Raw genomic sequence first — 226630 nt, 5'->3', positions numbered from 1 at the left:
GATAGACAGAAGTTTATTCGCATGTCTAGTTTCTCCCTTGTTATCCTATTTAATTAAATTAAGCTGTCAGCTTGTTGATGGTTGGGTCTTGTAGTTTTTGATATATTAAATGTGAGATTTAGATGCGAATTGCATTGGTGACCCATCATTTCCCACCTATGCGCACTTCTGGCGCAGTGCAGTTGCGAGATTTATCAGAGGAGCTGGTCAAGCAAGGGCATGATGTGACAGTTTTGCTTGCTAGCCAAGATATTTCGAGTAATTTTTCAGTGGAGTGGGTTAATGGTGTTCGAGTTATTCGATTAAAGTGCCTGAAATATCTTGATGTAGGTTATATCAAGAGAACTCTGGCAGAGTTATCAATGCCCTTTTTAATGTGGAAGAATTTTAATAAGACAGCCTTCGCTAATGAGGCGTGGGATGGGGTTGTTTGGTATTCTCCTACTATTTTCCTTGGGCCCATCATAAATTTTATTAAAAAACGAAGTGGATGCAGAAGTTATTTAATTATTCGGGATATTTTTCCCGAGTGGGCAGTGGATATGGGCATCATGAGGCGTGGCTTGCCTTATGTGTTTTTCAAGGCAGTTGCCGACTACCAATACTCTGTTGCTAATGTGATAGGTATTCAGTCTAGAAGCAATGATGTTTATTTCACAAAAAAGAATATCTCTGCAGCTATTAAAGTAGAAGTTTTAAATAATTGGCTTTCAGAAACAGAAAGTGCGCGCTGCTCAATAAATATAGAAAAAACCAAACTTTCAGGGCGTAAGATCTTTGTATATGCCGGCAATATGGGGCTTGCCCAAGGGATGGGGCAGCTTTTTGAATTGGCACAAAGGCTTAACAATAGAAGTGATATAGGTTTTTTGTTTGTTGGTAGAGGCAGTGATGTTAAGGGCTTAAAGCAGAAGGCCATTGAAAATTGTCTCGATAATGTATTGTTTTTCGACGAGATTGCATCTGATGAGATCCCCGCATTATATGAACAATGCGCAGTGGGTTTGGTTTCGTTGGATATAAGACATAAAACACATAATATACCAGGTAAGTTTCTATCGTACATGCAATCTGGATTGCCTGTATTGGCAAGCGTTAATCCAGGTAATGATATTATTGGTATAATTGAATCGAATGATGTGGGGTTGGTTACTTCGAATGGAAGTGTTGATGATCTTGCTATCCTTGCAACGGATTTGATAGATTCAATAAATAATGGGAAGAGTTATAAGTGCAAGTGCAAAGAACTTTCTGATGCCATGTTCTCATCTACGGTAGCTGCAAATCAAATTATTAGTGCTTTTTCATCTAATTAAGATCTGTATATAAGGTAAGAAATTTATGCGCTGCTTAGTGACGGGATCAAATGGGTTTGTTGGAAGACACTTAGTTTTTTTATTAAGAGAACAAGGACGCGATGTAGTATCAGTAGTTAGAAAAAATAAGCCGAATGTATCGAACAGTGATGATGTGGTTATTGGTGAAATTAATGGTGATACAAATTGGCTCCCGGTTTTACATCAAGTTGATTGTGTTATTCATACCGCTGCGCGTGTTCATCAGATGAATGATACCGCAGTGGACCCTTTGCAAGAGTTTCGAAGGGTTAATACTGAAGGAACCCTAAATTTAGCGCGGCAGGCGGCGAAAAATGGGGTAAAAAGATTTATTTTTATCAGCTCGATCAAGGTAAATGGTGAGCGGACAAGTCATAATGAAAAATTTACGGCTGCTGAGTTAGGCTTGCCATTAGATCCATATGGTATTTCAAAAGCAGAAGCTGAAGCTGGGCTAAGAGTTATAGCTAAAGAAAGTGAATTGGAGGTTGTGATCATTAGGCCTCCGCTGGTTTACGGGCCTGGTGTTAAAGCAAACTTCCTAGCTCTGGTTAAGCTAATTGATAAGGGAATTCCTTTGCCTTTTTCGAAAATTGACTTCAATGGAAGAAGCTTGGTTTCTATCCAAAATTTAATTAATTTTATTAGCACTTGCATAACTCATCCTAGAGCAGCTAATGAGACATTTTTAGTCAGTGATGGCTGTGATCTTTCAACCAAAGAGTTGGTTGTAAAGCTTTCTCGCACGTTGGGGAAAACAGCTAAACTGTTTCCAGTTCCTGTGTTTCTATTATTGTTTTGCGCTGCAGTTTTAGGTAAAAAACCTTTGGCTAATCGATTAATAGATAGCCTGAGGGTGGATATAGGAAAAAATCATGAAATTTTGAACTGGTCTCCACCTTTCACAGTGGATGAGTGCTTTTCAAAATTAATTGATTTCAAATAATTCAAACGGGGTATGTAAATAAGGGCGTATGATGAGCCAAAATTCTGTCGTCTTAAAACTTATAGGGCGAAACCAAGCTCTTTTTGACTCTGATATTCATGCGGTTAATAAAGAGCTATTGCCCATGATCAATGGAGCCCGCTTTTTGGTCATTGGTGGTGCTGGATCTATTGGGCAAGCAGTAACGCGAGAAATTTTTAAGAGAAATCCTCGTGCACTTCATGTTGTGGATATTAGTGAGAACAACATGGTAGAGCTGGTGCGTGATATAAGAAGCACGCTTGGCTATATTGAAGGGGATTTCAGAACTTTTGCGATAGACTGCGGCAGTAAGCACTTTGAGGCTTTATATGCTACCGAAGGCCCATATGACTACGTCCTGAACCTGTCTGCGTTAAAACATGTCAGAAGTGAAAAAGATCCCTACACTCTTATGAGAATGCTAGAGGTGAATGTTTTTAATACCATCAAGACTTTGAGGCTTGCGAAACAAGGTGGTGTTAAGAAATATTTCTGCGTATCTACGGATAAGGCAGCGAACCCTGTGAATATGATGGGTGCGAGTAAAAAAATCATGGAATTGTTTTTGATGAGGGAGAGCCTCTCTCAGAATATTTCCATGGCGAGATTTGCAAATGTTGCATTTTCGGATGGTTCGTTATTGCACGGCTTTAACCAACGGTTTTCTAAAAGGCAACCCATTTCAGCACCAAATGATGTTCGTCGTTATTTCGTAACTCCGCAAGAGTCTGGGGAATTGTGTTTGCTGTCATGCATGCTTGGAGATAATCGAGATATCTTTTTTCCTAAGCTAAGCGAAAAGCTTCATTTAATAGAATTTTCGGAAATAGCAAAACGCTACCTGAGTAATTTGGGCTTTGAAGCGTACGAGTGCGAGAGTGAGGATGAGGCTCGCTCTCGTGCTGACGAGCTTATTGCAGAAAGAAAGTGGCCATGCTATTTTTTTAAGAGCGATACAACAGGTGAGAAAGATTTTGAGGAATTCTTTACTGATAAGGAAGATCTCATAATGAATAGATTTGAAAGTCTTGGCGTTATCCGGAATGGTGTTGTTTTTGATGGTGATGCACTGGCGTATTTCGAAGATCGGTTTTATGCGTTAAGAGATTCAGGTGTTTGGTCAAAGTCAGATATTCTTGAACTATACTTTAAGCTTTTGCCTCAGTTTTCTCATAAGGAAACTGGCAAATACCTTGATCAAAGGATGTGAGTAATGCAGAGATTTTTTGATATTTTATTTTCATCGCTTGCTATTTTGATTCTGTCGCCGTTGTTAATTGCCGTTAGTATTGTCTTGCGCTTTACTGGTGAGGGCGAAATTTTCTTCCTGCAGGAGCGAATTGGAAAAGAGGGGCGCTCATTCAAACTGTACAAATTTGCTACCATGCTTAAAAATAGTCCAAATATTGGAACGGGAACAGTTACAGTAAAGGGTGATGCGCGCATACTCCCCATTGGCGGGATGTTGCGGAAAACAAAAATCAATGAACTTCCCCAGTTGCTAAATATCTTATTTGGAGATATGAGCGTTATTGGGCCTAGGCCTTTAACTCGGCAGACATTTAGTGCTTATACCGCTGAAGTGCAAGAAGTGATAAAGCTGGTAAAGCCAGGGCTGTCTGGTGTCGGCTCTATTGTATTCCGAGGAGAGGAGGACATTCTTTCTGGAAAGGATGCCTCACTTGATTATTATAGAAATGTAATTGCGCCTTACAAAGGTGAGCTTGAGAGATGGTTTGTAGAAAATAACAGTATAGCTGTTTATTTTAAAGCTATTGCAATGACAGTCTGGGTGGTTTTATTCTCTAAATCTAATGCGGTGTGGCGGGCTTTTGAAGGGCTTCCGAAGCCGCCGAAGGAACTGCATAAGGCCTTGAATTATAATGTCTGAATGTGCTTGACTGTATTGTGAGGTTAAGGTGCGTAAGAATTTAGTTGAGTGACTTGATAGGGTAAAAGGGACAACTCTCTATGTTTTGATGAACATATGGTATAGCGAGCATATTGTTAATTGTATTGGTCGGTTTTGATTGCTGATTTTTTACTCGTGTAGGCTAATTATTATGATAAGTCTCTTTTTTTAATATGAGGCTTTATCGTTTTGATGGGTTTTAATTTTGTGGGTGGTGACTCTTTTTTAATTTAAATAGATGCTTGTATTGTTAAGCCATGCTGATTAAGTGTCACTTTTTTGAGACTATGTTGAATTTTTTATGTATGCATGGATTGTTTTTAAGGCACGAATAGATTGCCCTTTTTAAATATTCTCATTGTGCGATTTAATTTTGGTGCTGAACTATATGGTTTTATTTGTGATAGGGGCCCTGAGGATGCTCGTGGTAGCTAGTGTCTGATTCGTATGAGGCTGCATCTGTCATTTGATTCATGAGCAGTGCAGGAGGGGAATGGCATTGTCTGTCGTCTAGGTAGATTGTTGCTGGTGGAGATTTTTGGTTTTTTGAAAGTTTCATTCTGCTTTTTTCATAAGTCAAGGCGTTTATCCTTACTACTACCGGGCCTGGGTAAGTTTCCTGATTGAGTTTGTTAAAGTAGCTCATCCAGGCATGTCGTCTACATGTTTTTCACGCCGGTGATTATTAAGATTAGAAGCAGGATATGGGAGATGAAAATGTGAGTCACTCTAACCTGGAGTTTTGAGATTTTGGGGTGATATTGAACAGTTTTATTGGGGTTTGTGATGTTATTAATTCTATTTTTGTCAACTTTCATCGCTTTGCTCATCGGTGCAATGTTGATCCATTTTTCACATCTGCATGTACAATTTTCAGCTGATCATGATCTAAATGGAGTCCAGAAATTTCATGCCACACCAGTGCCTAGGGTTGGCGGTATTCCAGTAGTATTAGGATTGTTATCAGGTTGCTCGCTTTTGTCTTATCAGTTGCAGTCATGGATGCCTATGCTGCTGCTGGTAAGCTCGCTTCCTGCGTTTGGAGCGGGCTTAGTTGAGGATGTTACAAAGAAGATTGGACCGGGACCTCGGTTGTTAGCTACTTTTGTTGCCGCTTTTATTGCTTTTTTCTTACTAAATGCTAGTTTGGCTAGACTGGGGATCCCTGTCGTTGATCAGTTTCTACAGCAGTTTTGGCTTGTTTCATTAGTTTTGACAATTGTTGCGGTGGGTGGTGTTGCCCATGCTGTCAATATCATTGACGGATACAATGGCCTTTCTGGTGTTGTTGCAATTTTTATTTTTCTTGCTTTGGCTTACGTTGCATTCAAGGTGCAAGATTCTGAGTTAATGGGTATATGTTTTGCTATGGTTGGAGCAATAGCAGGTTTCTTATTCTGGAATTTTCCGCGTGGATTGATTTTTGCCGGTGATGGTGGTGCTTACTTAGTCGGTTTCATGATTGCAGAGGTTGCTGTGTTGCTGGTGCAGCGTCATGCTGTGGTTTCGCCTTGGTTCCCATTGCTGTGTGTGATTTATCCTGTGTTTGAAACAATATTTTCAATGTACCGCAGAAAGTTTTTGCAACGCCGAGCTATCGGGTATCCTGATGCTCTACACTTGCATCAAGTCATCTACAAACGTGTTGTACTATGGATGGTGGGCTCCAAGGACGCAGCCCATCTGACTCAGCGTAACAGTTTGACGTCTCCATACTTGTGGGCACTGTCTTCTTTTTCTGTGGTACCGGCTATGCTGTTCTGGAACAACACACCTGTGCTCATCGGTTTTGTGTTGGTTTTCATGGCCAGTTACATCTACCTGTACCGTATGATTGTCCGCTTCCGCACCCCACGCTGGATGCTGTTGCGCAAGTCTGCTCGCCCCTGACGCGTGCTTGGGCCTGTCGAAAATTGCAGCGACAGGCTCTTGAAAACCCTTCCCCTCGCCCCTATCATTAGCACTCGCAGCAGGTGAGTGCTAACGCCCGCCTCAACTCAACAGGTTTCAACTCTCAACAGCCACTGTAATAGGAGAGATCCATGGCAATTCGCCCTTTGCACGACCGTGTTGTTATCAAGCGCCTCGAGGCTGAAGAAAAAACCGCTTCCGGCATCGTTCTGCCGGGCGCCGCCGCTGAGAAGCCGGACATGGGCCTAGTTTTGGCCGTGGGCAACGGCAAAATTTTGGAAAACGGCGAGCGCCGCCCGCTGGAGCTGCAGAAGGGTGACAAAGTCATCTTCGGCAAGTACTCCGGTCAGACCGTCAAGGTTGACGGTGATGAAGTCCTCGTGATGCGCGAGGAAGATGTAATGGGCATCGTTGAGTAATCCGACCCGCATCTGAACTTCCCTTACTCAGAATTCTGGAGATTTAAGAATGGCTGCTAAAGACGTAAAGTTTGGTGATTCCGCTCGTGCCAAGATGGTAACCGGCGTCAACATCCTGGCTGATGCCGTTAAAGTGACTCTGGGCCCTAAAGGCCGTAACGTGGTGCTGGACCGCTCCTTCGGCGCTCCGACCATCACCAAGGACGGCGTATCCGTCGCCAAGGAAATCGAGCTGAAAGACAAGTTCGAGAACATGGGTGCACAGATGGTGAAAGAAGTCGCCTCCAAGACTTCCGACGTAGCCGGCGACGGCACCACCACCGCTACCGTGCTGGCTCAAGCCATCGTGCTGGAAGGCATGAAGTACGTTGCCGCCGGCATGAACCCGATGGACCTGAAGCGCGGCATCGACAAGGCCGTTGCCTCGCTGGTGGGTGAGATCGCCAAGATCGCCAAGCCGTGCGCCACCACCAAGGAAATCGCTCAGGTTGGCTCCATCTCCGCCAACTCCGATTCCGACATCGGCGACATCATCGCCAATGCCATGGAAAAAGTGGGCAAGGAAGGCGTGATCACCGTTGAAGACGGCAAGAGCCTGAACAATGAGCTAGACGTGGTGGAAGGCATGCAGTTCGACCGCGGCTACCTGTCCCCGTACTTCATCAACAACCAGGACAAACAGATTGCCGCTCTGGACAATCCCTTCATCCTGCTGTTCGATAAGAAAATCTCCAATATCCGCGATCTGCTGCCGGTTCTGGAGCAAGTGGCCAAGTCCGGCCGCCCGCTGCTGATCATCGCAGAAGACGTGGAAGGCGAAGCGCTGGCCACTCTGGTGGTCAACACCATCCGCGGCATCCTGAAAGTGGTAGCCGTTAAAGCCCCGGGCTTTGGCGATCGTCGCAAAGCCATGTTGCAGGATATCGCCTTCCTAACCGGTGGCACCGTGATTGCCGAAGAAGTGGGCCTGACCCTGGAAAAAGCTTCGCTGGAAATGCTGGGCCAAGCCAAGCGCGTTGAAGTGGGCAAGGAAAACACCACCATCATCGACGGCGCCGGCCAAGCGGCCGAGATCCAGTCGCGCGTGGGCGAGATCCGCAAGCAGATGGAAGAAGCCACTTCCGATTACGATCGCGAGAAACTGCAAGAGCGCGTGGCCAAGCTGGCCGGCGGCGTTGCGGTGATCAAGGTTGGCGCTGCCACCGAAGTGGAAATGAAAGAGAAAAAGGCTCGCGTTGAAGATGCCTTGCACGCTACCCGCGCCGCTGTGGAAGAAGGCGTTGTGGCTGGCGGCGGCGTTGCTCTGCTGCGCGCCCGCTCCACTTTGGACAGCCTGAAAACCGACAATGCCGATCAAGACGCCGGTGTTAAGATCGTGCTGAAGGCCATCGAAGCGCCGCTGCGCCAGATCGTCAAGAACGCCGGCGAAGAGCCGTCGGTCGTGGTGAACAAGGTGCTGGAAGGCAAGGGCAACTTCGGTTACAACGCGGCTAGCGGCGAGTACGGCGATATGCTGGAAATGGGCGTGCTGGACCCGGCCAAGGTAACCCGCTCCGCTCTGCAGCACGCGGCTTCGGTTGCTGGCCTGATGCTGACCACCGACTGCATGATCGCTGAACTGCCGGAAGACAAGCCGGCGGCTGGCATGCCGGATATGGGTGGTATGGGCGGTATGGGTGGCATGATGTAAGCCAACGCCTCCTTAGGCTTTGAAAAACCCCGCTACGGCGGGGTTTTTCTTTTGCGGGCTTAAAATGCGTTGGCTTCTGGCAAAATAAGGCCGGGGCATATATTAAGTTAAGGAGTGCGTGATGGAATTGAAGGCCTTGCTGAGCAGTCTGGACACGATTTTGGAGCCTTGGCGCTTCAAAGACTATGCGCCTAACGGCTTGCAGGTGGAAGGGCGGCAGGCGGTGCGCAAGCTGGTGACCGGCGTCACCGCTTCTCAAGCCTTGATCGATGCCGCGGCGTCGCGCGGAGCGGACGCCGTGCTGGTGCACCACGGTTATTTCTGGAAGGGCGAAGACGCCCGGATTTGCGGAATGAAGCGCCAGCGGGTGAAGACGCTGCTGGAGCATGATCTTAACTTGCTGGCTTACCACCTGCCTTTGGACGCGCATCCGGAGCTGGGCAATAACGCGATGTTGGGCAAGGTGCTGGATTTGGAGGCCCAGGGGCAGGGCGGTGAACAGGGTTTGCTGTGGCATGGAGCATGGCGGCGAGGCGGCAGTGCGAGTGATTTCCGTGAACACGTTTCCGCTCGTCTGGGGCGCGAGGCTTTGTTGTTGGGCAGGGCGGACAAACCGATTTCGCGCATAGCCTGGTGCACCGGCGGCGCGCAGAGTTTTTTCGCCGAAGCCATCGATCTGGGCGTGGACGCCTTCATCACCGGCGAAGCGTCCGAGCAAAATCATCATATGGCAATGGAGTGTGATGTGGCTTTCATCGCTGCGGGGCATCACGCCACGGAGCGTTTTGGCATCAAGGCTTTGGGCGAGCGCCTGGCTCAGCTTCATGGCATAAGTGTTGAATTTGTAGACATTTCCAACCCGGTTTAGGCGGCTAGGCAGGGCTTCGGCCAATTTATTTGCATAGAAGCTTCAAGTCCCTACTCGGAATCGGGTAAAATCAGGCAGTTTTGGGCTCGGTTTCCACGTTTGAGGATGACTGTAATGAGTGAACAACAAGTCGATGCGGGGCGCCGTCGCTTTCTGACGGTTGCAACCAGCGCTGTTGGTGGTGTGGCGGCGGCCGGAGTGGCGACGCCGTTTCTGATGAGTTTCTTCCCGTCCGAGAGGGCGAAGGCCGCCGGCGCTCCCGTCGAGGTGGATATCGGCAAGATCGAGCCGGGCCAGAAGATCAACGTCGAGTGGCGCGGCAAGCCGGTATGGGTGCTGAACCGCACGCCGGAGCAATTGAAAAACCTGCCGAAGCTGGACGAGAAGCTGGTGGATCCCAAGTCCGAAATGGATCAGCAGCCGACGTATTGCCAGAACGAGCACCGTTCGATCAAGCCTGAGCTGCTGATCGCCGTCGGCATCTGCACGCATTTGGGCTGTTCGCCGACCCACCGTCCGGACATCGCGCCCGCCGATCTGGGCCCGGACTGGGTGGGAGGCTTCTATTGCCCCTGTCATGGTTCCAAGTTCGACTTGGCCGCGCGCGTCTACAAAGGCGTGCCGGCTCCGAAGAACCTGGAAATTCCGCCGCACAAATATCTGTCCGATACCCGCCTGCTGATTGGCGAAGACAAATAAGCTGAGGGGGCTACATGACTAAAGGACAAAAGCTGCTCAACTGGGTGGACGAACGTTTTCCGTTATCGTCGATGCTCAAAGAGCACGTCACCGAGTATTACGCGCCGAAGAACTTCAACTTCTGGTACTTCTTCGGTTCGCTGGCCATGCTGGTGCTGGTGATCCAGATCGTTACCGGCATCTTCCTGACCATGAACTACAAGCCGGACGGCACCTTGAATGGCGCCGGCATTCCGGTCGCCTTCGCCTCGGTCGAATACATCATGCGCGATGTGGCCGGCGGCTGGATCATCCGCTACATGCACTCCACCGGCGCCTCGATGTTCTTCGTGGTGGTCTATCTGCACATGTTCCGCGGCCTGATCTACGGTTCCTACAAGCAACCGCGCGAACTGGTGTGGGTGTTCGGCACGCTGATCTTCCTGTGCCTGATGGCGGAAGCCTTCATGGGTTATCTGCTGCCTTGGGGCCAGATGTCGTTCTGGGGCGCGCAGGTGATCGTCAACCTGTTCGGCTCCATCCCGGTGATCGGTCCGGACCTGTCGGTGTGGATCCGCGGCGACTACGTGGTGTCCGACGCCACGCTGAACCGCTTCTTCGCGCTGCACGTGATCGCGGTGCCGCTGGTGCTGCTGGCGCTGGTGGTGGCTCACCTGATCGCCTTGCACGAAGTGGGCTCCAACAACCCGGACGGCGTTGAGATCAAGAAGCTGAAGGACGACAAGGGTATTCCCCTGGATGGCATTCCCTTCCACCCGTATTACACCGTCAAGGATGTGCTGGGCGTGGTGGTGTTCCTGATCGTGTTCTCGGCCATTGTCTTCTTCATGCCGGAAATGGGCGGTTACTTCCTGGAGAAACCCAACTTCGACCAGGCCGACCCGCTGAAGACCCCGCCGCATATCGCGCCGGTATGGTACTTCACGCCGTTCTACGCCATCTTGCGCGCCATCCCGTCCTTCCTGGGCACCCAGGTATGGGGCGTGATCGCGATGGGCGCGGCGGTGGTGTTGATCGCCTTCCTGCCGTGGCTGGATCGCTCGCCGGTGAAATCCATCCGCTACCGCGGTCCCAAGTTCAAGTTCATGCTGGTCCTGTTCATCGTGTCCTTCATCGGTCTTGGCATTCTGGGCGCTTTGCCGTCCACCAATGCCCGCACCGTGATCGCGCAGGTGCTCTCGTTCGTCTACTTCGTCTTCTTCCTGGGCATGCCGTTCTACACCAAGAACGATGTAGGCAGCATCCCGGTGCCGACGCGGGTGACGGATACCAACGCCAAGCGTCAGATCCGGTTTGCGGTGCTGGTGGTGGTGACCGTGGTGGCCGCCGCCGTATTCGCCATGAACGTGTAAAAAGGGGAGAGGACTCATGAAAAGCAAAATCCGCCACCTGATCGCGGCCATGGCGCTGGCGCTGCCGTTCAGCGCTACGGCCCTGGCTTCCGGCGAAGGCCCCAAGCTGCCCAAGGCGCCGATCAATATTCAAGATACGGAAAGCCTGCAACGCGGCGCGCAGATCTTCACCAACTACTGCTTGTCCTGCCATTCGGCCAGTGCGATGCGTTACAACCGCCTGACCGATATCGGCCTGACCGAAGAGCAGATCAAGGCGAACCTGCTGCCGGTGGGCGCCAAAATCGGCGACCCGATGAATATCGCGATGAACAAGAAGGACGCTCAAGCCTGGTTCGGCGCCACGCCGCCGGACTTGTCGCTGATCGCGCGTTCCCGCGGCGCAGATTACCTATATGGTTATCTGCGTGGCTTCTACCGGGACCCGAGCCGGCCGACTGGCTGGAACAACGCGGTGTTCGACAAGGTGGGCATGCCGCACATCTTCTGGGAATGGCAAGGCGAGCAGGTGCTGAAGACCGAGAAGAATGCGGAAGGCCACGAAGAGCACAAGCTGGAGCTGATCAAGGCCGGCACCCTGACCAAGCTGGAGAACGGCAAAGCCAATACCGTGGAGTTCGACAAGCGGATGGCGGACCTGACCAACTTCCTGGTCTATGTGGGCGAACCTGCTCAGGTGAAGCGTCAGCAGATCGGTTATGTCGTGTTGATGTTCCTGTCGCTGTTGCTGTTGCCGCTGGCGTATTTCCTGAAGAAAGAGTACTGGCGCGACGTGCATTAAGCCCGGTTGCTTGATTTGATCAAGGCGGAGAAATCCGCCTTTTTTCTTTTTAATCATTGGCTTATGATGCGGCGCTGGAAATTGGTGGATGGAAAGTGCTAGAATGCCCAGCTGAATCAACCCATTGTTAGTTAAGGATTTCCTCCTGCCATGATGACTCTTTACTCCGGAATTACCTGCCCGTTCAGCCAGCGTTGCCGCATCGTGCTTTTTGAAAAGGGAATGGATTTCGAAATCATTGATGTGGACATCCATAACAAGCCGGAAGATCTGGCGGTGATGAACCCCTACAATGAGGTGCCGGTATTGGTCGAGCGCGATTTGATCCTGCACGAATCCAATATCATCAACGAGTACATCGACGAGCGCTTCCCGCACCCGCAGCTGATGCCGGCTGACCCGGTAATGCGCGCGCGCGCCCGTCTGTTCCTCTACCGGTTTGAAAACGAGCTCTTCATCCATGTGAAGGCGCTGGAAGCCGGCGCCACCGGCAAGGAAGCGAACAAGGCTCGCGAAGCCATTCGCGACGGCCTGACCACGATCGCGCCGATTTTCGCCAAGCAGAAGTTCATGTTGGGCGACGATTTCTCCATGATCGACGTGGCGATCGCGCCCTTGATGTGGCGTCTGGAGCATTACAATATCGATCTGGGCAAAAACTCCGCGCCTATCCTCAAGTACGCCGAGCGTATTTTCCAGCGCCAGTCCTTCATCGACTCGCTGACGCCGTCCGAAAAGGCCATGCGCAAATAAGGATTGCCAATGAGCTCCAGCACCAAGCCCTACATGATCCGAGCGCTGCACGAGTGGTGCGGCGACAACGGCTTCACGCCCTATGTGGTGGTATGGGTCAACGAGCGTGCCGATGTGCCGCGCGAGTACGTGAAAAACAACGAGATCGTGCTGAATATTGGTCTGTCGGCCACCAAGAATCTGCGTATCGACAATGACTGGCTGTCGTTTTCCGCCCGCTTCGGCGGCGTGTCCCGCGACATCTGGGTGCCGATAGGCAATGTGATGTCGATTTTTGCCCGGGAAACCGGCGAAGGCATGGGATTCGAGGTGGAGCTGGGCGAGGCGGAAGCGCCCGCGCCGACGCTGAAACCGGTGGCGGCCGACGAGGAGGCCAGGCCGGCGGAAGCGCCGTCCGAGCCGGATGCGCCGGCCAAGCCGACGGGCCGCCCCAGCCTGCGCATCGTTAAATAGCGGTTTCAACTCCGCAAGCGAAAGCCGGTCCGTCAGGGCCGGCTTTTTCATGGGCGGCTTTCCCAAAAAAAAGGGCGCCAGCGGCGCCCCAAGTCCCTTACCACAACAAGAAAATCCGGATTTATTCGACGCGCTCCCCGTGCAGGATCACGTCCAGCCCTTCGCGCTCTTCGTCTTCCGCGACGCGCAGTCCGATCGCGATATCGATCAGCTTCAGCAAGATGAAGGTGACGACGGCGCAATAAGCCGCGGTGACGCCGACGCCGAGCGCTTGCGCGGCCAGACTGCCTTCCGCGCCGCCGATTTCCTTGACGGCGAAGACGCCGGTGAGCAGCGCGCCCAGGATGCCGCCGATGCCATGCACGCCGAAGGCGTCCAGGGAGTCGTCATAACCCAGCATGTGCTTGAGCCCGGTGGCGCCCCAGAAGCACACCACGCCGGCCGCCAGGCCGATGATCAGCGCGCCCTTGACGTCCACGAAGCCGGCGGCGGGCGTGATGGCGACCAAGCCGGCGACCGCGCCCGAGGCAATGCCCAGCACCGAAGGCTTTTTCTTGGTGAGCCATTCGGCGAACATCCAGGCTAGCGCGGCGGCGGCGGTGGCGAGCTGAGTGGTGACCATCGCCATGCCGGCGCGGCCGTCCGCCGCGGCGGCGGAGCCGGCGTTGAAGCCGAACCAGCCCACCCACAACATGGACGCGCCCACCAGGGTCAGCACCAGGTTATGCGGCGGCATCGCCTCCTTGCCGAAGCCGACGCGCTTGCCCAGCACCAAGGCGGTCACCAGGCCGGCGATACCGGCGTTGATGTGCACCACGGTGCCGCCGGCGAAGTCCAGCACGCCCTTGTCCGCCATCCAGCCGCCCGGCGCCCAGACCCAGTGAGCCACCGGCACGTAGACCAGCAAGGACCACAGGGCCATGAAGACCAGCATGGCGGAAAACTTCATCCGCTCGGCGAAGGCCCCGGTGATCAGCGCCGGAGTGATGATGGCGAAGGTCATCTGGAAGGTCATGAACACCGATTCCGGAATGGTGCCGGCCAGCGGGTGCACGGCCAGTTTGCCGGCCTCTTTCAGGTAAACCATGCCGTCCAGCATCACGCGGCTCAAATCGCCCAGATAGGGGCTGCCGACGGTGAAGGCCAGGCTGTAGCCGATGACCGCCCACAGCACCGTGATCAGCGCGGTGATGGCGAAGCTTTGCATCAGCGTCGCCAGCACGTTCTTTTTGCGCACCATGCCGCCATAGAACAGCGCCAGGCCGGGAATGGTCATGAACAGCACCAGGGCGGTGGAGATCAGCATCCAGGCGGTGTCGCCGGCGCTGATGCTCTTGGCGTCGGCAATCGCCGGACCCGCCGGCGCGGCGGCCAAGGCCAGCGGAGCCGCCAGGCTCAAGCCGGCGAGCTGAATGGTTGCGAGCAGTTTTTTCATTGTCGTTTCCCCTGTGTCTCTATCGCGGTTCAGACCGCGTCGGCGCCGGTTTCGCCGGTGCGGATACGCACCACTTGTTCCAGGTCGTAGACGAAGATCTTGCCGTCGCCGATCTTGCCGGTGCGGGCGGACTTTTCGATGGCTTCCACCACCTGGTCCAGCAAAGCGTCGTCTATGGCGATCTCCAGCTTGACCTTGGGCAGGAAGTCCACCACGTATTCGGCGCCGCGATAGAGTTCGGTGTGTCCTTTTTGACGGCCGAAGCCTTTGACTTCGGTAACCGTGACCCCTTGCACGCCGATGGCGGACAAGGCTTCGCGGACTTCATCCAGCTTGAAGGGCTTGATGATGGCGGAAACGAGTTTCATGACTGCTCCTTAGGGTCTGATGATCCGGTGGCTTGAGATGAGCGCTGCTGTAGCGTCGATACGCATGAATCGTGCCAGGCCTGATTGGCGCAAAAGAAAACCCTAAGATCATGTTGCAACGCAAAAAAGGCCTGTACTGGCCGTTTTGGCACTTTCCCGGTGCATGGGGTTGTGGCGGGCCGCACTGATTTGGTGCCGCAAGCGCTGCGGCGTCAGGGGAGGGGCCTGGCCGGATCGCTCTAGGCCGGGTGCGCGCCGGCGGGTGGCGGACTTGGCTTTTTGCTACACTCTGCACTGTTATCACTTACTCATAAGGAGCCGCGTCATGTTGAGCCAAAAGCTGTTTGAGGAAATCGGCAACAAGATCAGCGAAACCATCGCCGCCAGCCCGGCCAAGGACATCGAGAAAAACGTCAAAGCGATGATGGCTTCCACCTTCAGCAAGATGGATCTGGTGACGCGCGAGGAGTTCGACGTGCAGCAGGAGGTGTTGGTGCGCACCCGGGAGAAGCTGGCGCAGCTGGAGCTGAAGCTGGCGCGCCTGGAGGCGCAGGTGTTCCCGGAGGAAACGCAGGCCGCGGTAGAAGCGCAATCAGAGCTCGGCCACTCCTAGCGATATGACGCTGGCCGTGGTGGCAAGCCGGGCGCTGGCAGGGTTGGAAGCGCCCGAGGTCGCGGTGGAAGTGCATCTGGCCAACGGTTTGCCCGCATTCACCATTGTCGGCCTGCCTGACCTTGAGGTGAAGGAAAGCCGGGAGCGTGTGCGCGCGGCGATTCTAACCTCGGGTTTTGAGTTTCCGGCCCGGCGAATCACAGTCAACCTGGCTCCGGCCGATCTGCCCAAGGACTCCGGCCGTTTCGATCTGCCCATCGCCATCGGCATTCTGGCGGCCAGCGGGCAGGTGCGTTGCCCCCGTCTGGCGGAGTATGAGATCGCGGGAGAACTGGCTTTGACCGGGGCCTTGCGGCCGGTCCGCGGCGCCTTGGCGATGGCGTGCCGGACGCGGGAAGCGGGGCGCGCCTTCATCTTGCCGATGGCCAGCGCCAAGGAGGCCGCGGTGCTGGAAGGCATGCCCTTGTACGGCGTGAGCACTCTGGTGGAAGCCTGCGCCTTTCTCAACGGCCTCTCCGAGCTGGTACCGTATCGACCAGAAGGCGGTTTGCCTCGTTCGGCCCCGGACTACCCCGATCTACAAGACATCAAAGGCCAGCCGCTGGCGCGCCACGCGTTGGAAGTGGCCGCGGCCGGACGGCATAGTCTTTTGATGATGGGGCCGCCCGGCACCGGCAAATCCATGTTGGCCGCGCGTCTGCCCGGCATCTTGCCCGGCATGCCGGACGAAGAGGCGCTGGAAAGCGCCGCCGTGCGCTCCTTGGGGACCGACGGCTTCGCGCTGGACGATTGGGGCGTAAGGCCGTTCCGCTCACCGCACCATACCGCGTCCGCGGTGGCGCTGGTGGGCGGCGGCAGCGATCCGCGGCCGGGAGAAATCAGCCTGGCGCATCACGGCGTTTTGTTTCTGGACGAATTGCCCGAGTTCGATCGCAAGGTGCTGGAAGTGCTGCGCGAGCCTCTGGAGGCCGGGGTGATCCACATCTCGCGCGCCGCGCGCCAAGCCAGTTTTCCCGCGCGCTTCCAGCTGATTGCGGCCATGAATCCCTGTCCGTGTGGTTATCTTGGGCATTTCAGCGGAAAATGCAGCTGCACGCCCGAGCAAGTGGGGCGCTATCGAGGTAAAATCTCCGGTCCCTTATTGGATCGTATCGATTTGCACGTTGAAGTGCAGTCCTTGCCGGCGGAGCAGTTGGTGGGCGGGGCCGCCGGCGAGTCCAGCGCTTTGGTGCGCGAACGGGTGGAGACGGCGTATCGTCTGCAATTGGCCCGGCAGGGCAAGGCGAATGCCGGCTTAAGCGGGGCCGAACTGGAGGCGATTGGCGATTTTCATGCCGAGGCGCTGGCATTATTGCGGCAAGTTTTGGACAAGATCGGCTTGTCTGCGCGCAGTTATCATCGGATACTTCGAGTTTCCAGAACCATTGCCGATTTACAGGGTCAGGCAATGGTCATGCGGGAGCATGTGTTGCAGGCGATTCAATTACGACGCGCCGCAATGCCTAATGGCTAACAATAAATAAAGAATTGATCAATCCAGATAGTTTGTTGAACTATTTGATTAGTTAAAAGCGTAAGTGCTGCATGGCAAATCGAGATTTAAAAAATTCCTCCCGTGGTTCCCGCGGTCGCTCATCCAGCTCCAAAAGCGGAGGCGGCGGCATGGTGGCGGGCATCGTCATCGGTCTGATCGTCGGCATTGCCGTCGCGGTTGGCCTCGCCATGTATCTGAATAAGTCCTCTACGCCGTTCAGCAACTTGGAGAAATTGGATCGCAAGGCGGCCGGCGCTTCCGCGCCGCCGACGGAGCTGCTGGCGCCGGGCACCCGTATTGCCGACGCCGCCTCGGAAACCGCCGCCGCTCCGGCGCCGGCGGTCAAGCCGGCTCAGGAGCCGCCTTCCGCTCCGCCGCCGATGCCGACGGAAACCCCGGCCAAGCCGGCCCCGGCCGCGCCGGCGGCCAAGGAAGCCGGCAAGGACGAGCAACGCTTTGATTTCTATAAGATCCTGCCAGGACAGGTGGATGCGGTGCCCGGCAAGAACGGCAAAGCGACGGAACCTTCTGCGCAGCAGCCGGCCAAAAAGGTCTACTTGCAGCTGGGATCCTTCCAGAATCAGGACGAGGCGGACAACCTCAAGGCCAAGCTGGCCTTGCTGGGCGTGGAAGCCAAAATCCAGTCGGTGACTGTGCCGGAAAAGGGGCTGGTGCATCGCGTCAGGGTGGGGCCGTACAACCGCCAGGACGAGGTGGATCGGGTGAAGGCTCAGTTGAAGCAGGACGGCATTGGCGCAACGGTCGTCAAGGCGGAATAAACTCTTCCTCTATTTAGGAAATCGATAATGAAAAAGTGGTTATTGCTTTCGTTGATGCTGTTCAGCGGCTTGGCAAACGCGGCGATTGAGCTGGGCAAGGATTACACCATGCTGGCGACGCCGCAGCCGGTGGCGGATCCGAAAAAAGTCGAGGTGATCGAGTTCTTCTCCTACCATTGCATTCACTGCCTGGAACTTGAGCCGGCGATGAGCGCCTGGGAGAAGAGCAAGCCCGCCGACGTGGCCTTCTCCAAGGAACAGATCGTGTGGCAGAAGTCGATGGAAGGCTTTGTGCGCATGTTCTCCGCCTTCAAGACCTCCGGCACTTACGACAAACTGCATCGCCCGGCTTTCGAGGCCGTGGTGAAGTCGCGCGTCAACCTGTCGGACGAGGGCGTGTTCGCCAACTGGCTGAAGCAGCAGAAGGGCGTTGACGCCGCCAAGGTGATGCAGGCGTACAAATCCTTCGGCGTGAACGCGCAGGTGGCCAAGGCGGCCAAGATGACCCGCGATTACGCGATCCAGGGCACCCCGACGGTGATCGTCAACGGCAAGTACGTGGTGACGCCGGTGGCGCCGGAGCGCATGGTGCAGGTGATCAACGAGCTGGTGGCCAAAGCCCGAGCCGAGAAAAAATAAGAATCGAGCAAGACGCTTGGTGAAGAAGGCAGCCCTGGGGCTGCCTTTTGTGCGTATTAATCCTTGATGGGGGATGGGTGGACATGGATGTGATGCTGTTGGCCAAGGCTTTATTGCTGGGCATTGTCGAAGGGGTGACGGAGTTTTTCCCGATTTCCAGCACCGGGCACTTGATCGTGGTCGGGGATCTGATCGACTTTCAGAACAATGCCGACGTGTTCGAGGTGGTGATACAGCTGGGCGCGATCCTGGCGGTGGTTTGGGAGTACCGGCAGCGCTTTCTGGGCGTGGCGCAGGGGGCTTTGCGGCGGGAGGCCCAGTCGCTGCGCTTCATCAGTAATTTGCTGGTGGCTTTCCTGCCGGCGGCGGTCATCGGTTTTTTCGCGATCAAGGCGATCAAGCACTATTTGTTCAATCCGGTGACGGTGGCGCTGGCCCTGGTGGTGGGCGGCGTCATCATTCTGCTGGTTGAGCGCAAACAGCGCGTGCCGCGGGTGAGCAGCGTGGACGCAATGAGCTGGCAGGACGCGTTGAAAGTGGGGTGTGCCCAAGTGTTCGCCATGGTGCCCGGCACGTCGCGTTCGGGCTCCACCATTATCGGCGGCATGCTGTTTGGCCTGGATCGCAAGGTCGCCACCGAGTTTTCCTTTTTCCTGGCGGTGCCGACCATGTTCGCGGCCACCTTCTACGATGTGTACAAGCATTGGCACCAATTCACCGCCGCCGATGTGCCGGTGATAGGTGTTGGTTTTGTCGCGGCCTTCATCAGCGCCTTCTTCGCCGTGCGTGGTTTGATCCGCTATGTGTCCAGCCATAATTTCAATGCGTTCGCCTGGTACCGCATTGTCTTTGGCCTGGTGATCTTGGCGACATGGCAGCTGGGTTGGGTGAATTGGAGCGCCTGAACTGGCTCAAGGTAGAAATATCTTGACAGTCAAAGCGGGCTTGTATAATATGCAACCTCTCTGACGCGGGGTGGAGCAGTCTGGTAGCTCGTCGGGCTCATAACCCGAAGGTCGTAGGTTCAAATCCTGCCCCCGCAACCAAATTCAAAAACCCAGCTTTCTTTTGAAAGCTGGGTTTTTCGTTTTCCGCGCCGCTCCGTTTTTTAAATGGTCGTTGAATAAAAAAACCGCCGGGTGAGGGCGGTTTTTTTATTGCTCGCGCAGACGAGATTAAATGCGCTTGGCCAGTTCCGCGGCCTTGCCGATATAGCTGGCCGGGGTCAATTCCAGCAGGCGGGCTTTCTCCGCTTCGGGCAATTCCAGGTTCTTGATGAAAGCGTGCAGGGTTTCACGGGTAATGCCGCCCTTGCCGCGCGTCAGCTCTTTCAGTTGCTCGTAGGGGTTGGGCACGCCATGGCGACGCATTACGGTTTGCACCGGCTCCGCCAGCAGCTCCCAGCTATTGTCCAGCTCGGATGCGATTGCCTGCGGATTGATTTCCAGCTTGTTCAGGCCTTTCAGGCAGGCTTTGAGGCCCAGAATGGTGTAGCCGAAGCCCACGCCCATATTGCGCAGCACGGTGGAGTCGGTCAGGTCGCGCTGCCAGCGCGATACCGGCAGCTTTTCCGCCAAGTGGCCCAGGATGGCGTTGGCCATGCCCAGATTGCCTTCGGCGTTTTCGAAGTCGATCGGATTGACCTTGTGCGGCATGGTGGAGCTGCCGACTTCGTCTTTCTTCACCTTTTGCTTGAAATAGCCCAGCGAGATATAGCCCCAGATGTCGCGGTTCAGGTCGATCAGGATGGTGTTGACCCGCGCCAGGACCTGATACAGCTCGGCCATGTAATCGTGCGGTTCGATCTGGATGGTGTAGGGGTTGAAGGTCAGGCCCAGACCGGTGACGAAGCGGCCGCAGAAGCTTTCCCAGTCGATGTCGGGGTAAGCGACCAGATGGGCGTTGTAATTACCCACAGCGCCGTTGATCTTGCCGAGGATTTCCTGATGAACCAGTTGTTCGCGCTGACGTTTCAGGCGGTAGACCGTATTGGCCAACTCCTTGCCCATCGTGGACGGGGTCGCAGGCTGGCCATGGGTGCGGCACATCATCGCGGTGTCGGCCAGTTCGTGGGCCAGTTTTTGCAGCTTGTGGATGACTTCGTCGATCGCGGGCAGCACCACGGTGTTGCGCGCGGTTTTCAGCATCAGCGCGTGCGACAGATTGTTGATGTCTTCGGAGGTGCAGGCGAAGTGGATGAACTCGCTGGCCGCCATCACTTCCGGATTGCCGGACAGGCGTTCCTTCAGCCAGTATTCGATGGCTTTCACGTCGTGATTGGTGCGCGCCTCGATGGCTTTGACTTCTTCGCCGTGTTGCACGTTGAAGTTGGCGATCACGTCGTCGATTTCACGGATGGTGGCCTCCGAGAAGGAAGGCACTTCCTCGATGCCCGGCTCGGCGGCCAGCATCTTCAGCCATTCCAGCTCCACTTTGATGCGGAACTTCATCAGGCCGTACTCGGAAAACAGATTGCGCAAGGCCTCGACTTGGCCGGCGTAGCGGCCATCCAGGGGGCTTAGGGCGGTCAGCGTGGTCAGGTTCATGCTGGGTAGTTCCAAACGTGGGTTGCCGGTGTTCTGGCGGGTTGCGGTACAAAATCGCTCATTGCTCAGCGCAGACGGCGCGCGAGCGCCGCGGCCAACTCCTCCGCGGCTTGCGGTCGGAAGCGGAAAAACAGCTCCGGTTCAATCATTTCCAGCTCCATGACCGCCAGGCGGTCATGGTTGTCGCGAATCATGTCGACGCGCGCGTACAGCACGTCGAAAGGGACCGCCCGCACGGCGGCTTCGGCGAAGGCGATCTCTTGCGCGTCGGCCTGATGCGGGTGGACCTGGCCGCCGTGATCGTCTTGCACGCGGAAGTCGCCGGACTTCGGCGTTTTGCGGATGGCGTGGCTGAAGCGGCCGTCGATGACGATCAGAGACAATTCTCCCTGGCTCAGCACATTGTGTTGCATGGGCTGCAGCAGCATGGCCTCCTGCTGGATCAGCTCGGCGTATACGCATTCCAGCGATTCCGCGTTTGTCGGAGCGACGCGATAAGTGTGCCGGGCGGCTCCGGAGACGGCTGGTTTCAAGATGGCGTCGTCCCAGTTCCGCTCTTCCAGCAACTGGCGCAGCGTTTGCGGCGCGCCTTTCTCAATGTAGCGCGTGTCCACCGTATGAACAGCGTTTTGTTGCAGCTCGGACAGGTAGTGTTTGTCCAGATTCCAGCGAATCAGCTCAATCTCGTTGAAGAGGCGGGTTTGAGCGGCCGCGCGCGCCAGCCAGTCGGAAAACGCGGGCAGGCGCTCGAAGTAATCCCAGGTGGTGCGGAACAGCGCGCAAGCCGAGTCGGCCCAGTCCATGTCCGGATCGTCCCAGGCCAGGCGGCGGACGCGCAAGCCCTGGCGCTGCAGCGCCGCCAGCACCAGGCCGTCTTCATGATGAACCTGGCGGCGGTACCAGTCGCCGTCGTCAGGCGGCAGCAGGCGCGAATCGGTCAGAACGGCAACATCGAGCGACATCGAAATCCTTTTACATCAAGAAAAACGGGTGCCAGGCACCCGTTTCAACTTACATGCCGGGCATCATGCCCTTCATGCCGCGAAGCATTTTCATCATGCCTCCCTTGGAGGAGAACTGCTTCATCATTTTCTGAGTCTGTTCGAACTGGTTCAGCAGCTTGTTGACCTCCTGCACCGTCACGCCGGCGCCGGCGGCGATGCGTCGTTTGCGGCTGGCCTTGAGCAATTCCGGCTTATGGCGCTCTTGCGGCGTCATCGAGTTGATGATGCCTTCGATGCGGCGCATGGCTTTCTCCGCCTCCGCGCCCTGCACGCCCTTGGCCATCTGGCCCAGTTGCCCCGGCATTTTCTCCAGCAGATTGCTCATGCCGCCCATTTTCTTCATCTGCTGCATCTGGGCCTTGAAGTCTTCGAGGTCGAAGCCCTTGCCGGACTTCAACTTCTTGGCCATGGCGGCGGCTTCGTCCTGATCGATGCCTTTTTGCACTTCCTCGATCAGCGACAGCACATCGCCCATGCCCAAAATCCGGCTGGCGATCCGGTCCGGGTGGAAGGGCTCCAGGCCGGACACTTTTTCGCCGACGCCGATGAATTTGATCGGCTTGCCGGTGATGTGGCGGACCGACAGCGCGGCGCCGCCGCGCGAGTCGCCGTCCATCTTGGTGAGGATGACGCCGGTCAGCGGCAGCGCTTCATTGAAAGCCTGGGCGGTGTTGACCGCATCCTGGCCCTGCATCGCGTCGACGACGAACAAGGTCTCCACCGGATTCAGCGTCGCGTGCAGCGCCTTGATCTCGGCCATCATCGCCTCGTCGATGGCCAGACGGCCGGCGGTATCCACCATCAGCACATCGAAGAAGTGGCGCTTGGCGTGATCCACCGCGGCGCAGGCGATATCGACCGGATTCTGGTCGCCTGAGGACGGGAACCATTCGACGCCGACCTGCTGGGCCAGCAGTTTCAACTGCTCGATGGCGGCGGGGCGGTAAACGTCGGCGGAGACGACCAGCACTTTTTTCTTCTGGGTCTCTTTCAATAGCTTGGCGAGCTTGCCGACCGTGGTGGTTTTGCCGGCGCCCTGCAGGCCGGCCATCAGCACGATGGCGGGCGGCACGGCGGCCAGATTGAGGGCGTCGTTCTTCTCGCCCATCAATTTGGTCAATTCCTCATTGACCACGCCCACCAGGGCTTGGCCCGGCGTCAGGCTGCCGGCCACGTCCTGGCCGAGCGCGCGCTCCTTGACCTGGGCGATAAAGGTTTTGACCACGGGCAGGGCGACGTCGGCCTCCAGCAGGGCCATGCGCACTTCGCGCATCGCGTCCTGGATATTGGCTTCGGTCAAGCGCGCATTGCCGCGCAGATTTTTCATCACGCCGGACAGGCGGCTGGTCAGGTTGTCTAGCATGGTGCGTCCTTACTTCTGCCAACGGCTTGCCGGTTGGTGTAGACTCTCAAACTATCGATTTTACCACGAGCCGCCGGGGCTGCGCCCGGTTTTGATAAAACACCCGACATGACCCGTTTCCTGCTCGTACTTTCTATTGCGCTGATCCTCTCTTACGGGGTTTTCAGCTGGCACTACTTCGCCAACTGGCGCGGCCTGGCGTGCTGGCCGCGCAAGCCGCGGCTGGAACACAGCCTATTGGGCGTGCTGCTGCTGCTGCAGGCGATTGCGGTGTTGTTGCCGCTGACTCAGGGCGCTTTGCTGTCCCTGGGGGTTGGCCGCGCGCTGTCGGTGATGGTGTGGATCATGCTGCTGATTTATTGGACTTGCAGCTTCTTCTATCGCGTGGAAGGCCTGCAGCTGTTCATGATGCCGCTGGCGATGGCCGCGCTGGGTTTCGCCCTGCTGTTCCCCGGCCAGCACGTAGTGCAAGACCTGAGCAATCCGGCTTTTGTGCTACATATCCTGGTCTCCCTGTTTGCTTACAGCCTGTTCGCCATCGGCGCGCTGATCGCCATTCTGATGCTGTTTTTGGAGAAAGCCCTGCACGATAAGCGGGCCTCTCCGCTGGTCAAGCAATTGCCGCCCTTGCTGTCCCTGGAAAAAATGATGTTCCAGGTGATAGGCGTCGGCTTCTTGCTGCTGACGGTTTCCTTGCTGACCGGCGTAGTGTTCTCCGAAGAAGTGTTGGGACATGCCGCGGCGCTGACGCACAAGACCATCTTCGCCGTGTTGTCCTGGCTATTGTTCGGCGGCCTGTTGATCGGCCGCAAGTTGCAAGGCTGGCGCGGCCGGGTGGCGATTCGCTGGACTTTGGCCGGCTTCCTGTCCTTGGCGCTAGCTTACATTGGCAGCAAGGTCGTCATAGAATTGATCCTGCAACGCGGTTGAGGTTGCCAGTCCTGTCTCACAAGGAGATCAATGATGAAAAAATTGTTAGCCCTGTTTGCCGCCCTGATGCTGATTTGCGGCACCGCTTTCGCCGCCGTCAACATCAATACCGCCAACCAGCAGGAGCTGGAGGCGCTGAACGGAATCGGCCCGGTCAAGGCCAAGGCCATTGTGGATTACCGCGCCAAGAACGGACCGTTCAAAAGCGTTGACGATCTGAAAAACGTCAGCGGGATTGGCGACAAGACCTTGGAAAAACTGCGCAGCGAGATCGCGGTCAGCGGCGCTTCCAGCGCCGCGCCGAAAGCCGCGGCCAAACCCGCCGCCGCCGCCAAGCCCGCCGCCGCTGCGGCCAAACCGGTGGCCGGCGTCAAGAAAGAAGCCTCCAAACCGGCGGCCAAGAAAAAGCCCTAACGTTTACCCGTCAATGGTTTGCAGGAAACAACGCCCGCGGATGCGGGCGTTTTTCATTGCTTGCCGAACAGGGCCAACGCCAATTGCCTTTGCTCAGCGTGGTCGACGATGGGGCGTGGATAGTCCCGGCCCAGAACGAAGCCTTCCGGCAGCGCCTTGGCTTGCCAGGGGGCGTGGATCGCCTGATCGCTGAGCGCGGCCAACTCCGGCACGTAGCGACGGATGAAGCGGCCGTCCGGATCGAATTTCTGCGATTGCGTCACCGGGTTGAAGATGCGGAAATAGGGTTGCGCGTCGCAGCCGGTGGAGGCCGCCCATTGCCAGCCGCCGTTGTTCGAGGCCAGATCGAAGTCCAGCAGCTTCTCCGCGAAATAGCGTTCTCCCAGACGCCAGTCAATCAGCAAATCCTTGACCAGAAAACTGGCGGCGATCATGCGCAGCCGGTTGTGCATATAGCCGGTTTGGTTCAGTTGTCGCATGGCCGCATCAATCAACGGATAACCACTTAGTCCTTTTTGCCAGCTTTCCAGCCAGTCCCGGCGGTTGGGAAAGGGAAGGTCTCGGTATTGCGGCTTGAAGCTGTGAGCGGCGACATCGGGGAAGTGCCATAGCAGCTGCTGATAAAACTCTCGCCAGATCAACTCCTTCAGCCAGCACATCGCGCCCTCGCCGCCGTCGAAACTGGCGAATTGCACCAATTGGCGAATCGAGATGGTGCCGAAGCGCAAGTGGGTGGACAGATAGGACACGCCCTTTACGCCGGGGTAGTCCCTTTGTTGATGGTAGCGTTGGATGCGTTGCTGACAGAAATCGGCGAACCTCTCTTGGGCGCCGGAGGCCCCGGGCGTCAGCAAGCAGGGTTCTGCCTGGGCGAAGCCCAATTCCGCCAGGCCGGGCATGGTCGGCGTGCCCGCTGGCGGGCGCAAGCGGCCCGCCAGCGGAGGCATGGTCAGCGATTGGCTGTGCTGTGGGCTCAGTCTTTTAAGCCAGGCATTGCAGTAGGGGGTAAACACGGTGAAGGGTTTGCCGCTGGAGGTGAGCAGCTCGTCCCTGGCGAAAATGACCTGGTCCTTGTATGAGAGCAAGCTCTTGCCCATTGTTGCCAGAGTCTGGGCAACCACCTGGTCTCGCTGGCGCGCATAGGGCTCGTAATCCTCGTTCACGTAAACGGCCTCGGCGTCTAGCTGCGCCGCCAGCCTCGGGATGATGTCTTGCGCTGGCCCTGTCGCACACCATAGGTCCCCGCCCGCTGCGCGCAGGGACGTCTGAACTTCCTGCAAGGATTGCCAGATGAAGCCGATACGTCTGTCGGCGGGGGAGAGCGTGTCGAGAATATTGCTGTCGAAAACAAAGACGCACTGCACCGGGCGGCCCGAAGCCAGCGCTTGCTGCAAAGCGTGGTTGTCCTCCAGGCGCAAGTCGCGCCTGAGCCAGTAAAGTGAAACCTTGCTCATGGGTAAGCTAGTCATGGTTTGATTGTCTGACAGTAGATGGTCCATTTTATGCTTTGTGGTTTGTTGCTTTTTTGCACTAAGTTGCTGCTTATGTTGCGTAATTGCATCTCACGGCTGGTGGCGCTTCAGTCTGGTGTTCATGTAAAACAAGGGTTTGTGATGCATGTGTTGTTTTTTTGAGTGCTTTTTTGTTGGAAGTGCATGCTGTTTTTGTTTTTTCGCAACGCCGGTCTTATATTGAGCCTAGCGATCACCGAAGCATATCGGCGACACATAAATGTCCGGGTTCTCTGGCCTTAGAACTAGCGAAATCAACAGGACAATATCAACTGACTTGAAAGGAACTGCAATGAACAAGACGCATATCGCTCTTGCAATCGCCGCCCTGATGCCGGCCGCCGCCGCAATGGCCGACGTCACCATCTACGGTGAAATCCGCGGTGGTTACGAGTACAACAAGACCTACCGCTCGAATACCAGCCTCGACTCCAACGGCAAGCCCCAGGGTAACTCCCAGATCAACGACTGGACCTCGCGCATCGGCTTCAAGGGCAACGAAGATCTGGGCAATGGCCTGAAAGCCATCTGGCAGGTTGAGAATCGCGTGAATATCGACGGCTCCGAATCCTCTGGCTTTAATACCCGCGACAGTTTCATCGGCTTGGCCGGCGACAGCTGGGGTAAGTTCCGTCTGGGGCGTCTGTCCAACTACGCTAACGATTCGATGGAGCAGGTGGACCCGGGCTATTACAGTTCGCAAAGCGTAGGTGGTCTGGCTTACTTCACCCGCCTTGATGACCGCGTCAACAACGCCATTCGCTACGACAGCCCGAACTGGGCCGGCTTCAGCTTCGCGTTCCTGTATGGCACCGACGAAGCTCGCGGGGCAAGCACTGATGGCAGCCGCACCAATCGCCAGACTTGGAACCTGGGCCTGAGCTATGAAAACTCCGGTTTCTTCGGCAAGTACAACTACCAGAACTGGGGTGACGCCGATAAGGCGCTTGTGTCTGGCGGGCGTAGCTCGAATAAAGATTGGCACCGCTTTGAAGGCGGCTACATGGCCAACAATATCTATGCGGTCTTGGGCTATCAACAAATTCGTGGCTATATCGATGGCACTGCCGGCGTTTATGCCGATACCAAGGGCGTGTTGTATAACAAAGCCGCCTTTAACGCTTTGACCGCTGGCTCTAGCAATCTGGATGTGAGCAAAGAAGTGAAAACCCGCGAACTGGCCCTGACTCTGGGTTATACCTTCGGTTCGTTGACCCCGTACTTCTCCTACGTCAAGGGTTACGACATCAGCGTTGGTGGTAGCGATGTCAACAACTCTGGTTACGACCAATATGTATTGGCTCTGGACTACGCTTTGTCCAAGCGTACCGAGGTTTACACTTCCTACGGTCACGTGAAGTGGAAGGGCAATAATGTGGAGAAGGAAAACTCCTTCGGCCTGGGTCTGGTGCACCGCTTCTAAGTGCACTTGAGTACCACCTTGAAAGGACTGCTTCGGCAGTCCTTTTTGTTTTGGCGCTAAGCCGGACCTATCCAGCCGCGCCGGGATTTAAGTCAAAGCAGCATCCGCATTTTGCATATAATGTTGTAACGGTAGTGCGGCTGTCTTGAAGGCGGCGGGCTCTGGCACGGGAGCGTCGCGCGGTGTCCTCAAATCTGTTTACTGGTGAGTTGCAAGCGTATGGAAGCTTCGGCTGGCATTTCCGGCTTGGGTCGGGCCTTGGTGCAAAACAATATGCTGTTGCAGCAGGATGCGGACGCCATTCTGCGTCAGTCTCAGGCATCGCATATCAGCTTTGTCGAGCAGCTGATTCAGAGCAAGAAGATGACGGCGCAGGATGTCGCGATGTTCGCGTCCAAGACCTTTGGCTATCCCTTATTGGACATGTCGGCCATCGATCTCGATCAGTTGCCCAAGGGCGTGGTGGATGACGAATTGATCGCCAGCCGGCGCTTGCTGCCCCTGCTCAAGCGCGGCAACAAGCTGTATGTCGGCACCTCGGACCCGACTCAGACCTCGGCCTATCACGCCATCACCTTCAAGACCGGGATGACGGTGGAAGTGGTGGTGGTGGAGGACGACAAGCTGGGCAAGATGCTCGGCAAGTACGGCGAGGACGCCACCGCCGCGATCAAGGCCCTGGAAAACGAGGATTTTGGCGATCTCGAATTCGCCGATCCGGACGCGCCGGCGGATACCGGCGCGCAGCCGGACGTCGACGACGCGCCGGTGGTCAAATTCATCCACAAGGTGTTGCTGGACGCGATCAATGGCGGCGCGTCCGATATCCATTTCGAACCCTATGAGAAGTTCTACCGCATCCGTTACCGGGTGGATGGGGTGTTGAAGGAGATCTCGCAGCCGCCCTTGGTGTTGAAGGAAAAGATCGCCTCCCGGATCAAGGTGATTTCCAAGCTGGATATTTCGGAAAAGCGGGTGCCGCAGGATGGCCGGATGAAGCTGGTCATTTCCAAGGCGCGGGCGATCGATTTCCGGGTCAGCACCTTACCCACTTTGTACGGCGAAAAGATTGTGATGCGTATTCTGGACTCGTCGGCCGCGAATCTGGATATCGAGCAGCTCGGCTTCGAGCCGGAGCAGAAACGTTTGTTGCTGGACGCGATCGGGCGTCCCTACGGCATGGTGCTGGTGACCGGCCCCACCGGCAGCGGTAAAACGGTGTCGCTGTATACCTGTCTTAATTTGCTGAACAAGCCGGACATCAATATCGCCACAGCCGAGGATCCGGTGGAAATCAATTTGCCGGGCATCAATCAGGTCAACGTCAACGAGCGCGCCGGGTTGACCTTCGCCTCGGCCTTGAAGGCTTTTCTGCGCCAGGATCCGGATGTGATCATGGTGGGCGAGATCCGGGATTTCGAAACGGCGGACATCGCGATCAAGGCGGCGCAGACCGGTCACATGGTGTTCTCCACCCTGCATACCAATAACGCGCCGGCGACTTTGACCCGGATGCTGAACATGGGGGTGGCGCCGTTCAATATCGCCAGCTCGGTGTTGCTGATCATGGCGCAGCGTCTGGCGCGCCGTTTGTGCGCGCATTGCAAGAAGCCGGCGGACATTCCCGAAGAGGCGCTGTTGCGGGCGGGTTTCAAGAAAGAGGAATTGGACGGCAGCTGGAAGCCCTATGCGCCGGTGGGCTGTGAGGAGTGCCGCAATACCGGCTACCGCGGCCGTACCGGCATTTACGAAGTGATGCCCATCACCGACGCGATGACGCGTTTGATCATGCAGAACGGCACCGCCATCGATATCGCCGATCTGGCGCGCAAGGAGGGCATGGTGGATTTGCGCCACGCCGGCCTGCTGAAGGTCAAGGCGGGCTTGACCTCGTTGACCGAGATCGAGGCGGTGACCAACGAATAAAAGCGGTTTCGCGCCTCCGGCAGCCGCCGGAAAGCTGACTTAACGGCTTGGAATAAGAAAGAGGCCATGGAATGGCAGTCACGGTAGCGAAAAAAGCGACGCCGGGCTTTGTCTGGGAGTGGGAAGGCAAGGACAAGGCGGGCAAGGCGATACGCGGGGAATTGAGAGCGGAGTCCGAGGCGGTGGCCAAGACTCAGCTGCGGCGTCAAGGCATCAATGTCGTCAAGATCAAGCGCCGGCGCGCCGGGTTCGGCAAGCGCATCACCGAGCGGGACATCACCTTGTTCACCCGGCAGCTGGCGACCATGATGCGCGCCGGCGTGCCGCTGTTGCAGGCTTTCGACATCGCGGCCAAGGGCCACGGCAACCCCGCCGTGACCAAGATGCTGCTGGAAGTGCGCGCGGATGTGGAAACCGGTCTGTCGCTGGCGGAGGCCTTCCGCAAGCGGCCCTTGTACTTCGACAAGCTGTTCTGCAACATCATCGCCGCGGGCGAAACCGGCGGCGTGCTGGACTCCTTGCTGGACAAGCTGGCCACCTACAAGGAAAAGGTGATGGCGATCAAGGGCAAGATCAAGTCGGCGCTGATCTATCCGTCGGCCATCGTCGGCACCGCCTTCATCATTACCGCCGTCATCATGATTTACGTGATTCCGGCGTTCAAGGATTTGTTCTCCAGCTTCGGCGCCAATTTGCCGGCGCCGACCTTGTTCGTGATCTGGCTGTCGGATGGCTTCGTCCATTACTGGTGGCTGATCTTCGGCGTGATCTTCGGCAGCCTGTTCGGCTTTCTCTACGCCTTCAAGCGCACGCCCAAGCTGCAAGAGCGGATGGACCGCATTCTGCTGCGCATGCCGGTGATCGGCGACATCATCCGCAAGGCCACCATCGCGCGCTGGGCGCGCACTTTGTCCACCTTGTTCGCCGCCGGGGTGCCGCTGGTGGAAGCGCTGGATTCGGTGGGCGGGGCCTCCGGCAATCAGGTGTACGCGGACGCCACCAAGCGGATTCAGAACGATGTCAGCACCGGCTCCAGCCTCAATTATTCGATGCAGCGTACCGACTTGTTCCCTAATATGGTGCTGCAAATGACCTCGATCGGCGAGGAGTCCGGCTCGCTGGACCAGATGCTGGACAAGGTGGCGGATTTTTACGAAGAAGAAGTCGATAATGCGGTGGCCGCGCTGTCCAGCTTGCTGGAGCCGGCCATCATGGTGATTCTGGGGATCTTGATCGGCGGTTTGATCATTGCGATGTATATGCCGATTTTCAAAATGGGGCAGGTGGTTGGATGATCGAGGAGTGGCGCTGGATCGCCGGCTCGTACCCGCTGGCTTTCGCCGGCGCGGCGCTGGTGCTGGGTTTATTGCTTGGCAGTTTTCTGAATGTGCTCATCCATCGTTTGCCCAAGATGCTGGAAGCCGAATGGCGGCGGAATTGTGTTGATTGTCTGCAGCTGGAGGAGAGCGAGGCGGTCGAGCCCTATAATTTAATGCGGCCGGCCTCGCACTGCCCGCAATGCCGGGCCGTGGTGCGTCCATGGCAGAACATTCCGCTGTTGAGCTTCCTGTTGCTGCGCGGCCGCTGCGCGAGTTGCCGAGTCAACATCCCTTGGCGTTATCCGGCGGTGGAGCTGTCGGCCGGCGTGTTGTTCGCTTTCCTGGCCTGGCGCTATGGGTGGTCGGAGCAATTGCCGGCCTATATGGCCTTGACGGCGGTGCTCTTGGCGCTGACCTTCATCGATGCGGACACGCAGCTGCTGCCGGACAACCTGACCTTGCCCTTGCTGTGGGGCGGCTTGCTGTTCAACCTGCTGACCGGAACCGTGCCCTTGGCCGACGCGGTGATAGGCGCGATGGCCGGCTATCTGAGCTTGTGGTTGTTGTTTCACGGTTTCAAGCTGGTCACCGGCAAGGAGGGCATGGGCTATGGAGACTTCAAGCTGCTGGCCGCCTTGGGCGCCTGGCTGGGATGGACCTTGCTGCCTTTGGTGATCCTGCTGTCCTCGCTGGTGGGCGCGGTGGTGGGCGTGGTCTTGATTTTGCTGGCCAAGCACGGTCGTGGCCAGCCCTTGCCGTTTGGCCCTTATCTCGCGGCCGCCGGCTGGATTGCCCTGATCTGGGGGCAAGACATCGTGTACTGGTATTTGCATGGCTATTAAAGTGGTGGGGCTGACCGGCGGCATTGGTTCCGGTAAGAGCGCGGCGGCCGATCGCTTCGCCGAATTGGGCGTGCCGGTGGTCGACACCGACGCCATCGCGCACGAGCTGACCGGGCCGCATGGCGCGGCGATGCCGGCCTTGGCGGCGGCTTTCGGCGCGGGCGCGGTGCGAGCGGACGGCGCTTTGGATCGCGGCTGGATGCGCGAGCGCGTGTTCGCCGACGCCGGCAGCCGGCAGCGGCTGGAGAGCGTGCTGCATCCGCTGATCCGGCAGCAGAGCGAGGCCAGGGTGGCCGAGGCGCGCGGGCCGTATTGCGTGTTGGTGGTGCCCTTATTGTTTGAAACCGGGCATTATCTGCCGATGCTGGCGCGCACCTTGTTGGTGGATTGCGAGGAGTCGGCGCAACTGGAGCGGGTGATGCGGCGCAACGGCATGGACGAAAACGCCGTGCGCGCGATCATGGCGGCGCAATGTTCGAGAGCGCAGCGACGCGAACGCGCCGACGATATAATTTGTAATAATGACAGCTTGGCTGCGTTGAGGCTTCAAGTCGACGCCAAACACGATTATTATCTTGCCAGCCTAGCCGATAGATCATAACCGGGCTCTCGCGAGCCAAGCAGAAGGGCCGATGCGCCGTGATCAGTTTTGAGTTTCCCGTCACCGAGCGAACCCGCATCCTGCTCCGCCTGGAGCATCTCTACGCACGTCTTGGGTATTTCATCGGCAAGGACCATCCGTATGATCATCATGCGGCCCTGCTGGTGTTGTTCGAGCTGATGGAAACCGCCTCGCGCGCGGACTTGAAGGCGGATCTGCTGCAGGAATTGGAACGGCAGAAACAGATGCTGGAAGCGCTGCGCGAGAATCCGCAAGTGGCGGAAGAGACCCTGGAGGGCGTGCTGGAGGACATCGAGCACGCGTCCAGCCGGCTGCTGGCGCTGACCGGCAAGTTCGGCCAGCATCTGCGCGAAAACGAGTGGCTGATGGCGATCAAGCAGCGCGCCGGCATTCCCGGCGGCACCTGCCAGTTTGATTTGCCGTCTTACCACCAGTGGCAGCAGAAGTCGGCCGAGGTGCGGCGTCAGGACATCAAGCGCTGGGCGTCGCCGCTGATGCCCACCGCCGAGGCGGCGGGCATTCTGCTGACTCTGTTGCGCGACAGCGGCAAGACCCATCATTACGTGGCGCGCCGCGGCGTGTTCCAGCAGATGTCCGGCGGCAAGGTGGTGCAGCTGATCCGCGTGGCCTACGATGGCGGCCTGGAGCTGCTGCCCGAACTGTCCGCCAATAAATACGCGCTCAATATCCGCTTCGTCAGCGCGGTGACCGGGGAATCCCGGCCGCGGCAGACCGAGCAGGATGTCGAGTTTCACCTGACCAATTGCAAGTTCTGACCGGCGCGAGCGCCGGACCTTGCCCCGTTTTGAGAAGCCATGTCTGATTCTGTTCGCGTTGTCGCCTGTCCCACTTGTCGCGCGCCGGTGCGCTGGGAGCCGCAAAGCCAGTTCCGCCCGTTTTGCAGCAAGCGTTGCCGTCTGATCGATTTGGGCGAGTGGGCGACGGAAAGCTATCGGGTGCCGGCGCAGGAAGAGTCGCCGAGCGAGGCGAGCCGCGGAGAGTGAGCGCCCGGCCGCAATGAAAAACAGGTCCCTGAGCGGGACCTGTTTTGTTTTGGCCGCGGGACGGACTCAGGCTCTGGCCGCCAGCGCCGCGCCCTGCGAGAAATAGCCTTTCATGCCGGTGAAGATGGCATTGGCCATTTGCTGCTGGAAATCGCTGCTGAGCAGACGCTGCTCTTCCTCCGGGTTGGAGATGAAGGCGGTTTCCACCAGGATGGACGGGATGTCCGGCGCTTTCAGCACCGCGAAGCCGGCCTGCTCCACCGCGCTCTTGTGCAGCTTGTTGAGGCCGCCCAGATGGCCCAGCACGGTCTTGCCCAGTTTCAGGCTGTCGTTGATGGTGGCGGTCTGGGTCAGGTCCAGCAGGGTGTGGGCCAGGTATTTGTCCTTGCTGCCTATCTTGACGCCGCCCACCAGGTCGGCGTCGTTCTGGCTTTGCGCCAGCGCCTTGGCGAAGGCGCTGGTGGCGCCTTTTTCAGACAGCGCGAACACCGAGGAGCCGCGCGCGGCGCGATTGGGCGCGGCGTCGGCGTGGATGGACACGAACAGGTCGGCGTTCAGCTTGCGCGCCTTGGCCACCCGCACGCCCAGCGGGATGAACACGTCTTCGTCGCGGGTCATATAGGCCTTCATATTGCTTTCCGCGTCTATCATGCGCTTCAACTGTTTGCCGATGCTCAGCACCACGTCCTTCTCGCGCGTGCCGTTCAGACCGACGGCGCCGGGATCGATGCCGCCGTGGCCGGGGTCCAGCATCACGATGATGGGGCGATTGCTGTCTTTTTTCTTGGGCTTGATCTGCGGCGCAGGCTGTTCCAGCTTGCCCTTGTTGTAGTCCTGAAGCAGGGCGAGCAAGGGATCGTCCTGCTTGCCGGCCGGGTAGAGATCCACCACCAGCCGGTGTTTGTACTCGGCCACCGGCGTCATGGTGAAGGCCTGCGGCGTGATGTCCGCTTTCAACTCCAGCACCAGGCGCACCGTGTCCGGATCGAACTGGCCGGCGCGGGCGGTCTTGATATAGGGGTCGGCGGCGGAAATCTGGCCGCCGATGTCTTTGAGCACGCTGTTGAGCTGCACGCCTTGCAGGTCGATCACTAGCCGGTTGGGGTTGGCGATGGTGAACTGCTTGTATTGGATGGCCTCGCTGGCCTCCAGCGTGATGCGGGTGTAAAGCGACGCCGGCCAGATGCGCAGGGCGACGATCTGACTGTTGGCGGCGAAGCCGACGCGGCTCACCGACAGCATGAAGGTGGCGGCCGCGGCGCCGATCAAGCGGCGGCGGAGGGGATCGAAAGTCGAATCAGGCATGACTGTCCGGTTTCTGAGTGGGCAAGTAAACGATAATTGCGACCATTTCCGGCCACGGCTAGTTCCAGCACGATGTCGGCGCGCGGCAAGAGCTCCGCTGCCTTGTCCGGCCACTCGACCAGGCACAGGCTGTCCGGGCCGAAGTATTCGCGGAAGCCGGCATCCTCCCATTCCTCGGGGTCGGCGAAACGGTACAGGTCGAAATGGTGCACGCTATAGTGAGGAAAAGGATAGCTCTCCACCAGAGTATAGGTGGGGCTTTTGACCTTGCCGGCATGGCCGAGCGCGGTCAGCAGGCCGCGCGTGAACGTGGTCTTGCCCGCGCCCAGATCGCCCAATAGATAGACGACGAGGCCGGCTTGCGCCGCTTCGGCGAAGGCTTTGCCCAGCGCCAGGGTGGCGGTTTCATCTTCCAGGTAGCCGCAGCGAACGCTGGTATCATCCATGGCCATGACCGAAAACTCTTTACAAAAACCGGATTATCCCGAATTGGCGCGCCAAATCAAAGCCTGGGCGCGCGAATTGGGTTTTGCCGACGCCAGAATCGGTCGCGCCGGCCTGCCGCCGGAGGCGGAACAGAAGTTGAACGCCTGGCTGGCCGCCGGCCATCACGGCGAGATGGACTATATGGCCCGCCACGGCGCTTTGCGGGTCAAGCCGGCGGATCTGGTGCCCGGCACCCTGTCCGTTATTTCCCTGCGCATGCATTACTGGCCGCAGGCGCGCGCGTCGGCCGAGGTGCTGGCCGACGGCGGCAAAGCCTATTTATCGCGCTACGCGCTGGGGCGCGACTATCACAAGGTCTTGCGCAACCGGCTGCAGGCGCTGGCGGACCGGATCAAGCGGGAGATAGGCGAGTTCGGCTACCGGGTGTTCACCGACAGCGCGCCGGTGGCCGAGGTGGCGCTGGCGGCGCAGGCCGGCCTGGGCTGGCGCGGCAAACACACTCTGTTGCTGACCAAGAACGAGGGCTCGCTGTTTTTCCTGGGAGAGGTCTTCACCGACCTGCCCCTGCCGGAGGACGAGGCGGAGGACGGCCATTGCGGCCGCTGCACTCGTTGCATCGATGTCTGTCCCACCGCGGCCATCGTCGCGCCCTATACGGTGGACGCGCGGCGTTGCATTTCCTATCTGACGATAGAGCTGAAGCGGGCGATTCCGGAGGAGATGCGGCCCTTGATCGGCAACCGCGTCTACGGCTGCGACGATTGCCAGCTGTTCTGTCCTTGGAACCGTTTCGCGGTCGACACCCGGGAGACCGATTTTGCGGTGCGTCATGGTTTGGACGACGTGAGCTTGCTAGAGTTGTTCGCCTGGAGCGAGGCCGAATTCAAGGAGAAGATGGCCGGCAGCCCGATTTACCGCATCGGCTACCTCAAGTGGCTGTCCAATCTGGCGGTGGGGCTGGGCAACGCGCCCACCGCGCCGGAGGTGGTGGCGGGCTTGCGCGCGCGTCTGGATTTTCCCGACGAGATGGTGGCCGAGCCGGTGCGTTGGGCGCTGGGCCGGCACGGCGTCATCGTTTGAAGCTCAGGGTTTGCTGGGCGCCTTGACCAGGGATTCGCCTTCCAGCACCACCTTGCCGCGGACCGAGCACTGGGTCGCCAGTTTGACGAAGTGTTTGTCCGGATTCAGTTCGATCACGGTGGCGCGGGCGGTCACGGTGTCGCCGATGCGCACCGGCGCCTTGAAACGGGTGGATTGCGATAGATAAATGGTGCCGTGGCCGGGCAACTGGGTGCCCACTACGGTGGAAATCAGGCTGGCGGTCAGCATGCCGTGCGCGATGCGCGTTTCGAACGGCGTCTGTTCCGCGTACTCCTGATTGATGTGCACCGGATTGTTGTCGCCGGACACGGCGGCGAACATCAGCACGTCGGCTTCGGTGATGGTCTTGCTGAATTCGGCGAAATCGCCGAGGCCAAGATCTTCAAACCAAACAGTCATGACCGCTCCTGACTTGATATGACGGGGAAATGTTGCAGTGCATTGTGACAGCTTTTGGCCGGAATGCAAATTACCGAGAAATCACGTACTATCGGCGATAAGTTGCGTTTTTGCCACGCTGTATGCAATACAAATCAACCAAACGCTCGTTTGAATTTGTGCTTGGGGCATAATCAGGCTTGCTTCGGCAATTGCTGCTTCCGCGTTCGATCAATCCAGACGGCGGCATTTCTGAAACGGCCGCGCTTGGCGCGGCGGCGGCGACGGTCCGCTCCAGGTTTCTTTTTAGAGATGTCCAGAGGTTTGTTGGAGGAATATGAAAGTTCTAGTCGCTGTGAAACGCGTTGTGGATTACAACGTGAAGGTTCGGGTCAAGGCCGACGGCACTGACGTGGATATCGCCAACGTCAAGATGTCGATGAACCCGTTTGACGAAATCGCGGTGGAAGAGGCGGTGCGTCTCAAGGAAGCCGGCAAGGTCAGCGAAATCGTCGTGGTGTCGCTGGGCGTCAAGCAATGCGAGGAAACGCTGCGCACCGCGCTGGCGATGGGCGCCGACCGCGCCATCCTGGTGGAAACCGATGCGGAGCTGCAGCCGCTGGCGGTGGCCAAATTGCTGAAGGCGGTGGCGGACAAGGAACAGCCGCAGCTCTTGATCGTGGGCAAGCAGGCGATCGACGACGACGCCAACCAGACCGGTCAGATGGCGTCGGCGCTGCTGGGCTGGGGCCAGGGCACGTTCGCCTCCAAGGTGGACTTGTCGGCCGAGACCGTGGACGTCACCCGCGAGATCGACGGCGGCCTGGAAACCGTCAAGCTGCGTTTGCCGGCGGTGGTTACCTCCGACCTGCGCCTGAACGAGCCGCGCTTCATCAAGCTGCCCAACATCATGGCCGCCAAGAAAAAGCCGCTGGACAAGACCACGCCGGCGGAACTGGGCGTGGACGCCGCTCCGCGTCTGAAGACGCTGAAGGTGGCCGAGCCTTCCAAGCGCAGCGCCGGCATCAAGGTGGCCAACGCCGCCGAGCTGGTCGCCAAACTGAAAACCGAAGCAAAGGTGCTGTAAGCCATGGCCATTCTCGTTATCGCTGAACACGACAACCAGAGCCTGAAAGCAGGCACCCTGAACACCATTACCGCCGCCGCCAAGCTGGGCGAGGTGCATGTGCTGGTGGCCGGCCACAACGCCGCCGCCGCCGCCGAGGCCGCCAAGGGCGTGGCCGGCGTCGCCAAAGTGCTGCTGGCCGACGCCGCTCACTACGCGCACGGCCTGGCCGAGAACCTGGGCGCGCTGGTGTCCGACCTGGCCAAGAGCTACAGCCACGTGCTGGCGCCGGCGTCCTCCTTCGGCAAGAACCTGCTGCCGCGCGTAGCCGCCTTGCTGGACGTGGCGCAGATCTCCGAGATCGTCGCCATCGAATCCGCCGACACCTTCGTGCGGCCCATTTACGCCGGCAACGTGCTGGCCACCGTGCAGTCCGCCGACCCGATCAAGGTCATCACCGTGCGCACCACCGCCTTCGACGCGGCGGGCCAGGGCGGTTCCGCCGCGGTGGAAACCGTGGCCGCGGCAGCGGACGCGCAGCTGTCCAGCTTCGTCGGCCAGGAACTGACCAAGTCCGATCGTCCGGAACTGGGCTCGGCCAAGGTTATCGTTTCCGGCGGCCGCGCGCTGGGTTCGGAGGAACAGTTCAAGGCGGTGATCGATCCGCTGGCGGACAAGCTCTCCGCCGCCGTGGGCGCTTCCCGCGCCGCGGTGGACGCCGGCTACGCGCCGAACGACTACCAGGTGGGCCAGACCGGCAAGGTGGTGGCGCCGCAGCTGTACTTCGCGGTCGGCATTTCCGGCGCGATCCAGCACCTGGCCGGCATGAAGGACTCCAAGGTGATCGTCGCCATCAACAAGGACGAGGAAGCGCCCATCTTCCAGGTGGCGGATTACGGCATCGTCGGCGATCTGTTCACCGTAGTGCCGGAGTTGATGGCCGAGTTGTCCAAATAATCCCGGATCCGCGCCGCGAGTCTCTCGCCGGCGCGGACAGCGGGCCGGGCGAGCCGCCCGGAACAATAATATTCAGCCGGCAACGCCCGCGCGCAGTCATCGGCCCGATGCGGGCCGGACCCGCCGCGGCGCTTGCCGGCTTTTTCATGTCTGCGAATAGAAACCGATTGCCGGCCGAACCGGCGGTCCCAGCCATCCAAACACGAGGAGAAGGCGATGATTTATCAAGCACCGATCAAGGACATTCAATTCGCGCTCAATGAGCTGGCCGAGCTGCCGGCCGTCTGCGGCCTGCCGGGCTACGGCGAATGCTCGGTGGAGCTGGTGGACGCCATTCTGGAGGAGGGCGCCAAGTTCGCCGAAGGCGTGCTGGCGCCGATCAACAAGCAGGGCGATCAGGGCGCCAAATGGCGCGACGGCGAAGTCAGCGCCGCGCCCGGCTTCAAGGACGCCTGGCGTCAGTACGTCGAATCCGGCTGGGTGGGCCTGCGCGCGCCGGAAGCCTACGGCGGCCAGGGCATGCCGGCCTTGGTGGCCACCGCGGCCGAGGAAATGTGGTGTTCCGCCAATCTGGCATTCTCGCTGGCGCCGCTGTTGACGCTGGGCGCGATCGAGGCCATTCATCATCACGCCTCGGAAGAACTCAAGAGCGTCTATCTGCCGCCGATGTCCAGCGGCGCTTGGACCGGCACCATGAATTTGACCGAGCCGCAGGCCGGTTCCGACCTCGCCCAGGTGCGCAGCAAGGCCTTGCCGCAGGCTGACGGCAGCTATCGCATCAGCGGCCAGAAAATCTTCATTACCTGGGGCGAGCACGATATGGCGGACAACATCGTCCACCTGGTGCTGGCCCGCCTGCCGGATGCGCCGGCCGGGGTGAAGGGCATTTCCTTGTTCATCGTGCCGAAATTCCTGGTCAACGCCGACGGCAGCCTGGGCGCGCGCAACGATGTGCGCTGCGTGTCGCTGGAGCACAAGCTGGGCATCCACGGCAGCCCCACCGCGGTGATGAGCTTCGGCGATCAGGACGGCGCGATCGGCTATCTGGTCGGCGAAGCCAACAAGGGCCTGAACTATATGTTCACGATGATGAACCACGCGCGTCTGGGCGTGGGCATCGAAGGCCTGGCGGTGTCGGAGCGCGCCTACCAGAAGGCGGTGGAATACGCGCGCGAACGGGTACAGAGCCGCGCGGTGGGTTCGCCCGATCCGTCCGGTGTGGCCATCATCCAGCATCCGGACGTGCGCCGCATGCTGCTGACCATGCGCGCCCAGGTGGAGGCGCAGCGCGCGCTGGCCCTGTATACCGCGGCGGCGCTGGACCGCGCGGCGCGTCATCCGGTGGCGAGCGAAAAAGCGCGCAACCAGGCGCTGGCCAATTTCCTGATCCCCGTCGTCAAGGGCTGGAACACCGAGCAGGCCAACGAAATCACCAGCCTGGCGCTGCAGGTGCACGGCGGCATGGGATATATCGAGGAAACCGGCGTGGCGCAGTACTATCGCGATGCGCGCATCACCGCCATCTACGAAGGCACCACCGGCATCCAGGCCCTGGATTTGATTGGCCGCAAGACCGCGGGCGAGGGCGGCGTCACCGCGCGCGCCTTGCTGGAAGAGGCCGCCGGCTGCGTGGCCAAGCTGCGCGCCGCCGGGCTGGCCAGCCTGGCGGACAATCTGGACGAAGCGGTCAAGCAGGCGCGCCGCAGCGTCGACTTCATCCTGGATACCTTCGCCGGACAGCCGCAACGGGCGGCGGCCGGGTCCGTGCCCTTCCTCAAGCTGATGGGCATTGTGCTGGGCGGCTGGCAGATGGCGCGCGCGGCCCTGATCGCCAAGGAAAAGCAGAGCGACGGCGAGTCCGATCAGGACTTCATGCGCGCCAAACTGGCCACCGCGCGTTTCTACGGCGAACATCTGTTGCCGCAGGCGGGCGGTTTGGCGGCCGCCATCGTTGACGGCGCGGACAGCGTGCTGGAGATGGACGAAGCCTGGTTCTGAGGTGGTTCTAGGAAGATGCGCAACAGACGCCGCGGGATGCCGCGGCGTTTTTTGTTGCCTGACCGATGCAAGAGCGATTATTGCATGAGCGTGTAATCAGGCTTTGAGATAATGGAAAAGACCTTGTTGCGGGTTGCTGCGGTGCGGCATCAAAAACCGTTTGTCATTAAAAATATTTTGCCGCATAGTGTTTGCTCCGCCCCTAGCTACGGGCGGTGTGCGAAATCAGGCGGAAAAATAGTTCTTAATAGAAGAATTAATCGCATGGCGCGCTGATATTCGCTTGAATATTGCCTGGCTATGCAATTCGGTCTTTTTTTGGATTGACCGTATCCTGATGGCGTGCAAATAATCCGCTGCATGACTCACAGCCAAGCTCGAGCCAAGTCCCGGCCGATCCCATCGCGGCGCGAGGCGTCCGCTTGAACTTGGCCGCAAGGTCCGCGCTTAGATTTCAAGAATGAATACAGAAGCCAGGATGCAATGAAGCAAGTGGTCCATTGGAGTGAAAAGGGGAAGCGGTTGTTGCCGTCGGCGGCGACGCTGGGGCGTCTGGTCGCCGCTTTGCCTTGGCTGGCGCTGGCAGGCGCCGCCGTGTGGCTGGGCATGACCGTGGCGCCGATTTTGGGTCCCGCGGCCAAGCAATGGCGAGGCTTAAGCGAGCCGGCGCCGCAGTCCGCCGCCGCCAATGTGGCGATGGCGCACTGGTTCGGCGAGCCGGTGGCGCAGCAGGCGGCGGCCTTGCCGCCGGTCAAGCTGATCGGCGTCTACGCGCCTCAGGCTTCCGGCGCGCCCGGTTTCGCGGTGATAGACGACAATGGCCGCTCCGTCGCCCTGTTGCTGGGCAAGACTACGCCCGACGGCTGGGAACTGGCCCAGATCACCGCCTCCGGCGTGTTGATGCGTTCCGGCGGCAGCGAGCAGTTCGTGCCGCTGGTCGAGCGCGTGCCCGGCGCGGGCGGCGCGGTCGGCGGCAGTGCGCCGCCGCCGATGCCGCCTCCGATTTCTCCTCCTTCCCAGGCTCCCGTTTCGCCCCCCGCCGTGGTTCCTGTGAATCCTGAAACCCCGCCGCAACCTGGGCTGGATTCCGCCAGCATGGTTCGCCAATAAGAAGACTGAATATGCGTATCCACAAACTTGTCGCCATCCTGGCCCTGGTCTACGGTTGCAACGCCGTATTGGCCGCCACCCCGCAGAACGACGGAGTGATGCTCAACTTCGTCAACGCCGACATCGAAACCGTGGTCAAGGCGATAGGCGAGATCACCGGCAAGAACTTCATCATCGACCCGCGGGTGAAGGGCACGGTCAACATCGTGTCCAGCAAGCCGGTGCCGCGCGCGCTGTCTTACCAGATCCTGTTGTCTTCCTTGCGTTTGCAGGGCTTCTCCGCGGTGGAGGGCGGCGGCGTGGTCAAGATCGTGCCGGAGGCCGACGCCAAGCTGCACGCCAAGGCCAGCAAGGGCATCCCGCGCGGCGACGGCGACCGCCTGATCACCAAGGTGTTCACGCTTAAATACGGCAACGCCAATCAGCTGGTGCCGGTGATTCGGCCCATCGTGTCGCCCAACAACACCATCGCCGCCTACCCGCAGTCCAATGCGCTGATCGTCACCGACTACGCGGACAATATTCAGCGCATCGAGTCCATCATCGATTCGATCGAGAGCGCGGCCGCCGGCGACACCGTGGTGGTGCCGGTGCTGTTCGGCTCCGCGGTGGAACTGGCCGGCAGCCTGAACAAGTTGTTGCAGGACAGCGGCGCCGGCGCCGACGGCGGCAAGACCACCATCATCCCGGACGCGCGCGCCAATGTGCTGATGGTGCGCGCCGACACCCCGGGCAAGATCGGCAAGATCAAAAGCCTGCTCAAGCTCCTGGATCAGCCGAGCCAGGCCGGCGCCAATGTGCGCGTGGTCTATCTGAAGAACGCCGAGGCCGGCAAGGTGGCGCAGACGCTGCGCGCCTTGATGACCGGTGACGCGGGGCCCTTGCAGGGCCGCACCGCGGTGAGCACCAACGGCGGCTCCAGTACCAGCCTGCTGAACCAGAGCGGTTCGGGCAGCGGTTCCGGCGCCTCGTCCAGCGGCTCCGCCAGCGCCGCCCAGGCGGCCAGCCCGGTGGGCGGCGACAGCGCGTCCAGCGGCGGCGGCAGCGGGGCCGGCGGCGGCGGATCCATGATCCAGGCCGACCCCACCAACAACGCGCTGATTCTGAACGTGCCGGATTCCATGTACCAGAATCTGCGCAACGTCATCGACCTGCTGGACAAGCGCCGCGCCCAAGTGCTGGTGGAGGCGCTGGTGGTGGAAGTGGCCGCGCAAAGGGCGATGGAATTGGGTGTGCAATGGCAGGCGCTGGGCGCGCTCAACGGCAACGGCGCCGGCGTATTCGGCGGCACCAACTTCCCCGGCAACAGCGGCCCCGGCATCATCGGCTTGTCCGGCGGCGCGCTGGCCGGCGGCACCGCCGCCACGCCGCTTGGCACCCTGGCGGGCTCCGGCGGCCTGAACGTGGGCTGGGTCAAGGGCACGGTCAATATTCCCGGCATCGGCACCGTGCTGAACATGGGAGCGCTGGCCAAGGCGATGGAGACCGAGGTAGGCGGCAACATCGTGTCCAGTCCGTCCCTGATGGCGATGGACAATGAAAAGGCCAAGATCCAGATCGGCCAGGAAGTGCCTATCCTGACCGGCCAGTACAGCAATACCGGCAGCAGCAGCAGCGGCTCGGTCAATCCCTTCCAGACCTACGACCGCAAGACCATAGGCTTTAATCTGGAAATCACGCCGCAGATTTCCGAGGGCGGTTCCATCCGCATGAAGATTTTGCAGGAAGCGTCCACCATCGTGCCGGGCACCGAGAAAAACCCGCAAGGTCCAACCACCAACAAGCGGACGATAGAAACCATCGCCAATGTGGACGACAGCGGCATCATCGCCATCGGCGGCCTGCTGCAGGAAACGGTCAGCGACAATGAGAGCAAGGTGCCGCTGCTGGGCGACATCCCGTGGCTGGGCGCCTTGTTCCGCTACAGCAACAAGCAGCGCAACAAGACCAATCTGATGATCTTCATCAAGCCCACCATCATCCGCGACGATCTGGGCGCGCGGTCCATCGCCACCGATCGCTACAACTACATCATCGGCGAAGGCCATAAGGCGGAGAGGGAAAAGCTGCAGATGAATCTGGATTCGGCGCTGAAGTCCCTGCCGGAGGGCGGCATCCGCTCGACGCTGGAACAGAGCCTGAAGGCGCAGCCGAAATGAACAAGCCCAAGCTGTCGCCGGCGCTGGGCTTTCCGTTCGCGCGCGCCAACGGCGTGATCCTGCTGGACGGGGAAAGCGGCCGCCATCTGCTGCTGCGCGAAGACAGCCGGCCGGAGGCCTGGGCCGAAGTGCTGCGCCTGCACGGCCAGGGGCTGGCCAGCGTCGAGACGCTGGAGGCGGCCTTGTTCGACAAGCGCCTGTCCGAGCATTACGCCAATCGCGACGGCGCGGCGGCCGAGGTGGTGGACGATATCGGCCAGGACCTGGATCTGACCCAGATGGTGGAGTCCTTGCCAACGGTGGAGGACTTGCTGGAGAGCGAGGGCGACGCGCCCATCATCCGCATGATCAACGCCTTGCTGACCCAGGCGCTGCGCGACGGCGCCTCGGACATCCACATCGAAGCCTTTGAAGACCGCTCGGTGGTGCGCTTCCGCCTGGACGGTTCGCTGCGCGACGTGGTCAGCCCGCACCGCGCACTGCACGCGGCCATGGTGTCGCGGATCAAGATCATGGCCAATCTCGACATCGCCGAAAAACGCATTCCACAAGACGGCCGCATCTCGTTGCGTCTGGGCGGCCGCCCGGTGGACGTGCGGGTCTCCACACTGCCCACCAGCCACGGCGAGCGCGTGGTGCTGCGTCTGCTGGACAAGGAAAACGCCCGTTTGGACCTGGCCACGCTGGGCATGGCGGCGGACACGCTGCAGGCGGTGGACAAGGTGATCCGCCAGCCGCACGGCATCCTGCTGGTCACCGGCCCCACCGGCTCGGGCAAGACCACCACGCTGTACGCGGCCTTGTCGCGGCTGGACGCGCGCCACACCAATATCATGACGGTGGAAGACCCGGTGGAATACCATCTGGACGGCGTCGGCCAGACCCAGGTCAATCCGCGCATCGACATGAGTTTCGCCAAGGCGCTGCGCGCGATTCTGCGCCAGGATCCGGACGTGGTGATGATAGGCGAGATCCGGGATCTGGAAACCGCGCAGATCGCGGTGCAAGCCTCGCTGACCGGCCACCTGGTGCTGGCCACGCTGCACACCAACGACGCCGCCTCGGCGGTGACGCGGCTGGTGGACATGGGGGTCGAGCCCTTCCTGCTGGCTTCCAGCCTGCTGGGCGTGATGGCGCAACGGCTGGTGCGCCGGCTGTGCCCGCACTGCAAGGCGCCGCATCCGGTGCCGCTGGAAGGGGAGGCGGACGCTCCGCATTACCGGCCGGCGGGCTGCCCGAGCTGCGGCCATTCCGGTTACAAGGGGCGTTACGGCGTTTATGAACTGCTCTTGGTCGACGATCAATTGCAGCGCTTGATCCACGATCGCGCCTCCGAACAGAAAATGCGCGATTACGCCGCCCGCCACGGCATGCGTTCGCTGCGCGACGACGGCTTGCGCTGGGTCAAGGCCGGCGAAACCTCGCTGGAAGAAATCATGCGGGTGACGAGGAACTGATGGCCGCTTTCCGTTTTACCGCTTTCGACCCCGCCGGCAAGGAGCAGAAAGGCTTGCTGGAGGCGGACTCCGCGCGCGCCGCGCGCAGCCAGCTGCGCGAGCGCGGCCTGCTGCCGCTGGAGGTGGAAAGCGTCAGCGCCAAGAACGGCGACGCCGGCAGCTCGGCGCTGCGCCGCGGCCTGCCGCGCGCGGAACTGGTGATGATTACCGAACAGCTGTCCACCCTGCTCAACGCGGGCCTGCCGTTGGAAAAGGCGCTGACCGCGGTGACCGAGCAGTGCGAACACCCGCGCAGCCGCACCGTGCTGGCGGCCTTGCGCAGCGACATCCTGGAAGGCAAGAGCTTCGCCCAGGCGCTGGCTTCGGCGCCGGGCGTGTTTTTTCCGCTGTATCGCTCGCTGGTGCAGGCCGGCGAACAGTCCGGCCATCTCGACACCGTGATGGAGCGCTTGGCCGAATACCTGGACAAGCGCCAGAACACCCAACAAAAAGTGATGCTGGCGATGGCCTATCCGGCCGTGGTCACCGTGGTGGCCATCCTGGTGGTGGCCGGTCTGATGAGTTATGTGGTGCCGCAGGTGGTCAGCGTGTTCGCGCAGACCAAGCAGACCCTGCCTTTTCTGACCCGGGCGCTGGTGGCCGCCAGCGATTTCCTGCGGCAATGGGGCCTCGCGCTGCTGGCCGGCATCGTCGCCGCGCTCTTCCTGACCGTGCGCGCCTTGCGCGCGCCGGCGCTGAAACGGCGCTTCCACGCCCGGCTGTTGAAGCTGCCGGTGTTCGGCCGCCTGCTGCGCGCGCTCAACACCGCGCGCATGGCCAGCACCCTATCCATCCTGGTGGGTAGCGGCGTGCCCTTGCTGACCGCGCTGGAAACCGCGCGCGGCCTGATGACCCTGCTGCCGATGCAGGACGCGGTCAGTGAGGCGATGGCCAAGGTGCGCGAGGGCGTGGCGCTGTCGCGCGCGCTGCACGCCACTCGTCAATTCCCGCCGGTGCTGATCCATCTGATCGGCAGCGGCGAATCCAGCGGCACGCTGGCCCATATGCTGGACCGCGCCGCCCAGCAGCAGGAGCAGGAGGTGGAGCGCAAGCTCGCCACCTTCACCACGCTGATGGAGCCGCTGCTGATCCTGTTCATGGGCGGCATGGTCTTGCTGATCGTGCTGGCCATCATGATGCCCATCATCGACATGAACCAGATGGTGCATTGATTTTCGCGGAAAGAAGCACGGAATGTCTCACAAGGCAGTTTTACAGCAATGGGTGTTGGAAGCGCTGGCCGCGCACGGCGGCAAGGCGGACCGGCTGACGGTGGCCAAACACATCTGGCATGCGCGCGCTCGCGAGCTGGAAGGCACCGAGTTGTTCTACACCTGGCAATACGATATGAGCTGGGCGGCGAGCGAGTTGAGAAAGCTGGGCCAGCTCAAGCCGGCCAATGCCGGACCCGCCGGCGTCTGGGAGTTGTCCGGCGACGGCCCCTCCCTGTTTTGACCCTTTGAAACCTCGGTAGTAGGAGTAGATATGCGACACCTTTCCAAAGCGGCCCAGCGAGGCTTCACCCTGATCGAAATCATGGTGGTGATCGTGATTCTCGGCGTACTCGCGGCGTTGGTGGTGCCCAAGGTGATGAGCCGTCCGGACGAGGCGCGCGCCGTCGCCGCCAAGCAGGATCTGGGCGCTTTGAGCCAGGCCCTGAAACTGTATCGTCTGGACAACGGCCGCTACCCCAGCAGCGAGCAGGGCCTGCAGGCGCTGGTGCAGAAGCCGACCTCGGCGCCGGAGCCGAAGAACTGGAAGCCGGGCGGCTACCTGGAGCGCCTGCCCAAGGACCCGTGGGGCAATCCCTACCAGTACGCCAACCCGGGCACGCACGGCGAGATCGACATCTGGAGCTTCGGCGCCGACGGCGAGCCGGGCGGCGAGGGCGTGGACGCCGACATCGGCAACTGGGACGCGGTCAAGTAAGACCGGAGTCGTTGATGGGCTCTTCCGTTCCGGCGCGCGGCTTCACCCTGATCGAGGTGATGGTGGTGATGCTGATCATCGGCGTACTGGCCACCACGGTGACGCTCAGCATGCGGCCGGACACGCATCGCCAGGCTTCGGACGAGGCCTACCGCTTGGCGCGGGTGCTGGAGCAGGCGGCGGACGCCGCCGAAATGGGGGATCCGCTGGCCCTGATGTGGGACGCCAAGGGTTACGGCTTCCGGCGCCGCGGCGACAACGGCGAATGGGGCGGCGCCAACGACGAGCTGCTGGCCGACCGGCTGTGGCCGGAGGGCGTACACGGCGGCGCTTTGTTGCTGGACGGCCAGCCCTGGCCGGCGGGACGGCCGCTGCCCTTGTGGCAGGACGGGCGCGCCAACGCGCTGGCCCTGCAGATCAAGACCGAGACGCGCGGCCTGGCCGTGACCCTGTCGCCGCTGGGCCGCAGCCGGGTGGACGAAGGCTCATGAAGCGCGAGCGCGGCTTTACCTTGTTTGAAGTGCTGGTGGCGCTGGCCATCATCGCGGTGGCGCTGGGCGCGCTGTTGCGCGCCACTGGCCTGGCCGCCGACAACGGCGAAGGCATGAAGCGCCGAATGCAGGCCGCTTGGGAAGCGCAGAACATGATCGCGCTGATGCAGGCGCGCCGCGAATGGCCGGACGTGGGCGAACAGGCGGGAGAGCTGGACGACGACGGCGCGCGCTGGCGTTGGCAGCGCGTGATCAGCCAGACGCCCAATCCCAATTTCCGCAAGGTGGTGGTGCGCGTGCTGGCGCAGGGCGACGGCCGTTACGTGCTGGCCGAGATGACCGGCTATCTGCGGATGAACGCCGGAGGCGGTTCGTGATGCGCGGTCGGCAGGACGGCATGACCTTGATCGAGATCCTGGTGGCGATGAGCTTGCTCGCCATCTTGTCGGTGCTGGGCTACAAGGCTTTCGGCTCCTTGCTGATCTCGCGCGAGCGGCTGATGCAGACCAGCGAGCAATGGGTGGACGCCGCGCGCGCCTTCCGGCGGCTGGAGGGAGATCTGACCGGCCAGATGCCGGCGCCGACGCAAGGGCAAGGGCAAGGGCCCAGTCTGGGCGGCAGCCAGCTATTGCTGCAAAGCGACGGCGACGGCCAGACGCTGACCTTGCAGAGTTTTTCCGCCCGCTATCCCGGCGGCCAGGAGCGCATCAGCTACCATGCCGGCGCTCAGGGCCTCAGCTGGGCGGCGGGCGACGCCCAGGGCGCGGCGCCGACCGCCTACGTGCTCTTGGGCAAGGACGCCGCGGTGCGCTGGCGCGTGCTGCTGGACGACGGCAATTGGCTGGACAACTGGCCGCCTCGCGAGGCCAGCCCGGCGCACAGCCCGCGCGCGCTGGAAATGCGCATCCGCATGCCGGGCAATGAATGGGCGAAACGGATATGGTCGCTGCCATGAGGACGCCGGGAAGCCGGAAGCAACGCGGCATGGCGGTAATCATGGCCTTGCTGATCGTGGCGCTGGCCACCACCGCCGCCTCGCTGGTGCTGTGGCAGCAAGGCCTGTGGTGGCACCAGCTCGACAACGACCGCAATCGCGCCCAGCTGCGCCTGGTGGCCGACGCCGGCCTGGGCTGGGCGATGGAAATCCTGCGCTTCAACAACGGCGCGGCCGGCAACGGCGTGGTGGCCCTGTCGCAGCTGTGGGCCCAGCCCTTGCCGCAGACCGAGGCCCAGGGCGTGACCGTGTCCGGCCGGCTGAGCGATCTGCAAGGGCGCTTCAATCTGAATTCGCTGGTGCAGAACGGTCAGACCAATGCGCGCCAGCTGGTGTTCTACAAGCGGCTATTGACCACGCTGGGCCTGCCCACGCGCTTGTCCGAACCGCTGGTCAAGCAACTGCGCGGCGGCAAGGATCCGGAGGACGCCAGCCAGCCGGCGGGAGAGGGCCGGCCGCCGGAGCCGGGCGCGGCCCTGCCCGGCTACCCCTTGCTGCGGGTGGAGATGCTGCGCTGGCTGCCGGGCTACACCCCGGAGGTCTTGGACAAGCTGCTGCCGCATGTGGCCGCCTTGCCGGCCGACGTCAGCCAGATCAACATCAACACCGCCACGCCGGCGGTGATGAAGACGCTGCTGCCGGGCGTGGGCGAAGGCAATCTGCTGGTGCTGCTCAATCAGCGCAAGGTCAATTACTACAAGGACGCCAACGATTTCAAGGCGCGGCTGCCGGCGCCGGGCATCATCGCCGACACCGATATCGCGGCGGCGTCCAATTACTTCATGCTGGACAGCTCGGCCCGGCTGGAGCGGGCGCGGCTGGAAATGCGGGCGCTGATCTACAGCAATATGAACGTGGTGAAGACGCTGTGGCGGCAAGACGGCGCGGGACGTCCGCCGCCGGCCAGGGGAAACGGAAACCAGAATGACAACGCTTAGACTGTATCTGCGGGCCGGTTGGCCCGATAGCGAACCGGGGCTGCCCTGGGCCCTATTGGGCGCGCGCGGCGAACTCAGCGCTCAGGGCGACAGCGCGCCGGCCGGCTGGCCGCGCGCCGATCGCTGCGAATTGATCCTGCCCGCTGGCCGCACCCTGTTCACCCAGGCGCGGTTGCCGGCCTCGGTCAAACAGCCGACGGCGGCGATGATGGGCTTCGCCCTGGAAGAAGGCTTGATCAACGATCCCTCCGCCAATCTTTACGCCATCGGCGGGGAGTTGCCGGACGGCAGCCGAGCGGTGGCGGTGACCGAGGCTTTTCCGGTGCGCCGCGCCGTGGCCATGCTCAAGAGCGCCGGGCGGCTGTGCGACCGCATCCTGCCGGAAGAAAGCCTGTTGCCGCCGCCGGCGCGCGACGGCTGGAGCGTGGCGCGCGGCGGCGAGGGCTGGCTGCTGCGCTTGAGCGCCACGCGCGCGGCCTGGCTGCCCTACTGCGGCGAAACGACGGAACAACTGCTGTTCGCACGGCTGGCGGCGCAGCTGCCGCCGGCCAGCCTGACCGTGTGCGGCGCCGAAGCGGCCGGCCTGATCGGCTCGCGCCTGCCGGCGTGGCAAGGCGAGCCCAAGCAATTGGCCGCTCATGATTGGCGGCAGGGCCAGGCGCAACAGGCTTTCGACTTCGCCAACGGCGAACTGGCGGCCAATCGGCGCTGGCGCGACTGGGGGCCGGCGCTGCGGCGGACCAGCTTGGTGCTGGGCGGCTTGCTGGCGGCGCAGCTGGCGCTGACCCTGGGCCAGGCCGCTTGGTACGCCTGGCAGAAACAAAGCCTGTCGGCGGACATCCGCGCCGCGGCCAAGCCCTGGATCGGCGGTCAGGCGATGCCGGGCAGCAGCGCGCTGGCGATGACGCGCGCGGTGGACAAGCTGCGATTGAGTCACGGCCTGCCGGCGCGCGACGACGCCTTGGAACTGATGGGCGCGCTGGCCGCGCTCAGCGGCCGCGATCTGCAGACCCGCTCCCTCAGCTACGACGGCGGCCGGCTCAAGCTGCAAGTGGCGGACGTGCCGGCGGAAACCCTGCAACGCTGGCGCGGGCAACTGGCGGCCAAGCAGATCCGTCTGGACGTGACCGCCACCCAGCAGGGGACCAAAGAACTCAGCCTGTCCCGGGAGCCGTGATATGAAGCAATACCGTGAACAATTCGCCGCCTACTGGCGGCAGCGCAGCCGTCGCGAACAAGGGCTGCTGCTGGCGATGGCCGCGGTGCTCGGCGTCGGCGTGCTCTACGCCGGGGTCTGGGAGCCGGCGGGCAAATCGGTGGAGCGCAACCGCGCCGCCGCGTCCCGGCTGCAAGCCGAGCTGAGCTATGTGCAGTCTCTGGCGCGGGAGGCCGAGCAACTGAAGCGCCAGCCGGCGCAGGCGGCGCTGCCGGCCAAGGAACTCTTGCCGGTGATCCGTCAGGTGGCGCAGAGCCAAGGCTTGTCCGAGGCCGGCTGGCAACTGAGCCCGGAGGGCGAGTCCGGCGTGGCGATGGAGGGGACGATGGCGTTCGACGCCTGGGTCAAGCTGGCCGGCGTGCTGGCGGCTCAGCACCAGGTGCGGGTGCTCAGCGTGAGGGCGGAGGCGCAGCCGATGCCGGGCCAAGTGCATATCAAGGCGTTGCTGGCGCACGCCGGAGGCGGCGCATGAAACGTAAAATGCTGATTGGCGCGCTATTGGGCGCGCTGTTTCTGGCCGGCCTGATCGCCGCCTTGCCGGCGAGTTTGCTGTCGCTGCCCTTGTTGCGCGCCACCGGCGAGCGCTGGCAGTTCAGCGGCGCGCAAGGCACGGTGTGGCAGGGCAAGACGCAGCTGGTCTATGTCGGCGACAAGGGCGAAGTGCTGCCGATGAGCCGGATAGGCTGGCGCTTTCAGCCCAAGGCCTTGTTGTCGGGGCGGGCGATCTGGCTGCTGGAGAGCGACGGTCAGGACGGCAAGCTGGAGTGGAGTTGGGGCGGCGTGGAAGTGAACGGCGTCAACCTGACGGTGCCGGTGGCGGCTTTGGCGAATCTGTCCAAGACCTGGCAGGCGGCGCGCTTGGGCGGCGATCTGCAGCTCAAGGTCGGCCAGTTCAGCCGCAAGGGCGGGCAACTGGCCGGCAATCTGCAGCTCAGCTGGCTGGGCGCGGCCTCGCCCTTGAGCCCGCTGTCGCCGTTCGGCTCCTACCAAATGGATGTCAACGGCGCCGGCGCGGGCGTGGCCTTGAACGTGGCGACGCTGGACGGACCCTTGAATCTGAGCGGCCAGGGCCAGTGGCAGCCGGGGGCGGCGTTCTCGCTGGCCGGCAGCGCCGACAGCCCGCCGGAAAAATACGACGCCTTGAAACCGCTGATGCTGATGTTGGGCAAACCGAGCGGACCGACCAGCGTGCAATGGCAGATTCGTCCAGGGGCTTGATGACGGTTCATTTGTCATGTTATCGAATTTTCTTGTGATTTTTCCGGCACGGCGTTACTATAGAAAGGTTTAACCAAACGGGACTGATGCGCCAGGCATCGAGTCCCGTTCTTCACATAAAGCAATTCGAAAACTTAGGGTAGGGACAGATCCCATCTGTTGCGGCGGAGGCCTTGCGCGAGCGAGGCGGCCGGGCCGGCGGAGGGGGTCAACAAAAACCGGCGCAGCCGGTTTTTCCTTACCCGCCGCAAACGCAATAGGAGCAGCTTGTGTCAACCGTACCCGCAATCCTTGTCTTGGCCGATGGCACCGTGTTCAAGGGCAGTGCTATCGGGGCCGCCGGACATACGGTGGGCGAGGTGGTTTTCAATACCGCCATCACCGGCTATCAGGAGATTTTGACCGACCCCTCCTATACCAAACAGATCGTCACCCTGACTTATCCCCATATCGGCAACGTCGGCGCGAATTCGGAAGACACCGAATCTCGCGCCGTTTTTGCATCCGGCCTGATCATTCGCGATCTGCCGCTGCTGCACAGCAACTTCCGCGCCGAAGACTCCTTGTCCGCTTATCTGAAGCGGCACAATGTCGTCGCCATCGCCGACATCGACACCCGCCGTCTGACTCGCATCCTGCGCGAGAAGGGCGCTCAGGCCGGCTGCGTGATGGCCGGGGACGTCGATGAGGCGCGCGCGCTGGAACTGGCGCGCGGCTTCGGCTCCATGGCAGGGCAGGATCTGGCCCAGGTGGTCAGCTGCGACAAGCCTTACGCCTGGACCGAGCGCGAGTGGAAATTGGGCGCCGGCTATCAGGTGCAGGCATCCACCCGTTTCCATGTGGTCGCCTACGACTTCGGCGTCAAGCACAACATCCTGCGCATGCTGGCCGAGCGCGGTTGCCAACTGACCGTGGTGCCGGCCAAGACCCCGGCCGCCGACGTGCTGGCGCTGAATCCGCACGGCGTCTTCCTGTCCAACGGCCCCGGCGATCCGGAGCCCTGCGATTACGCGATCGCGGCTATCCGCGACATTTTGGACGCCAAGCTGCCGGTGTTCGGCATCTGCCTCGGCCATCAACTGCTGGGCCTGGCCAGCGGCGGCAAGACGTCCAAGATGAAGTTCGGCCACCACGGCGCCAACCACCCGGTTCAGGACCTGGACAGCGGCCGGGTGATGATCACCAGCCAGAACCACGGTTTCCAAGTGGACGAAACCAGCTTGCCGGCCAATGTGCGCGTCACCCATCGTTCGTTGTTCGACGGCACGGTGCAGGGCATCGCGCTGACCGACCGTCCGGCCTTCTCCTTCCAAGGCCATCCGGAAGCCAGTCCGGGCCCGGAAGACGTCGCCTATCTGTTCGATCGCTTCATCGCCTCGATGGCGGAACGCGTTTAAGCCGGGGAGCGGGAACATGCTGGGGATTACCGATCTCACCACCTATCTGCTGGGCGCCGTGCTCATCGTACTGCTGCCGGGGCCCAACTCCATGTACGTGCTGTCGGTGGCGGCGCAGCGCGGCACCCGCGCCGGCTTTGCCGGCGCCGGCGGCATCATCATCGGGGACTTCATCCTGATGACGCTGGCGGCCACCGGCGCGGCCGGCCTGCTGAAGGCCAATCCGGCGCTGTTCGCCGTGGTCAAGTACCTGGGCGGCGGCTACCTGGCCTGGCTGGGCTTCAATATGCTGCGCGGCGCGCTGACGGCCTGGCGCCGCGCCGCCCGCGGCGAAGCCGCCGAGGCTAAGTCGGTGTTGGTGGGCGAGGAGAATCCCTTCGTCAAGGCCCTGCTGATCAGCCTGATGAATCCGAAGGCCATCCTGTTTTTCGTGTCCTTCTTCGTCCAGTTCGTCGATCCCGCCTACCCGCATCCGGCGTTGACCTTCGTCGCGCTGGGGCTGATCGTGGAAGTGTGCAGCACGCTGTATCTGACCGCGCTGATCGTCGCCGGCCACCGGCTGGCCCAGGCTTTCCGCCGCCGGCGCAAGCTGAGCGCGGCGCTGGGCGGCTCGGTGGGCGCGCTGTTCGTCGGCTTCGGCGCCAAACTGGCCGCGGCCAGCCTGTAAGGCAGAGATTTAATATTCGCCGCGAAGCGGCCGGGCGTCCCAGGCGTCCGGGCTTCGCGGCACACAAAATGCAATCATAAAGAGTAGAACCATGCCAAAGCGTAGCGACCTCAAAAGCATTCTGATCATCGGAGCCGGCCCCATCGTCATCGGCCAGGCCTGCGAATTCGACTACTCCGGCGCGCAAGCGTGCAAGGCCCTGCGCGAAGAGGGCTACAAAGTCATTCTGGTGAACTCCAACCCGGCCACCATCATGACCGACCCGGACATGGCCGATGTCACCTACATCGAACCCATCACCTGGAAGGTGGTGGAAAAGATCATCGCCAAGGAGCGTCCGGACGCCATCCTGCCGACCATGGGCGGGCAGACCGCGCTCAACTGCGCGCTGGACCTGGCCAAGAACGGGGTGCTGGAAAAATACAAGGTGGAGCTGATCGGCGCCACCGAGGACGCCATCGACAAGGCCGAAGACCGCGGCCGCTTCAAGGAGGCGATGGCCAAGATCGGCCTGTCCTGCCCGCTGTCCTTTGTTTGCCACACCATGGAAGCGTCGCTGGAAGCGCAGGCCAAGGTGGGTTTCCCGACGCTGATCCGCCCGTCCTTCACCATGGGCGGCTCCGGCGGCGGCATCGCCTACAACCGCGAAGAATTCCTGGCCATCTGCGAGCGCGGCTTCGAAGCCTCGCCCACCCATGAGCTGCTGATCGAGCAATCGGTGCTGGGCTGGAAAGAGTACGAGATGGAGGTGGTGCGCGACAAGAACGACAACTGCATCATCATCTGCTCCATCGAAAACTTCGATCCGATGGGCGTGCACACCGGCGACTCCATCACCGTGGCGCCGGCGCAGACGCTGACCGACAAGGAATACCAGATCATGCGCAACGCCAGCCTGGCGGTGCTGCGCGAGATCGGCGTGGACACTGGCGGCTCCAATGTGCAGTTCGCCACCAATCCGGCCACCGGCGAGATGATCGTCATCGAAATGAACCCGCGCGTGTCGCGTTCCTCGGCGCTGGCGTCCAAGGCCACTGGTTTCCCCATCGCCAAGATCGCCGCCAAACTGGCGGTGGGCTTCACGCTGGACGAACTGAAGAACGACATCACCGGCGGCGCCACCCCGGCCTCCTTCGAGCCGTCCATCGACTACGTGGTCACCAAGATTCCGCGTTTCGCCTTTGAGAAATTCCCGCAGGCCGACGACCGCCTGACCACCCAGATGAAGTCGGTAGGCGAGGTGATGGCGATGGGCCGCACCTTGCAGGAATCGATGCAGAAAGCGTTGCGTGGCCTGGAAACCGGCCTGGCCGGTTTCGACCCGGTGACCAGCGACGAAGCGGCGATCCGCCACGAACTGGGCACGCCGGGACCGGAACGCATCTTGTACGTGGCCGACGCCTTCCGCATCGGCATGAGCCGCGACGACATCCACGCGGTCAGCAAGATCGATCCCTGGTTCCTGGCCCAGATCGAAGACCTGATCGGCGAAGAACAAGCGCTGGCCGGCCGCAAGGTGGAAGAACTGGACTACGCCGAATTGCGCCGTCTGAAGCGCAAGGGTTTCTCCGACCGCCGTCTGGGCGAGCTGCTGGGCTCGGATCAGGCCGCGGTGCGCGCCAAGCGCTGGAGCTTGAGCCTGCACCCGGTGTACAAGCGCGTGGACACCTGCGCCGCCGAGTTCGCCACCAATACCGCCTATATGTACTCGACCTATGAGGAAGAGTGCGAATCCAATCCGTCCGACCGCAAGAAGGTGATGGTGCTGGGCGGCGGGCCCAACCGCATCGGTCAGGGCATCGAGTTCGACTACTGCTGCGTGCACGCGGCGCTGGCGCTGCGCGAATCCGGTTTCGAGACCATCATGGTCAACTGCAACCCGGAAACCGTGTCCACCGACTACGATACCTCGGACCGCCTGTATTTCGAGCCGCTGACGCTGGAAGACGTGCTGGAAATCTGCCGCATCGAAAAACCGTTCGGCGTCATCGTCCAGTACGGCGGCCAGACTCCGTTGAAACTGGCGCGCGCGCTGGAAGCCAACGGCGTGCCCATCATCGGCACCACGCCGGACATGATAGACGCCGCCGAGGACCGCGAGCGCTTCCAGAAGCTGTTGAACGAACTGGGCCTGAAGCAGCCGCCCAACCGTACCGCGCGCGCGCCGGCCGAAGCGATGAAGCTGGCCGAGGAAATCGGCTACCCGCTGGTGGTGCGCCCGTCCTACGTGCTGGGCGGCCGCGCGATGGAAATCGTCCACGAACCGGCCGACCTGGAGCGCTATATGCGCGAGGCGGTGAAGGTGTCCAACGACAGCCCGGTGCTGTTGGACCGCTTCCTCAACGACGCCATCGAAGTCGACGTGGACTGCGTGTCCGACGGCGAGAACGTGGTGATCGGCGGCATCATGCAGCACGTGGAGCAGGCTGGTGTTCACTCCGGCGACTCCGCCTGCTCGCTGCCGCCGTACAGCCTGTTCCCGGCGGTGCAGGATGAAATCCGCCGCCAGACCGTGGCCATGGCCCGCGCGCTGAACGTGATCGGCCTGATGAACGTGCAGTTCGCCATCCAGGGCGACACCATCTACGTGCTGGAAGTGAATCCGCGCGCCAGCCGCACCGTGCCCTTCGTCTCCAAAGTGACTTCCGCGCCGCTGGCCAAGATCGCCGCGCGGGCGATGGCCGGCATCGGCCTCAACGAGCAGGGCTTCACCAAGGAAGTGATTCCGCCGTTCTACGCGGTGAAGGAAGCGGTCTTCCCCTTCATCAAGTTCCCCGGCGTAGACACCATCCTGGGTCCGGAAATGAAGTCCACCGGCGAGGTGATGGGCGTGGGCAAGACCTTCGCCGAAGCCTACGTCAAGGGCCAGCTGGGCGCCGGCGACCGCCTGCCCAAGACCGGCAAGGTCTTCCTGTCCGTCCGCGACAGCGACAAGAACGGCGCGGTGGAAGTGGCGCGCGAACTGCAGCGCCTGGGCTTCGGCGTCTGCGCGACGCGCGGCACCGCCAAGCATCTGTCCGCCGCCGGCATCGTGGTGCAGGTGGTCAACAAGGTCAATGAAGGCCGCCCGCACATCGTCGACATGATCAAGAACTCGGAAATCGATCTGCTGATCAATACCGTGGACGAGAAGCGCCAGGCGATTCAGGACAGCCATTCCATCCGCCGTTCGGCGCTGCAGGCGCGGATTCCGCAATACACCACCCTGGCCGGCGCCAAGGCGGTGTGCGTGGGCATGGCCCACGCCGAGGAGTTCGATGTCTACAGCGTGCAGGAACTGCACAGCCAGATTCAGGGCTGAGTCCTGACGCGGGGGCTTGGAAGCGGGAGGGGTTTGCCGTTACAATCCCTCCCATAACCCGCTACTTCAAGCCGCCGTCCAGTACGGCGGCTTGTGCTTTTGATGAAGGCGGATGCCGCCTCTGGAGAGAATTCTGAAATGATCAAAGTCCCGTTGACCGTGCGCGGTGCAGAGCTGCTGAAAGAAGAGCTGCAGCGCCTCAAGAGCGTGGAACGTCCGGCCGTGATCGAGGCGATTGCCGAGGCTCGCTCGCATGGCGACCTGTCCGAGAACGCCGAATACGACGCCGCCAAGGAGCGTCAGGGCTTTGTCGAAGGCCGTATCGCCGAACTGGAAGGCAAGATTTCCAACGCGCTGATCGTGAACCCGGCCGAGCTGGACGCCGACGGCCGCGTGGTGTTCGGCGCCACCGTCGAACTGATGGACCTGGAGAGCGAGGAAAACGTCACCTACCAGATCGTCGGCGACGACGAGGCCGACATCAAGGTGTGCAAGGTGTCGGTGAACTCCCCGATCGCGCGCGCGCTGATCGGCAAGGAAGCCGGCGACGTGGCCGAAGTCGTGGCCCCGGGCGGTATTCGCGAATACGAAGTGCTCGACGTCAAATACATCTGAATCCCGCCGGCGCGCGGGCTTGGCGGTCCGCGCGCGGCGCGGCGCGGGAGAGGGGCTGAGACATGGATGGGTTGCGTTCCATTGCCAAGACGTTCTGGATTGGTGGCTTGTGGGTGATAGGCATCATCGTGGCGCCGGTGCTGTTCGCCATGCTGGACCGGGTCACCGCCGGCATGGTGGCGGGCAAGCTGTTCGCCAGCATCGCCTGGGTGGGGCTGGTGTGCGGGGCTATCCTGCTGGTCGACCATATCCGCCGCAATGGCGCGGCCGGGGTCAAGGAAAGCGGTTTCTGGCTGGTGATGGGCATGCTGGCCTGCACGCTGATCAATCACTTCGCCGTCACCCCCATCATCGCCAATCTCAAGGCGCAGATGAATCATGCGGCCGAAGGCCTGTTCGGCGGCGGCTTCGCCACCTGGCACGCGATTTCCAGCCTGATCTATCTGGTGCAGAGCCTGATGGGCTTGGTCTACGTCTGGCGCAACGATTAAGCGACTGTTCGCCGTAGCGCTCCCTTTTGGGAGCGGACAAAACAAAAGCGGTGGCATGCCACCGCTTTTCTACGAAGCGCGATCGCCGCGAACGGCGTTCAGCCCTTCAGCGCCTGCTTGTTCTTGGGCAGAACGATGCGCTCTTTATCGCTGGGGCGCCACAGCACCAGCAGCTTGCCGATGTGCTGGACCGGGGCGGCGCCCAGGTCTTCGCAGATCTGCTCGAACATGGCGACGCGCGCTTCGCGGTCGTCGCCCAGCACGCGAACCTTGATCAGTTCGTGGGCGTCCAGATTGATGGCGACTTCGCGGATCACCGCTTCGGTCAGGCCGTTGTTGCCTATCATCACCACCGGGTTGAGGCCGTGCGCCAGTCCCTGCAGATACTTGCGCTGGAACGGCTTGAGTTCAATTTTCATGAGAAATACGGATTTACAAAGCAAAAGCCGATTCTACTCGAGTTGGGCGCTTTCCCAAAGTCCGGACCTAAAATAAATGAAAAACAACAGGATAGCGCGGCTGGCCTGTTGCCCACCTTTGAGAGCATAGCGCAATGGCTAGAAGCAAGAGCAGCAATGGCTGGCTGCAGGAACACGTCAACGATCCCTACGTCAATCAGGCGCAGAAAGACGGTTACCGCGCGCGGGCCGCTTACAAGCTGCTGGAAATCAACGACAAGGACAAGCTGATCCGTGCCGGCACGGTGCTGGCCGATCTGGGCTCCACGCCCGGCAGCTGGTCGCAGGTGGCGGCGCGCATCGTCGGCGACGGCGGCAAGGTGTTCGCGCTCGACATCCTGGACATGGACCCGGTGCCCGGCGTCGACTTCATCCAGGGCGACTTCCGCGAGGAAGAGGTGCTGGCGCAATTCGTGCAATTGCTCGGCGGCCGCGAATTGGACCTTGTAATTTCCGATATGGCGCCCAATATGTCAGGCATGAGCGCCATCGACCAGGCCAGGAGTTTCCTGCTGTGCGAGCTGGCGCTGGAATTTGCGCGAGATCATTTGAAACCTGGCGGCCATTTTCTCGTCAAAGTGTTCCAGGGCAGCGATTTCCAAGCCTATCTCAAGTCCATGCGCGAGCTGTTCGACGAGGTAGTCACCCGCAAGCCGAAAGCGTCGCGCGACCGTTCCAGCGAAATTTACCTGCTGGGCAAAGGCCGACGCTGACATAAAGTGGCTCGCGGCGTACAATCAAAGCAAATATCTAGACAAGCAACCAAAAAGTCAGGGCACAGAGGAGTCCGCTACTCGTGAACAATATCGGCAAAAACATCGCGATATGGGTCATCATCGGTTTGGTACTGATGACGGTATTCAATCAGTTCAACAAGCGTCAGGATACCCAGAATCAGCTTGAGTATTCGCAGTTCATCAGCGATGTCGAATCCGGCAAGGTCCAGTCCCTGACCATAGAAGGCCACCCGCTGCGCGGGCAATGGCTGAAAGGCAAGCTGACCGACGGCTCCGCGTTCAGCACCTACGCGCCTTACGACCCGCAGCTGGTCGACGACCTGATCAAAAACAACGTCCGCTTCTCCGCCAAGCCGGAAGAAGAGCCGTCCATGCTGATGAATATTTTCATCAGCTGGTTCCCGATGCTGTTGCTGATCGGCGTCTGGGTGTTCTTCATGCGCCAGATGCAGGGCGGCGGCAAGGGCGGCGCGTTCTCCTTCGGCAAGAGCAAGGCCAGAATGCTGGACCAGGACGCCAACACCGTCACCTTCGCCGACGTCGCAGGTTGCGACGAGGCCAAGGAGGAGGTGAAGGAGATCGTCGATTACCTGCGCGATCCTTCCCGCTACCAGAGCCTGGGCGGCCGCATTCCGCGCGGCATCCTGCTGGCCGGCTCGCCCGGCACCGGCAAGACCTTGCTGGCCAAGGCCATCGCCGGCGAAGCCAAGGTGCCGTTCTTCAGCATCTCCGGTTCCGACTTCGTTGAAATGTTCGTCGGCGTGGGCGCGGCCCGCGTGCGCGACATGTTCGAGCAGGCCAAGAAGAACTCGCCGTGCATCATCTTCATCGACGAGATCGACGCGGTCGGCCGTCAGCGCGGCGCCGGACTCGGCGGCGGCAACGACGAACGCGAACAGACGCTGAACCAATTGCTGGTGGAGATGGACGGTTTCGACACCAATTCCACCGTGATCGTGATCGCCGCGACCAACCGTCCGGACGTGCTGGATCCGGCGCTGCAGCGTCCGGGCCGTTTCGACCGCCAGGTGGTGGTGCCGCTGCCGGACATCCGCGGCCGCGAACAGATCCTGGGCGTGCACATGCGCAAGGTGCCGATCGCCGCTGACGTCAACGCCGAGGTGATCGCGCGCGGCACGCCGGGTTTCTCCGGCGCCGACCTCGCCAACCTGATCAACGAAGCCGCCCTGTTCGCCGCGCGCCGCAACAAGCGCCTGGTGGACATGGAGGATCTGGAGTCCGCCAAGGACAAGATCATGATGGGCGCCGAGCGCCGCAGCATGGTGATGACCGACGAGGAAAAGCGCAACACCGCTTATCACGAGTCCGGCCACGCCGTCGTCGCCAAGCTGCTGCCCAAGGCGGACCCGGTGCACAAGGTCACCATCATCCCGCGCGGCCGCGCGCTGGGCGTGACCATGCAGCTGCCGGAGCAGGACCGCTTCGCCTACGACCGCGGTTATCTGCTGGACCGCGTCGCCATTCTGTTCGGCGGCCGCATTGCGGAAGAGCTGTTCATGAACCAGATGACCACCGGCGCTTCCAACGACTTCGAGCGCGCCACGCAAATGGCGCGCGACATGGTGACCCGCTACGGCATGAGCGACAAGCTGGGCCCGATGGTTTACGGCGAGAACGAGGGCGAAGTCTTCCTCGGCCGTTCCATCACCACCCACAAGAATCTGTCCGAAGCCACCATGCAGCAGGTGGACGCTGAAATCCGCCGCATCATCGACGAGCAGTACGCGCTGGCGCGCCGTCTGTTGGAAGAGAACCGCGACAAGGTGGAGGCGATGACCGCCGCGCTGCTGGAATGGGAAACCATAGACGCCGATCAGATCAACGATCTGATGGACGGCAAGCCGCCGCGTCCGCCCAAGCCGGGCGCCGGTTTCGCGGCCAAGCCGCAGGAAGACAAACCGACTCCGCCGGCCGCCGAGCCGACCGCCGATCCGGCGCAGGAAGTCTGAGTCCTTAAGCGACGAAGCCGGGCAAGCCTAGACAGGCTTGCCCGGTTTTTTTGCGACATCCTCCCCCCATCCATGAGCGCAGTCAGATCATGAAACCCTCTTTGCAATGCGGGCGCTTCACGCTCGATCTGTCCCGTCCCTTGGTGATGGGCATTCTGAACGTCACGCCGGACTCCTTCTCCGACGGCGGCCGCTTCAACGCGCTGGACCAGGCTTTGCGCCACGCCGAGCGGATGCTGGCCGAAGGCGCGGCCATTCTAGACATCGGCGGCGAATCGACGCGGCCCAACGCGCCCCATGTCAGCTCGGAGCAGGAGATGGAGCGGGTGCTGCCGGTGCTGGAGCGTCTGCGCGACATCGGCGCGCCGCTGTCGCTGGATACCCGCCGCGCGGCGGTGATGCGCGAGGCGCTGGCCTTGGGCGCGGTGGACCTGGTCAACGACGTGTCGGCGCTGGAAGACGCGGGCGCGCTGGAATTGGTGGCGGGCGCGGACGCGGCGATCTGCCTGATGCACAAACAGGGCAATCCGGACACCATGCAGGACCGTCCGGAATACGCGGACGTGGTGGCCGAAGTGGCCGACTACCTGGCGCGGCGCGTCCGGCTGTGTCTGGACGCTGGCGTGGCCCGCGAGCGTTTGCTGGTGGACCCCGGCTTCGGTTTTGGCAAGACGCTGGAGCACAATCTGGCCCTGTTGCGGGGTCTGCCCGGGATCGAGCGCGCCGCCGGCGCGCCGCTGCTGGTGGGCTTGAGCCGCAAATCCATGCTGGGCGCGATCACCGGCGAAGCGGTGCCGGCGGAGCGCCTGGGCGCCAGCGTGGCCGTGGCGCTGGAGTCGGCGCGGCGCGGCGCGCGCATCATTCGCGTGCACGACGTCAAGGCCACGCATCAGGCCTTGCAAGTGCTGGATGCTCTGGAAAGTTTGAACTGAGCGCGGTGTCTGGCGCACAATAGCCTGCGTAGCGATTACCGCGGTTGGCCTGAAGCCGGCCGGATTCGAGAGAAAAACATGAGCCGTAAATACTTTGGCACCGATGGCGTGCGCGGCGAGGTCGGTCAATTCCCGATCACGCCGGAATTCGTGATGAAACTGGGCTATGCCGCCGGCCGCGTGCTGGTCGACCACGACAAGGCGCATCGCCCCACGGTCTTGATCGGCAAGGACACCCGGATTTCCGGCTATATGCTGGAAGCGGCGCTGCAAGCCGGTTTTTCCGCCGCCGGCGTCAATGTGCTGCTGACCGGCCCGTTGCCGACGCCGGGTATCGCCTACCTGACCCGCGCGCTGCGCCTGGAGGCCGGGGTGATGATCTCCGCCTCGCACAATCCCTTCCAGGATAACGGCATCAAGTTCTTCGCCGAAGGCGGCAAGAAACTGGACGACGCCGTCGAACTGGAAATCGAGGCGATGCTGGAGCAGCCGATGGCGACCAATCCGTCCGAAGAGCTGGGCCGGGTGCGCCGCATCGAAGGCGCGGTGGAGCGCTACATCGAATTCTGCAAGAGCAGCTTCCCCAACGACCGCGACCTCAAGGGTTTGAAACTGGTGGTGGATTGCGCCCACGGCGCCACCTACCACGTGGCACCCAAGGTGTTCCACGAACTGGGCGCCGAGGTGGTGACCATAGGCGGCGAGCCGGACGGCTACAACATCAACGAGAAGGTGGGCGCCACCTATCCCAAGACCTTGCAGGTGGCGGTGCTGGAGCATCACGCCGATTACGGCATCGCGCTGGACGGCGACGGCGACCGCCTGATCATGGTGGACCGCGAGGGCACGGTGTACGACGGCGATCAGCTGATCTACGTGATCGCCAAGGCGCGCGCGGCCAAGGGCGAGCTCAAGGGCGGCGTGGTGGGCACGGTGATGACCAATCTGGCGATGGAGCTGGCGCTGAACAAGCAGGGCGTGGCCTTCGGCCGCGCCAAGGTGGGCGACCGCTATGTATTGGAAATGCTGCACGGCCAGGGCTGGCAGGTGGGCGGCGAAGCTTCCGGCCACATCCTGTGCCTGGATTGCCATTCCACCGGCGACGGCATCATCTCCAGCCTGCAAGTGCTGGCCAGCCTGACCGATCTGGGCATGAGTCTGGCCGACGCCTGCAGCGACTGGCAGCCCTATCCGCAGACGCTGATCAATGTCCGCCACAACGGCTGCGACTGGAAGGGCGCATCCGCGGAAGCGCTGGCCGCCGCCGAACAGGCGCTGCAAGGCCGCGGCCGCGTGGTGTTGCGCCCGTCCGGCACCGAGCCGGTGGTGCGGGTGATGGTGGAGGCCGACGACAAGGCGCTGGCCGATCAGTGGGCGCAATCCATCGCGGCGGCCATCCAGAGAGTCGCCTGATCGCGACAGCCGGCTTGCGCCGGCGTCAGCACGAAAACGCCAGACATTATTTGTTTGGCGTTTTTTTATTGCCTGAATGGGGAAAGAAACGGCGCTTACTGTTTTCAGATGAAACATACAGATAGTGACTTTGCGTGCAACTGTATCTAATGACATCTTTTTGTCATTGCGCACTGGTTAGAATCAGCGCTCCTTACGCTCGTGATGATCCATACCATGAAAACAGCAAACGCATTGAAGGCCTTGAGCCCCATCGCCATGGCAGTGGCGCTGGCGATTCCGGCCCTGGCCCAGGCCGCTTGCGGCGCCGCCGGCGCCACCTTGATCCATGATGTGCAGGGCCGCGTCATCGGCAGCCCGCTGCAAGGCAAGACCGTCACCGTAGAGGGCGTGGTCAGCGGCGCCTTCACCGGCGCCGGCCAGCTGCGCGGCTTTTATCTGCAGGAAGAGGCGCGGGATCAGGACGCCGATCCGGCCACCTCGGAAGGCGTGTTCGTCTTCCTCGGCAATCTGGCCGCGCCGACGCTCAAGCCCGGCGACGTGGTGCGCGTGACCGGCAAGGTGTCCGAGTACAGCCGCAAGGGCGACGCCGCCAGCGAAACCCAGATCACCCCGGCCAATCTCGCCGCGGTGGAGCAGTGCGCTTACAGCGAGCCGCTGACTTACGCCAGCCTGCGGCTGCCCTTGCAGTCCAGCGCCCAGCTGGAGGCGTTGGCCGGCATGGCTGTGCGCCTGGAAGGCCCGGTCCACGTCGTCGCCAATTACGACTACGGCCGTTACGGCGAACTGACCTTGTCCAGCCGGCCCAGGTTATGGACCGCCACCCAGCGCTTCCTGCCCGGCAGCGCCGAGGCCAAGGCGTTGAGCGAGGCCAATCAGCTGGACAAGCTGACCCTGGACGACGGCTTGCAGATCCAGAACGCCGACGCCTGGCTGCCGGCGCCCGGTGGCCTCTCCGCCAGCCGCAGCCTGCGCAGCGGCGACCGTCTGGACGGCGTGACCGGCGTGGTCAGCTACGCCTTCGGCAAATACCGGCTGCAACCGCTGGCCGCGCCGCGCGTCGCGGCCGGCAATCCGCGCCCGGGCGCGCCCAAGCGCCAGCCGGAGAGCGTGCGCTTCGCCAGCTTCAACGTGCTCAACTTCTTCAACGGCGACGGTCAGGGCAAGGGCTTCCCAACCCCGCGCGGCGCCAAGACCCCGCAGGATTTCGAGCGCCAGCGCGCCAAGATCGTGGCGGCGATTCGCCAGTTGGACGCCGACGTGGTGGGCCTGATGGAAATCGAGAACGACGGTTTCGACCGCTATTCGGCGATCCAAGACCTGGTTAATGCGTTGAATCAGGGCCAGCCGCAGCCCAAGCAATACCAGTTCGCCAATCCCGGCCTGCCGCAGGTGGGCAGCGACGCGATCACCACCGGCCTGATCTACCGTCCGGCCGCGGTGACGGCACAAGGCAAGGCCGAGGTCAGGACGATAGGCAATCCGCAGAAGAACCGGCCGGCGCTGCTGCAGACCTTTGTGCTGGACGCCAAGAGCAAGACCCGGGTCACCGTGGCGGTCAATCATCTGAAGTCCAAGGGCAGCAGCTGCGCCGACGTGGTGGTGGACGGCCAGGCCGATGTGGACAAGGGCGACGGCCAGGGCAATTGCAATCTGACCCGGGTGCAGGCGGTGCGCGATCTGATGGCCTGGTACGCCACCCGCCCGCAGCCCGGCCCCAACGACGGCATGTTGTTGCTGGGCGATATGAACTCCTACGCCAAGGAAGATCCGATCCGCGCGTTTGAAAGCGCCGGCTTCAACAATCTGTTGGCGCGCTGGAGCCGCGACGCTTACTCCTATGTGTTCAACGGCGAATCCGGCAATCTGGACCACGCCTTGGCCGACAAGCCGCTGAGCGCCATGGTGCTGGCCGCGGGCGAGTGGCACATCAACGCTGATGAGCCGACGGCGCTGGAGTACAGCAGCGAGTTCAAGAGCGCCGAACAGCAGCAGAAGTACTACGCGGCGGACGCCTATCGTTCTTCGGACCATGATCCCCTGTACGTCGACGTGGCGCGCCGCGGTAACGCGGTGGCGGCGGCGGACGAAGGCGGTCTGGCCCTGTTGCTGGGCTTGGGGGCGCTGGGAGCGACGGCGCTGTGGCGCCGCAAGCGCTAAGGTCCATGGCCGGCGGCCGGTCGTTATGGCTGGCCCTGGCCGCGCTGCTGCCGCTGGCCGCGCCCTGGGGCGCGGCGGCTTTGGCCTGGCGCTTCGAGCCGTGGAACGCCGCGGAATGGTGGCGGATGCTGAGCGGAGGCTGGGTGCACGCCGACGCGCGCCACGCCTGCCTCAACAGCGCCGCGCTGGCGGCGCTGGCGTGGCTGGGGCGGGATAGGGCGCCCTTGTTGCTGACGCTGGCCTTGGCGGCGCCTCCGGCCATCGCCGCGATGCAATGGCTGTGGCCGACGCCGCAAGCCTTCGTCGGCGCCTCCGGCCTGGTGTATTGCTGGTGGGCGGCGCTGGCGCTGACGCAGCCGAACTGGCGCGGTCTGTGGCTGACCGCCTTGTTGGGCCGGCTGGCTTGGCAGAGCCTGTCGCCGGGTAGTTGGAGCGGCGGCGAGCCTGTATTGGTATCGGCGCACTGGAGCGGCGCCGCCTTGGGTTTGCTGGCCGCTTGCTGCTGGCTTCAGTTATGGACGAGGCGCGGCACTCGCGGCGCCACCGCGCACATCAGTTCATAGCCCAAGGTGCCGGCGCCGGCGGCGACTTGTTCAATTGGCACTTGCGGACCCCATAGTTCGACCCGGCTGCCGACGCCGGCTTGCGGCAGCTTGCTCAAATCCACCGCCAGCATGTCCATGGACACCCGGCCGACCGTACCCGTCGGCTGGCCGTCCACCGCGACCGGCGTGCCGTTGTCGGCGATGCGCGGATAGCCGTCGGCATAGCCGCAGGCAACGATGCCGACGCGCATTTCGCCTTCGGCCACCAGACGGCGGCCGTAGCCTACGGCGTCGCCGGCCGGCACCTTTTGCACCGCGATGACGCGGCTGCTCAGCGTCATCGCCGCCTGTAGGCCCAGGCCGGCGCCGTCTATGTCGGCGAAGGGGGAACAGCCGTAGAGCACGATGCCGGGGCGCACGACGGCGCCGTGGGTATGCGGGTGGCGGAACAAGGCGGCGGAGTTGGCGGCGCTGACCGGCAAGGCGCTGGGGGCGATCAAGGGCTGGAAGCGTCCCCATTGCTCGGCGACGCCGTAGTCGTCGTCGGCGGTGGCGAAGTGGGTCATCAAGGCGTCGAGGCGCGCGCCGGGCAAGGCGCGCAATTGAGCGAGCGCGGGCGCGGCTTCCGCCGGCGTGAAACCCAGCCGGTTCATGCCGCTATTGATCTTGAGCCAGCAGGAAACCGGCTGTTTGGCGGAACCTTTGGCCAGCCAGCTTATCTGTTGTTGGGAATGTATCGCGCCGCCCAGCCGGTAATGCGCCATCGCCGCGGCCTCTTCGGCGTCGAAGGCGCCTTCCAGCAGCACGATGTCCTGCTGGACGCCGGCTTCGCGCAAGCGGATGGCGTCCTCGATATTGAGCAGGGCGAAGCCGTCGGCGACATCGGCCAGCGCCTGGACCGCGTCGAGCAGGCCATGGCCGTAGGCATTGGCCTTGAGCACGGCGTAGGCCTTGGATTGCGGGGCTTGGGCGCGGGACAGCAGGTAGTTGTGGCGGATGGCGGCGCGGTGGATTTCCACCTGGATAGGGCGAGTCATGTCAAGAAAGTCTGCGTTGGAGGTGTGCTATTATAAGCCCCTGGTGATGTACCCCGATAACGCAGCCGCGCCAGGATCGTCCTGAACGGAGACATGGCGGCAAGCGGAACAAAATGGACACTCTGCAAATACTTCTCGATTTTTTCACTGGCTACGGCTACATCGCCGTATTCACCGTGTTGCTGGTATGCGGTTTCGGCGTGCCGATTCCCGAGGACATCACCTTGGTGGCCGGAGGCATCATTTCCGGCCTCGGCTACACCAATGTGCATTGGATGTTTTTCGTCGGCATGGCCGGGGTGCTGGCCGGCGACGGCATCATGTTCACCGCCGGGCGAGTGTTCGGCAACAGGGTGCTGAAATTCCGGCCGATCGCGCGCATCCTGACCCAGGAGCGTTTCGAGGCGGTGCAGGAAAAGTTCGAAAAATACGGCAATTGGGTGCTGTTCGTCGCCCGTTTCCTGCCTGGGCTGCGTTCCCCCATCTTCATCACCGCCGGCATGACCCGCCGCATTTCCTACTGGCGTTTCCTGGTGATGGACGGCTTCGCCGCGCTGATTTCGGTGCCGGTCTGGGTGTATCTAGGCTATTACGGCGCGGCTAATCGCGAGTGGCTGATGACCATGGTGCACCGCGGTCAGGCCGGCATTCTGGCGGTGGTGGCGGCCTTGCTGCTGGGCGTGGCCTTCGTCTGGATGCGTCGTCGTCGTCAGCACCAGTGCGTGAAGAAATAATCCCGCGTCATCCCATAAAAAAAGCTTCCCTGAGGAAGCTTTTTTTACGTTCTTGCGCTCTTGGGTTTCAACCCACTTGCAAGAGCTCCACTTCGAACACCAGGGTGGCGTTGGGCGGGATCACGCCGCCGGCGCCGCGCGCGCCGTAGCCGAGCTCGGCCGGGATGGTCAGCTTGCGCTTGCCGCCCACTTTCATGCCGACCACGCCCTGGTCCCAGCCCTTGATCACATAACCGTCGCCCAGCGGGAAGCTGAACGGCTGGAAGCGGTCCTTGCTGGAATCGAACTTGGTGCCGTCGGTCAGCCAGCCGGTGTAATGCACGGTGACTTCCTGGCCGATGACGGCTTCGGCGCCGTCGCCTATCGCCAGTTCTTCGATAATCAGTTCGCTCATGATATGTCCTTGTCGCGCAAGCGCTGAATGAGGCCCGGCCCGGCGGCGCGGAAGGCGGCGCTCGCCAAGGGCCGTGGCAATCGCGGGATTATAGCAGCCGGACGGCCGGCTTGTGTTTTACGACGCGTGGCGTATAACGGTAAGGATGCGGGGCTGCCTCGCATCGTATCCTTGAGGGGGACTTGTCATGGACGCGACTCACGATATCCCGCGCGACCGCCCGGTTGCGCGCAGGGTGGAAACCTCCCGGCCGTTGCAATGGCTGAAAAAAGGCTTCCGCGACTTTCAAAAAGCCCCGGCCGACTGCCTGTTTTACGGCGCGGTTTTCGTGTTGATGGGGTATTTGCTGACCTTGTACTCCGAGCACTCTCCTGAACTGATCATCACCTTCGCCACCATCTTCCTGTTGGCCGGCCCCTTCCTGGCGATAGGCCTGTACGACATCGCCAAGCAGATGGAGGCTTTCGACGGCCATGGCAGGGTCAAGCTGGCGCACAGCATGGCGGCCTGGCGCGTCAATCTGCCTGCCTTCACCTTGTACGCGGCCTTGCTGGCGGTGCTGGTGTTCGGCTGGTTCCGGGTGTCCTTGCTGATGTTCGCGCTGTTCTACGACACCGCGGCCTTGCCGTCCTTGAACGACATCGTGGCCAACGCTTTCAACCCGGACAATGTCGTCTTCCTGGTGGCCTATTTCGCGGTGGGCTTTGTGTTCGCTCAGGTGGTGTTCTCGGTCAGCGTGGTTTCCATTCCCTTGATGCTGGATAAGGAAGTGGACACCGTCACCGCGATGATCGCCAGTGTGCAGGCTGTGCTGAAGAATGTGCTGACGATGGGGATATGGGCGGCTATCATTGTGGCCTTGAGCGCGGTGGGCTTTGTGACCTATTTCCTGGGCCTGATCATCATCATGCCGGTGCTGGCTTTGGCCAGCTGGCATGCTTACCGCGATTTGATCACCTTTGAGAGATGACTGAATAGCTGATGACCCACTCCGTCGTGTTTCTTGACCGGGACAGCTTGCCTGTCCCGGTTCCGCTTTTGCCGTTCCCGTCCGAATATCACGAGTTCCCCTCCACTAGCGTCGAAGACGCGGCGATGAACTGTTCGGGGGCTGACATTGTTATCACCAACAAGGTGCCGCTGCGGCGGGAAACCCTGGAGCAACTGCCCGGCCTGAAGCTGGTGGCGATCGCCGCCACCGGTTACAACCACGTCGATCTGGACGCCTGTCGCGACTTGGGCATCGCGGTGTGCAATATTCGCCATTACGGCGACGACACCGTGGCCGAACACGCCTTGACCCTGATGCTGGCCCTGGCCAAGAACTTGCCGGCTTACCAGCGCGACGTCGCCGCGGGGGTGTGGCAGCAGTCGCGGCAGTTCTGCCATTTCGGCGCGCCGATCCGAGATTTGCGGGGCGCGACCCTGGGCATCGTCGGCGCGGGCGGCATCGGCCTGCGCTTAGCGGAGCTGGCCGGCGCGCTTGGCATGCAGGTGATGTTCGTCGAACGCAAAGGCGCCAAGGAAGTGCGTTCCGGGCATGTGGCTTTTGCCGAGGCCCTGGCGCAGGCCGATGTGATTTCGCTGCATTGTCCGTTGACCGAGGAGACCCGGGACCTGATCGCCCAGCCGGAATTGATCGTGATGAAGCCGGGCGCCTTGTTGATCAATACCGCGCGCGGCGGCCTGGTCAACGAGGAAGATCTGGTGGCCGCGCTCAAGTATGGGCAGTTGGGCGGCGCCGGTTTCGACGTTCTGAGCGAAGAGCCGCCGGTTCACGGCAATCCCTTGCTGAAAACCCGCTTGCCCAATCTGATCGTCACCCCTCATATCGGCTGGGCCAGCCGGCAGGCGATGGAGCGTTTGGCCGCGCAGCTGGTGGACAATATCGCCGCTTTCGTAGCGGGCATCGAGCGCAATCGTTTGTTGTGAGTTTGGGGCGTCAAGCCGGCGTAGGCCGGCTTTTTTGGCGGCGTATTTTAAATTATATATTCATATAAATGATTGGATATTTTATTTATTGTTAACTGTTAAAAAACTATTTGCATTTTGTTTATTGTGAGAATAGCATGAGGAGGCTCTTCTGGCTTTGCCAGTACGAGCTGCCCCGCTTGATCGCCGTGGAGGGTTTCCCCCCACGGCTCTTTTTTTGCCTGTTTCGCGGCCATGCAAAACGCCCGGCGGAACCGGGCGTTGGGCTTGAGTCGGCATCTGTCGGCCGTGCGGCGTCAGTCCGGGACGTCGTTGGGGTTGATGCGAGGCTGCTCCTCCGCCCCCATGCCCAGCTTGCCGCGAATACAGCCGATGTAGCGGTTCACGTCCGGACCGCCGCCATGGCGCTGAGCGTGCCAGATCATTTCGCCCAGACAGTCCATCATCGCGTGTTGCGCCTGATGCTCGCTGCCCAGGCGCAGCGCCAGCTGCGCGTACAGCGAGCGGATGCCGAAGGGTTGGTCTATGGAGCGCTGTTCCTCAATCGCCACATGCAGGCCCAGATGCAGGAAGGGATTGCTCTGGCCCATTTCCGGCGTCCACTCCTGTTCCATATACTGTTCCGGCCGATCCAGAATGGCGTGATACTCCGGGTGGTCTATAAGAATGGGGAGCACCAGTTTTTCCAGGTCGGACAAGTCCGTTCCGGATTTGGATTTCTGCCAGGTGTCGAAGAAGAAGCGCCGGGCGTCCTGCCGGCTGGGATTGAACAACATCGGATAGTGCCTGAGTGGATTCTCGGGAGCGCTCATTATACGAGACGGAGGTGGCCATGACCACGCTTTACGACTTCTCCGCCGTGCGCATAGACGGCAGCGAACAGCCGCTGTCGGCGTACGCCGGCCAAGTGGCGCTAGTGGTGAATACCGCCAGCGAGTGCGGCTACACCCGGCAATACGCCGGCTTGCAGGACTTGCAGCATAGTCTGGGCGGCCGCGGTCTGGCGGTACTGGGTTTCCCCTGCAATCAGTTCGGCGGCCAGGAGCCGGGCGACGAGGCCGAGATCGAGCGTTTTTGCCGGACGCGTTTCGAGGTGGATTTCCCTCTGTTTGCCAAGGTGGAAGTCAACGGGCCGCGCGCCCATCCGCTGTGGCGCTGGCTGACCCAGGCGGATTCCACCCACCCGCACCCGGTGAAGTGGAACTTCACCAAATTCCTGATCGACGCCAGGGGCAGGGTGGTCAAGCGCTACGAGCCGGCGGTGGAGCCGCATGAATTGCTGGAGGATATCGAGGCCTTGCTGCCTAAAGGCGGCTGAGACCCGCCGCTGGCGGCGGGTCCGGGCGGACATCAGCGCCGGCGGAAAATCACGTCCCACACGCCGTGGCCCAGCTTGATGCCGCGGGCTTCGAACTTGGTCAGCGGCCGGTAGTCCGGGCGCGGCGCGTAGCCGTCGGCGGTGTTGACCAGCTGAGGCTGGCCGCTGAACACCTCCATGATCTGCAGCGCGTAGTCTTCCCAGTCGGTGGCGGCGTGCAGATAGCCGCCCGGCTTGAGCTTGGCGACCAGCTTCTCCACCAGCGGGGCCTGAATCAGGCGGCGCTTGTTGTGGCGTTTCTTGTGCCAGGGGTCGGGAAAGAAAATATGCACGCCGTCCAGGCTGCCGTCGGCCAGCATGTGGTCCAGCACTTCCACCGCGTCGTGGCGGATGATGCGCAGATTGCTCAATTCCTTTTCCGCGATCAGCTTGCACAGATTGCCGACGCCGGGCGAATGCACTTCCACGCCCAGGTAGTCCTGAGCCGGATTGGCGGCGGCGATTTCGGCGGTGGCGCCGCCCATGCCGAAGCCGATTTCCAGGATCTTGGGCGCGGCGCGGCCGAAGGCCTGCTCCAGATCGATGCGCTCGGGGCGGTATTCGATGCCCCAGCGCGGCATGCCTTCGTCCATCGCGCGTTGCTGGCCGGGAGACAGATGGCCTTGGCGCAGCACGAAGCTGCGGATGGCGCGTTGAAATGCCGGATTTTCCATAGAGAAGCCTGCTTAAAAACTCAAAAAAACCGCGATGTTACCGAATCTTGGCCGCCGAAGCGAGCGCGGCGGCGATGCGCTCCGGCGCTTGGGCCAGCGCCGCCAGGTAGTCGGCGGTGTCGGGCCAGCGGGGAGCCGGCAGCAATTCCCGGCGCAAGCGCCGGTTGTTAAGCCGTCTGGACTCCATCATATAAGACCATAGACCAGCGGAGACCCGGGCGCGGACCTCCTCCCGCGGCAACAGGGGCGGCAAGGTCAGGTCCAGCGCGGCGGCCAGCCGGCGATACCATTCGCTGATCGGCAGCGGCTGATCGTCGCTGGCGTTGAATACGCGCGGACCGCCGCGGCATTGCAGCAAGGCGGCCACGCAGGCGGCGGCGAGGTCGTCGGCGTGGATGTGATTGCTCCAGCTGTCCTCCTCCGGCCGGATCAGCGGCGTTTGCGAGGCGAAGCGGCTCAGCGGCAGGCGGTCGTCGGCGTAGATGCCCGGCGCGCGCAGCACCGTCAACTGGCAGCCGTGGGAGGCGGCGAAGCCGCGCAAGCAGGTTTCCGCATCCAGGCGGCGCCAGGCGCGGTCATTGTGCGGGCGGGGGCGGGCGCCTTCGTCCAGCAAAGCCCCGTCGGCATTGCCGTACACGCCGCTGGTGCTGATATAGACTAGACGCTGTGGTATCCTGCAACCTTTTGCCAACGCAGACAACAACTTGCGCATGCGCAAGTCCTTGCGGCCGATTTCCTGGGGGGGAGCGGTCAGCAGCAGATCGTCGGCCAGGCCGGCCAAACGGCGCAAAGCGCGGGGGTCGTCCAGATCGCCCCGGATGGGCGTGACGCCCTGGCGGCGCAGCGCTTCCGCGCTAGCGTTGGAACGGCACAGCGCCAGCACCCGCCAGCGGCGGGTCAGTTCCGGCAGGGCGCGGCGCGCGACATCGCCGGCGCCGATGATCATCAAGGTTCGCATGATGCGCATTTTAGCCAGATATTGAGTAGAGGAAACAGATGACAGCGCAGGTGAAAGTGCTCCCCAGCGGGCATACATTTGGCGTCGAGCCGCATGAAACCGTATTGGAAGCGGCGTTGCGCCAGGGCGTGGGCCTGCCTTACGGCTGCCGCGACGGCGCGTGCGGCGCCTGCAAAGGCAAGGTGGTGGAAGGCGAAGTGAGCCAGGACGGTTTCCAGGAAAAGGCCTTGACCGAGGCCGAACGCGCCCAGGGCATGGCGCTGTTCTGTTGCGCCCGCCCCAAGGGCGACATCGCCATCGAGGCGCGCGAAGTGGCCGGCGCCGGCGACATCCAGATCAAGACCTTGCCGTGCCGCGTAGAGAAAATCGAAAAAATCCACGACGTGGCGGTGCTCAAGCTCAAGCTGCCGGTGTCCGAGCGCTTGCAGTTCAAGGCTGGCCAATACATCGACATCCTGATGAAGGACGGCAAGAAGCGCAGTTTCTCCATCGCCAACGCGCCGCATGACGACGCTTTCCTGGAACTGCATATCCGCAATCAGCCGGGCGGCTCTTTTTCCGAGTATGTGTTCAGTCAGATGAAGGAGCGCGAGATCATGCGCTTCAAAGGCCCGCTGGGCTCTTTCTTCCTGCGCGAGGACTCCGACAAGCCCATTCTCTTCGTGGCCAGCGGCACCGGCTTCGCGCCGGTCAAGGGCATCATCGAGCACGCGATTCATAGCGGCATCCAGCGCGAGATGGTGTTCTACTGGGGCGCGCGCGCCAAGGCGGATCTTTACATGGCGGATCTGGCCGGCGCCTGGCAGGCGCAGCATCCCAACATCACCTTCATCCCCGTGCTGTCCGACGCGCTGCCGGGCGACGAGTGGGCGGGCCGCACCGGTTTTGTTCACCAGGCGGTGCTGGAGGATTTCGACGATCTGGCCGGCTATCAGGTTTACGCCTGCGGCGCGCCGCTGATGGTGGAGGCCGCGCACGGCAGCTTCACCCGCGAGCGCGGCTTGCCGGAAGACGAGTTCTTCTCCGACGCCTTCTTCCTGTCCAAGGACATGGGCGGCAGCAAGTGAACACGCCGGCGAGACAGGGATGACGTAAGCCGATTTTTTCAGCTGAACTGATTCGAACTGTATCGCCTGACGCACAACTGTAATGATATAAGTTGCTGATTTTTAGGAAATGAGCCCTTGGCGCGAGCCAGGGGCTTTTTATTTGTCTTGCATCAAACTTGGGGGTCATGCCATTTGATTTGCGTCAATGGACGGGCCGCCCAACTGGCTAAGATGAGGATCAAGAAACCTATATGGGGCGTGGCCCCGGAAAAGGAGTGGCGATGGAACTTCTGACTCTTCTTCTTTCCGACGATGTCGGCATTTTAAGCTTGGTGACCATTGTGGTGACCACCTTGGTGGTGCTGGGCGCTCTGGTGGCGATTTTCAAGAACGTGAAAAAACCGGAGTGAGCGCCTGGGCAAACAAGATGTGTTTATCCTCTTGATGTGTGTGTTGGTGGATGCGGTGGTGGGCCGCATCCACTTTTTTTTTGCCCGCAATTGCCGTGGCCGCCTGCCTTATTCTCCGTCTCCTCTCTCCATCTTTATCTCATTGCTTCTTTGTCCCGTCTCTTTTGGCCGTTTGCGGCTCTTCTCTATTGGACGCGTTCAGACAATCTGATATTGCGTTTTATTTTTAATAAAAATTAAATACAAAATTAATTAAATGTTTTGTGCGCAGCACAATTGTTAGTTCTGCTAATTGTGTCTGGGGCTTCTATAAAGCTTTTGTTCTAATGTCGGGATGGGGCGAATGGAGCGGGAGGACGCTATTTGACGCAGGTCAAACGGATGTTCGACTGTTCTGGCGATCACTAAATCCGGGGTATACCATTGTCTCAGATGATAAGAATTTAATTATATAACAACAGATTTGCAGGTTAATGTACTCTCACGGAGAACGAAAATGTCTACGGAAACTGAAACCCAAGGCGGCGGCGCTCCCAAGCTCAAGCTTGGCGCGCTGACCGCTCTGGTGGTGGGCTCCATGATCGGCGGCGGCATCTTCTCGCTACCGCAGAACATGGCGGCGGGCGCCGGAGCCGGCGCCATCTTGATCGGTTGGGTGATTACCTTCTTCGGGATGTTGACTCTGGCATTCGCCTTTCAGATGCTGGCCAATCGCAAACCGGAAGTGGAGGGCGGCGTCTACGGCTACGCCAAGGCGGGTTTCGGCAACTATATGGGCTTCAACTCGGCCTGGGGTTACTGGATTTCGGCCTGGATCGGCAACGTATCCTACTTTGTGGTGATGTTCTCGGCGCTGGCCTTCTGGTTCCCGGTGTTTGGCGAGGGCAATACCACCACCGCCATCGTCTGCGCGTCCATTCTGTTGTGGGCCTTGCACTTCCTGGTGTTGCGCGGCGTGCACGGCGCGGCCTTCATCAACACCATCACCACCGTGGCCAAACTGGTGCCGCTGGCGCTGTTCATCCTGCTGGTCATTTTCGCCTTCAAAGTGGATACCTTTAATCTGGACTTCTGGGGCTCGGCCAAACTCGGCTCGGTCGTCGATCAAGTCAAGAGCACCATGTTGGTGACGGTATGGGTGTTCATCGGCATCGAAGGCGCGTCGATGTTCTCCAGCCGTGCGGAAAACATGAAAGAAGTGGGCAAGGCCACCGTGATCGGCTTCCTGCTGACCATCGCTCTGCTGGTTGCGGTATCGGTGCTGTCGCTGGGCGTGATGTCGCAAACTGAACTGGCCGCGCTGAAGAACCCGTCCACCGCCTATGTGCTGGAAAAAGCCATCGGCCCCTGGGGCGCCAATCTGATGAACGCCGGTCTGGTGATCTCGGTGGGCGGCGCGCTGCTGGCCTGGACGCTGCTGGCTTCCGAAGCGCCCTACCTGGCGGGCAAAGACGGCGTGATGCCCAAAGTGTTCGGCACCACCAACGCCAATGGCTCCCCGGCCGCCTCGCTGTGGCTGACCAACGGCCTGATCCAACTGTTCCTGATCATTACGCTGTTCAGTTCCGCGGGCTACCTGGCGCTGCTGTCGCTGGCCACCTCGATGATTCTGATTCCTTACCTGTTGTGCTCCGGCTACGCCTTGCTGGTGGCCAAGCGCGGCGAGGGCTACGCCCAGGGCGAATCCAGCGGCAAAGAGTTCAGCATCGCCGCCGTCGCCTCGGTCTACGGTGTCTGGCTGATCTACGCCGCCGGCCTGAAGTATCTGTTCCTGTCCATGGTGCTGTACGCCCCGGGCCTGCTGTTCTACCTGTGGGCTCGCAAGGAACGCGGCGAGAAAGCGTTCACCGGCGCCGAGGCGGTACTGGCTGCGCTGATTGTAGTGGCGGGTTTGTTCGCCGCCTACGAACTGGCTACCGGAGCGCTGACGCTCTAAGCCGGAACCTTGTAAGAAGATTACCGGAGGCGCGCGAGATCCACGGGCCTCCACCAGCTCCCCCAATATCATTAAGGAGTTTGTCATGACCAAGTTTGGTGTTCATTCCGAGTGCGGAAAGTTGCGAACTGTGATGGTGTGCCGTCCCGGCCTGGCGCATAAGCGCCTGACCCCGGACAACTGCCACGGCCTGTTGTTCGATGACGTGATCTGGGTGGAACGCGCACAGAAAGACCATGCTTACATGGTTGAGCAAATGCGCTCCCGCGGCATCGAAGTGGTGGAGGTGCACGACGCGCTGGCCAAGGTCTTGGACGACAAAGCTTCCCGTGCCTGGATCCTGGACCGCAAGGTCAAGGCCGACAACGTAGGTATCGGCATGTTGCGCGATCTGCGCAGCTGGCTGGACGAAATGCCGTCTTCGCAACTGGCCGAGCATCTGGTGGGCGGCATCGCCAAATTCGAACTGCCGTTCGACCCGAAAGGCCTGTTCGGCGGCTACCTGGACCAATCCGAATTCGTGCTGCCGCCGGTGCCGAACAGCCTGTTCCAGCGCGACCCGTCTTGCTGGATTTATGAAGGCGTGACGCTGAACCCGATGTACTGGCCGGCGCGTCGTCAGGAAACCCTGATCCTGCAATCCATCTACAAATTCCACCCGATGTTCGCCGGCAAGGTGAAAGTATGGTGGGGCGATTGCGACCAGGAACACGGCCCGGCCACGCTGGAAGGCGGCGACGTGATGCCTATCGGCAACGGCGTGGTCCTGATCGGCATGGGCGAGCGCACCAGCCCGCAGGCGGTGGTGCAAGTGGCCAAGCGCGTGCTAGGCAAGGAAGGCGGCGCCACTCGCGTGATCGCTTGCCAGATGCCTAAGTCCCGTGCGGCGATGCACCTGGATACCGTGTTCAGCTTCCTCGACATCGATCTCTTGTCGCTGTTCCCGGACGTGGTGGACGACATCACTTGCACCAGCATGTACGTTGGCGACCGCGAAGGCGAAATCCGCTTCGAACGCCACGAAGGCGTGCATCTGGTGGAAGTGGTGCGCCAGGCGCTGGGTCTCAAGGAAATCCGCGTGATCCAGACCGGCGGTGACGCCTACCAGCGCGAACGCGAACAGTGGGACGACGGCAACAACGTGGTGGCGCTGGATCGCCGCGTGGTGGTGGCCTACGACCGCAACACCTACACCAACCGCCTGATGCGCGAGCATGGCGTGGAAGTGATCGAGATTCCGGCTTCCGAGCTGGGCCGCGGCCGCGGCGGCGGTCACTGCATGACCTGCCCGATCACTCGCGACGAAGTGAAACTGTAATTCAGCTGTAGTGTCCCGGCCGCAGGCGCGGCCGGGAGGAAAACCCAAGATTCATGTGCAAAAAGACAGGTTGACCGCCGGTTTCCCCGGAAACGACGGCCGGCTTGCCCAGACTCTAATCAGGAGCAATATCATGGCTTTCAATCTGCGCAACCGTAACTTCCTCCGCATGCTGGACTTCACCCCGCGCGAAATCCGCTACATGCTCGACCTGGCCCGCGACCTGAAGCGCGCCAAGTACACCGGCACCGAACAGCAGCACCTGAAGGGCAAGAACATCGCCCTGATCTTTGAAAAAACCTCCACCCGTACCCGCTGCGCGTTTGAAGTGGCTTGCTACGACCAGGGCGCCAACGTGACTTACCTTGGGCCGTCCGGTTCGCAAATCGGCATCAAGGAATCGATGAAGGACACCGCCCGCGTGTTGGGCCGCATGTATGACGCGATCGAATACCGCGGCTTCGACCAGCACATGGTGGAAACCGAGCTGGCCAAGTTCGCCGGCGTGCCGGTATACAACGGTCTGACCGATGAATGGCACCCGACCCAGATGCTGGCCGACGTGCTGACCATGTGGGAAAACAGCGACAAGCCCATCTCCCAGATCAGCTACACCTATTTGGGCGACGCCCGCAACAATATGGGCAACTCCCTGCTGGTGATCGGCGCCAAACTGGGCATGGACGTGCGCATCGGCGCGCCCAAGCACCTGTGGCCGACCGACGAACTGGTGGCTCAGTGCCGCGAAATCGCCGCCAAGACCGGTGCACGCATCACGCTGACCGAGGATGCCAAAGCGGCGGTCAAGGGCACCGACTTCATCCACACCGACGTATGGGTATCCATGGGCGAGCCGGCCGAAGTCTGGGCCGAACGCATCAAGCTGCTGAAGCCTTACCAAGTGAACGCCGCGCTGATGGCCGCCGCCGAGAACCTGCAAGTGAAGTTCATGCACTGCCTGCCGGCCTACCACAACAGCGAAACCAAGGTGGGCAAGGAAATCGCCGCGCAATATCCGGACCTGGCCAACGGCATCGAAGTGACTGAGGACGTGTTCGAGTCCGAGGCTTGCATCGCTTTCGAACAGGCCGAAAACCGCATGCACACCATCAAGGCCATCCTGGTGGCCACGCTGGGCGATTGATCCGGCCCTAGGCATCCCTAGCTGCACTTTGCCGGCCAAGGCTTCCCTGACCGGGAACCTTGGCCGGTTTCACATCAAGCACGCGGCTCGCCGTCGCAGACGGCGGGCGCGGCAATAGCGAGGAATAGAATATGCGAGTCGTCGTAGCTCTGGGCGGCAATGCCCTGCAACGTCGCGGCGAGGCCATGACCGCCGACAACCAGCGCGCCAACGTCAAAGTGGCCGCCGAACAACTGGCCGGCGTGACCCGGCTGGGCCACAACCTGGTGATGTGCCACGGCAACGGGCCGCAAGTGGGCCTGCTGGGCCTGCAGAACGACGCCTACGCCCGCCACGTGGACGAAAAAGTGACGCCCTATCCGCTGGACGTGCTGGGCGCGCAGACCGAAGGCATGATCGGCTACATGGTTGAGCAGGAACTGGGCAATGTGCTGCCCTTCGAAGTGCCGATCGCCACCATCCTGACCCAGACCGAAGTGGACGCCAAGGACCCGGCCTTCAAGAATCCGACCAAATTCGTCGGCCCGGTTTACAGCAAGGAAGAGGCGGACAAGCTGGCCGCGGAAAAAGGCTGGACGGTAAAGGCCGACGGCGAATACTTCCGCCGCGTGGTGCCCAGCCCGAAACCGAAGCGCATCTTCGAAATGCGCCCGATCAAGTGGCTGATCGAAAAAGGGGTGGTGGTGATCGCCGCCGGCGGCGGCGGCATCCCCACCATGTACGAGGGCGACAAGCTGGTGGGCGTGGAAGCGGTGATCGACAAGGATCTGGCCTCCGCCTTGCTAGCGCGTGAAATCGACGCCGATTACTTCGTGATCGCCACCGACGTGAAGAGCGTATTCATCGGTTGGGGCACGCCGGAAGCCAAGGCGATCAAGCAGGCGCATCCGGACGAGATGGACAAACTGGGTTTCGCCGCCGGCTCGATGGGCCCGAAAGTGGAGGCGGCTTGCGAGTTTGCTCGTCTGACCGGCAAGAAGGCCGTGATCGGCGCGCTGGAAGACATCGAGAAAATCGTCAAGGGCGAGGCCGGCACGGTGATCTCCACCGAGCAGGCCGGCATCAGCTGGTATTGATGCCGTTTTTGCTTAGCCAAGCGTCAAGGGCTGCCGTCAGGCAGCCCTTTTTTATTGGCGGCGTCTAGCCCAGCAGCTTGCCGCGGTGCTGGCGGAGGAGGTCCTGCCCGGCTTGATAGCCGATCTGGTAGAGCTGGGACAGATTGGAGTGCGACCAGTCCAGCTCCTCGGCGCGGCGTTGCGGGTCAATCAGCTGGTCGAACTGGATCTTCAGCACCTCGGTGCGCGGCCGGCCTTGCTCATCCTTATTGTGCAAGGCTTCGAACAGCTTCAGGTCGTCGCGCGCGATTTCGGTCAGCGGGGTGATGATGGATTGCACCCAGGCGTCGTAAAGGCCGCGCGGCGGATGCAGGAGCCGGTCGCTGCCCAGCACGTCGAACACCAGGGTGTAGTCGATGTGAGGATGATCGCGGAACAATTGCTTGAAGTTCAGCGTGTCTATGGCCGCGCCTTCGATGTAATCGCCGTCGGCCAGCGGATACGGCGGGTAGATGAAGGGAAAGGACAGCGCGGCCAGGAAGTGTTCATGACCGATCTCGCTCTTGTCCCAGCAACGCATCTCGCCGCGGCTGATGTTGTAGGCGTTCAGGTAGAACTGCGGCGCAATGGTCTTGAGGCGGTCGAAATCCACGATCTCCTCGATGAAGGGCACGTGCGCGCACAGGCCTTGGCTGTTGGGGCCCAGATCGCTGGGGCAGAGCGTGGCCAGCAGCAGCGATGTCCAGTCGGCCAGCAGACGCTGCCAAGGTCCTTGATCGGCCTGTTGTTGAATGCTCTGCAACAGGGGGTTCTGGCTTTGCCAGCTGCGCCACAGGTCGGCGGCCGGGCCGGGTTTGTTGAACACCTTGTAGTTGATCGGCAGCAGCCGGTAGATCGGATCGGATACGCCGAGATCGGCCAGCCGCCGCAAATTGTCCAGCGGCGAGCCCTTGCGCGGCGCCGCGTACAAGAGGCCGACGATGGCGCCGGCGCCGGAGGTGGAGATGATGTCGAATTCGACGCCGGCCTCCATCAGCGCGACCAGCGCGCCGGCCATCAAGGTTGCGTTGGGCGCGCCGCCGCCCAAGACCAGCGCGATGCTGGGCCTGTTTGCTTTTGCCATCGGAGTCCTCGTCGAGAGAGTGGCCGGTTGTTGCAACCGGTTGGGATTATGATTTAGTTCAATGTCATTGTTGCTGTTGAATTATGGATGCCAAGACGTATTTTGCAACGCAATATGGTGTCAGTAATGACATTCTGATTTGTTGCGAGAAAGCCGCAGTGACAGTGATTTGTCATTGGGTAATGAAAGATACCTTGCGGTACAAGGTAGTGGTTTGTATAGTGCAATCACAAGCAGATCGATGCCTTGGTCCGTCTATCTATCTTGCAATGCAAGGTAGTTGGGTGGAAAAAACCGGGCGGTTTCAAGGAAGGCAAGATGAAAACCCAGTTGAAGAAGGGGACCCTGGACATGTGCGTATTGGCGGTATTGGCCCAGTCCGACAGCTATGCCTACGAATTGGTCAGCACTTTGTCGCGCACGATGGAAATCAGCGAAGGGACGATCTATCCGTTGATGCGCAGGCTGCAGAACGAATCCTGGGTCAGCACCTATCTGGTGGAGTCGGCGTCCGGGCCGTCGCGTAAATATTACACGCTGACCGAGGCGGGCAAACGGGAGTTGGAATTGATGCGGCGCGAGTGGCAGGAATTCGTCAGCGAAGTGGACAGCGTGCTGAGCCGCCTGCCGGCGGCCGGCCAGCCGGGAGAACAACAAGCATGAACCGCAAAGCGTTTTTGGCGCAATTGGAACAGGCCCTGGCGGGGATGCCGGCCGAGGAAATCCGTGAAATCGTCGCCGACTACCAAGAGTACTTCAGCGACGCGCAAGAAGCCGGCCGCGACGAGGACGAGGTGGTCGCCGCCCTGGGCAGCCCGCAGAAGCTGGCCAAGGAACTGAAGGCGCAGGCGCATTACCGCCAATGGGAAAGCCATCGTTCCTTCGGCAATTTGATGAGGGTGGTGGCTTCGGTCGCCGGCCTGGGCGTGCTGAACTTCTTCCTGGCGCTGCCCTTCATGATCTACCTGCTATGCCTGTCCATAGGCTATATGGTGTCCGGCAGCCTGTTGATCGCCGGCGTGGCGCTGGTGGCGGCCTGGGGCGGCAACAGCCTGTTCGGCTGGCCGGAACTGGAGCCCAGCCTGTCGCCCGAGAACGGCAAGATCGAGTTCAAGCTTCAAGCCGACGGGGAGCCGGTCCACGGCGTGAGCCTGAAGCAGGGGAGGCTGTTGCTGACGCTGGAGGAGGATGAAACCGCCAGCCTGAAGTTGCGTAGCGGAGAGCCGGTCAGGGTCAGTTACGACGGCGGCGAGTTGAAAGTGGACGCCAGCAATCCGGCGGCGCGGCAAACGATCAAACGCGAGAGCGAACGCTCCGTCAGCCTGGAGCGCGGCCAGCTGAGCGCGCTGACGCTGGTTTCGGACGGCGGCGACAGCATGGTGCTGGCGCAGGATGGGGATGGCCGTTCGCTGCGTTGGCGGATGATCTCGGCGCAGGCCTCCGCCGCCGTCGGCGAAGCCGGAGAAGCCGGCGATCTGGTGTTGAACGACGGCGAGAGCTCGCTGGTGATCAAGGATAACCGGCTGTCGCTGAAGGACGGCAAGGACCATATCGAGATCGACGGCATTCCGGGCTTGTCGCTGCAGGGCTCGGCGGCGGTCAGCGGTCTGGTGCTGTTATTGGTTGGCGGATTGGGGCTGGTGTTCTGCGTATGGCTGACGCGGCTGACCTGGCGCGGGCTGGTGCGTTACGTCCGTTATCAGATCGATTTGGTGGCGGGCAGGGGCTTGGGCGGCAACGCGGTGTGAGGAGTGGTGTTTTTGACCGGACTTGGGAGAGAAACATGAAACACGATGCATGCATTCAACAATTGCAGCTGACCATGGAGCGCTTGCCCGAAGCCGAGCTGCGCAAGATTCTCAGCGACTATCGCGAATACATTCGCGAGGCGGTGGCCGATCAGCGCAATGAGAGCCGCCTGATCGCCGCGTGGGCGGATTCGCGACGGACCGTTTCGATTCTTGCGCGCAAAGGCTCGCTGAGCGCTCAGTGGGCGCGCTTGGCCCGCCACGCGGTGGGCGGAATGGCGGCCGCTTGCGGCGTGATCGCGATGTACTGGTTGTTCATGCAGTGAGGAAAACCACCGCCGCCGGCCAAGGCGGCGGCTTCTACTTGGGAAAGGGGTGCGTGATGAGGCGTGGGATAGTGCGCTTGCTGGCATTGACGGGGCTGATGGGCGGCGGGGCGGCTTACGCGGCGGAAGCGCCGATTGAAAAGCTGGTGATCAACGGCGACGCGGCCGTGCTCAAGCTGAGCGCGGACGACAAGCGGCCGTATCAGCTGGACCTGAACAAAAGCAATTGGGACGCCAAGCAGTGCAGCGCCCTGGTGCGGCGCGCAGGCGGCGTGGTCACGATCATGGTCAAGCTCAACGACAAGCTGTTGGGCAGCAGTTGCGGGTTGGAGATCGCCGGCAATCTGAAGCCGGGCAAACAGGTGGAATTGGGGCTGGCTGCGGTCAAGGGGTCGATCCGCGGCGCGTATTCGGCGATCCGGGTGGACAGCCGGGCGGTGGATCTAACGCTGGACGGCAAAGCCGCCAGCCTGTCCATGTCCGCCGACGCGATCAGGGCGCAGGCCAAGGGCGCTTACGACAAGCTGGCGCTCAAGGGGCAGGCGCTGACCTTGGGTTTCGAAGGCAGCAGCCGCGACATGGTTTTTGACGGCCAGGCGGTGAAGGCGAAGGTGAAGCTGACCGACGCCAAGCCCAGCGGCTCCTTGTCGCTGGACGCCACCACCGGCAAGTTGTCGCTGACGCTGCCCAAGTCCGCAACGCTGCAATACGAGGTGCGCGGCACGGCGGCCTCGGTGGACAGCAAGCTGCCCAGCACCGCCGGCGCGCCGCTGAAGTTGAGCGCGCGCGGGCAGGTGCTGAAAGTGGCGGTGGAGGCGGATTAAGACGCGGCCAAACAAAAACGGAGCCCGAGGGCTCCGTTCGCTTGGCCGACGAATCCGGCTCAGTAAGCGCAGACGGTGAACAACTCCAGGCCGCCGTCGCGCACCAGCTTGCCGCCGCCCAGTTCGGGCAGTTCGATGATGGCGGCGGCTTCCAGCACGTCGGCGCCCATGCGCTTCAGCAGCTTGTAGCCAGCCATCATGGTGCCGCCGGTGGCGACCAGATCGTCAATCAGGATGACGCGGTCGCCCGGCTTGCAGGCGTCGGTGTGCATTTCCACCGCGGCGTTGCCGTATTCCAGCTCGTACTCCTCCTCCACCGTGGTGAAGGGCAGCTTGCCGCGTTTGCGGATGGGCACGAAGCCTACGTTCAACTCGTAAGCCAGCACCGAACCGATGATGAAGCCGCGCGCGTCCAGGCCCGCCACCAGGTCCACTTTCTCCATCATGTAGCGATGCACATAGATGTCGATCAGCATGCGGAAGGTTTTGGGGTTCTGCAGCAGCGGGGTGATGTCGCGGAACATCACGCCTTGTTGCGGCCAGTTGGGCACAGTGCGGATCCAGCCTTTCAGATAGCTGGAGTAGTCGAGATTGCTAAGGTTTTCCATGGCCTTATTGTACTTCGAAATAAAGAGAGTCGCCGCGCGCCCCACAAGAAAAAGCCCGCCGCGCAGCGCGGCAGGCTAGGAGTCCGCATCAATTATTGACGTTTCAGTGGAAGAAAGCCAGCTTGAAGATCCACAGCGCGGCGATCACCAGCACCGGCGGCTTTAGGTCGGAGAAACGGCCGGCCAGAATCTTGATCACCGCGTAGCTGATGAAGCCGAAGGCGATGCCGTCGGCGATGGAGAAGGTGAAGGGCATCGCCAGCGCGGTCATCACCGCCGGCGCGGATTCGGTCAGATCGCTCCAGTCGATCTCGGCCAGGCCGCGCGCCATCAGCACCGCCACATAGCACAGCGCGGGCGCGGTGGCGTAGGCGGGCACGGTGGCGGCCAGCGGCGACAGCCATAGCGAGGCCAGGAACAGCAGCGCCACCACCATGGCGGTCAGGCCGGTGCGGCCGCCCACGGCGGTGCCGGCGGCGGACTCGACATAGGCGGTGGTGGACGAAGTGCCCATTACCGCGCCGGCGGTGATCGCCACCGAGTCGGCCAGCAGCGCGCGCTTCAGGCGCGGCAGCTTGCCGTCCTTGTCCAGCAGGCCGGCGCGGTGAGACACGCCCACCAGAGTGCCGGTGGTGTCGAACAGATCGACGAAGAAGAAGACAAAGATCACGCCGATCAGGCCGGCTTGCAAGGCGCCTGCGATATCCATCTGCATGAAGGTGGGCGCCATGCTCGGCACCGGCGCCACCACGCCCTTGAACGGAGACAGGCCCATGGCGATGGACAGCACCGTCACCACCAGGATGCCGATGATGATGGAGCCCGGCACCTTGCGGTATTCCAGCGCCACGATCAGGAAGAAGCCCAGAATGGCCAGCAGGGTGGTGGGCTTGTGGATGTCGCCCAGGGTCAGATAGGTTTCCGGGTGCGGCGCGATCACGCCGGCGTTCTTCAGCGCGATGATGGCGAGGAACATGCCGACGCCGGCGGAAATGGCGAATTTCAGCGACTGCGGGATGGCGTTGACGATGGCTTCGCGCACGCGGAACAGGCTGACCGCCAGGAACACGATGCCGGAGATGAACACCGCGCCCAGCGCGGTTTCCCAGGACAGCCCCATGCCCTTGACCACGCTGAAGGTGAAGTAGGCGTTCAAGCCCATGCCCGGCGCCAGCGCGATCGGGTAATTGGCCACCAGGCCCATGATGGCGGTGCCCAGCGCCGCGGCCAGACAGGTGGCGACGAAGACGGCGTTCAGGTCCATGCCGGTGCTCGACAGGATCAGCGGGTTGACCAGGATGATGTAAGCCATGGTCAAGAAGGTGGTAAAGCCGGCGATGACTTCGGTCTTCACCGTGGTGCCGTTTTCTTTCAGCTTGAAGAAGCTGTCAAGGAATTGCATGGCGAAACGCGCTCCAAAGGAGATAGGTAGGAAAAAAACCAGCCATTTTATTCAGCCTGAAGAGATTTACCTAAATCTTGACGTGAAAATAACTTGGCGATTAACAGCCGGTACGCGCTTATGGTATTCTGGAGAATTACTCATTTGGCAGGAAGTACCTTTCATGAGCCAGCCAACCGGTAATATTTTTATCGTGGTCGCTCCTTCCGGCGCGGGGAAAACCTCGCTAGTGGCGGCCTTGCTCCAGGCGGAGCCGTCTGTGGAACTGTCCATTTCTTATAGCACGCGCGCGCCGCGCAAGGGCGAAGAGGACGGCAAGCATTACCACTTCGTCGATCAGGCCACGTTCAAGTCCATGATCGAACGCGGCGATTTCCTCGAGTACGCGGAAGTCTACGGCAACTACTACGGCACCAGCGCGCCGTGGATACGCAGCCGCCTGGCCGTGGGGCAGGACATTCTGCTGGAGATAGACTGGCAGGGCGCCGAGCAAGTGCGCAAGGTCTTCCCCGAGGCGATAGGCATTTTCATCGCGCCGCCGTCGATAGAAGAGCTGGAGCGCCGCCTGCGCGGACGCGCCACCGACAGCGAGGAAGTGATCCGCCGCCGGCTGGCTTCCGCCCGCGCCGAGATCGACAAGATCGCCGAATACGACTACATCGTGGTCAACGACGATTTCGAGCGCGCCCGCCTCGATCTGATCAGCGTCGTGCGCGCCAATCGGCTGCGCAGCGCCATCCAATGCCGCAAGCTGGCGACGATGCTGGCGCGGATGGGACAGACCGGCTGATCCGACCGTTTGTTGGTGAGTCGACTAAAATTTAGATATAGTGATCCCTCTGGGCGTTGCCGCGGCCGCAAGAACGGCGACCGACAACGCCCTTGGCAACTTTGAAGAAAGAAAGCACATGGCCCGTATTACTGTTGACGATTGCCTGGACCGCATCCAGAACCGTTTCGACCTGACCCTGGCCGCCGCCTACCGCGCGCGCCAAGTGGCTTCCGGCGCCAGCCCCTTCGTTGAAGCCGGCCGCCATAAGCCCACCGTCGTCGCGCTGCGTGAAATCGCCGCCGGCCACGTCGGCAAGGAAGTTCTGAGCCGCGGCAAAGCCTGATTGCAAGTGGGTGGTGGGTTATGGCAACCGGCATTGAGGATGAAATCGACTACGACGCCCTGATCGACAGCGAAGCGCAAGCGTTTTTCGAGTCTGTCGCGCGTTATCTCAAGCCGGAGGACGTCCAGCTGTTGCGGCAGGCTTTCGAAGTCAGCCGCGCAGCGCATGAAGGGCAGACCCGCAAGAGCGGCGAACCCTACATCACCCACCCGCTGGCGGTGGCCTGCATGTTGGCCGAGTGGCGGTTGGACGTGCAGGGCCTCGCCGCCGCCTTGCTGCACGATGTGCTGGAAGACACCGGCGTCACCAAGCCGACGCTGATCGAAAAGTTCGGCAAGATCATCGCCGATCTGGTGGACGGCCTCTCCAAGCTGGAGCGGCTGGAATACCAGACCAAGGAAACCGCGCAGGCGGAAAGCTTCCGCAAAATGGTGCTGGCGATGGCGCGCGACATCCGCGTCATCATCGTCAAGCTGGCGGACCGGCTGCACAATATGCGCACGCTGGATTCGATGCGCGAGGACAAGCGCCGCCGCATCGCGCTGGAAACCTTGGAAATCTACGCGCCGATCGCCAACCGCATCGGCCTGAACAAGGTTTACCGCGAACTCCAGGACTTGGCGTTCAAGCATCTGCACCCGCATCGCTACGGCGTGTTGTCCAAAGCGGTGCGCGCCGCGCGCGGCAATCGCCGCGAAGTGGTCACCAAGATCCTGCAATCCGTCAGCCAGAAGCTGGTGCAGAGCAATATCGAAGCCACGATCAAGGGGCGAGAGAAAAACCTCTACAGCATCTACAAGAAAATGCAGGAAAAACACCTGTCGTTTTCCGAGGTGCTGGACATCTACGGCTTCCGCGTCGTCGTCAACGACATTCCCGGCTGTTACCTGGCCCTGGGCGCGCTGCACAGCCTGTACAAACCGATTCCCGGCAAATTCAAGGATTACATCGCCATTCCCAAGGGTAATGGCTATCAGAGTCTGCACACCACCTTGTTCGGCCCCTACGGCACGCCGGTGGAGATGCAGATCCGCACCCGCGAAATGAATAGCGTGGCCGAGGCCGGCGTGGCCTCGCACTGGATGTACAAGAGCGGCGACGGCGTCAACACCGCGCAGCAGCGCACCCACCAGTGGCTGCAAAAAATCATGGACATGCAGGAGGAGAGCGACGATCCGGTCGAATTCCTCGAGCACATCAAGATCGACCTGTTCCCGGACGAAGTCTACGTGTTCACGCCCAAGGGCAAGATCATGGTGATGCCGCAGGGCGCGACCCCGGTGGACTTCGCCTACGCGGTGCACACTGACATCGGTCACCGCTGCATCGCCGCGCGCGTCAATCACGCGCTGGTGCCGCTGCGCACCGTGCTGCGCAACGGCGACACCGTGGAAATCATCACCTCCACCCAGGCCAAGCCCAATCCGTCCTGGCTGACCTTCGTGCAGAGCGGGCGCGCGCGTTCCGGCATCCGCAACTACCTGAAGAGTTTGCAGCAGGAAGAAGCGGTCGGCCTGGGCGAGAAGCTGCTCAAGCAGGCGATAGGCGCGCTGGCGGTGACGCCGCTGGCCTTGAGCGAGGAGCTGTGGGTGGAGTATCTGGCCGCTTTCGGCGAGAAGCTCGCCTCGCAGCAGGACGTGCTGGCCGACATCGGCGCCGGCAAGCTGATGCCCATCGTGGTGGCGCGCAGGCTGCTGGAGCTGGCCGGCGAGCGCTTGGGCGAGGAAGTGAAAGTGGGGCCGGTGACCATACGCGGCAATGAGGGCGGCATGGTGCAGCTGTCGCCGTGCTGCAACCCGCTGCCGGGCGACGACATTCTGGGCGTCATCACCAAGGGCCAGGGCCTGGTCATCCACCGCAAGGGCTGCCCGAACGCGCGGCGGGCGGATCACGACAAGCTGCTGGACGTCAATTGGGAAGCGCAGCGCGACCGCATGTTCGGCGTTACCGTCGGCGTGCTGTCCCGCAACGAGCGCGGCGCGCTGGCCGACATCGCCACCGCGATTTCTCAGGCCTCGGCCAATATCGAAAGCGCCGACACCCAGGACAGCAGCCGCGACGGCGACGGCCTGTTCAACATCCACTTCCGCTTGCAGGTGGAGGGCGTCGAGCATCTGGAGCGCGTGCTGAGCGCCATCCGCGTGCTGCCGGTGGTGCAGCGCGTGCAAAGGAGATGAGATGCTGAAACTCAAGATCAACGGCGAGGGCCGCGAACTGGGCGGCGTCGCCAATGTGGCCGAGCTGGTGGCGGCGCTGGGCCTTGTCGGCAAGCGTGTGGCGCTGGAAAAGAATGGCGAGATCGTGCCGCGCAGCCGGTATCCGGCCACCGGGCTGGCCGACGGCGACGAACTCGAAATCGTGGTGGCCGTCGGCGGAGGCTGAGCGGCAAAGCTGATAGAGGTGCAGGAGTGGCGGATCAACTGATCATCGCAGGCAAGGCTTACAATTCGCGTTTGCTGGTGGGAACCGGCAAGTATCGGGATTTTGAGGAAACGGCCCGGGCGCTGGACGCGTCGGGAACGGAAATCGTCACCGTCGCCATTCGTCGCGTCAACCTGGGTCAGAATGCCGGCGAACCCAATTTGCTGGACTTTTTGCCGAAAAACCGGTATAACCTTCTCCCCAATACGGCGGGGTGTTATTCCGCCGACGACGCCATTCGCACTTTGCGCCTGGCCAGAGAGCTTCTGGACGACCATCGTCTGGTCAAACTGGAAGTGCTGGGCGATCCGAATACCTTGTTCCCCAACGTCAAGGAAACCCTGAAAGCGGCCGAAGTGCTGGTGGCCGAGGGTTTCGACGTGATGGTGTACACCTCGGACGATCCCATCATCGCCCGGGAGCTGGAGCAAATGGGCTGCTGCGCCATTATGCCGCTGGCCAGCCTGATCGGCTCCGGGATGGGGATTCTGAATCCGTGGAATTTGAAGTTGATTATCGAGCAGTCCAAGGTTCCCGTGCTGGTTGACGCCGGCGTCGGCACCGCGTCCGACGCGGCGATCGCGATGGAACTGGGCTGCGATGGCGTGTTGATGAACACTGCGATTGCCGCCGCGCAACAACCGGTGTTGATGGCCCACGCCATGAAACAGGCTGTAGAAGCAGGCCGATCGGCATATCTTGCCGGCCGGATGCCGAAACGTTTTTATAGTGCAGTACCTAGTTCTCCTAGTGAGGGGGTGATTTCTTCCGTCAAGCCGTGATGCGTAAAGCGCCACAGATTGCTTGGTCGGAACGCTTCAGACTTTTCCAAACCGCGTAAGATTGTTAAAATGCTGTTTTTTATAGCTCCAGCCACGTCTGGACGCTAGGAACTAAGGATACTAGATTCAATGCCGAACATTCGCGTTAAAGAGAACGAGCCGTTTGAAGTTGCAATGCGTCGCTTCAAGCGCGCGGTGGAAAAAACCGGTCTGCTGACCGAACTGCGCGCCCGCGAGTTCTACGAAAAACCGACTGCCGAGCGCAAGCGCAAGCACGCAGCTGCCGTTAAGCGCCACTACAAGCGCATCCGCAGCCAAATGCTGCCGCCGAAACTCTACTAAGAGTTCGTCTGGTCAGTAAGCAGGACCGCAGGCTTAGCCTGCGGTTTTGCCATTTGTAGTTCCCCGTTTGCAGACTCTGACGGCATGGGTTTTGAACGATTCAAAACCAATGTCATCAGGGTTTGACTCTCTAAAGTGCGCGCTCGCCATCGGCGACGAGTGGCGGTCATCTTCCGGAAAGCAAGCAATGAGCCTCAAGCAGCGAATCAGCGACGACATGAAATCTGCAATGAAAGCGCGGGAAAGCGACAAGCTGGCGGCCATCCGTCTGTTGCTGGCGGCCATCAAGCAGAAGGAAGTGGACGAGCGCGTGGAGCTGGACGACGCCGGCGTGGTCGCCGTCATCGACAAGATGCTCAAGCAGCGCCGCGATTCGGTCAGCCAGTACGAGGCAGCTCAGCGTCAGGATTTGGCCGACAAGGAAAAATTCGAGATGGACGTGCTGATGGCCTATATGCCGCAGCAATTGTCCGCCGGAGAGATTGACGCGCTGGTGGCCAAGGCCGTCGCCGACAGCGGCGCCGCCGGCATGCAGGACATGGGCAAGGTGATGGGGCTGTTGCGGCCGCAATTGGCCGGCCGCGCCGATATGGCGCAGGTTTCCGCTTCCATCAAGGCCAAGCTGGCCGGCTAGCCGGCTTCGGGCCGCGTGTGCGGCCCGCGCCATCGGTGACCTTGTTTGATCCCTCAGGATTTTGTCGATCAGTTATTGTCCCGCGTCGATATCGTCGACGTGGTGGACCGTTACGTCCCCTTGAAAAAGGGCGGCCAGAACTATCTGGCCTGCTGCCCGTTTCATAAGGAAAAGTCGCCGTCGTTCACGGTGAGCCCGTCCAAGCAGTTCTATCACTGCTTTGGCTGCGGCGCTCACGGCTCGGCCATCGGCTTCGTGATGGAATACCAGGGGCTGGGCTTCGTCGACGCGGTGAAGCTGCTGGCTGAAGGCATCGGCATGCAGGTGCCGGACAGCCGCGCCCACGCCAACCCGGAAGCCAGCCGCGCCGCGCGCGAGCGCAAGCTGTCGCTGGAACAAATGATGCAGATGGCGGCAGGCTACTACAAACAGCAGCTGAAGTCCGCGCCCAACGCCATTTCCTATCTGAAAGGCCGGGGTTTGAGCGGCGAAGTGGCCGGCCGCTTCGGTCTTGGCTTCGCGCCGGACGGCTGGCAGAACCTGGAAGCGGTGTTTCCGGACTACCAGGACGACAAGCTGGTCGATACCGGCCTGGTCATCGTCAATGAAGAGAAGGGCCAGCGTTACGACCGCTTTCGCGATCGGGTGATGTTCCCCATCCGCAACCAGCGCGGCGCCATCATCGGCTTCGGTGGCCGGGTGATGGGCAAGGGCGAGCCCAAGTATCTGAATTCGCCGGAAACGCCCTTGTTCGAGAAGGGCCGGGAGTTGTACGGCCTCTACGAGGCGCGGCAGGCGATACGGGATAAAAACCGCGTGCTGGTGGTCGAAGGCTATATGGACGTGGTGGCGCTGGCTCAGTTCGGCGTCGCTTACGCGGTGGCCACGCTGGGCACCGCCACCACCGGCGAGCACGCGCGCAAGCTGATGCGCCACGCGGACCAGGTGTACTTCTGCTTCGACGGCGACAAGGCCGGTCAAAAAGCGGCTTGGCGCGCGCTGGAAAACAGCCTGCCGCAATTGCAGGACGGCAAGGCGCTGAACTTTCTGTTCCTGCCGCAGGAACATGATCCGGATAGCTATATCCGCGAGTTCGGCGCCGAGGCCTTCGAAAAAGTATTGGAAGAGCAGAGCCTGCCTCTGTCCGTTTACTTCACCCGCGAGCTGTGTCGCGAGGTGAACCTGACCACGCCGGAAGGCAAGGCCGATCTGATCCGTCAGGCCGCCCCCCTTCTGGCGCAGATTGCCGCTCCGGCACTGGGCTTCATCATCAAGAAAAGACTGGCGGAACTTGCCGGTGTGGATGTCGACGAATTCGACATGTTGACGACGGGCCAAAGGAAGTCGGAGCGCAAAGGCAAGCGGGAGCACCGTTTGCCGGAGGTATCGCATCGTCCGCAACAGTCCTCCATGGTGACGCGCCTGATCAAATGGCTGCTGTTGAATCCTGGTTGGGCTGGCGATGTGCGCTTGCCGGACAGCATGGCGCTGTCCGACGAGCTTGCCTGTTTTGCCATGTTGGCCGAATGCGTGCAAGGGCACGACCAGCCGCCGAATACGGCGCAATTGATGGAAAGCCTGCGTGGCACTCCATATGAAGGGCTGGTGGATAGTGTTCTGCAGCAGGCCATGCAGGATCCGGATGAGTTCGCCGATCCCAGCGAGGAAGATAGGCAGCAGTTTCAGGACGGCGCGGCCAAGCTCCTGAAAATGCTGCATCAAACTCAGGTGGAGCGGCTAAAACAAAAGGACCGGAACGAAGGCCTGACTCCGGAAGAAGTCAGATTGCTAGGGGAATTGCTGCGGGATTTGCTGACGCCAAACGCTTGACGACGTCGCCGCCCCGGCAGATCGCAGAGCGGTCTGGCGTACGCGCCGGACTGCCGAAAGCGATGCCGCGGCGGTAGAAAGCGCCCCGCAGGGCTACACAAACAGCGTTATTTGCTTGTGTTATTATCAACTGTTTTTTTCGGCTTATTTCAAGCAGGAAGCGAAATGGCGGCCTCTCCCGAAAATCAAAAAGACGTGCAGGAAAACGAAACCGAAGTGATGAGCCTGGAAGAGCAGCGTAAACGCCTGCGCCAGCTGATCGCCTTGGGCAAGGAGCGTGGGTATCTGACCTACGCGGAAATCAACGACCACCTGCCGGAAGACGTGTCCGACGCAGAGCAGATCGAAAACATCGTCACGATGATTTCCGGTCTGGGCATCCAGGTTTACGACGAGGCGCCGGATGCGGACACGCTGCTGATGTCCGACGCCACCCCGCCGGTGGCCGACGAAGACGCCGTGGAAGAAGCCGAAGCGGCGCTGTCCTCGGTGGATTCCGAATTTGGCCGCACCACGGACCCGGTGCGCATGTATATGCGCGAAATGGGCTCGGTGGAGCTGCTGACCCGCGAAGGCGAGATCGAAATCGCCAAGCGGATCGAAGACGGCCTGAAGTACATGATCCAGGCGATTTCGGCTTGTCCGGGCACCATCGCCGAAGTGCTGGAGCTGGTTGAGCGCGTCGGCCGCGACGAAGTGCGCGTGGATGAAGTGGTTGACGGCTTCATCGATCTGAACGCGCCGTCCGAAGAGGACGCCGCGTTCGCCGAGCCGGCGGACGAAGACGAGTTGCTCGAAGCCGAGGCCGAAGAGGAAGACGAGAGCGAGGACGAGGACGGCGACGCCGCCGACGCCGCCGGCGTCAACCTGGAAGAGCTGAAGCAGCAGGCGCTGGAGCACTTCACCGGCGTGCGCATGTTGTTCGACAAGATGGTCAAGGTGCTGTCCGTCAAGGGCGCGCAGAGCAAGGAATACCTGGAGCTGCAGGACGCGATCACCACCGAGTTCATGCTGGTGCGCTTCTCCACCCGCCAGGTGGAAAGCCTGTGCGACTCGCTGCGCAGCCGCGTCAACGAAATCCGCACTTACGAACGCGACATCCAGGATATCTGTGTCAGCCGTGTGCGCATGGAGCGCGCCCACTTCATCAAGGTGTTCCCGGGCAACGAGACCAATCTTGACTGGGTGGAAGACGAAATCCATTCCGGCAAGGCCTGGGCGGAAGCCTTGACCCGCTTCAAATACGCGATCATCGAAAAGCAGACCAAGCTTTCCGAGCTGCAGGATCGCGCGATGCTGCCGATCAAGGCGCTGAAGGAAATCAACCGCCAGATGTCGGCGGGCGAGTCCAAGGCGCGCCGCGCCAAGAAAGAGATGATCGAGGCCAACTTGCGCCTGGTGATCTCCATCGCCAAGAAGTACACCAACCGCGGTTTGCAATTCCTCGATCTGATCCAGGAAGGCAATATCGGTTTGATGAAGGCCGTGGACAAGTTCGAATACCGCCGCGGCTACAAGTTCTCGACCTACGCCACCTGGTGGATTCGCCAGGCGATCACCCGCTCCATCGCGGACCAGGCGCGTACCATCCGCATCCCGGTGCACATGATCGAGACCATCAACAAGATGAACCGCATCAGCCGTCAGATTCTGCAGGAAACCGGCCACGAGCCGGATCCGGCCGAGTTGGCGGAAAAGATGGAGATGCCGGAAGAGAAGATTCGCAAGATCATGAAGATTTCCAAGGAGCCCATCTCCATGGAAACCCCGATCGGCGACGACGACGATTCCCATCTTGGCGATTTCATCGAGGACCAGAACAACCTGGCGCCGTCCGACGCTGCGATGTATTCCAGCCTGAAGGACGCCACCAAGGAAGTGCTGGACACGCTGACGCCGCGCGAAGCCAAGGTGCTGCGCATGCGCTTCGGCATCGATATGAACACCGACCACACGCTGGAAGAAGTGGGCAAGCAGTTCGACGTGACCCGCGAGCGCATCCGCCAGATCGAAGCCAAGGCCTTGCGCAAGCTGCGTCATCCGACCCGTTCGGAACGCCTGCGCAGTTTCCTGGACAACGAGCCGGGCGGTCAGTGATCGGATCGCGAGACCGGGTTTAGGCTGATGGCCTGAGCCGGATGAAAACCCCAAGCCGTCGGAATTCGACGCTTGGGGTTTTGCTTTTTGGCTGTTATAATGCGCTGCTCTGGGCCTCTAGCTCATGCTTGGTTAGAGCAGCGGACTCATAATCCGTTGGTGCGGGGTTCGACTCCCCGGGGGCCCACCAAGACTCCCGCGCAGCATGCGGCGGCGCTTGGCGCATTGATATCGGAAGCCGACGCTCAAGTCGGCTTTTTTGTTGCGGCGGCCGCGCCGCCGCGGCCTCCCTATCCGCCTTTTCTTTGGGGTTTCCCCGCCCGATCTCCATGCCGGAGAGACGTAGCTTTTAGCTATTTCCCTGCTATGCCGATGGGGAAAATCAATATGCTGCGCCATTTTAAGTTACTATCTAGCGTTTCGCGCATCATTGCGCGCTCTCATGTGGAAAAGACCGAATGCCCCAGAAGGAAAAAAAGGCGGCAAGCAGCAACGCCACATTGGCCGACAAGGTATTCCAGGAGTTGCGGCGGGACATTCTGCTGGGCGTGTACCGCCCGTCGCAGAAGCTGCTATTGCATGATCTCAAGGCGCGCTACGACGCCGGCGGCTCGCCGATCCGCGAGGCGCTGCTGCGCCTGAGCTGGTGCAAATACGTGGTGATGGAGCCGCAGCGCGGCTTTTGGGTGGCGCCGATTTCCCACCATGAGCTTTACGACATCCTGCTGGTGCGCCGAGTGCTGGCGGAGGAGGCGGTGCGCCGTTCTCTGGCGCAGGGCGACGAGGCGTGGGAGCTGGAGGTGTTGGCCAGCTACCACCGTTTGAGCCGGATAGATCTGAACGACGTGAATGTGGATTTGCAGGACTGGGCGGACCGCCACATGGCGTTTCACCTGGCCATCATCAGCGGCAGCCACTCGCCGGTGATTGTGGAGGTGATGGAGTCCTTGTACAACCGCTTGGAGCGCTATCGGCACATCTGGTTCGACCCGGCCTTGCCGACCTCCAAGCGCTATAGCGACGAGGGCGAGCATCAGGCCATCATGCAGGCGGTGCTGGCCAGAGACGCGGACCGGACGCTGCAATTGCTGGATCAGCATTATTCCCACGTGATGCAGGTGGTGGAAGGCCTGAGCACAGAGGCTTTTCTGCCCCGCTAGCCTATCCAGCCGGCTGCCCCGCCCATGCGCGCTTGGGCGGCCGGACGGGGCGAGCCCGGCGCTTCAGCGCCCGGGCCGTTTCACGCGCTTACTCCCAAATCAACAGACAGTACTGTTTCTTGCCGCGTCGCAACAGCGTGTAGCGCTGATGAAGGTGGTCGGCCTGCTCCAGGCGCGCGTCCAACGCGTCCGCCCTGGCGCCGTTGACGCTGACAGCGCCGCTTTGCAGCAGCGTGCGGGCCTCGCTTTTGGACGCGGCCAGGCCGCTGTCCGCCAAGGCGTCGACCAAGGGCGTGGACTGCCGCGGCAAGGCCAGCCGGGGCATGCCGTCTTGCGCCAGTTGGGCGAAGTCCGCGGCGCCGAGCCGCTCCACATCGTTGTCGAACAGGCTGAGGGTGATGCGCTGGGCGGCGGCGAGCGCGGCCGGACCGTGAACCAGCTCGGTCACTTGTTCGGCCAGGATGCGTTGCGCCCGCGGCTTGCCGCCGGACGTGCGGTCCTCGGCCTCGATGACCTCGATCTCCTCGTTGGACAAGAAGGTGAAGTAGCGCAGGAAGCGGTAGACGTCGGCGTCGGCCGCGCCCAGCCAGAACTGGTAGAAGGCGTAGGGTGAGCACTTGCTCGGGTCCAGCCACACCGCGTTGCCTTCGCTTTTGCCGAACTTGGTGCCGTCGCTATTGGTGATCAAGGGCATGGTCAGGCCGAAGGCCTGTTGCTGGGTCACCCGTCTGACCAGGTCGACGCCGGCGGTGATATTGCCCCATTGATCGGAACCGCCGATCTGCAGTTTGCAGCCGAAGCGGCGGTTCAGCTCCACGAAGTCGTGGCTCTGGAGCAGGCTGTAGGCAAACTCGGTGAAGGAGATGCCGACATCGTCGCGGTTGATCCGCTGCTGCACCGACTCCTTCTTGATCATGGCGTTGACCGAGAAATGCTTGCCGACGTCGCGCAGGAAGTCCAGCGCGCTCATCTGGGCGAACCAATCGTGGTTGTTGGCCATCAGGGCGGCGTTGTCGCCTTCGAAACTGAGGAAGGGTTCCACCTGGCGGCGGATCTTGTCCACCCAGCCGGCCACCACGTCCGAGGTGTTGAGTTTGCGCTCGCTGGCCTTGAAGCTGGGGTCGCCTATCATGCCGGTGGCGCCGCCGACCAGGGCGATAGGGCGGTGCCCGGCCATCTGGAAGCGCTTGAGCAACAGCAGCGGCACCAGGTGGCCGAGGTGCAGGCTGTCGGCGGTGGGGTCGAAACCGCAGTATAGGGTGACCGTTTCCCGGGACAGCAGCGCGTCGAGCGCGTCCGCGTCGGTGGCCTGCGAGATCAGGCCGCGTTGCTGCAGATCCCGGATCAGGGTCGATTGCTTCATTTCGTTTACCTCCATGATTGCGGCGCGCGGCCGTATTGGCCGCGCGTCCGGACGACGGCGCGCTTGCGCCGTCAGAACACGGGCAGCAGTCCTTGCATCACCAGGATCTGGAACAGGATGATGGCGAGGCCGGAACCACCTATCGCCCAATGCAGGGTGCCGCCGCCGCTGACCTGGTAGCCGGGCTGGTAGTTGTCCTGGCGGCGCAGTTTGATCAGGGCCAGCGCCGGGAACAAGATGGCGAGAATCACCAGGAAGATGGCGGCGGCGCCCAGCGCGGCGATGAAGCCGCTGGGGAAAAACAGGGCGAAGCCCAGCGGCGGCAGATAGGTGATCAGCGCGGTCTGCAGCCGCTGCCGCAGGCTGTCGCCGCGCTTCAGCGTGCTGGCCATGGCGTCGAACAGGCCGAGCGAAACGCATAGATAAGAAGTGAACAGCGCGATGGACGAGAAGGCGGACAGCAGGGAGGGCACTTGCGGCGTGGGCACCAGCGCGTGGAATTCGTCCAGGAACATGCCCACCGAACCGTTATGGGCGGAGATGGCCTGAAAGCTGTGGCTGCCGTAGCGCGGCAGCGCGCCAAGCGTGTTGAACACCCACAGCAGGTAGACGCCCATGGGAATCAGGCTGCCGGCGATGAAGACATTGCGCAGTGTGCGGGGCTGGTCGCGGCCCAGGTATTTGACCATGCTGGGCACGCTGCCGTGAAAGCCGAAGGCGGTCAGAAACATGGGGATGGCGGCCAGCATGTATTTGGCCGAGTCCGTGTTTTCCGACAGGTTGCCGGTGTCGACATAGGGCTGAATGACCGCGCTGAGCGAGAGAAAGATCAGGATGTTGAGGCTGAACAGCAGCCGGTTGACCTTGTCCACCGCGGTGGTGCTGGCGAAGACGATGCCGCCGATCAGCGCGGTGAAGGCCAGCGAGACCTGGCCGGGCGACAGGGTCAGGCCCAGGTATTGGTGCAGGCCGGATTGATAGGTGGAGCCGCCGCCGGAGATATAGGCGGAGGAGAGCGCGTAGAGCAGGAGCAACAGGCTGGCGTTGATCAGATAGCTGCCCTTGGCGTTGAACAGCGAGCGGGCGATGGCGTCGAAGCCGTAGCCTTCGGGAAAGGACAGACAGACCTCCAGCAGCATCAGGCCGGTATAGGTCATCAGCGCCCAGATCAGAAACAGGGTCAGGCAGGCGTAGCCGAAGCCCATGCCGGCGGACACCAGCGGCAGCGCCAGCATGCCCGCGCCCAGCATGGTGCCGGAAATCAGCAAGGTGGCCCCGATGGCCTTGAAATTGACTTGCATGTGGAATCCTCAACCATCCTTGATGAAGAGAAGGATGCGTTCGTAAAAACCGGACAAACTCATAGTCGGTATTGGGTCTGGTAGTGAAAAAAACGCTCCCGGCCAGGCCGGGAGCGGAGGGGGATCAGGCGGCGATCAGGGCGTCGGCGCCGGCCTTGTCTTCCATGTCCACGATCTGGGCCAGCTTGGCGGCGAAGACTTCGCGCAGCTGTTCCCAGTAGGCGTCGAAGTCCTCGGCCTTGCGCAGGAAGTGGGTCATCACCGCGGCGCGCAGGATGTAGACGCTTTCCACCTTGTCCCATTCGGCGCGGCTGAAGCCGCGGCTGGCCACGTAGTGCCATGGGGTGTCGCCGTACTCTTCCACCGACAGCGAAGTCGAGGAGGTCAGGAAGTCGTTGGTGTAGGTGCGGCCGGAAGCGTAGGAGCAGATCTCGTACATCTTCTTGTTCAGCCGGTTGTGGTCTTCCAGGCTGTCGTTGCCGATTTCCTTGAAGGTGAAGTTCACCATGTGGAAGTCCGGGTGCATGATGGGACGCACTTCGAACTGGCGGCGGCCGACGGTCAGCGGCTTGGCGGCGGCCAGACGCTGGGCGAACCAGTCGGCGGTGACGATGCCGCGGCCGATCACCTTGCCGTAGCCGCCGATGTTCAGCGGCACCAGACGGTGGGCCGCCCATACCGCGGCGGCGGTGGCGCCGGCCTTGGAGCCTTCCATGATGGAGGAGCCCAGCACCACCTTGGTGTCCGCGCCTTCGGCCTCGTCCACTTCTTCGAACACATAGGCCGCGTGGTAGGAGATCAGGTCGACGATGCGCTTGTCCTTCATGCAGACGGCGCCGGCCGCGTACTGGATGTAGCCCACCTTGTGCGGGTCCACGGTGATGGAGTCCGCTTCCGCCATCGCCTTGAAGCCTTCATAGACGTCGCGCTTGGGCCAGGTCACGCCGGCCGGGATGATGTCTTCGGCGCGGTAGCGGGCCAGCAGCGCGTCGTAGTCCATGAACTGATTGTTGTCATCGAGGAACATCGCGCGGACATAGCCGCCGTAGGCCGCGTCCACGTGCACGTAGAAAGAGGCGCCGTATTTCTGTTCGCACTCGGCGCGCAGCTTGATCACTTCGTCGACATGGTCGATCGAGCCTTCCTCGGTGGTGCCCACCACGGAGACCATGGCCAGGATGGGGTGGCCTTCCTCGATCAGGCGGAAGGTGATCTCGCGCATCTTGGCCACGTCGGTGCGGTAGTTCTCGTCCACCGGCAGCGGCACGATGTGTTCCTGGCCGATGCCCAGCACGTCCATCGCCTTCATCCACGAGTAGTGCTTGGATTGCGGCACCAGGATCTTGCCCAGCGAACCTTGCTTGATGCCGACGCCGCGGCAGGACATCGCGCGCACTTCTTCGAACAGGCCGCGTTTTTTCAATTCGTCGGTCAGGTCCAGCACCGCGCTGGGCGACAGGTTCAGCAGTTCGCGCTCGCTCTTGCCGGCGACCAGATCGCGGGCTTTTTCATGCTGGGCGATGGCCAGCGGCATGGTCTTCAGATTGCGCGCCACCCACATGCCTTCGTAGTTGGCCACGGTGCCGCCGGAGGTGATGTGGCCCCAGCTGCGCTTGGGGTCGTAGCCGAACATCCGGCACAGATCGAGGCCGGCTTCCACTTCCAGTTCGGTGGTGGTGGGCGAGGCTTCGTGCGCGCAGTTGTTCGGGTTGTACATCATGGTCATCACGTAGGCCAGATTGGACACCATCAGCGTGTCCGCATTCATATGGCCCAGATAACGCGGCGAGAACCAGGGCACCGAGGTGTTCTTCAGCTTGGAGGACAGCTGGCGCAAGATGCCTTCGGTGCGGTACAGGGTCTGGCGGAAATCGCCGGCGTGCTGTTCCACCGGGGTGACCAGCGCCGGGTCTTCCGGGTGAAAGTCCGCGCGCCAGTGCAGGTGTTCGGACACGGCGTATTCCATCATTTCCTTGAAGAACACGCGGTTTTCGGATTTGGGGCCGATGAACAGGGCATCGACGTTAAGCGGGGAGAAAGTCGGATTGGTCATGACTGAGTAACCTTGTTATTTAAGAGAGGCGTGAGCCGGCTCATTTGCCTTCGGCGGGACGAGCCTTGCTGGCGGGCGAGGTGCGCGGGGCGACGCCGGCGGAACGGGCGTGCTTGGCTTTTTGGCCGTAGGCGTACACCAGGAAGGGAATCACCAGCATGACGGCGAGGCCGATGAGCTGGAACTGCAGGTATTCATGCGCGGAGCCATGGAAGCTGCCCGGCGGGATGAAGCCCAGGTAACCGGCCAGCAGGGAGATGGCGATGCCCAGGCCGGAGCAGATCCACATGCCCGCCTTGCCGCCGGGAACGCGGAAGCTGCGTTCCACGTCCGGGCGCTTGTAGCGCAGATAGATGGCGGCGGAGAACATGAACAGATAGGCCACCAGATAGACGAGCCCGGTCAGGCCCATCAGCATGAAGTAGAAGTTGTCCACATTGGGCATCACGGTGATCAGCACGCCGACGATGGTGATGGCCGCCGCCTGGATCAGCACCAGGGTCACCGGCACGCCATGGCGATTGGTCGTCTGCAGGAATTTGGGCAGCGCGCCGGAATCGGCGGTGGCTTGCAGGCCGCGCACCGGGCCCAGCACCCAGGAGTTCACCTGACCCACCAGGCCCAGGCCGATGCACAGGCCCATGACCGGGGCCAGCCAGCCCATGCCCCATTGATTGAAGTAGAGCTCGAAGGCCTGCATCAGGCCGGCGGTCATCGAGATCTTTTCTTTGGGGATGGCGATGAAGATCGCGGCGGAGCCGATCACGGACAGCAGCACCATGATGACCGACACCAGGATGATGGCGATCGGATAATTGCGGCGGGCATCCTTGATGGAGGACACATTGGACGCCGACACCTCCATGCCCATCACCACGAAGATGAAGCCGATGAACAGGCCGAGGGTGCCGCTGTCGCTAAAGCTGGGCACCAGATTGTTCCAGCTCCAGGACACGTCGGTCATGATGGGGTGGCCGCCGGCCAGATAGGCGATGCCGCAGCCGATCAGCACAACGCCGGGCAGGAACACGCCCAGGCTCACGCAGATGGTGGAGACCCAACCCAGGGTTTTCACGCCGCGCATGTTGACCAGGGTGCAGGCCCACCAGATGCCCAGAATCATCGCCAGCATATAGAGCTTGTTGCTGGCGAGAGCAGGGTCGAACACATAGGCGAAGGTGGCGGCGATGATCATGATGATGGAGGTCATGCCGAACACCATCTGTATCCACTGCATCCACACCGCGACAAAGCCCATGCGCTCGCCGAAGGCCTCGCGCACCCAGATGAACAGGCCGCCGTCCTGCGGCCAGGCGGTGGCCAGCTCCGCGGACACCAGCGCGGTGGGCACCAGGAACAGCAGCGCGGCCGCCAAGGTCAGGAAAATCGTCATCATCCCCGGCTGCGCCGTCATCGGCAGCGTACGGACGCTGACGACCACGGCGGCGGTGATCATGACGAAGGCGAAGACGCTGATCTTGGGAGGCGCCTTATCGATTGTCGTCATTTTCATCTCCATCGAACAAATAAATAAAAACGTTCAAATATAAAATTTCGAAAATATTATTTATTTCGCCGTGTTCAGCGTTTGATGAAAGTCAATATTAGGAAAATTCGATAAACGATAATTCGTATGGAATAATTTGGGTGGGCCGGCAAAGCCTTGCCAGGCAAGGCTTTGATTGGTCTTGGGGCGGATCAGGCTATTGAGGATGAATTTGGCTTGGCGCTGGCGCGGCGGCGGTTTTGGCCGCCTGTTTACGTTCTCGCAAGCGAGAGAGACAAGGCCTTGCGGCTGAGAAACGGAATCCACGCACGGCGGATGAGGGCTTCGGGCGGCGCTCAGCGCTTTGCGTCACGCCAGGCGCAGCAGAGTGTGAGGCGGCGCTGACGTCGCGGGACGGCGAGAAGACGGGATGGGTGTGCTGGAGGAGGACCGCGGGGCGCGGAAGCGGCGGCGCAAGCAGGGATGAGCCGCCGGAGAAGGCTAAAGGTTTACAGGGCCTGGGACGGGTTCATGCCTTTGGGCAGCAGCATCCACAGATTGCCTTGCTGCTTCATCCTGCCGGCGTACATGCCGGCCTCGGTGCCGAAGCCCCAGAAGAAGTCCGCGCGCACCGCGCCCTTGATCGCGCTGCCGGTATCCTGGGCGTGCACCAGCCGCGCCAGCGGCTGGGTGGAGTGAGGCCAGGTGGTGAGCAGGTAGACCGGCGCGCCCAGCGGGATGTAGCGCGGGTCAACCGCGATGCTGTAGCCGCCGGTCAGCGGCACGCCCAGCGCGCCCATGGGGCCGCCGTTGTCGCCCGGCAAGGTTTTGAAGAACACATAGCTGGGATTCACCGCGAACAGCTCTTGCCGGCGTTGCGGATTGCGCGCCAGCCAGTCCTTGATGCCCTGCATGGACGCGTCGCCCATGGTCAGCTCGCCCTTGTCCACCAGCCATTTGCCGATAGATTGATAGCCGTAACCGTTTTGCTCGGCGTAGCCGATATGGATGAAGCTGCCGTCGTCCAGCTGGATGCGGCCCGAGCCCTGCACCTGCAGGAAGAACAGCTCCACCGGATCTTCGACCCAGGCGAGGATGGGCGCGTTGGCCACGCCCTTGCCCTGGTTGATTTCCGCGCGGGTGTAATACGGCAGCAGGCGTTTGCCTTCCAGGCGGCCCTTCAGCCGCGTGCCGCGGTTGTCGGCGGGAAAGTCGCCGGGGCGGATTTCAATATCGCCGGCCGCGCTCAGCGCCAGCCGGTTGGGCCCGCTGCGGCGCGCCATCAGGCTGGACTTGCCGCGAACCGAGGGCGGAACGTCCACGCTGTAAAAATCGGCAGGGATGCCGTATACCGGCCAGGGGGTGCGTTCGCTGCGCGTCCGGCTGCCGCTGAGCAGCGGTTCGTAATAACCGGTGATCAAGCCGCTGTCGCGGCTGCCGTCGTTGACCTTCCAGGCGGCGAAGCGGTTTTCGAAGAACTGGCGCACCGCCTGCGCGTTGTCGGCGGCGATGCCGTCGGCTTGCCGGCACACTTCGGTCCAGCCCGGTTTTCTGGCGATGGCCTTACAGCTTTGCTTCAGCGCGACGAGGGTATCGCCCAAGTCCTGCTGGCTCCAGGCCGGCAAGGCGGTCGGCGCGCCGCTTTCCCGCCCCGCCCCGCCCGTCTTGCCGGGCGGACTGGAAGTGGAGCAGGCGGCCAGGCCGACGACAAGCAGTAACAACAGCCATTTTTTTAACATGCGCTAAGTTCTCTGAAACGGGGCTAGGGCAGCGACGCGCTGCGAACCGGTCTGATTCTACGCTGGGACGCGCATGACGGGGCGATGACGGCCGCGGCGATTGTTGCGGCGGCGCCAACAGGCGAGACCGTCGCGCCGCGTTGTCATGGACCGGCAACAAAATTGAAAAGTTTCCTCGCTAGTATGCGGTAAAACATTCGCGCTGAAGCTTGGGCTTGAGCGCATGCAGGCCATATCACTGGAGAATCTGATGAAACGTTTTTGCATCCGCGCCTTGTTGTTGACCACCTTGCTGTCCGCCGGCCTGCCGGCTTACGCCGAGCAGACCCCGCCGACCGATGAAGAGTTGGCCGCCAGCGTGCAACAGGCCTTGAACGGCGATGCCGAACTGCAGCCGCTGAGCCTGAAGGTGAGCAGCAAGAAGAGCGAGGTGACGATTGAAGGCGGCATGACCGACGACCAGCAGATGTTCAAAGCGGGGCAGATTGCCGAAAAAGTGCCGGGCGTGAAGTTCGTCATCAACAATATGGTGCTGAAAAACTAAAAAGGTTTGCTCCGGCGGCTTGTCCGGCGGCAGCAAAGGGCGCTTCGGCGCCCTTTTGTCATTTTATCCATCCAGTTTTTCGTCGGGAATTTAAGATTAATCCGATTGTGGTGCCTTCTCTTATTGCGAAAAATATGTGGTGTTGCCGGCTGACGGCCTTTCCGGAGGCTGGGGCCGGCAAGGTTTTTCCAATCAGCAGTATGGATCGCTCGCGGCCCACTGCGAAGCACCGGACACGACTCATGGAATATGCATCCGCACTTGGCAAGAGGGTTTCCCACCGCATGATGCTGCAACCGGCGGAGCAGGTGGACAAACTGATTTCACGGCTGGAGGGCGCGGACGAAGCCAAGCTGGTGTATTGGGACGAACGCAGCCAGCGGCTGCGCGCGCTGAGTCCGCGTTCGCGCCGCGGCCAGCAATTGCTGGCGCGCGGTTTGCAATCGCCCCAGGTGGTGGGCGTGTTCGACGGCTACGCCAGTTATCAGGACATCTATCAGGCCTTCCAGGAGACGCTGGCCGACCTGAAGCTCAGCTGAGCAGGACTTAGACGCGTTCCAGCTCCAGCAACTCCGCCATGGTTTGACGGCGGCGGATCAGCCGGCTGGAGGCGCCGTCTATCATGGCCTCGGCCAGCAGCGGCCGGCTATTGTAGTTAGACGACATGGTGGCGCCGTAAGCGCCGGCGTCGTGAAACACCAGCAAATCCCCTACCTGAGCCTCCGGCAGCAGGCGGCTTTCCACCACGCCGCCCTCCTGTTGGGTAAAGACATCCCCCGATTCGCACAGGGGGCCCGCCACCACGCAGGGGGCGCGCTCGCCTGATTTTTCCTCGCCGTCCGCGTTGAGGACGGAAATATCGTGGTGGCTGCCGTACATGGCGGGGCGCATCAAGTCGTTGAAGCCCGCGTCCACCAGCACGAAGCGCCGGCTGCCCATGGTTTTGACCGCCCTCACCTCGGAGATCAGGGCGCCGGATTCCGCCACCAGGAAACGCCCGGGCTCGATCTCCAGCCGCACCGGGTGGCCCAGGTGCGCGGCGATCCGCCGCCGCGCCTCGTCCCACAGCTCGAAATAATGCGCGGTGTCGATGCGGGCGTCGCCGTCGCGGTAAGGGATGGACAGGCCGCCGCCGGCGGAGATCGCCTCGATGTCGTGGCCCAACTGGGTCGCCAGCCTGACCATGGCGCCGCAGACCTGTTGCAGGTGGCCGTAATCGACGCCTGAGCCGATATGCATGTGCAAGCCCACCAAGTGCAGGCCGAACTGGCGGATCACCGCCAGCGCGTCGGCCACCTGTTCATGCCAGATGCCGTGCTTGCTGTTCTCGCCGCCGGTATTGGTTTTCTGGCTATGGCCATGGCCGAAGCCGGGATTGACGCGCAGCCAGACCCTATGGCCGGGCGAAGCCGCGCCCAGCTGACGCAGCATGTCGATGGAACCGGCGTTGACGGCGATGCCCTCGGCCGCCACTCGCGCCAGCGTGGCCCGGTCCAGCACGTCGGCGGTGAAGACGATGTCGGAAGGCTCGGCGGAGTCCGCCCGATAGCCGGCGGCCAGCGCGCGTTCGATTTCGCCCAGCGACACCGCGTCCACCTTGACGCCCTGTTCCCGTATCAGGCTGAGGATATGGGTGTTGGAGTTGGCTTTTTGCGCATAGCGGATCACGTCGAAGCCTTTCAGCTCGGCAATGCGCCGGCGAATGGTGTCGGCGTGGTACACCCAGAGCGGGCTGCCGTATTGGCGGGCGAGTTCGGCCAGTTGGCGGGCGTCGAAGCATTTCATGGCGTGGCGATGGCGTAGGTGATAGACAGCTGCATCATGGCGTGCGCCGCGGCAAAAATAAAATATCAAATTATCGCTGCTTCTTTCATTTATGATATGGATTGCCAAGGGGAAAGGCGGGCTTGGCGCCGTCTATGCGCAAGGGGTAGGGGATGGAAATCAGTCTGCGCCACATTGAAGTGTTTCGCGCGGTGATGACCACCGGCAGCGTCACCGAGGCGGCCGTCCTGCTGCGCACCTCGCAGCCCACGGTCAGCCGAGAACTGGCGCGTTGCGAACAATTGCTGGGCATGGTCTTGTTCGAGCGCAGCCGCGGCCGCTTGCGGCCAAGCGCGCAGGGGCTGCAGTTGTTCGAGGAAGTGCAGCGCAGCTATCAAGGCCTGGAACGCATCGTCAGCAGCGCGGCGGCGATTCGCCAGTTCGAGCAGGGGCAGTTATCGATTGCCTGTTTGCCGGTATTCGCGCAATCGCTGTTGCCGGCGGCGTGCCGGCGATTTCTGTCGCAAGCGCCGGGCATCAGCCTGAACATCGCGCCGCAGGAGTCGCCTTTGCTGGAAGAGTGGCTGGCGGCGCAGCGTCATGACCTGGGTTTGAGCGAGAGCGCGCACGCGCCGGCGGGAACGCGGATGGAGCCCTTGCTGCTGGCGGACGAGCTGTGCGTGTTGCCGGAGGGGCATAGGCTGCTGAGCAAGACGGTGTTGGCGCCGGAGGATTTCGAAGGCGAGGCCTTCATCAGCCTGGCGGCGACCGACAGCTATCGGCAACAGCTGGATCAGGTGTTCGCCGAGCGGGGGGTCAAGCGGCGCATGGTGGTGGAGACTCATAGCGCCGCCTCGGTATGCGCGATGGCGCGGCAGGGCATAGGCGTGGCCGTCGTCAATCCGCTGACGGCGCTGGATTATGCCGGCTCAGGCCTGGCCGCAAGGCGCTTCAGCGTGTCGATTCCGTTCGCGGTCAATCTGGTGCGGCCGCTGCACCGGCCCGCCTCCCCGCTGCTGGAGCGCTTCGTCGACAGTCTGAAGGCCGAGCTGGCCGCGGTCAGCCGGAGGCTGGCCGCGCCGACGGGGGCTTAGCGGCAGTGCAAAGTCTCGCGAGCTAGCCTGAGCGCAGGCTTTGAGCCGGTTCTTAGTCGCGCAGCGCCACCACCACCCGCTTATTGCGCGCGCCCTTGCTTTCAATCTTCTTGACCACGACCGGGCCGATCTCGCCGGTGCTGCGCACATGGGTGCCGCCGCAGGGCTGCAGATCGATGCCGTCGATATTGATCAAGCGGATTTCCGGCAGGTGCAGCGGCGGCGTCACCGACATGGTCTTGATCAGCTCCGGCTGACGCCGCAGCGCCTCGCCGCTGCTCATTTCGATGCGCACCGCGCGGTCCTCCGCCACCAGCCGGTTCAGCTCGCGCTCGATGTGCTCGCGGTCCAACTCCATGCCTTCCGGCAGATCGAAGTCCAGACGGCCGGATTCGGCGCTCAGATTGCCGCCGGTGACGCCGGCCTTGATCACCACGGACAATAAGTGCAGACAGGTGTGAATGCGCATGTGGCGGTGGCGGCGCGCCCAATCCAGTTCCAGGACGACCGGCGTGCCGGCGGCGAGCCGGGGCGCATCGGCGGGCAGCAGGTGGATGATGGCGCGCGTTTCGCGGTCGCGGCGGGTATCGCTGATCGCACAGCCGCCGCCGTCCCAGCTCAGCGCGGCGCTGTCGCCGGGCTGGCCGCCGCCCAGCGGATAGCACAGCGTGTCCTCCAGCACCAGGCCGGCGTCGTCATGCCGCGCCACGCGGGTTTCCAGGCGGGTTTGGTAGGGATCGATGTAAAAGCGCTCTGCCATGCGGTGATTCCTTTTCAGACTATGCTGGGAAGACCGGCGTCGCTTGTCGCCGCCGGTCCCGATAATTTTGAGAATGCTGCCGCCGGCTGTGTATTTCAAGAGACAGCGCTGGCGAAAAATCATGGCAACAGCTTGTCGCAACAGCGTTTAGCGCAGATAATCGCCGACTTTTTCCGCCTTCCTGCCCATTGCTCTCATGACCATTCGCCATAATCTGGAACATTACAATCCGCCGCCGGACGCGGGCCTAGACGTGATTTACGCCGACGAGGCCTTGCTGGTGCTGAACAAGCCTTCCGGCTTGCTGTCGGTGCCGGGGCGCGGCGAAGACAAGGCGGACTGCTTGATCAGCCGCGCGCAGCGGGTCTATCCGGACGCGCTGACCGTGCACCGGCTGGATATGGCGACGTCCGGCCTGGTGGTGATGGGACGCGGCGCCAGCATGCAGCGAGAACTGTCCATCGCCTTCATGGACCGCAAGGTGGACAAGCGCTATGTGGCGGTGGTGGACGGCATCGTGGAACAGAACAGCGGCACCGTGGATCTGCCGCTGATCATAGATTGGCCGAACCGTCCGCGTCAGAAGGTGGATTTCGAACACGGCAAGCAGGCGATCACCCATTTCCGTGTGGTGCTGCGCGACGGTTTGCGCCAGACCAGCCGGGTGGAGCTGGAGCCCCTGACCGGCCGCGCCCATCAGCTGCGCATGCATATGCTGCATCTGGGCCACCCCATCCTGGGCGACGACATCTACGCGCCGGAAGCGGTGCTGGCCAAGGCCGATCGCCTGCTGCTGCACGCGGATCGCCTGACGCTGCGCCACCCCATCACTCGCGAAGAGATGAGCTTCGACGCCAAAGCGCCATTCTAAGTCGGCAGTCAGCGCGCGGCCTGGCCGCGCCGGCATTCTTCTCCTCTTGCGCGGCCATTCTTGCCGGCCGCGCCTCGCCCTGATCTTCCCCCTTGTACCGTCCACAGCGTGGCGGCGCCTTGCCCGGAGGCTGCTTTTTATAATGTCTTCGGCATTTTGTGGCACGGAAAGATTGGCTTGCCCTGCCAGTCTGTGCATACTTCCGTTTTGATCTGAAGCAAGAACTCACTAAACAAGCGTGCTGCCGCCAGAACGCTTGTTTAGTGATTTCTACCTTGTAAGGATCTGTCATGTTAAGTCGCAATTCCGCATTGCCCAGCATCGTCGTCGTCGGCGGCGGCGCCGGCGGCCTGGAGCTGGCCACTCGTCTGGGACGCAGCTTGGGCGCGCAACACAAGGCCCGCGTCGTGCTGGTCGACGGTTCGCCCACCCATATCTGGAAACCGCTGCTGCACGAGGTGGCCACTGGCGCGCTCAACACCGGCGAGGACGAGGTCAATTACTTCGCCCATGGCTATCGTAACGGCTACGAGTTCGAATTCGGCTATATGCAGTCGCTGGACACCGAGCGGCGCTGCATTCAGCTCGCCGAAGTGCGCGACGCCGGCGGGGAGCAGCTGAGCCCGCCGCGCGAGGTGCCCTACGACTGGCTGGTGCTGGCGGTGGGCGCGGAAGCGAACGACTTCGGCACGCCCGGCGTCGGCGAGCACGCGATGTTTCTGAACACCCCGGACGACGCGGAGAAGCTGCGTCACCGGGTGCTGGAACTGGCCTTCCGCTGCAGCAGCGGCCAGCAACCGCTGTCCAAGCTGGGCATTGCCATCGTCGGCGGCGGCGCCACCGGGGTGGAACTGGCGGCGGAGCTGAACCACACCCTGTGCGAACTGCATCATTACGGCGCGCGCCTGCAGCCGGAGCGCGTGGAAATCAGCGTGATCGAAGGCGCGGACCGCATCCTCGCCGCCGCGCCGCCGTCCTTGTCCGCTTACGCCCAGGAGCAATTGGCCGCGCGCAACATCAAGGTGCTGACCGGCAGCCGGGTGGCGGCGGTGCGCGCCGACGGCGTGGAATTGCAGGGCGGCGACAAGGTGGCGGCCGACATCACCGTCTGGGCCGCCGGCGTCAAGGCGCCGACCTGGCTGGCCGGCCTCGCCGGCTTGCAGACCAACCGCATCAATCAACTGCAGGTGGATAAGTGGCTGCGTTGCCAGGGCGCCGCCTGCGTCTACGCCTTGGGCGATTGCGCCGAGGCGCCGGACGGCGACAGCGGCCGCAATCTGCCGGCCACCGCCCAGGTGGCGCACCAGCAGGCGCGTTATCTGGCGGACGAATTGAGCCGGCGCGTGGCTGGTCGTCAGGGCAAGCCCTTTGTCTTCAAACCGCAGGGCATGCTGGTGTCGCTGGGCAAGCACAGCGCGGTGGGCAGCCTGGCGGCGGTGGTCGGCCCCAAACGCGATTACTATGTGGAAGGCCTCGGCGCCAAACTGATCTACAGCTCGCTGTACCGCATGCATCAGGCGGCGGTGCATGGCTGGGTGCTGGCCACTCTGCTCTACGTCGGCGACAAGCTGCGCCGCGCCGCGCGGCCGTCCTTGAAGCTGCACTGAGCCGCTCCCGTCCAATGCCAAGCCCACCTTCGAGGTGGGCTTTTCGTTGACGCGGCTTGACCGGGCGGCGGTTTGCGAACATCTTTATTGCCATTTGCATAAATGGGGATGGGGATGACGCAAGCTTCTCGCCTGGAGATAGACGCCTGGCTGGATCAGCGGCCGCTGGGCGGGTTTCAGCGCCGGCTGCTGCTGATCTGCGGCTTGCTGATGATTCTGGACGGATTCGACGTGCAGGCCATGGCCTACGTCGCGCCGGCGCTATTGGCGGACTGGGGCTTGGCCAAGCCGGCCTTGGGGCCGGTGTTCAGCGCCGGCTTGCTGGGTCTGCTGCTGGGCGCCTTGCTGTTCAGTCCGCTGGCGGATCGCTTCGGCCGCCGTACCTTGCTGCTGCTGTGCACCGTGTGGTTCGGCCTGGGCATGTTGGCCACCGGCTTCGCCGCCACGCTGGAGCAGCTGCTGTGGCTGCGCTTCCTGACTGGTCTGGGCCTGGGAGGCATCATGCCGAACGCGATGGCGCTGGCCGGCGAGTACAGCCCGAGCCGGCGCAGAGTCAGCATGATGATGCTGATTTCCTGCGGCTTTACCGTCGGCGCGTTGCTGGGCGGCTTGTTGGCGGCCTGGCTGGTGCCCGCGCATGGCTGGCGCGCGGTGTTCCTGGCCGGCGGCGTCGCGCCGCTGCTGCTGGCGCTGTGGATGTGGCGGCAATTGCCGGAGTCGCTGCAGTTTCTGTTGTCGCGGCAAAGGCGGGAACAGGCGCTGGCCTGGCTGTGTCGTCTGGACCCGGCGATGAGCGGAGCGGCGGCGTCCAGCCTGGCGCTGCGCGAACCCGTCGCCGCGGCGTCGTTGCCGCATTTGTTTCGGGCCGGCCGCGCGCGACTGACGCTGACCTTGTGGGCGCTCAGCTTTCTGAACCTGCTCTTGCTCTACTTCCTGTCCAACTGGATGCCGGCCTTGGCGCGGGACGCCGGCCTGAACACGCAAAACGCCATCCTCGCCGGCGCCGCGCTGCAACTGGGCGGCGTGGCCGGCACCTTGCTGTTGGGGGTCTGGATAGACAGACTGGGTTTCTTGCGGGTGATGCTGCCCAGTTTCGCGCTGGCCGCCGCCGCCGTGGCCATGCTGGGGCAGTGGGGGGCGCAGCAGGCCGGCTTGTTCGGCTTATTGTTCGCCGCCGGTTTTTGCGTGGTGGGCGGCCAGCCGGCGATCAACGCCCTGGCGGCCAACGCCTATCCCACCTCCTTGCGCGCCACCGGGGTGGGCTGGAGTCTGGGCGTGGGCCGGGTGGGCTCGGTGTTGGGACCGTGGCTGGGCGGCGAGCTGCTGCGCCAGGACTGGAGCCTGGCCAGCCTGTTCATGCTGGCGGCGACGCCGGCCTTGCTGGCGGCCTGGCTGGTGTGGATGTGCCCGCAGGCGGCGCGGCCGGCCGCCGTCTGAGTCAGATCGCCAGCAACGCGGCGACGACGCGGCGGTCTTCCGCCAGCAGGATGTTGAAGGTGCGACAGGCGGCCTGGGTGTCCATGGTTTCCACGCCTATGCCGGCGTTGGCCAGCGCGGCGGACAGGCGTGGATGGCAAAAGCGCAGGCTTTTGCCGGTGCCGAAGAGCACCACTTCCGGCTGCAGCGCCAGCAGCGCGCTGAAATGGCTTTCCTGCAAAGCCTCGAAAGCGTCCACCGGCCAGGGTGCCACGCTGTCCGCGGTGACGATCAGATTGCCCTCGTGGCGCTGGGCGTTGATTAGAACATGGCCGTCGCCATAGCCGGTGAACAAGTTGCGGCCTTGCCCCAGCGATTGCTGCATTTTCATGTGAGCGGATTCCCGATTGCGAGCGCTGCGGCGGACGGCCCTTTCCGGGCGCGAATACCTGCTGCAGTGCATCAGAGATTGGGATAGGATTATAACTCGACCCCGCCGCTGATTGCCGCCACAACGTCAACGTGGTCATCGCTTCAGCGGGGACATCCAAAGAGATCAGATGAAAGAACACAAACCGCGCCGCCAGGGCAAGACCGCCGTCTCCGGCGGGCGGCAAGCCACGGAAACCATTGTCGTCATGCAGCCAGTCCATAAATCGCAAAAACTCGCCAACGTTTGTTACGACATCCGCGGTCCGGTGCTTGAGCACGCCAAGAAGATGGAAGACGAAGGCCATCGCATCATCAAGCTGAACATCGGCAACCCGGCGCCGTTCGGCTTCTTCGCGCCGGACGAAATCATCGAGGACGTGATCGTCAACCTGCCGTCCGCCTCCGGCTATTCCGATTCCAAGGGCCTGTTCGCTGCGCGCAAGGCGATCATGCATTACGCCCAGCAAAAGCAGCTGCCCAATGTGGGCATGGACGACATCATCGTCGGCAACGGCGTGTCCGAGCTGATCGTGATGTCGATGCAGGCGCTGCTGGACAACGGCGACGAAGTGCTGGTGCCGGCGCCGGATTACCCGCTGTGGACCGCCGGCGTCAGCCTGGCCGGCGGCAAGGCGGTGCATTATCTGTGCGACGAAGTGCAGGGCTGGTTCCCCAGCATCGACGACATCCGCGCCAAGATCACGCCGGCCACCCGCGCCATCGTGGTGATCAACCCCAACAATCCCACCGGCGCGGTCTACCCGCCGGCGCTGCTCAAGCAGATCGTGGAAGTGGCGCGCCAGCACCAGCTGATCATCTACGCCGACGAAATCTACGACAAAGTGCTGTACGACGAGGTCAAGCACACCTCCATCGCCTCCTTGGCGCCGGATCTGTTCGTGGTCACCTTCAACGGCCTGTCCAAGAATTACCGCGCCTGCGGCTACCGCGCCGGCTGGATGATTCTGTCCGGCGAGAAGAAACACGCCAAGGACTATATCGAAGGCCTGAACATGCTGGCCTCGATGCGCTTGTGCGCCAACGTGCCGGCGCAGTTCGCGATCCAGACCGCCTTGGGCGGCTACCAGAGCATTGACGATCTGGTGGCGCCGGGCGGCCGCCTCGCGCGCCAGCGCGACCTGGCGCACAAACTGCTGACCGACATTCCCGGCGTCAGCTGCGTCAAGCCGCAGGGCGCGCTCTACCTGTTCCCCAAGCTGGATCCCAAGATCTACCCGGTCGGCGACGATCAGCAGTTCATCTTGGAACTGCTGCAGGAGGAAAAGGTGCTGCTGGTGCAGGGTTCAGGGTTTAACTGGATTGCGCCCGATCACTTCCGCGTGGTATTCCTTCCCAACTCGGACGATTTGGTGGAGGCCATCGGCCGCATCGCGCGCTTCCTGGAAAACTATCGCAAGCGCCACGGCGGCGAAGCCTGAAATCATGGCGGCTTGAGCCGGCGGACGGGGGCTGCGGCCCCCGTTTGGCCATCAGGCTTTCCTTGACAGCGGATAGCGTCCGCTGCCAAGGAAAACTTGGGACACGCGCCCGCTGCGCCAGCAGCGGCCTGGCGGCGCGGCTCTTGATCAGGGCCGGCCGCCGGCGCGGGCCGCGCGCAAGGATCTTGCGCCTGGCCGCCGCGGGCAGGGACAGAATACTAGAGACAGGGAGCAAGAATGAAACCGATCAATATCGGCCTATTGGGCGTGGGGACTGTCGGTGGCGGCACCGCCACCGTTCTCAAACGCAACGCCGAGGAAATCAGCCGCCGCGCCGGCCGTCAAATCCGCCTGCTGCAGGCGGCCAACCGCAATCAGGCGCGCGCGCAATCGCTGCTGGGTCCGGACGTGGACGTGGTGGCCGATGCGATGCAGGTGGTGAACAACCCCGACGTCGACATCGTGGTGGAACTGATAGGCGGCGACACCGTGGCCAAGGAACTGGTGCTCAAGGCCATCGCCAACGGCAAGCACGTGGTCACCGCCAACAAGAAGCTGCTGGCGCTGCACGGCACCGAAATCTTCGCCCGCGCCCAAGAACAGGGCGTGATGGTGGCCTTTGAGGCCGCGGTGGCCGGCGGCATCCCCATCATCAAGGCGCTGCGCGAAGGCCTGTCCGCCAACCGCATCGAGTGGATAGCCGGCATCATCAACGGCACCTCCAACTTCATCCTGACCGAGATGCGCGACAAGGGCGCGAGCTTCGCCGAAGTGCTGGCCGAGGCGCAGCAGCTGGGTTACGCCGAAGCCGATCCCACCTTCGATATCGAAGGCCATGACGCCGGCCACAAGCTCACCATCATGGCGGCGCTGGCCTTCGGCATCCCGATGCAGTTCGACCGCTGTTACCTGGAAGGCATCAGCAAGCTGGAAGGGCGCGACATCAAGTACGCCGAGGAGCTGGGCTACCGCGTCAAGTTGCTGGGCCTGACCCGGCGCACCGCCGCCGGCGTCGAGTTGCGCGTGCACCCGACGCTGATCCCGGCGCGCCAGCTGATCGCCAACGTCAACGGCGTGATGAACGCGGTGCTGGCCAAGGGCGACGCGGTGGGGCCGACCTTGTACTACGGCGCCGGCGCCGGCGCGCTGCCCACCGCCTCCGCGGTGGTGGCCGACATCGTCGACGTGACCCGCTTGCTGACGGCGGACCCGGAGCACCGCGTGCCGCATCTGGCTTTCCAGCCGGACCAGCTGCAGAACCTGCCCATCCTGCCGATCTCCGACGTGGTCAGCTCCTACTATCTGCGCATCGGCGCCGCCGACCGCGCCGGCGTGCTGGCCAACATCACCCGCTTGCTGGCGGAGAACGGCATCTCGATCGAGGCGGTGATCCAGAAAGGCTCGGTGTCCGACGGCACCGCCGAGGTGGTGATCCTGACCCATCGCGTTCAGGAACAGGCGATAGACCGCGCCATCACCGGCATCGAGGCGCTGGAAAGCATTACCGGCAAGGTGGTGCGCCTGCGCATGGAAGAGCTGAATGATTAAACGCTGGCTGACCGGCCTCGGCGCCGGTCTGATCCTGGCGAGCGCCGGGGCGACGCCCTTGTCCCCCGGTCAGCACAGCCTGTTGCAGGGCTTTTTGATGCGAGGCTGCGTCAAGCGCACGCCGGCCTCGGACGGCGTCGGCCAGCGCTCCTCGGAGCAAGTGCAGAAATACTGCCAATGCGCCAGCCAGCATCTGGCCGGCCGCTTCTCCTCGGAAGAGGTGATGGGCGTGCTGACCGGCCAGATCAAGAAAGACGACCCGCGCGGCAAACAGCGGATGAAGGACGCCTCCGCCGCCTGCGCCCAATATCTGGAAACCCCCTGATGCGTTATATCAGCACCCGCGGCGGCATGGCCCCGCAATCGTTCAGCGACATCCTGCTGATGGGCCTGGCGCCCGACGGCGGCCTGGTGTTGCCGGAAAGCTATCCGCAGATCGGCCGCGAGCAGCTGGACGCCTGGCGCAGCCTGTCCTACGCCGAATTGGCTTTTGAAATCATTCGCTTGTTCGCCACCGACATCCCGGAAGACGATCTCAAATCCATCGTCGAGCGCACCTATACCCGCGCGGCTTTCGGCAGCGAGGCGATCACGCCGCTCAAGCGGCTGCACGACGGCCTGGCCGTCCTGGAACTGTCCAACGGCCCGACGTTGGCCTTCAAGGACATGGCGATGCAGCTGCTGGGCAATCTGTTCGAATACGTGCTGGCCAGGAAGGGCGAGCGCCTGAACATCCTGGGCGCCACCTCGGGCGACACCGGCAGCGCCGCCGAGTACGCGATGCGCGGCAAGGCGGGCATCCAGGTGTTCATGCTGAGTCCGGACGGGTTGATGAGCCCGTTCCAGCGCGCGCAAATGTACAGCCTGCAGGACGCCAACATCCACAATATCGCGATCAAGGGTATGTTCGACGACTGCCAGGACATCGTGAAGGCGGTGCAGAACGACCATGCTTTCAAGGCGCGCCACAAGATCGGCACCGTCAACTCCATCAACTGGGCGCGAGTGGTGGCTCAGGTGGTGTATTACTTCAAGGGCTATTTCAACGCCACCGCCGGCAATGAGGAGAAGGTCAGCTTCTGCGTGCCGTCCGGCAACTTCGGCAATGTCTGCGCCGGCCACATCGCGCGGCAGATGGGCTTGCCGATAGAACGCCTGCTGGTGGCCACCAACGAGAACGACGTGCTGGACGAGTTCTTCCGCTCCGGCGCCTACCGTCCGCGCGGCACGGCCAACACCTATGTCACCTCCAGCCCGTCGATGGACATCTCCAAGGCGTCCAACTTCGAGCGCTTTGTGTTCGATCTGCTGGGACGGGACCCCGAGGCGCTGAAAGCGCTGTGGCGCCAGGTGGACGCCGGCACCGGCTTCACGCTGTCCGCCGCGCAAACGGCCGCCGCGGCCGAGGTGTTCGGCTTCGCTTCCGGCAAGAGCGCGCATGCGGACCGGTTGGCCACCATTCGCCAGCTGGACCGCGAAGACGGCGTGGTGGTGGACACCCATACCGCCGACGGCGTCAAGGTGGCGCGCGAGCTGCGCCGCCCCGGCGAAACCGTGGTTTGCCTGGAAACCGCCTTGCCGGCCAAGTTCGCCGCCACCATACGCGAAGCGCTGGACCGCGATCCGCCGCGGCCGGCCGGTTTCGACGGTCTGGAGGACTTGCCGCAAAAAGTGTCGGTGTTCCCGGCGGACGCCGGCGAGGTCAAAGCCTTTATCGAGTGCAGTTTGAGCTGACGCGCGTCGGACGAAAAAACGGCCCCCAGGGGCCGTTTTTTTTTGCGTCCGCCGCGGCGTTAGAGCCTGTTCAAGGCCCCGTTCCATCCCTCTCGCCGACGCGCGACAGACATTGAACAGGCTCTTAAAACGTCAGCGCCACGCCGATATTGCCGGCGGTCTGATTGCTGCCGCTGCGGCCGCTGGCGGCGCTGAGCTGGCCGAACATCGACACGCTCTTGCTCAATTGGGCGCTGAGACCGGCGGTCCATTCCAGCCAGTCCGCCTTGGGCTTGCCCAGCTTGACGCTGTAATCGCCCAGGGTGGTGGCCAGGCCGGCGGTGACCACGCGGTCGTCGCGCTTGAACTCGTGCGCGTAGCTGAGTTTGGCGTAGGGGCTGAAACGGCCGATGTCGGCTTCCAGCTGCCAGCCGACGCGCGCCACCAGGGAGGTGCCGTTTTGCGCGTTGAAGGCCATGCTGCTGCTGTTGCCTCCTTGCTCGGTGAAGCCGTTCACCTTGACGTGGGCGTAGTCCAGGCCGGCGATGGGGCCGGTGCGGTAGGCGCCCAGCGGGAAACGGTAGCCGCCGCCGATGCGCAGGCCGTATTGGCTCTGGCGCGCCGTGCCGTTCAGCGTGATCCGGGCCGCGCCCAGCGAGACCTGGCGACGGGTGTCGATATCGCCGGCGCCGATGTGGGCGTCGCCGTCCAGCCAGAACCGCTCCTGCTTATAGCTGAACAGCGCGCTCATCAAGGTGCTGCGGTCGTCTACGCTGCCCGGCGTGGCGATGCCGTTGATGTCGGTCTTGCCGTTCTGGCGGGACATCGCCAGTCCCAGGCTCAGCGCCGGACTGGCCTGGAAGTCCAGACCCACGGTGTACAGCCGGCCTTGCGGCTTGGCGGATACGTCGTCGTAGCCGACCTTGTCGTCGTTGAAGGCGCCGCTGACGAAGGCGCTGACCGCGCCGACTTCGCGCTTCTGCGCGCGGATGGCCTGGTAGCGGCTATCCAGCGTCCCGCCCAACTGGCGGGCGTTGTTCAGCGCGGACTCCGGCAGCGCGCCGGCGAAATAGGGCGCTTGCAGCAGGCCGTATATATAGTCGCCAATCAGCTGATAGGCGGCCGGAGTGGGGTGCAAGGCATCGGTGAACAGATAGCTTTGCCCAGGTATGACGGCGGCCAGGCAGTACAGCGCGGACTGAGGGCAGGCCGCGCCGGAGGTATTGCTGAAGCCATAGGCTTGCGGATTGGCCAGAAGCTCCGTGAACAGACCCGATATATTGGCCCTGACGATCCCGTGTTGCAGATTGCCGGCGCTAAGCGCCATGTCTACCAACTGGTTGTAGCCGCTGGCGCCTTTCTGAAGATTGGGCTGCACCGCGGCGTAAACGCTGCTCAGCGTGCCGGCGCTCAGACCGGCGGCGGTCTCCGCCTGGCTTAGCGCCTGATTGATCAGGGCGGGGGAATTGCTGGTTTGACCGGAGCTCAGTATCTGCCATGCGGCGCCCCAGGCGGCGACGACTTTGCCGGCGTTGCCGGCGCCGGGCAGAGCGGTCTGAATGGCGGCGAGCACAGAGAGTGGAGCCGCCGAGATATCAGGCAGATTGGGCAAGATGATGGTATTGGCCCCGGCGGCCTTGAGCGCGGCCACGGCTTGTACGGTGTAGCCGGCGGAGGCGCCCAGATAGGCGGTCGGATCGCTTTGGCTGCCGGCGGCAATGACGTCGTTGCCGCCTATCCAGATGGCGTAGGCCGCGTTGGGGTCGGCTTTTTGGCCTTTCTGGCCCAGATAAGCGTTGATCTGGCCCGGCAGGTCTGTGACTGCGATCGCATCGGCTGCAGGGGTCTGGCTGGGGGTGTCCGGATTGGTGTTGGGCGGGCTGGCCGGCTGCGCGCGCGCATCGCCCTGAGCGTAATTATTGCCCGCAGTATTGGCGATGTGGCTGTTTAGGCTGTTGTTGGGCGATACGTTCTGGCCATAGTGCTTGGCTAGGACTTCGGCCCAGCCGGTGCCGTAGCCCAAGGTCCATCGGGCGTTGGATGGCAGGCCGCCCAGGCCGCCGAAGGCGCCGGTGTCGGTCAGACTGTCCCCGAAAAAATAGAAATTGCTATAGGCGTTGGCGGCGGCCGGCAGGGCCAGCAGAGTGGCCACGGCCAGCGTGTTCAGGCGCTTGCGCATTTGGAATGTCCCCTTCCGGATAAAACTTTGGTTTTATTTAATTTAGATTTAAGAGTCTAAGCTCTATTCGAACGATTATTTGAATGTATGCATCGCATTGTCAATAGCGGCCCCAGGCTGCAGCCCTGGGCCCGCTTGCGCTAGAATGCGGGAATGCGACGTTTACTACTGTGGATGATGTGCTGCGCCTGGAGCGTGGCGGCGTCGGCCGCCATGCAGGATCTGGGGCGGCTGGAGGCTTTGGCCGGCGACTTTCTCAAGCACGAGTTGTCGATGCGGCCGGCCACCTGGACGCTGGGGCAGCTGGACCGCAAGCTGGCGGTGCCGGCCTGCGCGCAGCCCAAGGCGGATTGGGCGACGCCGGGGGTGACCACCGGTTCCACCTTCGTCGCGGTGTCCTGCCCGGAACTGGGGTGGGCGCTGCGGATTCCGGTGCGGATCAATGAAAAGAAAATGGGCGTGGCTTTGAGCCGCGCGGTGGCGGCCGGCGAGGTGCTGAGCGCCGCCGACCTGCGCCTGGTCGAGGTGGCCAACCCCAGCCTGGCGCGCAATGTGCTGGACGATCTGCAGCAGGCGATAGGCAAGACCATGCGCTCCGGCGCGCCGGCCGGCGCCTGGCTGCGCAGCTTCATGGTGCGCGCGCCTTATCTGGTGAACAGCAACCAGCGGGTCAAAGTGGTGGCCTCGGGCGAGGGCTTCGCCGCGGCGGCCGACGGTTTGGCGATAGGCAATGCCGCCGAGGGCGAGCAAGTGTCGGTGCGCATGGCTTCCGGGCGGGTGATACGCGGGCAAGTTCAAGCGGACGGCAGCGTGATGGTGATATATTAGAGACGGTTCGCCGGCAGGTCTCGGCGCGCAGCGGCGGATAATTGGGCGAAAGTCTTCAAGATATTGTTTTTCCGTCCGATAATAGAGGTAATCCAGGTTCCCTTTGGGAAGGCCATGCCATGAAAGTAGATAACTCGGGCAAGCTGTCAGCAAGCTACAGCACCCAGAACAAGGCGGCGCCGCGCGACGCGGCCGCCAACGCCAACCCTGCCGCCAGTGGATCCGACAGCGTGACGATCAACCCTTTGGCCAGCCGTCTGAGCGCGGTGGAAAGCAAGGTCAGCGGCGATTCCGGCTTCGACGCAGGCAAAGTGGCCGCGATCAAGTCGGCGATAGCCGCGGGCACCTTCAACGTCAATCCGGAGAAGATCGCCGACGGCTTGATCGCCTCCACCAAGGAATTGTTGGCGCGCTGAGCGCGCGCAGGTGAGAGTCAGGCATGAACGTTGTTGAAGAATTCTGCCAGCTGTGCCGGGCCGAGAGCGCTCTCGTCGCCCGGCTGATCGCATTGCTGGAGCAGGAACAGAAGGTGCTGGTGCAGGGCTTTGACGTTCAGTTGGACGCCCTGGCCGAGAGCAAGAGCGGCGTGTTGGACCTATTGGCCGTCAGCGCCGCCCAGCGCGGCGAATTGATGCGGCGGATCGGCGTGCAGGACAGCGAGACGGTTTACATCTGGCTGGCGGACAAGCCGGAGGCCAGCCTGGCCTGGACCGGGCTGGAAGAGGCGATCCAGCGGGCGCAGAGCATCAATCAGCTCAACGGCAGCTTCATCGATCAGCGCTTGTCGCTGGTGGAGGGCGCGCTGAACACCTTGAAGGACGCCGCCGCGTCCACCGTGGGCTACGACAAGGCCGGCCAATTGCCGGAACTGGCCGCCGGACGACGCTTTCTCGGCTCCGCCTGAGCGTTTGAAGCCGTTCCCGAGGGGGCATGCAAGAGCGCCGTTGCGGCGCTCTTGGCGTTTCCGTCCGACGGTTTTAGAGTCTATTCTCAAGGAGCAGTGGGAATGCCCTGGCCTTTATGGTATCTTCCTCTCCGGGCCTGAGAAAACCACTATCCGGAACCAATGACCCTGATTTCCTTGATTATCGCTCTGGCACTGGAGCAGTTGCGGCCCTTGGGCAATCGCAATCGCGTCTGGCTGCTGTTCACCCGCTACGCCAATCATTTGGAACGCAATCTGAATGCCGGCTCCAACCGTCATGGCGTGTTGGCGTGGTCCTTGGCGATCGTGCCTGCGGTCTTGCTCAGCTTGCTGATCTATTACGCGCTGCACGCCTTGAGTCCGATTCTGGCGATGTTGTGGAATGTCCTGGTCTTGTATCTGACCATGGGTTTCCGCCATTTCTCCAGCGCGTTCTCCGAAATCTCCCAGGCCTTGGCCGAAGGGCGGGATCTGGACGCGCGCGCCTCCTTGGCGAACTGGACCGGACAGGGCACCGCGGAGCTGTCGGTTGAGGAAATTTCCCGGCTGGCGATCGAGCAGGGGGTGGTGGACAGTTACCGCCACGTGTTCGGCACCATGTTCTGGTTCGTGCTGTTGCCGGGTCCGGCCGGCGCGCTGTTGTACCGCCTCTGTTCTATGCTGAATCAGAAATGGGGCAACCGCGACGCGAACGAGGACCCGTTCGGCCGTTTCTCGGCCAGCGCCGCCGCTTGGCTGGACTGGATTCCGGTGCGTTTGACCGCCGCCAGCTTCGCCATCATGGGCGATTTCGAGGATGCGGTGTATTGCTGGCGCTCCCAGGCCAAAACATGGGGGAACTACGCTAATGGCATTTTGTTGGCTTCGGCTGCGGGTGCGATCGGCGTGAAATTGGGCGATCCGCTCAGACAGGATTACTCCATACGCTTCCGGCCCGAACTGGGCTTGGGCGACGAAGCGGACCCCAACTACCTGAAAAGCGCGGTTGGTCTGGTCTGGCGTTCCGCCTTGCTATGGTTGGCCGTAATCCTGCTGCTCAGCGTCGCAAGCCACATGGGCTGACGACCCAACGCCGCCGTTCGGGCGGCGTTGCCTTGTCCGTTCGTGTCATTTGAATACGGGGGCGTGTTGGCGCATGCGCGCAACAGGCCCCGCGAGTTTTGCAGGAGTGTTGTCCATGCTGTTTTCCGAACTCGGGTTGTCTCCCGAGATTCTGCGCGCCATCGAAGAACAGGGCTATTCCCAGCCCACCCCGATTCAGGAAAAGGCGATTCCTCTGGTCTTGTCCAGCCGCGATTTGCTGGCCGCCGCTCAAACCGGCACCGGCAAGACCGCGGCCTTCATGCTGCCCATTCTGGAGCGCCTGAAGAAATACGCCAACACCAGCGTATCGCCGGCGATGCATCCGCTGCGCGCCTTGGTGTTGTCGCCAACCCGCGAGTTGGCGGATCAGATCGGCGTCAACGTCAAGAGCTATACCAAATACCTGCCGCTGCGCGCCACCACGGTGTTCGGCGGGGTCAATATGGACCCGCAAACTCAGGAACTGCGCCGCGGCGTTGAGATCCTGATCGCCACGCCGGGCCGCCTGCTCGACCACATCCAGCAAAAAACCGTTCAATTGAACAAGGTGGAAGTGCTGGTGCTGGACGAAGGCGACCGCATGCTGGACATGGGCTTCATCCAGGACATCCGCAAGATCATGGGCATGCTGCCCAAAGAGCGTCAGACCCTGCTGTTCTCCGCCACTTTCGCGCCGGAGATCAAGCGGCTGGCCGCCGATTTCATGAAGTCGCCGCAAACGGTGGAGGTGGCGCGTCAGAACGCCACCAACGATCAGGTCGAGCAGATCGTTTACTCGGTGGACGCCTTCAAGAAGCGTCATCTGCTGACGCATCTGATCAAGTCCCGCGACATGAGCCAGGTCATCGTGTTCTGTAAGACCAAGCTCAGCGCCGACCGTCTGGCGCGCGAGTTGCAGCGCGACGGTCTGCAAGCCGAAGCCATTCACGGCGACAAGGCGCAGGGCGCGCGTCTGGAAACGCTGGCGGCGTTCAAGGAAGGCAAACTGCGCATATTGGTGGCCACCGATGTCGCCGCCCGCGGCCTGGACGTGACGGAGCTGCCCTATGTGGTCAACTTCGAGCTGCCGAACGCTCCGGAAGACTATGTGCACCGGATTGGCCGTACAGGCCGAGCCGGCGCCAAGGGCGTGGCGATCTCGCTGATGTCCCCGGAAGAAACCCGCCAGCACGACTCCATCGAGAAGCTGACCAAGCAGACGCTGACGCCGCAGATCGTGGACGGCTTCCGTCCCTCCTGGCTGGCGCGCCCCAACGAGCGCGAACGCGAGCGGGAGCGCCCGTCTGCGCCGCCCAAGCCGGAGGCTTCGGTTCTGGCCGGCTCCTCCGAGGGCGTGAAGAAGCCCTTGAACGGCCGCCGCAGCCGCAAGGCGAAGCGGGAAGTGCCGGCGCTGTTGCTGCCGCCGCGCTACAAGGTGGAAATCATTCGCTGATTGGGCGAACGAGCAAGGAACGGTCCCGAACGGGGCCGTTTTTTTATGGGCGTCGGCGGCACTTCCCGCCGGCCGCGGAGTCGGATGTCTGGGCGGTTTGCCCTGGGCGAGGAGAGCGCGATGCGGGTGAAATGGCTGCATATCGGTGTGGGCGGCGCGATGTTGGGCGTTGGCGCGGCGGCGGGAGCGACGACGACGGCTTGGCCGGCGTCGAGAAAAACCGAAGCCAAACCCGCGCCGGTGTCGGTGATGCTGGCGGAGGCGCAGCGGCTGGAGCGTCTGCGCGCGCTGGTGAAACAGCATGCGATCCAATGCCATTGCTCGCTGTGCCTGGGGCTGGGCGCCGCCGAAGCGAATGGCGGAAGAGAACAGGAGTCGAACCTGCCCGGGACCGCTGGCGGCCCCATCTGATTTTGAAGACCAGCCGCCCCACCGGGGACGCGTCTCTTCCTGCGAGCGAGCGGGCTCTTGGCCCGATGGCGTCCGGGCGACGCCAGCGCGCATTATATCGCGGAATCGGGATCGGAACCCGTTCACGATCGGTCGCGCGGCAAGGAGACGGGGAAAGGGCCTTGAGCACCGCTTTGAAACGGGAATGCGCGGCTAGTGCGATCCGCTTCCTCCGCCTCTGCCGGCTTGTCTTGCTGGCGAGAGGGTGAACCGGCGATAAGTTAATTTTATGCCTGATAAATAAAATGAATTTCTTGGCCTCGCCTCATGCCGTTAGAATGGAGAGCCCCGCCGAACGCGCCGCAAGAGCGCCGGGGCATTCCGTCTACCGAGAATAAAGGAAATCAGCATGAAGCACGTTCTGTCCCTGTTTATCCAGCTTTGCCATGTCGCCGGCCGTCCGGGGCTGCGTCGCGGCAAGTAAAGCATGGCCGGCGACGCCGGCGGAGCCAAGAAAAAGCGGCCCAAGGGGCCGCTTTTTCATTGCGCGCGGCGCGCCGCCCTGGCGGCGGGTCGCGGCTACTGTCCCATGGGACTGGTCTGGATGCGGGCGGATGGCGTTTTGTTGGACGGCTTGATATATTGGCCGTAAATATTTTAATGGCATTTTTGTTCTAATTAGATTCAATTATTTTGCTTGTGAAATCAAAGTTCAAATGTCATGAGTCCGGCGCGTGAAGCCGCCGGGCCAAGGGCGCGGGATGAGCAGGGTTGGGAGCTTGGCATGGGGAAGAGCGGGAAGGCGGTCTTGAGCGGAGTGGCGCTGGCGTGTTGCGTGGCCGCGCTTCATGCCGCGCCGGGGCCTGTGGTGTTGACGGTGTCGGGCAAGATCAGCCAGTTCACCAATAAAGAAAAGAATGTGTACGAGTTCCGCGAGCAGGACTTGCAGAGCTTGCGTCAGCATTCGGTGGTGACCCGGACCACCTGGACGCCGCAATCGGTGTTCAGCGGGCCGCTGATGCGGGACATTCTGGCCAAGGTGGGCGCCAGCGGCCAGAAGGTCAAGCTGCGGGCCCTGAACGATTACGTGTACTGGATAGACCGCCGCGAGTTCTACGACTTCGACGTGGTGTTGGCGCGCTCGGTCAACAACAAGCCTTTGGACATCACCAACCGCGGTCCCTTATGGCTGATGTATCCGCTGGATCAAATGCCGGAGGACAAGAAAGGGCCGGTGATGGACGCCAAGCTGGTGTGGCAGATCAACCGCCTGGTGGTGTTCTGATGCCGGCCGGCCAGGAGGGCTCGGGAAGAGCGGTGAACAAGTCGATGCTGTCCGGCTGGAAGGGCATCCCGGCGCTGGCCTTGCTCGGCTTTTTGCTGCTGGGCATCGGCGTTTACATGGCGATCGAGCGTTATGTGCCGGCGCGCAGCTTTGAGGGGCGCAGCGAGGATTTGTACTGGTCGGTGGCGCAGATGCAGCTTGAGCTGGAGAAAGCGCGCGCCGACTTATTGCGTTTGAAGGCGGGGGAAGTTCCCGAGTCTCAGGTGCAATTCCGGCTGGCGGTGGCCAACAGCCGTTTCCTGGATTTCGTCACGCCGTCCAAGATGCAGGAGATGCTGAGCCGCGTCGACGGCTTCAAAGGCACAGCCAGCCTGCTGCAGGATTTCTTCGAGGACGAAAACATCCTGCATCCCAGCGTCCGGAGCGCGCAGCAGAACATAGACCGCATCGACAGCATCCGCCCGTCGCTGGCGGAGTTCGCGGTCCAGGCGCGCGTGGCCGAGGTGTCTTCGCGCGACGCGCGCAACAAGGACTTGCGGCACAACCAGCAATTGGTCGCCTCGCTGTGGTTTGCGCTGGGCGGCATCTGCATGGTGATTTTCGTGCTGCTGTACCGCTATCAGGGCGCGCGTCGCGACGCCGCCGCGCGCCAGCAGCTGCTGGAGCAGGAGCGGGCGGCGCACAAGGCCACGGTGAACGCGGAGCTGGACCGCACCACCTTCCTCGCCACGCTGAGCCACGAGATCCGCTCGCCGCTGCAGACCATGCAGGTGTGCGTGGAGTTGATCGAGCCGGACATCGATCCGGCCGGCAAGGCCGCCAAGGCGGTGGGACGCTTGAAAACCTGCATGGCGCATCTGATGACCCAGGTGCGCGACATCATGGATATCTCCGCGATCAAGAATATGCAGTTCCGGCTGCATATCGGCGATGTGGACGTGGCGGCGACCTTGAACGAGGTGATCGACGTGCATCGCGCGCAGTTGGACGGCAAGGGCCTGGGCCTGCATGTGCGGCTGGGCGAATTGCCTGAGACGGTGAAACTGGACGGCGACCGCTTGCGGCAGATCGTCGGCAATCTGCTGACCAACGCCATCCGCTACACCGATCACGGCACGGTCACGGTGGAGGCCGGCGTGGACAGCGCCGACGGTCGCAATATCCTGGATATCCGCGTGATAGACACCGGCATCGGCGTGCCGGAGGAGTTTCAATCGCGCATCTTCCAGCCGTTTTTCCAGGGGCACGCGCGCCGGGTGGGCAGCAGCGGGCTGGGCCTGGCGGTGGTCAAGGAACTGGTGTCCTTGCTGGGCGGGGAGCTGGAGCTGAAGAGCGTGGTGGGCGTGGGCTCCGAGTTCATCGTCCGCTTGCCCATCGTGGTGCCGGATCAGCCGCCGGGGCCGGAACGTTCGGTGCTAGTGGTGGACGACGACAAGAATATCCGAGAGCCGTTTTCCGATTGCCTGCAAATGAACGGCTACGCGGTGTCCACCGCCAGCTCGGTGGCGGAAGCCTGTCAGAAGCTGCAACAAGCCAGCTTCAACGTGGTCTTGCTGGACATGCAGCTGGGCAATGAGAGCGGTTATTCGGTGGCGGAGGCGCTGAAGCGCAGCGTGCGCCACCGCGGCGTGAAAATCATCGCGATGACCGCTTACCCCGAGGAATACGCCGATCCGCGCGCCGCCTGGTTCGCCGCGCGGCTGGAGAAACCTTTCGATATCAGCCGGTTGCGCGCGGTGTTGGGCCGGGCGCTGGAATCGCCGTCCGGCCCTGGACACGCAGGTTAGTCGAACAGCCGCGCCTCGCGAAGCAAATGCCTGTCCCCCAGGCGGCGGGTGAAGCCGCAGCGGTCGAAATACTCCAGGATTTGAATCGCCAGCTTGCGGCCGCAGCCCAGTTGGTCGCGGAAGTTGGCGGCGTCGGCGTAGCCGGCGTCCTGATTCAGGCTGTGCACGATGGCCGCCATGCCGCGGATCGCCGCGCTGGAGAAATAGCGGTCCCGCACCACGGCGTGGACATGGCCCAGCCTCGCGGCTTTGCGCAGCACGGCGCGCGCCGTGTCCTCCTCCACGCCGGCCGCCGCGGCCAAATCCCGCACCCAATGCGGCTGTCCCTGATCGGTGAAAGCCGGCTCCAAACGCCGCCACAGCGCGGTCTCTTCCGCGTCGAAAGCCAGCATGTGGCCGGGTAGATGCAGCCAGCCGCGGGTATTGGCCAGCCTTCCCTCAGCCAGCAATTGATCGATCATCAAATTGACCGCGGCCTCGCTTTCCTGCGGCAGCGCCAGCCGGCGCGCGCGGCCGCGGCTGGCGCCCAGCTGGTCCGGCTGCTGGAGATGCAGCGCCGCCAGCCGTTCCAGCAGCTGTCCTTGCAACTCCGCCCAGTGTTCCGGCGCGTAAGCGTGCTGGCCGGCGGTGAGCAGCGGGGCGGCGCGCAGCAGCTCCGCCAGCCCGGCTTCGCTCAATTGCCGGTCCCAGGCGAGATCGGGCAGGGAAAGCGCCTGTCGGCTCAGGCGCAGCCGCAGGTTCTGGACGTTGTCGCTTCCGGCCGCGGCCAGGGCGCGCAGATGGGCCAGCCGTTCGTCTTGGCGCTTGCCGCGCGTAGGCGGCTGCCGTTCCAGCACCGTGGCGCAGGCCAGGGTGTGCTGCGCGCCGGCATCGCGCAGGATCAGCTTGTCGCCGTCGGCCAGGAGCAGCGGCCGGTCCAGGCTCAGTTCAGCAAGTCCCTCGTCGCCGGGATGGAGTTGCGGACGTTCCAGCAGGGCCACCCGGCCGGTGCAGTGGCTGGCGGCGTGATGGAGATGGACGGCCTGCCAGTGGCGCAAAGTGGCGTGAGCGGCCGGGGCCAGGCGCAAGCGCACGCTGACGCGGGCGGCCGGCGCCGGCGCCGCTTGCTCCAGCAGCCAGTCGCCGCGTTGAATCTGTCGTTTGTCGATGTCGCCGACCAGGTTGAGCGCAATGCGCTGGCCGGCCTGGCCTTGCCGCGCCGGCTGGTTTTGCACGTGCAGGCCGCGCACGCGGACGGCGACGTCCTTGCCGCTCAGCCATAGGGCGTCGCCCACGTTCACGCGGCCGCCCCAGGCGGTGCCGGTCACCACCAGGCCGGCGCCGCCTATGGTGAAGGCGCGGTCTATCGCCAGGCGGAAGCGGCGTTCGGTTCCGGCGGCTTGGTCGCGCAGTTGCAGCAGATGCTGCCGCAAGACGTCGACGCCGGCGCCGCTGCGCGCGGAAACCGGCAGCAGCGCAGCCGCGCGCAGGCCGTGTTCGGCCAGCGCCCGCCGCGCCTCGTCCATGACGCCTTCCAGCGCTTCCGGGCCGGCCAGGTCGCTTTTGCTGATGGCCACGGTCAGGCTGTCCAGTTGCAGCAATTGCAGGATGGCCAGGTGTTCTCGGGTTTGCGGCATCACGCCGTCGTCGGCGGCGATCACAAGCAGCGCGTGGCGCACGCCGCCGACGCCGGCCAGCATATTGCTCAGGAAACGCTCATGGCCGGGCACGTCGATGAAGCCGATCGCGCCGCCCTCGGGCGTCGGCAGATAGGCATAGCCCAGGTCTATGGTCATGCCGCGCTTTTTTTCTTCCGGCAAGCGGTCGGCGTCGGTGCCGGTCAGGGCGTGAAGCAGGGCGGTCTTGCCGTGGTCTACGTGTCCGGCGGTGGCGATAATCATGGCGGGCGAAGCGGCAGGGGTAAAAGGCCAAGTATCGCCAGAAACGGCGGACTTGGCCATGGGCTGGGCTCAGCGGACGGGCGAGGGGTCCGGCAGATAATGGCCGGCGGGGTCGATGTGGGCGAGCACGTCCAGCACCGGGTGCCGTTCCAGCACGCGATGGCGCGCGGCTTCCGAGATGGCGTGGGCCTGTTCCACGCTGATGGCTCCGTCTACTTCCAGGTGCACGTCCACCTGGATCAGGTCGCCCATCTTGCGGGTGCGCAGATCGTGCACGCCGTGAATGCCCGGGGTGCTCAGCAGGGTCTGGCGGATGGCGGCGACGGCGTCGTCGTCGGCGGCGCGGTCCATCAGGTCGTGCATCGCGTCCCAGCCGAAGCGCCAGCCCATGCGGGCGACCAGCAGGCCCACCAGCAGGGCGGCCACCGGGTCCAGCAGCGGATAGCCCATCAGGTTGCCGATGATGCCCAGCGCCACCACCAGCGAGGAGGCCGCGTCGGAGCGCGCGTGCCAGGCATTGGCCACCAGCATGCTGGAGCGCACGCGCTTAGCCACCGCCAGCATGTAGCGGAACAGCGCCTCCTTGACCGCCAAGGCCAGCAGCGCCACCCATAGGGCGACGGCGTGGACGGTGGGAATGGAGGCGGGGTCGTGGAATTTCGCGGCGGCGCTGTACAGCATGCCCAGGCCGACGCCCAGCAAGAGCAGGCCCAGGATCAGCGAGGCGGCGTTCTCGTAGCGGTGATGGCCGTAGTGGTGATCGTTGTCCGGCGCTTTATGGCTGTGTTTGCCGGCCAGCAAGACCACGAAATCGGCGATCAGGTCGGACAGCGAGTGCAGGCCGTCGGCGATCAAGGCGGAGGAGTGCGCCAGCGCGCCCACCACGATCTGGGTGGTGGAGAGGATCAGGTTGACCGCGACGCTGACCAGCGTGCTGACGCGGCCGGCGCGGCGTTTCTCTACGCTGTCGCCGTCGATGGCGTGATGAGTGTGGGCCATGGCAGTGCAGTCCGGCAGTGGGTGGGATGCCCTGATTATCGCACAAAGGCTATTAATTTTAAAAAATTGATTGTTTTTATTAATGAAAATGAGAACAAGAATGAACCTCAGCCGCGGCGGGGACGCCTTGTGACACAATTGGGGGTTTTCCGGGGACGGGGAGAGGAATGGCTTTATTGCTGAAAAGCGCCTTGGGCGCGCTGGCGGTGCTGTTGATCAGCGTGTTGGCCAGGTCCAGGAATTACTATATCGCCGGCCTGGTGCCACTATTCCCCACTTTCGCGTTGATCGCGCACTATATTGTCGGCAGCGAGCGCGGCGCGGCCGAGCTGAAAACCACCTTGCTGTTCGGCATGGCTTCGCTGCTGCCTTATTTCATCTATTTGCTGGCCCTGTATTGGCTGATAGACCGCTGGCGGCTGGGCGCGGCCTTGCTGGGCGCGGCGGCGTGCTGGGCCGCGGCCGCCGGCGTCTTGATCTGGCTATGGACGCGCCAATGAGGCCAGATTGGCGATGAAGCCGGCTTCGTCCTCCAGACAGCGCAGGTCCAGCCACAGCCTGCCGTCGGCCAGCCGGCCGATCACCGGCTGCGGCAGCGCGCGCAGCGCTTCGGCCAGCCGTTCCAGCGTGCCGCCCCGGCCGTCGGCCGGCGAAACCGCCAGCGCCCAGCTGGGCAGCCGGTCCACCGGCAGCGAGCCGCTGCCGATCTGGGACAGGCAGGCGGCGCCTTCCACCAGGTAGTCCGTTCCCAGCGCCGCGCTCAGCGGGGCGAGCAAGCGCTCGGCGCTGGCGCGCATCGCCGCTTGCGGGCGGCTCAGCCGGCGCAGCGTCGGCAGCGTGTCGGCCAGCCGGTCCGGTTCCAGATAAAGCCGCAGCGTGGCTTCCAGCGCCGCCAGCGTCATCTTGTCGCAGCGCAGCGCGCGTTTGAGCGGGTGCTGCTGAATCTTGTCTATCCATTCGCGCTTGCCGATGATCAGGCCGGCCTGCGGGCCGCCCAGCAGCTTGTCGCCGGAGAAGCTGACCAGGTCAACGCCGGCGGCGATCATCTGTTGCGGCATAGGCTCGTGCGGCAGGCCGTAGGCGGCCAGGTCGATCAGCGCGCCGGAGCCCAGGTCGGTGGCCACCGGCAGGCCGCGTTCGCGAGCCAGTTCCGCCAGTTCGGCCTCCGCCACGCTGCTGGCGAAGCCCTGAATCGCGTAATTGCTGGTGTGGACCTTGAGCAGGAGACCGGTTTCCGCGGTGACGGCGTTGCGATAGTCCTTCAGATGGGTGCGGTTGGTGGCGCCCACTTCCACCAGCCGGCAGCCGGCCTGGCGCATCACGTCTGGCATGCGGAAGGCGCCGCCGATCTCCACCATCTCGCCGCGGGACAGGATCACCTCGCGGCCGGCGGCGACGGTGGACAGCATGATGAGCACCGCGGCCGCGTTGTTGTTGACCACGCAGGCGGCTTCGGCGCCGGTGAGTTCGCGCAGCAGCTCGCTGACCGCCTGGTCGCGGTGGCCGCGGCCGGCGCCTTGCAGATCGAATTCCAGCGTGGCGGCTTCGCGCATCGCCGCGGCGACGGCTTCCACCGCGGCTTCGGCCATCGGCGCGCGGCCCAGATTGGTGTGCAATACGGTGCCGGACAGATTGAACACCGGCCGCATCCGCATGCGTTGCCGTTCGGCGACCCGGTCGCCGACGGCGGCGGCCAGGCTGTCGTCGCTGTCGGCCCAGGCGGGCAGCGCCTGTTGTTCGCGTATGGTCCGGCGCGCCTGCTCCAGCGTCTGGCGCACGGCCTCGGCCAGCGCGGCGTTGCCGTGGCGGCCCAGCAGGCGGGCCAGGCGCTCGTGGCCCAGCAGGCGGTCAACGGAGGGCAGGCGGGTGTACAGGTTCTTCAGGTCCATGGAGGCTTCCGGCGCAAGGTCAGATTCCTTCATTTTACCCGCTTACGCTCGAGCGCTGCCGGCTGCGTATAATGCCTGGATGCAGACACATCAAACGCCTCCCTTCGCCGGCCTGACGCCGGACGCCATTCTCGACGCCGTGGACAGCCTTGGCCTTTACAGCTCCGGCAGCCTGCTGGCGCTGAACAGCTATGAGAACCGGGTTTACCAGATCGGCATCGACGACGCCGCGCCGCTGGTGGCCAAGTTTTACCGGCCGGAGCGCTGGAGCGATGAGCAGATTCTGGAGGAACACGCGTTTTCGCTGCAATTGGCGGAGCGCGAGATTCCGGTGGTGCCGCCGCTGGCCTTCAAGGGCGCCACCTTGCATCATCACGGCGGTTTCCGTTTTGCTTTGTTTCCGCGTCGCGGCGGCCGGGTGCCGGAGTTGGGCGACGCGCGCACGCTGGAATGGATAGGCCGCTTTCTGGGCCGGATCCACGCCTTGGGTCGGGTGGAGGATTACGCGCGGCGGCCGGCTTTGGACGCGGACAGCTTCGGCCGCGAGCCGGCGGACTATCTATTGCGGCACGCGGACTTGCCGCCGGAACTGCGCGAAGTCTTCCGCGGCGTGCTGGAGCAGGCGCTGGCCGGCGTCGACCGCGCTTACCAGCGCGCCGGCGCGGTGAGCGCGCTGCGGCTGCACGGCGATTGCCATGTCGGGAATATGCTGTGGACCGACGACGGCCCGCATTTCGTCGACTTCGACGACAGCCGCATGGGGCCGGCGGTGCAGGATTTGTGGATGCTGTTGTCCGGCAGCCGCGAGGAGCAGTCGGCGCAACTGGCCGAGGTGCTGGCCGGCTACGAGGATTTCTGCGAGTTCGATCTGCGCGAGCTGCATCTGCTGGAGGCGCTGCGCACCTTGCGCTTGATCCATTACAGCGCCTGGCTGGCGCGGCGCTGGCACGATCCGGCCTTCCCGGCCGCCTTCCCCTGGTTCAACAGCCAGCGTTACTGGGAGGAGCAGATACTGACGCTGCGCGAACAGATTGCGCTGCTGGACGAGCCGCCGCTGTGGTCTGCCTGAGCGTGCCGTTCAGCCGGTGCTGGCTTCCTTGCTTTGCTGCATCCTTTCCTTGACCCAGCTTTCGAAGTGGGGCGCGTCCATCGGCTTGGCGATGAAATAGCCCTGGCCCATCAAGCAGCCGCGGTTGCCCATGAAGTCCAGATCGGTGGTGGTTTCTATGCCTTCGGCCACCGTGGTCAGCTGCATGCGCTGGGCCAGTTCGATCACGCTGTTGAGCACCGCCTCCAGATGAGGCTTGGTGGACACCGAGGTGACCAGCGACTGGTCGATTTTCAGTTCGGTGAACGGGAAACGGGTCAGTTGCTGCAAGGTGGCGAAGCCGGTGCCGAAGTCGTCGATGGACAGGCCCAGGCCGCCCAGGCGCAGCCGGGCGGCGATGCCGATGGCTTCGGCCAGATTGTCGGCGATGGCGGTTTCCGTCACTTCGAAAATGATGAAGCGCGGCGGCACATGGGTGCTGAGCAGCCGTTGTTCGATTTGCTGGGTCAGGTCGTCACCCTTGAGCGACAGCGCCGACAGATTGACCGACAGCGGCAGCCGCAGGCCGCGGCGCGCCCATTCCTGCCATTGCTTCAGGCCCTGGTCCAGCATGCTCAGCGTCAGTTCGGTGGCCCAGCCGCTGGCCTCCACCACCGGGATGAAACGGGCGGGGGAGACGATGCCGAGTTCCGGGTGCTGCCAGCGCGCCAGCATTTCCGCGCCCTTGAGCAGGCCGCCGTTGAGGGTGACCTTGGGCTGGTAGTAGGGAATGATCTCGCCCTTGTCCAGCGCTTCGCGCACTTCCACCTCGCTGAACAGTTCGGCGTGATGGTCGTCGCCGCCCTTGGGCGTCCACACCCGTTTGAGCAGGTCCAGCAGCTCGGGCTGGCGCAGCGGCTTCTTTAGGCCGCCGAGCACCGGCAGGCCCAGTTCCCGCCCCATCAGTTCCACGGTGGAAATCAGCAGGTAATCCTTGCTGGAGGTGACCACCAGCGGCGCGCCCAGGCCTTCTCTGGCCATGTGCTGCATCACTTGCACGCCGTCCAGCTTGGGCATTTCCAAATCCAGCAGGATCAGGCTGGGAAGCTGCTCGCGCATCCGCTCCAGGCCTTCCTCGCCGTTGGCGGCCTGGCGGATCTGCTGCGCGCCCAGGCCTTGGCAGATCTCGCAGCCGTGCTGACGCTGCAAGGTGCTGTCGTCGATGATCAGGACGTCCTGGATATCCAGTTGCATGGTGTTTCCTCGTTCAACGGCAAATCGCCTTGGCGATGGTGTCCAGCGGCATCACTTCGTCGGCCGCGCCCAGGCGGATCGCCTCCTTGGGCATGCCGAAGACCACGCAGCTTTCCTCGTCCTGGGCGATGGTCTTGGCGCCGCAGTCGTGCATTTCCTTCAAGCCCTTGGCGCCGTCGTCGCCCATGCCGGTCATGATGATGCCCAGCGCGTTCTTGCCGGCGAACTTGGCGGCGGAGCGGAACAACACGTCCACCGAGGGCTTGTGGCGGCTGACCAGCGGGCCGTCCACCACCTCCACCAGATAAAAAGCGCCGCTGCGCTTGATCATCATGTGCTTGCCGCCGGGGGCGATCAGCGCGCGGCCCGGCAGGATGCGGTCGCCGTTGCTCGCTTCCTTGACTTCGATCTGGGACAGGCTGTCCAGCCGCTCGGCGAAGGAGCGGGTGAATTTTTCCGGCATGTGCTGGACGATGGCGAGGCCGGGGCAGGTGCGCGGCAGCGCGGTGAGTACGGTTTCCAGCGCCTGGGTGCCGCCGGTGGAGGTGCCCACGGCGATGATGCGTTCGGTGGTGGCGAACATATTGCCGCCGGTGGGCGCGGACAGGATGGCGTCGGCGGACAGCTTGGGCCGGGTCTCCAGCGGATTGGACGCCGGCGCGGCGCCGCCGGGCGCGGAGCCGCCGGCCGAGGGCATCACCCGCACCCGGTTCATCCGGGCGGCGGCGGCGCTGCGCACCGCGTGCACCAGCTGATTGGCGCTTTCCTCCAGGAAGCCCTTGACCCCGGCCATGGGCTTGGCGATCACCTCCACCGCGCCGGCGGCCATCGCCTGCATGCTGATGTCGGTGCCTTTCTGCGTCAGCGAGGAGCAGATCACCACCGGCGTGGGCCGGCTGGCCATCAGCTGCTTGAGGAAGGTGATGCCGTCCATGCGCGGCATCTCGATGTCCAGCACGATGACGTCCGGCCATTGCTGCTTCATTTTTTCCATCGCGGCGATGGGGTCGGTGGCCACATCCATCACCGTCATGCCGGTTGCCTGGCTGAAAACCTGGCTCAGCACCTGGCGAACCACTGCAGAGTCGTCCACGATCAGCACTTTGATAGTCATGCCCGAGTCCTTGCCTTATGGTGTGCGGAAATCCTGCTCATGTCCGCGTCCTGCGTCTGTTTTACCCACACATCGCCCGTGGCCAGATCGAACATCACCAACCGCGGGCTGTTGCCGCCCAAATCCTCCGCCTGCACCGATAGTCCGAGCTGCTTGACCAACTGGTAGGCCATGTCGATATTGCGCGAGGGCACGTCGTGCGGCTGATCGCGCTCGACCCCGGCCAGCACCGCGGCGCCGCCCACTAGCTTGGCGTGGAATTCCTGCAAGGGCAGGCCGGAGGCCAGCACCTCGTGCAGCATCAGCAGCATGGCTTCGTCGCCGTAGCGGCCGGACAGCGCCGTCGGCCTGCGGTCGGTGCGCCGCGCCAGCAGGTAGTGGCACATGCCGCCGATCTTGGCCTTGGGGTGCCACAGCGTGATCGAGACGCAGGAGCCGAGCAGCGTGCGGATCTTGTGGTGCTTGTCGCCGAAGTACCAATCGCCGGGATGCAGGAATATATCGACTTCTTGTTTTGTCATTGCCAGGGCCTTTGCGCCGAAAGTCGGCCAAGCGACCGGTTCATTCGTTTCAATGTAGAACAGTTGCCGCGCCGTTTCAGGGCGGATTCGGCGCGTCCTCCGCCGCCGCGCCCGATTCCCGGACCAGGAAATAGGCGATTTGCTGTTGCAGGCGCGCAGCCTGTTTGTGCACTTCGGCGGCTGTGGCGGCCAGGGCTTCGCTGTTGGCGGTGTTGCGCTGGGACACGTCGCCCAGGTGTTCCATCGAGCCGTTGACCTGGGCGATGCCGCGCGCTTCTTCCCGGCTGGCGGTGCTGATGCCGCCCACCAACTCCGCGGTGGCCGCGCTGCGCTCCAGAATGCCGGACAGCGCGCGCGCGGCCAGACGCGCTTCATGGCGGCTGCGCCGGGCCAGTTCGCCGATTTCCCGGGCGGCGTTCTGGCTGCGTTCCGCCAGTTTGCGCACGTCGTCGGCCACCACGGCGAAGCCGCGGCCGTGCGGGCCGGCGGTGGCGGCTTCGATGGCGGCGTTGAGGGCCAGCAAATTGGTCTGGTAGGCGATGTCCTCGACGATTTCTATGCGCCCGGCGATCTGCTCCAGCGCGCTTTCCGCGGTCTGCACCGCTTGCTTGCCGTCCGCCACCTGGCGCGCGGCGTCGTGCGCGGCGGCGTTGGTCAGTTCCGCCTGCGCCAGATTGCTTTGGCTGACTTCGTGCATTTGGGCGCAGGAGTGGGCGGTGGCGCCGACGCTGAGCGCGGCGGCCCAGCTGTTTTGCGCCAGCGCCTCGGCGGTGGCCCGGATTTCCTGGGCGCTGTCGGCCAGTTGGTCGGCGCTGCGGCGCACGTCCAGGATGATGTCGCTCAGGTGGCGGCTGCAGTAGCCCAGGGTGGCGTGCACGCTGCGGCGCGTTCCGGAGGGCGGCCTGTCGCCGCGGGATAGCCGGCCGGCGGCCATCTCGCGCATGCGCTCGGCCAGCGCGTCGGGCTCCGCGCCCAGAATGCGCCACAGATTGCGGTGGATGGCCCAGGCCAGCGCCAGGCCGGCCAGCGCGCTGCCGCCGGCCAGCGCCATCAGCAGCGTTTTCAGTTCGCGGCCGCGGCGCTCCGCTTGCAGGGCGGCTTGCTGGCGCAAGGCGTGTGCTTGTTCGCGCACTTGCCGCAGCGGGGCGAGCAGCGCCGGCGCGGCCTGGTCCAGCGCTTTGCGGGCTTCGTACTTCTGATTGGCGGCGGCCTGGCGCACGCCCTGGTCCAGCATGGGGAAGGCTAGGCCGCGCTGGGCTTGCAGCTGTCGCATCGAGCGTTGCAGCGCGTCCTTGCCCGGCGCCTGCTGCCGTTCGATGGCGTCGGCCAGTTTCCGCTCCAACTCCAGATAGCGGCCGCGGGCGGCCAGATAGCGCTCCCGCCAGGCCTGGATGTCGCGGCGGCTGGAGACGATGATCAGCGAGCGGTAGTCGATGCGCATTTCCTGGATCTGGACGTGCATGCGGTCGCTGAGCCGGGCGTGGCGGCCATAGACTTGGGTGATTTCTTCCAACTGGGTGTGGAATTGCTCAAGGCCGTAGAGCCCGGCGGCGATCAGGGCCAGCAGCAGGATCAGCAGCGCGCCGAAGCCCAGTTTCAGTTGCCGGGAGACGGATAGGGCGCTTCGGCCGGGCGCGGGGACGAAGTGGGCCGGCATCGCCGCTCAGGCCTTTTCCGTCTGGGTTTCCGCGGCGGCGTCCTGTTGGCCCAGGCTGGAGATCAAGGCCATTTCATCGACCGACAGCACTTTGTTGACGTTGAGCAGCACGATGAAATGGCCGTCCAGCTTGGCCATGCCGGCGATGAAGTCGACGCGTATCTTGCTGCCGAACTGAGGCGGCGGTTCGATGTCGGCGTCGGGGATGGCCAGCACCTCATGCACCGCGTCCACCAGAATGCCGATCAGCTGCAACTGTTCTTCGCCCTCCACTTCGATGATGACGACGCAGGTGCGGCGATTGATTTCGGTTTCGCCGCGGGCGAAGCGCAGCGACAGGTCTATCACCGGCACCACCGAGCCGCGCAAATTCATCACGCCGCGGATGAAGGCCGGCATCAGCGGCACGTGGGTCGGTTTCAGGTATTCCAGGATTTCGCGTATCGCCAGGATGCCGATGGCGAAGACGTCGCCGCCCAGCTGGAAAGTCAGGTATTGGCGGGCGTCGGCCTGCGGTTCGGCGGAGGCGGCGTTGTCGTGCTTGCGCTGCAGATGGAGCGGTTTCATGGCGCTGTCCGGTTAGAAACGGATGAAGTCGGACTCTTCCGCCAGCGGCGGGTGCAGCGGCTTGTGAGGCAACAGGGGCTCGCGCCGCGCGCGCGGCGCCGGGTGGAAGGACTCGGCGGCGCCCAGCTTGAAGTAGCCCATCAACTCGTGCAGGTGCTCGGCCTGATCGTTCATTTCCTCGGCGGTGGAAGCCAGCTCTTCGCTGGCGGACGCGTTTTGCTGCGTGGTCAGGCTCAGTTGCTGGATGGCGGAGTTGATCTGGCTGACGCCGCTGGCCTGTTCATTGGAGGCGGCGGCGATCTCCTGCACCAGATCGGCGGTGCGGCTGCTGGAGCGGACGATTTCCTCCAGGAACTGGCCGGCCTGCTCGGCCAGCTTGACGCTGCTGCCGGCCACGCCGCTGATTTCCTGGGCGGCGATCTGGCTGCGCTCGGCCAGCTTGCGCACCTCGGCCGCCACCACGGCGAAGCCCTTGCCGTGTTCGCCGGCGCGCGCGGCTTCGATGGCGGCGTTGAGCGCCAGCAGATTGGTCTGGTAGGCGATGTCGTCGACGATGCCGATCTTGTCGGCGATCTGGCGCATCGCCTCCACGGTGCGGCGCACCGCCTCGCCGCCTTCGGCCGCCTCGCGCGAGGCCTTGGTGGCGATGCTCTCGGTGACGCGGGCGTTGTCGTTGGTCTGGCTGATGGACGAGGACATTTCCTCCACCGAGGCCGAAGTTTCCTCGATGCCGGCCGCCTGCTCGCTGGCGGCCTGGGACAGCGCCTGCGAGGTGGAGTTGATCTGTTGCGCGGCGCTGGACAGCGCCTCGGAGCCGCTCTTGACCTCGGCGATGATGTTGCGCATCCGTTCAATGGTGACGGCGATGGCGGCGCACAAGCTGCTTTGGTCGCCCGGACGCAGCCGGATTTCCGCGTCCAGATTGCCGTCGGCCACCTGGCGCATCACCTCGGACACATAGTGCGGCTCTCCGCCCAGGGTGCGCAGCAGATTGCGGGTGATCAGGGTGGCCAGGCCGGCGCTGATCAGGGCGGCCAGCAAGGACAGCGCGATCATCACCCAGTGCGCCTGTTGATAGCTGGCGTTGGCCTGATTGGCCAACTGGTCGTTGAGTTTGTCCTCCAGGTCCGCCAGCGCGGTCAGTTGCTGGTTGAAGGCGACCATCTGCGGCGCGATCTCGTTCTGCATCAGTTTCTTGGCTTCGTCCTGACGCCCTTGATTGGCCAGGTCCACCGCCTTGTCCACCATCGTGAGCGTGGCCGGCCGCATGTTCTGAATGCGGCTCATCTGTTCCAGCTCCTGAGGGGTGTTGTTGTCGGCCTGCCGGAAGACTTCGGCCAGTTTCTTTTCCCTGTCCATATAGGCGACTTTGCTCGCCTGATAGGCTTGCAGCGCGCTGTTGATGTCGGCGGGCCCCTCGGCCAGCATCACATTGCGGTAGGCGATGCGGATGTCCTGGTTGTCGCTGATCAATTGGCGCGCCAGCCGGCTTTCCACATTGTTGACCTGGGTGATGTCGCGCAGGGCGATATTGCTGATCTCCAGCCCGTACAGCGCCGCGCTGACGCAGATCAGCATCAGCGCGATGATCAGGCCGAAGCCCAGGCCGAGCTTCTGCGCGATGGACATGCCGTGTTTGTATTGGCTCATTGGGCGCTCCTATCCGTTTTCGCCGCGGTGTTTGTGGTGCCAGCTTCCCATTCCCGGGCGGGAAGCAGCGCGTACCGCTCCGCCTCTTTTTGGGTGGCATGGTGGATCAGGGCGGGCACGTCGAGAATCAAGGCGACTTCGCCTGTGCCCAGAATGGTGGAGCCGCTGATGGCCTTGAGGTGGCGGAACAGATTGCCCAGCGGCTTGATCACGGTCTGGAATTCGCCCAGCAGCGCGTCCACCACCAGGCCGGCCTTGCGTTCGCCGTAGTGCACCACCACCACGTTGCGGCGTTTGGCCGCGACGGCGGGCAGTTCCAGAAAGCCGTCCAGGCGCAGCAAGGGCAGCAGTTCGCCGCGCAGGTTCAGGCAGTCGTGAACGCTGTCCTTGTCCAGCGCGGCGGGCAGCTCTATGCATTCGATCACCGCTTCCAGCGGCACCACGAAGGTGGCGGCGGCGACTTCCACCAGGAAGCCGTCGATGATGGCCAGGGTCAGCGGCAGCCGGATGCGGAAGGTGGTGCCCAGTCCGAGTTCGGATTCGATATCTATGGTGCCGCGCAGCTGCTCTATGCTTTTCCTCACCACGTCCATGCCCACGCCGCGGCCGGAGATGTTGGTGACCTGGTCCGCGGTGGAGAAGCCGGCCTCGAAGATCAGGCGGAACACGTCCTGCTCCGGCAGCGCCATGTCGGCGGGCAGCAGGCCGCGCTCCACCGCCTTGGCCAGGATGCGCTCTTGGTTGAGGCCGCCGCCGTCGTCGGCCACTTCGATCACGATGCTGCCGGATTCATGGTAGGCGTTGAGCCAGACATGGCCTTCGGCCGGCTTGCCGCCGGCCAGCCGGCGCTCGGTGGTTTCTATGCCGTGGTCGATGGCGTTGCGCACGATGTGCATCAGCGGATCGCCCAGTTTTTCCACCATGGATTTGTCCAGCTCGGTCTCCGCGCCGGAGATGTGCAGCTGGATGTCCTTGCCCAGTTCGCGCGAGACGTCGCGCGCCACGCGCGGGAAGCGGTTGAAGATTTCGCCTATCTGTATCATGCGCATGGACAGCGTGCCGGCGCGGATCTGTTCGATCAGATTGGCGATGGTCTGGGTGGACTCCACCAGCGCGCTTTGCTGCGAGCGGCGCGCCACCAGATTGGCGGCGGCGCCGGCGATCACCAGTTCGCCGATCAGATTGATCAGGCTGTCCAGTTTGCCGGCCTCCACCTTGATGAATTTGCTTTCGGCCGATTTGCCGCTTTTGGCGTCGCCGGCGGTTTTGGCGGCGGCGCGCGCGGCGGGCGCTTCCGGCGCGGCGTCGGCGGGGGCATCGGACGCGGCGTCGGCGGCAAGCGGTTCGTCCGGCGCAAACTCCACGATTTCCACCGGCGGCGCCGTCGCCTCCGCTTCGGCGAACGCCGCTTCCGGCTCGGCGGCATCGGCTGCGGGCTCCAGGCCAAAGCGCAGCCATACCGCCCGGACCGCGTCGGCCTCCTCCCGCGGCGCGCTGGCCAGGGTCTGAGCCTGCTGCCGCGAGCTGGGCGGCCACGGCCAGATATGGACCTCGCTGTCTTCGCGCGCGAACTCGAAAACATCCAGCAGCGTCTGCTGCGCCTCCTGGCTGCGGTACAGCGCCTCCAGGCGTAGATAATTGGTTTCCGGGTTGAAGTCGTCGCCGCTTGGCAGCTGGGTGGCGATGGCCTCGATCCGGTCGATCTCGCCTATGGTGGCGAGATAGCGGATAAAGGACGACGGGTCCATGCCGTTGCGCAGCATATCCGGACCGAAGCGCAGCGACAGCAGCCATTGCTCCGGCGGCGGCGCGGCGGGCTCGGGCTGCGGCTCGGGCGGCGCTTCCGTTTGCTCCATCCCGGCCGGCGCCTCCTGGGCGGCCGCGCCGCCGGCGGCGCGGCTGTAGGCGACCAGCTCGTCCAGCAGCTCGGTGCCGGCGAAACGCTCCAGGCTGTCCTTGGCCGCCAGCGCGGTCAGCATTTCCTTGACGTGGTCGTGGCAGCGCAGCAGCAGGCCGGTCAGCATATCGTCCAGCCGCAGCGCGCCGTCGCGCAGCAGGTCCAGCACGTTTTCCACTTCATGGGTGAAGCCGACGACGACGTCCAGGCCGAACAGCCCGGCGGAGCCCTTGATGGTGTGCATGGAGCGGAACAGGGCGTTCAACTGTTCCGTGGTGGTGGAGTCGGCTTCCGCGTCGAGCAGAATGCTTTCCATCTCCCCCAGCAGATCGTTGGATTCTTCGAAGAAGGTTTGCAGCGCCAGTTCAAGATCCATGCGCGACCTCCTCCAAAGAGAGCTGGCCTTGCAGGCCCACCAGGCGGATGAAGTCCAGCGAGGCCGGGCTGGGGGCGATGAAGCGCAACGCGACGTCCTTGCGCAGGCTTTCCCGGCGCAGCCACAGCAAGACCTGGGCGATGGCGCAGTCCAGCTCTCCGACGCAGGACAGGTCCAGTTCGATGGCGGCGTGGCCGGCGAGGGCGGCGTGGAGCTGCTGATGCAGTTCCGCCGCCTGGTAAATGGTTTGTTCTCCGCTGAGCGTCAGTTGGAAAACGGCGGCGGCCGGCGCGGCGGGCGCGCTGTCTTTGGCGTCTGGTTTTTTGCGGGCGCGCGGCATGTCGGGCTCCCGATCAGGGCAGGATCAATTTGGAAACGGCGGTCAACAGCACCGGCGGCTGGAAGGGTTTGACCACCCAGGCCTTGGCCCCGGCGGCCTTGCCTTCCTGCTTCTTTTCCTCGGAGGATTCCGTGGTCAGCATGATGACCGGAGTGAATTTGTAATTGGGATGGACCTTGATATTGCGCAGCAGCGCGATGCCGTCCATCAACGGCATGTTCACATCGGAGACGATCAAATGGACTTTGCGTCCGTCCAGCACGTCAAGGGCTTCCTGGCCGTTGGCGGCCTCCAGCACCTCATAGCCCGCGCCGGCGAGCGTCATGCGAACCACCTGCCGCAGGCTGGCCGAGTCATCGACGATGAGTATGGTCTTGGCCATCTGGAACATTCCCCGGATCAAAAGAAAGTGATGTTGTTTTGCTTATTGCCCGATTCCGCTTGGTCGCTGCTGTGCAGGACGCGCTGCTCATGGGTGGTATAGCTGTTTTTCAAGGCGTCCAGCCAGGCGGCGGTGTCCGGCGGCGTCGGCCGACGCTCGGTGTCCACCAGCGCCTGGCTGAAGACGCTCTCCAGCCGGCGCATATCGTTCTGCACCCCGCTGAGGATTTGGTCGACCCGGTCCTGGAATTGCAGCTGCACCAGAATGTCTTCCAGCGCTTGCTGCAAGGACTGGGATTGGACGGCCTCGTCGTCCGGCGCGGCTTCTTCCGCCGGGGCGGAGGCGTCGGCGGCGTTCAGCGGCGCGTGCGGCCGCAGCGGCTCGTGCGCCATCTGCGCCAGGCTGTCCATGGCCTTGTCGATCTGGTTCTGCAGCCGGGACAGCTGTTCCAGCGTGTCGCTGCCCAATTGCTCCATGCTTTGCTCGCCGTCCAGCTGGTGGCCGCTGACCAGGCTGCGCACCAGGTTCTGCAGGGTGTTGGCCGATTGGCCCAGGGTGTGCAGGTGGATGGCGAGATCGGTCTGTTGCCGGGTGGCGTTCTGCAATAGCTGCAGCATGTGCTTGAGCCGGCTCTCCGCCTGGGCCAGCGCCGCCTGGTCGGTGTGTTCGCCCGGCTTGGGCACCGCGCCGCCCACTTGGCGCAGTATGCCGTCGAAGCGCAAGGTCAGCCGGTTGGCGGCGTCGTCCATCTGCTCCTTGCCCAAGGAGATGTGGCCGGCCCACAAGGGCAGCAAGGCGCAGACGTGGCTGGCGAAGCCCTGCCAGTATTCGTCCGGAGTCGGGGCCGGCTCCGCGGCGGCGGCCGGCGCCGGCCAGAACAGGACCAGCGCCAGCGCGGCGCAGCTGAGCGCCAGTCCGGCCCAAAGCAGCGGATGCCCCCAGAACAGCCAGCAGAGGACGCCGCCATTGATGGCCAGGCCCAGCAACAGGCGGTTTCTTGGCGTCAGAGGCGGGAGCAGGACCATGTCGATCAACCGGGATGGAAAAAAGTCATACCTTTTTTGTAGTTGTTGGTTTTTTCTTATGCAAACGGACGGCGCGGCCAAAGCGCTCGCCGACGCCATGAAAAAAGCCTCCGCGTAGGAGGCTTGGGGGACGTTGGGAGCGGGGGCTTAGCCGGGAAACAGCAGCGGATTGACCCCGCTGCGAGCGAAGCCGCGCTGTTCCAGCTGCTGGTCCAGCGCCAGCGTGGCCAGATCGTCGGCCGCCGGCTCGGCGTCCAGGCCCTTGTCCAGCGCCAGGATCTTCAGATAGCTGCCGCAGTCGCCGCAGCTTTCGCCGCGCACCGCGGCCTGCTGGCTGTCGCCTTGCTCCAGCGACCAGTAGCCGATGTCGCGGGTCGCCTCGCAATTGCTGCACTTGGCGCGCACCAGATGCCATTCGCTCTCGCACAGGCTGCAATGCAGATAGCGCAGGCCGGACTCGTTGCCGAGGCGCACCACGCTGGCCACCGGCGGCATCGCGCACACCGGGCACAGGTGGCGGGCGTCGTCGGGTTCGGCCACCGCCGTCACCTGTAGTTGCGCGGCCAGCTGGCTGAAATAGACCGACAGCGCCGCCCACAGCAAGGGCGCGCGCGCCGAGCCGACGGCGGTGAAGTCGCCGTCCAGCAGCGCGCGGGCGGCGCTTTCCAGCGCGGCGTCGTCCGTCTGTTCCAGCTCGCGCGCCATCTGGCCGGCGGGGCCGGGCAGGGCGGCGAGCTCCGCGCACAGCGCGCGCAGCAGATCGCGCCAGACCGGATCGCGCGGCCAGGCGGCGGCGCCCAGCGGCGGCAGGCCGTGTTCGGCGCAATGATGGAAGTAATCGCCGCGCGGCGGCAGCGTCACCGGCTGTTCGCGCACCAGGCGGTGCTGAGCCGCGGCGATGCGGGCGGCGAAGGCCAGATAGGCCGCCATCGGGTGGCCGTCGGCCAGCGCCGTCAGGCGCCGGCTGCGGGCCAGATAGCGTTCGGCGGGCTGGGGCAGCAATAAGGGCGGGATCTCTCCCGCCGCGGTTTGCAGCCGGCCAGCCTCGTCCAGGGGGACGATGCGTATGCTCATGGCTTGTTCTTGTCTCCGGTCATTTCACGGTACCAGCGCGGATGATGCTTCTTGGCCCAGGCATGGGTGACCACGCCTTCCACCATCGCCCGTATCGTGCCGCGCACCCAGATGGCGGCGTAGACGTGGACGATGATGCCGGCGATCAGGATCAGCGCGCTCCAGGCGTGCAGGAGCAGGGCCACGCGGATCACCGGGATGGGGAAGTACATCGCGAAGTACGGCCGCCACATGATGAAGCCGGTGCACACCAGCACCAGCATGCAGCCGGTCATCAGCCAGAACATGCCTTTCTGGCCGCCGTTGTACTTGCCGATGTCGCCGACCTCGTGGCCGGACAGCACCGACTTCACCGCCATCATCCACTTCACGTCTTCCTTGTCCAGGAAGTTGTGATGCCAGTAACGCAGGAATTGGCGCGCGAAGCCGACGAACATCAGCACCCCGACGAAGGGGTGGATGATGCGCGCCAGCTGCGGCGTGCCGAATACGCCGGTCAGCCAGAAGAAGGCCGGGTAAAAGAAGGCCAGGCCGGAAATCGCCAACAGCACGAAGCACACCGCCACGATCCAGTGGTTGACGCGTTCCGCCGCGCTGTAGCGCTTGATCAGCTTTTCCTTGCTCATGCCTTTTCCTCCTCTTCCTCTTCCGCCTTATTGGGGCCGACGCCGATGTAGTGGAAGAAGCCGAACAAGACCGAAGCCGCCAGGCCGATGGTGGACAGCGGCTTGAGGATGCCCTTCCACAGGCTGACCACCGGGCTGATCTTGGGATCCTTGGCCAGGCCGGAATACAGCTCCGGCTTGTCGGCGTGGTGCAGCACGTACATCACGTGGGTGCCGCCCACGCCTTCCGGATCGTACAGCCCGGCGTTGGCGTAGCCGCGGGTCTTCAGCTCTTCCACCCGGTCATGGGCGTAGGCCTGCATATCGGACTTGGTGCCGAAGCGAATGGCTCCGGTGGGACAGGTCTTCACGCAGGCCGGCTCCTGGCCCACCATCACCCGGTCGGAACACAAGGTGCATTTATACGCCTTGTTGTCCTTCTGGTTGATGCGCGGCACATTGAACGGACAGCCGGAGATGCAATAGCCGCAGCCGATGCAGTGCTCGGACTGGAAATCCACGATGCCGTTGGCGTACTGGATGATGGCCCCCGGCGACGGACAGGCCTTCAGACAGCCCGGGTCGGCGCAGTGCATGCAGCCGTCCTTGCGGATCAGCCATTCCAGCTTGCCGCTTTCCTCCACCTCGCTGTAGCGCATCACCGTCCAGCTGTGGGCGGTGAGATCGGCCGGGTTGTCGTAGACGCCGACGTTGCTGCCCACTTCGTCGCGGATGTCGTTCCACTCCGAGCAGGCCACCTGACAGGCCTTGCAGCCTATGCAGGTGGACACGTCGATCAGCTTGGCCACCTCGGCCTTGTAATCGCGCACCACCGGCGGCTGGGTGGGGCTGGCGGAGCGGCGCAGGATATCTTGCGATTGCAGTGATGACATGGTCGCTCCTTATACTTTCTCGACGTTGACCAGGAAGGACTTGAATTCCGGCGTCTGGGTGTTGGCGTCGCCTACAAACGGCGTCAGCGTGTTGGCGCTGAAGCCTTTCTTGGCCACCCCTTCATAACCCCAGTGAATCGGAATCCCGACCTGGTGCACCGTCTTGCCGCCCGACTGCAGCGCGCGGATGCGCTTGGTCACCACCGCCTTGGCCTTGATATAGCCGCGCTTGGACGACACTTTCACCGTGTCGCCGTGGGCGATGCCTTTCTCCTTGGCCAGCGCCTCGCCGATTTCCACGAACTGCTCCGGCTGGGCGATCGCGTTCAGCCGCGCGTGCTTGGTCCAGCCGTGGAAGTGCTCGGTCAGCCGGTAAGTGGTGGCCGCGTACGGGAAGGCGTCGTGCTTGCCCATCTGCTCGCGGTCCGCCGGGAACACCCGCGCCGCCGGATTGGACACCACCTTGGGATGCAGCGGGTTGGTGCCCAGCGGCGTTTCGAACGGCTCGTAGTGCTCGGGGAAGGGGCCTTCGGCCATCTTGTCGAGAGCGAACAGCCGCCCCAGGCCCTCGGCCTGCATGATGAAGGGGCCCATGGCGCTGCCGGGCGGCTCGTCGGCCTTGAAGTCCGGCACGTCGATGCCTGTCCATTTTTCGCCGTTCCACTTGATCAGCGTCCGCTTCTTGTCCCACGGCGTGCCGTCCGGCTTACAGGAAGCGCGGTTGTACAGCACGCGGCGGTTGGCCGGCCACGCCCAGGCCCAGCCCAGGGTATTGCCCAGCCCGGACGGATCGCTGTTGTCGCGGCGCGCCATCTGGTTGCCGGCCTGGGTCCAGCTGCCGGCGAAGATCCAACAGCCGGAAGCGGTGCTGCCGTCGGCCTGCAACAGCGCGAAGCCGGACAGCTGCTCGCCTTTCTTGGCCAGGAACTGCCCCGGGTTCTTGGGATCCGGGATGTCCGCCAGCGCCTTGCCGTTGAGCTCCTTGGCCAGTTCCTCCGGCTTGGGCTCGTGCGGATCGCCGTAAGCCCAGGACAGACTCATGATGGCCTCGGCGTTCTTGCCGCCGTCCTTGGCGTACTGCGCCTTCAGACGGGTGAAGATGCCGGCCAGGATTTCCGCGTCGGTGATGGCTTCGCCCGGCGCGTCCGCGCCTTTCCAGTGCCATTGCAGCCAGCGTCCGGAATTGACCACCGCGCCGTCTTCCTCGGCGAAACAGGTGGTGGGCAGACGGAACACCTCGGTCTGGATTTCCGCGGTCTTCACATCGTTCTGCTCGCCGTGGTTTTTCCAGAAAGTGGAGGTGTCGGTGGCCAGCGGGTCCATGATCACCAGATATTTCAGCTTGGAAAGCGAGGCCACCACCTTGTTCTTGTCCGGGAAGGCCAGGATGGGGTTGAAGCCTTGGCAGAAATAGCCGTTGATCTTGCCCTGATGCATCAGCTCGAAGTACTGCAGCACGTCGTAGCTCTTGTCCCACTTGGGCAGCCAGTCGTAGCCCCACTGGTTGTCTGCGGTGGCCTTGTCGCCCCACATCGCCTTCATCAGCGAAACGAAGAACTTGGGATAGTTCTGCCAGTAGTTCATCTGCCCGTCGGCCAGCGGCTTGCTGGTGTACTTGCTCAGATAGGACTCCAGCGTGGGCTCCTTCTCCGAGGGCATGTTCAGATAACCCGGCAAGCTGGTGGACAGCAGGCCGATATCGGTCAGACCCTGGATGTTGGAGTGGCCGCGCAGCGCGTTGACCCCGCCGCCGGCCATGCCCATATTGCCCAGCAGCAGCTGGATCATCGCCATGGTGCGGATGTTCTGCGAGCCGATGGAGTGCTGCGTCCAGCCCAGCGCGTACAGGAAGGAGGTGGTCTTGTCGTGGGCGCCGGTTTCCGCCAGGTATTCGCAAACCTTGAGGAAGGCGTCCTTGGGCGTGCCGCAGAGGGTTTCCACCATTTCCGGCGTGTAACGGGCCACGTGCTCGCGCATCAGATTGATCACGCAGCGCGGGTCGGACAGGCTGTCGTCGCGCTTGGCCATGCCCTTGTCGTCCAGCTGGTAGGTCCAGGTGGATTTGTCGTAGCTGTGCTTGTCGGCGTTGTAGCCGGAGAACAGGCCGTCGTCGAACTTGAAGTCCGGGTTCACCAAGAGCGCGGCATTGGTGTAGGCCAGCGTGTATTCCTTATTGTACTTGCCGGTTTGCAGCAGGTAGCGGATCACGCCGGACAGGAACGCAATGTCCGTGCCGGTGCGGATGGGGGCGTAATAATCCGCCACCGAGGCCGTGCGGGTGAAGCGCGGATCGATGACGATCAGCTTCGCCTTGTTGCGGGTCTTGGCCTCAATCGCCCAGCGGAAACCCACCGGGTGCGCCTCGGCCGCATTGCCGCCCATGACGACGATGAGGTTGGCGTTCTTGATGTCGACCCAATGGTTTGTCATGGCACCGCGACCAAATGTTGGGGCAAGACTTGCCACCGTTGGTCCGTGTCATACACGCGCCTGGTTGTCGACCGCCAGCAGCCCCAGGCTGCGGGTGAATTTGTGGGTCAGCCAGCCGGCCTCGTTGCTGGACGCGGAAGCGGCCAGGAAACCCGTGGTCAGCCAGCGGTTGACGGTGACGCCGTCCGCGTTCTTCTCGACGAAGTTGGCGTCGCGGTCGCGCTTCATATGGGCGGCGATGCGCTCGAAGGCCTCGTCCCAGCTGATGCGTTTGTATTCGTTGGAGCCCGCTTCGCGCACTTCCGGGTAGCGCAGGCGGTTGGGGCTGTGGATGAAGTCGATCAGGCCGGCGCCCTTGGGACAGAGCGCGCCGCGATTGACCGGATGGTCCGGATCGCCTTCAATGTGGAAAATATCGGCTTTGGCGTTCTTGGCGCCGTCGCCCAGGCTGTACATCAAGATGCCACAGCCCACCGAACAGTATGGACAGGTATTCCGGGTTTCCGTCGCGCGCAGCAATTTATAGCTGCGGGTGTCGGCCAGCGCGGTCTCGGGCATGAAGCCCAGGGTCGCGATGGTGGTGCCTGCCATGCCGCCGGCGCAGAGCTTGAAAAACTGCCGTCTGCTGACTTGCATGGGTTTGTCTCCTTGGGGTTGAACTGGGCGCGCCCCTGACCCACCAAGGACGCGTTGCTCACTCACAGCGGAAAATCTATTATCGCCCTAGGTATCAATTAGTACAAACTATTGCAGTGAATGGCAGGCCACATTTTATGAAAAAAACCGAAGCGCTGGAGCAGGCGGCGCTTGAGCTCGGCATTGTCGATTGCCGTCACGGCGGCGCCCAGGCCAGGCAGGACTGGGTGGCGGTGGAAACCCCGGTGGCGCTGGTGTACAACGGCCTCTCCCACGTGGTGATGATGGCCAGCCCGCGGGAGCTGGAAGACTTTGCGTTGGGCTTCAGTCTGGCCGAAGGCATCGTCGCCCATCCGGGCGAGATCTACGGCATCGACATCGTTCCGGGCGAACGCGGCGTGGAAGCGCGCATCGACCTGGCCTCGGCCCGCTTCATGGCCTTGAAGGAGCGCCGTCGCCAGCTGGCCGGGCGCACCGGTTGCGGCCTGTGCGGCGTGGAACAGCTGGCCGAAATCCACCGGCCGCTGCCGCCGCTGCCGCAGACCCAAAGCTTCAGCCTGGACGCGCTGGCGCGCGCCTTGCCGGTGCTGCAGCAGGCGCAAAGCCTGTCCCAGGCCACCGCCTGCACCCACGCCGCCGGCTGGGTGACGCCGCAGGGCGAACTTCTGCACCTTAGCGAGGATGTGGGTCGCCACGTGGCGCTGGACAAGCTGATCGGCGCGCGCGCGCGCCAGGGCTGGCGCGACGGCGCGGCCATCGTCACCAGCCGCGCCAGCTATGAAATGGCGCAGAAGGCCGCCGCCGCCGGCATCGAGATCCTGATCGCGCTGTCCGCGCCCACCTCGCTGGCGGTGGAGATGGCCGCGCGCTACGGCCTGACCCTGATCGGCTTCGCCGGCCACGGCCGCGCCAATCTGTACAGCTGCCCCGAACGTTTGCGCATGTAATCCAACAGAAATATTCTGCCAGTAAACGGCATGGCAGCCGTGGATTGATGCCGGCAAGCGTCGCAGCGTCGGCAGCTTGCGCCGCGCAGTGCCGGCTGGGGCTGGCCGCGGGTTTTGCGTTGCAGCATCCGCGGAGAATTCCGCCTTGCAATTCTGGCCAGGATAGGGTCAGAATCGAAGCTCGACATTTCAACCCTTTCGAATATAAGAAACAAGCATGGCACTCATCGTACAAAAGTACGGCGGCACTTCGGTTGGAACCACCGAACGGATCAAGAACGTTGCCCGCCGTGTCGCCAAGTGGAAGTCGCAGGGACATGATGTCGTGGTGGTGGTGTCCGCCATGAGCGGCGAAACCAACCGCCTCATCGCCCTGGCAAAGGAGATTCAGGACTATCCGGACCCGCGCGAGCTGGACGTGGTGATATCCACCGGCGAGCAAGTCACCATCGGCCTGCTGGCCATGGCGCTGAAGGAAATCGGCGTGCCGGCCAAGAGCTACTGCGGCTGGCAGGTGAAGCTGGTCACCGACAACGCTCACACCAAGGCCCGCATCCAGGAGATAGACGACGCTGCGATGCGCTCCGACCTCAATGAAGGCCGCGTCGTCATCGTCGCCGGCTTCCAGGGCGTGGACGAGGAGGGCGACATCACCACGCTGGGCCGCGGCGGCTCGGACACCTCCGCCGTGGCGCTGGCCGCCGCGCTGAAGGCCGACGAATGCCAGATCTACACTGATGTGGACGGCGTTTACACCACCGATCCGCGCGTGGTGCCGGAAGCGCGCCGCCTGAAGACCGTCACGTTCGAGGAAATGATCGAAATGGCGTCGCTGGGCTCCAAGGTGCTGCAGATCCGCTCGGTGGAGTTCGCCGGCAAGTACAAGGTTCGTTTGCGCGTGCTCTCCAGCTTCGAAGACGAAGGCGAAGGCACCCTGATTACGTATGAGGAAGATGAAAGCATGGAAAAGGCCGTTGTCGCAGGCATCGCATTTGACCGTAACGAAGCGCGCATCAACGTCAAGGGCGTGCCGGACAAGCCTGGCATCGCCTACCAGATTCTGGGGCCGATCGCCGATGCCAATATCGAAGTGGACATGATCATCCAGAACGTGGGCGAAAACGGCGCGACCGATTTCTCCTTCACCGTGCCGCGCGGCGAATTCCAGCGCGCGCTGACCATCCTGCGCGAAGTGCAGACCCATATCGGCGCCGCCAAGATCGACGCCGACGACAAGGTGGCCAAGATCTCCATCGTGGGCGTGGGCATGCGTTCGCACTGCGGCATCGCCTCCACCATGTTCCGCACCCTGGCGGAAGAGGGCATCAATATCCAGATGATCTCCACCTCGGAAATCAAGGTGTCGGTGCTATTGGACGAGAAGTATCTGGAGCTGGCGGTTCGCGTTTTGCATAAAGTTTTCGGGCTGGACCAGCCGGCGTAAATAATTTCGGATACACGCTTGACAGGGGGCGCAGCGCTAATTAATATGGCGCTCTCTGAACGGAGAAATGGCCGAGTGGTCGAAGGCACTTCCCTGCTAAGGAAGCATACGGGCTTAAACCTGTATCGAGGGTTCGAATCCCTCTTTCTCCGCCAGTTCGCATTAAGCCCTTGATTGGAAACAGTCGAGGGCTTTTTTGCGTCCTAGCGGTCCGAACCTCATCGTTAGATTCCTGAAACGGATCAACAAGACCAAGAGCTTCCTAGAAGCGTAACCGTCTCTGCGAAAACGCGATCAATCCATTTGACCGAGATAAAACATAGTCGAGACACGCCCTCGATCGGTTTGCGCGGCAATTCCCGATTGCCTTTGTGTATTGGGAAAAGGGGGGCTTCCATCGGCTGGAGGATGGAGGCGGATGAATTCGATTGATGGCCGGAAGCAGGTGGGTGGTCCGCTCCGGCCATTTTGTCGCTTGCTCACGCTGCTATTCAAACCGTCAAGGGAGCTGAATAGTTACCTCTGTTTCATTCACCGCCACTTCCTGCCCGGTAGCGTAATGGCGCTAGAGCAGACGCCCGACCCGCTAATCCGCCAGCGACGCGCCGCGCGGTGCGCTGGTCTTCTTTCTCCATGGCTCGGATGGCTTGAGCAGGTAGTTGGCGTATACGTAGCGCCAGGGCACGACTGCATAGAAGACGATCAGCAAGGGAATCCAGCCCAGATTGGCTTCGGTAAAGGGCTCTATGCGCCCGCTGCGCCACTGGGGAATGGCTACCAACACCACCCACAGGGTTTTCCAGATCATTTCCCATAGCAGCACCGGGAGCATTTGCAGCGGGTAGCGCACGCCAAATAGGGTTAACAGCCAAAAGGCCAAGAGCATGTGGTCCACCACGGCTCTCGTGGGAACCGCCGGGGTATGGGGACTCAAGATATTAGGCAGCAGGGAGACTCCAAATCCGACGGCGATAAACAGATACAAGCCTCTCAAGCAGTTCAGGCGAAATAGTGAAATGTCTTGCATTTTATCTTTCTCCATGAAAATGACCCATTTGGGCGAGTGGATACAGCTTGCTTCGGACGCCGTTCGATTTGGCGGGCGCTTGCTACTGGCGCTACTGGCCCGCCAGATGGAACTGGCCAAGGCCCGGCGCGTAAACAGATGGCTTAAGCTTTATTTTGGAACGGCTTGGTCTTCTTAACGCTGGCCGCATAGTCCAGCAAATCGCCCGGCTGACATTGCAAGGCTTCACAAATTGCTTCCAAGGTCGAGAACCTGATGGCGCGGGCTTTTCCGGTTTTGAGGATGGAAAGATTCGCCAGGGTGATGTCTACACGGTCCGCAAGCTCGCTCAAAGTCATTCTTCGGTCATGCAACAAGCCATCGAGCTTTACCAGAATAGCCATGGCTTATACGGTTCCTTCCAAATCGATACGCATTTTCGTTCCTGCATCAAATACTCGCGCCAGAATAAACAGCAGCAATACGGATAGCCATCCATCGACCGAAGGGCTCCACCCAATGTCCAACGGGTAGATCATGGATACGCTTGCGCAAACCGCGCCGACGGCAAGGTTGAGAATTTGTATGGCGAGCAGCGCCCAAGCAATGGCTTGCAGCCGGGCGGCGTTGGCCGGAATGAAGGGGGCGCCATCGCGTACCGTTGTCACCATCGCCAGCAAGCGCGCCAAGACAAGATTCGCCAGCGGCACGCCAGCGAGCCCGATCAGCATGATCAGGCGCATGCCTGTCATTAGCGCGGGCGGAGCCTCCGGTCGCGCGCCCAGCGTGGCTTGCAGCCATTGCGGCGCGAAAAAGCTGGCAAGCAAAAGTGCCCCAATTCCCATGCCCAATATGAAGTTCAGGCTGAGCAGGGCGCGCAAGACCAGGCGGGTCGTAGACAAAAGGTTCGGACGGCTAGGCATCATTTCCTCCTCCTGGGTTTATTGTTAAACGATAAATAGGACATTGGTATTCCGCAAGAAATTTATCGTTGTCGATAATCTTGCTTGAGCTTGTCGCAACCAGGGAATAGTAAGGAGGGAACGGCTCCGGTCTAGGTCGCTGCGGCGACCCGTCGAACGGGGGCCAACTTGCTCAATGACCGGGTGCTGCCTTTCTTTGCGGAACAGGGCATGGGGATCATCCGCATCCGCAGGCGCCGCTTCTGCAGTCTGGCCAATTTGGCCATGCGTGCATTTTCTCCCAGGGGGAACGGAGTGAACCGCCATCAAAAGCCGCTGAAAGCCTTTCATTAACAAGGCCATCAGCTGGATTCGATTGAGGGGTTAAAGCTGATGAAACTTGTACCTTGGTTGGACGTTTGAATCAGCCGAAAACATCCAAATTGAATACTTTTGGTCTAGCTTGCCAGGGCACTTCGTCGAGCAGCGAGTAGCCGCCGCTATCCCCATACCTGCCATCGCCATCGGCGAACCGGAAGGATGCCCACACGCCATACCCAAAATGAACCGTACAAATGAGAATCGGCGGGTAGCGCTTGCTCTAGGCCGGGCGGGGAAAATTGCGAGTTTTGTTGAGTCAGGTATGGCTTTATGAAAATTTTCTCCATTTTGCGGGTTTGGAAAAATTTCAGAGCAAGCTGTTGACAAGGTCCAGTAAAGGACACATACTGTGCGCCTCTTGATCGACAGCACAGCAAGCGCTGCTGCTAGAGAATTCAAGGGTTTGGTTGTTTGAGAGCGGGTATTTTCACGAATCCCTCTTTCTAAGCCAATCAGCGCACCCGTAGCTCAGTTGGATAGAGTATCTGGCTACGAACCAGAGGGTCGGGCGTTCGAATCGCTCCGGGTGCGCCACTTGCTGTCCCTATAGTTTAGCGGTTAGAACACCGCCCTTTCACGGCGGTAGCCGGGGTTCGATTCCCCGTGGGGACGCCAGATTCAGAAAAACCCATCGCGCAAGCGGTGGGTTTTTTGCATTTCTAATGCTGTTTATCCGGCAGTGAGCCCCATCGGCACCATCACCACACGGGACCGCTGTTTCTAAGCGGCCCATCCGGCAGAAGCACGGCGCGCGGCTAGCTTTTGGCGGGCCGTGTAAAACACTGCTCCACCACCTGTTCGCCCCAGCGCGCTCCTGGGCGCTCCTCGCTCAAGACAAAGCCGAAGGCCTCGTACAAATGCCGCGCCGCCAGCAAGCCCTGGAAGGTCCACAGCCGGACGGCGAGGCGCTGCTGATCGCAAAACGCCATCGCCTGTTCCATCATGCGGCGGCCAAGACCGCTGCCGCGCGCCTCCTCGTCCAGAATGAACCAGCGCAGCTGCGCCTGCCCCGGCGCGTCCGGCTCCGCCGCAATCACCAATGAACCGATGATGCGGCCGTCGCGCAAGGCCAGCCACAGCTGATTGCCGGGCTGGCTCAGCCGGCCGAGGAAATCGGCCAGGCCGGTGGCCACCTGCCGTTCGAAAAAAGCGCCGAAGCCGGCGTGGGCGTGGTAATAGCGCGCATGCATGGCGACAATGCTGCCCAGCGCGCCGCAACGGTAACCGGTTTCAACGGCGATGGGCGCGGCGGCCGGCGGCGTGTGCTCGGCGTGCCTGGCCTCCAGCGCCGCCGCATAGCAATTCAGGCCTTGTTCCACCTGCCGCTGCTGCTCCGCCGACAGGTGGACGAGGGCGCCGCCCACCTGGCCGCGTCCGTAGTCCTGCAACTGCGCGAACAGCTGTTGGCCGGACGGGCTCAAGGCCAGCAGCTTGGTCCGGCCGTCGCTGGGGCTGGCCTGCTCCAGCAGCTCGCCGCCCTGCGTCAGCTTGCGCACCAGCCGGCTCACCGTGGATTTTTCCAGCTGCAGCTTGTCCGTCAACTGGCTGGCGGACAAGCTGCCGGCCAGGCCGATCTCCACCACCGCATGCACGGCGGAAGCGGAGTGCCGGCTCATGGCCAGGGTGCTGCGCATGAAACCCAGCTCGCGCACGATGCGCCGCGAGGCGGAGCGGATCTGGTCGATGACAAGCTGCTGCGGCTGTGAAGGGTTCATGCGCGCTCTCCGGTGGCAATGGTTGTAACATACAACTAAATAGTTGCTTATTACAATAAATCGTGAGCGTGCCAGCCGTTCAGAACTTGTGATTCAACTCCACCCACCACTGGCGGCCATAGGGCAGATAGCTGCCCACCGGGTAGTAGGGCCAGTTGCTGGTATCGTCGCGCTTGATGGTGTCCAGTACATTGTTGACGATGAGCCCCACCGAAGTCTGCTTGCTCCATTGATACTGAGTGCTGAAATTGGCCAGCACCGTGGGCGTCAGATTGCCATTGCCGCTGGCCTTGGGAATCTTGCCGTAGCGGGTCAGCAGCACGGTGGACGACCAGGGGCCGATGTCCCAGCTCAGGCTGGTGTCCAGCTTGTCCGGCCAATCGGTGTTTTCCGGGTCGTTCAACATATTCTTTTCCACATCGCCGGCAAACTGCTGGTAAGTGTGTTTCAGCACCTTGGTGTAATTGGCTTTCAGCAGGAAGCTGCCCCAGCTGGCGGTTTTCCAGCGCAGCTTGCCGGCGATGTCGAAACCGCTGGTGCGCTCGCTGGCCGCGTTGATCGGGTTGACCACGATCTGCTTGATCGCGCCCGGATTGATCAAGGCATTGGCCGGATTGCGCTGCACTCGGCGCAGCGTGTCCTGGCACAGCTGGGACGACGCGTCCAGCACGCCGGCGCGGCACTGCGCCTCGTCGCGCAACAGCTTGTCGCCGCTCAGGTCGGTGACCAGATCATTGATGGCGATGTCCCAGTAATCCACCGAAATATCCGCGCTGCTGCTGGGCGACCACACAAAGCCGAAGCCGTAGGACTTGCCGTTTTCCGGCTTCAGTTCGGCGTTGCCGTTCTTCACGTAGTCCGCGCCCGGCGACATGCTTTTGTAGTCGCAGCTGGCCAAGGGCTGGCCGGCTTGGGCGCAACGCCAGTAATCAGTGCTGGATGAGTAATAGCCGCGGCTCTGGGTCAGGAACAGATAATTCATGTCCGGTGCGCGGAAGCTGGTGGCGTAACTGCCGCGCAACAGCAAGCTGTTCAGCGGACGGAAAGCTAGGCCGGCGCCGTAAGTGAACTTGCCGGCGCTGCTGTCCGGCAGTTGGTAACGGTCGTAACGGCCGGACAGCGTCAGGTCCAGCCGCTTCAACACCGGGATGAACAACTCGCCGCCCAGCGCCTGGCGCGAGCGGGTGCCGCCGGCGTGCACGGCCGGCGAAGTGTTGTAGAACGCGCCCTGGTTGATCAGCGGGTCCGGATCGTTGCTGAAGCCCTGGCTGCCCCATTCCAGCGTGCCGGCCAGCTTCACCGCGCCGGCCGGCAGCTTGAACAATTCGCCGCTGCCGCTCAGGCTCAGCGCCTGCAGCCAGGACTTGTTCTGGCTCACCGAGCGCCCGGCGATGCTGTTGAACTCCGCCTGCGTCAGCCGGCGGTTGAACGGCCCGGCCGACGGCGCGTAAATCGGCACCCCCTTGGCGTCCACGCCCTGCTGTTGGCCCAGGAAGAAGCTGTCCGCATTGGCCAGCAGCCGCGGCGCGATGTTCTGGCTGGTATAGATGGACGCGTTGTAAGCGGCTTCGTAACTCCAGCTGCTGTCCGGCACCGTGCCGCGCAGGCCGAAAGTCAGGTTGGCCGCCACATCGTCCCATTTGCGGTTGTAGCGGCTGGCGCCGCCCATCTCCTCCGGCGACAGCAAGCGGCTCCAGACCTCGTAGCGGCCGCTGTTCTGGTTCAGGAAATAGCCGCCGTTGCCGGCGGCCGAGGTCCAGCTGGGGCCGCGGGTGTTGTTCTCGCTGTGGTTGAAGGCCAGCAGCGCGTCGCTGAACAACTCCAGGTGATCGTTGAGCGCGTAATTCAGGCTCAGATAACCGTTCTGGCTCTGGTTGGCGGTCTGCACCGTCCAGTAGGAGGCCTTGGCCAGCGGGCTGGCGCAGACATTGCTCTTGCTGCTGCGGTAAGCGCGCACGCTGCCGGCGTACAGGCCGCCCAGCGCGCCGCAAGCCGCGCCGGGATCGATGAACTTGCCGCTGCTCACATCCTTCTGCGACCACACCGTGGTGGGCGCCGCGCCGTTGACGGTGTTGTCCGCCATGAAGCCGCGCTGGCGCGACCAGATCGGGTTGCGCTGGCTCAACTCCAGCGCATAGACCAGATTCAGCTTGTCCCAGCTCTTGCCGCCGCTCAGTTGCAGGCGCAGGTTTTCGCCGCCGTGATGCTCGCTGCCGCCGGCCTTGACGTTGACCGTGGTGCCGTCGGCCTTCTTCTTCAGGATCACATTGACCACGCCGGCGATGGCGTCCGAGCCGTAAATCGCCGACGCGCCGCCGTTAAGCACCTCGATGCGCTCAATCATCGCCGCCGGGATATTGGCCAGATTGACGAAGTTGACCGAACCCTCGTAAGCCACCGGGTAATCGGCGATGCGGCGGCCGTTGAGCAAGGTCAGCGTATGGTTGGGCCCCAGCCCACGCAGGCTGATGGCGTTGGCGGCCGGAGTGAAGGTATTGCCGAAATCCGCGCCCTGGGTGAAGCCGGTGTTCTGCGCCAGATTGTTCAGCGCGTCGTAGACATTGGTGTAACCCTGTTTTTCGATATCGGCGCCGCTCAGCACCGTGACCCCGGTGGGGCCTTCCTTGCCGGCGCGCGCAATGCGCGACCCGGTGATGGTGACGCTGTCCAGCGTGTTGCCGTCGGCTGCCAGCGCCGGCAAGGCTTGCCCTGCCAAGGCCAGCGCCAGCGCGAAGAGAGTGAAATGGGGATATGCCATCGTGGAACGCCGGCTGCGCCGGCCCTTTATTAATTTTGGAAAACAAAATCTAGCACGATTGCATATATGTTAAAAATCTGGAAAATTAGATTGTTATTCAAATTGAGAATAATGTGATTGGAAGGATTGCGGGGGAGGGGTTGGGGATGCTTTCTGGGCTGCCCATCCGGCAGAGAGAGTCGGGAAGCCGGCATAGCAGGCCCGGCCCGTTTCTAAGCTGCCTATCCGGCAGAGAACTCCCGGCCGTGCTCTTTCGCACTCACGGCACATTTCTAAGCTGCCCATCCGGCAGAGAACGCGGTGGCGGGGATGTGGCGCGAATGGCAGGATTTCTAAGCTGCCTACCCGGCAGAGAACCACGTGTGATGTTGCTAGGAGTATTGCACCAATTTCTAAGCTGCCTACCCGGCAGAGAACTGCGGCCGCGGCCGCAACACTTGGCATGGAATTTTCTAAGCTGCCTACCCGGCAGAGAACGCGCCGCCGCCGGCACACCGCATAGCCCTCTCTTTCTAAGCTGCCTACCCGGCAGAGAACGCGCAAATCCGCTTCATGGCTCCTCGCGCAACTTTCTAAGCTGCCTACCCGGCAGAGAACTGGGGGCAACTTTTATTCTTAGCAAAGTTAAATTTCTAAGCTGCCTACCCGGCAGAGAACTGCATTCATCTCCCGGCTTATCACCTTCTCCAGTTTCTAAGCTGCCTACCCGGCAGAGAACTTACCGTAACGATTATGTGGCGGAAACTTCCATTTCTAAGCTGCCTACCCGGCAGAGAACTCGTGCCGATGTTGATCATGATTCTGATGATATTTCTAAGCTGCCTACCCGGCAGAGAACAAAGCCGAAATCACCATCAGCGAGGAGACCGATTTCTAAGCTGCCTACCCGGCAGAGAACGCGGTATGAAGCCCTTAGCCGCGCATCTGTTGTTTCTAAGCTGCCTACCCGGCAGAGAACCCGCTGGAGTAGGCTGCGCGCCCTGGCCTCCATTTTCTAAGCTGCCTACCCGGCAGAGAACACGTGGACTTCACTACGATTCTGGCTTGGGTTTTTCTAAGCTGCCTACCCGGCAGAGAACACGTCTCTCCAAATGGCGATGCCACTCAATGCTTTCTAAGCTGCCTACCCGGCAGAGAACGACCTGGCGGCCGAGCTGACGCCTCTGCAGGATTTCTAAGCTGCCTACCCGGCAGAGAACACGGTTGCTCGATACCATCTCCATGGCACTCATTTCTAAGCTGCCTACCCGGCAGAGAACCGCCATTGCCGACGTGGCGGTCATTTTCCACTTTTCTAAGCTGCCTACCCGGCAGAGAACGTGCTGCTGGGTCTGACCGCCATTGCCTTGCTTTTCTAAGCTGCCTATCCGGCAGAGAACGATTTACGGTGTCGTCGGCGGTCGTGCTGCGTTTTCTAAGCTGCCTATCCGGCAGAGAACTTTGCATGAGTGTTGCCCTCGGCCCGTTAAAATTTCTAAGCTGCCTATCCGGCAGAGAACTAGAGCCTTTCCCCCGCAAACCCGCTTCAGCGGGGGAAAGCATCGCTTTCCCCAATAAAAACCCTTTTATCCCACCCCGCGCCAAGCCCTTGATTTAACAGGCTTGGCGGCGGGGCAGAAAAAAAGGGTTAGAACCACGGCACGGTGGCGTCGGGGCTGAGGCCGAAGGCGTTGAAGCGGCCGCTGTGGGTGGCCGGGGCTGGGCGCTGCTCGATATGCAGCTGGTAACGCTGGCCGGTGCTGGCGCTGTTGAGGGTGAGGAAGGGCAGGGTCAGGCGGCGGGCGGCGCTGTCCGGGAAACGCTGCGCGGCTTCTTCCGCGCTGATGCCCAGCCGCCGCACCAGCCGGCGGCGCTCCTTGTCCGGATTGGTCTTGGCCTGCTTGCGCCGCACCTGCCAGGCTTCCGCCTGCGGCGGCACCGGCTGGATGGCGGCCAGCGCGATGTGGTCGCGCATGCCGCTGAGCCAGTCGCCGGCCATCAGCCGCTGCAAGGCGGCGTGGCCGCCGTGCAGGCGCAGGGTGTCGCCCAGCGCGGCGGCCGGGGCCGCGCGCGGGAAACTGACGCCGATGTCGTCGCGGCTTTGCTCGCTCAGCGCGCGGTGCAGCTTGGCGAACAGCGCGTTCATCAGCAGCGTGGGCGCAAACTCCGGGTCCGGGCGCAGCCGGATGTCCAGGTAGTGATCCATGGCTTACTCCGCCGCGCCGAACACGCCGCCGCGGATCAGCGTGGCCAGCACAAAGTGCTGATCATGCGGCGCCGGGGCCTGGTCTTTCAGCACCCAGTTGTCCAGCAGGGTGTAGAAATCGGACTTGGCCTTGGGCTGGCGGCAGGCCTTGCCCAGCGTGGTGACCGAGCCGTAGGGCTCCACCGCGATGGGGCCGAGTTGCTCGGCTTCCGGGTGCCAGTCGTCTATGGTGCGGATGGCGTTGCCCAGCTTCTGCGAGTGGATGGCGGCGATTTTCAGCGTGCCTTGCTCGATGGCGTACAGGGTTTTGCTCTTGTCGCCGCGGCCGCGGTCCAGGATCAGCTCCTGCGACGGGAACACCTCCTGGCCGGCGCCCAGCCGCGCAAAGGCGGTGATTTGCAGCAGCAGATGGCGCTGGCCGGCCAGGCCGGCGGCGATGGCGGCGGCCAGCTGTTCCAGCGCGGCGGCCTGGCTGCCGGGGTCGAAGTGGCGCAGGGACAGCGCCAGCGCGTCGAACTGCCATTGCTGCGCCGGCTGGCCTTGCTCCAGCAGCGCCACCCGTACTTCCACCTGCTCCGCGCCCACGCGGTTGCGCCACAGGAAGCGGCCGTTGGCCAGGTTGCAGGCATAACGGCGCGCCAGTTCGGCAAAGCCGTGGGCCTGCACATAGCCGGCCACGGTGGCGCGCAGCTTGGCCTGATAGGCGCTGTCGTTGCAGGCGGACGGCGCGCCGACATTGCCCAGCACCCGCAGCGTGAAGCTGATCTTCAAGGTGTCCGCGTGGTGCGGCAGCGCGGCCACGTCCACGGTTTGCAGATTGGGGTTTTCAATCTGCGCGTCCAGCTTGGCCGGGTCCTGGTCCTTGGTTTTCAGGCGGTTGGAAATGGTGCCGCGCACGGATTTTTCGATGACTTGGACCGGCTCCCAGCCAGCGTGCTGCTCGCGCTGTTGCCAGTCGCCGGCGTGGAACAAGGCGTCGGACGGGTCCAGCTTGCGTTCAAAGGCCAATACGGTAGCGGTTTTCAGCGGTGCGGTGCTCATGAGGCTTCCTTTCTAGTCTTCTATTTCCAAGGTGGCGGCGTAATCATTGCGGCAGCGGTACAAACCGCTGGCGGTGTCATCGTCGGCGTACCACAGCAGTTGGCCGACATCATGCAGCCGGTGCGGGCTGACCCATTCGCCCAGCGAATACAGGCTTTCCACAAAGCGGAACGGCGTATGCGCGTCGCGGGCGTTGGCCACGCTGCCGGCCGGGTAGAGCGGGGACAGCGCGCCGTAGCCCACCGGCATCGGCACGGTCCAGCCCTGGCTGTGGCCGCGTTGGCTGCGCCATTCCAGCGTGCGGCGCGGTTCGCCGCCGGCCGGGTCCGCGTGTTCCTGCCAGTGCGGCGCGTGGTTGATGCGGGACAGGTCCAGCCAGGCGTCGAAGAGATCTGTCTGCGGCTGGCTAGCGCGCAAGGCGGCCAGATGGCTTTGCAGCAGGTCGTCGCGGGACACCAGCGCAAAGCCGGGCAGCAGGCTGCGTCGCAGCTGGCGGAATTGCTGGCGTCGTTCCGTTTCGTCCTCGCTCAAGGTCATTAACTGCGGCGCGGGACGGCGGCGGCCGGGCAGCGGCGGCGTCACGCTGCCGCCGGCAATGCGCATGCCGTGCAGGGTGTCCGTTACCTGCCGCGCCAGTTCCGGCAGCTGCTCCTCGGGCGCGGCCAGCGCTTCGCCGGTGAGTCCGAACAGCAGGCTGATGTCCAGGTGGATGCGGCCTTCCTCCACGATGGCGGCGGTGGCTCCGTCCTTGTCCACCGGGTTGCGGCTGAGGTGGAAACCCTGGGTGTACGCGCCGCTGGTCTGCGCCTGGTAATGGTGGCAGACCACGCCCACCGCCTCGAACTGCAAATCCAGGCTGCCGGCCAGCTTGCGTTCCAGCGCCTGGGCCAGGCCGGTGAAGGCGGTAATGGCCGGAAAGCCCCAGGTGAAGGGGCTGGAAATGGCGTTGGCGTTTTGCACCCGCAGCCGGGGCACGCTCAGCAAGCCGGTGATCACGGGCAGAGTGCTCATGCTTGCTCCTTGGCCATGGCCGCCAGCTGGCGGCGGGTTTGATCGTGCTGGGCCTGCCAGCCCAGGTCCCCGGCCAGTTCGCGCGCCCAGTAGCGGAACTCCGCGTCGCCCATCTCCAGCGGGCTGGCGTCGAATTGCTGGTTCAGCCAGCGGCCGAAGCGTTTGGCCACTTCCAATGGCCAGTCCTCGCCGTGCCAGCGCGCGGCAAAGTCCGCGTCCGCATCGGCGCGCCAGGGGTCCAGCCACAGCTGTTGGTATTCCGGTAGCCGGCAGCGCGTGTCGGCGCTCCAGCCGGGCGGCAGGCCCTCGTGCATTTCCTTGCCGAACAGCAACAGCTCCTCCAGCAGCGCCTTGCCCAGATCGTCACGACGATCTTGGGCATCTTTGTTTTGAGGCGGCCGGCTTTCCAGAAGCACGCGCAGTTGGCGGACCAGCCGGCGCACATCGTTGCGGCGACCAAAGCGCAGCAGCGCGTCTTCGGTATTGAGTGGTGGTCTCAGACCCAGGCTCTGCCACTGCGGCGGCAGGGAAGCCAGCAGATAGTTATTGCCCTTGCGTTCGCTATTGAGCTGGGAAATATTCTGCGGTTTGGTGCCGCCCAGCTTCTGCACCGCCAGCTGCGGGTAGTCGCAATAACCGTGCGGGTGATCGCGCTGTTCGCGACGGGCCTGGCGCGCGGTCTTGGCGGCTTCGCCGAAGCGGTGCTCCTGGATGGTTTGGTACAGGCGCTGCGCCAGCGCGCTGGGATAGAGCGGGGCCAGCAGGTGGTAGTGCTCGTTCTTGGCCGGTTCGTAACCCACCAGCCAATACACTTGCTTGGCGCGGCTATGGCTGGCGGCCGCCGCGCCGGTGTCGGTCAGCGCGGCGAAGGCGTCGATCCAGGCCTGCGCCTGCTCGGCGTCGTCGCTGAGCGCGGCGGCCAGGTCGGCGTCTTGCGCCAAGGCCAGGGCCAGCAGGCTTTGGCCGTCGTGCTGTTGCTTCAGAAACTTGTACACATCCAGCGCGGCGGCGTTGCCCACCACGTCGTCGGCAAAATCCGCGCCCAGGCAGTGGCTGCCCACTTCACGGCGCGCCGGCAGGGAGGAGGGCGGCGCGTACAGATTGCTGCCGCGGGCGTCCGGGTGGATGGCTTTAAGGGTGTGGGTGGCGGCTTGCAGCTGGCCGGCGCGGCGGGCGGCGTCCGCCAGCCAGGCGGCCGGTTGGTGTTGGGCTAGCAGCGCTTCGCGCTTGGCGTTGTCACCGGCAGCAAGCTTGTCCAGCTTGTCGTCGCGCCGTTGCCGGATGAAGCCGGCCATCAAGGTGCGTAGTGCTGTGGCGCGGGGCGTGAGGGTAGGGGGCATGGCTGTCCTTGGATCACAAAGTCAGGAACAAACAGCAACGCGGCCCCGGCGCTATTAGGCTGCCGGGGCCTTGGCTCGGTGCTTCATTGCATGCGCATCCTCCTCGTTATGCAAGAGATTGGGATGGGTGTGGGTCCGGTCTTCCAACTTTGTCACGTGCTTGCGCAACACCGACCATACGCCATTTTTTTACCTAGTCAAGTTTTGTTTGACTTTTATCGTTAATAAATGAGGGTGCCTTGTACCATCTGCGCCACTGCCGGGTATAAGGCAGCTTAGAAATAGTCCAGTTAGGATTGTCTTTTTACTTTGCTGCCGGATAGGCAGTCATGGTCGACACTGAGGTTGTCGGCTCTTTTTTTGTGCTGCTGAGATAGAACTATTTTTAGGAAATTTGGCAAGTCTGCGGGAATGACATAAACTCCCGCCCAGTAGTGACTGGAGCGGGAGCTGTGTTCACGGTCAAGCTACATTACCTTCTTATGAAGTGATTGCTAGCCACCATATCCTCCTTGCTCTTTTGCATCGACCCTTGCAAATAGGGTGTCTCGGTTGCGATGAGACGGTTGTACGGGCGCTAGGGATGCTGCAACATTCCTAGCGCTTCGTCATTTGATGATGGACAGTTTGATAGGCTTTCCTACTGAAGTCAAATTTATTTCCATAGAAGCATCATCAGAAGACGCAGTCTTATTAGTGGTGATGAAGCATTGTTGCTACGTCTGCTTTCGAGGAACCAAATGGATGTTAAAATTGAATTCAATCTGCTGGATAAGCAGTTTAGAAAATAGATGCCTCTTCAGAAGATGCTTCTTGAACGTCTCTCTGCCGGATAGGCAGATTCGAACAGGCCAGCGCGTAAGCGACTGGCCTTTTTTTACGTCCATCCGCTTGGCATGCCGTCTGCTAGTGTGCCTGCGAGCAGGAGATATTGGTATGGACAGTGCTTGGGATTTACTTGACCTGTATCAGGCAGGGGTGGAGCAGGGGATCTAGTGCGCTGAACCAAGGCGGTTAAGCCATGTGTTCGGCGAGACGATGCGGCCATGTGATATCGATTTGTCTGCTGTGGAAGCTGTTAGACTTGTATGGCTTGCTGCCGGATAGGCAGCTAGGCAATGGAATAAGCCCGCTGTTCATTTACCCCGTATGTTCACTGCCGGATAGGCAACATAGACATTTCGGCGGTCACCTTTTGCCAGCAGTAAGGAAAGTAATGATGAGCAAAACAGCTAAAAACTATGGAATTGCACTGAAGACGCGCAAAGGGCCGGTCAAGCCGGTAGAGCTGGATTTGAGCGGCGAACCCGGCGTGCGCATTGTCAAGACTGCGGCCAAGCGGGTGATCCAGCGCCACAAAAAAGTGATCAAGGCGCTGGCGGATCGATGATCAATCCACGCGTGGTGGTGCAGTTGCATGATGCCATTTTGGACATGGAGCCAGGGCTGGCGGGCATGCATGACATTGGGCCGCTGGAGGGCGCGTTGGCGCGAGTGGATAACAAGATCCGCTATGAGGGGATGGAGGATATCTTCGATATCGCCGCCATGTATGCGGTGGCCATTGCTCGCGGCCATTGCTTCAATGACGCCAATAAACGGACCGCGCTGGTGACGGCGCTGACTTATCTGGACTTGCAAGGCGTGGTGATTCTGCGTAGTGCCAAGCTGGAAGACATTATGGTGGATGTCGCTTCCGGGGCCTTGGCGGTGACGGAACTGGCTACGATTCTTTACTCACTGGCTAATTCATAGCTATCAGAATCTCAAAGGGCGTTTAGCCAATGTGCCCGCTAGCGGCATTGTGAATGCATGCTTGCTGCGGCGTCCTGCTATTTAGGAGAAGGACGCGCAGTGCTTTGCTGCGTAGTGAGGCTTATCAATTCAATATTGATAATCATTCCCATTTATAGTGTAAGATTGCTGCTCTCATTTGATCTGCCCACGCATCATAGCGCTGGCATGGAACCGCAACGGCACGCCTTCTTATGACTTTGACCGCTTCTCGCCTCCCCGTCAGCGCCGCGCAGCACGGCATCTGGATGGGACAGCAACTTTCCCCGGACAACCCGAGTTACCTCACCGCCGAAGCCACCGAGCTGCGCGGCGCGCTGGACCTGGACGCCTTGCGCGACAGCGCCGCCGAGGTGTTGGCCAATTGCGCGGCGCTGAACATGCGCTTCGAGTTTGACGGCAGCCAGCTGTGGCAGCAGCCGGTGGCCGCGCAGGCGGAGATACCCTGCCTGGACTTCAGCGCGGAAGCGGAACCGGAAGCGGCGGCGCGGGCCTGGGTGGCTCAGGCGCTGGCGCGGCCGTGCGATCCGGCGCGGGACGCGCTCTATCTGGGAGCGGTGCTGAAGCTGGGGCCGGAGCGGCACTGGTGGTATCTGCAGACCCACCATATCGCGCTGGACGGCTTCGCCTACGGCCTGCTGAGCCAGGCGCTGGCGGCGCGCTACAGCGCCCGCGTCAAGCAGCAGGCCTTGCCGCCGCTGGCGGATTGGTCGCTGGACAAGATCGTCGCCGCCGATCACGACTACCAGGCCAGCGAGGCCTGCGCGCAGGACCGCGCCTTCTGGCTGCAGCGCCAGGGCCGGCAGCCGGCGGCCAGCACGCTGGCGCCCGCCGCCTTGCTGGCGGACGGGGTGAACAAGGCCGAGCAATGGCTGAGCCCGGCGCAGATCGCCGCCTGGCAGGCTTCGGCCAAACAGCACGGCGTGGACTGGGGCGCCTGGCTGCTGGCGGCGGTGGGCGCCTGGCTGGCCAAGCGCAGCGGCCGCCGCGCGCTGACCCTGGGCCTGCCGGTGATGAACCGCCTGGGCACGCCGGCGCTGGCGGTGCCGTGCATGGCGATGAATATCGCGCCGCTGAGCCTGCGGCTGGACGAAGAGCTGGGCGCGGCGGAGCTGAGCCGCCAACTGGCGGACAGCCTGCGCGCGATCCGGCCGCATCAGCGCTACCGCTACGAGCAGCTGCGCGGCGATCTGGCGCGCGTCGGCGGCCAGCAGCGCTTGTTCGGCGCAGTGGTGAACCTGATGCCTTTCGACCGCCGCGCGCCGTTCGCCGGCCTGGACAGCCGGGTGCTGCCGCTGGGCTCCGGCCCGGTGGAAGATGTGTCGATCAATTTCAGTCTGTTGAACACCGAATGGCGGCTGTGCCTGGAAGCCAACCCCAACGCCTATCCACAGACGGAGCTGGACGGCCTGCGCGACGACTTGCTGGCCTGGCTGGACGCCTGGGCCGGCCGCGCGCCGGACGCCGCGCTGAGCGAGTTGCTGCCTGAGCTGCCGCCGCTGAGCGTGCTGGACGGCGCGGCGCTGGAGCGCGAGCCGCGGGAGGTGCTGAGCCTGATCCGCGCCGCCGCCGCCGCGCGGCCGGACGCGACGGCGCTGGAACAGGACGGCGAGCGCCTGTCCTACCGCGAGCTGTTGCAGCGCGTGCTGCAACTGGCCGGCCGCTTGCAAGCCGCCGGCCTGCAGGCGGAGGAGCGGGTGGCCATCGTGCTGCCGCGCAGTCCGGAAGCCATCGTCGCCATCCTGGCCACGCTGTGGGCCGGCGGCTGCTATGTGCCGCTGGACCCGCACGGCCCGCCGACGCGGCTGGCCATGGTGCTGGACGACGCGCAGCCGCGGCTGGCCGTCACCCTGAGCGCCTGGCGTCCGCTTTTGGGCGAAGTGCCGGCGCTATGCCTGGACCTGCCGCCGCAACAGGACGCGCTGGCCGCCGCGGACCCGGCGCCGGAAGCCGGCCAAGCCGCTTACCTGCTCTACACCTCCGGCTCCACCGGCAAGCCCAACGGCGTGCTGGTCAGCCACGGCGCGCTGGCTCAGTTCGTCAGCAGCGCCGGCCAGCTGTACCGCATCGGCGCCGACGAACGCATTCTGCAATTCGCGCCGCTGCATTTTGACGCCAGCATCGAGGAAATCTTCCTGGCGCTGTGCCATGGCGGCACCCTGGTGCTGCGCACCGACGCGATGCTGGAATCCATGCCGGCCTTCGCCGCCGCGGTGGCGCGCCAGCGCATCAGCGTGCTGGACCTGCCCACCGCCTTCTGGCACGAACTGGCCTTCGCCTTGCAGCCGGAGCTGGCCGCGCAGCTGGCCAGCGTGCGGCTGACCATCATCGGCGGCGAAGCCGCGCTGCCGGAACGCGCCGGCCGTTGGCAGGCGCTGTTGCCCAGCAGCGTGCTGCTCAACAGCTATGGTCCCACCGAGGCCTCCATCATCGCCACCAGCGCCATTCTGTCCGGTCCCGGCGCGGTATGGGACGGCGGCGACAGCGTGCCCATCGGCCTGCCGCGCCCCGGCGTGCGCGCCGCCATCGTGGACGAGCGCCTGCAGCCGGTGGCGCAGGGCGAGGACGGCGAACTGTGCCTGCTGGGCGAGGCGCTGGCCATCGGCTACTTGGGCCGCGAAGAACTGACCGCGCGCCGCTTCGTCACCTTGGACGCGCTGCCCGGCGCGCCGCGCGCCTACCGTACCGGCGACCGCGCACGGCTGAGCGACGGCCAGCTGCGCTTCCTGGGCCGGCTGGATCATGAAATGAAAATCAGCGGCCTGCGCATCGACCCGGCCGAAATCGAAAACGCGCTGCTGGCCTGCCCGGAGGTGCGCGAGGCCGCGGTGGTGGGCCTGCCGCTGGCCGGCGGCGGCTATACGCTGGCCGCCTTCCTCAGCGGCGGCGAGACCGAGCCGGCGACGATGCGCTCGCGCTTGGCCGAGGTGCTGCCGGCGGCGGCGATCCCGGATCACTGGCGCTGGCTGGACAGCCTGCCGCGCAACGTCAACGGCAAGATAGACCGCAAGCAGCTGGCCGCCGGCATGGAAGCGCAAGCGCCAACCGCGGCGGAAGACGCCAGCCCGCTGGAGCGCCAGGTGATGGAGGTGTGGCAGCAAGTGTTGGGCGTCACCCCGCCCAGCCGCCACGCCAACTTCTTTGAACTGGGCGGCAAATCGCTGCAAGCCATCCAGGTGGCCAACCGGCTGGCGCAGCGCCTGAACCGCGAAGTGGCGGTGTCCGCGCTGTTCAGCCACAGCACGGTGGCGGCGCTGGCGCAGGCGCTGAGCGCGCCCGCCGCGCACCGGCCGCCGTCCGCCAGCGAAGGCCAGGAATTCGCGCCGCTGCTGACCATCCAGCCCGGCGCGCTGCCGGCGCTGTTCTGCCTGCACCCGGCGGAAGGCCTGTCCTGGTGCTATCTGGGCCTGGCCAAACACCTGCCCGGCGTGGCCATCTACGGCTTGCAGGCCACCGGCATCACCGGCGACAAGCCGGCCAGCTTCGACGCCATGGTGGCGGACTACGTGGCCCGCGTGCGCGAAGTCCAGCCGCAAGGGCCGTACCGGCTGCTGGGTTGGTCCCTGGGCGGCGGGCTGGCGCAGGCGATGGCGGCGCAGCTGCGCGCCGCCGGCGAAACCGTGGAACTGGCGGCGCTGATGGACAGCTATCCGACCGCCAGCTGGCAGGGCCGGCCGCAACCGACATTGCACGACGCGCTGGTGACGGTGCTCAGCGTCAACGGCGAAGTGGACGCCGACGAGAACGGCCAGCCGCTGGACAATGAGGCGATCTACCAGCGCCTGCTGCGCCCCGGCAGCCCGCTGGCGCCGCTGGGCCGCGCCGCGCTGGAACGGCTGGGCGCGGCCTCGCTGCACGGCATGCAATTGTTCCGCGACAGCCAAACCCCGCCTTACGACGGCGACGTGCTGCTGTTCCGCGCCGGCATCCACCCGGAAGACGCGCCCAAGCCGGAAGATTGGCGGCCCTTCCTCGGCGGCACGCTGGAGTGCGTGGAACTGGACTGCGACCACTTCGGCATGAGCGATCCGGAGCCAATGCGAAGGATAGGCGAGGAATTGGCGCGGCGGCTGGCTTGAGCCGAGCCGGCTTGATGAAAAACGCCGTTCACCTTGGGTGAGCGGCGTTTTTATCTGTACTGTCAGGTCGTTCATTCGCTGGCAACAGGATCTGCTTGCTTATGGCTTGCCGGGGATGGGGCCGTCATCTCCGCTGCGGCGGGGAGAGGCTCAGTGGTGAGCTGGCCTCTTTCTTCCTGCTTCGCTTGAAGTGCTTTTTGACGACGAATCATCTCCTTCGCACTGACACAACGGCGCAATGGCTGCACGGTTAGGAATAGGAAGAAACCGGTATAGGCGCTTAGAAATAAGAGCAGCATGCGTTGCTTTGATACGGTGTCGCTGATCGCCTTGGGGTAATTGGTCTGCTTGAAGAATTTGCAAAAAATTTGGGCGTCGTCAGGGGAGAAACCCGTGGCCGGGAGCGAGGCCTTGGCGCAGTCGCTTTCACTGATTTTGTTCTTGCCCCATAAGCCGGTGATGGTTTTTTGGCTGCTGGCAAAGAACCAGGTCTTGCTTTCCGTGGTGGCATAGAGCCCGTCGTCTATGCCGGTGCTGGCAACACCGCTGGCGGTGAGGATGCCCAGCACGAGAACAGCTAGCAGTAGGGCGATGCTGCCTAACCTATTGGGCGAGGTGATATTGCCGGGCTCGCTGAGCTTGAAGTAATGCCCGCAGCGTTTGACGTCGTCGATATCCTCGTTGTGCTTGGCCGCCCATTGGATCAGCGTCAGCATTTCTTGTTTGGTGCGGATCTTAAGCCCGGTCAGGGTGCGGAACTTCATGATGGCGTTTCTTTCATCCAGAAAGTCCGCCAGCAGTTTGTCGTTGATCTCTTTCTTGCCGCCCACAATGCGCCATAGCAGCGTCAAGGGAATGTGGTAGGACTGAGTGCGCAGCACCACGAACAGAATGGCCAATACCGGCAGCGCGCCCAGGAAGATGGCGGTGAGGGGCGAGATCAGCTTGGATGCCTGATTGACGTAGTCAATGTATTCCACGGCCACTCCTTTGGTGATTTTATTGGCATATTTTATCCTTTGGGAGTGGCTTTGTTCAGGCGGCTGATCAAGAAAAATGCCCCATCAGGGGCGTTTTGTTTGCGGGCTAGCTGGCAGTGAACGCGGTAACTCGCCAGGATCAGTTCTCTCCCGTTTCTAAGCTGCCTATCCGGCAGTGAACCAGGAACCGCAGACCTTTATCGCGCAGCAAGATTTCTAAGCTGCCTATCCGGCAGTGAACCATCAGCAACCAACCGAGAGGCAAACGCCCATTTTCTAAGCTGCCTATCCGGCAGTGAACATTCATATACGGTATAAGCGGTATTGACATTATTTCTAAGCTGCCTATCCGGCAGTGAACGCATATTCAGCCGCTCACGCCGATGGCCGCCTTTTCTAAGCTGCCTATCCGGCAGTGAACAAACGGTCTACATCTACGGATACGACCGTGAATTTCTAAGCTGCCTATCCGGCAGTGAACGGTGCCAACGCCCCAGGCGCTCCACACCCGCATTTCTAAGCTGCCTATCCGGCAGTGAACTAGATTACTGATCGGCCAAATCAAGATCACGCATTTCTAAGCTGCCTATCCGGCAGTGAACTGAGCGAATACGACATCCCGCTGACCCTGCCTTTTCTAAGCTGCCTATCCGGCAGTGAACTCCCACTGTTGGGCGATTTGCTCGACGATCGCTTTCTAAGCTGCCTATCCGGCAGTGAACGCCAATCAACCGGTGCTCCAGCCCTACTTGCTTTTCTAAGCTGCCTATCCGGCAGTGAACAGCGGCACGCGGGTGTTCGCGCGGGATGGAGGTTTCTAAGCTGCCTATCCGGCAGTGAACTTCCACTTCGACGCCGAGTACGGCTCGGTCCTTTTCTAAGCTGCCTATCCGGCAGTGAACAAGTCATTGCGCTGACTGACCGCGCCTTTGTTTTTCTAAGCTGCCTATCCGGCAGTGAACGCACGGCGATGAAGAAGTTCAAGGACGACGAATTTCTAAGCTGCCTATCCGGCAGTGAACGCTTCGGCTGCTTCTTCGTGTGTGGGTAGTTTTTTCTAAGCTGCCTATCCGGCAGTGAACCCGTTTCTGAGGCTTATCGTTACTTGAAACAATTTCTAAGCTGCCTATCCGGCAGTGAACGGTGTATTGCAGCTCAACGCTGCCTTCGCCCATTTCTAAGCTGCCTATCCGGCAGTGAACTAGAGTCTACACCGCCCACAGTCCTTATGGCGTGGGCATTCTCAGCGATTCTTCCGGCTTTGACCCAAATTTTAAGCTTATCGCTAAGTCATTGTTTTTAAATGTTGCTCCCAGGGGGCAGAAAAAAAGGGTAGACCGCGCTGGCTGTCCCTGCGCTCATGCCCATGGCAAGATGCGCTGTCGCGTTCCATCCCGAAGGATTCGCCGTGTCCGATTTTTCCCCGTCCGATCTCAAGACCATTCTGCATTCCAAGCGCGCCAATCTTTACTACCTGCAGCACTGCCGGGTGCTGGTCAATGGCGGGCGGGTGGAATACGTCACCGACGCGGGCAAGGCTTCGCTGTACTGGAATATCCCCATCGCCAACACTAGTTGCATCCTGCTGGGCACCGGCACCTCGGTGACGCAGGCGGCGATGCGGGAGCTGGCCAAGGCCGGGGTGATGGTGGGGTTTTGCGGCGGGGGCGGCACGCCCTTATTCAGCGCCAATGAGCTGGAGCAGGAGGCGGCGTGGTTTGCGCCGCAAAGCGAGTACCGGCCCACGGAATATCTGCAGTACTGGGTGCGTTTCTGGTTTGACGACGCGCAGCGGCTGGCTGCGGCCAAGGATGTGCAGCTGGCGCGGCTGGGCTGCTTGCAGCGGCATTGGCTGGGCAGCCGCGCCTTGCGCGAAGCCGGTTTTTTGGTGGAGGAGGCCGGTCTGGAGGCGGCCTTGCAGGCTTCGCGCCAGGCGATTGCCCAGGCGCCGGACCATGCGCATTTGCTGACCGAGGAGGCGCGGCTGACCAAGCTGTTGTTCCGCTTGGCGGCGCAGGCCACCGGTTATGGCGATTTCAGCCGCACCAAGCGCGGCGCCGGCACGGACCCCGCCAATGCTTTTCTGGATCACGGCAATTACCTGGCTTACGGCCTGGGCGCCACCGCGGCCTGGGTGCTGGGTTTGCCGCACGGCCTGGCGGTGTTGCACGGCAAGACCCGGCGCGGCGGGCTGGTGTTCGACGCGGCGGATCTGGTCAAGGACGCGTTGATCCTGCCGCAGGCCTTTGTTTCCGCGATGCGCGACGACGATGAGCAGACTTTCCGCCAGGCCTGCATCGAGGCGCTGACCCGCGGCGAGGCGCTGGATTTCATCATCGACACCTTGAAGGATATTGCCGAGCGGCGGGGGCGGGCGGCATGAATATCCTGCTGATTTCACAATGCGACAAGAAGGCGCTGACGCGCAGCCGGCAGATTCTGGACCAGTTCGCCGAGCGTCGCGGCGATCGCGTCTGGCAAACGCCGATCACCCAGGCCGGGCTGGACACGCTGCGGCGCTTGCTGCGCCAGAGCGCGCGGAAGAACACCGCGGTGGCCTGCCACTGGATACGCGGCCAGGACCATAGCGAGCTGCTGTGGATCGTCGGCGACGCCAGCCGCTTCAACGCCGACGGCGCCACACCCACGCACAGCACCCGCCGCAATGTGCTGCGCAGCGCGGACGAGAACGATTGGCACAGCGGCGAGGACATCCAGCTGCTGGCCGACCTGGCGGCCTTGCTGCACGACCTGGGCAAGGCCAGCCAGGCGTTTCAGCAACGGCTGCGCGGCGAGCGGAGCGAGCGCAATCTCTACCGCCACGAGTGGGTGTCGTTGCGCTTGTTTCAGGCCTTTGTCGGCAATGACGACGACGCCGGCTGGCTGGCGCGCTTGCGACAGCCGACGGAGCAGGACCATGCCAGCTGGCTGGCGCGTTTGCAGGCGGACGGCATGGGGGAGGCGTGCGAACCGCCGTTTTCCCGTCTGCCTCCGCTGGCCGCCGCGGTGGGCTGGCTGGTGCTGACGCATCACCGGCTGCCGCTGATGCCGGAGTTCGAGCAGGAGCGGCAATGCCGCTTGGGCGGCAAGCTGGAGGGTTTTCAAAGCCGCATGCTGTTGAATATCCCCGCTCATATCGACGCGCGCTGGAACGAATGGCGGGAGGCGGAGGCCGAGCCGGCGCAGCTGGCGCCGTACTGGCGTTTCCCGCAGGGTCTGCCGGTGAACACGCCGGCCTGGAGCCGCCGCGCCGCGCGGCTGGCGGACAAGCTGGCCGCGCGCCTGACCGCGCGCGGCGAGACGCGCTGGCTGGACAATCTTTACGCGATGCACGTGGCGCGGCTGAGTCTGATGCTGGCGGATCACCATTTTTCCAGCCTGGATTATGCCCAGCTGCGGCACAAGCGCGGCCAGGCCGGCTATCCGCTGTGGGCGAATACCCATGGCTGGTCCGGCGATTTCAATCAGCCGCTGGACGAGCATTTGCTGGGCGTGGCGGAGCAGAGCGCCTTGGTATGCCGCGCCTTGCCCGGTTTTGAGCGCGAGCTGCCGCGGCTGTCGCGGCGCAAGCGTTTGCAGCAACGCAGCGCAGATGCGCGCTTCCGCTGGCAGGACCGCGCCGCGGATCTGGCCGCGGGAATGCGCGCGCGGGCGGCGGAGCAGGGTGCTTTCATCGTCAATATGGCGTCCACCGGCTGCGGCAAGACGCTGGGCAATGCGCGGATCATGTACGCCTTGGCGGACCCGACGCTGGGCCTGCGTTGCGCGTTTGCGCTGGGCTTGCGCGCGCTGACGCTGCAAACCGGCCAAGCCTTCCGCCAGCGGCTGCGCCTGAACGAGGACGATCTGGCCATCTGCGTGGGCGGCAGCGCCAACACCCAGTTGTTCAAACACTATCAACGGCAGGCGGAGGCCAGCGGCTCGGCCTCGCGCCAAGCCTTGTGGGACGAGGGCGGCGAGGTGCGTTACGAGGCCGGCGGCGAGCACCCGCTGTTGTCGCGTGCGCTGCGCGATCCGCAAACGGCCAAGCTGCTGCAGGCGCCGCTGCTGGTGTGCACCATAGACCATCTGACGCCGGCTACGGAAAGCCAGCGCGGCGGGCGGCAGATCGCGCCCATGTTGCGGCTGATGAGCGGAGATCTGGTGCTGGACGAGCCGGACGATTTCGACCTGGCGGATTTGCCGGCGCTGACCCGGCTGGTGCATTGGGCCGGCTTGCTGGGCAGCCGGCTGCTGCTGTCGTCCGCCACCTTGCCGCCGGCGCTGATCGAAGGCTTGTTCGAGGCCTATCTGGCTGGCCGCCGTCAGTTCCAGGCTAATCGCGGCCAGCCGGGGCGGCCGCTGGCGGTATGCTGCGCCTGGGTGGATGAACAGGACCGGGCCCAGGAAGACTGCGCCGATGTCGACGCTTTCCGCCGGCGGCAAGGTCAGTTCGCCGGCCGGCGCGCCGATTGGCTGGCCACGCAGCCGGCGCGGCGCAACGCTGAACTATTGCCGTTGAGTTTTGGCCAGGGGCAGGCGCCGGCCTTGCGTCGGGAGTTCGCCGCCCAGTTGCAGCCGGCCATCGAGCGCTTGCACCGGCTCAATCAGCAGCGGGACCCGATCAGCGGCCAGGCGGTCAGCTTTGGCCTGGTGCGCATGGCCAATATCCAGCCCTTGTTCGAAGTGGCGCTGACCTTGTACGCGCTGCCGTGGCCGGCACACTGGCAGCTGCATTTATGCGTCTACCACTCGCAATACCCGTTGATGTTGCGTTCCGCCATCGAGCGCCAGTTGGACCAGGCGCTGAACCGCGAACAAGCGGAAGCGGTGTTCAGGCTGCCGGCCATCCGTCGCGAGCTGGACGCTGAGCCGGAGCGCGAGCATGTGTTCATCGTGCTGGGCTCGCCGGTAACCGAGGTGGGTCGGGACCACGATTACGACTGGGCGATCGTCGAGCCCTCGTCGATGCGTTCGCTGATCCAGTTGGCCGGCCGGCTGCGCCGCCACCGTCCGGATCCGTGGGACAAGGTGAATGTGCTGATTGCCGAGCGCAATCTGCGCAGCGTGGAACAGCCGAAGAGGTCATCAGGAAAATCACTGGCTTTCTACCAGCCAGGCTTTGAGAGCGATGAGTTTGCCTTGGACAGCCATCTATTGAGCGAACTGCTGGAGGAGGACGAGTACCGGCATCTGGACGCGCGGCCGCGCATCGTGCAGCCGGAGCCCTTGCGGCCGACGCGGCGCTTGTCGCATCTGGAGCATGCGCGGCTGGCGCAGATGATGTCGCCGGCCGGCAAGGCCAAAGCCGCCAGCAGCCGGCCGGGGCGGGAGGGTCAGGCCATCGCGCCCTTGGGCGCGTATAGCTGTTGGCAGCAGCCGCAGGCGCTGCTCAGCGGAGTGCTGGCGCAGCAGCAGCCTTTCCGCGCCGGCGGCGAGCCGGAGGTGGATTTGCTGTTATTGCCCACCGAGGACGGGGACGATTACGCGCTGCACCGGGTGGAAAGCCGGCCCTGGCCGGAGCCGCCGCATTTCACGCCGGTGGAGGCCAGCCTGAACCAGCGGGTGCAGGAGGCGGCGTTGACGCAGCCGAATATCCGGCCCTGGGGCGTCAGCGATTATCCGGCGGCCTTGGCCGAGCTGGCGGCGGAACTGGGCATGGAGCTGGACGCCTGCGCGCGGCGCTTTGGCGGGCTGAGCTTGCCGCAGTCGGACAATGGCTGGCGCTTCCATCCGGCGCTGGGGTTTTGCAAGGCTTGAGGCGCGCTGGCAATGAAAACGGCCGAGGCGGCGAGCGTATCGCCGGGGGCCTCGGCCGTGTGGGGGCTCAGCGCAAACCGCTGTGCAGCCCGTCCACCAGCACATGCGGCACGCCCTGGGAGCAGCGCTCCACCCGGCCGCTGACGCCGTAGACGCGGCGCAGGCTTTGGCTGTCTATCACCTCGTCCGGTGCGCCGTTGGCTTGCAGCGCGCCGTCCTTCAGCATCAGCACCCGGTCGCAGTGGCGCAGCGCCACATTGAGGTCGTGCAGCACAATGACGGTGACCATGCCGCGGCGGCGGGTTTCGCGGCGCAGCAAGTCCATCACGTGGAACTGGTAGTTGAGGTCCAGCGCCGACAGCGGCTCGTCCAGCAGCAGCACCGCCGGTTCGCGGATCAGCGCCTGGGCGATGCCCACCAGCTGGCGCTGACCGCCGGACAGCTGGTCCAGGTAGCGCAGCGCCAGTTGCTCGATGCCCAGCGATTGCAGCAGCGCGAACACCTGTTGGTCGTCATGGCGGCGCGACAGGCCGGCGGCGGTGGCCTGGCCGGCCACCATCAGCGATTCGAACACCGACAGATGCACGCTGGGCGGCAGGGTTTGCGGCAGGTAGGCCACTTCGCCGCGCTGGCGGCTGAGCGCGCGCTGGTCCAGGCGGACGTCGCCACTGCTGTGCTGCAGGCCGGCCAAGGCGCGCAGCAAGGTGGACTTGCCGCTGCCGTTGGGGCCCAGCAAGGCCGTGATGTCGCCCGCCCGCAGACAGGGCACGTCCAGCCCGCGTATCACCTGACGCTTGCCGTAGCTGACCGAGAGTTGATGGATGGACAGAGCGGAGCTCATTGGCGGCCTCCGTTGCGCAGCACGATGGCGATGAAGAAGGGGATGCCCACCAGCGAGGTGACGATGCCCACCGGCACGATGACGCCGGGCACCAGATTCTTGGTCACCACCGAGGCCATGGACAGGATGGCGGCGCCGGTCAGCGCGCTCACCGGCAGGTAGAAGCGGTGATCCTCGCCCACCAGCCGGCGCGCGATATGCGGCGCGATCAGGCCGATGAAGCCTATGGTGCCGACGAAGGCCACCGCCAGCGCGGTGAGCAGGCTGGCGCGCAGCAGCGAGCTGAGCCGCAGCCGGCGCACATTGATGCCGAAGCTGGCGGCGCGGTCTTCGCCCAGCCGCAGCGCGGTCAGCCGCCAGGACTGGCTCAGCGACCAGGGCAGGATCAGCGCGAAAGCGCCGAACAGCAAAGCGATCTTGGGCCAGTCCGCGCGCGAAAGGCTGCCCATCAGCCAGAACACCAAGTCTTGCAGCGAGTCCGCGGTGGAGACGAATTGCAGCAGGGACACCAGGGCGTTGAAGCTGAAGAACAGCGCGATGCCGAACAGCACCACGCCGCTGGTGGGCATATTGCTCCAGCGCGCCACCACGTCCAGCAGCAGCGCGGAGCCGAGCGCGAACACGAAGGCGTTGACCGGCAGCATCCACGGGCCGGGGATGCCGGGGAGGCTGACGTCCAGCAGGATGGCCAGCGCCGCGCCGAAGGCGGCCGCCGGCTGCAGGCCCAGGGTGAACGGGTCCGCCAGCGGGTTGTGCAGCACGGTCTGCATTTCGGCGCCGGCCAGACCCAGCGCCAGGCCGGCGGCGATGGCGATCAGCGCATAGGGCAGGCGGATCTGCCAGACGATCACCTCGGTGGCCGGATCGGCGGCGGCCGGGTGCCACAGCGTCTGCCAGAATTCGGCCAGCGGCATGCCGCTGGCGCCGGTGGTGACGTCCAGCGTCAGCGAGACGGCGAGCAGGCTCAGCAGCACGGCCACCAGCAGCAACCGACGCAGCAGGGTGCGGCGGTAGTCCGCCGCCACCATGGCGGCGGAAAGCGTTAGGGTTTCGCCGCTCATTTAACGCCCTTGACCCAGTAAGTGCCTTGCGGCTCTATGGCCAGGAAGTCGCGGTGCAGCTGCTTCCAGCTGGCGTCCGGGTCCAGCTTGGCGAAGCGCGCCGGTTGCAGTTCCTTGGCGAAGGCTTCCAGCAGCACGATGTGGTAAGGCGTGTTGTAGAAGTGGTGCCAGGCGCCGAAGGTGCGGCCTTCGCGCACCGCGCGCAAGGCGCCCACCGGGCTGCGCGCGGCGGTGCGCTTGAGCGAGGCTTGCGCCTGCGCCGCGCTGATGTTGGCGCCGAACTGAATGCCGGTCTTGTCGGCGGCGTCCGCGGTGCCGGTGCCGATGTAAAGATCCGGATTGCTGGCCAGCACATGCTCCATATTCACTTCGCCCACCGCGCCGGGAATCAGCTTGTCGGCGATATTGACGCCGCCGGCGGCGTCCACCAGCTCGCCCAGGCTGCCGCGGCCGGCGCTGGTGACGTTGCTGAAGGCGCCGGCGCGCAGGTCCAGGAAGGCCTTGGGCTTTTGCTGCGCCGGGATGGCGGCGACGACTTTGCGGATGGCGTCCATCTTGCCCTGGTAGAAGCGGATGAAGCGCTCGGCCTCGGCCTCGCGCTGCAGCGCCTTGCCCATGATGCGCAGGCTGGGCACGGTGTGTTCCAGCGGCGCGTTGCGGAAATCGACGAAGACCACCGGCACCTTGGCCGCCTGCAATTGCTGCACGATGGGGTTGTTCAGGCCCGGGCCGTGGCCGGAGATGCTGAACACGGCGATGTCGGGGCGCAGCGTCAAGACTTTTTCGGCGCTGACCGAGTTTTCGCTGGTCTTGCCGATCAGCGGAATCTGGTCGATGGCCGGGAAGCGCTGCTTGTACTGGGCGTAGGTTTGCGGGTCCAGTTGGCGGAAGTCGCCCTGCCAGCCGGCGATGCGGGCGATGGGCTGCTTGCCTTCCAGCAGGGCCAGCGCGTAGAACAGCCGGCCTTCGCCCAGGAGGATGCGGTTGACCTTGGCCGGCACTTCCACTTTACGGCCGGCGATGTCGGTGACGGTGGCGGCTTGGGCCGCCAGCGTGGCCGCGGCCAGCGCGCCGGCCAGCAGCAGACGGGAGAACAGTGTTTTCATTGTGATTCCTTGAGCGATACGGCTCCGCTGCCAAAGCCCGCCGCGGTGGAGAGGGCGGGTGGACGGGCTTTAGCCGTGGAGCGGGTGGCAAGCATCATACAGAAACGGGAGCCGCCGGGCAGGCCCGGCGCGCTCGGAAAACGCGGCTGGGCTGGGGTTCTTACTCGGTCTTGGCCCAATCCAGTTTCAAGTCCGGCGTCTTGGCCATCAGGCCCAGGTGCTCGTCCATGATGAATTCGATCTTGGCCAGCTTGTCGGCGGCGTCGGCGGCACAGATCATGTCCAGGGTGTCGTCCTGGCGCTGAATCCGGCATTCGCCGATGGGGAAGTGCACATGGGCCTGGTGGCTGTCGAACTCCACCGGGACTTTCAGCGCGTAGTGCTTGCACAGCTTGTACAGCACCTTGTCGGCATTGGGCGTGGTCAATTGGGCGCGGCTGCTCAACATCATCAATTCTCCAATCGTAAAAACGGGAACAGGCAGTTGGCGAATCCGGTGGATTCGGCAACTGCCGTGCGGTGTTTCCGGCCCGTCCGGGGACGGGCCGTCAGGGTGCGGCTTAGAAGCTGTTCACGGTGTTTGTGAACCCGTGAACACCTTCTTAGAACTTGCCGGTCAAGGTCAGCCAATAGCGGCGGCCCTCGTCGACCATCCAGTTGCCATCAAGACCGCCGTCGCGATCGCGGTTGTCGACAGCGACAGTACGGTCGGCCAGGTTGTACACGGCGAAGTTGACGTCAAAGCTCTTGTTCAGCTTGTAGCTGCCGCCAAAGTCCCAGGTGCTGGAACCGCCTCGGGTACGTACGTTGTTGGCGCCGTTGCGGAAGCCGGTGTAGTACTGTTTGCCCTCGAAGTTCATGCGCGTGTACAGATCCAGCTTTTCCATCGGTGCCCAAGCCAGTTTCACATTGCCGGAGTGTTCCGGTGTTTTATCCAGCGGTTTGCCATCGAGAGAGTGACCATCAAAAGTGGTTTCTTTGCCGCCTTCGCGTTTGGACTTGGTGTAGGTGTAATTACCGGATAGCGTCCATTTCGGCATGAAGGTCCAACTGCTGGACAGTTCTAGGCCACGGATGTTTACCGAGTCAACATTGTCATATACATAGACAGTTTGCGGAGTGCCTTGAACCGGTGGAACGAGGGGGTTGACGACGCCAGTATCGAAGCTGACGACTTTGTTCTTAAAGTCGTTATTGAACAAAGTAGCGTTTGCGCTCAAGCCTTTCTCGTTATCAAAGTACAAGCCCACTTCATAAGAAGTGCTTTCCTCTGGCTTCAGGTTTGGATTGCCGCATAGCGTGCCGCGTTTTTTGGAGGAAGACCCCGTCGGCATGCAGAAGTTCGCGCTGCTTTGGCGAATGGTTGGTGCTTTGAAGCCTTTACCTACGCCGCCTTTTAGTGTCCATTGCGAGCTGAGGTGGTCAACAAAATACAAGCGCGGAGTAAAGTGTGTGCCGAAAGTGCTATGGTGATCGACTCGCGCACCCGCAGTAATGGTGAGGCTATCGGTTGCCTCATAGCTGTCTTCTGCAAATAAGGCCCAAGTATTGACTGTGACTTTGTCGGGATTAGCAGCGCCTTTGTAGCCACGAATTGCTTCGGTATTGCTCAGCCCACTAGCCTCCTGATTACCGAATTGGACCCCCGTCTTAAGGGTATGGCGATCCAATAAGAAGGAAAGTTGGCCATCCAAAATAGTGTTAGTGACCTTGATATTTTGATTGTTGCTGACATTGTTAATGTCTTGACGACTCTTTTCTATCTCTTGATAAAGAGAGAGATTAGAACGGACATTGCTATATTTACCATTGTGGCTGAGGCTCCAGTGGTCGCGGGTATCCAATTTGTCGTACTTGTTATCACCTGCTAAAGATTTGCCGGGTGTTGTGGTCTTGCGAAGCTTATTATGACCAGCTTCAAAAGTAATGTCGTGGTCTTGGTTAGGAGTGAACGTCAGCTTGGCATTAATATCAGCTACGTGATTAGTATCCTTGCCGCCTACATCACCAGGAGAGTAGTAGATACTATCTTCGGCTTGGTTGTTCAGCGCGCCGTAGACTTGCAGCGACAGCAGGTCTTTCATTAGCGGACCGCCCAGCCAGAAGCTGCTCTGACCGGTATTGCCTTCGTTCGAATGTTCGGTGATGGTGCCGCCCAGCGTCATCGAGCCATGCCATTCCTTGGGGGCTTTGCGGGTGATGATGTTGACCACGCCGCCCATGGCGTCGGAACCGTATAGCGAGGACATCGGGCCGCGCACCACTTCGATGCGCTCAATCGCCTCCATCGGCGGGATCTGGTATTGCTGGAAACCGCCGGTGCCGCGGCTGCGAGCCTCGCGGGTATTTTGGCGGCGACCATCCACCAAAATCAGCGTGTATTCGCCGGGCATGCCGCGGATGGAGATATCTTTGTCCGTTGGGTCTGCGCCATTGATGCTGACGCCTTCCAGATCACGAATGGCGTCGGTCAGGTTGGTGAACGGTTTCTTTTCCAGATCTTCGCGGGTAATCACCGAGATGCTGGCCGGGGCTTGTTTGATTTTTTGCTCGTAACCGGAAGCGGTGACCACGACCGAGGGCAGCGTGGCTTCGACTTCCGCCGCGTGGGCGGCGGGCAGGTAGAGGGCGGAAACCGCCGCGGACAACAGGGCAAGGCGCACGCCGTGACGGGCGGCGGAGTCAAAGGTTTTCATTATCGTGGATACCTGGAAATCATCACATGAACGAAGCCCATTTGATCCGCGTCCCGGCAAGGCCGGCGCTGTGTGCATGCCGTTGGCGTTTAGTTTGCGCAAGGAATGTCAAATGGGACCATAAGTATCCCACCGAATTAATGCGAACGCAAATGCGAATCGTTATTGATTGAGGGTGTGATTGTACTCGGTCGCCACAAATCTGGCGCGGATATGACCTGGCTCAAACTTTGCGCGGGGTGGGAGAAATGGCGAAATGGCTTGGGAACCAAGGCGCTATCCGTCAGTCTCAAGCCTGTTCCGGACTCAGCGCTCTACCTGAATCGATGCCTATTCGTCTGCCCTTGCTACTGTTGCTAACGTGTCTGCTGCTCTTGCCGCAGGCGGGTTGGAGCATGGGCGGACGTATGGACGCCAGCGCGCCCTGCGTCTGGATGGCCGACGACGGCGCGGCTTGCCATACCCAGCCGGCCAGCGCCGCTCAGGCCGCCGCTTGCTGCCAGTTGCCGGCCGCCCCATGGCCGGCGGCGCCCAGCCTGCCCTTGCAGGCGATCCGCCCGGTGCTGCAGGCCAAGGCTGAAATAGTGTGGTCCGGTTTCATCCCCGCGCCGCCGGAGCGGCCTCCCCAATCTGTTGAATGATCCTTTTTTTGCGCCAACCGCGGTTTTGCGGGCTGGTTCGCTTTTTCATTCAAATAGCATTGGATTTCATCTCATGAATAAACGCATGTATTGGGCCGCCGCTGCGCTGGCCGTTTCCTTGATGTCCCCCGTGGTGGCCGCCGGCGGCGGCGTGATGCACAAGGACCCGTATTGTGGTTGCTGCACCGCCTGGGCCGAGCATATGCAGCAGAACGGCGTGGCGCTGCAAAGCCGCAACGAGGCGGATATGTCAGCGTTGAAGGCCCGCTTGAAGGTGCCGGCGGATCTGCGTTCCTGCCATACCGCCGAGATCGGCGGCTATGTGTTCGAAGGCCATGTGCCGGCGGATCTGGTGAAGAAGGTGCTGAAGGACAAGCCCAAGATCGTCGGCCTGGCGGTGCCGGGCATGCCGATGGGCAGCCCGGGGATGGAGGGGCCGAGCAAGCAGCCTTATCAGGTGTTGAGTTTTGATGGGCAGGGGAGGCGCAGCGTCTACGCCACGCGTTAAGACCCGCTAACAAAACCCCCTGATCCTGCGTTGCGCCTCCTTGTCGTACGACTTGTACTGCCTGCGTCGGCGCACCTTGGCTCAGGTGCGCTGCGCGGTTTTGTTAGCGACTCTAAGAACCTGTTCATAGTCTGCTGCGCTGCGGCGGGATGGATAGAAAAGGGCGTTGGAAAAGACCTCAGAATGCTGATGTACCATATGTAGATTCCGCTTCTTCGGTCGTTTCCGCCTTGTCTCGCTCTAGCTCGCGAGACTTTGAACAGATTCTAGATTAGCGATGCGCCAGCCGCCTTGCAGCGGCTTGCTTGAGTGTATGACGGGCGTTCCGGCAGGTCGGAACGCCCGTCTTGCGTCAGCGCATTGAGAACGCCTCGTGGTGGAAAGCCGGGGCCTGCGCGCCGCGTTGTTTCAGGCCGCGCCGCAGCGCCTCGCCCAAGCCTTGCGGGCCGCAGAACCAGACCTCGTCCACTTCCGGCAGCATGTCGGCGTTCAACAGCGCGCCGGCTTCGCTTTCGATCAGATGTAGCCGCACGCCGTGCTGATGGCAGGCTTGCCGCACTTCTTCCAGCCGCGCCGCTTCGCCGCGGCTGCGCACACAATAGTAGAAATCCACGTCCAGTTGCTCTTCGGCCACTTCCCGGCTTTGCAGCCAGGCCAGGAAAGGGGTGACGCCGATGCCGCCGGCCACCCAGGCTTGGCGCGCGCCGCCGCGCGGCTGGAAGCGGCCGTAAGGGCCTTCCACGGTGACGGCCTGGCCGATCTGGAGTTCGGTTGGCAGGCGGCGGGTGTAATCGCCCAGCGCCTTGATGATGAAACGCAGCCGGCCGTCGCCATGGTCGGCGCTGGCGATGGTGAAGGGATGGGCGCCTTCGGCGGCGTCGAAGCTGACCAGGGCGAATTGTCCGGCGCGGTGGCCGGGCCAGGCGTCCATCTGGCAGATCACTTCCAACTGTCCGGCCGGCAGCGTTTCGACGCCGCACACCCGGCCGGCGCACTGGCTCTGCTTGCCGATGCGGCCGGCCAGCGAGTAGAGCGCGCAGCCGGAGCCGATCAGCATCAGCGCAGCCAGCAGCCAGCCCACCGGCTGCGCCCACATTTCGGCCGGCATCAGGATCAGGCCGTGGAAGGCGCCCATCAGGTAGAGCGGGGCGAACAGCTTGTGCAGCTTGCGCCAGAAGCGATAGGGCACGGCGCGCAGCAGCGCCAGGATCACCATGGCCAGCACCGCCCAGGCCGCCCATTCGCCCATGTCCTTGGCCAGCGAGACCAGCGGGTCTTTGCCGCCGCCGCCGCTTCTGATGCGGGGAGCGACCCAGTCCAGCGCCAGCATCAGCTTGGGCGACAGCTTGACCAGCCAGTGAGCCGCCAGCAGCAGGCCGGCGGCGATGCCCAGCTGCTTGTGCAGCGCGTAGAGGCGGTCCAGGCCGCCCAGCAGCGGTTCCAGCCAGCGCGGGCGCACGGCCAGCAGCATGGCGGCGCTCATCACGGCCATCAATTGCACGCCGCTGAGCAGCACCAGTTCGTGTCGCCATTGCCAGTAGTTGGCCGGCAGGCCGTTTTGCCACAGGCTGGCGGCGGCGTACAAGGCGCCGCTGGCGAGCAGCAGCAGGCTGAGCAGGGGGAGTCTACGGTTCATCGCCATGTCCTTTCTTGCGATAGGGGATTAAGGCGATTGGAACACCGCAAACTTAAGCGCAGCTTAAACGCGGCGCGGGGGCCGGTTTAGCGTGGCGGCTTGCCGGCCTGGGTGTCGCCGCCCAGCGCCTTGTACAGCGCGATCAGGTCGGCGGACAGCGTTTGCCGCGCGGCCAGCCGCTGTTCGCGCAGCGCGGCAAGCTGCAACTGCGCTTCCAGCACGTGGCTTTGCGCGGCCTCGCCGACGGCGACGCGCTGGCGGGCGTAGCCAAGCTGGCGTTGCAGCGCGGCTTCTCCCTCGGCCAGCCGCGCGTTCTGGACGCGGCCGGCCTGGCTGCGCAGCAGCGCGGTTTCCACATCGGCCAGCGCTTGCAGCACCGCCTTGCGGTATTGCGCCAGCGCGGCGTCGTAGCCGGCCTCGCGCGCCCGGACCTGGGCTTGCAGCCGGCCGCCGGCGAACAGCGGCAGGCTCAGTTGCGGCCCCAAACTCCAGTAGCGGCTGGCCTGGGAGGCGAAGTCGCCGGGGCGGACGCTGTCCCAGCCGCCGCTGGCCAGCAGGCTGAAACGCGGGTATTGCTCGGCCGCGGCCACGCCGATGTCGGCGCTGGCGGCCGCCAGCTGCCGTTCCGCGGCGCGCAGGTCCGGCCGGCGCAGCAGCAGTTCCGACGGCAGGCCGGCGGCGGGCGCGGCTGGCAGTGGAGGCTCCGGCGCGGCGGCGTCCAGCAGCGCGCGCAATTGTTCCGTCGGCAGCGCGGTCAGCGGGCCCAGTGCGGCGAGCGCGGCCTGGCGGGCGGCGAGCAGCGGTTGCAACTGCGCGTCGGCGCGCAGCCTTTCGGTTTCCGCCTGATCCAGTTCGCCGGCGCCGGCGAGGCCGGCCTGGACTTGCAGCCGGCTCAGCCGCGCCAGTTCCGCGCGCCAGCGGGCTTGGGCGGCGGCGTTGTCGGCACGCAAGCCCCAGTAGCGGTAGTCCAGCGCCAGCCGCGCGGTTTCGGCGGCCACGCGCAAGGCGGCGTCGGCGGCTTGTTCCCGGCTGGCGTCCAGCCGGGCGCGGCCGGCTTCCACGCTGCGGGCGGTATGGCCGAACAGATCGATTTCCCAACTGGCGTCGAAGCCGGCGCGGTAGTCGGTAAATAGGGTCTGCGGGTTGGCGAAGGGGATATTGGCCAGCGCTTCGCCGCGGCGGCTTAGTTGGTCGCGGCTGATGCGGCCGCCGGCGTTGAGTTGAGGCCATTGCGCGCCGGTGTTGATCTCCAGCGCGGCGCGCGCCTGGCGGATGTTGGCGTCGGCGCTGGCCAGGTCCGGGCTATGGCGCAGCGCGGCGCCGACCAGGTGGTTCAGCGCCGGGTCCTGGAAGGCCTGCCACCAGCCGGCGGCTTCCGGCTCGGTTTCCGCGCTGGCGGCGGGCAGCAGTTGCGCCGGCGTTGGCGGCCGGTAGTCGGGGCCGACGGCGCAGCCGGCGAGCAGGGCTAGCAAGACGCAGATGGCGAGGCGAGATGGATTCATTGTCCGCTCCGGTGACGGAAGATCAGGTAGGCCAGGCCAAGGGTGGCGGCGGCGATGAGCAGCAGCGGCCACAAATGTGGCCAGGCCTCGGCCGCGCCGTAGCCTTTGAGAAACAGGCCCTTGATCACGATGATGAAATGGCTGAGCGGGTCCGCGGCGCTGAGCGCGCGCAGCGGCCAGGGCATGTTTTCCACCGGCGCCATATAACCGGACAGAATCACCGCCGGGGCCATGAAGCCGAACACGCCGAGAAAGGCCTGCTGCTGGTTGGCGCACAGCGCCGAGATCAGCAGGCCGCAGCCGGACAGGGCCAGGCCGTAACACAGCATGGAAAGATAGAGCAGGGCGACGCCGCCGCCGAAGGGTACTTGGTAGATCCATACCGCGGCGGCGGAAATGACGCTGCCTTGCAGCGCGGCCACCAGCATGCCGGGCACGGCCTTGCCGGCCATGATGTAGCCGGGGGTCAGCGGGGTGACCAGCAATTGGTCGAACGTGCCTTCCTCGCGTTCGCGCGCCAATGACAGCGCGGTGACCATCAGACAGCCTATGGTGGTGATGATGGCCACCAGGCTGGGCAGCACGAACCAGCGGTATTCCAGATTGGGGTTGTACAGGTGACGGACCAGCAATTGGGCCGGCGGCGGTGCGGGGCTGAGTTCGCGTGCGTACTGGGCGACGATTTGCTGGGCGTAGCCGAAGGCGATTTGCGCGCTATTGGAGCGGCGGCCGTCGATGACGGCTTGCAGCGGCGGCGCGCTGCCTTGAGCCAGCCGCCGGGAGAAATCCGGCGGAATGCGGATGGCCAGCAGCGCTTGTTGGCGGTCTATGGCGTCGCGCAACTGGGCTTCGCTGCGGATATTGAGCAGCTGCGGAAAAGCCTGGGCCGCGGCCAGGCGCTGGGACAGTTCGATGGAGGCGGCGCCGCCGTCCTGGTTGTAGATGGCCAGGGTGCTGTTCTTGACTTCCAGCGTGGCGGCGAAGGGGAACAGCAGCAGTTGCAACAGCACCGGCATGATCAGCAGCCGGCGGCTTTGCGGGTTGGACAGCAGGGCCCGCAGTTCTTTGTGGATCAGGGTTAGCAGTGAGTGCCACATGAGAACCCTTTCTAACCGTCCAGCCGACGGCGGAATTTAAGCGCGGTAAGCCCCAGCCAGAAGGCCGCGGACAGCAGCAGCCAGACGGTGTTGAGCAACAACACCGGCCAGATGTCGCCGGCCTGGAACAGGGTTTGCAGCGCGTTGACGAAATAGCGCGCCGGCACCAGATAGGTGGCGGCCTGCACCGGCGGCGGCATGCTGTTGATCTCGAACACGAAGCCGGACAGCATGGTGGCCGGCAGGAAGGCGGCGGTGAGCGCGCCCTGGGCGGCGACGAACTGGTTGCGGGTGACGGTGGAGAGCAGCAGGCCCAGGCCGAGGGCGCTGCCCAGGAAGAGGCTGCTGACGATGAACAATAGCCACCAGGAGCCGCGCAGCGGCACGTCCATCAACAAGGTGGCCGCCAGCACGCAGACCAGCATCGCGGCCATGCCCAGCAGGTAATAGGGCAGGATTTTGGACAGCAGCAGTTCGGCGCGGGTCACCGGGGTGGACAGCAACGCCTCCATGGTGCCGCGTTCCCATTCGCGCGCCACCACCAGCGAGGTGAGCAGCGCGCCGATGATGGTCATGATCACCGAGATGGAGCCGGGCACCAGATAGTTGCGGCTGACGGTGTCGGGATTGAACCAGTAGCGCGGCTCCAGCCGCAGCGGGGCCGGCGGCGGCTGGCCGCGATCCTGCGCGCGCTGAGCCTGCCAGACCTGCCAGGCGCCTTGCAGGTAATTGGCCAGGAAGTTGGCGGTATTGGGCTCGGCGCCGTCGGTGAGCAGCTGCGCCGCGGCCGCGCCGCGTCCCTGGAGGGTTTTGGCGGAGAAGTCGGCGGGAATCACCACCATGCCGCGCACTTCGCCGGCGGCCAGCCGCGCGCGCATCTCGGCGCGGTCATGTCCGGCACGGACGTCCAGATAGGGCGAGCCCGCCAACGCGTCGGCGAAGCGGCGGGCTTCGACGCCGCTGTCTTCCAGCACCACGCCGATGCGCACCTTGTTGGCGTCCAGATTGATGCCGTAGCCGAAGATGAACAGTAGCACCATCGGCAGCACGAAGGCGATCAGGATGCTGCTGGGGTCGCGCACGATCTGCATGGCTTCCTTGCGGCACAAGGCCAGCAGGCGGGCGGGTTTGACGGCGGCGCTCATGCGGGGGCTCCGGCGCGGTCGTCGGCCGCCACCAGGCGGATGAAGGCTTCCTCCATGGTGATGTCTTCATCGACGCCGGCGGCCTGGCGCTTGAGCTGGTCCGGCGTGCCGCTGGCGATCAGCCGGCCGCGGTAGACCAGGCCGATGCGGTCGCAGTATTCGGCCTCGTCCATGAAATGGGTAGTGACCATCACGGTGACGCCCTTGTCCACCAGGCCGTTGATATGGGTCCAGAATTCGCGGCGGGTGATGGGGTCGACGCCGGAGGTGGGTTCGTCCAGAAACAGCAGCGGCGGCCGGTGCATCAGCGCGCAGGCCAGCGCCAGCCGCTGTTTGAAGCCCAGGGGCAGCGCGCCGGCGAGCATGTCCAGATAGGGCGCGAGCGCGAACACACGGACCATTTCGGCGACGGTGTCGCGTTGCGTCTGGCCGCTCAGGCCGTAGATGCCGGAGAAGAAGTCCAGATTGTGGGCGACGCTGAGATTGCCGTAGAGCGCGAATTTCTGCGCCATATAGCCCAACTGCCGGCGCGCGCGGCTGGCGCTGCGTTTCAGGTCTATGCCCATCACGCTGGCCTGGCCGGCGCTGGGCCGCAGCAGGCCGCACAGCATTTTGAAGGTGGTGGACTTGCCGGCGCCGTTGGGGCCGAGCAGGCCGTAGATCTCGCCGCGCCGCACCTGGAAGTCGATATTGTCGGCGGCGACGAAATCGCCGAAACGGCGTGTGAGCTGTTCGGCGCGGATCACTGCGTCCGGGTCCACGCCGGCGGGCAGTTGCGCCGGCGGCATCTGCTCGGCCAGGCCCGAGTCGCCGCCGGGGCCGCCGCCCAGCAGTTCGATGAAGGCGTCCTCCAGCCGCGGCGGAACCACGATGAAACAGGCGTCCGGCCCGGCCTGCAAGGCGCTCAGCTCAGGCGGCCGGCCGGCCTGGCGCAGCACCAGGCGCAGCGCCTGGCCCTGGATCACGCCGTCCAGCACTTGCGGCTGACGCAGTGCACGCCGCAGTATCTGACGAGGGTTGCCGGCGATGCCGTGCAGCTGCACGCTGCGGCCCTCCATGCGTCGGATCAGCTCGCCGGGCGCGCCGGCGTAGCTCAGCTGGCCGGCGTTGATCAGCAGCACTTCGTCGCAGCGTTCGGCCTCGTCCAGATAGGAGGTGCTCCACAGCACGGTCATGCCGCCGGCGGCCAGTTCGCCCACCATCTTCCACAGTTCGCGCCGGGAAATCGGATCGACGCCGACGCTGGGCTCGTCCAGCAGCAAGACCCTCGGCTCGCCCAGCAGCGCGCAGGCCAGGCCCAGCTTCTGCTTCATGCCGCCGGACAGTTTGCCGGCCGGCCGAGCGGTGAAACGGGCCAGGTCGGTGAAGGCCAGCAGGCGTTCGAAGCTGTGCCGGCGGCGCTCGCCGGCGACGCCGCGCAGATCGGCGTACAGCTCCAGGTTTTCCAGCACCGTCAGGTCTTCGTACAGGCCGAATTGCTGCGGCATATAGCCGATCAGCGCGCGCAGCGCGTCGCCGTCGGCGATGGGGTCCAGCCCTTCGACGCGGACGGCGCCGTCGCTGGCTTGCAGCAGGCCGGCCAGCAGCCGCAGCAGGGTGGTCTTGCCGGCGCCGTCCGGCCCGGCGAGGCCGGTGATCGCGCCGCGGCGTATCGTCGCGTCTATGCCGGCCAGCGCCTCGTGCGCGTCGAAGCGCTGGCGCAGCCCGCGCAGGACGATGGCGTTTTGCGCGTCCATCTCAGCGGCCGTCCGCCAGCGTCACCGTCACCGGCATGCCCTGGCGCAGCGCGGCGTCCGGGTTTTGCACCACCACGCGCAGCCGGTAGACCAGGGCTGTGCGCAGGTCTTGGGTTTCCACGTTCTTGGGAGTGAATTCGGCGCTGGGGGAGACGAAGCCGACCACGCCGTCGTAAGGCTGGGCGCGGCCGTCGCTGCGGACTTTGACCTTGGTTCCGGGGGCCACCTTGCCCAGCTCGGGCTCGGCGACGTAGGCGCGCACCCACACCGGCCGGGTCAGCGACAGGGTGAACACCGGGCCGCCGGCGCTCAGCATGCCGCCGGGTTCGACCGCGCGGGTGAGGATGACGCCGTCGGCCGGGGCCAGCAGCCGGGTGTCGGCTAACTGCAGCTGGGCCTGGGCCTGCTGCGCCGCCGCGCGTTCGGCGTTGGCGTCGGCCTCGGCGATTTCCTCCTTGCGGTAGCCGCGCTTGAGCGCCTGCCATTGCTGGCGCGCCGCCTCGGCCTGCGCCGCCGCCTGGTCGCGCTGCGCGCGGGCCTCGTCCAGCGCGCGTTGGGCGGAGGCGCCGGTGTCGGCCAGTTGGCGCTGGCGCTGGTAGGTCTGCTCGGCGTTGAGCCGCGCGGCGCGACGCGCGTCCAGATTGGCCTGCGCCTGTTCGATGTCCTCGCCGCGCGGGCCGGCGCGGTACAGCGCCCTGCGCGCTTGGGCGGCGGCCAGGCCGGCGTCGGCGTCGCGCAAGGCGTTCTGATAAGGCCGCGCGTCCAGTTCGCCCAGCAGCTCGCCGGCGCGTACGCTGGCGCCTTCGTCCACGTTCAGGCTCCGCAAGCGGCCGGCCACCCGGAAGGACAGACTGACTTCGCGGATGTCGACGTTGCCGGACAAGCTCAGGCGTTCTTGGGCGAGCTGCCGTTGCCGCCAGGCGTAGCCGCCTCCGGCGATCAGGGCGACGACGATGAGGCCGATGAGCAGAGGGGAACGCTTCATGGCTGTGGCTCCAATGGGCGCAAACCGCGCAGCGCCCATTGCAGGCGTTGCTCGATATGGCGCGGATCGATGGCGTAGGTGTTGAAAGCTTGCTGGATCAGGCCGGGCAGCAGCGGCTTGCCGGCGATGATGTGCTGGGCCAGCGCCGGCAGACCCAGCGCCGACATCAGGAACAGCGCCTGGTGCAGCGGATCGCCGCGTTCCAGTTCGCCGGCCTGTTGCGCGTCGGCAATGCTTTGCAGCAGCAGCTTGGGATGGCGGGGCGCCAGCGTGGACAGAAAGCCCTGCGCGGCGGTTTCGCCGGCGGCCGCGTCCAGCAGCATGTGGGCGATCAGCTCGCCGTGTTCGGCGACGAAGGCCAGCAGCTGGCGCAGCAGGGTCTGCAGCCGCGGCAAGGCCGACGCTTGCTGCTGCAACTGCGATTGCATGTGCCGGAACAGCGGCGCGTACCAGTTTTCCAGCAGTTCGGCCAAGTAGCGGTCGCGGCTGCCGAAGTGGTAGACGAAGCTGCCCGGATTGACCCCGGCGCGCTGGCACAGGCCGCGCACGGTGAGCGCGCGCAGGCCGGCCTCCTTGGCCATGGCCAGTCCGCAGTCCAGCAATTGCTGTCGAGTCGCGTTGTTCGGTTTCATACATCTATTCTTATACGAACGTATAAGTCTATGCAAGCCGAATTTGTACATCTGTATAAATCATCGGGAATTCCAGGCGGCTCGCCAAGTGCTTGTTTTCAAAAGCGGCCGTCGCCAGCCTTGCGGCCGCGGGCAAATTCACCGCGCGGCGGCATGTGCCGGCGGAAAATAATCGGCCATAATTGGAGCGTCGGCGCTCCGCCGCAAGCAAGAATCCCACAGCCGCCCAGCTCAGGCCGCGGCAAAAACAGCGATTCGTCGCGCCATTACAAGGGGACACATCATGTTGGCCATCATCGGCGGCAGCGGCCTGGCCCAGCTGCCCGTATTGGAAGTCACCCACCGTCAAGTTGTGCGCACCCCGTACGGCGATCCCTCCTGCGCGCTGACCTTCGGCCTATTGAACGGGCAGAACGTGGTGTTCATCGCGCGCCACGGCTACGGCCATTCGCTGGCGCCGCATGAAATCAATTACCGCGCCAATATCTGGGCGCTGCACGATCAAGGCGTAAAAGGCGTGATCGCCATCGGCACCGTGGGCGGCATCCGCCCCGACATGCCGCCGGGCCGCCTGGTGGTGCCGGACAACATCATCGACTACAGCTGGGGCCGCAAGCATACCTTCTTTGAAGGCTTGGACCGCCCGGTGGTGCACGCCGAATTCTCCTCGCCTTATGACGAGGCGTTGCGAGAGCGCCTGATCCGCGCGATGGCGGACAGCGGCCACAGCGGCGTGGTGGGCGGCGTTTACGCCTGCACTCAGGGGCCGCGTTTGGAAAGCGCCGCGGAAATATTGAAGTTGGAGCGGGATGGCGCCGATATAGTCGGCATGACCGGCATGCCGGAGGCGGCCTTGGCGCGGGAGATGAATCTGCCTTATGCGCATCTGTGCCTGGTCAGCAACTGGGCGGCCGGCAAGGGCGGCGCGGCGACGGTGGAGTTCGACGCCACCACCGGGGCGATGGGGGTGGAGATGTGCACCGGGGTGTTGCAGGCCTTGTTGAGCGCAGCGGCCTGAGCGAGAGAGAGGCTTCCACATGACAAACGCCCGGGCATGCCCGGGCGTTTGTCTTGGGGGCGTTTATTTAAACGCTTGAGTGGGGTGGTCGGCCGCCAGCACTTTGGCGCGTCCTTGCTTGATTTCGGGGATGTCCATATCGCTGTAGCGGCTGTAAATCTCAATGAAGTCCTGTTTCATGCCCTGCCAGGCACGCACGGTGCGGGAGTCGTATTCCTGACCGTTGCCGAGTCGGCGGCGGACTTGCACGGTGATGTCGTTGAAGTGGACAAAAGGAATGGCCCGCGACAGGCGGATCAGCAGGTCCCAGTCCTCGTGTGAGGGCAGTTCCTCGTCAAAACCACCTACCTGATCGATGATCAGAAGCGGATGCGCCAGCACATTGATGGGAATGTAATTGGTGATTTGCAGACGGTTGAAGTCGAACTGTTTGCAGGCCATTAGGGCGCGGCCTTTTTCTTCGCGTAGGCCGCAACTCAGTTGCTCAGTGATGAAGTGGGCGTTGCCGAAGACCAGGGCGCCGGGGTGCTTGCTGGCCTCATGGTGCAAACGCGCCAAGTGGTGAGCGTACATGATGTCGTCGTCGTCCAGATATACCACGTACTGGCCTCGGGAGAGACGCAGCGCCAGGTTGCGCGCCGCGGCCACCCCGCGATTGGGTTGGCGCACATAGGTGACCTGAATATCCTTGCCCAGCCATTCGACCAGCGATTCCTGGGGTAGGCCGCCATCATTGACCACGATGACTTCGAAGTCGCGGAAGCTTTGGTCGGCGATGCTTTGCAACGCGTTGACCGCCAGATGAGGACGGTCGTATGTGGTGAAAATGATGCTGAAGAAGGGCTGGTCCGGGTTAGCCTCCCTCGCGGTGCTTTCCTGCGGCAGCGTGGACTCGGTGAAAGACTGGGCGCTGTCTTGCGAGTGCTGGCTAATCTGTCGCTCAATGCCGGTGAGGATGTCGTTGGCGCGCTGTTCCGCCAGCGCCTTGCGCTCCTGAAACTCCGGCAGCGCCTGGCTGAGGAAGTACTCGAATTTGGACTGGTAGAGCCGGATGATGTCGGCGAGATGGGGCAGCAGTCGTTCGAGATGTTCCGCGGTGAAGTATTTTTCCAGCAGGATGGAGTGCTCGAAGAAGGCCAGGCCGGAGCGGCCGTAGCGATCGCCGGAGGAGGCCTGCTCGTCGTGCAAGCGGAAGATGGAGATGTTTTTGTTGATGAAAGCGCTTTTCACGCCGCGCAGCGACAACTTGATCATCTTCTCCCAATCCGTGGCGCGGAAGAAGCGCTCGCTGTCGAAGGCGGATAAGGAAGTGTCGAAGAAATCTTCGTCGCCAAGGGTTTCCTTGCGGAACATGGCGGCGCCGATATTGATATAGCAATCGAACTTCAGCAGATTGGGAAATTCGTCGCGGCTGCCAAAGTAGTCCTGATTCAGCCAGCCGGGGTGTTGCAGCGGAATATGCTGGTTGTGGCTGTTGATCATGGTGTAGCGGCCAAATGCGTAACCGCAGTCCGGGTGCTGATCCAAGGCCTGCTTCAGCGTGTTCAGACTGCCTGGTGCCAGCATGTCGTCGGCGCCGATCAGGACGATGTAGTCTCCATTGGCTTTTTTGATGCCCTGATTGATGTTCGGCGTCGCACCCAGATTCTTTTCGTTGAGAAAATAGTGAATGCGGGAGTCCTGCTTGGCGAAGCCTTCGACCACCGCGCGGGTGTCGTCGGTGGAGCAATCGTCGCAAACGATGATTTCCATATCGTCCACGCCTTGCTGCAACACGCTGTTCAGGGTGTCAGGCAGGTACCTGGCATAGTTGTACGCCGGAATGACAATCGAGATCATAGAACGGGATTTCCAATAAACGAATCGGGCGGGCCGGGCAGCGGCGCCGCCCGGCTAAGCTGGAGTGTATTATATAAAGTTGATGTGTTCCGGCGGGTTCTTCAAATCCCAGAGGAATTTATTGACATAGTCCTGGCGGCAGCCGATGGCGCAGTCCTTGTGCACGTCCACGGATTCGCTGACGTCCTTGTGCACCGCCCAGTAACGGTCTCCCATCACTATGTCGAAGAACGACTGTTCGTGCAGGTCGCCGATATAGAAGCGTTCCTTGTTGAAGAAGGGGCCGCAGGGGTAGATCTTGCCATTGCCGGAAATTTGCAGCAGGAAGGGCGTGCCGTGGCAGACGTCGTACTTACGGAAGCCGTTCTTGTATAGGGCGGATTCGGAGGCCGCGTTGATCTTGTTCCACTTGGCCTGCACTACGTAGTCAGTAGTGGAATACCCTTCCGCTTCCTTGAGCATGTCGCCTATCGTCAGATATTCATCATAGTTGATGCCGATTTCCTTGTACTCGGAGTCGGAGCAGTGTTTGATGACGAAGTAATCCACGCCGAGTTCTGCGCCCAGTTTGGCCTCGGGAATGACTTCGTCGAAGCATTCCGGGATCAGCACCATCTGCAAGCCCAACGTGCACTTGTAGCCGTACTCTTTCTTGATCTGCACCAGTGCGCGGATCTTTTCCACCAGCAGGTCGAAGTTGGCTTCCTTGGATTGGTGCACGCGACGGAAACCCTCGCGAGTGCCGGCGGACAGGTTGAAGCGGATCCAGCTCATGTTCTTGAGCAGGTCGTGGGCGCGGTCCATGTCCAGGAGCAGTCCATTGGTGGCCATCGAGGTGTCCACACCCAGTTCGCCGGCCAGTACGGTGGCGTCGTACAGCGCCGGGTTGAGCGTGGGCTCGCCGTCGCCGATGAAGCCGATGGAACGCACCCCCAGGCGGCCGCAATCCTTGATGTAGGACAGCAGCGCATCACGGCCTATCATGGTGCCCTTGGTCATGTTCTGCACCACCGCGTAGCAGTAGATACAGGCGGTATTGCAGAACTTGGTCAGGCCCATATCGATATGGATGGGCGCGAAGCGCTCGCCACGCTGCCAGGCCAGCACACGGTCCAGATGATGCATCATCTTGTGGCCGTCGAAGCGGAAACGCTGCGGCGGGTTGCGGAAGCTGGGGCCGGTGAACTGGTTGGGCACATGTTCGTCGCCGTCGCCCTCCGACATGCGGATCACGCCAATCTGGTTGCCTTCGCTGTAAAACTGGATCTTCTGGCCAGTGCTTTTTTCCAGCTGATAACTATCCAGCTGCGCTTCGGCATCGGTCAGCGCCTTGCGATTGACGATGACGTTGGAAGTGCGCAACTTGTGGCCGGGATTGCGGGCCAGCGGCGCCTCCTCCGGAATCATGGTGGTGGTCTTTTGACCGAAGCGATTGACGCCTTCCTTGGGTTTGTTCTCGCTCATGGCAAGCTCCTTAAGTCTTTCAGAATGGCCCGGTGAACCAGTCCCCCGGCACATCGTGGTGGGAACGGGCGGGGGGGAGGGCATCCAGGGGAAGGGTTGCCAATCCCAACATGTCGCCGACGGCTGTGATGATGTCGGCGGCTTCTGTGTAAAACGCCTTGCTCAAGCCATAGCTGGTGGGTTCCGGACAATCCGGCGCGCACAGGCGTCGCGGCGGGCAACGGAACGAGGACCAGTGGCTGATGCTGAGCCGGGCGATGATTTCGCCGGCGACGGATCCGGTGGCCGCGCCGGTGTCCAGCACCAGCAGACGGCCGGTCTTGGCCAGAGAACGCTCCAGCGCGGGCATGTCCAGCGGCTTGATGCTGCGCAAGTCGATCAGATCGCAGTGCACGCCTGCCTGGGCCAAGGCCTGGCAGGCGTGGCGCGCTTCCGCCACCAGATAGGACATGGCGACGATGGTGACGGCATCGCCCTCCATTACGGTCTTGGCTTTGCCGATGGGAACACGGACATCGCCTTCGGGTACGTCGTCGGTGGCCGGATGCACCCAGCGGTGCTCCAGAAAGACCACAGGGTCGTCGTCGAAGATCGCCGACAACAGCAGGCCTTTCGCATCGGCGGCGCTGGCTGGCATCACTACTTTCAAGCCTGGCACATGGGCGAACCAGGCTTGCAGGTTTTGCGAGTGCGTGGGGCCTTGGCCCCAACCGCGCCCTAGGATCAGCCGCAGCGTGAAGGGCACCCGGTGCTGCGCGCCGAAGGTATAGCGCCATTTGGCCGCGTTGTTGACCAGTTGATCCATGGCCAGCAGGAAGAAGTCCAGCCGCTGGTGACACATCACCGGCCGCAATCCGCCCAGCGCCGCGCCGACGCCGATGCCGGTCATCGCGTTTTCCGAGGTGGGCATGTCGAACACCCGCTGCGGGCCGAACTGCTGTTGCAGGCCGGAGGTGGTGCCGAAGATGGTTTTGGGGTCGTCTACGCCCAGGCCATAGCAGATGACCGCCGGGTCTTGCTCCATGGCCAAGCGCAGCGCCTGGTTGATGGCCTGGGCGGCGTTGATCATGCTCATGCTCGCTCTCCCAGTGGCGTGGCGTAGATGCCGTCTTGCGCGCTGTCCGCGTCAGGGAACGGCGCGGCCTCGGCTTTGGCGAAGGCCGTATCCACGCGGGCGGCGACGCGCGCCTCGCAGGCGGCCAGCCATTCGCGGCTGACGCCGGCGCGCTCGATCTGGCGCGGAATCGGGTCGCGCTCCTTCCAGACCTGCAATTCGCCCTCCGGCCGGTAGTTCAGATGGTCGTCGTCAAACGCGCCGCAATGCTCAAGCCAGCGATAGGTCGGCATCTCGATGAAACAAGGGCCGGCGCCGTTGCGGATTGTTGTAACGGCTTCGCATGCCGCGGCGTAGACGGCCTCCGCGTCATTGCCGTCCACGGTGATGGCGCGCAGGCCGATGGCTTCGGCGAAGCCCGCCAGCGAACGGCCGGCGGGCTGGCGTTTGGACAGAGGGCTATAGACTGAGTAAAGGTTGTTCTCGCAGGCAAACAGCACCGGCAGCTTGCGCACGATGGCGAAGTTGGCGCTTTCAAAGAACACGCCTTCTTCCGTAGCGCCGTCGCCTAGAAAGACGCAGCTGATTTGGCGAGAGCCTTGCTGCTGCTGGGCCAACGCCATGCCGACGCCAATGGGTATGCTGTTGCCGACGATGGCAGTGCTGGCCAGGAAGCCGGCTTGCGGGTCGGACAAATGCATAGAACCGCCGCGGCCGCCGCAGCATCCGCTGGCCTTGCCGTACAGTTCGGCGATCATCGCGTCGAGGTCGCCGCCCTTGGCCAGGTAGTGGGCGTGGGCGCGGTGGGTGCTGACCGCCTGATCCTGCCGCTCCAGCGCCAGACCGACGCCGGCGGCGGCGGCCTCCTGGCCTATGGACAGGTGAACCGGGCAGCGCATCCGTTGCTCCGGATAGCGGCGGGCGATGGCCTCTTCCGTACGCCGGATCAGCAGCATGTTTTCCAATAATGCGTGAGCGGAGTTCATGGCGGCGCTCAGATGAAGTTGATGTGAGGTACCGACTGGTTCACCAGGCGGTCTAGATAACGGTTGATTTCATCCATCCGGCAGTTGCGGCGGCAATCCTTGATGTCCAAGTGATTGCGGATGAAATGGAAGCTTTCCTTGCGACGTTCGCCTTCCCAGATTTCCTGGAAGCCGGCCTGGTTCAGGTTGCCGTATTCGAAGCGCTTGTCCAGCAGATAAGCGCTGCAGCCGTAGACGCTGCCGTCGGCCATCACATAGCCCCAGACAAAGGGCGTGGCATGGCATTTCTGATAACGGGCCTCCGGTTTTTCCAGATACTTCTGCATGGTGTGGCTGCGGAAGATCAGCTGGAAATCGGGGCCGTTGAACGCCGCCAGTTCTTCTTCCATCGCTAGATAGGGATGGTAGTTGATGTCTTCGTACTGATGGGTCTCGCTGTACAAGTGTTGGGAGTAGGGCTTGATCACCAGGTAGTCGGCGCCGATCTCGTCGCGGCAGATGCGCGCCAGTTCGGGCATGTCCGCGGCGTTTTCCGGCAGCAGCACCGCTTGCACGCCTATGGTGCAGGCAATATTGTGCTGGCGCTTATAGGCGGCGGCGTATTTCAGATTGTCCACCACGCGCTGGAAGTCGCGCTCCCGGGTCTGATGCACTGCGGCGTAGGAAGCGGCGGTGCCGGCGTTCAGCGAAACCTTGATCCAGGAGGTTTTGTCCAGTGAGCGTTCGACAAACTCAGTGTTCAGCAGCACGCCATTGGTGGTGAAGGACACATCGATGCCGGAGGCCTTGGTCAAGGCGACGATCTCGTTGATCTTCTTGTGCAGCAGCGGCTCGCCCTCACCGGCGTACATGATGCTTTTCACGCCGAGCCGCCCCATTTCCGGCAGCCTTTGTTCCAGCATCGCGTAATCCAGCATCACCGACTTATAGCCGATGTAGTCCACCGCACAGAAGGTGCAGCGATGGTTGCAGGCGCCTACCGGCGACAACTCCAGATAGATCGGGTAGATGTGTTTGGCTTTTTCCCAGTCGTCGCCGGACTCTATCAGGTCGGCGACGCGGCGCGGGTGGTAGACCAGCTTGTGGCTGTCGATCAGAAAGGTGTCCATGAGCGTTACTCCTTCACTTCAACAGCGTGGTCGCATACTTGGCGAACAGGACCGGGTCGATCGGCTCGCGGTTGCAGACGATTTGGACATCCAGCGCCGCGGCGATGCTGCCGGCCAGCACTGCCATTTCGGACGAAGCGCCCGAGGCCATGCACAGGCCTGCCAGCGACAGGAAGGCGTCGCCGGCCCCGATACGGTCCACCACGTGTGAGGACAAGGCAGGAATGGGCACCGCGCGGTCGTGGTCGACGATCAGCGCGCCCTTGGCGCCGCGGGTGATGGCCATCGCCCGAGCATCCAGCTGGGCGCGCAGGTCGGCGGCGACTTCTTCCAACGGGGACTGGCGGTCATGGGTGGCCAGCCGCGCTTCCGGCTCGTTCAGGCAGAGGAAGTCCGCCTTCGGATAACGGGTGATGATGTGGTAGCCGCGGTTGCCGCTGTTGATTTGGGTATTGATCGCCAGGAAGGCCGCATGCTGGGAGATGCTGTGCGCCATCTTGCGGCTGATCAGGCCGTTGCCGAAGTCGGGCACGATTACGGCGTCGAAGGCACCGGCGTGCAAGGCGATCCAGTCGCAGAAGGATTGCTCCAGCGCTTCGTCCTCCTGCTCTTCGCCGCCAAAGTAAATCTCGAACAGACGCTGCAGCTCCTGATCGACGAAACGGCGTTTGATCAGTGTCGGGGCGGTTTTGAAGAAGCGGTGCTCTAGTTGGACATTGGCCTTTAATTTACTGCTGACGTATTCCAGCGAATCGTCGTGTTGGCCCAGCGCGGTCAACAGGGTGACGTTGGCGGCGAAGCCGGCGATGTGGTTGGCTACCGCGATGGCGCCGCCGGCGAAGCGTTCCTCGCTTTGATAGCGCACCGCCAGCGAGGTGCCCTTGCCGGTCTGCCCCAGGGTGTGGACGTAGTGGTATTCATCAATGATGGCGTCACCAATTACCAGCACCTTCATCTTGGCCAGCGCCTGGACATGGGCCAGGAAATCTTCCAAGGGGCAACTTTTCTTGAAGCTTTCCAGAAACAGGCGGGTGTCTTGCGGCAGAACGTCGAAATGGTCGTTCAGCAACTTGGTGGAACTGAAGGTGATTTCGTCGGTGAAGTAGACATCGCCTCCGTGCTGGCGTACGGCGGCGACTTCGCGCGCGATATTGCCGCTGGGGTCCTGGCTGGCGTCGGCGTAGTCGCTGCCCTTCACGTAGAGATGGGGTTGGATGTGTTCAATGGCGGTGCTCGCGGTTTCGGCGTCGCTGATCGCCAGATAGTCGACGCAGGCCAGTGCCGCCAGATTCTCCGCTCGCAGCAGCTCTGTGAAGACCGGTCGTCCCGGTCCCTTGCGCACGAAGGCGTCCGAGGTAACGGTGACCACCAGCATGTCGCCTAATGAGCGAGCATGCTGCAGATGCTTGATATGCCCCGTGTGCATCAGGTCGAAAGTGCCATGGCAGTGGATCACTTTGCGGCCCGCTTGCTTGGCCTGTTGCGCCAGTTCACCCAGCGCGTCCAGGCTTTTGATTTTTTCCGTGCTCATGCTATTTCTCTGCTAGCGCGTCCGACAGGTAGTGAAGTATCAGCTGGTGTCCGACTTCGACTTCGCCGTAATCGTCCGACGGCAGCCAGATGTTGACATGACCGGCGCCGCGCAAGGGATTGTCGGGCGCGAAGCCGGACAGGGTGATGATTTGGGCTGACCGGGTGGACGCGGCTTCGGCGGCCGCCAGGATATTGGCGGAACGGCCGGAACTGCTGACCGCGATCAGGATATCACCGCTTCTGAGATAGCGTTCCAGCAATTCCGCATAGGCGCGGGAGTAACCGTAGTCGTTGCTCATGCAGGTCATCAGCGCCGGCTCGTGCAGCACATGGGCGCGCAGCCGCGCCTTGTTGACCAGGTCGTTCTGGACGTGCGCCACTAGTGCGGCGCTGCCGCCATTGCCTATCAAGTAGACCGCGCGGTCTTCCGCTTTGGCCCTGCGCAGCAAATCAAGCGTGCGCAGCAAGCCGGTTTCGGCCGCCAGTTCCTGGCCTGCCGCCGTGACGCGCAGGCTGGACAGGACTTGCTGGAAGCGGGCCAGCGCCGCGGAAAAACTATGGGTGATCATGATGCTTGTCCCAGATGGGTGAACCAGCTGCGGGTGGCGGTATCGATACTGCTGGGGGTCCAAACCGGCGCGTCGGCCCAGTCCTGAATGCAGCGGCGCATGATGTCCACGCCTTGTTCGAAACTAACTTTGGGTTGCCAGCCCAGGCGTTCTCTGATCAGGCGGGTATCGGCAAAAGTGCAGTCCGGTTCGCCGGGGCGCTTGGGGATGTAGGTGCGTCCGCCGCCCAATAAATCCACCAGGTAATTGACGCTGTAATGGTTGCCGCTGCCGACGTTGAGCGCTTCGCCGCTTAGGGAGGAGCCGGCTGCGGTGACAAAGGCGTTGGCGACATCGGTGACGAAAGTGAAGTCGCGGGTTTGACTGCCGTCGCCGACTATGGTCAGCGGCAGACCTTTGAGCTTTTGTGCCAGGAAGACGCCGAATACCGCGCCGTAAGCGCCGTTGGTGCGGGAGCGCGGGCCGTAGACATTGAACAGACGCAGCGACAGCGCGGGCAATTGGTAGACGCGAGCCCAGTGCAGCACCAGTTCTTCGCCCATGGCCTTGGTCAGCGCATAGGGGTACTCAGCCTTGATCGGGGTGTTTTCCGGAGTCGGATACGTGTCGGGGATGCCGTAGCTGGAAGACGACGCGGCGTAAACCAGTTTTTTTACGCCATGCTGTTTGGCGGCTTGCAGCACGTTCAGCGTGCCGTTGACGTTGACGTCGAAATAGTCTTCCGGCTGTTCGATGGAAGGTACGATGTCGGAGCGCCCGGCCAGGTGAATGACCCAGTCGACGCCGGCGAAATGAGGTTTGATGGCTTCGCGCTCGCGGATGTCTGCGCGCACGAAACGGAAATGGGTGTGTGCGGCAAATGCAGACAGATTGCGCTCGTTGCCGGTGGACAAATCGTCCAGCGCAACGACGGAGTGGCCTTCGTTCAGAAGCAGATCGCAGACATGGCTGCCGATGAAGCCGGCGGCTCCAGTTACCAAGACTTGCATGGAGGATTCCTTGTGATGCCAATGTGTGCGGGCTAGCATTTTATCGTCTGGCGCACCTTAAACTTGAGTGGCAGCAGACTATAGAAAGGGCATGCTTGCGGCAAGGCCGACAATGGCGTAAACCAAGGCGGGCATTGATCAAAATTGCAAGATATCGCAAAAGAAAAGCACTTGGCATGTGATTTTTGCCTTATTGCCAGTTTGGCCATTTCAGTTTTGCATCCTTTGTTCTGCATATCGGGTCGGCGCCAGGTTCGCGCGTCGCTGCGGAACAGGGGAGGGCAAGGGGGCGCGTCCGCCCCTGTGTTTTCGCGCCTTTGACCTGGGCTTCGAGTCGAAGCGCAGCGGTTTGGCGGGGATGAAGAGCCGCGCCGCATGTTTTTGATATAGTGGAGTGAGACCGTTTATGGCGAGCTTCCCTTAAGACGTCGATGAACGGGACATCACTTGTCCGGCTGTTGGAACAGCGCCAGAATGCGCCTTTCGGCCGAAGGTTCAGCCGCATCCTCCCATTAAGAAAGAGACCCGAAAATGAGTGAGAGCAAGCTTCAGCATCGTCTGCTCGACATGATCAACAAAAAGCCCAAGGTGGGAGTGTTGACGCGGGACGGTCTGGACGCCGCCTGCTTCAGACTGCGCTTGGGCGATGTGCTGAACATGTTGTCTCCCGTATTCGAGTCTTGCCTGTATCGCAATTCGGCGATTCATATGCCAAACGGAAACTATCCGTTCGTCAGCGATGAGGAGTTTGTGGCCGCCATGGATATGTTCGTGGTGCAGCGCGCTTTTCCATCTTCGTCGTATCAGCCGCTATTGCAAGCGATGGTGGATTCCGGCAAGCCGATTATTTACGAAGTGGACGACTGGCTGCTGGGCATGCCGGAAAGCCACCCGATGTACGATGACTTCCATACCTTGTTCCCGGTGATCGAGTGGCTGATGCCCTTGTGCGCGCAAGTGATCGCGGCGACCGAGCCATTGGCGGAGCGGGTGCGGCGCTATAACAGCAATGTGGCGGTATTGCCCAACCGCCTGGCATCGGCGCGCTTGGTGGCGCCGCTGGAACGCAGCGATCCTCTGGTCACCATCGGCTTCGCCGGCACCGGTACGCATAAAAAAGACCTGGATCATCTGTCCTCGGCCCTGTTCCGCATTTATCACGACTACGCCGGCCAGGTGCGCTTCGTGTTCTGGGGAGAGGTTCCGCCCTCCCTGGTGGGGCTCAAGGGGGTGAGGCAGGTATCCTGCTTTCTGCCCTACAGCGAGTATTTGCCGACTCTGGCGGACTTGCGCATCGATATTGGCCTGGCGCCGCTGAAGTCCAGCGAATTCAACGACGGCAAATCCGACTTGAAGTGGCTGGAATACTCCTTGGCCGGGGCCGCCAGCGTGGTGTCCGACGTGCCGGCTTACGCTTGGCTAAAGGGCACGGGCCTGGCCGCCGTGGTGGAAAACACCGAGCAGGGCTGGTTCGATGCGATCGCCGCCCTGATAGACAAGCCGGAAGCGCGCCGTGCGCAGGCCGAAGCGGCGCGCCAGCATGTCTTGGAGCACCGCTTGCTGGATCAAGCGATGCCGCAGATTTTTGAGCTGTGGAATCACGTGCTGCCGCCGCTGCAGCGCAAGGCCATGCCCGCTCAATGGGGCGAGGTGGATGCTTCGCCGATGACGGGCTGGGATATCGCGGAACTGATGCGTTACCACCATTGGTTGAAAAATTACAACTTCCGCGAAATTCATGTCGAGCAGTTGGCCGAAAGCATGATGAAGCAATGGAGCACGCGGCCGACGTTCAATTTGCTGTGCCTGGCGAGCCAGCCGGAACTGACGCGATTGGCGGAAAGCTTCAAGGCGATGGAGAGCCAGTTGTATCCGCATTGGCGTCTGATCGTGCTGGCCGATACGCCGGTGCCGGATCCCGTGTTCGAAAACAGCGATCAGCTGGGCTGGTTGCAATTGGCCGACCTTTCCGATTATGAAACGGTGGTGGCCGCCGTCAACGGCGTGATCGCGGATGTGCCGGCGGAATGGACCATGCTGTTGCCCGCCGGCTTCCGGCTGCAGCCACAGGCCTTGTTGCGCGTGGGAGAGGCGATTTACGCCCGGCCGGATTGGCAGGCGGTTTACTTTGACCATGACGTGGTGTCGCCGATGGGCGAGCGCTTTTTACCGGCCTTCCTGCCGGAGTTCTCGCCGGATTATCTGCGCTCCATGGACTACATCGGCAGCGCGGTGGCGTTTTCCACCGCGGGCTTGGCGAAGCTTGGCGGCTTTCAGACCTTTCCCAACGCCTACCACTACGACGCCTTGTTGCGCTTGCTGGCGGCCGAGGGCGAGAGCGTCATCGGTCATGTCGACGACATCCTGCTTTCATTGCCGTGGCGACGACTGGAGGCGGACCCGTTGGGCGGGGCCGCGCGCCTGGTCGCCTTGCAGAACCACGCGGCCAGTCTGCCGATGCCGGCGGAAGTCAGCGAGGGATTGGCGCTGGGCACTTACCATTTCAATTATCGAGTGATGGGCCAGCCGCTGGTGTCGGTGGTGATTCCGACTCGCGACAAGCTGGAATATCTGATGCCCTGCGTCGAGAGTCTGTTCCAGAAGACGGCCTACCCGCATTTCGAGTTGCTGCTGGTGGATAACCGCTCGGAGCAGCCTGAAACCGCCGAGTACTATCAGCAATTGGTGGAACGCTATCCCGACCGGGTGCGGGTGCTGCAGTACGACGCGCCGTTCAACTTCTCGGCGCAATGCAATCTGGCCGCCGAGCAGGCCAAGGGCGAGTATCTGCTATTGCTGAACAATGACACCGAGGTGATCCTGCCCTCCTGGCTGGAGCGCATGCTGGGCGCGGCGCAGCAGCCTGGCGTCGGCGCCGTCGGCGCGCGCCTGATCTACCCGGAAATCGGCAAAATCCAGCACGCAGGCATCGTGATGGGCTTGCCGGGCACGATGCATTCGATTGGCGAGCATGTGTTCGAAGGGCAGGATATCACCGAGAACGGCTACCTTAACCGCGTGGTGACCATGCAGAACTACTCCGCCGTGACCGGCGCGTGCCTGCTGGTGCAAAAAGAGATTTATGCCGCGGTTGGCGGCATGGATGAAGACGCGTTCAAGGTTTGCTTCAATGACGTCGATCTGTGTTTGAAGATACAGGCGGGAGGATTGCGCAACCTTTATAACCCGTTTGCGGTGTTGTATCACCATCATGCCAAGAGCATCGGTCGCAAAACATCGGACCCCGTGGTTCTGCTGGAGGCCGCGGTTAGAGAGCGCGGCGAGCGCGAAGCCATGTTGCACCGCTGGCTGCCCGCATTGGCCTATGACCCAGGGTTTAATCGCCACTTGTCGTTGCGAGGCCGCTGCATGGAGTTTGAAGTGCGCAGCATTGTCTCCTGGGACCGCAAGGTGGCTGGACGGCAGCGGGTGCTTGGCCTGCCGGTGCCTGGCGGCAGCGGCGAGTATCGCCTGAGCCAGCCTTTGTCGGTGCTGCAGGAGCAGGGCAAGCTGGATGGCGAGATCCACCAGCCCTCCCACGGTCTGCTGTCGATTGTTGAAATGGCCAGGCATGCGCCCGACGCCTTCTTGGTGCACACCGGCATCAATGACGCCATATATGAGGCTTTGACCGCGTATCGGGAGTTCATTCCCGATATGAGAGTGGTGTTCGGCCTTGACGATTTGATTGGCGGAACACCGGAAAAAAGCAATCTATACGATCAGTGGAAGCGTTTGTACCCGGACGCCAAGCAGCGTTTGCGCAAGGCGCTGCGATTATGCGACGCGCTGGTGGTCTCCACCGAGCCGCTGGAGCAGTTCACGCGCGACATGATTGATCAACGCATCGTGATTCCCAACCGGCTGCGCAGGAGCGTGTGGGGCGATTTGCGCGCTCAGCGACGCGTAGGCCGCAAGCCGCGGGTTGGTTGGGTGGGCGCGTCGCAGCACCGCGGCGACTTGGAGTTGTTGTTGGAAGTGATCAAACAGACGGCGGACGAGGTGGAGTGGGTCTTCATGGGCATGTGCTTGCCGCAGTTCCGCCCCTATGTCGCGGAAGTCCATCATTCGGTGCCGTTTGCCCAATACCCCGAAGCCGTCGTAAAGCTGAACCTGGATCTGGCGGTGGCGCCGCTGGAGATCAACGCCTTCAACGAGGCGAAGAGCAATTTGCGCTTGCTGGAGTATGGCGCGATGGCTTGGCCGGTGGTGTGCACCGATATCTTCCCTTATCAGACCAATGACGCGCCGGTATGCCGGGTGCCGAACGAAGCGAGCGTCTGGGTTGAGGCGATTCGCAGCCGCATCCATGATCTGGACGCCACCGAGAAAGAGGGCGACGCCTTGCGCGCCTGGGTGGAACAACATTACTGGCTGGAAGATCACAACGACGACTGGTTCCGCGTTTTGAGCGGCTGAGCGGGCGTTGTTGTCCTGAGGCTGGCGGCGCGCGTGGATTCACGCCCGCCGCAAGCGGGCCGCCTCGGTTTTCCTTGCCTGACGAATATTTGGTAAAAATACCATTTTGGTCAAGTTTATTAACCTTTAGACGATCTAGTAAGCATGCTGCGCAAATTACGGAATTCCGCTCTTGACGCAGATGGATCTCTAGGGGAATAACATGGCTATTACAGTAAACACCAACATCGCGTCGCTGAATGCGCAGCGCAACCTCGGCAACTCCAACAACTCGCTGCAAGTTTCGCTGCAACGCCTGTCTTCCGGTCTGCGCGTCAACAGCGCCAAGGACGACGCCGCAGGTCTGGCCATCTCGCAGACACTGACCTCGGCCATTCGCGGCAACAACCAGGCGATCAAGAACGCCAACGACGGGATCTCCGTCGGTCAGACGGCGGAAGGCGCCTTGGGCCAGCTCGCCAACAACCTGCAGCGCATTCGTGAAATCGCGGTGCAGGCTTCCAACGGCTCGGTCAGCAACACCAACCGTTCGCAGCTGCAGAACGAAGTGGACCAGCTGACCCAGGAAATTTCGCGTATCGTGCAAACCACCCAGTTCAACGGCACCAGCCTGTTGTCCGGTGGTTCGGTACTGACCTTCCAAGTGGGCTCGTCCGGCGCGACCACCAACCAAGTGTCGATCTCGTCCACCGACCTGACTTCGGCCGGCGTGATGAACGCGTACAACTCCGGTCTGACCAATACCGGCACCATCAATGTCACCACGCAGGCCAACGCTTCCGGCGCGCTGTCGTCGCTGGACGCCGACATCGCCCAGATTTCGAACATCCGTTCGACCTTCGGCGCGGTACAGAACCGTTTCGACGCGGTGGTAGCCAACCTGCAGAACTATACTGAGAACCTGACCGCAGCCAACAGCCGCATCATCGATGTGGACTTCGCGGCGGAAACGGCCAACCTGACCAAGAACCAGATCCTGCAACAAGCCGGCACTTCGATTCTGAAGAACGCCAACTCGCTGCCGCAGTCGGCGCTGACTTTGCTGCAGTAAGGTGAACGCGTAGCGGAGAACTCCGCCCGCAAGGGCGGGGTTCTTTATCGGGTGTCGAGTTGGAAAGCGGGGCGCGGGCGTGTCGGTAAAATTTACATTGCTGCTATAAAGTTTATTATTGCCTTGACGATATGGTGAATAAGCAAGTCGCTTTGCCCAACTGGACATCAGGAGAATCACCATGGCTATTACCGTCAACACTAACATCGCTTCGCTGAACGCGCAGCGCAACCTCGGCAACTCCAACAACGCGCTGCAAGTTTCGCTGCAACGCCTGTCTTCCGGCCTGCGCGTCAACAGCGCGAAGGACGATGCCGCCGGTCTGGCGATTTCCCAGACCTTGAGTGCCGCCATCCGCGGTAACAACCAAGCGATCAAGAACGCCAACGACGGCATCTCCGTCGGTCAGACGGCGGAAGGCGCCTTGGGGCAGATCGCCAACAACCTGCAGCGTATCCGTGAAATCGCGGTACAAGCGTCCAACGGTTCGGTCAGCAACACCAACCGTTCGCAGCTGCAAAACGAAGTGGACCAGCTGACCCAGGAAATCTCGCGTATCGTGCAAACCACCCAGTTCAACGGCACCAGCCTGTTGTCCGGCGGTTCGGTACTGACTTTCCAAGTGGGCTCGTCCGGCGCGACCACCAACCAGGTGTCGATCTCGTCTACCGACTTGACTTCGGCCGGCGTATTGAACGCGTACAACTCCGGTCTGACCAATACCGGCAGTATCAACGTGACGACGCAAACCAACGCTTCCGGCGCGCTGTCGTCGCTGGACGCCGACATCGCCCAGATCTCGAACATCCGTTCGACCTTCGGCGCGGTGCAGAACCGTTTCGACGCGGTGGTGGCCAACCTGCAGAACTACGTGGAAAACCTGACCGCAGCCAACAGCCGCATCATCGATGTGGACTTCGCGGCGGAAACTGCTAACCTGACCAAGAACCAGATTCTGCAACAGGCCGGCACTTCGATTCTGAAGAACGCCAACTCGCTGCCGCAATCGGCACTGACCCTGCTGCAATAAGTCTAGAATGATGGTATGAGCCAGCGGCGGCTCCGGTTGGTTGGGCAACCGGAGCTGCGCGCGTCAGGAGAGTAGCCATGCAAATACCTTCTTTACAATCGCTGCCGATTGCCAACGCGGGCGCTTCCACGCCGCGGCAGCAAACGGTGGAGCTGGCGCAAAGTGGGCAGGGCGCCGACAAAGCCACCGCCTTGCCGGATAATGCCCAGGCTGTTGCCGCCACAGGACAAGCGCAGCAGCAGCAGGCGCAAAACACCGCGGCCAAGAACAAGCCATCAGTTACCGAGCAGCTGCAGTCATCGTTGAAGCAGCTGAATAGCGTGGCCTCGCTGTACAATAACCAGCTGGAGTTCTCGGTGGACAAGGACACCGATCTGCAGGTGGTGAAAGTCGTGGACAAGGAAACTCAGAAGGTCATTCGGCAGATACCTTCCGAGGATGCAATCCGGATCGCCAAGGCGATCGGCGACTTCAAAGGCATGCTGCTGAAGGACAAAGCTTGAGTCCCGGGAGCGGCTCAACCAATACACATTAAAGGGTGATGAACATGGCAGGGATAACCACAGCAGTCGGCGCGCTCGACGTCCAAACCATCGTAAGCCAGTTGATGGCGATTGATTCCCGGCCATTGGTCGCCAGCCAGAAAAAACTGGAGGGCTACAACACCCAACTGAGCGATCTCGGCAAGATCGGGTCCGCGCTGTCCGCGCTGCAAAGCGCGATCACCAGCCTGTCTTCCGGGTCGTTTTTGCAAGCGTTCAAAGCCTCATCCAGCGACTCATCCGTCGCGGGAGTGAGTACCACCTCCGGAGGCGTCAGCGGCACCTATGTAGTTAACGTCACGAAGCTGGCGACGTCCCGGCAACTGGTGTTCGATCAGTTCAATAATACAGACATCAAGGATGCGCAAGCCGAACTCGCCAGCGCGCCGGATACGCTGAAGTTCACCATTAATGGTAAAGAACAGACGGTCAAGCTACGCGAGAAGCCCGGCGAAAAAGTCACCCTGCAGTCCATTTCCGACAAGATCAACGCCGAAGGCATGGGCATTAACGCGTCCGTGGTGAAAAACGGCGAGAACTACAAGCTGGTGCTGGCATCGACAGCCTCCGGCACCGACAATAAATTTACTATCAGCGTCGGCGGCACCGACTCCGGCGGAACCAGCGGTTCGACGCTGGCGGGATTGTCGCAAAGCGCGACCGCTGCCACCGAATCCAAAGATGCTGGCAATGCGGACCTGACCGTAAATGGCGTTCAGGTGACTTCAGGTAGCAACAAGGTCAGCACGGCGATTCCCGGTGTCGACTTGGACCTGTATAAGGCCAGTTCGTCGACCACCATTACCCTGAGTCAAGACTCCGCCGGTATCAACAAAGGCGTGCAAGGCTTTGTCGACGCTTATAATCAGGTGCTCAGCGCGATCAAAGATGCGCGGGGTGGCAGCATGAAAGGGAATGCCTCCATTCTGTCCATCCAGCAGCAGCTGCAGAATGTACTGACTAAGTCGATTCCAGGTGTCGACCCGGTCAACTCCTACGCTTATCTGTCTCAGGCGGGGATATCGATCCAGAAGGACGGTACGCTTAAACTGGATACGACCAAATTCAACGATGCATTGAAAAAAGATCCCACGGCGATCAAGAATCTGTTTGGCAACACCAGCAATAACGGCATCGCTCAACTGTTGAACAAGGAAATCAATAGTTTGTTGGGACCGAACGGCGTGGTGGAAAGCAGTAAAAGTTCGATAAACTCGCGCATCAGCACCGAGAAAGCCTCGCAGGATTCTCTAAGCGCCCGGCTGACCGCGCGGCAGAAACAATATATCCAGCAATACACCGCGTTGAACTCAACGTTGGCTAAAATGCAGGCCTCGACCAACAATTTGAACGGTCTGATGTCTCAAGTATAAGCTTGGCACTTCGACATGATTTTACGCTGAGGCCGGATCGGGCTGGATCGCCCGCCGACCCGGCACAGCCGGTGGCAACAATATGCTGAACTCCAGAATGTTGAAGCAATTCAACAAAGCTTATGAAAACGACGCCCTGAAGGCCGCGGTGTACGGCGCCAGTCCGATCGGGATCGTGGTCATGCTGTACGAAGGCGCGATCAAGGCGATCATGACCGCCGGCATTGCGATCGAAGCTCAGCGCTTCGATGAAAAGGCGCGCATGATCTCGAAGGCGATGGACATCATCGAAGGCCTGCGCATCGCGCTGGACGTGGAAGCCGGCAGCGAGGCGGCCGTCAACCTGAACGAGCTGTACCTCTATATGAAGACGCGCTTGGGACAAGCCAGCCTCAAGAACGATCTGACCATTTTGGGGGAAGTCCGCAGCCTGTTGGAAACGATTCTCCCCGCCTGGCAGCAAGTCGACCGCAGTCAGCCCGCGGCCAGCGCGGCGGCGGGCGCATGACGGCGACGGCGCGCGCGATGCCCCTGGAACAACTGGTGGTGGAACTGGAGGCCTTGACGCCTCAGGTGTCCGCCGCGGTGTCCGCCAAGGACTACGAGCGTTTCAACGCCTTACAGGCGCAGCAGGAAAAGCTGATGTCGCGCCTGTTGGCCTCGCTGACCCAGGAAACGTTGTCCGGTCTGGAGGAGGCTCAGCGTGACAGACTGCGCGAACTGGTGCGGCGGCGCGAGGAGATCCAGGCCGATCTGGTCCAGTGGTCGGAAGCGTTGCGCTCGGAGCTGGTGCTGATCAATCAGAGTTCCCGGGTGCTGAAACACTATCGTTGACCGTAAGTCGCCGCGACGGCCCGGCCAGGACGGCGGAGTCGATTTGATGGCGGGTTGGCCTTGGGTTGTTGGAGGTTTCGCCATAAAATTAAGTCACGGCGGAAACTCTTCCATGGGGAACCAAGATGTCCGGCACCTTTTTCCCATACCTGATGGTCGTGCTCTGGCTGATGCTGGCCATGGCGGTGGCGTATGTCTACTGGCGCGTGCTGCGTCTGGAAACCAAACGCGACAGCTTGACCACCATGTATCTCGACCAGCAGCAACAGCAGATCAGCGCTATGCAGCGGGATATGTCGCGCCTGTTGTCCCGGGTGGAGCAGCAGGCGCACGGGGATGTCGGACTCAGCCCTTACAATCAGGCGATCGAGATGATACGCCAGGGCTTGACGGCTTCCGAAGTGGCCTCCCGCTGCGGCATCTCCCGCAGCGAGGCCGAGTTGATCGTTTCCCTGTACCGAAATAGTCCCACCTCATGATTCCGTCGATCAATACCGGCGTCTTGCCGGCGCAGCAGATCAACCCCTCGCAGCTATTGGGCGAGGGCGCCAAGCTGCTGCTGGAAACCGCGACCCTTCCCAGCCGCTTGCCGACGCTGCTGTTGGGCGAGCAGGTGACGGCGCGCGTGGCGGATCGCCTCGACAATAATCAGCTGGCGGTATTGATCAAGAATTCGCTGTTCACGCTTAACCTGCCCCAAGGGGCGACGGTAAGCGGCGATACGCTGCAGCTGAAGGTGGCGTCGCTGCAACCGGCGCTGACCTTTTTATTGCAGGACGGCGGCAAGGAGAGCGCGGAGCAGACCAAGGGCAGTTCGGTGCAAGTGGCCCTGAGCCCGGCTTCCCGTTATCTGACTCATCTGCTGTCCACCCAGACCAGCGACGCCGGCAAGCCGGTGCTGGTCAACGCGGCGCAGCAGCCGCCGCCCAAGGTGGCGGAGGATTTGCAGCAGGGCGTGGCCAAGAGCGGTCTGTTTTACGAATCCCACCTGAAGGATTTCGCCGACGGCCGCACCAGCCTGGCCGAGATCAAGCAGGAGCCGCAGGCCAAGATGAGTCAGGCGCTGGCCAATACCGAGCACGCGGCGGCCAGCGCGCGGCCTCAGGCGCAGGCTCAAGCCCAGGAGTTGGGCAATCTGGTGCAAAGGCAGCTCAACGGCCTGGAAAATCAGCAACTGCAGTTTCAAGGCATGGCCTGGCCCGGCCAGCCCATGCAGATGGTGATCGAGCAGGAAAAGACTGAGGCCGACCGCGAAGGCAACGGCCAGCAGGAGATGCAGGCCTGGTCGACCAATCTCTCCTTGAATCTGCCGGCCCTGGGCGGCATGGCCGCGCGCATTCGTCTGGTGGGCCAGTCGGTGCAGGTGTCGTTCTCCGCCGAGGACGAACAGGCCGGGCAGTTGATCACCCAGAACGCCGGCCGGCTGGAGGCGGGTTTGGCCTCGGCCGGCCTGGCCTTGGCCAGCCTGGTGGTGAAGGACGATGGCGCGGCCGCCGAGTGAGGACAAGCGCCGCTCCGCGGTGGCTTTGTCTTACCAGGAGGGGCACCGTTCGCCCAAGGTCGTCGCCAAGGGTTATGGCGAGCTGGCCGAGCGCATCATAGACCGCGCGCGGGAGGCCGGCGTGTTCGTGCACGACTCGCCGGAGCTGGTGTCTTTGCTGATGCAGGTGGACCTGGACAAGAACATTCCGCCGGAGCTCTACCGCGCGGTGGCCGAGGTCCTGGCCTTCGTCTACTTTCTGGAGCATCACGCCTCCGGCAAGGATTATGAATTCGAGGCCTGGCTGGGCGGGCGCAAGCCCGCGCCTTTGCCCGAGCCCTGATTCTCCCCGCCGCGCGCTGGCGTTGCGGCGCGCTTCCCCTTATCCTCGATGAATCTCGTCGTTTTCATCGTGGAGTCGCAAATGAAAGTCGCTTATATCGGTCTGGGCATCATGGGCCGTCCCTGCGTATTGAACCTGCTGAAGGCGGGCCACCAGGTGACGGTGTGGGCGCGCAGCCGCGAACGGGCCGAGCCCTTGTTGCAGGCGGGCGCAAGCTGGGCGGATAGCCCGGCCGAGCTGGCCGGCCAGGTCGAGCTGCTGATCACCAATGTGTCGGACACCGCGGACGTAGAACAAGTGCTGCTGGGCGAGCAAGGCGCGGTTCACGGCGCCGGCGCGGGCCTGGTCTGCGCGGACATGAGCACCATCGCGCCCAACGGCGCGCGCCGCATCGCGGAGAGACTGGCGGCTTACGGCGTGGACTTTCTGGACTGTCCGGTGTCCGGCGGAGAGGTGGGCGCCGTCAACGGCACGTTGACCATCATGGTCGGCGGCAAGGCCGAGGCCCTGGAGCGCGCGCGTCCGGCCTTGCAGGCCATGGGGCAGACCATCACCCATATCGGCGCCAGCGGCGCCGGCCAGGTGGCCAAGGCCTGCAACCAGATCGCGGTCGGCGTCGGCGTCGCCGCGGTGGCGGAAATCATGAAGCTGGCCCAGGCCTGCAATGTCGATCCCGCGCCGGTGCGCGCCGCGCTGCTGGGCGGTTTTGCGCAGAGCAAGGTGTTGGATGTCCACGGCCAGCGGATGATAGACGACAACTACGCGCCGGGCTTCAAGGCCAAGCTGCACGCCAAGGACATGCGCATCGTGCTGGAGACGGCGCGCGAGCAGGGCATCCGCTTGCCGGAGGCGGAACGGGTGTCGGGCCTGATCGATCAGTTGGTGGCCGAGGGCGAGGGCGAGCTGGATTCGTCGGCGATCGCGCGGCTGATCTGGCGGCAGAACTGAGGCGGCGGACAAAAAAACGGCGAGGCCAGGCCTCGCCGTTTTAGCAGAAGCGCCGGAGGGCGCCTCAGGCGACCTTGTCTTTCAGCTGCTTGCTGGGCAGAAACACCACTTTGCGCTTGGCGGCGATCTCGATGGTCTCGCCGGTCTTGGGATTGCGGCCGGTGCGGGCGGCGCTTTCCTTGACTTTGTATTTGCCCACCACGGTGGTGATTTCGTCGCCGTTGGCCAGCGCGTTTTGCAGCACTTCGTCAAAAGCGCCCAACACCCGGAGCACGTCGGCCTTGCTCAGGCCGGATGTCTCGGCCAAGGCCGCGATCAGTTCTGCTTTGGTCATGTTTTGGTCTTTCCCTAAGGTCTAGGAGGGCTTGCCGCGGCGGCTCTGGCCGCCGGCGCCGCGCTTACTCGATATTCTGGATCTGCTCGCGCATCTGTTCAATCAGTACTTTCAACTCCACCGAGGCCTGCGTGGTTTCCGTGGAGACCGATTTGGACCCCAGCGTGTTGGCTTCGCGATTCAACTCCTGCATCAGGAAGTCCAGACGCTTGCCGGACTGACCGCCGGCTTTCAGGATGCGGCGCACTTCGCTGAGATGGGTGCTGAGGCGGGCCAGTTCTTCATCGACGTCTATTTTCTGAGCGAACAGCGCGAATTCCTGCTTCAGCCGGTCTTCGTCGACATTGCCCAGCGCTTCTTGCAGGCGGCTGGACAGTTTGGACATATGAGCGTCCAGAATGGCCGGCAGCTTGGGCTTGATGGCGACGACGATGGCTTCCATGCCGGTGATGCGTTCTTCCAGCACCACCTTGAGTTTTTCGCCTTCGCGGCCGCGCGAGGCGTTGAAGTCCTTCAGCGCCACCGCCAGGCTTTCCGTGCACAGCTGCTGCAGCACTTCCGGCGGCAACTCGTTGGTTTTCATCACGCCGGGCCAGCGCATCAGCTCGCCTACCGACAGACCGCGGTTTTCGCCGGCCTGCTCGCGCACCTGCTGCGAGACCTCGATCAGGCGCTGCAGCACGGCCTGGTTCAATTCCAGCGTCGGCACGGCGCTGTCCACCTGATTGATGCCGACGCGGCATTCCAGCTTGCCGCGGCTGACCTTGGCGGAAATCAGCTCGCGCAATTGCGGCTCGATCACGCGCAATTCTTCCGGCAAGCGCATTTGCAAATCAAGGTAACGGTGGTTGACCGAGCGAATTTCTAGGCTCAGCAAACCGCCGGGAAATTCCCTGCTGCTTGCGGCAAAGCCTGTCATACTTAAAATCATCAGACACCCCCTTAGATGAGCGGATTGTTTACTTTCTCAAGGCTGGGCCCGAATTGCTTTGCTAAGCTCAATCCAAGGCCTGTGGACACTATAACAACTGACACCCCATGACTCAATCGAACCAGCAGACCGCTTTGCCGGCCGGCTCCCGGCTGGGCGAGTACACGATTGTCCGCCAACTCTCCGTGGGCGGCTTCAGTGTTGTCTATCTGGCGCTGGACGATCAGGACAATAAGTTCGCGATCAAGGAGTACTTGCCGCGCAATCTGGCGCTGCGCGACGAGGACGGTCACGTGACGGTGCCGCATGAGTTGGACCGCGAGGCCTTCAATCTGGGCCTGAAGTGTTTTTTCGAGGAAGGGCGCATTCTCTCCGGCATTTCCCACCCCACCGTGGTGCGAGTGATCAATTTCTTCCGCGCCAATCAGACGGTCTATATGGTGATGGAGTACGCCGACGGCCGCTCGCTGGTGCGGGAACTGGAACTGGCCGGCGGACGGCTGGACGAGCGCCGCCTGCGCAAATGGTTCGCCGCGCTCTTGTCCGGGCTGCGGGAGGTCCATCTGCAGCGTCTGCTGCATCTGGACATCAAGCCCGCCAATATCTATCTGCGCCGCAACGGCGCGCCGCTGCTGCTGGATTTCGGCGCGGCCAGGCAGACCTTGTCGCGCCGCGACAAGCACTTCGCCTCGATGTACACCCCGGGCTTCGCCGCGCCCGAGCAATATGAAAAAGACGCGCCGCTAGGGCCGTGGACCGATATCTACGCGCTGGGCGCCTGTCTTTACGCTTGCATGGGCGGCGGCACGCCGCAGATTTCCAAGGAGCGCAAGGAAAGCGATCGGCTGACGCCGGCGAGCAAGGCCTTCCGCCATTTGTACTCCCGCGAGTTGCTGGAGCTGACCGATCAGTGCCTGGCGCTGTCTCCGGAGGAGAGGCCGGCCACCGTGCCGGGGCTGCAAAAGCGCCTGATGGCGGAGGAGTACAGTCCGCCGGAAGAACTGGCGGGCAGCAAGTGGGTGGGATGGATAAAAAACCTGACTGGCGGACGCTCGTGATGAGGGGATCGGCATGAAACTATCCATCTATCAGGAAAGCCGCATCGGCGGGCGAGCGTACAACCAGGACAGGCTGGTGATCGCCCACTCGCGCGACACCGTGATGCTGGCGGTGGCCGACGGCATGGGCGGGCATATGCGCGGCGAAGTGGCGGCGCAAATCACGGTGGACCTGCTCAGCGAGCTGTTTTACCAGCAAGCCACGCCGACGCTGACGCATCCCAATCGCTTTCTCGTCAACGCGGTCAGCACCGCGCATCAAGTCATTCTCGATTACGCCGCCGACCACCGGCTGCCGGAGGTGCCGAGCACCACGGTGGTGGCGGCCATCATCCAGCAGGGGCACTTGTACTGGTGTCATGTCGGCGATTCCCGGCTCTATCTGCTGGATGAGAAGGGCTTGCGTCTGCGTTCGCGCGATCATTCCCAGGTGCAGCGCCTGATCGATCAGGGCCAGTTGAGCGAGGACGCTGCCAAGGTGCATCCGGAACGCCACAAGATTTACAACTGTCTGGGCGCGGCCAGCGATCCGGACATCGACGTCGGCGAGAAACAAAGCGTGGGCGCGGGCTGCTCCATTCTGCTGTGCTCCGACGGCCTGTGGTCGCAGGTGATGGACCCGGAGCTGGAAAAGGTCTTCGTCCGCCGCAATGTCAGCCAGGTCTTGCCGGCGCTGATGAATGTGGCGGAGCGCCGCGCCGGCGCCGGCGGGGACAATCTGTCCGCGGCGGCGGTCACCCTGCTGGACGAGACGCAGGACTACGGCGAGCGCGAGGACGTGCTGGACACGGAAACGGCGACGCCGCGTCAGATGGGACGGATGATTCTGGACTCCAATCTGGAAACCATGCATCAGGAGATTCTGGCCAGCCGGGTGGCGGGCAAGCGCGACTAAGCGCCGTCGTCGGTGGCGACTGATATAATCGTCGGCATTTACCGTTCTGGACGATGACATGATGCGACCTTCCCAACGCCCGGCCGATGCCCTGCGCACGGTGCGGATCAGCCGCCACTACCTCAAGCACGCCGAAGGTTCGGTGTTGATCGAGTTCGGCGACACCAAGGTGATTTGCACCGCCAGCGTGGACGACGGCGTGCCGGGCTTCCTGAAGGGCAAGGGCCGCGGCTGGGTGACCGCCGAGTACGGCATGCTGCCGCGCTCCACCGGCTCCCGCATGCGCCGCGAATCCTCCGCCGGCAAGCAGTCCGGCCGCACCCAGGAGATTCAGCGCCTGATCGGCCGCTCGCTGCGCGCCGTGGTGGATCTGGAGAAGCTGGGCGAGCGCCAGATCCAGATCGATTGCGATGTGATCCAGGCCGACGGCGGCACCCGCACCGCCAGCATCACCGGCGCCTACGTGGCCTTGGCCGACGCGATCGGCCTGCTGCTGCGCGAGGGCAAGCTGAGCGAGAACCCGCTGCGCGACCAGGTGGCCGCCATTTCGGTGGGCCTGTATCAGGGCATGCCGGTGCTGGATCTGGATTACGCGGAAGACTCCAACTGCGACACCGATATGAATGTGGTGATGACGGGAGACGGCCGCTTCGTTGAGGTGCAGGGCACCGCCGAGGGCGAGCCGTTTGGCGATCAAGAGCTGCAGGCGATGCTGGGCCTGGCCCGTTCCGGCATCCGCGAGCTGGTGGCGCTGCAGCGCCAGGCGCTGGCGGAGTGAGGGCGCAAGCCCTGAATAGTAAAAAGCCCCGTCGCCGGGGCTTTTTTCATGGCTTGGCGCTCTTGCTGATGAACTGCTGCAGCGCATCGTAGAACATCGGCGCGCTGACGCTCATATTGTCTTCTTGCTTGCGCCGCGCGGCGGTGGGGGCGGAGCTTTGCACCGCGACGATGACCGGCTGTCCCGGCCCCATCACGAACACTGGCGAGCCGCTATTGCCTTCCAGCGTGTCGCAGCGGTGGGTCAGGCGGCCGTCCGGGCGCAGCTTGGTCGCCTTGCAGGCGTTGTGCACCAGCAGGTGTTTTTGATCGTCGATGGGGTAGCCGCCCTGGGTCAGCGTCCAGCTCCGCTGGTTCAGCAATTCGCGCAACTGCTTGGCGTTGCCGCTGAAGACGGGCAGCACGCCCTGGGTGTCGCCCAAGGGGGTGGCCAGGCGGACGAAGGCGAAGTCGCGCGGCGCGATGCGCGGCGGGATGTAGAGGCCGTCGGCGCGGCGGTCCAGGCCTTTGAGAAAGCTCTTGTCCACCTGCACTTCCAAAATCTTGCTGCGCGCGGTGAATTCATCGCCCCACAGGCCGACGGTGAAGCTGACCGCCGGATCGAAACGGCCTTTCTCGTCGACGAAGCAATGGCCGGCGGTCAGCACTACGTCGCGCGCCACCAGCGCGCCGGTGCAGATGGTGCGGGAGCGGGTTTGCAATTGCCCGACGGCGAGCCAGGGTTGATGGTCGGGGCGAGTGCGGACGCGATCGTCCTGGCCGAAGAACAGGATCTTGTGTTCCGCGGAGACGGTGGGGGCGGCGGACGCCGGCAGGGCAAGCAGAACACTGAGGACAAGCAGCGGGAGTTTCATCGAGTTTGGCCTTGCAAATGAAAACGGGGCGCCGAAGCGCCCCGAATTATGTGCGATTGCCGGAGGTTCCGGCAATGCTCGCCGCCTGATTACTTGGCAGCGGAAGCAGCTTTTTTGGAAGCTTTCTTCTCGGCTTTCTTGGCCGGAGCGGAAGCTTCTTTCTTAGCGGCTTGGGCTTTCTGAGCAGCGGAAGCCTCTTTCTTGGCTACGTGCTTTTTGTGCTTTTTAGCGGCTTTTTTGGCCGGGGCGGAAGCGTCGGCTTTAGCGGCTTGAGCTTTCTGAGCAGCGGAAGCTTCTTTCTTAGCAGCGTGCTTTTTGTGCTTTTTAGCGGCTTTTTTGGCCGGAGCGGAAGCGTCGGCTTTAGCGGCTTGAGCTTTCTGAGCAGCGGAAGCTTCTTTCTTAGCTACGTGCTTTTTGGCTTTTTTCGGAGCGGAAGCGTCGGCCTTGGCGGCTTGGGCTTTCTGAGCGGCGGAAGCTTCTTTCTTGGCTACGTGCTTCTTGGCTTTTTTAGCTTTCGGAGCGGAAGCGTCGGCTTTAGCGGCTTGAGCTTTCTGAGCAGCGGAAGCTTCTTTCTTAGCTACGTGCTTTTTGGCTTTTTTGGCTTTTTTCGGAGCGGAAGCGTCGGCCTTGGCGGCTTGGGCTTTCTGAGCGGCGGAAGCTTCTTTCTTGGCTACGTGCTTCTTGGCTTTTTTAGCTTTCGGAGCGGAAGCTTCAGCTTTAGCGGCTTGAGCTTTCTGAGCGGCGGAAGCTTCTTTCTTAGCTACGTGCTTCTTGGCTTTTTTAGCCTTCGGAGCGGAAGCTTCGGCTTTGGCGGCCTGAGCTTTTTGAGCAGCGGAAGCTTCTTTCTTCGCTACTTTTTTCTCGGCTTTCTTAGCCTTGTGGATCGCAACCGGAGCGGAAGCAGCAGCTTTTTCAGCGGCGAAGCCGTTAACGGACACCAGGCTGAAAGCAGCGGTCAGAGCAAGCAGAGCCAGCTTTTTCATTTATGAAACTCCTAAGTTTCTTGGATTGGTATGAAAGTGGACATGTAGTCCTTTTCAGGCCGAAATGCTAACCATGACAAGGGGCTGAGTCTATGCCTTCTGTGTATCCCAATGTTACGGAATGTACAGGCGCGGCGGCGACGGATGTCAGATCGGCCAGCGGAACAGAAAGCGCGCGCCGCCCAGCGGCGAGCTTTCCACTTTCACCTCGCCGCGGTGGGCGCGGGCGATGCCGGCGACGATGGCCAGTCCCAGGCCGTGGCCGCCGGTCTTGCGGCCGCGGCTTTCGTCCAGCCGCACAAAGGCGTCGAACACCCGGCCGCGGTCCTGTTCCGGAATACCGGGGCCGTCGTCGTCCACCATGATGATGCAGTGGCGCTGCTCGACGATGATGCTGGTCTGCACCAGGCGGTTGGCGTGGCGGCGGGCGTTGGACAGGAAGTTGTCCAGCACCCGGGTCAGCAGGTGTTCGTCGGCGGTGATGGCCAGGCTGGCCCCGGCCGGCTCCAGCCATTGAATGTCCTGCGTCAGCGCGGCCTGGCCGGCGATGCGGTCCTTGGCCCAGGGGATGGCGTCGAAGCTGCTGAGCTTCAGCGGCGCTTCCGGCCGGTCCAGCCGCGCGTGCAGCAGCAGCTCCTCCACCAGCTTGTCGATGGCGGAGAGGTCGCGCTCTATCGCCTGCCGCTCCGGGCTGCTCTCGTCGCCTTCCAGCAGCGCCATCCGGTAGCGCAGCCGCGCCAGCGGCGTGCGCAACTCGTGGGCCACGGCGTTGGTCAGGGTTTTCTTGCTATTGATCAGCGCGGCGATATTGTCGGCCATGTGGTTGAAGGCGACGCCCAGCTGGCTGACGCCGGAGCGCGGCGGCAGGTCCACGCGGGCGGACAGATTGCCGCTGGCCAGCTTGCCGGCGGTCTGCTCCAGCGCCACCAGGTCGCGCCAGTGCGGCCGCATCCATAGAAACACCGGTATCGCCAGCGACAGGCCGATGAAGCCCAGCAGCGCGTAGTCGAACCATTTGAGCTGGTGCAGGAAGAATAGATAGCGCAGCGGACCGGCCACCAACAGGTAGTTGCTGTCCTCCAGCTTTTGCAGGAACACGTATTTGTCTTCCAGCATCACGATTTCGCCGCGGTCCAGCGCCTGCTTGGATTCGTCGTCCAGCAGATAGCTGCTCATCTTCTCCACTTTGACGCGGAAGGTGAAGCCGTGGTCGGAGTTGGCCAGCGTTTCGCTCCAGCGGTCTTCCGGCACGCCGCGCAGATCGGCTTCGATCAGCGACAGCGTGGTGCGCAGCAGGTCGGACAGATAGCGCTCGCCCACGTCGTCCACCGCCTGCTTGTAGACCGCGCCCACCAAGACCACCGCCACCAGGAAACAGGTCATCAGCAGCAGGTAGAACTGGATGAACAATCGGCGCATGCGCGCTTACTCCCAGCCGGACAAGGAGAACAGATAGCCGCGGTTGCGCACCGTCTTGATGCGGAACGGCTCGCTGGGATTGTCGCCCAGTTTCTTGCGCAGCCGCGAGATGGCCACGTCTATGCTGCGGTCCAGGCCGTCGTAGCTGACGCCGCGCATTTCCTTGAGCAGGATGTCGCGGTTCAGGGTTTCGCCGGCGTGGCTGGCCAGCAGCCACAGCAGATCGAAGTCCGAGGTGGACAGCGGGATCTTTTCATTGGCCAGCGTCACGTCGCGGCTGATCGGGTCTATCGCCAGTTGGCCGAACACCACTTTGCGGGTGCCGGGCTTGGGCGCGGCGGCGTCGGCGTTGGCCGGAGCGGGCCGCAGATTGCGCAGCTGGGCGCGCAGCCGCGCCACCAGCACCGAGGGCGGCGTGGTTTTCAGAATGTAGTCGTTGGCGCCCAGTTCCAGGCCCAGGATCTGGTTCATATCGCTGTCCAGCGAGGTCAGCATGATGATGGGGCCGTCGAATTTGGGACGCAGCTCGCGGCAGATGGAGAGGCCGTCTTTGCCGGGCAGCATGATGTCCAGCAGCACCAGGTCCGGCGCTTCGCGGGCGATGGTGTCCAGCGCGGCGTCACCGCGCGGTTCCACCACCACGTCCATTTCATGGCGGGACAGAAAGTCGCTGATCAGCTCGGCCAGGTCGGCGTCGTCTTCTACAAACACGATGCGGTGGGTCATGCCTTGCATCCATCTATTCAGTGGTCAATCCGCGAAGTATCGCCCGAGCCGCCGCGCGCTTCAACTGCAAGCACGGTCAGGACCGCCTTGTTTCCGCCCGGCGAGCAGGCGATTTCCGTTTCGAAGCGGAAAATCCACCGGTCCACAGTTGCCGGCGGCTTGATTACAGTTTCCTGACATCGCCAACCGTTTTGCAAAGGAAAGCTCATGAACGATCAAGTCCGTCCCGCCGCCGTCGACCAGACCGCGATCCGCCGCCTGGCGGACCAGGTTCTGGGGCAGATTCCCGCCTTGCTGGATGCGGCCGGCAAGTCTCTGACCGAGGTTCAGCAGCAGAAGCTGGATTCGCACGTGCTGGCGATGGCGCGCCGCTCGCTGACCGGCGAAGGGCTGCCGGATTTCGACAAGAGCCTGTTCGACGAGATCTCGGACACCACGCGGCGGCTGTCCGCCGCGGTGGTGGCCCTGTTCGGCAATCTGCCGGAAGAAGAAGCGCTTTTGCTGTCCATTCATTTCGAGATGGCCAAGAACAAGGCCTGAAGTCCGCCGTGCATAGATAGAGAGATAGAGGAGAAGACAATGACACAGATAACCGTAGTGATTGGCGACCGTCTGGGCAAGGGACAGAAAGTGGGCGCGGGCGCGGAGGCCGCCGGCGCGCGCGCGGTGGTGATCGCAGGCATGGCCGCGGATATGAAGCTGGGCGACGTGATGCAGGCGGAGGGCGCGCAGCTGGGCATTTCCTTCTGCGGCAGCGGCGGCGCCGGCGCCATCACCGCGCAGACCAAGTACGGCTACAAGGCCAAGTACGGCATGCGTTCGGTGGAGGAGGGCGTGACCGCGATCGAGGAGGGCTACACCGTGCTCGGCTTCGGCTTCATGGACAAGGAAGAGCTGGGGCAGCGGCTGGTGGCGGCCTATCAGAAGAAATACGGCGGCTGAGCGATGCAAAGGCGTTTCGAGTCCAGCGTGACGGTCAGCGGCCGCGGCGACAGCAAGGTGCAAGCTTGCGCCGACGCCTTGTCCGGCGTGCAGCGCGCGGTGACGGCGGCCGGCCATCCGGTGCTGTTGCGCATCGAGCCCATGCGGGTGACGGTGGTCGCGGCGGAGGAGATCCGCCGCCGCGAGCGCTTTCTGTTCTTCTTCCTGCCGCGGGACAGGCTCAGCTACGCCGTCACGCTGGAGGTGGAGGTCAGCGTGACGGTGCTGGATATCGAGGCCGTGCCCTTCGTCGCGCGCCAGGTTTAGGCGCCGGCTGTCGTTTTATTCCGAGGAGGAAGCCATGCTTCTGATCATTCTTCTCAAGTCGCTGTTGATAGGCGGTCTGGTCGGCGTCGCGGTGGGCGCCGGCGCGGCCCGCATGTTCCACGCGCCGACTTCCCAGGGCATGGGCGCTTTCCGCACCCTGGGCGAGCTCAATTCCTGCGAGGGCGACCCGGCCTCGCATTTTTCCTTCGGCCTGGGCTTTTTCTTCAACGCCTGGGCCTCGTCGGTGGCCGCCGGCGCCTTCACCCAGGACATCGACCACCGGGTGATTCCGCACTGGGGCGCCGCGGCTTTGCTGGCGCGCAACCGCAATCTGGCGGAGACCCTGCACAACCCGCGCAAGATGGCCTTGCTGTGCGGGGTAATCGGCATGCTGCTGGTGGCCTTCCTGAACACCACCGCTTCGGCGGTGCCGGCTTCGCTGCAAATCACCGCGGTCAAGGTCTTGGTGCCCGCGGCCAACCTCTTGGTCAACACCGTGATGCCGGTGATTTTCTGGCTGGCGGCGATTGAGGCCGGCCGGCGTTCCGGTCTGTGGGGCACGGTGTTCGGCGGCCTGGCCCAACTGATCATGGGCAATGCGGTGCCGGGCCTGGTGCTGGGCATTCTGATCGGCAAGGGCGTGGACGAGGGCGGCTGGAACAAGGTGACCAAGCTGATGATGGCGGCCATCGTGGCGCTGTTCGCGCTCAGCGCCTTCTTCCGCGGCTTTGATCTGAAGCTGCTGAGCAGCTTCCACTTGAACGCCCCGTCCTGGCTGGAACTGCTGCACGCCGCCGTGCGCGGCGCTTGAGGTTGAAGGAGAGAATGATGACTGAACAAGCACAAGCCGGCGGCTTCTGGCTGGCGGACTGGTCTTTTCCCTTGCTGGTGGGGCTGTTGTCCGCCGGCGTGTTCGCCGGCACGCATATGTATTACGTCTACGGCATCGGCGCTTTCAACGAGGTGGCCTTCGTGTCGATGCTGCGCGCCGGCATGGACACCGGCGTCTACGGCGCGGTGGCCGCCTTCGGCGCCAGCTTCTTGTTCGCCCGGGTGATAGAAGGCTCGCTGGTGGGCATCCTGGACATCGGCGGCGCCATCATGACCGGCGTCGGCCTGGGCATTCCGGCGATGTTCCTCGGCGCCGGCATCTTGTTTCCGGTGGAAAACTTCGGCGCGGCGCTGGCCACCGGGATGGTGATCGGCTTGCTGATCGGCGCGGTCATTATTTTCGCGCGCAAATTCACCATCAATCAGGGCAATTCCACTTACGGCGCCGACGTGATGATGGGCGCGGGCAACTCCTCCGGCCGCTTCCTCGGCCCGCTGATCATCCTGTCGGCGATGG

At 62.6% G+C, this 226630-nt stretch carries 208 protein-coding genes, 6 tRNA genes and 1 CRISPR repeat array (1 of these 215 only partly in view); of the genes, 132 read left to right on the top strand and 82 right to left on the bottom strand.

Going from position 1 to position 226630, the window contains the following annotated elements; genetic code table 11:
• Positions 1-122: 122 nt before the first annotated feature.
• The 13 genes from DB032_RS17585 to DB032_RS17525 all read left to right on the top strand — a co-directional run bounded on the left by DB032_RS17585 (position 123) and on the right by DB032_RS17525 (position 13142).
• On the top strand, positions 123-1316 hold the full coding sequence (locus DB032_RS17585) for a glycosyltransferase family 4 protein (protein WP_107800605.1): 1194 nt from the start codon (positions 123-125) through the stop codon (positions 1314-1316).
• A gap of 25 nt (positions 1317-1341) precedes the next feature.
• Positions 1342-2283 (top strand): SDR family oxidoreductase, encoded by a 942-nt coding sequence (locus DB032_RS17580; RefSeq protein ID WP_107800604.1) that lies wholly within the window; start codon positions 1342-1344, stop codon positions 2281-2283.
• A 28-nt stretch (positions 2284-2311) separates the two neighbouring features.
• Positions 2312-3514 (top strand): UDP-N-acetylglucosamine 4,6-dehydratase, encoded by a 1203-nt coding sequence (locus DB032_RS17575; RefSeq protein WP_233246730.1) that lies wholly within the window; start codon positions 2312-2314, stop codon positions 3512-3514.
• Positions 3515-3517: 3 nt separating this feature from the next.
• Positions 3518-4195: a sugar transferase gene (locus tag DB032_RS17570; RefSeq protein ID WP_107800603.1), complete on the top strand. Its 678-nt coding sequence runs from the start codon at positions 3518-3520 to the stop codon at positions 4193-4195.
• Between the two features lie 807 nt (positions 4196-5002).
• Positions 5003-6106, top strand: a complete 1104-nt coding sequence (locus DB032_RS17565) for a glycosyltransferase (protein WP_107801962.1) — start codon at positions 5003-5005, stop codon at positions 6104-6106.
• Between the two features lie 152 nt (positions 6107-6258).
• Positions 6259-6546 (top strand): co-chaperone GroES, encoded by a 288-nt coding sequence (gene groES / locus DB032_RS17560; protein WP_107800602.1) that lies wholly within the window; start codon positions 6259-6261, stop codon positions 6544-6546.
• 49 nt (positions 6547-6595) lie between these two features.
• Positions 6596-8236, top strand: a complete 1641-nt coding sequence (groL, locus tag DB032_RS17555; RefSeq protein ID WP_048414165.1) for a chaperonin GroEL — start codon at positions 6596-6598, stop codon at positions 8234-8236.
• A 121-nt stretch (positions 8237-8357) separates the two neighbouring features.
• Positions 8358-9104, top strand: a complete 747-nt coding sequence (locus DB032_RS17550) for a Nif3-like dinuclear metal center hexameric protein (protein WP_107800601.1) — start codon at positions 8358-8360, stop codon at positions 9102-9104.
• 114 nt (positions 9105-9218) lie between these two features.
• A complete protein-coding gene (petA, locus tag DB032_RS17545) occupies positions 9219-9803 on the top strand; it encodes a ubiquinol-cytochrome c reductase iron-sulfur subunit (protein ID WP_107800600.1) in 585 nt (194 codons plus the stop codon).
• A 14-nt stretch (positions 9804-9817) separates the two neighbouring features.
• On the top strand, positions 9818-11155 hold the full coding sequence (locus DB032_RS17540; RefSeq protein ID WP_107800599.1) for a cytochrome bc complex cytochrome b subunit: 1338 nt from the start codon (positions 9818-9820) through the stop codon (positions 11153-11155).
• A gap of 16 nt (positions 11156-11171) precedes the next feature.
• On the top strand, positions 11172-11936 hold the full coding sequence (locus DB032_RS17535) for a cytochrome c1 (RefSeq protein ID WP_107800598.1): 765 nt from the start codon (positions 11172-11174) through the stop codon (positions 11934-11936).
• Positions 11937-12086: 150 nt separating this feature from the next.
• A complete protein-coding gene (locus DB032_RS17530) occupies positions 12087-12689 on the top strand; it encodes a glutathione S-transferase N-terminal domain-containing protein (RefSeq protein WP_039756141.1) in 603 nt (200 codons plus the stop codon).
• Between the two features lie 9 nt (positions 12690-12698).
• A complete protein-coding gene (locus tag DB032_RS17525) occupies positions 12699-13142 on the top strand; it encodes a ClpXP protease specificity-enhancing factor (RefSeq protein WP_107800597.1) in 444 nt (147 codons plus the stop codon).
• 121 nt (positions 13143-13263) lie between these two features.
• Here the strand turns inward: DB032_RS17525 and DB032_RS17520 are convergent, their stop codons facing one another.
• Together DB032_RS17520 and glnK are read right to left on the bottom strand one after the other, a co-directional pair.
• Positions 13264-14577 carry an ammonium transporter gene (locus tag DB032_RS17520; protein ID WP_107800596.1) on the bottom strand — a complete coding sequence of 438 codons (1314 nt, stop codon included), beginning with the start codon at positions 14575-14577 and terminating at the stop codon, positions 13264-13266.
• 29 nt (positions 14578-14606) lie between these two features.
• Entirely contained in the window at positions 14607-14945 is a 339-nt protein-coding gene (gene glnK, locus DB032_RS17515) for a P-II family nitrogen regulator (RefSeq protein ID WP_043591378.1), read from the bottom strand.
• Between the two features lie 325 nt (positions 14946-15270).
• Here glnK and DB032_RS17510 point away from each other — a divergent pair, with 325 nt between their 5' ends.
• The 6 genes from DB032_RS17510 (at position 15271) to DB032_RS17485 (ending at position 19556) form a co-directional block, all read left to right on the top strand.
• On the top strand, positions 15271-15558 hold the full coding sequence (locus tag DB032_RS17510) for an accessory factor UbiK family protein (protein ID WP_107800595.1): 288 nt from the start codon (positions 15271-15273) through the stop codon (positions 15556-15558).
• Between the two features lie 4 nt (positions 15559-15562).
• Positions 15563-17071 carry a YifB family Mg chelatase-like AAA ATPase gene (locus tag DB032_RS17505; RefSeq protein ID WP_107800594.1) on the top strand — a complete coding sequence of 503 codons (1509 nt, stop codon included), beginning with the start codon at positions 15563-15565 and terminating at the stop codon, positions 17069-17071.
• A gap of 149 nt (positions 17072-17220) precedes the next feature.
• Positions 17221-17871, top strand: coding sequence for an SPOR domain-containing protein (locus tag DB032_RS24840; RefSeq protein WP_227104945.1), 651 nt, complete (start codon positions 17221-17223; stop codon positions 17869-17871).
• Between the two features lie 27 nt (positions 17872-17898).
• The gene (locus tag DB032_RS17495; RefSeq protein WP_107800592.1) at positions 17899-18510 is read left to right on the top strand and encodes a thiol:disulfide interchange protein DsbA/DsbL; all 612 of its coding nucleotides are present in this window, start codon (positions 17899-17901) and stop codon (positions 18508-18510) included.
• An 83-nt stretch (positions 18511-18593) separates the two neighbouring features.
• Positions 18594-19415: an undecaprenyl-diphosphate phosphatase gene (locus DB032_RS17490; protein WP_107800591.1), complete on the top strand. Its 822-nt coding sequence runs from the start codon at positions 18594-18596 to the stop codon at positions 19413-19415.
• 64 nt (positions 19416-19479) lie between these two features.
• Positions 19480-19556 (top strand) — tRNA-Met (locus DB032_RS17485).
• Positions 19557-19685: 129 nt separating this feature from the next.
• Here DB032_RS17485 and purB read toward each other — a convergent pair.
• The 3 genes from purB to ffh all read right to left on the bottom strand — a co-directional run bounded on the left by purB (position 19686) and on the right by ffh (position 23423).
• Positions 19686-21056 carry an adenylosuccinate lyase gene (gene purB, locus DB032_RS17480; RefSeq protein ID WP_107800590.1) on the bottom strand — a complete coding sequence of 457 codons (1371 nt, stop codon included), beginning with the start codon at positions 21054-21056 and terminating at the stop codon, positions 19686-19688.
• Positions 21057-21121: 65 nt separating this feature from the next.
• Complete coding sequence (locus DB032_RS17475; RefSeq protein WP_107800589.1) at positions 21122-22018, bottom strand: RimK family alpha-L-glutamate ligase; 897 nt, start codon at positions 22016-22018, stop codon at positions 21122-21124.
• Positions 22019-22067: 49 nt separating this feature from the next.
• Complete coding sequence (gene ffh / locus DB032_RS17470) at positions 22068-23423, bottom strand: signal recognition particle protein (protein WP_107800588.1); 1356 nt, start codon at positions 23421-23423, stop codon at positions 22068-22070.
• A 108-nt stretch (positions 23424-23531) separates the two neighbouring features.
• Here ffh and DB032_RS17465 point away from each other — a divergent pair, with 108 nt between their 5' ends.
• Positions 23532-24353 (top strand): inner membrane protein YpjD, encoded by an 822-nt coding sequence (locus DB032_RS17465; protein WP_107800587.1) that lies wholly within the window; start codon positions 23532-23534, stop codon positions 24351-24353.
• Positions 24354-24386: 33 nt separating this feature from the next.
• The gene (locus DB032_RS17460; RefSeq protein ID WP_107800586.1) at positions 24387-24767 is read left to right on the top strand and encodes a helix-hairpin-helix domain-containing protein; all 381 of its coding nucleotides are present in this window, start codon (positions 24387-24389) and stop codon (positions 24765-24767) included.
• Between the two features lie 53 nt (positions 24768-24820).
• Here the strand turns inward: DB032_RS17460 and DB032_RS17455 are convergent, their stop codons facing one another.
• Complete coding sequence (locus DB032_RS17455; protein ID WP_233246729.1) at positions 24821-26236, bottom strand: deoxyribodipyrimidine photo-lyase; 1416 nt, start codon at positions 26234-26236, stop codon at positions 24821-24823.
• 334 nt (positions 26237-26570) lie between these two features.
• Here DB032_RS17455 and DB032_RS17450 point away from each other — a divergent pair, with 334 nt between their 5' ends.
• From DB032_RS17450 to yacG, 7 genes are all read left to right on the top strand, one after another.
• On the top strand, positions 26571-27701 hold the full coding sequence (locus tag DB032_RS17450) for a porin (RefSeq protein WP_158274338.1): 1131 nt from the start codon (positions 26571-26573) through the stop codon (positions 27699-27701).
• A gap of 219 nt (positions 27702-27920) precedes the next feature.
• Positions 27921-29627 carry a type IV-A pilus assembly ATPase PilB gene (gene pilB / locus DB032_RS17445; RefSeq protein WP_107800583.1) on the top strand — a complete coding sequence of 569 codons (1707 nt, stop codon included), beginning with the start codon at positions 27921-27923 and terminating at the stop codon, positions 29625-29627.
• A 71-nt stretch (positions 29628-29698) separates the two neighbouring features.
• Entirely contained in the window at positions 29699-30922 is a 1224-nt protein-coding gene (locus tag DB032_RS17440) for a type II secretion system F family protein (protein WP_107800582.1), read from the top strand.
• Positions 30919-31788, top strand: a complete 870-nt coding sequence (locus tag DB032_RS17435) for an A24 family peptidase (RefSeq protein ID WP_107800581.1) — start codon at positions 30919-30921, stop codon at positions 31786-31788. The genes DB032_RS17440 and DB032_RS17435 overlap by 4 nt, the downstream gene beginning before the upstream one ends.
• Entirely contained in the window at positions 31778-32389 is a 612-nt protein-coding gene (gene coaE / locus DB032_RS17430; protein ID WP_107800580.1) for a dephospho-CoA kinase, read from the top strand. The genes DB032_RS17435 and coaE overlap by 11 nt, the downstream gene beginning before the upstream one ends.
• 38 nt (positions 32390-32427) lie before the next feature.
• Positions 32428-33186, top strand: coding sequence for a cell division protein ZapD (gene zapD, locus DB032_RS17425; protein ID WP_019100891.1), 759 nt, complete (start codon positions 32428-32430; stop codon positions 33184-33186).
• Positions 33187-33225: 39 nt separating this feature from the next.
• Entirely contained in the window at positions 33226-33414 is a 189-nt protein-coding gene (yacG, locus tag DB032_RS17420) for a DNA gyrase inhibitor YacG (RefSeq protein WP_048409544.1), read from the top strand.
• A gap of 66 nt (positions 33415-33480) precedes the next feature.
• Here yacG and DB032_RS17415 read toward each other — a convergent pair whose 3' ends face one another.
• Positions 33481-34719 carry an N-acetylmuramoyl-L-alanine amidase gene (locus tag DB032_RS17415; protein WP_107800579.1) on the bottom strand — a complete coding sequence of 413 codons (1239 nt, stop codon included), beginning with the start codon at positions 34717-34719 and terminating at the stop codon, positions 33481-33483.
• Positions 34680-35165 (bottom strand): tRNA (adenosine(37)-N6)-threonylcarbamoyltransferase complex ATPase subunit type 1 TsaE, encoded by a 486-nt coding sequence (tsaE, locus tag DB032_RS17410; RefSeq protein WP_370445205.1) that lies wholly within the window; start codon positions 35163-35165, stop codon positions 34680-34682. Before tsaE ends, DB032_RS17415 begins: the two co-directional genes overlap by 40 nt.
• Here tsaE and queG point away from each other — a divergent pair.
• Complete coding sequence (gene queG, locus DB032_RS17405) at positions 35164-36246, top strand: tRNA epoxyqueuosine(34) reductase QueG (protein WP_370445204.1); 1083 nt, start codon at positions 35164-35166, stop codon at positions 36244-36246. The two genes, tsaE and queG, sit on opposite strands and share 2 nt — an antisense overlap.
• Before the next feature lie 3 nt (positions 36247-36249).
• Here the strand turns inward: queG and DB032_RS17400 are convergent, their stop codons facing one another.
• Entirely contained in the window at positions 36250-36666 is a 417-nt protein-coding gene (locus DB032_RS17400; RefSeq protein WP_107800577.1) for a MaoC family dehydratase, read from the bottom strand.
• Positions 36667-36982: 316 nt separating this feature from the next.
• On the opposite strand from DB032_RS17400, the gene DB032_RS17395 reads away from it, so the two are divergent.
• The 21 genes from DB032_RS17395 (at position 36983) to DB032_RS17295 (ending at position 58688) form a co-directional block, all read left to right on the top strand.
• On the top strand, positions 36983-37732 hold the full coding sequence (locus DB032_RS17395) for an electron transfer flavoprotein subunit beta/FixA family protein (protein WP_107800576.1): 750 nt from the start codon (positions 36983-36985) through the stop codon (positions 37730-37732).
• Between the two features lie 3 nt (positions 37733-37735).
• Entirely contained in the window at positions 37736-38668 is a 933-nt protein-coding gene (locus tag DB032_RS17390) for an electron transfer flavoprotein subunit alpha/FixB family protein (protein ID WP_107800575.1), read from the top strand.
• 216 nt (positions 38669-38884) lie between these two features.
• Positions 38885-40666, top strand: a complete 1782-nt coding sequence (locus DB032_RS17385; RefSeq protein ID WP_107800574.1) for an acyl-CoA dehydrogenase — start codon at positions 38885-38887, stop codon at positions 40664-40666.
• A 483-nt stretch (positions 40667-41149) separates the two neighbouring features.
• Positions 41150-41776, top strand: coding sequence for a hypothetical protein (locus DB032_RS17380; protein ID WP_146176710.1), 627 nt, complete (start codon positions 41150-41152; stop codon positions 41774-41776).
• 11 nt (positions 41777-41787) lie between these two features.
• Positions 41788-43935, top strand: coding sequence for a type II secretion system secretin GspD (gspD, locus tag DB032_RS17375; protein ID WP_107800572.1), 2148 nt, complete (start codon positions 41788-41790; stop codon positions 43933-43935).
• Positions 43932-45392, top strand: coding sequence for a type II secretion system ATPase GspE (gspE, locus tag DB032_RS17370; RefSeq protein WP_107800571.1), 1461 nt, complete (start codon positions 43932-43934; stop codon positions 45390-45392). Before gspD ends, gspE begins: the two co-directional genes overlap by 4 nt.
• A complete protein-coding gene (gene gspF, locus DB032_RS17365) occupies positions 45392-46603 on the top strand; it encodes a type II secretion system inner membrane protein GspF (protein ID WP_107800570.1) in 1212 nt (403 codons plus the stop codon). The genes gspE and gspF overlap by 1 nt, the downstream gene beginning before the upstream one ends.
• Positions 46604-46625: 22 nt before the next feature.
• Positions 46626-46886 (top strand): hypothetical protein, encoded by a 261-nt coding sequence (locus DB032_RS17360; protein ID WP_107800569.1) that lies wholly within the window; start codon positions 46626-46628, stop codon positions 46884-46886.
• Between the two features lie 30 nt (positions 46887-46916).
• Complete coding sequence (gspG, locus tag DB032_RS17355; protein ID WP_019100905.1) at positions 46917-47360, top strand: type II secretion system major pseudopilin GspG; 444 nt, start codon at positions 46917-46919, stop codon at positions 47358-47360.
• A 14-nt stretch (positions 47361-47374) separates the two neighbouring features.
• The gene (locus tag DB032_RS17350) at positions 47375-47851 is read left to right on the top strand and encodes a prepilin-type N-terminal cleavage/methylation domain-containing protein (RefSeq protein WP_107800568.1); all 477 of its coding nucleotides are present in this window, start codon (positions 47375-47377) and stop codon (positions 47849-47851) included.
• Positions 47848-48228 (top strand): type II secretion system minor pseudopilin GspI, encoded by a 381-nt coding sequence (gspI, locus tag DB032_RS17345; RefSeq protein ID WP_107800567.1) that lies wholly within the window; start codon positions 47848-47850, stop codon positions 48226-48228. Before DB032_RS17350 ends, gspI begins: the two co-directional genes overlap by 4 nt.
• Positions 48228-48806 (top strand): type II secretion system protein GspJ, encoded by a 579-nt coding sequence (locus DB032_RS17340; RefSeq protein ID WP_107800566.1) that lies wholly within the window; start codon positions 48228-48230, stop codon positions 48804-48806. Before gspI ends, DB032_RS17340 begins: the two co-directional genes overlap by 1 nt.
• A gap of 29 nt (positions 48807-48835) precedes the next feature.
• Positions 48836-49783: a type II secretion system minor pseudopilin GspK gene (gene gspK, locus DB032_RS17335; RefSeq protein ID WP_158274337.1), complete on the top strand. Its 948-nt coding sequence runs from the start codon at positions 48836-48838 to the stop codon at positions 49781-49783.
• Complete coding sequence (gspL, locus tag DB032_RS17330) at positions 49770-50960, top strand: type II secretion system protein GspL (protein ID WP_107800564.1); 1191 nt, start codon at positions 49770-49772, stop codon at positions 50958-50960. Before gspK ends, gspL begins: the two co-directional genes overlap by 14 nt.
• Before the next feature lies 1 nt (position 50961).
• Positions 50962-51471, top strand: coding sequence for a type II secretion system protein GspM (gene gspM, locus DB032_RS17325; RefSeq protein ID WP_107800563.1), 510 nt, complete (start codon positions 50962-50964; stop codon positions 51469-51471).
• Positions 51468-52217 carry a type II secretion system protein N gene (locus DB032_RS17320; RefSeq protein WP_107800562.1) on the top strand — a complete coding sequence of 250 codons (750 nt, stop codon included), beginning with the start codon at positions 51468-51470 and terminating at the stop codon, positions 52215-52217. The genes gspM and DB032_RS17320 overlap by 4 nt, the downstream gene beginning before the upstream one ends.
• Positions 52218-52486: 269 nt before the next feature.
• Entirely contained in the window at positions 52487-53614 is a 1128-nt protein-coding gene (carA, locus tag DB032_RS17315; RefSeq protein ID WP_107800561.1) for a glutamine-hydrolyzing carbamoyl-phosphate synthase small subunit, read from the top strand.
• A 16-nt stretch (positions 53615-53630) separates the two neighbouring features.
• On the top strand, positions 53631-54281 hold the full coding sequence (leuE, locus tag DB032_RS17310; protein ID WP_107800560.1) for a leucine efflux protein LeuE: 651 nt from the start codon (positions 53631-53633) through the stop codon (positions 54279-54281).
• Between the two features lie 91 nt (positions 54282-54372).
• Positions 54373-57582 carry a carbamoyl-phosphate synthase large subunit gene (gene carB / locus DB032_RS17305; protein WP_107800559.1) on the top strand — a complete coding sequence of 1070 codons (3210 nt, stop codon included), beginning with the start codon at positions 54373-54375 and terminating at the stop codon, positions 57580-57582.
• Between the two features lie 138 nt (positions 57583-57720).
• The gene (gene greA, locus DB032_RS17300) at positions 57721-58197 is read left to right on the top strand and encodes a transcription elongation factor GreA (protein ID WP_048414210.1); all 477 of its coding nucleotides are present in this window, start codon (positions 57721-57723) and stop codon (positions 58195-58197) included.
• A gap of 62 nt (positions 58198-58259) precedes the next feature.
• Entirely contained in the window at positions 58260-58688 is a 429-nt protein-coding gene (locus DB032_RS17295) for a DUF4149 domain-containing protein (RefSeq protein ID WP_043591328.1), read from the top strand.
• 98 nt (positions 58689-58786) lie between these two features.
• On the opposite strand, the gene yhbY is transcribed toward DB032_RS17295, so the two are convergent.
• A complete protein-coding gene (gene yhbY / locus DB032_RS17290) occupies positions 58787-59107 on the bottom strand; it encodes a ribosome assembly RNA-binding protein YhbY (protein ID WP_107800558.1) in 321 nt (106 codons plus the stop codon).
• A gap of 134 nt (positions 59108-59241) precedes the next feature.
• On the opposite strand from yhbY, the gene rlmE reads away from it, so the two are divergent.
• The 6 genes from rlmE to DB032_RS17260 all read left to right on the top strand — a co-directional run bounded on the left by rlmE (position 59242) and on the right by DB032_RS17260 (position 66921).
• A complete protein-coding gene (rlmE, locus tag DB032_RS17285) occupies positions 59242-59859 on the top strand; it encodes a 23S rRNA (uridine(2552)-2'-O)-methyltransferase RlmE (RefSeq protein ID WP_107800557.1) in 618 nt (205 codons plus the stop codon).
• An 83-nt stretch (positions 59860-59942) separates the two neighbouring features.
• Positions 59943-61853 carry an ATP-dependent zinc metalloprotease FtsH gene (gene ftsH, locus DB032_RS17280; RefSeq protein ID WP_107800556.1) on the top strand — a complete coding sequence of 637 codons (1911 nt, stop codon included), beginning with the start codon at positions 59943-59945 and terminating at the stop codon, positions 61851-61853.
• Positions 61854-61942: 89 nt separating this feature from the next.
• Positions 61943-62785, top strand: coding sequence for a dihydropteroate synthase (gene folP, locus DB032_RS17275; protein ID WP_107800555.1), 843 nt, complete (start codon positions 61943-61945; stop codon positions 62783-62785).
• Positions 62786-62863: 78 nt separating this feature from the next.
• The gene (gene glmM / locus DB032_RS17270) at positions 62864-64198 is read left to right on the top strand and encodes a phosphoglucosamine mutase (protein ID WP_107800554.1); all 1335 of its coding nucleotides are present in this window, start codon (positions 62864-62866) and stop codon (positions 64196-64198) included.
• 216 nt (positions 64199-64414) lie between these two features.
• Entirely contained in the window at positions 64415-66358 is a 1944-nt protein-coding gene (locus tag DB032_RS17265) for an ExeM/NucH family extracellular endonuclease (protein ID WP_158274336.1), read from the top strand.
• 5 nt (positions 66359-66363) lie between these two features.
• Positions 66364-66921 (top strand): rhomboid family intramembrane serine protease, encoded by a 558-nt coding sequence (locus DB032_RS17260; protein ID WP_107800552.1) that lies wholly within the window; start codon positions 66364-66366, stop codon positions 66919-66921.
• On the opposite strand, the gene alr is transcribed toward DB032_RS17260, so the two are convergent.
• Positions 66867-67940 carry an alanine racemase gene (gene alr, locus DB032_RS17255; protein WP_107800551.1) on the bottom strand — a complete coding sequence of 358 codons (1074 nt, stop codon included), beginning with the start codon at positions 67938-67940 and terminating at the stop codon, positions 66867-66869. The genes DB032_RS17260 and alr overlap by 55 nt on opposite strands.
• Positions 67941-68053: 113 nt before the next feature.
• Here alr and DB032_RS17250 point away from each other — a divergent pair, with 113 nt between their 5' ends.
• Complete coding sequence (locus DB032_RS17250; RefSeq protein WP_107800550.1) at positions 68054-68674, top strand: DedA family protein; 621 nt, start codon at positions 68054-68056, stop codon at positions 68672-68674.
• Between the two features lie 67 nt (positions 68675-68741).
• On the opposite strand, the gene DB032_RS17245 is transcribed toward DB032_RS17250, so the two are convergent.
• Positions 68742-69068, bottom strand: a complete 327-nt coding sequence (locus DB032_RS17245) for an FKBP-type peptidyl-prolyl cis-trans isomerase (RefSeq protein ID WP_199225927.1) — start codon at positions 69066-69068, stop codon at positions 68742-68744.
• A gap of 187 nt (positions 69069-69255) precedes the next feature.
• On the opposite strand from DB032_RS17245, the gene DB032_RS17240 reads away from it, so the two are divergent.
• Both DB032_RS17240 and DB032_RS17235 read left to right on the top strand, forming a co-directional pair.
• The gene (locus DB032_RS17240; protein WP_107800548.1) at positions 69256-70038 is read left to right on the top strand and encodes a DUF2189 domain-containing protein; all 783 of its coding nucleotides are present in this window, start codon (positions 69256-69258) and stop codon (positions 70036-70038) included.
• Positions 70039-70049: 11 nt separating this feature from the next.
• Positions 70050-71000 carry a D-2-hydroxyacid dehydrogenase gene (locus tag DB032_RS17235; RefSeq protein WP_107800547.1) on the top strand — a complete coding sequence of 317 codons (951 nt, stop codon included), beginning with the start codon at positions 70050-70052 and terminating at the stop codon, positions 70998-71000.
• 296 nt (positions 71001-71296) lie between these two features.
• Here the strand turns inward: DB032_RS17235 and DB032_RS17230 are convergent, their stop codons facing one another.
• Positions 71297-71776, bottom strand: a complete 480-nt coding sequence (locus DB032_RS17230) for a DUF1841 family protein (RefSeq protein WP_199225926.1) — start codon at positions 71774-71776, stop codon at positions 71297-71299.
• Between the two features lie 56 nt (positions 71777-71832).
• Here DB032_RS17230 and DB032_RS17225 point away from each other — a divergent pair, with 56 nt between their 5' ends.
• Positions 71833-72318 carry a glutathione peroxidase gene (locus DB032_RS17225; protein WP_107800546.1) on the top strand — a complete coding sequence of 162 codons (486 nt, stop codon included), beginning with the start codon at positions 71833-71835 and terminating at the stop codon, positions 72316-72318.
• A 32-nt stretch (positions 72319-72350) separates the two neighbouring features.
• On the opposite strand, the gene trmB is transcribed toward DB032_RS17225, so the two are convergent.
• Both trmB and DB032_RS17215 read right to left on the bottom strand, forming a co-directional pair.
• Positions 72351-73031, bottom strand: a complete 681-nt coding sequence (gene trmB / locus DB032_RS17220; protein WP_107800545.1) for a tRNA (guanosine(46)-N7)-methyltransferase TrmB — start codon at positions 73029-73031, stop codon at positions 72351-72353.
• 37 nt (positions 73032-73068) lie between these two features.
• Positions 73069-73989 carry an NAD(P)H-binding protein gene (locus DB032_RS17215; protein WP_107801956.1) on the bottom strand — a complete coding sequence of 307 codons (921 nt, stop codon included), beginning with the start codon at positions 73987-73989 and terminating at the stop codon, positions 73069-73071.
• 38 nt (positions 73990-74027) lie between these two features.
• Between DB032_RS17215 and DB032_RS17210 the strand changes: the two genes are divergently transcribed.
• The 6 genes from DB032_RS17210 to arcC all read left to right on the top strand — a co-directional run bounded on the left by DB032_RS17210 (position 74028) and on the right by arcC (position 80922).
• Positions 74028-75056 (top strand): CDP-6-deoxy-delta-3,4-glucoseen reductase, encoded by a 1029-nt coding sequence (locus DB032_RS17210; protein WP_107800544.1) that lies wholly within the window; start codon positions 74028-74030, stop codon positions 75054-75056.
• A gap of 263 nt (positions 75057-75319) precedes the next feature.
• Positions 75320-75448 (top strand): DUF3149 domain-containing protein, encoded by a 129-nt coding sequence (locus DB032_RS17205; protein WP_019103856.1) that lies wholly within the window; start codon positions 75320-75322, stop codon positions 75446-75448.
• Between the two features lie 496 nt (positions 75449-75944).
• Entirely contained in the window at positions 75945-77384 is a 1440-nt protein-coding gene (arcD, locus tag DB032_RS17200; RefSeq protein WP_107800543.1) for an arginine-ornithine antiporter, read from the top strand.
• 85 nt (positions 77385-77469) lie between these two features.
• Entirely contained in the window at positions 77470-78702 is a 1233-nt protein-coding gene (locus tag DB032_RS17195) for an arginine deiminase (protein WP_043637845.1), read from the top strand.
• A gap of 133 nt (positions 78703-78835) precedes the next feature.
• Complete coding sequence (locus tag DB032_RS17190) at positions 78836-79846, top strand: ornithine carbamoyltransferase (RefSeq protein WP_048409588.1); 1011 nt, start codon at positions 78836-78838, stop codon at positions 79844-79846.
• A gap of 131 nt (positions 79847-79977) precedes the next feature.
• Positions 79978-80922 carry a carbamate kinase gene (gene arcC / locus DB032_RS17185; protein WP_107800542.1) on the top strand — a complete coding sequence of 315 codons (945 nt, stop codon included), beginning with the start codon at positions 79978-79980 and terminating at the stop codon, positions 80920-80922.
• Positions 80923-80986: 64 nt separating this feature from the next.
• Here the strand turns inward: arcC and DB032_RS17180 are convergent, their stop codons facing one another.
• Positions 80987-82024, bottom strand: coding sequence for a patatin-like phospholipase family protein (locus DB032_RS17180; protein WP_107800541.1), 1038 nt, complete (start codon positions 82022-82024; stop codon positions 80987-80989).
• A gap of 318 nt (positions 82025-82342) precedes the next feature.
• Here DB032_RS17180 and DB032_RS17175 point away from each other — a divergent pair, with 318 nt between their 5' ends.
• From DB032_RS17175 to DB032_RS17160, 4 genes are read left to right on the top strand one after another with little or no spacing between them, the layout of a single operon-like run.
• Positions 82343-82687, top strand: a complete 345-nt coding sequence (locus tag DB032_RS17175) for a PadR family transcriptional regulator (RefSeq protein ID WP_107800540.1) — start codon at positions 82343-82345, stop codon at positions 82685-82687.
• Positions 82684-83772, top strand: coding sequence for a DUF1700 domain-containing protein (locus tag DB032_RS17170; protein WP_107800539.1), 1089 nt, complete (start codon positions 82684-82686; stop codon positions 83770-83772). Before DB032_RS17175 ends, DB032_RS17170 begins: the two co-directional genes overlap by 4 nt.
• Before the next feature lie 35 nt (positions 83773-83807).
• Positions 83808-84098 (top strand): hypothetical protein, encoded by a 291-nt coding sequence (locus DB032_RS17165; protein ID WP_146176709.1) that lies wholly within the window; start codon positions 83808-83810, stop codon positions 84096-84098.
• A 56-nt stretch (positions 84099-84154) separates the two neighbouring features.
• On the top strand, positions 84155-84922 hold the full coding sequence (locus tag DB032_RS17160; RefSeq protein WP_146176708.1) for a hypothetical protein: 768 nt from the start codon (positions 84155-84157) through the stop codon (positions 84920-84922).
• Positions 84923-84981: 59 nt separating this feature from the next.
• On the opposite strand, the gene DB032_RS17155 is transcribed toward DB032_RS17160, so the two are convergent.
• Both DB032_RS17155 and DB032_RS17150 read right to left on the bottom strand, forming a co-directional pair.
• Positions 84982-85530, bottom strand: a complete 549-nt coding sequence (locus DB032_RS17155; RefSeq protein ID WP_019103866.1) for an adenine phosphoribosyltransferase — start codon at positions 85528-85530, stop codon at positions 84982-84984.
• Between the two features lie 103 nt (positions 85531-85633).
• The gene (locus DB032_RS17150; protein ID WP_107800536.1) at positions 85634-86932 is read right to left on the bottom strand and encodes an NCS2 family permease; all 1299 of its coding nucleotides are present in this window, start codon (positions 86930-86932) and stop codon (positions 85634-85636) included.
• 163 nt (positions 86933-87095) lie between these two features.
• Between DB032_RS17150 and gmk the strand changes: the two genes are divergently transcribed.
• The 11 genes from gmk (at position 87096) to DB032_RS17095 (ending at position 97313) form a co-directional block, all read left to right on the top strand.
• A complete protein-coding gene (gene gmk, locus DB032_RS17145) occupies positions 87096-87722 on the top strand; it encodes a guanylate kinase (RefSeq protein ID WP_107800535.1) in 627 nt (208 codons plus the stop codon).
• Between the two features lie 118 nt (positions 87723-87840).
• Positions 87841-88047 (top strand): DNA-directed RNA polymerase subunit omega, encoded by a 207-nt coding sequence (gene rpoZ, locus DB032_RS17140; RefSeq protein WP_019103869.1) that lies wholly within the window; start codon positions 87841-87843, stop codon positions 88045-88047.
• Between the two features lie 20 nt (positions 88048-88067).
• Positions 88068-90224: a bifunctional (p)ppGpp synthetase/guanosine-3',5'-bis(diphosphate) 3'-pyrophosphohydrolase gene (locus DB032_RS17135; RefSeq protein ID WP_107800534.1), complete on the top strand. Its 2157-nt coding sequence runs from the start codon at positions 88068-88070 to the stop codon at positions 90222-90224.
• Position 90225: 1 nt separating this feature from the next.
• Entirely contained in the window at positions 90226-90429 is a 204-nt protein-coding gene (thiS, locus tag DB032_RS17130) for a sulfur carrier protein ThiS (RefSeq protein WP_107800533.1), read from the top strand.
• A 26-nt stretch (positions 90430-90455) separates the two neighbouring features.
• Positions 90456-91250 carry a thiazole synthase gene (locus tag DB032_RS17125; protein ID WP_199225925.1) on the top strand — a complete coding sequence of 265 codons (795 nt, stop codon included), beginning with the start codon at positions 90456-90458 and terminating at the stop codon, positions 91248-91250.
• 129 nt (positions 91251-91379) lie between these two features.
• Positions 91380-91592 carry a 30S ribosomal protein S21 gene (gene rpsU, locus DB032_RS17120; RefSeq protein ID WP_039756346.1) on the top strand — a complete coding sequence of 71 codons (213 nt, stop codon included), beginning with the start codon at positions 91380-91382 and terminating at the stop codon, positions 91590-91592.
• 187 nt (positions 91593-91779) lie between these two features.
• Positions 91780-92226: a GatB/YqeY domain-containing protein gene (locus tag DB032_RS17115; RefSeq protein ID WP_107800531.1), complete on the top strand. Its 447-nt coding sequence runs from the start codon at positions 91780-91782 to the stop codon at positions 92224-92226.
• A 45-nt stretch (positions 92227-92271) separates the two neighbouring features.
• Entirely contained in the window at positions 92272-94056 is a 1785-nt protein-coding gene (gene dnaG, locus DB032_RS17110; protein ID WP_107800530.1) for a DNA primase, read from the top strand.
• A gap of 165 nt (positions 94057-94221) precedes the next feature.
• Complete coding sequence (gene rpoD, locus DB032_RS17105) at positions 94222-96153, top strand: RNA polymerase sigma factor RpoD (protein WP_107800529.1); 1932 nt, start codon at positions 94222-94224, stop codon at positions 96151-96153.
• Between the two features lie 111 nt (positions 96154-96264).
• Positions 96265-96343 (top strand) — tRNA-Ile (locus tag DB032_RS17100).
• Positions 96344-96611: 268 nt separating this feature from the next.
• Positions 96612-97313: an FCD domain-containing protein gene (locus DB032_RS17095; protein ID WP_107800528.1), complete on the top strand. Its 702-nt coding sequence runs from the start codon at positions 96612-96614 to the stop codon at positions 97311-97313.
• A gap of 88 nt (positions 97314-97401) precedes the next feature.
• On the opposite strand, the gene tyrS is transcribed toward DB032_RS17095, so the two are convergent.
• The 5 genes from tyrS to DB032_RS17070 form a co-directional block, all read right to left on the bottom strand.
• Positions 97402-98676, bottom strand: a complete 1275-nt coding sequence (tyrS, locus tag DB032_RS17090; RefSeq protein WP_107800527.1) for a tyrosine--tRNA ligase — start codon at positions 98674-98676, stop codon at positions 97402-97404.
• A gap of 71 nt (positions 98677-98747) precedes the next feature.
• Positions 98748-99977: an amino acid permease gene (locus DB032_RS17085; RefSeq protein ID WP_107800526.1), complete on the bottom strand. Its 1230-nt coding sequence runs from the start codon at positions 99975-99977 to the stop codon at positions 98748-98750.
• Between the two features lie 124 nt (positions 99978-100101).
• A complete protein-coding gene (locus tag DB032_RS17080; protein WP_107800525.1) occupies positions 100102-102030 on the bottom strand; it encodes a pyridoxal-dependent decarboxylase in 1929 nt (642 codons plus the stop codon).
• Positions 102031-102070: 40 nt separating this feature from the next.
• The gene (locus DB032_RS17075; protein ID WP_158274335.1) at positions 102071-103537 is read right to left on the bottom strand and encodes an amino acid permease; all 1467 of its coding nucleotides are present in this window, start codon (positions 103535-103537) and stop codon (positions 102071-102073) included.
• Between the two features lie 488 nt (positions 103538-104025).
• Complete coding sequence (locus DB032_RS17070) at positions 104026-105255, bottom strand: murein transglycosylase A (protein WP_107800523.1); 1230 nt, start codon at positions 105253-105255, stop codon at positions 104026-104028.
• A 250-nt stretch (positions 105256-105505) separates the two neighbouring features.
• Between DB032_RS17070 and DB032_RS17065 the strand changes: the two genes are divergently transcribed.
• Positions 105506-105799: a BON domain-containing protein gene (locus tag DB032_RS17065; protein WP_158274334.1), complete on the top strand. Its 294-nt coding sequence runs from the start codon at positions 105506-105508 to the stop codon at positions 105797-105799.
• A gap of 242 nt (positions 105800-106041) precedes the next feature.
• Positions 106042-106338: a hypothetical protein gene (locus DB032_RS17060; protein WP_146176707.1), complete on the top strand. Its 297-nt coding sequence runs from the start codon at positions 106042-106044 to the stop codon at positions 106336-106338.
• A 7-nt stretch (positions 106339-106345) separates the two neighbouring features.
• On the opposite strand, the gene lysA is transcribed toward DB032_RS17060, so the two are convergent.
• Positions 106346-107584 carry a diaminopimelate decarboxylase gene (lysA, locus tag DB032_RS17055; RefSeq protein ID WP_107800520.1) on the bottom strand — a complete coding sequence of 413 codons (1239 nt, stop codon included), beginning with the start codon at positions 107582-107584 and terminating at the stop codon, positions 106346-106348.
• A gap of 152 nt (positions 107585-107736) precedes the next feature.
• Here lysA and DB032_RS17050 point away from each other — a divergent pair, with 152 nt between their 5' ends.
• Positions 107737-108657 (top strand): LysR family transcriptional regulator, encoded by a 921-nt coding sequence (locus DB032_RS17050; protein WP_107800519.1) that lies wholly within the window; start codon positions 107737-107739, stop codon positions 108655-108657.
• A gap of 52 nt (positions 108658-108709) precedes the next feature.
• Here the strand turns inward: DB032_RS17050 and DB032_RS17045 are convergent, their stop codons facing one another.
• Positions 108710-109417, bottom strand: coding sequence for an alanyl-tRNA editing protein (locus DB032_RS17045; protein WP_107800518.1), 708 nt, complete (start codon positions 109415-109417; stop codon positions 108710-108712).
• A 196-nt stretch (positions 109418-109613) separates the two neighbouring features.
• Here DB032_RS17045 and DB032_RS17040 point away from each other — a divergent pair, with 196 nt between their 5' ends.
• From DB032_RS17040 to DB032_RS17030, 3 genes are all read left to right on the top strand, one after another.
• On the top strand, positions 109614-110288 hold the full coding sequence (locus DB032_RS17040; RefSeq protein ID WP_107800517.1) for a pseudouridine synthase: 675 nt from the start codon (positions 109614-109616) through the stop codon (positions 110286-110288).
• A 290-nt stretch (positions 110289-110578) separates the two neighbouring features.
• Positions 110579-111895 (top strand): NAD(P)/FAD-dependent oxidoreductase, encoded by a 1317-nt coding sequence (locus DB032_RS17035; protein ID WP_107800516.1) that lies wholly within the window; start codon positions 110579-110581, stop codon positions 111893-111895.
• Between the two features lie 114 nt (positions 111896-112009).
• Entirely contained in the window at positions 112010-113332 is a 1323-nt protein-coding gene (locus tag DB032_RS17030) for an MFS transporter (protein WP_107800515.1), read from the top strand.
• Position 113333: 1 nt separating this feature from the next.
• On the opposite strand, the gene DB032_RS17025 is transcribed toward DB032_RS17030, so the two are convergent.
• Positions 113334-113702, bottom strand: coding sequence for an Mth938-like domain-containing protein (locus tag DB032_RS17025; protein WP_107800514.1), 369 nt, complete (start codon positions 113700-113702; stop codon positions 113334-113336).
• A 247-nt stretch (positions 113703-113949) separates the two neighbouring features.
• On the opposite strand from DB032_RS17025, the gene DB032_RS17020 reads away from it, so the two are divergent.
• From DB032_RS17020 to thrC, 4 genes are all read left to right on the top strand, one after another.
• The gene (locus DB032_RS17020) at positions 113950-115182 is read left to right on the top strand and encodes a pyridoxal phosphate-dependent aminotransferase (RefSeq protein WP_107801954.1); all 1233 of its coding nucleotides are present in this window, start codon (positions 113950-113952) and stop codon (positions 115180-115182) included.
• 237 nt (positions 115183-115419) lie between these two features.
• Complete coding sequence (locus tag DB032_RS17015) at positions 115420-116730, top strand: homoserine dehydrogenase (RefSeq protein ID WP_107800513.1); 1311 nt, start codon at positions 115420-115422, stop codon at positions 116728-116730.
• A complete protein-coding gene (locus tag DB032_RS17010) occupies positions 116723-117055 on the top strand; it encodes a hypothetical protein (RefSeq protein ID WP_107800512.1) in 333 nt (110 codons plus the stop codon). Before DB032_RS17015 ends, DB032_RS17010 begins: the two co-directional genes overlap by 8 nt.
• Positions 117055-118464, top strand: coding sequence for a threonine synthase (gene thrC, locus DB032_RS17005; RefSeq protein WP_107800511.1), 1410 nt, complete (start codon positions 117055-117057; stop codon positions 118462-118464). The genes DB032_RS17010 and thrC overlap by 1 nt, the downstream gene beginning before the upstream one ends.
• A gap of 124 nt (positions 118465-118588) precedes the next feature.
• On the opposite strand, the gene DB032_RS24835 is transcribed toward thrC, so the two are convergent.
• Entirely contained in the window at positions 118589-120622 is a 2034-nt protein-coding gene (locus DB032_RS24835; RefSeq protein ID WP_107800510.1) for an autotransporter outer membrane beta-barrel domain-containing protein, read from the bottom strand.
• A 153-nt stretch (positions 120623-120775) separates the two neighbouring features.
• Here DB032_RS24835 and flgA point away from each other — a divergent pair, with 153 nt between their 5' ends.
• The 5 genes from flgA (at position 120776) to DB032_RS16975 (ending at position 124890) form a co-directional block, all read left to right on the top strand.
• Positions 120776-121450: a flagellar basal body P-ring formation chaperone FlgA gene (gene flgA / locus DB032_RS16995; protein ID WP_227104876.1), complete on the top strand. Its 675-nt coding sequence runs from the start codon at positions 120776-120778 to the stop codon at positions 121448-121450.
• Positions 121451-121569: 119 nt separating this feature from the next.
• Positions 121570-121866, top strand: coding sequence for a flagellar biosynthesis anti-sigma factor FlgM (gene flgM, locus DB032_RS16990; RefSeq protein WP_019100618.1), 297 nt, complete (start codon positions 121570-121572; stop codon positions 121864-121866).
• Positions 121867-121889: 23 nt separating this feature from the next.
• A complete protein-coding gene (locus tag DB032_RS16985) occupies positions 121890-122354 on the top strand; it encodes a flagella synthesis protein FlgN (RefSeq protein ID WP_107800508.1) in 465 nt (154 codons plus the stop codon).
• Between the two features lie 162 nt (positions 122355-122516).
• Positions 122517-123437, top strand: coding sequence for a CobD/CbiB family protein (locus tag DB032_RS16980; RefSeq protein ID WP_107800507.1), 921 nt, complete (start codon positions 122517-122519; stop codon positions 123435-123437).
• A gap of 115 nt (positions 123438-123552) precedes the next feature.
• Positions 123553-124890 carry a DEAD/DEAH box helicase gene (locus DB032_RS16975; protein ID WP_107800506.1) on the top strand — a complete coding sequence of 446 codons (1338 nt, stop codon included), beginning with the start codon at positions 123553-123555 and terminating at the stop codon, positions 124888-124890.
• 356 nt (positions 124891-125246) lie between these two features.
• On the opposite strand, the gene DB032_RS24195 is transcribed toward DB032_RS16975, so the two are convergent.
• Positions 125247-125341, bottom strand: a tRNA-Sec gene (locus DB032_RS24195).
• A gap of 723 nt (positions 125342-126064) precedes the next feature.
• On the opposite strand from DB032_RS24195, the gene DB032_RS16965 reads away from it, so the two are divergent.
• Complete coding sequence (locus tag DB032_RS16965; RefSeq protein ID WP_107800504.1) at positions 126065-126565, top strand: oxidoreductase; 501 nt, start codon at positions 126065-126067, stop codon at positions 126563-126565.
• A gap of 32 nt (positions 126566-126597) precedes the next feature.
• Entirely contained in the window at positions 126598-128352 is a 1755-nt protein-coding gene (locus DB032_RS16960; protein ID WP_158274333.1) for a HAMP domain-containing sensor histidine kinase, read from the top strand.
• On the opposite strand, the gene selB is transcribed toward DB032_RS16960, so the two are convergent.
• Both selB and DB032_RS16950 read right to left on the bottom strand, forming a co-directional pair.
• Complete coding sequence (gene selB / locus DB032_RS16955; RefSeq protein WP_107800502.1) at positions 128349-130232, bottom strand: selenocysteine-specific translation elongation factor; 1884 nt, start codon at positions 130230-130232, stop codon at positions 128349-128351. The two genes, DB032_RS16960 and selB, sit on opposite strands and share 4 nt — an antisense overlap.
• Positions 130233-130301: 69 nt before the next feature.
• On the bottom strand, positions 130302-131231 hold the full coding sequence (locus DB032_RS16950) for a cation diffusion facilitator family transporter (RefSeq protein ID WP_107800501.1): 930 nt from the start codon (positions 131229-131231) through the stop codon (positions 130302-130304).
• 167 nt (positions 131232-131398) lie between these two features.
• On the opposite strand from DB032_RS16950, the gene DB032_RS16945 reads away from it, so the two are divergent.
• A complete protein-coding gene (locus tag DB032_RS16945; protein ID WP_107800500.1) occupies positions 131399-131731 on the top strand; it encodes a GlpM family protein in 333 nt (110 codons plus the stop codon).
• Here DB032_RS16945 and selA read toward each other — a convergent pair.
• Positions 131714-133120, bottom strand: coding sequence for an L-seryl-tRNA(Sec) selenium transferase (selA, locus tag DB032_RS16940; protein WP_107800499.1), 1407 nt, complete (start codon positions 133118-133120; stop codon positions 131714-131716). The two genes, DB032_RS16945 and selA, sit on opposite strands and share 18 nt — an antisense overlap.
• Before the next feature lie 79 nt (positions 133121-133199).
• Here selA and DB032_RS16935 point away from each other — a divergent pair, with 79 nt between their 5' ends.
• Entirely contained in the window at positions 133200-134189 is a 990-nt protein-coding gene (locus DB032_RS16935) for a serine/threonine protein kinase (protein WP_107800498.1), read from the top strand.
• Between the two features lie 9 nt (positions 134190-134198).
• Here DB032_RS16935 and DB032_RS16930 read toward each other — a convergent pair whose 3' ends face one another.
• The 14 genes from DB032_RS16930 to fdnG form a co-directional block, all read right to left on the bottom strand.
• On the bottom strand, positions 134199-135401 hold the full coding sequence (locus DB032_RS16930) for an EAL domain-containing protein (protein WP_227104868.1): 1203 nt from the start codon (positions 135399-135401) through the stop codon (positions 134199-134201).
• A 13-nt stretch (positions 135402-135414) separates the two neighbouring features.
• Positions 135415-136515, bottom strand: a complete 1101-nt coding sequence (locus DB032_RS16925) for a chemotaxis response regulator protein-glutamate methylesterase (protein ID WP_107800497.1) — start codon at positions 136513-136515, stop codon at positions 135415-135417.
• A complete protein-coding gene (locus DB032_RS16920) occupies positions 136512-137036 on the bottom strand; it encodes a chemotaxis protein CheD (RefSeq protein WP_107800496.1) in 525 nt (174 codons plus the stop codon). The genes DB032_RS16925 and DB032_RS16920 overlap by 4 nt, the downstream gene beginning before the upstream one ends.
• A gap of 76 nt (positions 137037-137112) precedes the next feature.
• Complete coding sequence (locus tag DB032_RS16915; protein WP_107800495.1) at positions 137113-138693, bottom strand: methyl-accepting chemotaxis protein; 1581 nt, start codon at positions 138691-138693, stop codon at positions 137113-137115.
• 6 nt (positions 138694-138699) lie between these two features.
• On the bottom strand, positions 138700-139260 hold the full coding sequence (locus tag DB032_RS16910; protein ID WP_107800494.1) for a chemotaxis protein CheW: 561 nt from the start codon (positions 139258-139260) through the stop codon (positions 138700-138702).
• 12 nt (positions 139261-139272) lie between these two features.
• Entirely contained in the window at positions 139273-140910 is a 1638-nt protein-coding gene (locus tag DB032_RS16905) for a methyl-accepting chemotaxis protein (RefSeq protein ID WP_107800493.1), read from the bottom strand.
• On the bottom strand, positions 140907-143183 hold the full coding sequence (locus tag DB032_RS16900) for a chemotaxis protein CheA (protein ID WP_107800492.1): 2277 nt from the start codon (positions 143181-143183) through the stop codon (positions 140907-140909). Before DB032_RS16900 ends, DB032_RS16905 begins: the two co-directional genes overlap by 4 nt.
• Positions 143173-143523, bottom strand: coding sequence for a lipid asymmetry maintenance protein MlaB (locus tag DB032_RS16895; protein ID WP_107800491.1), 351 nt, complete (start codon positions 143521-143523; stop codon positions 143173-143175). The genes DB032_RS16900 and DB032_RS16895 overlap by 11 nt, the downstream gene beginning before the upstream one ends.
• A 13-nt stretch (positions 143524-143536) precedes the next feature.
• Positions 143537-143905 carry a response regulator gene (locus DB032_RS16890; protein WP_048409685.1) on the bottom strand — a complete coding sequence of 123 codons (369 nt, stop codon included), beginning with the start codon at positions 143903-143905 and terminating at the stop codon, positions 143537-143539.
• Between the two features lie 17 nt (positions 143906-143922).
• Positions 143923-144930, bottom strand: coding sequence for a hypothetical protein (locus DB032_RS16885; protein ID WP_146176705.1), 1008 nt, complete (start codon positions 144928-144930; stop codon positions 143923-143925).
• Between the two features lie 147 nt (positions 144931-145077).
• Complete coding sequence (gene fdhE / locus DB032_RS16880; protein ID WP_107800489.1) at positions 145078-146004, bottom strand: formate dehydrogenase accessory protein FdhE; 927 nt, start codon at positions 146002-146004, stop codon at positions 145078-145080.
• Positions 146001-146630 (bottom strand): formate dehydrogenase subunit gamma, encoded by a 630-nt coding sequence (locus tag DB032_RS16875; protein WP_107800488.1) that lies wholly within the window; start codon positions 146628-146630, stop codon positions 146001-146003. Before DB032_RS16875 ends, fdhE begins: the two co-directional genes overlap by 4 nt.
• Complete coding sequence (fdxH, locus tag DB032_RS16870) at positions 146627-147502, bottom strand: formate dehydrogenase subunit beta (protein ID WP_107800487.1); 876 nt, start codon at positions 147500-147502, stop codon at positions 146627-146629. The genes DB032_RS16875 and fdxH overlap by 4 nt, the downstream gene beginning before the upstream one ends.
• A gap of 9 nt (positions 147503-147511) precedes the next feature.
• On the bottom strand, positions 147512-150568 hold the full coding sequence (fdnG, locus tag DB032_RS16865) for a formate dehydrogenase-N subunit alpha (RefSeq protein ID WP_146176704.1): 3057 nt from the start codon (positions 150566-150568) through the stop codon (positions 147512-147514).
• 137 nt (positions 150569-150705) lie between these two features.
• Between fdnG and fdhD the strand changes: the two genes are divergently transcribed.
• From fdhD to DB032_RS16845, 3 genes are all read left to right on the top strand, one after another.
• Entirely contained in the window at positions 150706-151515 is an 810-nt protein-coding gene (gene fdhD / locus DB032_RS16855; protein WP_107800485.1) for a formate dehydrogenase accessory sulfurtransferase FdhD, read from the top strand.
• A gap of 217 nt (positions 151516-151732) precedes the next feature.
• Positions 151733-152959: an aspartate kinase gene (locus DB032_RS16850; RefSeq protein ID WP_107800484.1), complete on the top strand. Its 1227-nt coding sequence runs from the start codon at positions 151733-151735 to the stop codon at positions 152957-152959.
• A 61-nt stretch (positions 152960-153020) separates the two neighbouring features.
• Positions 153021-153114: transfer RNA gene (locus DB032_RS16845), tRNA-Ser, on the top strand.
• 431 nt (positions 153115-153545) lie between these two features.
• Here DB032_RS16845 and DB032_RS16840 read toward each other — a convergent pair.
• The 3 genes from DB032_RS16840 to DB032_RS16830 all read right to left on the bottom strand — a co-directional run bounded on the left by DB032_RS16840 (position 153546) and on the right by DB032_RS16830 (position 154891).
• Positions 153546-154001 (bottom strand): hypothetical protein, encoded by a 456-nt coding sequence (locus tag DB032_RS16840; RefSeq protein WP_146176703.1) that lies wholly within the window; start codon positions 153999-154001, stop codon positions 153546-153548.
• Between the two features lie 128 nt (positions 154002-154129).
• Complete coding sequence (locus DB032_RS16835; RefSeq protein WP_107800482.1) at positions 154130-154369, bottom strand: helix-turn-helix transcriptional regulator; 240 nt, start codon at positions 154367-154369, stop codon at positions 154130-154132.
• A 3-nt stretch (positions 154370-154372) separates the two neighbouring features.
• Positions 154373-154891: a DUF2975 domain-containing protein gene (locus DB032_RS16830; protein WP_107800481.1), complete on the bottom strand. Its 519-nt coding sequence runs from the start codon at positions 154889-154891 to the stop codon at positions 154373-154375.
• An 814-nt stretch (positions 154892-155705) separates the two neighbouring features.
• Here DB032_RS16830 and DB032_RS16825 point away from each other — a divergent pair.
• Positions 155706-155782: transfer RNA gene (locus tag DB032_RS16825), tRNA-Arg, on the top strand.
• A 6-nt stretch (positions 155783-155788) separates the two neighbouring features.
• Positions 155789-155863 (top strand) — tRNA-Glu (locus DB032_RS16820).
• A gap of 140 nt (positions 155864-156003) precedes the next feature.
• Here DB032_RS16820 and DB032_RS16815 read toward each other — a convergent pair.
• The 6 genes from DB032_RS16815 to csy1 form a co-directional block, all read right to left on the bottom strand.
• The gene (locus DB032_RS16815) at positions 156004-156963 is read right to left on the bottom strand and encodes a bifunctional helix-turn-helix transcriptional regulator/GNAT family N-acetyltransferase (protein ID WP_107800480.1); all 960 of its coding nucleotides are present in this window, start codon (positions 156961-156963) and stop codon (positions 156004-156006) included.
• 79 nt (positions 156964-157042) lie between these two features.
• On the bottom strand, positions 157043-159721 hold the full coding sequence (locus DB032_RS16810; RefSeq protein ID WP_107800479.1) for a TonB-dependent siderophore receptor: 2679 nt from the start codon (positions 159719-159721) through the stop codon (positions 157043-157045).
• Positions 159722-161348: 1627 nt separating this feature from the next.
• Entirely contained in the window at positions 161349-161906 is a 558-nt protein-coding gene (gene cas6f, locus DB032_RS16805; RefSeq protein ID WP_107800478.1) for a type I-F CRISPR-associated endoribonuclease Cas6/Csy4, read from the bottom strand.
• Positions 161907-161909: 3 nt separating this feature from the next.
• Positions 161910-162947 carry a type I-F CRISPR-associated protein Csy3 gene (gene csy3, locus DB032_RS16800; protein ID WP_107800477.1) on the bottom strand — a complete coding sequence of 346 codons (1038 nt, stop codon included), beginning with the start codon at positions 162945-162947 and terminating at the stop codon, positions 161910-161912.
• A gap of 12 nt (positions 162948-162959) precedes the next feature.
• Positions 162960-163958, bottom strand: coding sequence for a type I-F CRISPR-associated protein Csy2 (gene csy2 / locus DB032_RS16795; protein ID WP_107800476.1), 999 nt, complete (start codon positions 163956-163958; stop codon positions 162960-162962).
• Positions 163955-165298: a type I-F CRISPR-associated protein Csy1 gene (csy1, locus tag DB032_RS16790; RefSeq protein ID WP_107800475.1), complete on the bottom strand. Its 1344-nt coding sequence runs from the start codon at positions 165296-165298 to the stop codon at positions 163955-163957. The genes csy2 and csy1 overlap by 4 nt, the downstream gene beginning before the upstream one ends.
• Positions 165299-166517: 1219 nt before the next feature.
• On the opposite strand from csy1, the gene DB032_RS16785 reads away from it, so the two are divergent.
• From DB032_RS16785 to DB032_RS16775, 3 genes are all read left to right on the top strand, one after another.
• Positions 166518-166688 (top strand): acetyltransferase, encoded by a 171-nt coding sequence (locus DB032_RS16785; RefSeq protein ID WP_107732822.1) that lies wholly within the window; start codon positions 166518-166520, stop codon positions 166686-166688.
• Positions 166685-167053, top strand: coding sequence for a type II toxin-antitoxin system death-on-curing family toxin (locus DB032_RS16780; protein ID WP_107800474.1), 369 nt, complete (start codon positions 166685-166687; stop codon positions 167051-167053). The genes DB032_RS16785 and DB032_RS16780 overlap by 4 nt, the downstream gene beginning before the upstream one ends.
• 233 nt (positions 167054-167286) lie before the next feature.
• Complete coding sequence (locus DB032_RS16775; RefSeq protein WP_107800473.1) at positions 167287-171171, top strand: non-ribosomal peptide synthetase; 3885 nt, start codon at positions 167287-167289, stop codon at positions 171169-171171.
• A gap of 71 nt (positions 171172-171242) precedes the next feature.
• Here the strand turns inward: DB032_RS16775 and DB032_RS16770 are convergent, their stop codons facing one another.
• Positions 171243-172151: a DUF6216 family protein gene (locus DB032_RS16770; RefSeq protein WP_107800472.1), complete on the bottom strand. Its 909-nt coding sequence runs from the start codon at positions 172149-172151 to the stop codon at positions 171243-171245.
• Positions 172152-172245: 94 nt separating this feature from the next.
• Positions 172246-173353: direct repeats of the CRISPR family, unit length 28 nt; unit sequence TTTCTAAGCTGCCTATCCGGCAGTGAAC.
• A 206-nt stretch (positions 173354-173559) separates the two neighbouring features.
• On the opposite strand from DB032_RS16770, the gene cas1f reads away from it, so the two are divergent.
• The gene (cas1f, locus tag DB032_RS16765; protein WP_107800471.1) at positions 173560-174534 is read left to right on the top strand and encodes a type I-F CRISPR-associated endonuclease Cas1f; all 975 of its coding nucleotides are present in this window, start codon (positions 173560-173562) and stop codon (positions 174532-174534) included.
• On the top strand, positions 174531-177890 hold the full coding sequence (cas3f, locus tag DB032_RS16760; protein ID WP_107800470.1) for a type I-F CRISPR-associated helicase Cas3f: 3360 nt from the start codon (positions 174531-174533) through the stop codon (positions 177888-177890). The genes cas1f and cas3f overlap by 4 nt, the downstream gene beginning before the upstream one ends.
• A 67-nt stretch (positions 177891-177957) precedes the next feature.
• Here cas3f and DB032_RS16755 read toward each other — a convergent pair whose 3' ends face one another.
• The 5 genes from DB032_RS16755 to DB032_RS16735 form a co-directional block, all read right to left on the bottom strand.
• A complete protein-coding gene (locus DB032_RS16755; protein ID WP_107800469.1) occupies positions 177958-178731 on the bottom strand; it encodes an ABC transporter ATP-binding protein in 774 nt (257 codons plus the stop codon).
• Positions 178728-179792 carry an iron ABC transporter permease gene (locus tag DB032_RS16750; protein ID WP_107800468.1) on the bottom strand — a complete coding sequence of 355 codons (1065 nt, stop codon included), beginning with the start codon at positions 179790-179792 and terminating at the stop codon, positions 178728-178730. Before DB032_RS16750 ends, DB032_RS16755 begins: the two co-directional genes overlap by 4 nt.
• Complete coding sequence (locus tag DB032_RS16745) at positions 179789-180898, bottom strand: ABC transporter substrate-binding protein (protein WP_048408875.1); 1110 nt, start codon at positions 180896-180898, stop codon at positions 179789-179791. Before DB032_RS16745 ends, DB032_RS16750 begins: the two co-directional genes overlap by 4 nt.
• A gap of 160 nt (positions 180899-181058) precedes the next feature.
• Positions 181059-181349: a DUF2218 domain-containing protein gene (locus tag DB032_RS16740; protein WP_227104831.1), complete on the bottom strand. Its 291-nt coding sequence runs from the start codon at positions 181347-181349 to the stop codon at positions 181059-181061.
• A 151-nt stretch (positions 181350-181500) separates the two neighbouring features.
• The gene (locus DB032_RS16735; protein ID WP_158274332.1) at positions 181501-183594 is read right to left on the bottom strand and encodes a TonB-dependent receptor domain-containing protein; all 2094 of its coding nucleotides are present in this window, start codon (positions 183592-183594) and stop codon (positions 181501-181503) included.
• Between the two features lie 326 nt (positions 183595-183920).
• Between DB032_RS16735 and DB032_RS16730 the strand changes: the two genes are divergently transcribed.
• Together DB032_RS16730 and DB032_RS16725 are read left to right on the top strand one after the other, a co-directional pair.
• The gene (locus DB032_RS16730) at positions 183921-184235 is read left to right on the top strand and encodes a hypothetical protein (RefSeq protein WP_146176701.1); all 315 of its coding nucleotides are present in this window, start codon (positions 183921-183923) and stop codon (positions 184233-184235) included.
• 73 nt (positions 184236-184308) lie between these two features.
• Positions 184309-184743 (top strand): DUF411 domain-containing protein, encoded by a 435-nt coding sequence (locus DB032_RS16725; protein ID WP_233246728.1) that lies wholly within the window; start codon positions 184309-184311, stop codon positions 184741-184743.
• Positions 184744-185095: 352 nt separating this feature from the next.
• On the opposite strand, the gene DB032_RS16720 is transcribed toward DB032_RS16725, so the two are convergent.
• The 7 genes from DB032_RS16720 to DB032_RS16690 form a co-directional block, all read right to left on the bottom strand.
• On the bottom strand, positions 185096-186379 hold the full coding sequence (locus DB032_RS16720) for a ferric reductase-like transmembrane domain-containing protein (RefSeq protein WP_158274331.1): 1284 nt from the start codon (positions 186377-186379) through the stop codon (positions 185096-185098).
• An 86-nt stretch (positions 186380-186465) separates the two neighbouring features.
• On the bottom strand, positions 186466-187881 hold the full coding sequence (locus tag DB032_RS16715) for an efflux transporter outer membrane subunit (protein ID WP_107800463.1): 1416 nt from the start codon (positions 187879-187881) through the stop codon (positions 186466-186468).
• Positions 187878-188978 (bottom strand): ABC transporter permease, encoded by a 1101-nt coding sequence (locus DB032_RS16710; protein WP_107800462.1) that lies wholly within the window; start codon positions 188976-188978, stop codon positions 187878-187880. The genes DB032_RS16715 and DB032_RS16710 overlap by 4 nt, the downstream gene beginning before the upstream one ends.
• Before the next feature lie 11 nt (positions 188979-188989).
• Complete coding sequence (locus DB032_RS16705) at positions 188990-190123, bottom strand: ABC transporter permease (RefSeq protein WP_107800461.1); 1134 nt, start codon at positions 190121-190123, stop codon at positions 188990-188992.
• Entirely contained in the window at positions 190120-191859 is a 1740-nt protein-coding gene (locus DB032_RS16700; RefSeq protein WP_107800460.1) for an ATP-binding cassette domain-containing protein, read from the bottom strand. Before DB032_RS16700 ends, DB032_RS16705 begins: the two co-directional genes overlap by 4 nt.
• Position 191860: 1 nt before the next feature.
• Positions 191861-192844 carry a secretion protein HlyD gene (gene hlyD, locus DB032_RS16695; protein WP_107800459.1) on the bottom strand — a complete coding sequence of 328 codons (984 nt, stop codon included), beginning with the start codon at positions 192842-192844 and terminating at the stop codon, positions 191861-191863.
• Positions 192841-193476 carry a TetR/AcrR family transcriptional regulator gene (locus DB032_RS16690; protein WP_158274330.1) on the bottom strand — a complete coding sequence of 212 codons (636 nt, stop codon included), beginning with the start codon at positions 193474-193476 and terminating at the stop codon, positions 192841-192843. The genes hlyD and DB032_RS16690 overlap by 4 nt, the downstream gene beginning before the upstream one ends.
• A gap of 283 nt (positions 193477-193759) precedes the next feature.
• On the opposite strand from DB032_RS16690, the gene DB032_RS16685 reads away from it, so the two are divergent.
• Positions 193760-194494 (top strand): S-methyl-5'-thioinosine phosphorylase, encoded by a 735-nt coding sequence (locus tag DB032_RS16685; RefSeq protein WP_107800457.1) that lies wholly within the window; start codon positions 193760-193762, stop codon positions 194492-194494.
• 63 nt (positions 194495-194557) lie between these two features.
• Here DB032_RS16685 and DB032_RS16680 read toward each other — a convergent pair whose 3' ends face one another.
• From DB032_RS16680 to DB032_RS16645, 8 genes are all read right to left on the bottom strand, one after another.
• Positions 194558-196333, bottom strand: a complete 1776-nt coding sequence (locus DB032_RS16680; protein ID WP_107800456.1) for a glycosyltransferase — start codon at positions 196331-196333, stop codon at positions 194558-194560.
• A 69-nt stretch (positions 196334-196402) separates the two neighbouring features.
• The gene (locus DB032_RS16675) at positions 196403-197797 is read right to left on the bottom strand and encodes a radical SAM protein (RefSeq protein ID WP_107800455.1); all 1395 of its coding nucleotides are present in this window, start codon (positions 197795-197797) and stop codon (positions 196403-196405) included.
• A 19-nt stretch (positions 197798-197816) separates the two neighbouring features.
• A complete protein-coding gene (locus DB032_RS16670) occupies positions 197817-198872 on the bottom strand; it encodes an alpha-ketoacid dehydrogenase subunit beta (RefSeq protein WP_107800454.1) in 1056 nt (351 codons plus the stop codon).
• A complete protein-coding gene (locus tag DB032_RS16665; protein WP_107800453.1) occupies positions 198869-199837 on the bottom strand; it encodes a thiamine pyrophosphate-dependent dehydrogenase E1 component subunit alpha in 969 nt (322 codons plus the stop codon). Before DB032_RS16665 ends, DB032_RS16670 begins: the two co-directional genes overlap by 4 nt.
• An 8-nt stretch (positions 199838-199845) precedes the next feature.
• Complete coding sequence (locus tag DB032_RS16660; protein ID WP_107800452.1) at positions 199846-200946, bottom strand: radical SAM protein; 1101 nt, start codon at positions 200944-200946, stop codon at positions 199846-199848.
• A gap of 13 nt (positions 200947-200959) precedes the next feature.
• Complete coding sequence (locus DB032_RS16655) at positions 200960-202477, bottom strand: PfkB family carbohydrate kinase (protein WP_107800451.1); 1518 nt, start codon at positions 202475-202477, stop codon at positions 200960-200962.
• 1 nt (position 202478) lies between these two features.
• Positions 202479-203048: an SIS domain-containing protein gene (locus DB032_RS16650; protein ID WP_107800450.1), complete on the bottom strand. Its 570-nt coding sequence runs from the start codon at positions 203046-203048 to the stop codon at positions 202479-202481.
• Positions 203045-204037 carry an SDR family oxidoreductase gene (locus DB032_RS16645; RefSeq protein WP_107800449.1) on the bottom strand — a complete coding sequence of 331 codons (993 nt, stop codon included), beginning with the start codon at positions 204035-204037 and terminating at the stop codon, positions 203045-203047. The genes DB032_RS16650 and DB032_RS16645 overlap by 4 nt, the downstream gene beginning before the upstream one ends.
• A gap of 531 nt (positions 204038-204568) precedes the next feature.
• On the opposite strand from DB032_RS16645, the gene DB032_RS16640 reads away from it, so the two are divergent.
• The 11 genes from DB032_RS16640 (at position 204569) to DB032_RS16590 (ending at position 216057) form a co-directional block, all read left to right on the top strand.
• Positions 204569-208456: a glycosyltransferase gene (locus tag DB032_RS16640; protein WP_233246727.1), complete on the top strand. Its 3888-nt coding sequence runs from the start codon at positions 204569-204571 to the stop codon at positions 208454-208456.
• A gap of 202 nt (positions 208457-208658) precedes the next feature.
• A complete protein-coding gene (locus DB032_RS16635; protein WP_107800448.1) occupies positions 208659-209507 on the top strand; it encodes a flagellin in 849 nt (282 codons plus the stop codon).
• A 181-nt stretch (positions 209508-209688) separates the two neighbouring features.
• Entirely contained in the window at positions 209689-210537 is an 849-nt protein-coding gene (locus DB032_RS16630) for a flagellin (protein WP_107800447.1), read from the top strand.
• Between the two features lie 77 nt (positions 210538-210614).
• On the top strand, positions 210615-211040 hold the full coding sequence (locus DB032_RS16625; RefSeq protein WP_107800446.1) for a flagellar protein FlaG: 426 nt from the start codon (positions 210615-210617) through the stop codon (positions 211038-211040).
• Between the two features lie 44 nt (positions 211041-211084).
• A complete protein-coding gene (gene fliD / locus DB032_RS16620) occupies positions 211085-212452 on the top strand; it encodes a flagellar filament capping protein FliD (protein ID WP_107801947.1) in 1368 nt (455 codons plus the stop codon).
• Between the two features lie 97 nt (positions 212453-212549).
• Positions 212550-212960, top strand: coding sequence for a flagellar export chaperone FliS (gene fliS, locus DB032_RS16615; RefSeq protein ID WP_233246726.1), 411 nt, complete (start codon positions 212550-212552; stop codon positions 212958-212960).
• A 17-nt stretch (positions 212961-212977) separates the two neighbouring features.
• On the top strand, positions 212978-213286 hold the full coding sequence (locus DB032_RS16610; protein ID WP_158274329.1) for a hypothetical protein: 309 nt from the start codon (positions 212978-212980) through the stop codon (positions 213284-213286).
• A gap of 125 nt (positions 213287-213411) precedes the next feature.
• Positions 213412-213765 carry a DUF2802 domain-containing protein gene (locus tag DB032_RS16605; RefSeq protein WP_081545453.1) on the top strand — a complete coding sequence of 118 codons (354 nt, stop codon included), beginning with the start codon at positions 213412-213414 and terminating at the stop codon, positions 213763-213765.
• A complete protein-coding gene (locus tag DB032_RS16600; RefSeq protein ID WP_107800443.1) occupies positions 213762-214787 on the top strand; it encodes a flagellar hook-length control protein FliK in 1026 nt (341 codons plus the stop codon). Before DB032_RS16605 ends, DB032_RS16600 begins: the two co-directional genes overlap by 4 nt.
• Positions 214768-215109: an EscU/YscU/HrcU family type III secretion system export apparatus switch protein gene (locus tag DB032_RS16595; RefSeq protein ID WP_019103813.1), complete on the top strand. Its 342-nt coding sequence runs from the start codon at positions 214768-214770 to the stop codon at positions 215107-215109. Before DB032_RS16600 ends, DB032_RS16595 begins: the two co-directional genes overlap by 20 nt.
• 81 nt (positions 215110-215190) lie before the next feature.
• The gene (locus DB032_RS16590; protein WP_107800442.1) at positions 215191-216057 is read left to right on the top strand and encodes an NAD(P)-dependent oxidoreductase; all 867 of its coding nucleotides are present in this window, start codon (positions 215191-215193) and stop codon (positions 216055-216057) included.
• A 64-nt stretch (positions 216058-216121) separates the two neighbouring features.
• Here the strand turns inward: DB032_RS16590 and DB032_RS16585 are convergent, their stop codons facing one another.
• Positions 216122-216391 (bottom strand): HU family DNA-binding protein, encoded by a 270-nt coding sequence (locus DB032_RS16585; RefSeq protein ID WP_048414328.1) that lies wholly within the window; start codon positions 216389-216391, stop codon positions 216122-216124.
• A gap of 64 nt (positions 216392-216455) precedes the next feature.
• The gene (locus tag DB032_RS16580) at positions 216456-217322 is read right to left on the bottom strand and encodes a YicC/YloC family endoribonuclease (protein ID WP_107800441.1); all 867 of its coding nucleotides are present in this window, start codon (positions 217320-217322) and stop codon (positions 216456-216458) included.
• Between the two features lie 107 nt (positions 217323-217429).
• On the opposite strand from DB032_RS16580, the gene DB032_RS16575 reads away from it, so the two are divergent.
• The 3 genes from DB032_RS16575 (at position 217430) to rph (ending at position 220053) form a co-directional block, all read left to right on the top strand.
• A complete protein-coding gene (locus tag DB032_RS16575; RefSeq protein WP_081545449.1) occupies positions 217430-218380 on the top strand; it encodes a serine/threonine-protein kinase in 951 nt (316 codons plus the stop codon).
• A 13-nt stretch (positions 218381-218393) separates the two neighbouring features.
• Positions 218394-219275 carry a PP2C family serine/threonine-protein phosphatase gene (locus DB032_RS16570; RefSeq protein ID WP_107800440.1) on the top strand — a complete coding sequence of 294 codons (882 nt, stop codon included), beginning with the start codon at positions 218394-218396 and terminating at the stop codon, positions 219273-219275.
• 61 nt (positions 219276-219336) lie between these two features.
• Entirely contained in the window at positions 219337-220053 is a 717-nt protein-coding gene (gene rph, locus DB032_RS16565; RefSeq protein WP_107801945.1) for a ribonuclease PH, read from the top strand.
• A gap of 46 nt (positions 220054-220099) precedes the next feature.
• Here the strand turns inward: rph and DB032_RS16560 are convergent, their stop codons facing one another.
• From DB032_RS16560 to DB032_RS23820, 5 genes are all read right to left on the bottom strand, one after another.
• Entirely contained in the window at positions 220100-220906 is an 807-nt protein-coding gene (locus DB032_RS16560) for a serine protease (protein ID WP_107800439.1), read from the bottom strand.
• 89 nt (positions 220907-220995) lie between these two features.
• Positions 220996-221889 (bottom strand): hypothetical protein, encoded by an 894-nt coding sequence (locus DB032_RS23825; RefSeq protein WP_146176700.1) that lies wholly within the window; start codon positions 221887-221889, stop codon positions 220996-220998.
• 147 nt (positions 221890-222036) lie between these two features.
• Positions 222037-223308, bottom strand: a complete 1272-nt coding sequence (gene rstB / locus DB032_RS16550; RefSeq protein WP_107800437.1) for a two-component system sensor histidine kinase RstB — start codon at positions 223306-223308, stop codon at positions 222037-222039.
• A gap of 6 nt (positions 223309-223314) precedes the next feature.
• Entirely contained in the window at positions 223315-224034 is a 720-nt protein-coding gene (rstA, locus tag DB032_RS16545; protein ID WP_039755039.1) for a two-component system response regulator RstA, read from the bottom strand.
• Positions 224035-224051: 17 nt separating this feature from the next.
• Positions 224052-224243: a hypothetical protein gene (locus tag DB032_RS23820; RefSeq protein WP_146176699.1), complete on the bottom strand. Its 192-nt coding sequence runs from the start codon at positions 224241-224243 to the stop codon at positions 224052-224054.
• Here DB032_RS23820 and DB032_RS16540 point away from each other — a divergent pair.
• The 5 genes in view from DB032_RS16540 to DB032_RS16520 are tightly spaced (at most 39 nt apart) and all read left to right on the top strand, a layout consistent with a single transcriptional unit that may run on beyond the window.
• Positions 224242-224574, top strand: coding sequence for a glycine dehydrogenase (locus DB032_RS16540; RefSeq protein ID WP_107800436.1), 333 nt, complete (start codon positions 224242-224244; stop codon positions 224572-224574). The genes DB032_RS23820 and DB032_RS16540 overlap by 2 nt on opposite strands.
• Before the next feature lie 39 nt (positions 224575-224613).
• Positions 224614-224976, top strand: a complete 363-nt coding sequence (locus DB032_RS16535; RefSeq protein ID WP_107800435.1) for an SFCGS family glycine-rich protein — start codon at positions 224614-224616, stop codon at positions 224974-224976.
• A gap of 3 nt (positions 224977-224979) precedes the next feature.
• Entirely contained in the window at positions 224980-225282 is a 303-nt protein-coding gene (locus tag DB032_RS16530; protein ID WP_107800434.1) for a DUF4312 family protein, read from the top strand.
• 34 nt (positions 225283-225316) lie between these two features.
• A complete protein-coding gene (locus tag DB032_RS16525; RefSeq protein WP_107800433.1) occupies positions 225317-226093 on the top strand; it encodes a DUF4311 domain-containing protein in 777 nt (258 codons plus the stop codon).
• A gap of 17 nt (positions 226094-226110) precedes the next feature.
• Positions 226111-226630 carry the 5' portion of a DUF4310 family protein gene (locus tag DB032_RS16520; RefSeq protein ID WP_233246725.1) on the top strand. 134 nt of this gene lie beyond the right edge of the window, so 520 of the gene's 654 nt are visible here — the first part of the coding sequence; its start codon is at positions 226111-226113; its stop codon lies beyond the right edge, outside the window.

The organism is Chromobacterium sp. Panama (genome assembly GCF_003052555.1).
Lineage (GTDB): Bacteria > Pseudomonadota > Gammaproteobacteria > Burkholderiales > Chromobacteriaceae > Chromobacterium.
Note: the sequence above shows the minus strand (reverse complement) of the source record. Positions and strands in the feature narration are given on the sequence as shown.

Coding starts and splice junctions, on each gene's coding strand:
- DB032_RS17380 (WP_146176710.1), top strand. CDS start 41,150: ATGAAGCAAGTGGTCCATTGGAGTGAAAAGGGGAAGCGGTTGTTGCCG.
- DB032_RS16715 (WP_107800463.1), bottom strand. CDS start 187,881: ATGAATCCATCTCGCCTCGCCATCTGCGTCTTGCTAGCCCTGCTCGCC.
- ffh (WP_107800588.1), bottom strand. CDS start 23,423: ATGCTAGACAACCTGACCAGCCGCCTGTCCGGCGTGATGAAAAATCTG.
- DB032_RS16730 (WP_146176701.1), top strand. CDS start 183,921: ATGCCTATTCGTCTGCCCTTGCTACTGTTGCTAACGTGTCTGCTGCTC.
- DB032_RS17400 (WP_107800577.1), bottom strand. CDS start 36,666: ATGACTGTTTGGTTTGAAGATCTTGGCCTCGGCGATTTCGCCGAATTC.
- DB032_RS16560 (WP_107800439.1), bottom strand. CDS start 220,906: ATGAAACTCCCGCTGCTTGTCCTCAGTGTTCTGCTTGCCCTGCCGGCG.
- DB032_RS23820 (WP_146176699.1), bottom strand. CDS start 224,243: ATGAGCTTTCCTTTGCAAAACGGTTGGCGATGTCAGGAAACTGTAATC.
- DB032_RS16595 (WP_019103813.1), top strand. CDS start 214,768: ATGGCGCGGCCGCCGAGTGAGGACAAGCGCCGCTCCGCGGTGGCTTTG.
- thrC (WP_107800511.1), top strand. CDS start 117,055: ATGCGTTATATCAGCACCCGCGGCGGCATGGCCCCGCAATCGTTCAGC.
- gspI (WP_107800567.1), top strand. CDS start 47,848: ATGAAGCGCGAGCGCGGCTTTACCTTGTTTGAAGTGCTGGTGGCGCTG.
- DB032_RS17010 (WP_107800512.1), top strand. CDS start 116,723: ATGATTAAACGCTGGCTGACCGGCCTCGGCGCCGGTCTGATCCTGGCG.
- folP (WP_107800555.1), top strand. CDS start 61,943: ATGAAACCCTCTTTGCAATGCGGGCGCTTCACGCTCGATCTGTCCCGT.
- DB032_RS16920 (WP_107800496.1), bottom strand. CDS start 137,036: ATGACAAAACAAGAAGTCGATATATTCCTGCATCCCGGCGATTGGTAC.
- DB032_RS16755 (WP_107800469.1), bottom strand. CDS start 178,731: ATGAGCTCCGCTCTGTCCATCCATCAACTCTCGGTCAGCTACGGCAAG.
- DB032_RS17080 (WP_107800525.1), bottom strand. CDS start 102,030: ATGACCAATCCGACTTTCTCCCCGCTTAACGTCGATGCCCTGTTCATC.
- DB032_RS16700 (WP_107800460.1), bottom strand. CDS start 191,859: ATGGACGCGCAAAACGCCATCGTCCTGCGCGGGCTGCGCCAGCGCTTC.
- DB032_RS17490 (WP_107800591.1), top strand. CDS start 18,594: ATGGATGTGATGCTGTTGGCCAAGGCTTTATTGCTGGGCATTGTCGAA.
- DB032_RS17020 (WP_107801954.1), top strand. CDS start 113,950: ATGCAGCCAGTCCATAAATCGCAAAAACTCGCCAACGTTTGTTACGAC.
- DB032_RS16670 (WP_107800454.1), bottom strand. CDS start 198,872: ATGAGCATGATCAACGCCGCCCAGGCCATCAACCAGGCGCTGCGCTTG.
- DB032_RS16980 (WP_107800507.1), top strand. CDS start 122,517: ATGACCCTGATTTCCTTGATTATCGCTCTGGCACTGGAGCAGTTGCGG.
- groL (WP_048414165.1), top strand. CDS start 6,596: ATGGCTGCTAAAGACGTAAAGTTTGGTGATTCCGCTCGTGCCAAGATG.
- DB032_RS17250 (WP_107800550.1), top strand. CDS start 68,054: ATGGACACTCTGCAAATACTTCTCGATTTTTTCACTGGCTACGGCTAC.
- DB032_RS16610 (WP_158274329.1), top strand. CDS start 212,978: ATGCCCCTGGAACAACTGGTGGTGGAACTGGAGGCCTTGACGCCTCAG.
- DB032_RS17030 (WP_107800515.1), top strand. CDS start 112,010: ATGACGCAAGCTTCTCGCCTGGAGATAGACGCCTGGCTGGATCAGCGG.
- DB032_RS17465 (WP_107800587.1), top strand. CDS start 23,532: ATGACCCGTTTCCTGCTCGTACTTTCTATTGCGCTGATCCTCTCTTAC.
- csy3 (WP_107800477.1), bottom strand. CDS start 162,947: ATGAGCACCGCACCGCTGAAAACCGCTACCGTATTGGCCTTTGAACGC.
- purB (WP_107800590.1), bottom strand. CDS start 21,056: ATGAACCTGACCACGCTGACCGCCCTAAGCCCCCTGGATGGCCGCTAC.
- DB032_RS17115 (WP_107800531.1), top strand. CDS start 91,780: ATGAGCCTCAAGCAGCGAATCAGCGACGACATGAAATCTGCAATGAAA.
- DB032_RS17570 (WP_107800603.1), top strand. CDS start 3,518: ATGCAGAGATTTTTTGATATTTTATTTTCATCGCTTGCTATTTTGATT.
- DB032_RS17395 (WP_107800576.1), top strand. CDS start 36,983: ATGAAAGTTCTAGTCGCTGTGAAACGCGTTGTGGATTACAACGTGAAG.
- fdxH (WP_107800487.1), bottom strand. CDS start 147,502: ATGTCATCACTGCAATCGCAAGATATCCTGCGCCGCTCCGCCAGCCCC.
- DB032_RS16605 (WP_081545453.1), top strand. CDS start 213,412: ATGTCCGGCACCTTTTTCCCATACCTGATGGTCGTGCTCTGGCTGATG.
- DB032_RS17575 (WP_233246730.1), top strand. CDS start 2,312: ATGATGAGCCAAAATTCTGTCGTCTTAAAACTTATAGGGCGAAACCAA.
- DB032_RS17225 (WP_107800546.1), top strand. CDS start 71,833: ATGACCACGCTTTACGACTTCTCCGCCGTGCGCATAGACGGCAGCGAA.
- DB032_RS16780 (WP_107800474.1), top strand. CDS start 166,685: ATGATCAATCCACGCGTGGTGGTGCAGTTGCATGATGCCATTTTGGAC.
- DB032_RS17160 (WP_146176708.1), top strand. CDS start 84,155: ATGAGGCGTGGGATAGTGCGCTTGCTGGCATTGACGGGGCTGATGGGC.
- DB032_RS17215 (WP_107801956.1), bottom strand. CDS start 73,989: ATGCGAACCTTGATGATCATCGGCGCCGGCGATGTCGCGCGCCGCGCC.
- DB032_RS17450 (WP_158274338.1), top strand. CDS start 26,571: ATGAACAAGACGCATATCGCTCTTGCAATCGCCGCCCTGATGCCGGCC.
- DB032_RS17230 (WP_199225926.1), bottom strand. CDS start 71,776: ATGTTGTTCAATCCCAGCCGGCAGGACGCCCGGCGCTTCTTCTTCGAC.
- yacG (WP_048409544.1), top strand. CDS start 33,226: ATGTCTGATTCTGTTCGCGTTGTCGCCTGTCCCACTTGTCGCGCGCCG.
- DB032_RS16740 (WP_227104831.1), bottom strand. CDS start 181,349: ATGATGTTGAGCAGCCGCGCCCAATTGACCACGCCCAATGCCGACAAG.
- trmB (WP_107800545.1), bottom strand. CDS start 73,031: ATGGAAAATCCGGCATTTCAACGCGCCATCCGCAGCTTCGTGCTGCGC.
- DB032_RS17045 (WP_107800518.1), bottom strand. CDS start 109,417: ATGGCAGAGCGCTTTTACATCGATCCCTACCAAACCCGCCTGGAAACC.
- DB032_RS17070 (WP_107800523.1), bottom strand. CDS start 105,255: ATGTTAAAAAAATGGCTGTTGTTACTGCTTGTCGTCGGCCTGGCCGCC.
- csy2 (WP_107800476.1), bottom strand. CDS start 163,958: ATGAGCACTCTGCCCGTGATCACCGGCTTGCTGAGCGTGCCCCGGCTG.
- DB032_RS17565 (WP_107801962.1), top strand. CDS start 5,003: ATGTTATTAATTCTATTTTTGTCAACTTTCATCGCTTTGCTCATCGGT.
- DB032_RS16635 (WP_107800448.1), top strand. CDS start 208,659: ATGGCTATTACAGTAAACACCAACATCGCGTCGCTGAATGCGCAGCGC.
- DB032_RS16830 (WP_107800481.1), bottom strand. CDS start 154,891: ATGATGCCTAGCCGTCCGAACCTTTTGTCTACGACCCGCCTGGTCTTG.
- DB032_RS16950 (WP_107800501.1), bottom strand. CDS start 131,231: ATGGCCCACACTCATCACGCCATCGACGGCGACAGCGTAGAGAAACGC.
- DB032_RS16525 (WP_107800433.1), top strand. CDS start 225,317: ATGCTTCTGATCATTCTTCTCAAGTCGCTGTTGATAGGCGGTCTGGTC.
- rpoZ (WP_019103869.1), top strand. CDS start 87,841: ATGGCCCGTATTACTGTTGACGATTGCCTGGACCGCATCCAGAACCGT.
- gspG (WP_019100905.1), top strand. CDS start 46,917: ATGCGACACCTTTCCAAAGCGGCCCAGCGAGGCTTCACCCTGATCGAA.
- gspD (WP_107800572.1), top strand. CDS start 41,788: ATGCGTATCCACAAACTTGTCGCCATCCTGGCCCTGGTCTACGGTTGC.
- carB (WP_107800559.1), top strand. CDS start 54,373: ATGCCAAAGCGTAGCGACCTCAAAAGCATTCTGATCATCGGAGCCGGC.
- gspF (WP_107800570.1), top strand. CDS start 45,392: ATGGCCGCTTTCCGTTTTACCGCTTTCGACCCCGCCGGCAAGGAGCAG.
- DB032_RS16650 (WP_107800450.1), bottom strand. CDS start 203,048: ATGATCACCCATAGTTTTTCCGCGGCGCTGGCCCGCTTCCAGCAAGTC.
- DB032_RS17265 (WP_158274336.1), top strand. CDS start 64,415: ATGAAAACAGCAAACGCATTGAAGGCCTTGAGCCCCATCGCCATGGCA.
- fliS (WP_233246726.1), top strand. CDS start 212,550: ATGTTGAAGCAATTCAACAAAGCTTATGAAAACGACGCCCTGAAGGCC.
- rpsU (WP_039756346.1), top strand. CDS start 91,380: ATGCCGAACATTCGCGTTAAAGAGAACGAGCCGTTTGAAGTTGCAATG.
- DB032_RS17205 (WP_019103856.1), top strand. CDS start 75,320: ATGGAACTTCTGACTCTTCTTCTTTCCGACGATGTCGGCATTTTAAGC.
- DB032_RS16745 (WP_048408875.1), bottom strand. CDS start 180,898: ATGAAAACACTGTTCTCCCGTCTGCTGCTGGCCGGCGCGCTGGCCGCG.
- DB032_RS16775 (WP_107800473.1), top strand. CDS start 167,287: ATGACTTTGACCGCTTCTCGCCTCCCCGTCAGCGCCGCGCAGCACGGC.
- rstB (WP_107800437.1), bottom strand. CDS start 223,308: ATGCGCCGATTGTTCATCCAGTTCTACCTGCTGCTGATGACCTGTTTC.
- glmM (WP_107800554.1), top strand. CDS start 62,864: ATGAGCCGTAAATACTTTGGCACCGATGGCGTGCGCGGCGAGGTCGGT.
- DB032_RS16720 (WP_158274331.1), bottom strand. CDS start 186,379: ATGAACCGTAGACTCCCCCTGCTCAGCCTGCTGCTGCTCGCCAGCGGC.
- DB032_RS16685 (WP_107800457.1), top strand. CDS start 193,760: ATGTTGGCCATCATCGGCGGCAGCGGCCTGGCCCAGCTGCCCGTATTG.
- DB032_RS16540 (WP_107800436.1), top strand. CDS start 224,242: ATGAACGATCAAGTCCGTCCCGCCGCCGTCGACCAGACCGCGATCCGC.
- alr (WP_107800551.1), bottom strand. CDS start 67,940: ATGACTCGCCCTATCCAGGTGGAAATCCACCGCGCCGCCATCCGCCAC.
- DB032_RS17170 (WP_107800539.1), top strand. CDS start 82,684: ATGAACCGCAAAGCGTTTTTGGCGCAATTGGAACAGGCCCTGGCGGGG.
- DB032_RS16590 (WP_107800442.1), top strand. CDS start 215,191: ATGAAAGTCGCTTATATCGGTCTGGGCATCATGGGCCGTCCCTGCGTA.
- DB032_RS17210 (WP_107800544.1), top strand. CDS start 74,028: ATGACAGCGCAGGTGAAAGTGCTCCCCAGCGGGCATACATTTGGCGTC.
- tsaE (WP_370445205.1), bottom strand. CDS start 35,165: ATGGATGATACCAGCGTTCGCTGCGGCTACCTGGAAGATGAAACCGCC.
- DB032_RS17580 (WP_107800604.1), top strand. CDS start 1,342: ATGCGCTGCTTAGTGACGGGATCAAATGGGTTTGTTGGAAGACACTTA.
- gspL (WP_107800564.1), top strand. CDS start 49,770: ATGACAACGCTTAGACTGTATCTGCGGGCCGGTTGGCCCGATAGCGAA.
- DB032_RS17460 (WP_107800586.1), top strand. CDS start 24,387: ATGAAAAAATTGTTAGCCCTGTTTGCCGCCCTGATGCTGATTTGCGGC.
- DB032_RS17295 (WP_043591328.1), top strand. CDS start 58,260: ATGGATGGGTTGCGTTCCATTGCCAAGACGTTCTGGATTGGTGGCTTG.
- DB032_RS16985 (WP_107800508.1), top strand. CDS start 121,890: ATGAACGTTGTTGAAGAATTCTGCCAGCTGTGCCGGGCCGAGAGCGCT.
- DB032_RS16665 (WP_107800453.1), bottom strand. CDS start 199,837: ATGAACTCCGCTCACGCATTATTGGAAAACATGCTGCTGATCCGGCGT.
- DB032_RS17360 (WP_107800569.1), top strand. CDS start 46,626: ATGTCTCACAAGGCAGTTTTACAGCAATGGGTGTTGGAAGCGCTGGCC.
- gspM (WP_107800563.1), top strand. CDS start 50,962: ATGAAGCAATACCGTGAACAATTCGCCGCCTACTGGCGGCAGCGCAGC.
- DB032_RS16875 (WP_107800488.1), bottom strand. CDS start 146,630: ATGAGCAAGGAAAAGCTGATCAAGCGCTACAGCGCGGCGGAACGCGTC.
- DB032_RS24835 (WP_107800510.1), bottom strand. CDS start 120,622: ATGCGCAAGCGCCTGAACACGCTGGCCGTGGCCACTCTGCTGGCCCTG.
- DB032_RS17065 (WP_158274334.1), top strand. CDS start 105,506: ATGAAACGTTTTTGCATCCGCGCCTTGTTGTTGACCACCTTGCTGTCC.
- fdhE (WP_107800489.1), bottom strand. CDS start 146,004: ATGAGCATACGCATCGTCCCCCTGGACGAGGCTGGCCGGCTGCAAACC.
- DB032_RS16750 (WP_107800468.1), bottom strand. CDS start 179,792: ATGAGCGGCGAAACCCTAACGCTTTCCGCCGCCATGGTGGCGGCGGAC.
- DB032_RS16600 (WP_107800443.1), top strand. CDS start 213,762: ATGATTCCGTCGATCAATACCGGCGTCTTGCCGGCGCAGCAGATCAAC.
- DB032_RS17350 (WP_107800568.1), top strand. CDS start 47,375: ATGGGCTCTTCCGTTCCGGCGCGCGGCTTCACCCTGATCGAGGTGATG.
- DB032_RS17075 (WP_158274335.1), bottom strand. CDS start 103,537: ATGACGACAATCGATAAGGCGCCTCCCAAGATCAGCGTCTTCGCCTTC.
- DB032_RS17155 (WP_019103866.1), bottom strand. CDS start 85,530: ATGGAAAACCTTAGCAATCTCGACTACTCCAGCTATCTGAAAGGCTGG.
- hlyD (WP_107800459.1), bottom strand. CDS start 192,844: ATGAAGCGTTCCCCTCTGCTCATCGGCCTCATCGTCGTCGCCCTGATC.
- DB032_RS16625 (WP_107800446.1), top strand. CDS start 210,615: ATGCAAATACCTTCTTTACAATCGCTGCCGATTGCCAACGCGGGCGCT.
- DB032_RS17040 (WP_107800517.1), top strand. CDS start 109,614: ATGACCATTCGCCATAATCTGGAACATTACAATCCGCCGCCGGACGCG.
- DB032_RS17585 (WP_107800605.1), top strand. CDS start 123: ATGCGAATTGCATTGGTGACCCATCATTTCCCACCTATGCGCACTTCT.
- queG (WP_370445204.1), top strand. CDS start 35,164: ATGGCCATGACCGAAAACTCTTTACAAAAACCGGATTATCCCGAATTG.
- DB032_RS17260 (WP_107800552.1), top strand. CDS start 66,364: ATGGCCGGCGGCCGGTCGTTATGGCTGGCCCTGGCCGCGCTGCTGCCG.
- DB032_RS16690 (WP_158274330.1), bottom strand. CDS start 193,476: ATGAAACCGAACAACGCGACTCGACAGCAATTGCTGGACTGCGGACTG.
- DB032_RS16815 (WP_107800480.1), bottom strand. CDS start 156,963: ATGAACCCTTCACAGCCGCAGCAGCTTGTCATCGACCAGATCCGCTCC.
- flgA (WP_227104876.1), top strand. CDS start 120,776: ATGCGACGTTTACTACTGTGGATGATGTGCTGCGCCTGGAGCGTGGCG.
- DB032_RS16935 (WP_107800498.1), top strand. CDS start 133,200: ATGCAGACACATCAAACGCCTCCCTTCGCCGGCCTGACGCCGGACGCC.
- DB032_RS17135 (WP_107800534.1), top strand. CDS start 88,068: ATGGCAACCGGCATTGAGGATGAAATCGACTACGACGCCCTGATCGAC.
- DB032_RS17340 (WP_107800566.1), top strand. CDS start 48,228: ATGCGCGGTCGGCAGGACGGCATGACCTTGATCGAGATCCTGGTGGCG.
- DB032_RS16905 (WP_107800493.1), bottom strand. CDS start 140,910: ATGAGCCAATACAAACACGGCATGTCCATCGCGCAGAAGCTCGGCCTG.
- DB032_RS16890 (WP_048409685.1), bottom strand. CDS start 143,905: ATGGCCAAGACCATACTCATCGTCGATGACTCGGCCAGCCTGCGGCAG.
- DB032_RS16655 (WP_107800451.1), bottom strand. CDS start 202,477: ATGAGCACGGAAAAAATCAAAAGCCTGGACGCGCTGGGTGAACTGGCG.
- DB032_RS17435 (WP_107800581.1), top strand. CDS start 30,919: ATGATCGAGGAGTGGCGCTGGATCGCCGGCTCGTACCCGCTGGCTTTC.
- DB032_RS16895 (WP_107800491.1), bottom strand. CDS start 143,523: ATGCCGCGCGCCCGCAAAAAACCAGACGCCAAAGACAGCGCGCCCGCC.
- rph (WP_107801945.1), top strand. CDS start 219,337: ATGCGACCTTCCCAACGCCCGGCCGATGCCCTGCGCACGGTGCGGATC.
- DB032_RS16530 (WP_107800434.1), top strand. CDS start 224,980: ATGCAAAGGCGTTTCGAGTCCAGCGTGACGGTCAGCGGCCGCGGCGAC.
- DB032_RS16535 (WP_107800435.1), top strand. CDS start 224,614: ATGACACAGATAACCGTAGTGATTGGCGACCGTCTGGGCAAGGGACAG.
- fdhD (WP_107800485.1), top strand. CDS start 150,706: ATGAAAAAAACCGAAGCGCTGGAGCAGGCGGCGCTTGAGCTCGGCATT.
- DB032_RS17455 (WP_233246729.1), bottom strand. CDS start 26,236: ATGACTAGCTTACCCATGAGCAAGGTTTCACTTTACTGGCTCAGGCGC.
- DB032_RS16840 (WP_146176703.1), bottom strand. CDS start 154,001: ATGGAGAAAGATAAAATGCAAGACATTTCACTATTTCGCCTGAACTGC.
- thiS (WP_107800533.1), top strand. CDS start 90,226: ATGCTGAAACTCAAGATCAACGGCGAGGGCCGCGAACTGGGCGGCGTC.
- DB032_RS17535 (WP_107800598.1), top strand. CDS start 11,172: ATGAAAAGCAAAATCCGCCACCTGATCGCGGCCATGGCGCTGGCGCTG.
- DB032_RS17095 (WP_107800528.1), top strand. CDS start 96,612: ATGCCCCAGAAGGAAAAAAAGGCGGCAAGCAGCAACGCCACATTGGCC.
- DB032_RS17190 (WP_048409588.1), top strand. CDS start 78,836: ATGGCTTTCAATCTGCGCAACCGTAACTTCCTCCGCATGCTGGACTTC.
- DB032_RS16660 (WP_107800452.1), bottom strand. CDS start 200,946: ATGGACACCTTTCTGATCGACAGCCACAAGCTGGTCTACCACCCGCGC.
- DB032_RS16835 (WP_107800482.1), bottom strand. CDS start 154,369: ATGGCTATTCTGGTAAAGCTCGATGGCTTGTTGCATGACCGAAGAATG.
- arcC (WP_107800542.1), top strand. CDS start 79,978: ATGCGAGTCGTCGTAGCTCTGGGCGGCAATGCCCTGCAACGTCGCGGC.
- fliD (WP_107801947.1), top strand. CDS start 211,085: ATGGCAGGGATAACCACAGCAGTCGGCGCGCTCGACGTCCAAACCATC.
- DB032_RS17540 (WP_107800599.1), top strand. CDS start 9,818: ATGACTAAAGGACAAAAGCTGCTCAACTGGGTGGACGAACGTTTTCCG.
- DB032_RS16705 (WP_107800461.1), bottom strand. CDS start 190,123: ATGAGCGCCGCCGTCAAACCCGCCCGCCTGCTGGCCTTGTGCCGCAAG.
- DB032_RS24840 (WP_227104945.1), top strand. CDS start 17,221: ATGGTGGCGGGCATCGTCATCGGTCTGATCGTCGGCATTGCCGTCGCG.
- DB032_RS16640 (WP_233246727.1), top strand. CDS start 204,569: ATGAGTGAGAGCAAGCTTCAGCATCGTCTGCTCGACATGATCAACAAA.
- gspE (WP_107800571.1), top strand. CDS start 43,932: ATGAACAAGCCCAAGCTGTCGCCGGCGCTGGGCTTTCCGTTCGCGCGC.
- arcD (WP_107800543.1), top strand. CDS start 75,945: ATGTCTACGGAAACTGAAACCCAAGGCGGCGGCGCTCCCAAGCTCAAG.
- DB032_RS16965 (WP_107800504.1), top strand. CDS start 126,065: ATGGGGAAGAGCGGGAAGGCGGTCTTGAGCGGAGTGGCGCTGGCGTGT.
- lysA (WP_107800520.1), bottom strand. CDS start 107,584: ATGAAATGCTTCGACGCCCGCCAACTGGCCGAACTCGCCCGCCAATAC.
- gmk (WP_107800535.1), top strand. CDS start 87,096: ATGAGCCAGCCAACCGGTAATATTTTTATCGTGGTCGCTCCTTCCGGC.
- cas3f (WP_107800470.1), top strand. CDS start 174,531: ATGAATATCCTGCTGATTTCACAATGCGACAAGAAGGCGCTGACGCGC.
- DB032_RS17015 (WP_107800513.1), top strand. CDS start 115,420: ATGAAACCGATCAATATCGGCCTATTGGGCGTGGGGACTGTCGGTGGC.
- DB032_RS17240 (WP_107800548.1), top strand. CDS start 69,256: ATGGACGCGACTCACGATATCCCGCGCGACCGCCCGGTTGCGCGCAGG.
- DB032_RS17530 (WP_039756141.1), top strand. CDS start 12,087: ATGATGACTCTTTACTCCGGAATTACCTGCCCGTTCAGCCAGCGTTGC.
- DB032_RS17235 (WP_107800547.1), top strand. CDS start 70,050: ATGACCCACTCCGTCGTGTTTCTTGACCGGGACAGCTTGCCTGTCCCG.
- DB032_RS16680 (WP_107800456.1), bottom strand. CDS start 196,333: ATGATCTCGATTGTCATTCCGGCGTACAACTATGCCAGGTACCTGCCT.
- DB032_RS17320 (WP_107800562.1), top strand. CDS start 51,468: ATGAAACGTAAAATGCTGATTGGCGCGCTATTGGGCGCGCTGTTTCTG.
- DB032_RS16910 (WP_107800494.1), bottom strand. CDS start 139,260: ATGAAACCGCTCCATCTGCAGCGCAAGCACGACAACGCCGCCTCCGCC.
- gspK (WP_158274337.1), top strand. CDS start 48,836: ATGGCGGTAATCATGGCCTTGCTGATCGTGGCGCTGGCCACCACCGCC.
- rlmE (WP_107800557.1), top strand. CDS start 59,242: ATGGCTAGAAGCAAGAGCAGCAATGGCTGGCTGCAGGAACACGTCAAC.
- DB032_RS17415 (WP_107800579.1), bottom strand. CDS start 34,719: ATGCCTGATTCGACTTTCGATCCCCTCCGCCGCCGCTTGATCGGCGCC.
- DB032_RS16570 (WP_107800440.1), top strand. CDS start 218,394: ATGAAACTATCCATCTATCAGGAAAGCCGCATCGGCGGGCGAGCGTAC.
- rstA (WP_039755039.1), bottom strand. CDS start 224,034: ATGACCCACCGCATCGTGTTTGTAGAAGACGACGCCGACCTGGCCGAG.
- DB032_RS16850 (WP_107800484.1), top strand. CDS start 151,733: ATGGCACTCATCGTACAAAAGTACGGCGGCACTTCGGTTGGAACCACC.
- DB032_RS16810 (WP_107800479.1), bottom strand. CDS start 159,721: ATGGCATATCCCCATTTCACTCTCTTCGCGCTGGCGCTGGCCTTGGCA.
- DB032_RS17390 (WP_107800575.1), top strand. CDS start 37,736: ATGGCCATTCTCGTTATCGCTGAACACGACAACCAGAGCCTGAAAGCA.
- DB032_RS17165 (WP_146176709.1), top strand. CDS start 83,808: ATGAAACACGATGCATGCATTCAACAATTGCAGCTGACCATGGAGCGC.
- DB032_RS17495 (WP_107800592.1), top strand. CDS start 17,899: ATGAAAAAGTGGTTATTGCTTTCGTTGATGCTGTTCAGCGGCTTGGCA.
- DB032_RS16575 (WP_081545449.1), top strand. CDS start 217,430: ATGACTCAATCGAACCAGCAGACCGCTTTGCCGGCCGGCTCCCGGCTG.
- DB032_RS17175 (WP_107800540.1), top strand. CDS start 82,343: ATGAAAACCCAGTTGAAGAAGGGGACCCTGGACATGTGCGTATTGGCG.
- DB032_RS16735 (WP_158274332.1), bottom strand. CDS start 183,594: ATGAAAACCTTTGACTCCGCCGCCCGTCACGGCGTGCGCCTTGCCCTG.
- greA (WP_048414210.1), top strand. CDS start 57,721: ATGATCAAAGTCCCGTTGACCGTGCGCGGTGCAGAGCTGCTGAAAGAA.
- DB032_RS16675 (WP_107800455.1), bottom strand. CDS start 197,797: ATGAGCGAGAACAAACCCAAGGAAGGCGTCAATCGCTTCGGTCAAAAG.
- DB032_RS16580 (WP_107800441.1), bottom strand. CDS start 217,322: ATGATTTTAAGTATGACAGGCTTTGCCGCAAGCAGCAGGGAATTTCCC.
- DB032_RS17385 (WP_107800574.1), top strand. CDS start 38,885: ATGATTTATCAAGCACCGATCAAGGACATTCAATTCGCGCTCAATGAG.
- DB032_RS17525 (WP_107800597.1), top strand. CDS start 12,699: ATGAGCTCCAGCACCAAGCCCTACATGATCCGAGCGCTGCACGAGTGG.
- DB032_RS16975 (WP_107800506.1), top strand. CDS start 123,553: ATGCTGTTTTCCGAACTCGGGTTGTCTCCCGAGATTCTGCGCGCCATC.
- DB032_RS17195 (WP_043637845.1), top strand. CDS start 77,470: ATGACCAAGTTTGGTGTTCATTCCGAGTGCGGAAAGTTGCGAACTGTG.
- DB032_RS17035 (WP_107800516.1), top strand. CDS start 110,579: ATGTTAAGTCGCAATTCCGCATTGCCCAGCATCGTCGTCGTCGGCGGC.
- cas6f (WP_107800478.1), bottom strand. CDS start 161,906: ATGGATCACTACCTGGACATCCGGCTGCGCCCGGACCCGGAGTTTGCG.
- DB032_RS16645 (WP_107800449.1), bottom strand. CDS start 204,037: ATGCAAGTCTTGGTAACTGGAGCCGCCGGCTTCATCGGCAGCCATGTC.
- leuE (WP_107800560.1), top strand. CDS start 53,631: ATGCTGGGGATTACCGATCTCACCACCTATCTGCTGGGCGCCGTGCTC.
- DB032_RS17150 (WP_107800536.1), bottom strand. CDS start 86,932: ATGCAATTCCTTGACAGCTTCTTCAAGCTGAAAGAAAACGGCACCACG.
- DB032_RS16900 (WP_107800492.1), bottom strand. CDS start 143,183: ATGGATCTTGAACTGGCGCTGCAAACCTTCTTCGAAGAATCCAACGAT.
- DB032_RS17245 (WP_199225927.1), bottom strand. CDS start 69,068: ATGAGCGAACTGATTATCGAAGAACTGGCGATAGGCGACGGCGCCGAA.
- DB032_RS16945 (WP_107800500.1), top strand. CDS start 131,399: ATGGCTTTATTGCTGAAAAGCGCCTTGGGCGCGCTGGCGGTGCTGTTG.
- DB032_RS16725 (WP_233246728.1), top strand. CDS start 184,309: ATGAATAAACGCATGTATTGGGCCGCCGCTGCGCTGGCCGTTTCCTTG.
- DB032_RS17025 (WP_107800514.1), bottom strand. CDS start 113,702: ATGAAAATGCAGCAATCGCTGGGGCAAGGCCGCAACTTGTTCACCGGC.
- flgM (WP_019100618.1), top strand. CDS start 121,570: ATGAAAGTAGATAACTCGGGCAAGCTGTCAGCAAGCTACAGCACCCAG.
- groES (WP_107800602.1), top strand. CDS start 6,259: ATGGCAATTCGCCCTTTGCACGACCGTGTTGTTATCAAGCGCCTCGAG.
- DB032_RS17520 (WP_107800596.1), bottom strand. CDS start 14,577: ATGAAAAAACTGCTCGCAACCATTCAGCTCGCCGGCTTGAGCCTGGCG.
- glnK (WP_043591378.1), bottom strand. CDS start 14,945: ATGAAACTCGTTTCCGCCATCATCAAGCCCTTCAAGCTGGATGAAGTC.
- DB032_RS17060 (WP_146176707.1), top strand. CDS start 106,042: ATGGAATATGCATCCGCACTTGGCAAGAGGGTTTCCCACCGCATGATG.
- DB032_RS17475 (WP_107800589.1), bottom strand. CDS start 22,018: ATGTCGCTCGATGTTGCCGTTCTGACCGATTCGCGCCTGCTGCCGCCT.
- DB032_RS23825 (WP_146176700.1), bottom strand. CDS start 221,889: ATGAAAAAGCTGGCTCTGCTTGCTCTGACCGCTGCTTTCAGCCTGGTG.
- selA (WP_107800499.1), bottom strand. CDS start 133,120: ATGGACCTGAAGAACCTGTACACCCGCCTGCCCTCCGTTGACCGCCTG.
- csy1 (WP_107800475.1), bottom strand. CDS start 165,298: ATGCCCCCTACCCTCACGCCCCGCGCCACAGCACTACGCACCTTGATG.
- DB032_RS16915 (WP_107800495.1), bottom strand. CDS start 138,693: ATGCCGGCCCACTTCGTCCCCGCGCCCGGCCGAAGCGCCCTATCCGTC.
- DB032_RS16785 (WP_107732822.1), top strand. CDS start 166,518: ATGAGCAAAACAGCTAAAAACTATGGAATTGCACTGAAGACGCGCAAA.
- DB032_RS16885 (WP_146176705.1), bottom strand. CDS start 144,930: ATGGTCCTGCTCCCGCCTCTGACGCCAAGAAACCGCCTGTTGCTGGGC.
- yhbY (WP_107800558.1), bottom strand. CDS start 59,107: ATGAAAATTGAACTCAAGCCGTTCCAGCGCAAGTATCTGCAGGGACTG.
- DB032_RS17505 (WP_107800594.1), top strand. CDS start 15,563: ATGACGCTGGCCGTGGTGGCAAGCCGGGCGCTGGCAGGGTTGGAAGCG.
- petA (WP_107800600.1), top strand. CDS start 9,219: ATGAGTGAACAACAAGTCGATGCGGGGCGCCGTCGCTTTCTGACGGTT.
- DB032_RS16925 (WP_107800497.1), bottom strand. CDS start 136,515: ATGACTATCAAAGTGCTGATCGTGGACGACTCTGCAGTGGTTCGCCAG.
- DB032_RS17050 (WP_107800519.1), top strand. CDS start 107,737: ATGGAAATCAGTCTGCGCCACATTGAAGTGTTTCGCGCGGTGATGACC.
- selB (WP_107800502.1), bottom strand. CDS start 130,232: ATGATTATCGCCACCGCCGGACACGTAGACCACGGCAAGACCGCCCTG.
- DB032_RS16710 (WP_107800462.1), bottom strand. CDS start 188,978: ATGTGGCACTCACTGCTAACCCTGATCCACAAAGAACTGCGGGCCCTG.
- DB032_RS17550 (WP_107800601.1), top strand. CDS start 8,358: ATGGAATTGAAGGCCTTGCTGAGCAGTCTGGACACGATTTTGGAGCCT.
- DB032_RS17440 (WP_107800582.1), top strand. CDS start 29,699: ATGGCAGTCACGGTAGCGAAAAAAGCGACGCCGGGCTTTGTCTGGGAG.
- DB032_RS17085 (WP_107800526.1), bottom strand. CDS start 99,977: ATGCAAGTCAATTTCAAGGCCATCGGGGCCACCTTGCTGATTTCCGGC.
- tyrS (WP_107800527.1), bottom strand. CDS start 98,676: ATGAAGCAATCGACCCTGATCCGGGATCTGCAGCAACGCGGCCTGATC.
- DB032_RS16585 (WP_048414328.1), bottom strand. CDS start 216,391: ATGACCAAAGCAGAACTGATCGCGGCCTTGGCCGAGACATCCGGCCTG.
- coaE (WP_107800580.1), top strand. CDS start 31,778: ATGGCTATTAAAGTGGTGGGGCTGACCGGCGGCATTGGTTCCGGTAAG.
- DB032_RS16630 (WP_107800447.1), top strand. CDS start 209,689: ATGGCTATTACCGTCAACACTAACATCGCTTCGCTGAACGCGCAGCGC.
- DB032_RS16930 (WP_227104868.1), bottom strand. CDS start 135,401: ATGCAACTGGATATCCAGGACGTCCTGATCATCGACGACAGCACCTTG.
- DB032_RS17510 (WP_107800595.1), top strand. CDS start 15,271: ATGTTGAGCCAAAAGCTGTTTGAGGAAATCGGCAACAAGATCAGCGAA.
- rpoD (WP_107800529.1), top strand. CDS start 94,222: ATGGCGGCCTCTCCCGAAAATCAAAAAGACGTGCAGGAAAACGAAACC.
- pilB (WP_107800583.1), top strand. CDS start 27,921: ATGGAAGCTTCGGCTGGCATTTCCGGCTTGGGTCGGGCCTTGGTGCAA.
- DB032_RS17180 (WP_107800541.1), bottom strand. CDS start 82,024: ATGGCAAAAGCAAACAGGCCCAGCATCGCGCTGGTCTTGGGCGGCGGC.